Origin of the sequence: Hyphomicrobium sp. (genome assembly GCF_035687085.1) — a bacterium.
Classification (GTDB): domain Bacteria; phylum Pseudomonadota; class Alphaproteobacteria; order Rhizobiales; family Hyphomicrobiaceae; genus Hyphomicrobium_B.
The window spans coordinates 1-228486 of the sequence record NZ_DASRYS010000005.1 but is presented as its reverse complement, the minus strand read 5'-3'; the positions used below and the strand labels follow the sequence as shown (position 1 = coordinate 228486).

Annotated in this window: 218 protein-coding genes, 3 tRNA genes and 1 other RNA gene (1 of these 222 only partly in view); 110 read left to right on the top strand and 112 right to left on the bottom strand. The window is 60.8% G+C overall.

What is annotated here, in order from left to right; genetic code table 11:
* The 6 genes from rpsA to aroA form a co-directional block, all read right to left on the bottom strand.
* On the bottom strand, positions 1-427 hold the 5' end (the start) of the coding sequence (gene rpsA / locus VFG26_RS04515) for a 30S ribosomal protein S1 (protein WP_325022674.1). Its footprint begins 1295 nt before the window's first position; only the first 427 of its 1722 coding nucleotides appear in the window; it begins with the start codon at positions 425-427; its stop codon lies off the left edge, out of view.
* Positions 428-715: 288 nt separating this feature from the next.
* On the bottom strand, positions 716-2482 hold the full coding sequence (gene lpdA / locus VFG26_RS04510) for a dihydrolipoyl dehydrogenase (protein ID WP_325022672.1): 1767 nt from the start codon (positions 2480-2482) through the stop codon (positions 716-718).
* Between the two features lie 9 nt (positions 2483-2491).
* The gene (gene aceF / locus VFG26_RS04505) at positions 2492-3799 is read right to left on the bottom strand and encodes a dihydrolipoyllysine-residue acetyltransferase (RefSeq protein WP_325022670.1); all 1308 of its coding nucleotides are present in this window, start codon (positions 3797-3799) and stop codon (positions 2492-2494) included.
* A gap of 18 nt (positions 3800-3817) precedes the next feature.
* A complete protein-coding gene (gene aceE, locus VFG26_RS04500; RefSeq protein ID WP_325022668.1) occupies positions 3818-6496 on the bottom strand; it encodes a pyruvate dehydrogenase (acetyl-transferring), homodimeric type in 2679 nt (892 codons plus the stop codon).
* Between the two features lie 228 nt (positions 6497-6724).
* The gene (cmk, locus tag VFG26_RS04495; protein WP_325022666.1) at positions 6725-7354 is read right to left on the bottom strand and encodes a (d)CMP kinase; all 630 of its coding nucleotides are present in this window, start codon (positions 7352-7354) and stop codon (positions 6725-6727) included.
* Positions 7351-8706 carry a 3-phosphoshikimate 1-carboxyvinyltransferase gene (aroA, locus tag VFG26_RS04490; protein WP_325022664.1) on the bottom strand — a complete coding sequence of 452 codons (1356 nt, stop codon included), beginning with the start codon at positions 8704-8706 and terminating at the stop codon, positions 7351-7353. Before aroA ends, cmk begins: the two co-directional genes overlap by 4 nt.
* A 234-nt stretch (positions 8707-8940) precedes the next feature.
* Here aroA and VFG26_RS04485 point away from each other — a divergent pair, with 234 nt between their 5' ends.
* The 5 genes from VFG26_RS04485 (at position 8941) to VFG26_RS04465 (ending at position 13829) form a co-directional block, all read left to right on the top strand.
* Positions 8941-9315 (top strand): TIGR02300 family protein, encoded by a 375-nt coding sequence (locus tag VFG26_RS04485; RefSeq protein ID WP_325022662.1) that lies wholly within the window; start codon positions 8941-8943, stop codon positions 9313-9315.
* A 97-nt stretch (positions 9316-9412) separates the two neighbouring features.
* A tRNA-Ala gene (locus VFG26_RS04480) sits at positions 9413-9488 on the top strand.
* 134 nt (positions 9489-9622) lie between these two features.
* The gene (locus VFG26_RS04475; RefSeq protein ID WP_325022660.1) at positions 9623-11674 is read left to right on the top strand and encodes a carbon starvation CstA family protein; all 2052 of its coding nucleotides are present in this window, start codon (positions 9623-9625) and stop codon (positions 11672-11674) included.
* A gap of 3 nt (positions 11675-11677) precedes the next feature.
* Positions 11678-11893 (top strand): YbdD/YjiX family protein, encoded by a 216-nt coding sequence (locus tag VFG26_RS04470; protein WP_325022658.1) that lies wholly within the window; start codon positions 11678-11680, stop codon positions 11891-11893.
* 112 nt (positions 11894-12005) lie between these two features.
* Positions 12006-13829 (top strand): ABC-F family ATP-binding cassette domain-containing protein, encoded by a 1824-nt coding sequence (locus tag VFG26_RS04465; RefSeq protein WP_325022656.1) that lies wholly within the window; start codon positions 12006-12008, stop codon positions 13827-13829.
* A 94-nt stretch (positions 13830-13923) separates the two neighbouring features.
* Here VFG26_RS04465 and pqqA read toward each other — a convergent pair whose 3' ends face one another.
* The gene (pqqA, locus tag VFG26_RS04460; RefSeq protein ID WP_045838205.1) at positions 13924-14013 is read right to left on the bottom strand and encodes a pyrroloquinoline quinone precursor peptide PqqA; all 90 of its coding nucleotides are present in this window, start codon (positions 14011-14013) and stop codon (positions 13924-13926) included.
* A 149-nt stretch (positions 14014-14162) separates the two neighbouring features.
* Positions 14163-14849: a hypothetical protein gene (locus VFG26_RS04455; RefSeq protein ID WP_325022652.1), complete on the bottom strand. Its 687-nt coding sequence runs from the start codon at positions 14847-14849 to the stop codon at positions 14163-14165.
* Between the two features lie 272 nt (positions 14850-15121).
* Here VFG26_RS04455 and VFG26_RS04450 point away from each other — a divergent pair, with 272 nt between their 5' ends.
* Together VFG26_RS04450 and VFG26_RS04445 are read left to right on the top strand one after the other, a co-directional pair.
* Positions 15122-15565, top strand: a complete 444-nt coding sequence (locus tag VFG26_RS04450; protein WP_325022650.1) for an Hsp20 family protein — start codon at positions 15122-15124, stop codon at positions 15563-15565.
* A gap of 128 nt (positions 15566-15693) precedes the next feature.
* Positions 15694-15981: a DUF1150 domain-containing protein gene (locus tag VFG26_RS04445; protein WP_325022648.1), complete on the top strand. Its 288-nt coding sequence runs from the start codon at positions 15694-15696 to the stop codon at positions 15979-15981.
* 88 nt (positions 15982-16069) lie between these two features.
* On the opposite strand, the gene VFG26_RS04440 is transcribed toward VFG26_RS04445, so the two are convergent.
* Positions 16070-17044, bottom strand: a complete 975-nt coding sequence (locus VFG26_RS04440) for a complex I NDUFA9 subunit family protein (RefSeq protein WP_325022646.1) — start codon at positions 17042-17044, stop codon at positions 16070-16072.
* Between the two features lie 348 nt (positions 17045-17392).
* Here VFG26_RS04440 and VFG26_RS04435 point away from each other — a divergent pair, with 348 nt between their 5' ends.
* Positions 17393-18880 carry an aldehyde dehydrogenase family protein gene (locus VFG26_RS04435; protein ID WP_325022644.1) on the top strand — a complete coding sequence of 496 codons (1488 nt, stop codon included), beginning with the start codon at positions 17393-17395 and terminating at the stop codon, positions 18878-18880.
* Between the two features lie 10 nt (positions 18881-18890).
* On the opposite strand, the gene VFG26_RS04430 is transcribed toward VFG26_RS04435, so the two are convergent.
* The gene (locus tag VFG26_RS04430) at positions 18891-20021 is read right to left on the bottom strand and encodes a porin (protein WP_325022642.1); all 1131 of its coding nucleotides are present in this window, start codon (positions 20019-20021) and stop codon (positions 18891-18893) included.
* Between the two features lie 409 nt (positions 20022-20430).
* Between VFG26_RS04430 and VFG26_RS04425 the strand changes: the two genes are divergently transcribed.
* Together VFG26_RS04425 and VFG26_RS04420 are read left to right on the top strand one after the other, a co-directional pair.
* A tRNA-Leu gene (locus VFG26_RS04425) sits at positions 20431-20516 on the top strand.
* Between the two features lie 160 nt (positions 20517-20676).
* Entirely contained in the window at positions 20677-21966 is a 1290-nt protein-coding gene (locus VFG26_RS04420) for a tyrosine-type recombinase/integrase (protein WP_325022640.1), read from the top strand.
* A 15-nt stretch (positions 21967-21981) separates the two neighbouring features.
* Here the strand turns inward: VFG26_RS04420 and VFG26_RS04415 are convergent, their stop codons facing one another.
* The 4 genes from VFG26_RS04415 to VFG26_RS04400 form a co-directional block, all read right to left on the bottom strand.
* Positions 21982-22236 (bottom strand): hypothetical protein, encoded by a 255-nt coding sequence (locus VFG26_RS04415; RefSeq protein WP_325022638.1) that lies wholly within the window; start codon positions 22234-22236, stop codon positions 21982-21984.
* 151 nt (positions 22237-22387) lie between these two features.
* Positions 22388-22843: a hypothetical protein gene (locus VFG26_RS04410; protein WP_325022636.1), complete on the bottom strand. Its 456-nt coding sequence runs from the start codon at positions 22841-22843 to the stop codon at positions 22388-22390.
* A complete protein-coding gene (locus VFG26_RS04405; protein ID WP_325022634.1) occupies positions 22836-23075 on the bottom strand; it encodes a hypothetical protein in 240 nt (79 codons plus the stop codon). The genes VFG26_RS04410 and VFG26_RS04405 overlap by 8 nt, the downstream gene beginning before the upstream one ends.
* Positions 23072-23392 carry a hypothetical protein gene (locus VFG26_RS04400; RefSeq protein WP_325022632.1) on the bottom strand — a complete coding sequence of 107 codons (321 nt, stop codon included), beginning with the start codon at positions 23390-23392 and terminating at the stop codon, positions 23072-23074. Before VFG26_RS04400 ends, VFG26_RS04405 begins: the two co-directional genes overlap by 4 nt.
* A gap of 545 nt (positions 23393-23937) precedes the next feature.
* On the opposite strand from VFG26_RS04400, the gene VFG26_RS04395 reads away from it, so the two are divergent.
* From VFG26_RS04395 to VFG26_RS04380, 4 genes are all read left to right on the top strand, one after another.
* Entirely contained in the window at positions 23938-25350 is a 1413-nt protein-coding gene (locus VFG26_RS04395; RefSeq protein ID WP_325022630.1) for a toll/interleukin-1 receptor domain-containing protein, read from the top strand.
* Positions 25351-25956: 606 nt separating this feature from the next.
* The gene (locus VFG26_RS04390; RefSeq protein WP_325022629.1) at positions 25957-26844 is read left to right on the top strand and encodes a sce7726 family protein; all 888 of its coding nucleotides are present in this window, start codon (positions 25957-25959) and stop codon (positions 26842-26844) included.
* Positions 26845-26850: 6 nt separating this feature from the next.
* Positions 26851-27792 (top strand): sce7725 family protein, encoded by a 942-nt coding sequence (locus VFG26_RS04385; protein ID WP_325022627.1) that lies wholly within the window; start codon positions 26851-26853, stop codon positions 27790-27792.
* Positions 27793-27795: 3 nt separating this feature from the next.
* Positions 27796-28818, top strand: a complete 1023-nt coding sequence (locus VFG26_RS04380; protein ID WP_325022625.1) for an RES family NAD+ phosphorylase — start codon at positions 27796-27798, stop codon at positions 28816-28818.
* Between the two features lie 21 nt (positions 28819-28839).
* Here the strand turns inward: VFG26_RS04380 and VFG26_RS04375 are convergent, their stop codons facing one another.
* The 3 genes from VFG26_RS04375 to VFG26_RS04365 form a co-directional block, all read right to left on the bottom strand.
* Positions 28840-30738, bottom strand: coding sequence for a hypothetical protein (locus VFG26_RS04375; protein ID WP_325022623.1), 1899 nt, complete (start codon positions 30736-30738; stop codon positions 28840-28842).
* A 472-nt stretch (positions 30739-31210) separates the two neighbouring features.
* Positions 31211-31777 (bottom strand): hypothetical protein, encoded by a 567-nt coding sequence (locus tag VFG26_RS04370; RefSeq protein WP_325022621.1) that lies wholly within the window; start codon positions 31775-31777, stop codon positions 31211-31213.
* A gap of 122 nt (positions 31778-31899) precedes the next feature.
* Positions 31900-32079: a hypothetical protein gene (locus VFG26_RS04365; protein WP_325022619.1), complete on the bottom strand. Its 180-nt coding sequence runs from the start codon at positions 32077-32079 to the stop codon at positions 31900-31902.
* A 343-nt stretch (positions 32080-32422) separates the two neighbouring features.
* On the opposite strand from VFG26_RS04365, the gene VFG26_RS04360 reads away from it, so the two are divergent.
* Entirely contained in the window at positions 32423-33430 is a 1008-nt protein-coding gene (locus VFG26_RS04360) for a hypothetical protein (protein WP_325022617.1), read from the top strand.
* A gap of 182 nt (positions 33431-33612) precedes the next feature.
* On the opposite strand, the gene VFG26_RS04355 is transcribed toward VFG26_RS04360, so the two are convergent.
* The 5 genes from VFG26_RS04355 to VFG26_RS04335 form a co-directional block, all read right to left on the bottom strand.
* Positions 33613-33879 (bottom strand): hypothetical protein, encoded by a 267-nt coding sequence (locus tag VFG26_RS04355; protein ID WP_325022615.1) that lies wholly within the window; start codon positions 33877-33879, stop codon positions 33613-33615.
* A 172-nt stretch (positions 33880-34051) separates the two neighbouring features.
* Positions 34052-35371: a hypothetical protein gene (locus VFG26_RS04350; protein ID WP_325022613.1), complete on the bottom strand. Its 1320-nt coding sequence runs from the start codon at positions 35369-35371 to the stop codon at positions 34052-34054.
* Positions 35361-35915, bottom strand: a complete 555-nt coding sequence (locus VFG26_RS04345) for a hypothetical protein (RefSeq protein ID WP_325022611.1) — start codon at positions 35913-35915, stop codon at positions 35361-35363. The genes VFG26_RS04350 and VFG26_RS04345 overlap by 11 nt, the downstream gene beginning before the upstream one ends.
* Before the next feature lie 10 nt (positions 35916-35925).
* On the bottom strand, positions 35926-36411 hold the full coding sequence (locus VFG26_RS04340) for a hypothetical protein (protein WP_325022608.1): 486 nt from the start codon (positions 36409-36411) through the stop codon (positions 35926-35928).
* A 13-nt stretch (positions 36412-36424) separates the two neighbouring features.
* Entirely contained in the window at positions 36425-36865 is a 441-nt protein-coding gene (locus VFG26_RS04335; protein WP_325022606.1) for a hypothetical protein, read from the bottom strand.
* 451 nt (positions 36866-37316) lie between these two features.
* On the opposite strand from VFG26_RS04335, the gene VFG26_RS04330 reads away from it, so the two are divergent.
* Positions 37317-37601, top strand: a complete 285-nt coding sequence (locus tag VFG26_RS04330) for a hypothetical protein (protein WP_325022604.1) — start codon at positions 37317-37319, stop codon at positions 37599-37601.
* Positions 37602-37906: 305 nt separating this feature from the next.
* On the opposite strand, the gene VFG26_RS04325 is transcribed toward VFG26_RS04330, so the two are convergent.
* From VFG26_RS04325 to VFG26_RS04315, 3 genes are all read right to left on the bottom strand, one after another.
* On the bottom strand, positions 37907-38581 hold the full coding sequence (locus VFG26_RS04325) for a response regulator transcription factor (protein ID WP_325022602.1): 675 nt from the start codon (positions 38579-38581) through the stop codon (positions 37907-37909).
* Complete coding sequence (locus VFG26_RS04320; RefSeq protein ID WP_325022600.1) at positions 38578-40215, bottom strand: ATP-binding protein; 1638 nt, start codon at positions 40213-40215, stop codon at positions 38578-38580. Before VFG26_RS04320 ends, VFG26_RS04325 begins: the two co-directional genes overlap by 4 nt.
* 402 nt (positions 40216-40617) lie before the next feature.
* Positions 40618-43008 (bottom strand): glycosyltransferase, encoded by a 2391-nt coding sequence (locus VFG26_RS04315; protein ID WP_325022598.1) that lies wholly within the window; start codon positions 43006-43008, stop codon positions 40618-40620.
* Positions 43009-43481: 473 nt separating this feature from the next.
* Here VFG26_RS04315 and VFG26_RS04310 point away from each other — a divergent pair, with 473 nt between their 5' ends.
* The 11 genes from VFG26_RS04310 (at position 43482) to VFG26_RS04260 (ending at position 52230) form a co-directional block, all read left to right on the top strand.
* Positions 43482-45914 carry a TonB-dependent receptor gene (locus VFG26_RS04310; protein ID WP_325022595.1) on the top strand — a complete coding sequence of 811 codons (2433 nt, stop codon included), beginning with the start codon at positions 43482-43484 and terminating at the stop codon, positions 45912-45914.
* Positions 45915-45988: 74 nt separating this feature from the next.
* Positions 45989-46672 carry a Fe2+-dependent dioxygenase gene (locus VFG26_RS04305; protein ID WP_325022593.1) on the top strand — a complete coding sequence of 228 codons (684 nt, stop codon included), beginning with the start codon at positions 45989-45991 and terminating at the stop codon, positions 46670-46672.
* Complete coding sequence (locus VFG26_RS04300) at positions 46669-47466, top strand: tetratricopeptide repeat protein (RefSeq protein WP_325022591.1); 798 nt, start codon at positions 46669-46671, stop codon at positions 47464-47466. The genes VFG26_RS04305 and VFG26_RS04300 overlap by 4 nt, the downstream gene beginning before the upstream one ends.
* Complete coding sequence (locus tag VFG26_RS04295; protein WP_325022589.1) at positions 47466-48119, top strand: PepSY-associated TM helix domain-containing protein; 654 nt, start codon at positions 47466-47468, stop codon at positions 48117-48119. The genes VFG26_RS04300 and VFG26_RS04295 overlap by 1 nt, the downstream gene beginning before the upstream one ends.
* Before the next feature lie 11 nt (positions 48120-48130).
* Entirely contained in the window at positions 48131-48643 is a 513-nt protein-coding gene (locus VFG26_RS04290) for a DUF2271 domain-containing protein (protein ID WP_325022587.1), read from the top strand.
* A 29-nt stretch (positions 48644-48672) separates the two neighbouring features.
* Positions 48673-49482: a DUF4198 domain-containing protein gene (locus tag VFG26_RS04285; RefSeq protein ID WP_325022585.1), complete on the top strand. Its 810-nt coding sequence runs from the start codon at positions 48673-48675 to the stop codon at positions 49480-49482.
* Entirely contained in the window at positions 49463-50521 is a 1059-nt protein-coding gene (locus VFG26_RS04280; protein ID WP_325022583.1) for an FAD:protein FMN transferase, read from the top strand. The genes VFG26_RS04285 and VFG26_RS04280 overlap by 20 nt, the downstream gene beginning before the upstream one ends.
* A gap of 162 nt (positions 50522-50683) precedes the next feature.
* Positions 50684-50947, top strand: coding sequence for a PepSY domain-containing protein (locus VFG26_RS04275; RefSeq protein WP_325022581.1), 264 nt, complete (start codon positions 50684-50686; stop codon positions 50945-50947).
* A 276-nt stretch (positions 50948-51223) separates the two neighbouring features.
* On the top strand, positions 51224-51574 hold the full coding sequence (locus VFG26_RS04270) for a four-helix bundle copper-binding protein (RefSeq protein ID WP_325022579.1): 351 nt from the start codon (positions 51224-51226) through the stop codon (positions 51572-51574).
* Between the two features lie 72 nt (positions 51575-51646).
* Positions 51647-51820, top strand: coding sequence for a hypothetical protein (locus VFG26_RS04265; protein WP_325022576.1), 174 nt, complete (start codon positions 51647-51649; stop codon positions 51818-51820).
* A gap of 122 nt (positions 51821-51942) precedes the next feature.
* Positions 51943-52230, top strand: a complete 288-nt coding sequence (locus VFG26_RS04260) for a hypothetical protein (protein ID WP_325022574.1) — start codon at positions 51943-51945, stop codon at positions 52228-52230.
* A gap of 12 nt (positions 52231-52242) precedes the next feature.
* On the opposite strand, the gene VFG26_RS04255 is transcribed toward VFG26_RS04260, so the two are convergent.
* The gene (locus tag VFG26_RS04255; RefSeq protein WP_325022571.1) at positions 52243-52563 is read right to left on the bottom strand and encodes a hypothetical protein; all 321 of its coding nucleotides are present in this window, start codon (positions 52561-52563) and stop codon (positions 52243-52245) included.
* Between the two features lie 278 nt (positions 52564-52841).
* Here VFG26_RS04255 and VFG26_RS04250 point away from each other — a divergent pair, with 278 nt between their 5' ends.
* The 10 genes from VFG26_RS04250 (at position 52842) to VFG26_RS04205 (ending at position 65033) form a co-directional block, all read left to right on the top strand.
* On the top strand, positions 52842-53054 hold the full coding sequence (locus VFG26_RS04250) for a hypothetical protein (protein ID WP_325022570.1): 213 nt from the start codon (positions 52842-52844) through the stop codon (positions 53052-53054).
* A 21-nt stretch (positions 53055-53075) separates the two neighbouring features.
* Positions 53076-53264, top strand: a complete 189-nt coding sequence (locus tag VFG26_RS04245; RefSeq protein ID WP_325022568.1) for a DUF3606 domain-containing protein — start codon at positions 53076-53078, stop codon at positions 53262-53264.
* A gap of 736 nt (positions 53265-54000) precedes the next feature.
* Positions 54001-55947: a methyl-accepting chemotaxis protein gene (locus tag VFG26_RS04240; RefSeq protein WP_325022566.1), complete on the top strand. Its 1947-nt coding sequence runs from the start codon at positions 54001-54003 to the stop codon at positions 55945-55947.
* A gap of 3 nt (positions 55948-55950) precedes the next feature.
* Entirely contained in the window at positions 55951-57381 is a 1431-nt protein-coding gene (locus VFG26_RS04235; protein ID WP_325022564.1) for a chemotaxis protein CheW, read from the top strand.
* Entirely contained in the window at positions 57378-58484 is a 1107-nt protein-coding gene (gene cheB / locus VFG26_RS04230; protein ID WP_325022562.1) for a chemotaxis-specific protein-glutamate methyltransferase CheB, read from the top strand. Before VFG26_RS04235 ends, cheB begins: the two co-directional genes overlap by 4 nt.
* Positions 58472-59323 carry a CheR family methyltransferase gene (locus VFG26_RS04225; RefSeq protein WP_414653256.1) on the top strand — a complete coding sequence of 284 codons (852 nt, stop codon included), beginning with the start codon at positions 58472-58474 and terminating at the stop codon, positions 59321-59323. The genes cheB and VFG26_RS04225 overlap by 13 nt, the downstream gene beginning before the upstream one ends.
* Positions 59320-60951 carry a chemotaxis protein CheA gene (locus VFG26_RS04220; protein ID WP_325022558.1) on the top strand — a complete coding sequence of 544 codons (1632 nt, stop codon included), beginning with the start codon at positions 59320-59322 and terminating at the stop codon, positions 60949-60951. The genes VFG26_RS04225 and VFG26_RS04220 overlap by 4 nt, the downstream gene beginning before the upstream one ends.
* A 215-nt stretch (positions 60952-61166) precedes the next feature.
* Positions 61167-61553 (top strand): response regulator, encoded by a 387-nt coding sequence (locus VFG26_RS04215; RefSeq protein WP_325022556.1) that lies wholly within the window; start codon positions 61167-61169, stop codon positions 61551-61553.
* Positions 61553-62236, top strand: a complete 684-nt coding sequence (locus VFG26_RS04210; protein ID WP_325022554.1) for a chemotaxis protein CheX — start codon at positions 61553-61555, stop codon at positions 62234-62236. The genes VFG26_RS04215 and VFG26_RS04210 overlap by 1 nt, the downstream gene beginning before the upstream one ends.
* A 22-nt stretch (positions 62237-62258) precedes the next feature.
* Positions 62259-65033, top strand: a complete 2775-nt coding sequence (locus VFG26_RS04205; RefSeq protein ID WP_325022552.1) for a PAS domain-containing protein — start codon at positions 62259-62261, stop codon at positions 65031-65033.
* A gap of 19 nt (positions 65034-65052) precedes the next feature.
* On the opposite strand, the gene VFG26_RS04200 is transcribed toward VFG26_RS04205, so the two are convergent.
* The 4 genes from VFG26_RS04200 to VFG26_RS04185 form a co-directional block, all read right to left on the bottom strand.
* Complete coding sequence (locus VFG26_RS04200; protein ID WP_325022550.1) at positions 65053-66234, bottom strand: hypothetical protein; 1182 nt, start codon at positions 66232-66234, stop codon at positions 65053-65055.
* Between the two features lie 54 nt (positions 66235-66288).
* Complete coding sequence (locus VFG26_RS04195) at positions 66289-66489, bottom strand: hypothetical protein (RefSeq protein ID WP_325022549.1); 201 nt, start codon at positions 66487-66489, stop codon at positions 66289-66291.
* A 135-nt stretch (positions 66490-66624) separates the two neighbouring features.
* Positions 66625-67443, bottom strand: coding sequence for a hypothetical protein (locus VFG26_RS04190; protein WP_325022547.1), 819 nt, complete (start codon positions 67441-67443; stop codon positions 66625-66627).
* A gap of 5 nt (positions 67444-67448) precedes the next feature.
* A complete protein-coding gene (locus tag VFG26_RS04185) occupies positions 67449-68753 on the bottom strand; it encodes a hypothetical protein (RefSeq protein WP_325022545.1) in 1305 nt (434 codons plus the stop codon).
* 235 nt (positions 68754-68988) lie between these two features.
* On the opposite strand from VFG26_RS04185, the gene VFG26_RS04180 reads away from it, so the two are divergent.
* Complete coding sequence (locus tag VFG26_RS04180) at positions 68989-69291, top strand: polyhydroxyalkanoic acid system family protein (protein ID WP_325022543.1); 303 nt, start codon at positions 68989-68991, stop codon at positions 69289-69291.
* A 186-nt stretch (positions 69292-69477) separates the two neighbouring features.
* Here the strand turns inward: VFG26_RS04180 and VFG26_RS04175 are convergent, their stop codons facing one another.
* The 5 genes from VFG26_RS04175 to VFG26_RS04155 all read right to left on the bottom strand — a co-directional run bounded on the left by VFG26_RS04175 (position 69478) and on the right by VFG26_RS04155 (position 73044).
* Positions 69478-71385: an AI-2E family transporter gene (locus VFG26_RS04175; protein ID WP_325022541.1), complete on the bottom strand. Its 1908-nt coding sequence runs from the start codon at positions 71383-71385 to the stop codon at positions 69478-69480.
* Positions 71386-71518: 133 nt separating this feature from the next.
* Positions 71519-71734, bottom strand: coding sequence for a CsbD family protein (locus tag VFG26_RS04170; protein ID WP_325022539.1), 216 nt, complete (start codon positions 71732-71734; stop codon positions 71519-71521).
* Positions 71735-71903: 169 nt separating this feature from the next.
* The gene (locus tag VFG26_RS04165; protein WP_325022537.1) at positions 71904-72245 is read right to left on the bottom strand and encodes a hypothetical protein; all 342 of its coding nucleotides are present in this window, start codon (positions 72243-72245) and stop codon (positions 71904-71906) included.
* Between the two features lie 13 nt (positions 72246-72258).
* Complete coding sequence (locus tag VFG26_RS04160; RefSeq protein ID WP_325022535.1) at positions 72259-72738, bottom strand: hypothetical protein; 480 nt, start codon at positions 72736-72738, stop codon at positions 72259-72261.
* A 15-nt stretch (positions 72739-72753) separates the two neighbouring features.
* Entirely contained in the window at positions 72754-73044 is a 291-nt protein-coding gene (locus VFG26_RS04155; RefSeq protein WP_325022533.1) for a hypothetical protein, read from the bottom strand.
* Between the two features lie 252 nt (positions 73045-73296).
* Between VFG26_RS04155 and VFG26_RS04150 the strand changes: the two genes are divergently transcribed.
* The 7 genes from VFG26_RS04150 to VFG26_RS04120 all read left to right on the top strand — a co-directional run bounded on the left by VFG26_RS04150 (position 73297) and on the right by VFG26_RS04120 (position 80199).
* Positions 73297-74415, top strand: a complete 1119-nt coding sequence (locus VFG26_RS04150) for a THUMP domain-containing class I SAM-dependent RNA methyltransferase (RefSeq protein WP_325022531.1) — start codon at positions 73297-73299, stop codon at positions 74413-74415.
* Between the two features lie 54 nt (positions 74416-74469).
* Entirely contained in the window at positions 74470-75336 is an 867-nt protein-coding gene (gene yghU, locus VFG26_RS04145; RefSeq protein WP_325022529.1) for a glutathione-dependent disulfide-bond oxidoreductase, read from the top strand.
* A 33-nt stretch (positions 75337-75369) separates the two neighbouring features.
* On the top strand, positions 75370-76164 hold the full coding sequence (locus VFG26_RS04140; protein WP_325022527.1) for a cobalamin-binding protein: 795 nt from the start codon (positions 75370-75372) through the stop codon (positions 76162-76164).
* A gap of 134 nt (positions 76165-76298) precedes the next feature.
* Positions 76299-76736, top strand: a complete 438-nt coding sequence (locus VFG26_RS04135) for a hypothetical protein (RefSeq protein WP_325022525.1) — start codon at positions 76299-76301, stop codon at positions 76734-76736.
* A gap of 526 nt (positions 76737-77262) precedes the next feature.
* Positions 77263-77544, top strand: coding sequence for a hypothetical protein (locus tag VFG26_RS04130; protein ID WP_325022523.1), 282 nt, complete (start codon positions 77263-77265; stop codon positions 77542-77544).
* 118 nt (positions 77545-77662) lie between these two features.
* Positions 77663-78658, top strand: coding sequence for an aldo/keto reductase (locus VFG26_RS04125; RefSeq protein ID WP_325022521.1), 996 nt, complete (start codon positions 77663-77665; stop codon positions 78656-78658).
* Positions 78659-78735: 77 nt separating this feature from the next.
* The gene (locus VFG26_RS04120) at positions 78736-80199 is read left to right on the top strand and encodes an MFS transporter (RefSeq protein WP_325022520.1); all 1464 of its coding nucleotides are present in this window, start codon (positions 78736-78738) and stop codon (positions 80197-80199) included.
* Positions 80200-80205: 6 nt separating this feature from the next.
* Here the strand turns inward: VFG26_RS04120 and VFG26_RS04115 are convergent, their stop codons facing one another.
* The 3 genes from VFG26_RS04115 to ssuD are packed head-to-tail and all read right to left on the bottom strand — an operon-like array spanning position 80206 to position 82979.
* A complete protein-coding gene (locus tag VFG26_RS04115; RefSeq protein ID WP_325022518.1) occupies positions 80206-80979 on the bottom strand; it encodes an ATP-binding cassette domain-containing protein in 774 nt (257 codons plus the stop codon).
* 27 nt (positions 80980-81006) lie between these two features.
* Positions 81007-81807: an aliphatic sulfonate ABC transporter permease SsuC gene (gene ssuC / locus VFG26_RS04110; protein ID WP_325022516.1), complete on the bottom strand. Its 801-nt coding sequence runs from the start codon at positions 81805-81807 to the stop codon at positions 81007-81009.
* Positions 81804-82979: an FMNH2-dependent alkanesulfonate monooxygenase gene (gene ssuD / locus VFG26_RS04105; protein WP_325022514.1), complete on the bottom strand. Its 1176-nt coding sequence runs from the start codon at positions 82977-82979 to the stop codon at positions 81804-81806. Before ssuD ends, ssuC begins: the two co-directional genes overlap by 4 nt.
* A gap of 263 nt (positions 82980-83242) precedes the next feature.
* On the opposite strand from ssuD, the gene VFG26_RS04100 reads away from it, so the two are divergent.
* The 8 genes from VFG26_RS04100 (at position 83243) to VFG26_RS04065 (ending at position 92646) form a co-directional block, all read left to right on the top strand.
* A complete protein-coding gene (locus VFG26_RS04100; RefSeq protein WP_325022512.1) occupies positions 83243-84223 on the top strand; it encodes an aliphatic sulfonate ABC transporter substrate-binding protein in 981 nt (326 codons plus the stop codon).
* A 446-nt stretch (positions 84224-84669) separates the two neighbouring features.
* On the top strand, positions 84670-85869 hold the full coding sequence (locus VFG26_RS04095) for an HlyD family secretion protein (RefSeq protein ID WP_325022510.1): 1200 nt from the start codon (positions 84670-84672) through the stop codon (positions 85867-85869).
* A gap of 219 nt (positions 85870-86088) precedes the next feature.
* Positions 86089-86709 carry a ribonuclease D gene (locus tag VFG26_RS04090; protein ID WP_325022508.1) on the top strand — a complete coding sequence of 207 codons (621 nt, stop codon included), beginning with the start codon at positions 86089-86091 and terminating at the stop codon, positions 86707-86709.
* An 83-nt stretch (positions 86710-86792) separates the two neighbouring features.
* Positions 86793-88733: an LPS export ABC transporter periplasmic protein LptC gene (gene lptC / locus VFG26_RS04085; protein WP_325022505.1), complete on the top strand. Its 1941-nt coding sequence runs from the start codon at positions 86793-86795 to the stop codon at positions 88731-88733.
* 67 nt (positions 88734-88800) lie between these two features.
* A complete protein-coding gene (gene lptB / locus VFG26_RS04080; RefSeq protein ID WP_325022504.1) occupies positions 88801-89667 on the top strand; it encodes an LPS export ABC transporter ATP-binding protein in 867 nt (288 codons plus the stop codon).
* Between the two features lie 46 nt (positions 89668-89713).
* Positions 89714-91243 (top strand): RNA polymerase factor sigma-54, encoded by a 1530-nt coding sequence (gene rpoN / locus VFG26_RS04075; RefSeq protein WP_325022502.1) that lies wholly within the window; start codon positions 89714-89716, stop codon positions 91241-91243.
* A 220-nt stretch (positions 91244-91463) separates the two neighbouring features.
* A complete protein-coding gene (hpf, locus tag VFG26_RS04070) occupies positions 91464-92084 on the top strand; it encodes a ribosome hibernation-promoting factor, HPF/YfiA family (RefSeq protein WP_325022500.1) in 621 nt (206 codons plus the stop codon).
* 97 nt (positions 92085-92181) lie between these two features.
* Entirely contained in the window at positions 92182-92646 is a 465-nt protein-coding gene (locus tag VFG26_RS04065; protein ID WP_325022498.1) for a PTS sugar transporter subunit IIA, read from the top strand.
* 66 nt (positions 92647-92712) lie between these two features.
* Here the strand turns inward: VFG26_RS04065 and VFG26_RS04060 are convergent, their stop codons facing one another.
* Positions 92713-93510 (bottom strand): undecaprenyl-diphosphate phosphatase, encoded by a 798-nt coding sequence (locus VFG26_RS04060; RefSeq protein ID WP_325022496.1) that lies wholly within the window; start codon positions 93508-93510, stop codon positions 92713-92715.
* A 138-nt stretch (positions 93511-93648) separates the two neighbouring features.
* On the opposite strand from VFG26_RS04060, the gene VFG26_RS04055 reads away from it, so the two are divergent.
* The 4 genes from VFG26_RS04055 to VFG26_RS04040 all read left to right on the top strand — a co-directional run bounded on the left by VFG26_RS04055 (position 93649) and on the right by VFG26_RS04040 (position 97399).
* Positions 93649-94353: a glutathione S-transferase family protein gene (locus VFG26_RS04055; RefSeq protein WP_325022494.1), complete on the top strand. Its 705-nt coding sequence runs from the start codon at positions 93649-93651 to the stop codon at positions 94351-94353.
* Between the two features lie 48 nt (positions 94354-94401).
* The gene (gene queG, locus VFG26_RS04050; RefSeq protein WP_325022492.1) at positions 94402-95523 is read left to right on the top strand and encodes a tRNA epoxyqueuosine(34) reductase QueG; all 1122 of its coding nucleotides are present in this window, start codon (positions 94402-94404) and stop codon (positions 95521-95523) included.
* Positions 95520-96383, top strand: coding sequence for an SDR family oxidoreductase (locus VFG26_RS04045; RefSeq protein WP_325022490.1), 864 nt, complete (start codon positions 95520-95522; stop codon positions 96381-96383). The genes queG and VFG26_RS04045 overlap by 4 nt, the downstream gene beginning before the upstream one ends.
* Positions 96384-96505: 122 nt before the next feature.
* A complete protein-coding gene (locus tag VFG26_RS04040) occupies positions 96506-97399 on the top strand; it encodes a hypothetical protein (RefSeq protein ID WP_325022488.1) in 894 nt (297 codons plus the stop codon).
* Between the two features lie 2 nt (positions 97400-97401).
* Here VFG26_RS04040 and VFG26_RS04035 read toward each other — a convergent pair whose 3' ends face one another.
* Positions 97402-98205, bottom strand: coding sequence for an alpha/beta hydrolase (locus VFG26_RS04035; protein ID WP_325022485.1), 804 nt, complete (start codon positions 98203-98205; stop codon positions 97402-97404).
* 34 nt (positions 98206-98239) lie between these two features.
* On the opposite strand from VFG26_RS04035, the gene VFG26_RS04030 reads away from it, so the two are divergent.
* From VFG26_RS04030 to VFG26_RS04015, 4 genes are all read left to right on the top strand, one after another.
* On the top strand, positions 98240-99400 hold the full coding sequence (locus VFG26_RS04030; RefSeq protein WP_325022484.1) for a glycosyltransferase family 4 protein: 1161 nt from the start codon (positions 98240-98242) through the stop codon (positions 99398-99400).
* A 283-nt stretch (positions 99401-99683) separates the two neighbouring features.
* Positions 99684-100415, top strand: coding sequence for a hypothetical protein (locus VFG26_RS04025; protein ID WP_325022482.1), 732 nt, complete (start codon positions 99684-99686; stop codon positions 100413-100415).
* Positions 100416-100617: 202 nt separating this feature from the next.
* Positions 100618-101148: a translation initiation factor IF-3 gene (gene infC / locus VFG26_RS04020; protein ID WP_325022480.1), complete on the top strand. Its 531-nt coding sequence runs from the start codon at positions 100618-100620 to the stop codon at positions 101146-101148.
* Positions 101149-101297: 149 nt separating this feature from the next.
* The gene (locus VFG26_RS04015) at positions 101298-101672 is read left to right on the top strand and encodes a cyclic nucleotide-binding domain-containing protein (RefSeq protein WP_325022478.1); all 375 of its coding nucleotides are present in this window, start codon (positions 101298-101300) and stop codon (positions 101670-101672) included.
* A gap of 5 nt (positions 101673-101677) precedes the next feature.
* On the opposite strand, the gene VFG26_RS04010 is transcribed toward VFG26_RS04015, so the two are convergent.
* Positions 101678-101860: a hypothetical protein gene (locus tag VFG26_RS04010; protein ID WP_325022476.1), complete on the bottom strand. Its 183-nt coding sequence runs from the start codon at positions 101858-101860 to the stop codon at positions 101678-101680.
* 92 nt (positions 101861-101952) lie between these two features.
* Positions 101953-102153, bottom strand: a complete 201-nt coding sequence (locus VFG26_RS04005) for a hypothetical protein (RefSeq protein WP_325022474.1) — start codon at positions 102151-102153, stop codon at positions 101953-101955.
* A 266-nt stretch (positions 102154-102419) separates the two neighbouring features.
* Here VFG26_RS04005 and VFG26_RS04000 point away from each other — a divergent pair, with 266 nt between their 5' ends.
* Complete coding sequence (locus VFG26_RS04000) at positions 102420-102902, top strand: GtrA family protein (protein WP_325022472.1); 483 nt, start codon at positions 102420-102422, stop codon at positions 102900-102902.
* A 22-nt stretch (positions 102903-102924) separates the two neighbouring features.
* Here the strand turns inward: VFG26_RS04000 and VFG26_RS03995 are convergent, their stop codons facing one another.
* Positions 102925-103272 carry a hypothetical protein gene (locus tag VFG26_RS03995; protein WP_325022470.1) on the bottom strand — a complete coding sequence of 116 codons (348 nt, stop codon included), beginning with the start codon at positions 103270-103272 and terminating at the stop codon, positions 102925-102927.
* A gap of 443 nt (positions 103273-103715) precedes the next feature.
* Here VFG26_RS03995 and rpmI point away from each other — a divergent pair, with 443 nt between their 5' ends.
* From rpmI to VFG26_RS03965, 6 genes are all read left to right on the top strand, one after another.
* Positions 103716-103916: a 50S ribosomal protein L35 gene (rpmI, locus tag VFG26_RS03990; RefSeq protein WP_015596609.1), complete on the top strand. Its 201-nt coding sequence runs from the start codon at positions 103716-103718 to the stop codon at positions 103914-103916.
* 96 nt (positions 103917-104012) lie between these two features.
* The gene (rplT, locus tag VFG26_RS03985; RefSeq protein ID WP_290993618.1) at positions 104013-104390 is read left to right on the top strand and encodes a 50S ribosomal protein L20; all 378 of its coding nucleotides are present in this window, start codon (positions 104013-104015) and stop codon (positions 104388-104390) included.
* A 224-nt stretch (positions 104391-104614) separates the two neighbouring features.
* Positions 104615-105688 carry a phenylalanine--tRNA ligase subunit alpha gene (gene pheS / locus VFG26_RS03980; RefSeq protein ID WP_325022464.1) on the top strand — a complete coding sequence of 358 codons (1074 nt, stop codon included), beginning with the start codon at positions 104615-104617 and terminating at the stop codon, positions 105686-105688.
* A gap of 60 nt (positions 105689-105748) precedes the next feature.
* The gene (locus VFG26_RS03975) at positions 105749-106099 is read left to right on the top strand and encodes an endonuclease domain-containing protein (protein WP_325022462.1); all 351 of its coding nucleotides are present in this window, start codon (positions 105749-105751) and stop codon (positions 106097-106099) included.
* An 84-nt stretch (positions 106100-106183) separates the two neighbouring features.
* Positions 106184-108616 carry a phenylalanine--tRNA ligase subunit beta gene (gene pheT, locus VFG26_RS03970; protein ID WP_325022460.1) on the top strand — a complete coding sequence of 811 codons (2433 nt, stop codon included), beginning with the start codon at positions 106184-106186 and terminating at the stop codon, positions 108614-108616.
* Between the two features lie 33 nt (positions 108617-108649).
* Positions 108650-110011, top strand: a complete 1362-nt coding sequence (locus VFG26_RS03965; RefSeq protein WP_325022458.1) for an NAD(P)/FAD-dependent oxidoreductase — start codon at positions 108650-108652, stop codon at positions 110009-110011.
* Between the two features lie 108 nt (positions 110012-110119).
* On the opposite strand, the gene VFG26_RS03960 is transcribed toward VFG26_RS03965, so the two are convergent.
* The 3 genes from VFG26_RS03960 to VFG26_RS03950 all read right to left on the bottom strand — a co-directional run bounded on the left by VFG26_RS03960 (position 110120) and on the right by VFG26_RS03950 (position 113121).
* Entirely contained in the window at positions 110120-111361 is a 1242-nt protein-coding gene (locus VFG26_RS03960; RefSeq protein WP_325022456.1) for a lytic murein transglycosylase, read from the bottom strand.
* Positions 111362-111459: 98 nt separating this feature from the next.
* Entirely contained in the window at positions 111460-112413 is a 954-nt protein-coding gene (gene mbfA, locus VFG26_RS03955) for an iron exporter MbfA (RefSeq protein WP_325022454.1), read from the bottom strand.
* Positions 112414-112557: 144 nt separating this feature from the next.
* Positions 112558-113121, bottom strand: a complete 564-nt coding sequence (locus VFG26_RS03950) for a hypothetical protein (RefSeq protein WP_325022452.1) — start codon at positions 113119-113121, stop codon at positions 112558-112560.
* Between the two features lie 169 nt (positions 113122-113290).
* Here VFG26_RS03950 and lepA point away from each other — a divergent pair, with 169 nt between their 5' ends.
* Entirely contained in the window at positions 113291-115093 is a 1803-nt protein-coding gene (lepA, locus tag VFG26_RS03945; protein ID WP_325022450.1) for a translation elongation factor 4, read from the top strand.
* Positions 115094-115127: 34 nt separating this feature from the next.
* Here the strand turns inward: lepA and VFG26_RS03940 are convergent, their stop codons facing one another.
* On the bottom strand, positions 115128-119153 hold the full coding sequence (locus tag VFG26_RS03940) for an AsmA family protein (protein WP_325022448.1): 4026 nt from the start codon (positions 119151-119153) through the stop codon (positions 115128-115130).
* 575 nt (positions 119154-119728) lie between these two features.
* On the opposite strand from VFG26_RS03940, the gene VFG26_RS03935 reads away from it, so the two are divergent.
* A complete protein-coding gene (locus VFG26_RS03935; RefSeq protein WP_325022446.1) occupies positions 119729-122176 on the top strand; it encodes an ATP-dependent helicase in 2448 nt (815 codons plus the stop codon).
* Between the two features lie 263 nt (positions 122177-122439).
* Positions 122440-122637 carry a hypothetical protein gene (locus VFG26_RS03930; RefSeq protein ID WP_325022444.1) on the top strand — a complete coding sequence of 66 codons (198 nt, stop codon included), beginning with the start codon at positions 122440-122442 and terminating at the stop codon, positions 122635-122637.
* A 78-nt stretch (positions 122638-122715) separates the two neighbouring features.
* Here VFG26_RS03930 and VFG26_RS03925 read toward each other — a convergent pair whose 3' ends face one another.
* Positions 122716-123996, bottom strand: a complete 1281-nt coding sequence (locus VFG26_RS03925; protein ID WP_325022443.1) for a J domain-containing protein — start codon at positions 123994-123996, stop codon at positions 122716-122718.
* Between the two features lie 293 nt (positions 123997-124289).
* On the opposite strand from VFG26_RS03925, the gene VFG26_RS03920 reads away from it, so the two are divergent.
* The 4 genes from VFG26_RS03920 (at position 124290) to VFG26_RS03905 (ending at position 128780) form a co-directional block, all read left to right on the top strand.
* On the top strand, positions 124290-125747 hold the full coding sequence (locus VFG26_RS03920; RefSeq protein ID WP_325022441.1) for a DUF3754 domain-containing protein: 1458 nt from the start codon (positions 124290-124292) through the stop codon (positions 125745-125747).
* Positions 125748-125754: 7 nt separating this feature from the next.
* Complete coding sequence (locus VFG26_RS03915) at positions 125755-126630, top strand: 50S ribosomal protein L11 methyltransferase (protein WP_325022439.1); 876 nt, start codon at positions 125755-125757, stop codon at positions 126628-126630.
* Between the two features lie 44 nt (positions 126631-126674).
* Complete coding sequence (locus tag VFG26_RS03910) at positions 126675-128486, top strand: aminopeptidase P family protein (RefSeq protein ID WP_325022437.1); 1812 nt, start codon at positions 126675-126677, stop codon at positions 128484-128486.
* Positions 128487-128576: 90 nt separating this feature from the next.
* Positions 128577-128780 (top strand): hypothetical protein, encoded by a 204-nt coding sequence (locus tag VFG26_RS03905; RefSeq protein WP_325022435.1) that lies wholly within the window; start codon positions 128577-128579, stop codon positions 128778-128780.
* On the opposite strand, the gene ligA is transcribed toward VFG26_RS03905, so the two are convergent.
* The 19 genes from ligA to VFG26_RS03810 all read right to left on the bottom strand — a co-directional run bounded on the left by ligA (position 128771) and on the right by VFG26_RS03810 (position 152274).
* A complete protein-coding gene (gene ligA / locus VFG26_RS03900) occupies positions 128771-130912 on the bottom strand; it encodes an NAD-dependent DNA ligase LigA (protein ID WP_325022433.1) in 2142 nt (713 codons plus the stop codon). The two genes, VFG26_RS03905 and ligA, sit on opposite strands and share 10 nt — an antisense overlap.
* Positions 130913-131010: 98 nt before the next feature.
* Positions 131011-131880: an outer membrane protein assembly factor BamD gene (locus VFG26_RS03895; RefSeq protein ID WP_325022431.1), complete on the bottom strand. Its 870-nt coding sequence runs from the start codon at positions 131878-131880 to the stop codon at positions 131011-131013.
* A 237-nt stretch (positions 131881-132117) separates the two neighbouring features.
* A complete protein-coding gene (lpxC, locus tag VFG26_RS03890) occupies positions 132118-133059 on the bottom strand; it encodes a UDP-3-O-acyl-N-acetylglucosamine deacetylase (protein ID WP_325022429.1) in 942 nt (313 codons plus the stop codon).
* 374 nt (positions 133060-133433) lie between these two features.
* Entirely contained in the window at positions 133434-134990 is a 1557-nt protein-coding gene (gene ftsZ, locus VFG26_RS03885; RefSeq protein ID WP_325022427.1) for a cell division protein FtsZ, read from the bottom strand.
* Positions 134991-135085: 95 nt separating this feature from the next.
* Positions 135086-136342, bottom strand: a complete 1257-nt coding sequence (gene ftsA, locus VFG26_RS03880) for a cell division protein FtsA (RefSeq protein WP_325022425.1) — start codon at positions 136340-136342, stop codon at positions 135086-135088.
* 12 nt (positions 136343-136354) lie between these two features.
* A complete protein-coding gene (locus tag VFG26_RS03875; RefSeq protein ID WP_325022423.1) occupies positions 136355-137275 on the bottom strand; it encodes a cell division protein FtsQ/DivIB in 921 nt (306 codons plus the stop codon).
* Positions 137276-137346: 71 nt separating this feature from the next.
* Positions 137347-138300 (bottom strand): D-alanine--D-alanine ligase, encoded by a 954-nt coding sequence (locus VFG26_RS03870; protein ID WP_325022422.1) that lies wholly within the window; start codon positions 138298-138300, stop codon positions 137347-137349.
* A 39-nt stretch (positions 138301-138339) separates the two neighbouring features.
* Positions 138340-139317, bottom strand: a complete 978-nt coding sequence (gene murB / locus VFG26_RS03865) for a UDP-N-acetylmuramate dehydrogenase (protein ID WP_325022420.1) — start codon at positions 139315-139317, stop codon at positions 138340-138342.
* Entirely contained in the window at positions 139317-140753 is a 1437-nt protein-coding gene (murC, locus tag VFG26_RS03860) for a UDP-N-acetylmuramate--L-alanine ligase (protein ID WP_325022418.1), read from the bottom strand. Before murC ends, murB begins: the two co-directional genes overlap by 1 nt.
* Before the next feature lie 70 nt (positions 140754-140823).
* Complete coding sequence (murG, locus tag VFG26_RS03855; protein WP_325022416.1) at positions 140824-141942, bottom strand: undecaprenyldiphospho-muramoylpentapeptide beta-N-acetylglucosaminyltransferase; 1119 nt, start codon at positions 141940-141942, stop codon at positions 140824-140826.
* Positions 141943-141953: 11 nt separating this feature from the next.
* Positions 141954-143135, bottom strand: coding sequence for a putative peptidoglycan glycosyltransferase FtsW (locus tag VFG26_RS03850; protein ID WP_325022414.1), 1182 nt, complete (start codon positions 143133-143135; stop codon positions 141954-141956).
* On the bottom strand, positions 143132-144547 hold the full coding sequence (gene murD / locus VFG26_RS03845; protein WP_325022412.1) for a UDP-N-acetylmuramoyl-L-alanine--D-glutamate ligase: 1416 nt from the start codon (positions 144545-144547) through the stop codon (positions 143132-143134). The genes VFG26_RS03850 and murD overlap by 4 nt, the downstream gene beginning before the upstream one ends.
* Before the next feature lie 35 nt (positions 144548-144582).
* Complete coding sequence (mraY, locus tag VFG26_RS03840) at positions 144583-145665, bottom strand: phospho-N-acetylmuramoyl-pentapeptide-transferase (protein WP_325022410.1); 1083 nt, start codon at positions 145663-145665, stop codon at positions 144583-144585.
* A gap of 34 nt (positions 145666-145699) precedes the next feature.
* Positions 145700-147121, bottom strand: coding sequence for a UDP-N-acetylmuramoylalanyl-D-glutamyl-2,6-diaminopimelate--D-alanyl-D-alanine ligase (locus tag VFG26_RS03835; protein WP_325022408.1), 1422 nt, complete (start codon positions 147119-147121; stop codon positions 145700-145702).
* A gap of 8 nt (positions 147122-147129) precedes the next feature.
* Positions 147130-148575: a UDP-N-acetylmuramoyl-L-alanyl-D-glutamate--2,6-diaminopimelate ligase gene (locus VFG26_RS03830; RefSeq protein ID WP_325022406.1), complete on the bottom strand. Its 1446-nt coding sequence runs from the start codon at positions 148573-148575 to the stop codon at positions 147130-147132.
* A gap of 107 nt (positions 148576-148682) precedes the next feature.
* Positions 148683-150410, bottom strand: coding sequence for a penicillin-binding protein 2 (locus VFG26_RS03825; RefSeq protein ID WP_325022404.1), 1728 nt, complete (start codon positions 150408-150410; stop codon positions 148683-148685).
* Entirely contained in the window at positions 150400-150699 is a 300-nt protein-coding gene (gene ftsL / locus VFG26_RS03820; RefSeq protein WP_325022401.1) for a cell division protein FtsL, read from the bottom strand. The genes VFG26_RS03825 and ftsL overlap by 11 nt, the downstream gene beginning before the upstream one ends.
* Positions 150700-150739: 40 nt before the next feature.
* Positions 150740-151774: a 16S rRNA (cytosine(1402)-N(4))-methyltransferase RsmH gene (gene rsmH / locus VFG26_RS03815; protein WP_325022399.1), complete on the bottom strand. Its 1035-nt coding sequence runs from the start codon at positions 151772-151774 to the stop codon at positions 150740-150742.
* Entirely contained in the window at positions 151771-152274 is a 504-nt protein-coding gene (locus VFG26_RS03810) for a division/cell wall cluster transcriptional repressor MraZ (RefSeq protein WP_325022397.1), read from the bottom strand. Before VFG26_RS03810 ends, rsmH begins: the two co-directional genes overlap by 4 nt.
* Before the next feature lie 556 nt (positions 152275-152830).
* Here VFG26_RS03810 and VFG26_RS03805 point away from each other — a divergent pair.
* Positions 152831-153718, top strand: coding sequence for a DUF2189 domain-containing protein (locus VFG26_RS03805; RefSeq protein ID WP_325022395.1), 888 nt, complete (start codon positions 152831-152833; stop codon positions 153716-153718).
* A gap of 61 nt (positions 153719-153779) precedes the next feature.
* Here the strand turns inward: VFG26_RS03805 and rnpB are convergent.
* The 12 genes from rnpB to VFG26_RS03745 form a co-directional block, all read right to left on the bottom strand.
* Positions 153780-154225, bottom strand: an RNA gene (gene rnpB / locus VFG26_RS03800) — RNase P RNA component class A.
* A 426-nt stretch (positions 154226-154651) separates the two neighbouring features.
* On the bottom strand, positions 154652-154963 hold the full coding sequence (locus tag VFG26_RS03795) for a hypothetical protein (RefSeq protein ID WP_325022393.1): 312 nt from the start codon (positions 154961-154963) through the stop codon (positions 154652-154654).
* Between the two features lie 194 nt (positions 154964-155157).
* On the bottom strand, positions 155158-155988 hold the full coding sequence (locus tag VFG26_RS03790) for a pentapeptide repeat-containing protein (protein WP_325022391.1): 831 nt from the start codon (positions 155986-155988) through the stop codon (positions 155158-155160).
* Between the two features lie 136 nt (positions 155989-156124).
* On the bottom strand, positions 156125-157720 hold the full coding sequence (locus VFG26_RS03785; protein WP_325022389.1) for a phosphoethanolamine--lipid A transferase: 1596 nt from the start codon (positions 157718-157720) through the stop codon (positions 156125-156127).
* A gap of 99 nt (positions 157721-157819) precedes the next feature.
* Positions 157820-158590: an N-acetylmuramoyl-L-alanine amidase gene (locus VFG26_RS03780; protein WP_325022387.1), complete on the bottom strand. Its 771-nt coding sequence runs from the start codon at positions 158588-158590 to the stop codon at positions 157820-157822.
* A complete protein-coding gene (locus VFG26_RS03775; protein ID WP_325022385.1) occupies positions 158587-159312 on the bottom strand; it encodes a DnaJ family molecular chaperone in 726 nt (241 codons plus the stop codon). The genes VFG26_RS03780 and VFG26_RS03775 overlap by 4 nt, the downstream gene beginning before the upstream one ends.
* Positions 159313-159477: 165 nt before the next feature.
* Complete coding sequence (locus VFG26_RS03770; protein WP_325022908.1) at positions 159478-159732, bottom strand: DUF2852 domain-containing protein; 255 nt, start codon at positions 159730-159732, stop codon at positions 159478-159480.
* Between the two features lie 147 nt (positions 159733-159879).
* Entirely contained in the window at positions 159880-160311 is a 432-nt protein-coding gene (locus VFG26_RS03765) for a DUF2852 domain-containing protein (RefSeq protein ID WP_325022383.1), read from the bottom strand.
* Positions 160312-160443: 132 nt separating this feature from the next.
* Positions 160444-160701 (bottom strand): hypothetical protein, encoded by a 258-nt coding sequence (locus VFG26_RS03760; protein WP_325022381.1) that lies wholly within the window; start codon positions 160699-160701, stop codon positions 160444-160446.
* 133 nt (positions 160702-160834) lie between these two features.
* Positions 160835-161485 carry a TetR/AcrR family transcriptional regulator gene (locus VFG26_RS03755; protein WP_325022379.1) on the bottom strand — a complete coding sequence of 217 codons (651 nt, stop codon included), beginning with the start codon at positions 161483-161485 and terminating at the stop codon, positions 160835-160837.
* A 105-nt stretch (positions 161486-161590) separates the two neighbouring features.
* Positions 161591-162232, bottom strand: a complete 642-nt coding sequence (locus VFG26_RS03750) for an extensin family protein (protein ID WP_325022377.1) — start codon at positions 162230-162232, stop codon at positions 161591-161593.
* 421 nt (positions 162233-162653) lie between these two features.
* Positions 162654-163415: an alpha/beta hydrolase gene (locus tag VFG26_RS03745; RefSeq protein ID WP_325022375.1), complete on the bottom strand. Its 762-nt coding sequence runs from the start codon at positions 163413-163415 to the stop codon at positions 162654-162656.
* Between the two features lie 107 nt (positions 163416-163522).
* Here VFG26_RS03745 and VFG26_RS03740 point away from each other — a divergent pair, with 107 nt between their 5' ends.
* The 4 genes from VFG26_RS03740 to VFG26_RS03725 all read left to right on the top strand — a co-directional run bounded on the left by VFG26_RS03740 (position 163523) and on the right by VFG26_RS03725 (position 166218).
* Positions 163523-163765, top strand: coding sequence for a zinc-finger domain-containing protein (locus VFG26_RS03740; RefSeq protein WP_325022373.1), 243 nt, complete (start codon positions 163523-163525; stop codon positions 163763-163765).
* Between the two features lie 42 nt (positions 163766-163807).
* Positions 163808-164998: an FAD-dependent monooxygenase gene (locus VFG26_RS03735; RefSeq protein ID WP_325022371.1), complete on the top strand. Its 1191-nt coding sequence runs from the start codon at positions 163808-163810 to the stop codon at positions 164996-164998.
* Entirely contained in the window at positions 164992-165438 is a 447-nt protein-coding gene (locus tag VFG26_RS03730) for an NUDIX domain-containing protein (protein ID WP_325022369.1), read from the top strand. Before VFG26_RS03735 ends, VFG26_RS03730 begins: the two co-directional genes overlap by 7 nt.
* Before the next feature lie 99 nt (positions 165439-165537).
* Complete coding sequence (locus VFG26_RS03725) at positions 165538-166218, top strand: MarC family protein (protein WP_325022368.1); 681 nt, start codon at positions 165538-165540, stop codon at positions 166216-166218.
* On the opposite strand, the gene VFG26_RS03720 is transcribed toward VFG26_RS03725, so the two are convergent.
* Positions 166215-166994: a gamma-glutamyl-gamma-aminobutyrate hydrolase family protein gene (locus VFG26_RS03720; RefSeq protein WP_325022366.1), complete on the bottom strand. Its 780-nt coding sequence runs from the start codon at positions 166992-166994 to the stop codon at positions 166215-166217. The two genes, VFG26_RS03725 and VFG26_RS03720, sit on opposite strands and share 4 nt — an antisense overlap.
* Before the next feature lie 245 nt (positions 166995-167239).
* Here VFG26_RS03720 and VFG26_RS03715 point away from each other — a divergent pair, with 245 nt between their 5' ends.
* Together VFG26_RS03715 and VFG26_RS03710 are read left to right on the top strand one after the other, a co-directional pair.
* A complete protein-coding gene (locus VFG26_RS03715; RefSeq protein ID WP_325022364.1) occupies positions 167240-168406 on the top strand; it encodes an acyl-CoA dehydrogenase in 1167 nt (388 codons plus the stop codon).
* Entirely contained in the window at positions 168403-169614 is a 1212-nt protein-coding gene (locus VFG26_RS03710; RefSeq protein WP_325022362.1) for a CaiB/BaiF CoA-transferase family protein, read from the top strand. Before VFG26_RS03715 ends, VFG26_RS03710 begins: the two co-directional genes overlap by 4 nt.
* 4 nt (positions 169615-169618) lie before the next feature.
* Here the strand turns inward: VFG26_RS03710 and VFG26_RS03705 are convergent, their stop codons facing one another.
* The gene (locus VFG26_RS03705) at positions 169619-171418 is read right to left on the bottom strand and encodes a putative bifunctional diguanylate cyclase/phosphodiesterase (RefSeq protein ID WP_325022360.1); all 1800 of its coding nucleotides are present in this window, start codon (positions 171416-171418) and stop codon (positions 169619-169621) included.
* A 526-nt stretch (positions 171419-171944) separates the two neighbouring features.
* Here VFG26_RS03705 and VFG26_RS03700 point away from each other — a divergent pair.
* The 5 genes from VFG26_RS03700 (at position 171945) to VFG26_RS03680 (ending at position 178624) form a co-directional block, all read left to right on the top strand.
* Entirely contained in the window at positions 171945-173513 is a 1569-nt protein-coding gene (locus VFG26_RS03700) for a glucan biosynthesis protein (protein WP_325022357.1), read from the top strand.
* A 194-nt stretch (positions 173514-173707) separates the two neighbouring features.
* Entirely contained in the window at positions 173708-175330 is a 1623-nt protein-coding gene (locus tag VFG26_RS03695) for an NADP-dependent glyceraldehyde-3-phosphate dehydrogenase (RefSeq protein ID WP_325022355.1), read from the top strand.
* Positions 175331-175556: 226 nt separating this feature from the next.
* Positions 175557-177863: an FdhF/YdeP family oxidoreductase gene (locus tag VFG26_RS03690; RefSeq protein ID WP_325022353.1), complete on the top strand. Its 2307-nt coding sequence runs from the start codon at positions 175557-175559 to the stop codon at positions 177861-177863.
* Positions 177860-178174, top strand: a complete 315-nt coding sequence (locus tag VFG26_RS03685) for a hypothetical protein (RefSeq protein WP_325022351.1) — start codon at positions 177860-177862, stop codon at positions 178172-178174. The genes VFG26_RS03690 and VFG26_RS03685 overlap by 4 nt, the downstream gene beginning before the upstream one ends.
* Positions 178175-178354: 180 nt before the next feature.
* Complete coding sequence (locus tag VFG26_RS03680; RefSeq protein ID WP_325022349.1) at positions 178355-178624, top strand: hypothetical protein; 270 nt, start codon at positions 178355-178357, stop codon at positions 178622-178624.
* 311 nt (positions 178625-178935) lie between these two features.
* Here VFG26_RS03680 and VFG26_RS03675 read toward each other — a convergent pair whose 3' ends face one another.
* A complete protein-coding gene (locus VFG26_RS03675; RefSeq protein WP_325022347.1) occupies positions 178936-179403 on the bottom strand; it encodes a CreA family protein in 468 nt (155 codons plus the stop codon).
* A 119-nt stretch (positions 179404-179522) separates the two neighbouring features.
* Positions 179523-179783, bottom strand: a complete 261-nt coding sequence (locus VFG26_RS03670; protein WP_325022345.1) for a hypothetical protein — start codon at positions 179781-179783, stop codon at positions 179523-179525.
* 343 nt (positions 179784-180126) lie between these two features.
* Between VFG26_RS03670 and VFG26_RS03665 the strand changes: the two genes are divergently transcribed.
* From VFG26_RS03665 to VFG26_RS03645, 5 genes are all read left to right on the top strand, one after another.
* The gene (locus VFG26_RS03665; protein ID WP_325022343.1) at positions 180127-180759 is read left to right on the top strand and encodes a hypothetical protein; all 633 of its coding nucleotides are present in this window, start codon (positions 180127-180129) and stop codon (positions 180757-180759) included.
* Between the two features lie 76 nt (positions 180760-180835).
* The gene (locus VFG26_RS03660; protein WP_325022341.1) at positions 180836-181237 is read left to right on the top strand and encodes a translational machinery protein; all 402 of its coding nucleotides are present in this window, start codon (positions 180836-180838) and stop codon (positions 181235-181237) included.
* A gap of 178 nt (positions 181238-181415) precedes the next feature.
* Complete coding sequence (locus VFG26_RS03655; RefSeq protein ID WP_325022339.1) at positions 181416-181823, top strand: Hsp20/alpha crystallin family protein; 408 nt, start codon at positions 181416-181418, stop codon at positions 181821-181823.
* Between the two features lie 23 nt (positions 181824-181846).
* The gene (gene lon / locus VFG26_RS03650; RefSeq protein WP_325022337.1) at positions 181847-184276 is read left to right on the top strand and encodes an endopeptidase La; all 2430 of its coding nucleotides are present in this window, start codon (positions 181847-181849) and stop codon (positions 184274-184276) included.
* A 79-nt stretch (positions 184277-184355) separates the two neighbouring features.
* Positions 184356-185318 (top strand): cation diffusion facilitator family transporter, encoded by a 963-nt coding sequence (locus VFG26_RS03645; RefSeq protein ID WP_325022335.1) that lies wholly within the window; start codon positions 184356-184358, stop codon positions 185316-185318.
* Positions 185319-185332: 14 nt separating this feature from the next.
* Here the strand turns inward: VFG26_RS03645 and VFG26_RS03640 are convergent, their stop codons facing one another.
* Positions 185333-186193, bottom strand: coding sequence for a cytochrome c (locus tag VFG26_RS03640; protein ID WP_325022333.1), 861 nt, complete (start codon positions 186191-186193; stop codon positions 185333-185335).
* Between the two features lie 39 nt (positions 186194-186232).
* Entirely contained in the window at positions 186233-186712 is a 480-nt protein-coding gene (locus tag VFG26_RS03635) for a cupin domain-containing protein (RefSeq protein ID WP_325022331.1), read from the bottom strand.
* Between the two features lie 164 nt (positions 186713-186876).
* Here VFG26_RS03635 and VFG26_RS03630 point away from each other — a divergent pair, with 164 nt between their 5' ends.
* Positions 186877-187629, top strand: a complete 753-nt coding sequence (locus tag VFG26_RS03630; RefSeq protein WP_325022329.1) for a HugZ family protein — start codon at positions 186877-186879, stop codon at positions 187627-187629.
* A 17-nt stretch (positions 187630-187646) separates the two neighbouring features.
* On the opposite strand, the gene VFG26_RS03625 is transcribed toward VFG26_RS03630, so the two are convergent.
* Positions 187647-188579: a LysR family transcriptional regulator gene (locus VFG26_RS03625; RefSeq protein ID WP_325022328.1), complete on the bottom strand. Its 933-nt coding sequence runs from the start codon at positions 188577-188579 to the stop codon at positions 187647-187649.
* Positions 188580-188720: 141 nt separating this feature from the next.
* On the opposite strand from VFG26_RS03625, the gene VFG26_RS03620 reads away from it, so the two are divergent.
* Genes VFG26_RS03620 through VFG26_RS03585 form a run of 8 tightly spaced genes read left to right on the top strand, consistent with a single transcriptional unit; the run spans position 188721 to position 195229 of the window.
* Positions 188721-189749 carry an ABC transporter substrate-binding protein gene (locus VFG26_RS03620; protein ID WP_325022326.1) on the top strand — a complete coding sequence of 343 codons (1029 nt, stop codon included), beginning with the start codon at positions 188721-188723 and terminating at the stop codon, positions 189747-189749.
* Positions 189750-189783: 34 nt separating this feature from the next.
* On the top strand, positions 189784-190656 hold the full coding sequence (locus VFG26_RS03615; protein WP_325022324.1) for an ABC transporter permease: 873 nt from the start codon (positions 189784-189786) through the stop codon (positions 190654-190656).
* 10 nt (positions 190657-190666) lie between these two features.
* Complete coding sequence (locus VFG26_RS03610; RefSeq protein ID WP_325022322.1) at positions 190667-191452, top strand: ABC transporter ATP-binding protein; 786 nt, start codon at positions 190667-190669, stop codon at positions 191450-191452.
* A 17-nt stretch (positions 191453-191469) separates the two neighbouring features.
* A complete protein-coding gene (locus VFG26_RS03605) occupies positions 191470-192240 on the top strand; it encodes an SDR family oxidoreductase (protein WP_325022320.1) in 771 nt (256 codons plus the stop codon).
* Positions 192237-192950, top strand: a complete 714-nt coding sequence (locus VFG26_RS03600; RefSeq protein ID WP_325022318.1) for an SDR family oxidoreductase — start codon at positions 192237-192239, stop codon at positions 192948-192950. Before VFG26_RS03605 ends, VFG26_RS03600 begins: the two co-directional genes overlap by 4 nt.
* Before the next feature lie 13 nt (positions 192951-192963).
* A complete protein-coding gene (locus VFG26_RS03595) occupies positions 192964-193752 on the top strand; it encodes a creatininase (protein WP_325022316.1) in 789 nt (262 codons plus the stop codon).
* On the top strand, positions 193749-194342 hold the full coding sequence (locus VFG26_RS03590; RefSeq protein WP_325022314.1) for an urea carboxylase-associated family protein: 594 nt from the start codon (positions 193749-193751) through the stop codon (positions 194340-194342). Before VFG26_RS03595 ends, VFG26_RS03590 begins: the two co-directional genes overlap by 4 nt.
* The gene (locus tag VFG26_RS03585; RefSeq protein WP_325022312.1) at positions 194339-195229 is read left to right on the top strand and encodes a dimethylarginine dimethylaminohydrolase family protein; all 891 of its coding nucleotides are present in this window, start codon (positions 194339-194341) and stop codon (positions 195227-195229) included. Before VFG26_RS03590 ends, VFG26_RS03585 begins: the two co-directional genes overlap by 4 nt.
* Positions 195230-195302: 73 nt before the next feature.
* Here VFG26_RS03585 and VFG26_RS03580 read toward each other — a convergent pair whose 3' ends face one another.
* Positions 195303-196139: an FkbM family methyltransferase gene (locus VFG26_RS03580; RefSeq protein WP_325022310.1), complete on the bottom strand. Its 837-nt coding sequence runs from the start codon at positions 196137-196139 to the stop codon at positions 195303-195305.
* A 322-nt stretch (positions 196140-196461) separates the two neighbouring features.
* On the opposite strand from VFG26_RS03580, the gene VFG26_RS03575 reads away from it, so the two are divergent.
* Positions 196462-197166, top strand: a complete 705-nt coding sequence (locus VFG26_RS03575) for a tetratricopeptide repeat protein (protein ID WP_325022308.1) — start codon at positions 196462-196464, stop codon at positions 197164-197166.
* Between the two features lie 199 nt (positions 197167-197365).
* Here the strand turns inward: VFG26_RS03575 and VFG26_RS03570 are convergent, their stop codons facing one another.
* Positions 197366-197602: a hypothetical protein gene (locus VFG26_RS03570; RefSeq protein ID WP_325022305.1), complete on the bottom strand. Its 237-nt coding sequence runs from the start codon at positions 197600-197602 to the stop codon at positions 197366-197368.
* Between the two features lie 172 nt (positions 197603-197774).
* Between VFG26_RS03570 and VFG26_RS03565 the strand changes: the two genes are divergently transcribed.
* Positions 197775-198362, top strand: a complete 588-nt coding sequence (locus VFG26_RS03565; RefSeq protein ID WP_325022303.1) for a glutathione binding-like protein — start codon at positions 197775-197777, stop codon at positions 198360-198362.
* A 19-nt stretch (positions 198363-198381) separates the two neighbouring features.
* Here the strand turns inward: VFG26_RS03565 and VFG26_RS03560 are convergent, their stop codons facing one another.
* The 8 genes from VFG26_RS03560 to urtA (VFG26_RS03525) form a co-directional block, all read right to left on the bottom strand.
* On the bottom strand, positions 198382-198588 hold the full coding sequence (locus VFG26_RS03560; RefSeq protein WP_325022301.1) for a hypothetical protein: 207 nt from the start codon (positions 198586-198588) through the stop codon (positions 198382-198384).
* A gap of 125 nt (positions 198589-198713) precedes the next feature.
* The gene (locus tag VFG26_RS03555; protein ID WP_325022299.1) at positions 198714-199049 is read right to left on the bottom strand and encodes a zinc ribbon domain-containing protein; all 336 of its coding nucleotides are present in this window, start codon (positions 199047-199049) and stop codon (positions 198714-198716) included.
* A 61-nt stretch (positions 199050-199110) separates the two neighbouring features.
* Positions 199111-200340: a formamidase gene (fmdA, locus tag VFG26_RS03550; protein WP_325022297.1), complete on the bottom strand. Its 1230-nt coding sequence runs from the start codon at positions 200338-200340 to the stop codon at positions 199111-199113.
* 40 nt (positions 200341-200380) lie between these two features.
* Complete coding sequence (gene urtE, locus VFG26_RS03545; protein WP_325022294.1) at positions 200381-201070, bottom strand: urea ABC transporter ATP-binding subunit UrtE; 690 nt, start codon at positions 201068-201070, stop codon at positions 200381-200383.
* A gap of 12 nt (positions 201071-201082) precedes the next feature.
* On the bottom strand, positions 201083-201865 hold the full coding sequence (urtD, locus tag VFG26_RS03540; RefSeq protein ID WP_325022292.1) for an urea ABC transporter ATP-binding protein UrtD: 783 nt from the start codon (positions 201863-201865) through the stop codon (positions 201083-201085).
* Between the two features lie 12 nt (positions 201866-201877).
* Entirely contained in the window at positions 201878-203023 is a 1146-nt protein-coding gene (gene urtC, locus VFG26_RS03535) for an urea ABC transporter permease subunit UrtC (RefSeq protein ID WP_325022291.1), read from the bottom strand.
* A gap of 15 nt (positions 203024-203038) precedes the next feature.
* Positions 203039-203965: an urea ABC transporter permease subunit UrtB gene (gene urtB / locus VFG26_RS03530; protein WP_325022289.1), complete on the bottom strand. Its 927-nt coding sequence runs from the start codon at positions 203963-203965 to the stop codon at positions 203039-203041.
* 95 nt (positions 203966-204060) lie between these two features.
* On the bottom strand, positions 204061-205323 hold the full coding sequence (urtA, locus tag VFG26_RS03525; RefSeq protein WP_325022287.1) for an urea ABC transporter substrate-binding protein: 1263 nt from the start codon (positions 205321-205323) through the stop codon (positions 204061-204063).
* A gap of 291 nt (positions 205324-205614) precedes the next feature.
* Between urtA (VFG26_RS03525) and VFG26_RS03520 the strand changes: the two genes are divergently transcribed.
* Together VFG26_RS03520 and VFG26_RS03515 are read left to right on the top strand one after the other, a co-directional pair.
* Complete coding sequence (locus tag VFG26_RS03520; RefSeq protein ID WP_325022285.1) at positions 205615-208998, top strand: ATP-binding protein; 3384 nt, start codon at positions 205615-205617, stop codon at positions 208996-208998.
* The gene (locus VFG26_RS03515; RefSeq protein ID WP_414653260.1) at positions 208991-209908 is read left to right on the top strand and encodes a response regulator; all 918 of its coding nucleotides are present in this window, start codon (positions 208991-208993) and stop codon (positions 209906-209908) included. Before VFG26_RS03520 ends, VFG26_RS03515 begins: the two co-directional genes overlap by 8 nt.
* A 14-nt stretch (positions 209909-209922) precedes the next feature.
* On the opposite strand, the gene ureG is transcribed toward VFG26_RS03515, so the two are convergent.
* The 12 genes from ureG to VFG26_RS03455 form a co-directional block, all read right to left on the bottom strand.
* The gene (gene ureG / locus VFG26_RS03510) at positions 209923-210540 is read right to left on the bottom strand and encodes an urease accessory protein UreG (RefSeq protein WP_325022281.1); all 618 of its coding nucleotides are present in this window, start codon (positions 210538-210540) and stop codon (positions 209923-209925) included.
* Entirely contained in the window at positions 210537-211373 is an 837-nt protein-coding gene (locus tag VFG26_RS03505) for an urease accessory protein UreF (protein WP_325022279.1), read from the bottom strand. The genes ureG and VFG26_RS03505 overlap by 4 nt, the downstream gene beginning before the upstream one ends.
* Positions 211300-211785: an urease accessory protein UreE gene (gene ureE / locus VFG26_RS03500; protein WP_325022277.1), complete on the bottom strand. Its 486-nt coding sequence runs from the start codon at positions 211783-211785 to the stop codon at positions 211300-211302. Before ureE ends, VFG26_RS03505 begins: the two co-directional genes overlap by 74 nt.
* Before the next feature lie 10 nt (positions 211786-211795).
* Positions 211796-213505 carry an urease subunit alpha gene (gene ureC, locus VFG26_RS03495; protein ID WP_325022275.1) on the bottom strand — a complete coding sequence of 570 codons (1710 nt, stop codon included), beginning with the start codon at positions 213503-213505 and terminating at the stop codon, positions 211796-211798.
* Positions 213505-214131, bottom strand: a complete 627-nt coding sequence (locus VFG26_RS03490; RefSeq protein ID WP_325022272.1) for an urease subunit gamma — start codon at positions 214129-214131, stop codon at positions 213505-213507. The genes ureC and VFG26_RS03490 overlap by 1 nt, the downstream gene beginning before the upstream one ends.
* 13 nt (positions 214132-214144) lie before the next feature.
* Positions 214145-214888 carry an urease accessory protein UreD gene (locus tag VFG26_RS03485; protein ID WP_325022270.1) on the bottom strand — a complete coding sequence of 248 codons (744 nt, stop codon included), beginning with the start codon at positions 214886-214888 and terminating at the stop codon, positions 214145-214147.
* Positions 214889-214958: 70 nt separating this feature from the next.
* Positions 214959-215654, bottom strand: coding sequence for an urea ABC transporter ATP-binding subunit UrtE (gene urtE / locus VFG26_RS03480; RefSeq protein WP_325022269.1), 696 nt, complete (start codon positions 215652-215654; stop codon positions 214959-214961).
* Between the two features lie 12 nt (positions 215655-215666).
* The gene (urtD, locus tag VFG26_RS03475; RefSeq protein ID WP_325022268.1) at positions 215667-216434 is read right to left on the bottom strand and encodes an urea ABC transporter ATP-binding protein UrtD; all 768 of its coding nucleotides are present in this window, start codon (positions 216432-216434) and stop codon (positions 215667-215669) included.
* Positions 216435-216441: 7 nt separating this feature from the next.
* Positions 216442-217596: an urea ABC transporter permease subunit UrtC gene (gene urtC / locus VFG26_RS03470; protein WP_325022266.1), complete on the bottom strand. Its 1155-nt coding sequence runs from the start codon at positions 217594-217596 to the stop codon at positions 216442-216444.
* Complete coding sequence (urtB, locus tag VFG26_RS03465) at positions 217593-219203, bottom strand: urea ABC transporter permease subunit UrtB (protein WP_325022264.1); 1611 nt, start codon at positions 219201-219203, stop codon at positions 217593-217595. Before urtB (VFG26_RS03465) ends, urtC (VFG26_RS03470) begins: the two co-directional genes overlap by 4 nt.
* A gap of 77 nt (positions 219204-219280) precedes the next feature.
* The gene (gene urtA / locus VFG26_RS03460) at positions 219281-220576 is read right to left on the bottom strand and encodes an urea ABC transporter substrate-binding protein (protein ID WP_325022262.1); all 1296 of its coding nucleotides are present in this window, start codon (positions 220574-220576) and stop codon (positions 219281-219283) included.
* A gap of 107 nt (positions 220577-220683) precedes the next feature.
* Positions 220684-221802 carry a porin gene (locus VFG26_RS03455; RefSeq protein WP_325022260.1) on the bottom strand — a complete coding sequence of 373 codons (1119 nt, stop codon included), beginning with the start codon at positions 221800-221802 and terminating at the stop codon, positions 220684-220686.
* A 695-nt stretch (positions 221803-222497) separates the two neighbouring features.
* Between VFG26_RS03455 and VFG26_RS03450 the strand changes: the two genes are divergently transcribed.
* Complete coding sequence (locus VFG26_RS03450) at positions 222498-222953, top strand: hypothetical protein (protein WP_325022258.1); 456 nt, start codon at positions 222498-222500, stop codon at positions 222951-222953.
* A 117-nt stretch (positions 222954-223070) separates the two neighbouring features.
* On the opposite strand, the gene VFG26_RS03445 is transcribed toward VFG26_RS03450, so the two are convergent.
* Positions 223071-223397 carry a helix-turn-helix domain-containing protein gene (locus tag VFG26_RS03445; RefSeq protein WP_325022256.1) on the bottom strand — a complete coding sequence of 109 codons (327 nt, stop codon included), beginning with the start codon at positions 223395-223397 and terminating at the stop codon, positions 223071-223073.
* Positions 223398-223533: 136 nt separating this feature from the next.
* Here VFG26_RS03445 and VFG26_RS03440 point away from each other — a divergent pair, with 136 nt between their 5' ends.
* Complete coding sequence (locus VFG26_RS03440; RefSeq protein ID WP_325022254.1) at positions 223534-224184, top strand: flavodoxin family protein; 651 nt, start codon at positions 223534-223536, stop codon at positions 224182-224184.
* Between the two features lie 65 nt (positions 224185-224249).
* On the opposite strand, the gene VFG26_RS03435 is transcribed toward VFG26_RS03440, so the two are convergent.
* Positions 224250-225353 (bottom strand): HPP family protein, encoded by a 1104-nt coding sequence (locus VFG26_RS03435; protein ID WP_325022252.1) that lies wholly within the window; start codon positions 225351-225353, stop codon positions 224250-224252.
* 394 nt (positions 225354-225747) lie between these two features.
* On the opposite strand from VFG26_RS03435, the gene VFG26_RS03430 reads away from it, so the two are divergent.
* Both VFG26_RS03430 and VFG26_RS03425 read left to right on the top strand, forming a co-directional pair.
* A complete protein-coding gene (locus tag VFG26_RS03430) occupies positions 225748-225972 on the top strand; it encodes a hypothetical protein (protein ID WP_325022250.1) in 225 nt (74 codons plus the stop codon).
* An 83-nt stretch (positions 225973-226055) separates the two neighbouring features.
* Positions 226056-226520: a cupin domain-containing protein gene (locus tag VFG26_RS03425; protein ID WP_325022248.1), complete on the top strand. Its 465-nt coding sequence runs from the start codon at positions 226056-226058 to the stop codon at positions 226518-226520.
* A gap of 172 nt (positions 226521-226692) precedes the next feature.
* Here VFG26_RS03425 and rnk read toward each other — a convergent pair whose 3' ends face one another.
* The gene (rnk, locus tag VFG26_RS03420; protein WP_325022246.1) at positions 226693-227130 is read right to left on the bottom strand and encodes a nucleoside diphosphate kinase regulator; all 438 of its coding nucleotides are present in this window, start codon (positions 227128-227130) and stop codon (positions 226693-226695) included.
* 575 nt (positions 227131-227705) lie between these two features.
* Here rnk and VFG26_RS03415 point away from each other — a divergent pair.
* Positions 227706-228284 (top strand): PH domain-containing protein, encoded by a 579-nt coding sequence (locus VFG26_RS03415; RefSeq protein WP_325022244.1) that lies wholly within the window; start codon positions 227706-227708, stop codon positions 228282-228284.
* Positions 228285-228336: 52 nt separating this feature from the next.
* Here the strand turns inward: VFG26_RS03415 and VFG26_RS03410 are convergent.
* Positions 228337-228426 (bottom strand) — tRNA-Ser (locus VFG26_RS03410).
* Positions 228427-228486: the final 60 nt, after the last annotated feature.

Sequence of the window (228486 nt, the reverse complement as noted above, 5' to 3'; positions counted from 1 at the left end):
GGAACGCTACGGCGCCGTCGAGGTCGACGGTGAAACCGCCCTTGACCTTGTTGAAGATCACGCCCGTAACCTTCTCGCCCTTCTCATAGAGGCGCTCGAGGCGGGTCCAGCTTTCTTCGCGGCGAGCCTTGTCGCGCGATAGAACCGCTTCACCGAGCGCGTTCTCGACGCGCTCCAGGTAGACTTCAACGGTGTCGCCGACTTTGAGGTCGCCCGGCTTGCCGCCGACGCCGAACTCCTTCATCGCGACGCGGCCTTCCATCTTCAAGCCGACGTCGATGATCGCCATGTCCTTTTCGATGCCGACGATCTTGCCCTTGACGACGGACCCTTCGAACAGGTCGTCCTTGGCAAGGCTCTCGGCCAGCAGCGCAGCGAAATCTTCGCGCGATGGGTTGAAATCTGTGTTGGTAACGTCAGCGGACATTCGCTCTCCTCAGGTATCGCGTGGTGCCCGGCACGGCGGCCGGACGAGTTGGGGTTGATGTCTGAAACGCCGATGAGCAGACCCGCGCGAACGCGATGCCTGACTTTAGGGCGCTGATGTTCTGGATGTGATGTCGCCGTGATGGGCCGCAGCCCTGCCGGTCAGAATTCGGGGCCCCTTTGGGGCGCCCAACCGGCTGATCTTCCTCTTGACCATCCGACAGCGACGTCGAATGGGCGCTGGTATAGCCAACAGCCCCCTCGAACGCAAGGCCCCCAGCGCAGGCTTTTAAGCCTTAACCCGGGGCTGTTTTGGGGGCATCAGGTCCGTGCAGACGCCTTCAGCCACCTCGGCTGCCATGCCGACCGATTCCGACAGCGTCGGGTGCGGGTGGATGGTCTTGCCGATGTCGATCGCGTCCGCCCCCATTTCGATGGCAAGGCATATCTCGGAAATGAGATTTCCGGCTTCCGTGCCGACGATCGCCCCGCCGATGATCCGCTCGGTGCTCTCGTCGAAAAGGAGCTTGGTGAAGCCCTCGTCCCGGCCGTTGGCGATGGCCCGCCCCGACGCCGCCCACGGGAACACGGCCTTCTTGTAGGCGATCCCTTGGGCCTTGGCCTCAGTCTCGGTCAAACCGGCCCAGGCGATCTCAGGGTCCGTGTAGGCGACGGACGGGATCTGGCGCGCATCGAAGAAGCTTTTGCCCCCCGCTGCATTCTCGGCCGCCACGTGCCCCTGGTGCACGGCCTTGTGCGCCAGCATCGGCTCATCCGCGATGTCGCCGATGGCGAAAATGTTGGGAACATTCGTTCGCATCTGGCGATCGACCGGAATGAAGCCCCGGTCCGACACGGCGACGCCGGCGTTATCCGCGCCGATGACCTTTCCGTTGGGCCTGCGCCCGACCGCCACGAGCACCATACCGTAACGCTGCGCCTCATCTGGCGCGTCCGCACCCTCGAACGTGACGTGAATACCGTCCGGCTTCGCTTCCGCCGCGACGACCTTGGTCTTCAGCATCACCTTATCAAAACGGCGCGCGTTGACCTTCTGCCAGACATTGACGAGATCGCGGTCGGCGCCCGGCATCAAGCCATCGAGCAACTCGACAACGTCTATCCGCGCGCCAAGCGTCGAATAAACGGTCGCCATCTCGAGACCGATGATGCCGCCGCCGATGACGAGCATCCTGTCCGGAACCTGCGGAAGTTCGAGCGCGCCGGTGGAATCGACGATGCGCGGATCGGACGGCATGAACGGCAGCTGCACCGCCTCCGATCCCGCCGCAATGATCGCCTTCTCGAAGCGCACCGTCTCTTCCCGGCCGTCTTCGAACGCGACTTTCAGATGATGATCGTCGATGAACGTACCGGTCCCGCGCAGCGTCGTAACCTTGCGCGCCTTCGCCATCGACGCGAGCCCGCCCGTCAGCTTGCCGACGACCGCATTCTTGTATGCTGCGAGCTTTTTCAGATCGATCTTCGGCGCGCCGAACGTAATGCCGTGCTTGGCGAGTGCCGCCGCTTCGTCGATGACGAACGCCGTATGCAAAAGCGCCTTCGATGGAATGCACCCGACATTCAGGCAAACACCGCCGAGCGTCGGCGAGCGATCAACGAGGATCGTCTTCGCGCCGAGATCGGCCGCGCGAAACGCTGCGGAATAGCCGCCGGGCCCGGCCCCCAATACCAAGACTTCGCATGTGTGATCGGGCTCGCCCGAGAACGTCCCCGCCGTAGCGGGTGGCGGCGAGGCCTCTTCCTTCTTCGGCGGCGCTGGCTTGGATTCCGCAGGCGGCTCCTCGCTCGCTCCCGATTGCGTCTCCAGCATCAGGATCGCGCTGCCTTCGCTCACCTTGTCGCCGACTTTAACGAGGACCTCGACGACCTTGCCGCCTTCCGGCGCCGGCACGTCAAACGAAGCCTTATCGCTTTCCAGCGTGACGAGCGCATCTTCGGCAGCAATCGTCGCGCCCGGCTTCACGTGCACTTCGATGACGGGCACGTTCTCGAAATCGCCGAGAACGGGAACGCGGATTTCCTTTTTGCTCATCACAAAGTCCTACAGGACAAGCTGGCGGACATCGGCCAGCCCATCGCAAAGCTTTCTCAAGAACCGTGCAGCCAACGCCCCATCGACCACCCGATGATCATATGATAGGCACAGCGGCAGCATCAGCCGTGGCTGAAACGCGGAACCATCCCACTGCGGCTTCATCTGTGCGCGCACTGCTCCAAGAATGGCGACTTCCGGCGCATTGACGATCGGCGTGAAGTTCGTGCCGCCGATACCGCCGAGGCTCGAAATGGAGAACGTCGCGCCTGAAATATCCGTCGGCGTGATCTTACCCTCGCGCATGCGCGCCGAAACCGTCGTCAGTTCTTGGCTCAGCTCGAGAATGCCCTTGCGATCGACGTCCTTGATGACCGGAACGACGAGCCCATCGGGCGTGTCCACCGCGACGCCGATGTTGTAGTAGCGCTTGAGAATGAGCGCGTCCTTGCTCGGCGCGAGCGATGAATTGACGTCCGGATATTCTTTCAACGCCGACACCGACGCCTTCAGCAGAAACGCGACGAGCGTCACCCGATAGCCTTTGTCCTTCGCCGTGGCGTCGAGCTCGCGGCGATAGGCTTCGAGATCGGTGATGTCGGCTTCGTCCGAGTTGGTGACGTGCGGAACGTTCAGCCACGCGCGATGCAGGTTAGGACCCGTCAATCGCTTCAGCCGCGACATCGGCTTCGTTTCGACCGGGCCGAACTTCGAAAAGTCCTGCGCTGGAATTTCCGGAATACCGCTCGTCTGAGCCGCCGCCCCGCCCGGTGCCGCAGCAGGCTGGCTGCTCTTCGCGATAAAGGCCTTCACGTCATCCTTCGTGATGCGGCCCTTGTCGCCCGTCCCTTTGACCTTGGTCAGATCGACATCAAGATCGCGCGCGATGCGGCGCACCGACGGGCTCGCATAGACAGAGCCGAAGTCCCCGGGCGTCGGTAACGACGGAGCTTCTTTAGCTTCCCGCTGCGGAGCTTTCTCCGGCGCGCTCGCAGGCTTTGCAGCAGGAGGCTCAGGCTTCGCAGGAGCCTCAGCTTTTGCGTGATCCTTCCCGTTCGCTGCCGAAGCTTCGGCCTCGCCCGCCGTATCCAGCTTGATGATGACGCTGCCTTCGCTGACCTTGTCGCCGATCGCGACGAGGATCTCCGCGACTTTGCCCTCAACGGGCGCGGGCACATCCATCGCGGCCTTGTCGCTTTCGAGCGTGATCAGCGGATCGTCCGCCTTCACCGCATCGCCCGGCTTCACCTGAATTTCGACAACTGGGACATTTTCGAAATCTCCGATATTCGGCACCTTGATGTCGACGAGCGGCATGTATTCGAACCTGTCCTGTCAGCTGCGAGCCGGATTGGCTTTGTCGGGATTGATCCCGTATTTCTTGATCGCTTCAGCGACCTTGATCGAGGGAATCTTGTTCTCGTCGGCAAGCGCCTTGAGAGCTGCAACCGTCACGAAGTGCCGGTCGACCTCGAAGAAGTAGCGCAGCGTCCGCCGGTAATCGGAACGGCCGAAACCATCAGTGCCTAGAACCGAGTACTTGTTGGGAACCGACGGCCGGACCTGATCGGCATAGAGCTTCATGTAGTCGGTCGACGCGATGACTGGCCCCTCACCGCGCTCGGAAATCTTCTGCGTCACGTAAGGCACGCGCGGGGGCTCTTCCGGATGCAAGAGGTTCCAGCGCTCCGCATCGTGGGCTTCGCGGGCAAGCTCCGTAAAGCTCGTCACACTCCAGATGTCGGCGTGAATGCCCCAATCGTCGCGCAACAAATCGGCGGCCGCGATGACCTCGCGCAGGATGGCGCCCGAGCCCATCAGCTGCACTTTGTGGCCCGTGGCATCTTCAGGTGCCGCGCGGAACAGGTACATGCCCTTGATGATGCCCTCTTCCACGCCCGCCGGCATCGGCGGATGCTCGTAGTTCTCGTTGAGCAGCGTCAGATAGTAGAAAACATCTTCCTGATCCGTCAGCATGCGTCTCATGCCGTCCTGGATGATGACCGCGACTTCGTAGTTGAACGTCGGATCATACGAGATGCAGTTCGGCACCGTCGCGGCGATGAGGTGGCTGTGACCGTCCTCATGCTGCAAGCCTTCGCCATTGAGCGTCGTGCGGCCCGACGTTCCGCCGAGAAGAAAACCGCGGCAACGTTCGTCGCCCGCCGCCCACGCGAGATCGCCGATGCGCTGGAATCCGAACATCGAATAGAAGATGTAGAACGGCACCATCGGCACGTCCGACGTCGAATAGCTCGTCGCCGCTGCGATCCACGACGCCATCGCGCCCGCTTCGTTGATGCCTTCCTGCAGCATCTGGCCGGACTTGTCTTCCTTGTAGAACATCAGCTGATCGGCATCTTCCGGCCGGTAGAGCTGGCCCACCTGGCTGAAAATGCCGAACTGCCGGAACATGCCTTCCATGCCGAACGTCCGGCTCTCGTCCGGCACGATCGGAACGATGTGGCGGCCGAGCGTCTTGTCGCGCATGAGCGCGGTCAGAATGCGCACGAACGCCATCGTCGTCGAGATTTCCCGGCCGTCGGAACCTTTGAGCTGCGATTCAAACAGCGACAGCGGCGGCGCTTCGAGCGTCAGCGATGACTTGCGCCGGCGCGACGGCAGATAGCCGCCGAGATTGCGCCGCATCTTGTGCAGGTATTCGTACTCGGGCGAGCCCTTCTCGAAACGGATGAACGGCAGCTCGGCGAGCTGCTCATCCGAAACCGGCACCTTGAAGCGGTCGCGGAACTGGCGCAGCGCCTGCACGTCCATCTTCTTCGACTGATGCGCAAGCATCTGGCCTTCGCCCGCCGGCCCCATGCCGTAACCTTTGACGGTCTTGGCGAGGATGCAGATCGGCTGGTCCTTGTGTTGGGTCGCGGCCGAATAGGCCGCATAGACCTTCGAAGGATCATGCCCGCCGCGCGTCAGCCGCCAGATTTTCTCGTCCGACCAGTCTTCCACGAGCGCCGCCGTCTCTGGATAACGGCCAAAGAAGTGCTTGCGGATGAAAGCGCCGTCGCGCGACTTGAAGACTTGGTACTCGCCGTCGACGCACTCTTCCATCAGCTGCCGCAACTTACCCGTCGTGTCGCGCGCCAGAAGCTCATCCCACTGCGAGCCCCAGATGACCTTCAGAACGTTCCAACCGGCACCGCGGAAGTTGCGCTCGAGTTCCTGGATGATTTTGCCGTTGCCGCGCACCGGCCCATCGAGCCGCTGCAGGTTGCAATTGACGACGAAGATGAGGTTGTCGAGCTTCTCGCGGCCCGCCAGCGAAATCGCGCCGAGACTTTCCGGCTCGTCCATTTCGCCATCACCGCAGAACACCCAGACCTTGCGGTCTTCCGTATTCGCCAATCCGCGCGCGTGGAGATATTTGAGAAACCGCGCCTGATAAATCGCCATCAACGGCCCAAGACCCATCGAGACGGTCGGAAACTGCCAGAAGTCGGGCATCAGCCACGGATGCGGATAGGACGGCAGTCCCTTACCGCCGACTTCCTGGCGGAAATGCAGAAGCCGATCCTCATCAAGCCGGCCTTCCAGGAACGCGCGGGCGTAAATGCCGGGCGACGAATGACCCTGAATGAGAATGAGATCGCCGCCGTGCATTTCTGAGGCTGCATGCCAGAAGTGCATGAAGCCGGTCTCATAGAGTGTCGCCGCCGACTGGTAGCTGGCGATATGGCCGCCGAGCTCGGTCGACTCTTTATTCGCGCGCAAAACCATCGCCGCCGCGTTCCAGCGGATCGCCGACGAAATGCGGTGTTCGAGTTCGCGATTGCCGGGAAGCTTGGGCTCATCATCCGGGCTGATCGAGTTGATGTAGGCCGTGCTCGAAGCGAACGGGATCGAGGCGCCGCTGACCCGCGCCCGCTCGACGACTTCTTCCAGAATGTCGTCGGCGCGTTCCGTGCCCCCATATGCGATGACGGACGATATCGACTCCGTCCAATCGCGAATTTCGGGATCTTCCGGCTTCAGAACCTTTTGGTCGTCCTTGCCCATGGTGTCCTTTGGTCCTCGTCCGCGAGCAATAAGCAAAACCCCGAGACGGGCGTCCCGGTTCGAACTCGCGCATACCAAAACTGTTTAGCACAGGCGCGCGGCAGCGATGCGCGATCTAGAAATCAAAAATCGTTTATGATCTCTATATTTAGCTGGGTGGCCGCCGCTTCGGGCCAACCGTCGTCGTGCATCGCCTCTGGCGCGGCGAATGCGGGTCATGGAGGATCGTCAGGAAGTCTTCCGCTTGCCTTCGATCATGTCCAGAGCCGCCGCAAAGGTCTGCTCTGCGTCGAGCGCAGTCGTGTCGAGATGCAGCGCATCGGCAGCGGCAAGCATGGGCGCAGCGGACCGGCCACTGTCCCGCGCATCCCGCTGGCGGATATCGGCCAAAAGGTCGTCATAAGTGACGCTGTCGCCACGGGACTCGTGCTCCAGGAAACGCCGCTTCGCCCGGGCCTCGGCGGAAGCGGTGACGAAAATCTTCACATCGGCATCCGGGCACACGACGGTGCCGATATCGCGCCCATCAAGCACGGCGCCCTTCTCCTGGTGCGCGAATGCCCGTTGATAGTCGAGCAACGCGGCGCGCACCTCGGGGATCTTAGCGACGATCGAAGCCGCGTCCCCGGCTTTGGGGCCCCGCAGCGCGGGATCGTCCAGCGTCTCGGCATTGATCGACTGGGCAGCCGTCTTCGCCGCCTCGATATCTTCCAAATCGTGCCCCGCCGCGAGCACATCCCTAGCAACCGCGCGATAAAGCAGCCCCGTATCGAGCCAACCCATGCCGAAATGGGCCGCGATCCGCTTCGCCAAAGTGCCCTTGCCTGACGCGGCCGGGCCATCGATCGCGATGATCAACTGCGTTCTCCCAGGCGAGCGGGCTCTTCATAGGAGGCCCCGAGCGTTTCCATCAACTGCCGGAACTCGGGGAAACTCGTCGCGATCATGGTCGAGTCGTCCACGACGATCGGCTGCTCGCTGGCGAGGCCGGCCGTCAGGAAGGCCATTGCGATGCGGTGATCGAGGTGAGTTGTAACCACGCCGCCGCCCTTGAGGCCCCCGCTGCCGGTCACAATAAGACTGTCGCCGTCGACCCGCACGTTGGCGCCGTTGGCCGCCAAGCCAGCGGCGGTCGCCTGCAGCCGGTCGCTCTCCTTGACCTTAAGTTCGGCGAGGCCATCCATTCGCGTTTCGCCCTCGGCAAAGGCCGAGATCGCCGCAAGCACGGGATACTCGTCGATCATCGACGGCGCGCGTTCCGCCGGCACCCGCACGCCCTTGAGACGGGAATAGCGAACGCGAATATCGGCGACGGGCTCGCCGCCCTCCTCGCGCTCGTTGAGGAAGGTGACGTCGCCGCCCATCTCCTGCAGTGTAATATAGAGCCCAATACGCGTCGGGTTGATGAGGATGCCCTCGATCGTCACATCGGAACCGGGCACGAGCAGCGCCGCCGCAGCCAGAAACGCAGCGGACGAGGGATCGCCTGGGACGTGGACGTCCTTGCCCGTGAGTTCCGCGTGGCCCTTAACAGTAATGTGGGTATCCGCGCCTTTCGCCTCGGTCCGGACGCTCGCGCCGAAATGGCGCAGCATGCGCTCGGTGTGATCGCGTGTCGGCTCGCGCTCGACGACCGTCGTCTCGCCCGCCGCATGAAGACCGGCGATCAGAACGGCGCTCTTCACCTGCGCCGACGGAACAGGAAGCGTGTACACGATCGGGATCAACTCGCTCGTGCCCTTGAGCGTCAGCGGCAGCATCTCCCGGCCGGGCTCCAGAACCTCAAGGCCCATTTCCACGAGCGGAGCCAGAACGCGCCGCATCGGCCGCCGCGACAGCGAAGCATCGCCAACCATCGTGACCGTCATCGGATGACCGGCGACGACGCCCATCATCAGCCGCGTACCGGTACCGGAGTTGCCGAAATCGAGCGGCGCGGCCGGCGCCTTCAGCCCGCCGACTCCGCGACCCTTTACTTCCCAAACGTCGCCCTGCTTCTCGGCCTTGGCGCCCATCGCAGTCACCGCGCGCGCCGTATTGATGACGTCCTCGGCTTCCAGAAGCCCGGTGATGCGCGTCGTGCCGGTGGCCAGCGCCCCGAAAATCAGTGCCCGGTGGGAAATGGATTTGTCCCCCGGCACCCGGACCCGGCCATGAAGCGGCCCCGCGCGGCGAGACGACAGCGGTTTCGGTATGGATGTAGTGTTCAAGATCGACCTTCCGAACCGTTGAAAATCGGGCGTATCAGGAGCATTTCGCTCATCTGTGGCCCGGATAGACACTGGACCGCGACGCCATGTCAACGGCGGCCCTGAGCGCTGGTCAAAACGCCCTTTCCAGGGGACCTTGACGCAGGCCTGCCAGCTCCCACTTTTTCGTTTTGACAGGGGGCACCGCCTATGGCAGAGGGGCTCCCTCGATTTCCGAACCCCGAGGCACGATCAATGGCGACCAAGCAAGCGCGAGGGACGAAGCGCACCTGTCAGAACTGCGACGAGCGCTTCTATGATCTCGGCAAAGACCCGATCATCTGCCCGTTCTGCGACGCGAAGTACGTGATCGCTTCCTCGCCGGCCGCTCTGGCGGCCCTTCAGGCCGAGCAGCGGGACCTCGCAGGCAAGAAGGCCAAGAAGTCCGCTGGCGACGAAGTGGATGGTGATCTGCCGGTGGTCGAGGGCGAAGAGGCTCTCGTCGACGTCGAAGCCGACGACACGGGCGCCGAAGACGACGAGACCTTCCTCGAAGAAGAGGAAGAGGAAGGCGGCGACATGTCGAACATCATCGGCGGTCCTGCTGGCGAGGGCGACGAAGAGCCCTAATAAATCTCGGAAACGTCCTTGCAGTTTTCGCCAAGACGAACTATCAGGCGGGACTTCAGAATTTCGGCGGGATCCAGCCCCGCCGATGAATTGGTTCGGGGCTATAGCTCAGCTGGGAGAGCGCTTGCATGGCATGCAAGAGGTCACCGGTTCGATCCCGGTTAGCTCCACCAATCCTCCTTTCAACCAAATTGGTTGCACCTGCGGCTCAGTCGCCGAGATGGCTGACCTGCCTAAGCGTTTTATGTAGTCTCCCCGGCGCTAAAACGATTTGCGAAGCATAATCGCGAACGATGGGGACGGAACTATGCAGAACTGGCGCTTGAACCTCATTTGGGTCGCCGTAGCCGCGCTCGGCGCCTTCTCGCTTGGCACAGTCGCGCTGGCGCGCGGCGAAACCATCAACGCCATCTGGCTCGTGTCCGCCGCGATCTGCTCGTATCTGCTGGCCTATCGCTATTATAGCCGCTTCATTGCCGACCGCGTCCTGCAACTGGACAAGCGGCGCCTGACGCCCGCCCAGCGATTCAACGACGGCCTCGACTACTGCCCGACGGACAAGACGGTCCTCTTCGGACACCACTTTGCGGCGATCGCCGGCGCCGGTCCCCTCGTCGGCCCTGTGCTCGCAGCACAGATGGGCTACCTGCCCGGAACGCTCTGGCTGATTTTCGGCGTCATCTTTGCCGGCGCCGTGCAGGACTTCATCATGCTGTGGGCCTCGACCCGCCGCGACGGCCGCTCCCTCGGCGAAATGATCCGCTCTGAGCTTGGTCCGGTAGCGGGCACCATCGCGATGATCGGCGTCCTCCTCATCATGGTCATCCTGCTCGCGGTGCTGGCGCTCGTCGTCGTCAAAGCGCTGAAGCAAAGCCCGTGGGCGACCTTCACGGTCATGATGACGATTCCGATCGCCGTGCTCATGGGCTTTTACGGCCGCTACATCCGGCCCGGCCGCATCGCCGAAATGTCGCTGATCGGCTTTGCGCTGTTGATGCTGTCTCTGATTTTCGGCCGCTACGTTGCCGAGCACCCCGTGCTCGGGCCGATGTTTGACTATTCCGGCGAACAGCTCTCGGTCATGCTGATCGTCTACGGCTTCGTTGCCTCCGTGCTGCCCGTATGGACGCTGCTCGCGCCGCGCGACTACCTGTCGACCTTCCTGAAAATCGGCACCATCGCCGGCCTCGCGATCGGCATCTTCGTCGTGCTGCCCGAACTCAAGATGCCGGCCGTTACGAAATTCATCGACGGCACAGGCCCAGTCTTTGCCGGAAGCCTCTTCCCGTTCCTGTTCATCACGATTGCCTGCGGCGCGATCTCGGGCTTCCACTCGCTGGTCGCCTCCGGCACGACGCCGAAGATGCTCGATAACGAGGTCAACGCCCGCTTCATCGGCTACGGCGCGATGCTGATGGAAAGCTTCGTTGCCATCATGGCATTGGTCGCAGCATCGACGCTCGACCCCGCCCTCTACTTCGCATTGAACAGCCCGGCGGGGCTCATCGGCACCACTCCGGAGACCGCCGCAGCCGCGATATCGGGCTGGGGCTTCGCCATCACGCCCGAGGCGCTGAAGGAAGCCGCGACCCACGTCGGCGAGTCGACGATCCTCTCGCGAACCGGCGGCGCCCCGACGCTGGCCGTCGGCATGGCTGAAATTCTCTCCAGCGCCATCGGCGGCAAAGCCATGATGGCGTTCTGGTACCACTTCGCCATTCTCTTCGAGGCGCTCTTCATCCTGACCACAATCGACGCCGGAACGCGCGTCGCGCGCTTCATGATCCAGGACCTGATGGGCACCTTTCGGCCATCGCTCCGCGAGACGCGATCCTGGACCGCTAACATCGTCGCGACATCCATCGCCGTCGGGGGCTGGGGCTACTTCCTCTACCAGGGCGTCGTCGATCCCTTGGGTGGCATCAACACGCTGTGGCCGCTCTTCGGCATCGCCAACCAGATGCTCGCCTGCATCGCGCTGACGCTCTGCACCGTCATTCTCTTCAAGATGAAACGGCAGCGCTACGCTTGGGTGACGCTCGCGCCCGCAGCCTGGGTCGCGATCTGCACCCTCACCGCCGGCTGGCAGAAAATCTTCAGCGATAATCCGGCGATCGGTTTTCTCGCTCACGCCGAGAAATTCTCAAGCTCGCTTGCTTCGGGCCAAGTTATCGCGCCGGCCAAATCGATCGCTGACATGCAGCGCATTGTTTTCAATGACTACCTGAACGCCACCCTGACGGGGCTCTTGATCGGCCTCGTCGTCGGCATGATCGGCTTCGGCCTCGCGGCCGTCTTCAAGGCTCTTGCCAATCCGCAAGTCTCAGCCCGCGAGACCGCAATGGTTGCGGCGGAGTGATGCATGATAAAATCCGGCACCAAGCTTATCTCTGAATTCACAACCGGCATCGCGAAGACGGCGCGGTTGATGATCGGCGTGCCCGACTATGAGGCTTACGTCGCGCATCGCCGCAGCAAGCATCCGGACGAGCCGGTGATGAGCTACGAAGATTTCTTCCGCGAACGCCAAGCCAGCCGGTACGGCGAAGGCGGCGGCAAAATCAGCCGCTGCTGCTAAGGGGCTTCCCCGCGTCAAAACGGACGGCCTCATCCTTGCGCGTGCTCGCCGCTTCGCCGCGACGGGCGTGCACGAGGATTGATCCGGCGCGCATCCACAGCTACGAGGCCCTATGGCACCTCCTCTGATTACGCTCAAAGACATCAACCTGACCTTCGGCGGGACCCCGCTCTTGGAAAGCGCCGAGCTGACCGTCGCGCCGGGCGACCGGGTCTGCCTTGTTGGCCGCAATGGCTCGGGTAAATCGACCCTTCTGAAAATCGCAGCGGGCCTCGTCGAACCCGATCGCGGCGAGCGCTTCGCCCATCCCAACGCCAGCATCCGCTACCTCCGCCAGGAAGCTGACTTCACGGGCTTCGACACCGTTCGCGCCTTCGTCCAAGCGGGTCTTGGGCCGGCCGATGATCCCTACGAGGCGGAATACCTTCTGGCCGAACTCGGCCTTTCGCCGGACGCCGATCCAAAAACCTTGTCCGGCGGCGAGGCCCGCCGCGCCGGTCTCGCCCAGGTCATTGTCGCCAAGCCTGACGTCCTGCTGCTCGACGAGCCGACGAACCATCTCGACCTCACCGCCATCGAATGGCTGGAAACGACGCTGCTGGCCTCGCGCTCGGCGCTGCTCCTCATCAGCCACGATAGGCGCTTCCTCGAAACGCTCTCGCGCGCCACCGTCTGGCTCGATCGCGGTAAGACTCGCCGCCTCGAACAGGGCTTCGCCGCCTTCGAAGATTGGCGCGACAAGGTCCTCGAAGAGGAAGAAATCGAGCGCCATAAGCTCGACCGCAAGATCGTCCGCGAGAACCAGTGGATGCACGGCGGCGTCACGGGCCGCCGCAAGCGCAACGTCCGCCGCGTGCGCGAACTGAAAGCCATGCGCCAGGAAGTGCGCGAACAGCGCCATTCCGTGGGGCAGGTTCGCCTGGAAGCCTCTGAAGGCAGCATCTCCGGCAAGCTTGTCGTCGAGACGACCGCGATCTCGAAAGGTTATGGCGAAACCGACATCGTTCGCGGCCTCGACCTGCGCGTCATGCGCGGCGACCGCCTCGGCATCGTCGGCCCGAACGGCGCCGGCAAAACCACGCTCATCAAGCTGCTGACGGGAGAGATAGCGCCTGACAGCGGCAACATCCGCCACGGCGCCAACCTCGAGATCGTGACGCTCGATCAGAAGCGCGATGAACTCAATCCCAATTGGACCGTGTCGGACGCGCTGACGGGCGGACGCGGCGACCAGGTCATCATCAACGGCAAGCCCCGCCACGTCGCGAGCTACATGCAGGACTTCCTGTTCCTGCCCGAGCAGCGGCTCTCGCCGATCCGCGTGCTGTCGGGCGGAGAACGCGCCCGGCTCATGCTGGCCCGTGCGCTTGCCAAACCGTCGAACGTGCTCATCCTCGACGAGCCGACCAACGATCTCGATCTCGAGACGCTCGACCTCCTGCAGGAGCTTCTGTCCGACTACGCCGGCACGATTTTGCTCGTCAGCCACGATCGTGATTTTCTCGATCGCATCGTGACGAGCGTATTGGCGCCTGACGGAGACGGCTATTGGACCGAATACGCCGGCGGCTATTCGGATATGCTGGCCCAGCGCAAAGGCAAGGCCCTCAAAAAGAAATCGCGGCCGGAGGCTGGAAACGGATCTCACAAGGCGGATGCGGCCCAGAGCACGCCATCAACGGCAGCCTCGAAGCAGAAGCTGTCCTTCAAGGACAAGCACGCACTCGAGTCACTTCCGCTCGAAATGGAAAAGCTCGAAGCCGAGATCCAGAAGCTCGCCGAGCAGCTCGCCGATGCCGATCTCTTCACGCGCGACCGGGCAGCCTTCGATAAAGCCAACGACAGGTTGGGGCAGGCACAGAGCCAGCTTGAAGCACTCGAAACGCGCTGGCTGGAGCTCGAGGAAAAACGCGAGGCCGTCGAAAAACAGGCCTAGGAAAAACCGGGCGCAGGCAATTCAAAATAAAAGCGACGACCGAAAGGCTCGGCCGCCGCTTGAAAGTCCGACCCTAAGGCCGACCACATCTAAATTAGATGAGGTCGATCTCAGCCGGCAGATAGCTGGTCACTTCGAGACCAACTTCCTGCTCACGAACTTCGGGCTTCGACCACGTCTTCATGGTTTCCTCCAAGAGTGGCTTGTCCACGCTTAACGAGCGCTTTCGTATGCTGATGAAGTAATAAGCGCCAATCGTATTTACAATGGGCACTCATAAGCCCGCCTAATAACAATATAACACTTCGCATTTGCGAAACGTTATTTGATTGCTCATTGCTTCGCAGCCCACTTGTCTTTCACCTCGTCGCAACGCTTCGAGACGAACTCGTTCACTTCCTCGACAATCGAACCCGACAGGATGTTCACGGTATTGTCAGCGGCCGTGGCGGTCCAAAGCGCGCTTTTGATCAGAGTTGGCGCTTCAATCTTGCCCCAATGAGCCTGCGCCTTGGTGGCCTTGCCGTTCTCGAAAGTGACGGTGGGCGTCAGTTCGAATGAGAAATCCGTCGCGCCCTTCTTCTCGCTCGCAATGGAACAAGCGACGGTGTGTTTATCCAGAACGAGTTCGGCCTTGGGCTCCGACATGGCCTTCACCAGATCCGAACGCTTGACGCTTAGGTCGGTCGAGCAGTGAGCACCATCGTATGGCCATTTCACCTTCAATTTGCCGACGAGCTTCACCAGCTGCTCTTTCCGCCAGCTCTTGATCACGTGGCATGCCACGTCCTTGCCTGAAGTGTCTTTCGAGTGGAATGCCCGGCATAGATCGACCTTGCAGGCCTGACGGGCTTCTTTCTCGGCGTTCTCGGCGGGCGTCAGCGGGCCGGCCGGATCGCCCAATACCTTTCCGGAATCATCCCTGGCAGTCGCAGGCTCGTCTGCGCCCGCCGGTGGAATGGCAAATGCAACGATCGAAAAGGCCACGGCTGCCGAGAACACCGAGAACGCGAACCTCATGAAACCCCCATGCTGATAAAAGCCCGAAGAGCGGTTTCCTTGGGCATCCAGGCGGGCGGCACTAAGGCAGCAGCCCTGGCTTTTTCGCGTTTTGAGCGCACCTGAGGCGTCCGCGACACTCCCCCCGCGCCCGCCACATCCTTCATGCTTGAACACTGGGGAAGACCACCCATATCTTCATCATATCGCTGGGCAGAGATGCCACGATCCGGACGGCTCGAAAGAGGGTTCGGGAATTTGGGAAAGATGGTCGCTTCACTAAGGGCCTTCAAATGACACGCCTAACCGCACTGTCGAACCCGCTGCTTTTGGGCTTCGAGGAAATCGAGCGGCTGGTCGATCGAGCCACCAAAGGTGGCGACGGCTACCCGCCATACAATATCGAGAGGATCGCCCGGGATGGAAATACCGGGGAGCTTCTTCGGATCACCTTGGCCGTAGCCGGCTTCACGCAAGACGAACTCGAAATCACGCTCGAAGACAAGCAATTGACCGTTCGCGGCAAGCAGCGTGACGACAAAGAGAGAGATTATCTCTATCGCGGCATCGCTTCGCGGCAGTTCTCGCGGACGTTCGTGTTGGCCGACGGTATCGAGGTAAAAAGCGCGGAGCTGTCGAATGGGCTCCTGGCCGTCGATCTACAGCGCCTAGAACCAGAGCGCCTTGTCAGGCGTATTGAGATAGGTACCGCGAAAAAACTCAAAAGCTCGACCTGAGCTGAGTCTTTCGCGTCACAGCGCCGGCGGCCGAATCGTCGGAGGATCGGAGCACACCCGCACGCTGGAGGGAGATGTCCTCAAAGCTGCGATGAGAGCCCGGCCTCGACACAAGGAGGAAGAGCGTCATGAATAACAAGACCACCGCAAAAGCCACAGAAGTCCACGATGCCGTAGGGCCGGTCATGAGCGAGTTCGAACTTGCACGGCTTGGCGGCGGTGAGGTCGCCTACATCAAGACGCTCACCTCGGACGAAGCCATCGAGATGTTTCCGCAGATCGAAGGATTGCCGAAGGGCATCCCGCTGTTCTCGCTCCATGCTGCCGACGGTACGCCGATCGCGCTGACCGACACGCTGCAGGCGGCCATTGGGCACGCTCAGGAAGACGAGCTGTCCATTGCACCGCTCCACTGAGCGAGCGGCCTGAAGCTTCAGAGTTTTGCGAGGAGTCGCCCGGTTATCGGGCGGCTCTAATTTTTTGGCCCTTCAGTCAGGCGCCGCTTCAGGGGTGATAATGGGCGTATTGGCCCTTGGGCTTGAAGCGCTCCAGGTACTCCGGAACGATGCCATCGATTGAAGCAGGGCTTTCAACCCCCAGCGCAGCGATCGTCCGCCCTTCCTTCTTCGCCGCTTCCGAAACAACGTTATCAGACTGCAGCAACCGAACCTGATCGAGCGTTAGCGGACGCAGAGAATTCGGCAGCGGCGAGCTCAGCACCGCCATCAGCTTCGCCATTCCGAACGGCAGCGGCAACAGCATGCGCCGGCGATCCGAGTAATGCAGCGTCGCCTTCAGGAGATCGCGGAAGCTCAGGACTTCCGGACCGCCGAGCTCATAAATGGTGCCGGGCTTGCCTGTCCCCGTCGCTGCATTGGCCGCCGCCTGGCCGACGTCGCCGACGAAGACCGGCTGGAACTTCGTCGCGCCACCGCCAACGAGCGGAAGAAATGGGCTCATGCGCGCCATGGCGGCGAAGCGGTTGAAGAACTCGTCCTCGGGGCCGAACACGAGAGACGGCCTCAGCACATACGCCGAGGAAAACTCGGCAAACGTCGCCCGCTCGCCCTCAGCCTTAGTGCGCGCATAGAGCGACGGCGAATCCTTGTCGGCCCCGATCGCGGAAATATGGATGAGGCGGGCTGCACCGGCTTCCCTCGCCGCCTTCGCGACGCGCTCGGCGCCCTTGGCATGCAGAGCCTCGAAACTCTGCGCGCCGGCCGGTGACAGAATGCCGACGGCATTGACGACGATCTCTGCACCCTCCACGGCCCGCGCCACGGAATCGGCAAAGCGCAGATTGGCTTGGACTGCATGGATCTGCCCGACGACGCCCATGGGTTGCAGATAACCCGCGAGATCCGGCCTGCGAACGGCCGCCCGCACCCGGTAGCCCTTCCGAGCCAATTCCCGAACGATGTAGCGTCCGACGAATCCAGAGCCCCCGAACACCGTCGCCAGCTTGCCGTTTTGCGCCATTTCGAAACCTCGATGCTGCAGCCCGTGTGGGCGCGAATGCCGGCCTCTGCTCTAGCGGCCTCGGATGCCGCTGTGAAGCCTCAACGGCGCAAGAGCATTGCAGACGACCTGTGAGCCCGGCCGATGAACGCTACGCCAAAGCCGCGCTCCGCTCCTGTCCTTCATTTCGGATCGCCCGGTGGCAATTGGTGCACCAATGATCGCTCGAGCAAAGGTTGCTGGGGCTTCTGCCCGTGCAAGCCTCCTGGCGAGCACTTAAACTGCCTGTGCGCCTTTTCCGCCTCGCATCACCGTGAGAGCAATCCGCCGAGCGCAGGCGCCGCGAACAAGCACCATAGGATCAACACGATGACCGATTTGGCGACAGCCGACAGCGGTGTCTACACCGATCTCGATCGCCTGAGCATCAACGGCGAATGGCTCCTCGGCCATTCCACGCACAACAATATCGATCGCGATCCCTACAATGGCGATACGCTGGCCGAAATTCGCATGGCGAGCGCGGAAGACCTCGACGCCGCCTATGCAGCGGCAAAAGCCGCGCAGAAGCCCTGGGCACAAAAACCGCATCAGGAGCGCGCGCAGGTCCTCTTTGATGCGGCAGAGATACTGGAGCGCCGGCGGCAGGAAGTTTTGAGCTGGCTTGTCCGCGAGTCGGGCAGTACGCGCATCAAAGCCAACCTCGAAATCGATGTCGCGCGCAACATCATGATCGAGTCCGCGAGCTTTCCAGACCGCATCGAAGGCCGCATCTTGCCGTCCTCAATTCCCGGCCAGGAAAGTCGCGTCTACCGTGAGCCGCTGGGAGTCGTCGGCATCATCAGCCCGTGGAATTTTCCGCTGCATCTCACCATGCGATCCGTCGCCCCAGCGCTGGCATTGGGCAACGCCTGCGTCGTCAAACCGGCAAGCGACACGCCAGTCACCGGCGGTTTACTGATCGCACGCCTTTTCGAGGAAGCGGGCCTTCCGCCAGGGCTTCTCAATGTCGTCGTCGGCGCCGGAAGCGAAATCGGCGATTACTTCGTCGAACATCCCACGCCACGCCTGATTTCCTTCACCGGATCAACCGTCGTCGGCCGAGGCATCGGCAAGCTTGCCCATGGCGGCAAGTACATCAAGCGCGTCGCCCTCGAACTCGGCGGTAACGCGCCCCTCGTCGTACTTGGCGACGCCGACGTTGAACAGGCCGCGCACGCAGCAATCGTCGGCCGCTTTTTGCATCAGGGGCAGATCTGCATCAGCACCAATCGGGTGATCGTCGATTCAGAAATTCACGACCAGTTCGTCGAAGCCGTCGTCGAGCGTGCGCGAAAGCTCCAAGTTGGCAACCCCGACGATCCCCGGACGGCGATCGGTCCGATCATCAACAAATCGCAGCTCAATGGATTGGAGGAGAAGATCGAGAATGCGCGGCGAGATGGCGGCCGGCAGCTCGTCGGTGGGGACGCCCAGGGTCAAGTGCTGCCGCCGCATGTCTTCGACGGCATCAAGCCGAACTGGGACATCGCGGCTGAGGAAAGCTTCGGGCCGGTTCTGCCGATCCTCAAGGCGGAAGGTGAGCAGCAAGCGCTCGAACTCGCCAACGCCACCGGCTACGGGCTGACGAGTGCCGTCTTCACGCGCGACTACGAGCGCGGCCTGCACTTCGCGCGCAATATCGTCGCCGGCATGACGCACATCAACGATATGACGGTGGATGATCAGGCCAACGCGCCGTTCGGCGGCGAAAAAAACTCAGGCATAGGGCGGTTCAACGGCCGGTGGGCGATGGAAGAATTCACCAGCGCGCATTGGATTACGCTGCAATACAGAGGCCACCCATATCCGTTCTGATGATGCCCGATCAGAACTGGACCTGCGCCCCGAGAATGAAGCGGTTGACGTCGCCGTGGCCGTCCTCATCGAGGTTCTCGTGCGAGAACAGCGCCGAAAGAAGCGCGTCGTGCCCATCGATGATGAAGTTGGTGCCGACGGAATATTCAGCGATGTCCGGCCCGAAGTCATGATCGAATTCCTGGTAGCGGAACACGGGCTGGAATCTGCCGACACATACCTTCTTGTTGATCAGGTAGCTCGTCAGGATGAAGTAGGCATTGCCATCCGCGATCCCGTTTCCGCCGAATGCCGTCCGCGTATCGAGGCCTGAGCTATCGTAGATGTAGTACGCGCCTTCGATCGTGAAGACATCGTCGTTCCAAACCTTCTTCTGCATCAGCACGTCGACGTTGAAACCCGACCAGTCGGCAGACCGCGTGCCGTTCGACGCCGCATCGTTCTGGAATTGCCCGACGATGCCGACCGAGAGAACCTCCTTCTTGCCGTAGTAGTCGCTGGAGAAGGTATAATAGCCGGCCTCCTTGTCCCAGAAGTCATATTGGATGCGCCCTGCGAAGAGCGGTCCGTTCGCGTCTCGATTGAAGCAGGAGTTCTCGTCCGCCGTGCAGCCGAGGAAGCCGCCGAGCATGTACTTGAAATGGCCGATGTCCCCCCACACCGAGCCGCCGGTATCGCGCCCATCGAAGATGTTCGGATAGGCGCTGACAAACGGAAACTGCCAGGTGCCGAGATTGAAAGGCCCGTCGAGGTTCACGCGGTCGCTCGGCGGCAGCATGCGCCCGCCATAGAGGTTGAACTCGTCCATGAACTCGATGCGGCCCAGGGCATCGAGCGTTTGAATGCCCGTCGGGTTGCCGTGGCTGTCCTGGTCGATGTCAGTGTTGTACGTGAAGCCCACGTGCTTATTGGCCTGGCCCTGTATGTAAAGCCGGGCGCTGTTCAACTCCCAGCCTTCTTGCGTCGGATCCGCGAGGCCGACGTCCGAGATGTATTGGCCGCGAAGCCCGGCACCGATGCTGATCCAGGACTGCTGGTCCCACAGATTGAACCGCGCAAATTCCTGCGCGCCAGCGGGTGAACTGCCAAGGCACGCCACCGTACCGATGGCGGCAGCCACCCGTCGCGAATTGCCGAACATGAAGTCACCCTTAGCAAGGCTCCGCCGATCGCTCCGCGGCCAATATGAATTGAAAAATATCAATAAAATACAGAGACTTAACACTCAGGTGAACTGGCCGAAACTCGCAGGCGCCGGCACGAATATTGAGATCCGAAGAAGCAGGATTTGGCGGCCTGCTCTTAGGAATTCATTGATTTGAACAGTTCCCAAAAGCTCTGAAACGATTCGGCGCGCCCGAGAACTGGCCGTCCCAGATGCCCTGAAAAATACGTGCCTAGAATAACGTGCGCGCCTCACCTGCGAGGCCGCCAACCCTCCTGCCCAAAGTAGAGAGCCGCGACGCTTTGACGATGACGTGCGTTGTTCCGCCCCGATGTGCGTCTCGCAATTGACTTCCGCCTCGGCACAATTTACCTGACACCCCAATGCCCAGATGGCGGAATTGGTAGACGCACTGCTTTCAGGTAGCAGCGCTCACAAGGCGTGGAGGTTCGAGTCCTCTTCTGGGCACCATTTTCCCGTTCGCTGCAGTCCGCACGCGTTCATCGATTTCCAAAAATCCCTGAGAAAGCCCCCAAATACGGGATTTTTGCGCCTGTTGGCGCCTTTCGTTGTCCGTGGACGTCCGCCGCAATCCGCGCTAAAAGCGTGGGGAAATTGTGGGGACAGATGAATGTCTAACTCAAAGCGGCTGACCGCCCTTGAAGTCGCCCGGTTGACCAAGCCCGGCGCGTATGGCGACGGCCGCGGGCTCATGCTTCTCGTGAAGTCCTCCGGCACGCGGTCGTGGATTCTTCGTATCAGCTATAACGGCAAGCGCCGTGACTTTGGACTTGGTGGATACCCGGCCATTCCACTCAGCAAGGCGCGTGAGATCGCCGAGGAATATCGCCAAGCCATCCGCGAGGGTCGTGACCCGCTGGCACACAAGTTCAAGAAGCCTGAGCGTCAGACGTTCCGCGACGCGGCTGAAGCGACACTGACCGGCCTCGCCGGCGACAAGCTGGGTGAAAAGACCATCTCCCGGATGCGCGCGCGACTCGAGATGCACGCCTACCCCAAGCTCGGCCGCTTGGAGGTTCAGAGCATCGATGCCGATGTGCTCGCCGAAGCCCTGCGTCCCATCTGGACGGCGAAGCCCGAGACAGCCCGGCGGGTTCGCCAATACATAATCCGCGTCCTGCGCTTCGCTCGGCCCGATGGGCATTTGCTGGAAGGCGCGCTTGCCAAGGCCGTTACTGACCGACTCCCCGCGCAGAAAGATGGCGAGCATCACGCCGCGATGCCATATGCGGAACTACCTGCGTTCATGGCAAAGCTGTCGGCCAAAGAAAGCAAAGGCTCCCTCGCGCTCCGCTTCACCATCCTGAACGCGGCGCGCTCGGGCGAAACGCGAGGCGCGACTTGGAGCGAGATCGACCGAGAAAAGGCGGTCTGGGAAATTCCAGCCTCACGCATGAAGATGCGCAAAGCCCATCGAGTACCGCTTTCACCAGAAGCGCTCGCAGTCGTCGAAATGGCCGCCAAGTTCAGGCGCCCCGACAGCGACCTTCTGTTTCCATCGGATGCTGGCACGCCGCTCTCGGACATGACGCTGACGAAAATTTTGCGAGACATGAACCTGCCCTATCGCGTGCACGGAATGCGCTCGACCTTTGCAGACTGGCGAGCCGATGAGACCGACTACCCCGAGGAGATAGCCGAAGCCGCATTGGCGCATGAAGTTCCTGACGATGTGAAACGGGCGTATCGCCGAACGGACTTCTTTGATCGCCGGCGTGAGCTAATGCGCGATTGGGCCGCCTTCTGCATGAGCGAGACCGCGCCAGAGGCAACACAAGCCCATGCCGATCATCCGGAATTGCAGCCAATTCCTTTCAAGAGGGAAAAGGCCGCGCCCAAGCGCAAGAAAGGCATCGCCGTGAGCGTGCCCGGCCAAGCGGCAATCGATTTTTCCGAGTAGCGCAAGCGCGACGCACTATGCGGCGCCCCCAAGATCACGCATGATCGAAGCCGCGACTGTTGCCATCTCCGACGCATGCCAATCATTTTCGACTGCGCGCGCGAGGCGCTGAACCTTCCATGCGAGCGCATCCGGCGTCTCGGCACGCGCCGAGAGAAGATGTGTTTTCAGTGAGCGAAGCACGTCCTTCACTTCTTCCAACGGTGCACCAATGCGTTCACCATGTACTTCTTCCAGTGCGTCGAATGATGCGATGAGTGCTGCCGTCATGATTGCCTCCGGTTCGAAATGACCCGCGCGTCATGCCATGCGGGTCGCCGTTCGGCCGGAAATGATCAGTCTTTGGCTAAGAATCCGTGGCCGGAAAAATCCGTTGGCGTGACGGATTCTTCCGTCGCGAAAAGGGGGAAAACTATACGAGCTAAGCGTTGAGAATTCGCTGCGCCATTTCCTCGATTTCGCACGCAGCCGTGCGAGCGGCCGGCCGATCGGAATTGACAATGCGGCGCGCCACGGCGTCGGGATCACGACTGTCGAGAATTTCGATGGCGTATTCGTCCGGCGACGTACCAGCCGCAATAGCACGGGCAAGGTGGGCCTCGTCGGCGTCCATGGTCTTTGCCAGCCGTTGCAGACGTTCCTCGCGTGTGCCGCTGATGCCAGGAGCGGGGTTGCTGCGACGGGCCGGAGTCGAGCCCGCCGCAGCGTCGACGCGGGGCACGTCGAGAAAGGAAATGGGTAAGCCTAGGTCGGCTTCGAGCCGCGCGACGCGAGCCCGTTGCGTCGCCACGTTGGTCGCCGCGTATGGATTGAAACCTGCGAGCACCTGGGCCTCGGCATCGGCCAGCGCTTCGCGCGCCCGGTGAAGTTCAAGCATTCACCATCTCCTGCCGACGCGCTTCGATAATGGCAGCGCGGTCGTTTTGCGTGAGGCGCGCCACCTGATCCAGCGAGAGGCCGGTGCAGCGGGCCATGATCGTGTCAGAATCGGCGTTCTGAAGCTCGATCAGTTCCTCTGTTCGGAAGTTGCGCACGGAAACGAATTGTGTGGCGCCAACGCCCTTGAGACCGGAGTCGATCGGCCATTCGAGGCGGACTTGCACGCTCATGCGGATGCGCCTTCCCGCCAGTATGGGGTGCCACGCAGGTAACGCGGGCCGCCCGCCGTCTCCTGCGGCTTGCTGGTCGCGAGATGGACCGCCGCAGCCAGCGCCTCGTCATCAGAGAAGAAGTGCTGACCGACTTCCTCCAACTGCTCGCGGACGCGATCGGGCAGGCCGTCCAGCGGTGGACACGGAAGAAGGCGATAGCCGAAAACCCCCAGCGCGGCCTCGATGGCGCGGATGCTCGGGTATTTCTCATTTCGCCATGACTTGATCGTTTGGCGAAGTACAGACGAACGAAATTCCGTCTCTTCGTACGTCATTCCATTATCGCGCATTAGCTGGAAGAGTAGTCGCGCGAGAGGATGCGCATTCCGGGGAATCGTTATTCGTGACGGACGCACATATTCGGAAGGATTCGACATGCCGTCATAGTGGCCTATTCAGTCGCTACTGGCGGGACGGTTTCGGTGGCGTGTTTGAGACTGGCTTTCTATCGAAACAACCTGCACTTTCAGATTTTATATTTTTTTTGCGTCTCTTACCGCAATATTATTTCTCCGGTGGAAACAATGTTGAAATTTTTGGTCTTGGCTAGCGGGGTGTCGGGCTGGCGCGTTAACCCGCACCGGGTGGGGGCCGTGGGAGGACCCGCAGTATGGGCGGGGGTATGGCTTACCAGGCCACACGGGTCGCACGCGCAGTGCACGGCAGGCTGATTGATCCCGCTGGCACAACAGTTCCTGCGTCTGGCCGTGCCTGCATGTGCTAGCCCGACAAGCCTGTCGCTCAGTGAGTTGTGGGCGGAACCTCCGTCACTCATGGCAACGCTTGCGACTTTCGCGCCTAGTCTTATTAGAATCCAGCCATGACACCTACAGCAACCCGCCTGCAAATGCGTCTGGACGAGAGATACCTCTGGTTTCACAACCAGTGGTTTTTCAAGTGGCATTACATCGGGGGGTCATCGGTCGACATCGATACGTTTGACGGCCGACAAGCACACTACGGCGGAATCAAGTTCTCGGGATCACCGCGCGATGTCTATTGGTGGGCAATCGTTCGCGGCGCGAAAAAAGAGGTCATCGAGCAGTTCACTTGGGTCGAAGAAGCCGTGAGGAATTATTCTCCTGCAGTCGCGATTCAGGCGATCGACGAATGTGCGGGCGCGTTGATGAGCTTCGTTGGCAAGCTGCGTCGGACGGCAATCGAAAAGGACCGTATCCTGCGCGGTGACGGAATCAATTTCCCTCCAGAGCACGACTCCGGAAACTGGGAGGATGTGAGCAATCAGGCGATCGTCAAGCAGGCCGAAGCGCTGAAGGCCGCCCTATTTCCACCCGCCCCCGAAGCAATGCCACCCGCAGTGAAGGCGGACGTAACCGCATCTGCTGCACCGCGTGCCTACCAAGTGGCGCTCTCATTCGCCGGGGAGCAACGAGCCTATGTTCGAGAAGTTGCACGCCATCTCGTCGCTAGAGGCGTGGCCGTCTTCTACGACGAATTCGAAGCCACAAATTTGTGGGGCAAGGACGGCGTAGAATACTTCCACAAGGTTTTCACGGAAGATGCGCGGCATGCCGTCATGTTCATTTCGGAGGCCTATGTCGCCAAGAAGTGGACGAGGCATGAGCGCCGCTCGGCACTCAGCAGAGCCATCAACGCAGACGATGAATATCTCCTGCCCGTTCGTTTTGACGACACCCCGGTCGCTGGCGTTCCCGACACGCTGCAATATCTGCGAGCGGCAGACTTCAGCCCTGCCGCCCTGGCCGTGAAAATATGCGAGAAGCTTGGAATCGGCTCCGGGTCGGCGAAGGCATCGGATATTGCTCCGCCCGCCGCACATGCCACTGTCGGCGAGGTGACGTTCGACTACAGCGCTTATAATGGTCGTTTCTTGATCGGCTCAGGACCGTCCACGTTTGAGACGAAGTGGTCCAAGGCCAGCGACCAACGCATCCACCTCTACAATGATCCGCCATCCATTGAGGGTGTCGCGATTGCCAAGGGAGCGGTTGAAATTGCCGCCGTATCCAATGCATCGGCATTCGATTTTACCTCGAGCTCGCGATCACCTGCTGTTGGCGAAATCGCTATCCTGCGAAACTCGAATGGCTTTTATGCTGCGGTTCAAATCGTCGATATTCAGGACGACACTAGGGGCGCCTCCCAAGATTCCCTCACGTTTCGGTATGTCATTCAAACAGATGGCACTGCAGATTTCGGGCGACTTGAAGGCACTAAGTCGGCCAATCCGAGCGACACTGTGTCGGCTTAAGCGGGGGCCCCGCGCTCTGGCCATCGTTGGAATGCCGCTCATCGCCGCGCAGTAGATCGTACCATATCTCCCCCTCTATCACGATAGCGGGCCAGCTCCTCGCGGCCGCGCATTGCACTCATCGACTGAATATTGGCATGGCCCGAGCATGTGGTGGATCAACAGTTTGATGGCGAAAGCGGAAAGCGCCAGCTAAGCGGAGCACTTTTCCGCTTGGATTTCCCCATGGAATTCAACAGCGTATACTTGAAAAATCGTGTGTAAGCGGAAAATGGAAGGCCTAACCTTCTCCGATAAAAATGGCACCTGCTTATTGTGATGGATTCGCAATAAATCGGGAAAATATGTGTCTCTCCGCTTTCCGCTTAGATCATCATTTTTACCAAAAAAACTAAGTTTCTTGCGGGTTTCCGTAAGCGGAAAACTTCTCCGCTTAGTTCCGCCTTCTCCGCTTGGGACACGAGCCCTGCGAGTTGAGGTGCGCGTGCAAGCTGGCCACGGCAATAGCTTTCCACTTGGCGCCCCGCCCCCTATCCTTTTAGGAGGAGCCAAATCCTGCTAGAATCATGCATCGCTGGCTGCAACCAGCATGCGCCGGGGAGAGCCGTGGGCTACGATCGATCGACATTATCTGCGCTGACGCGTTTCTTTTCCTCCGCAGTGTTCCGGGAAATGGCAAAGAAGGGGCGTTCGCCGCTCTTCGGCCGTCTCATCAACCAAACGGATTTGTCACAAAAGTGCGGCCGGCACGCCAAGGTGGCAGACGCGTTCGACATGGCGTTTTCCATTCTGAAAAAATCCGGTCATCGGGACGAATACGTCTATCGGGTCGCGCTTGCACACAAAGTCCTGATGGGTAAGCACTCGCTCAAAACGGCGTCCATGCTCAATGAATTCCGAGCCGGTTCGTCCAGGGCGGATATTGTCATCCTGAACGGCACCGCTACGGTTTATGAAATCAAGTCTGAGAGGGACTCTCTCGCTCGGCTCGCAAACCAAGTCAGAAACTATCAGCGGGTGTTTGCGTCCGTAAACGTCATCGCTAGCGAGGGCCATGTGAAAGGCGTTCTCGACGTTGTTCCTGATGATGTCGGGGTGATGTGCCTGACGAGCCGATACAGAATTTCGACGATCCGCGATGCGATCGATGATCCTGAACGCGTCTGCCCTAGTGCGATATTTGAATCGCTTCGCGCAGCGGAAGCAGAGTCTGTTCTGAAAGCGCTAGGTGTCGCGATTCCGTCAGTGCCGAATACGCGCCGTCATGCAATGCTGCGCGAGTTCTTCTTGCAGCAGGACCCCGCCGGGGTACATGCCCAGATGGTGCGCACGTTGAAGCGGACGCGAAGCCTGTCGCTGCTAAGCGATTTAATTGACCAGCTTCCACGTTCGCTTCACGCTGCTGCTCTTTCGATTCCTCTAAGGCGCGCCGAGCATGACAGGCTAGCAGCAGCGGTGGGCACCCGGCTCGACGCAGCCATGGCGTGGGCATAGCGCCATATGTATCACCCATATTTTCGCGGAAAGCAGTTCGAACTCATTACGATTCGAGAGACGGCACCGATGCTTGCGGGGTCGGAGTTTGTCCCGATCATCGAGCCTGTCCGTGAGTCATTGGGCGGTCTTGAACGGACGCTTCAGGCCATCTGTGATGCCAATGCGAAGGCCATCGTTGTGGTGAACCCCTACCATGGGGATCACCAAGAAGACGGCGCCAGCATCACCAATCTTTTGCAGGCCGGTTATGTCGGAAATGAAGCGATCTCCGCCGGCATTCTCCTGCGTAACGACATGACGCTTGAAGACGCCACGTCGAAGTACGATGCCCATCATGACCATAATCCCACATTCATACATGCGGGCTTCACGGCGCAGAAGGCGCTAGCAGCTCACCTTGGCGACCACCTACCTACCTCTAGGCATGTCTTCATCGAAAGACATGCGGATATTCTTTATCGAAAGCACTTCGAAGCAGGCACCCGGATCTTGGTGCGCGACGGTTTCGAGCGCCGCAAAAATTCAGAATATCAGAAAAACTCGCCTGAAAAATTCTCCGAACTTCACGTCACGTTCGGCGACATGGGCATGGATGGGTTCGGAGATTTTCTGACGGTCGGTGACAGCTATTCGGAGACTGGTGGCCCGGCATATGCAGTGGCGATCCACCTCACTTACATCGACCCTGATCAAGATAATGTCATGTTCGTCTATCATTTCGTCTCGACGACAAATGACACTCCAGCTGACCCTGCCGGCAAGTTCGCACAAGCGCTCAAAAAGCTCATAGCCAAGCTCGATTCTGGCACGTCAAAGCTCGATAATACGCAAGCGATTCAGGAGCTGAGGGAGTTACATGCGAAGGGCCATTTCCCCGGCTTGGGCTATGTAAAAAAGCTTTCGATGAAACACCACATTGAAACGCTTGCCAACTATTTGGGCTGACGAATGGCCAGAAAGCGTTGCTGCCCTGAGTGCTTCGGAGACCGCGGGCTGACCAAGCAAATATTTCCCTTCCTCGGTCCGTCTCGGGGTAAATGCGATTATTGCGGGTCAACCGATGTCGATCTACTCAATCCGCAAGCGTTAGCCCCCTATTTTGGGCTCGTCGTCAATGTTTACGAACCTGACGAAGATGGTAAGCCGCTTGCGGAGTGGTTGAAGGATGATTGGGAACTATTTTCGCATCCCAAGATGGACCTAGCGAATGCCGCCTATTTGCTTGGCGATATACTCGATGATGGGCAGATTGTGCGCAAGAATTTCATCCCGTCACCCAGCTACAAAAGTGAAGGTTTAATTCAATGGGAAACGTTGCGCGATGAGATGATGTACCGAAACCGCTGGTTTCTGGATATGACCCTCGATACCGACCGTCTCAAGCAGCTTCTGCCGCATCTACCCGCTGACGATCTACCGCGCACATGGTTTCGCGCCCGCATCAGATCAGGCGACGAAATTTTTCCTATCGAGAAGATGAGCGCACCGCCCAAAAGGCTCGCTGCTCATGGTAGGGCAAATCCTGCCGGCATTCCATATCTTTACCTCGGCTCTCAACCGGACACCGCAGCAGCGGAGGTGAGGCCACACACCGGTGAAATAGCATGCGTTGCAGATTTCGCCATTCCCGAAATACAGGCTGTCGACTTGCGCGCACCGCGCAAGCTTGTTTCACCCTTCATTCTTGAGGACGCGAGCGATATCGGTCAGCTTCGGGCTGATCTTCCGTTTCTGGAACGGCTTGGCGATGAACTGACCAGGCCAGTGCTGCCCTCCGGGGCCGCGATCGATTACATCCCAAGCCAGTACCTCTGCGAGTTCATCAAGAAGAGCGGGTATGACGGCGTCGTCTATCGAAGCTCGGTGAGCAAAGGCTTCAACCTAGCGCTCTTCGATCCGGAGAAGGCGGAGGGCGGCACGGTATCCCTATACAATATCGAGCGCGTGACCGTGGAGGTAGCACAGTGCTGAACCATCGCTTGTGCGCGTCTATCAATACTCACCGCGCTCATCCGGCCGACGACAACGCACACGTCGCCCACCCCGCCCCCCAATAATCACCCAGACCTTCTCGACCGCCTCTAGCCGCTTGACCGCTGCCTCAACCGCACGATCGTCGCGCTTGCTAACGCCCTTTGCGCGCAGCAGGTCGCTCCATTTGATGCCTTCATCGCCAGCAGCGATAACGGCCCGTTCCACGTCTTTGACGATCTCTTCAAATTCACTGCCCGCCATCATCTCGCGGGCACCGGCCTCGATGGTTGCAATGGACGTGCGGACGACTTCAAACGCCCACTGGATATCGGTCGCCGTCACAGCAGGATCAGCCGGATTGCGGGAAAGAGCGCGAAGCGTCGCGATCTTTTGGGTTTGTTCGGCTGCACGTCCGGCAACACCACGGCGACCGGCATCAGCAGCATCATCCTCCCACGCTTCGACGGTCTCGATGGCCGCAATAGCCGCGTCATCAGCCCAACGGGCGAATTGCATGGGCGGCGCAGCGTTTGCCATGCGCGAGGCCGCGCCACTGAGATTTCCCGCCGCCGTAGCTGCCTCAGAGACAGCCCGCAACGCCTCCACTAGTGCCGGGGGAGGTGAGAGACGGGCGGGGTCGCGTTGGCGTGCACCTGCAATGCCAGCCCGGACGACCGTAAGGCGGTTCAGAAAGCCGTCGTCGAGGGTCTGTTGCGACATACCCTCGAAAAATCCTTCAGGAGTTGAAACGGCAAGCAGCGAGAGGGTCGGCGAGTGGATCGGTTCGGAAGCATTGTCGCGCTCGTCGCTCGCGCGTTGCTTGCCCGTCCATTCCGAGCCAGGCTGGGAACGAGGATAGACCTCAAGAAGGGCTTTCGCCGCCAGTCGGGCGAACGATGGTGCATTTCTGCCCATCATGGCTTGCGCTAGCTTTCCGAATTCGTCGAGCGGCATAAGTTGCGATGGTCGCGCGCGAAGCGACAACTCGATGGCCGCGTCCGACGAAAAGTCGCCCGGCCCAAGCAAATGCCGGAAGCCCGCGTCTGCTAGTAACTTTTTTGGAGCACCAAGCAGCGCATCCTTCCCCCCACCTGTTTCGCCGATTGCGACGATATAGAGATTAAGACCGAGGCCCGTGGGCGTTGCCCATCGACGTCCGAAAACGGCCGCGAGCGTCGCAAGGGCCGCTGGCTGAGCAAATTCTTTCACTGGCCGAAAAGCGAAGCGCTGCGACCAGCGTGCGATGTCTCCAAGCAAGCCTGGTTCGGCCGCAATGTCGAAAGCTTTCACCTCAACGGCGACAGACCGCTCAAGATTGGTCGAGCGGTTGAACCTCTCAATCTCCGCCTGAATCCCTGCCAACGCCGTTGCGTCGCCCCTCTTATCGGCGACTTCGGCCATGGCGCGGAGGCAGCGCATCGCCGCCTCATCGGCCGCTCTGCGGAAAGCAGCCTCGCGGGCTGGCTCGACAGGCGGATGAACGGGCCGTTGTGCCGCATCGAACGGATCGGAGCGGCGGGCATGCTCAGCTAGCCAAAGGTCTATTCCGGCTTCGGCCTCAACAGCTTCTGCGGCCTCTTCCGGCGTGGGCTCGCGCCACCCGGTATGATGGTCGCGAAGGGCCTGCTCTGCCTCAAACAGTGCCTCTTCGCGATCATCGATCGGGACGAACTCGGCAACAAGGTCCACAAGATCATCGGGCGTGATCCGTGTGGACTCTTCGCTTTTGTGTTCTGCGGTATCGCGCGCCGCCCGCTCGATGAGGTGCGTAAGCAGTCGCTCGCGGTTGTAAAAATCTGAAAGGTCGCGATCATCGTCGGCTTCAAACTGATCGCGCATGGCAGCGCGTGCGATATCGCGCTGACGTTCGCGCGCCGCTGCATCCATCGCCGCATCGAGCACGCGAGCCGCACGCACTGCAGCTGGACGTGCAGCGGCGCCAGACACACCGGGCGCGGGCCAGCACGGTAAATTGTCCGCCGCCTCCATCGCCAGCGCAAGCGGCCCGGTCCGGGCGAGATGGACAACTTGCCTAAATTGACGAGGGCCACGAAATGCGGCTCCCCTTACGTCTTGAAAAAGCATATTTGAAAAGTCCCGTGTATTTACCCGGCGTTGCCGCGCTGGGGTTGAGATTACAGGCCGCCGGGTTCGCGCTCGGCGGCCTTTTCACAAATGGCGAATATCCGCGCTGCAAAGCTTTCGTGCTGCGGCACCGGCTCACTTGAGGGCCAAGGCAACCGCAATGCGCGTCCATCGCGATGGCTGGCCACAACGTAGCTGCCGGAGCGGCGCAGGCGATGCTGGCGCCTCCCTCGGTCGAGGAACCACGTAACGTCCGGCTCGGCGTCTGGCGGGCATGGCGGGGTAAGCAAGCTGGCTAGGGCAATCACAGTGGGCAGCCTTCTAGATCGACCAGCTTGATGGCATCGAAGAAACGGGTCGGCATGCTGGGCGGGTCTTGCGACTCCTCACGGATAACATCGACCACCTGACGCGCCACACGGTCAGTCGCCTCAATGACGCGTCCGCCGATGTCGGTTGTCATGTTTGTCGCAAACCGGCGGCCATTTCCGTCGAACCATACCGTCTTGGGATCGTCCATGATCGCGGGACGGATGCGGCCGGGCTTGCTTCTCACAAGAAACTCCGCATCCGGAACGCCGGCCGCAGCGGCGCGCTCTCGATGCGCCTCCAGCTTATCAATTTTGGCTTTCAACTTCGTCGCATCGTTCGCGATCTCGTCGACCAGCGTCCGGAGCGATCTTGCCTCCTTTGTGGCGGCGGCGCGTTCGGCGGCCTTCTCTTTTTCATCGGCCTCGCGTTGCAGCCGGCCGATCTCCGCTCCCAGCCGCGACTCCCGCCCATCGAGCGTGGAGAGTTGGGCAGCGATCTCGATTTTTCTTTTCTCGGCCGCGAGCGCCCGAGTGGGTTCATCGAGCAGAAGCTCCGGCATTGCGGTGTCGATGTCAGAAAGCTCGCGCGAGAGTGCGGCGCGCTCGCCGGGGATCGCTGCAAGGTCGCGGTTCAATTCATCGAGCGTTCGTGCCCTCGCGGCGCGCGTTGGCTTCCAGCCCCTCATCGCGCGACTCCCATGCGGAAGTCGTCGATCTCATCGCGACGATATAGAAGGGAAGGCCCGTCCCGAACGGGGCGCGGGCCAAAGTCGGCGGATTTCCAGTTTCGCAGCGTGCGCGTAGTGACGCCGAGAAGTTCAGCGGCGCGCCGCTGGTTGACGTAGGCGGATGGAATGCCCATCTGAGTCTCCCGCCAGCGGGATGCCGGCATGGGCAGTAGTTTCCGCCACTAGCGGAAATTTGCAGGGTTGTTTCGGTGGACCTATTCCCGCGCCGATATAGCGTTGATGAAATAATCGGCGGATTTCCTACAGTTTTTACACGAAGGCGCGAACAGTTCATGCGCCGCGGGGCCAAATCTGGCGCAGCAGTCCATTGTATCCAAGCCGCCATCCTGGCATCAGACGTGGCACAAGAGCATTTGCACCATCAATCGAAGCTTCGGATGCCGAGTCGCCGCCGTCATTCGCGATGCGTCCTGCTAGAACATTGATGGGAATCGGCGGCCCCTGCATAATGATTAAATGGCGAACGCAACCGACAGCGCATGCAGCTTCTTAGAAAGCCTACAACGCTTCGATCTGGCAATGCTGTTGCGGCATTGCCGGGCGTCGGTCGAACAATTCGAAACCGCGCTAGATTGGTCTTTCGATTTGGAGGACGAAGCAATCATCATCCGCGCCCCGGTCCCAATCGGCGAAGCGTTGCAATCATTGCCGCAACAGGATCGCAAGCGGATTGCCGAAGCGATTTTGAGCGTTAGGCAAGGCGGTCGGCAGCATGAAGATTTCCGGGTCGAAACGACGGACGAAGCCAATGCAACTGGCGCGGTCGCATTGTTGTCGGAACTGTTGATCCACCGCGCGATGATGGTTTCGGTCGCAACCGGCGGATCGCGCATTCAGGACGTTGACGACTACTATCGCGCTCGCGAAGTCCGTATCCGTCAAGCCATCCCGGCGGGCGTCGCATATGCCAATCCTCACGCCGACCTGTGGGCATGGTTTCATCACTGGAAAGAACATTTCGGCACTTACGCCGAACGACGGCAATACGTTCGCCGGCTATTTGCTCCGGCGATCGAAGCCGTCGCAAAGCGATCGTCGTTGCCGTCGGAACCGCGTGAAGCAACAGGATGGGGGCGTGTTGACCGCGCGTTGTCGAAGGCACGGTCGCAGCTTGAAAGCGCATCTGCCGAAGAAGACTGCCAGGCTATCGGCCTGCTATGTCGCGAAGTCATCATATCGCTGGCGCAGGCGGTCTATGACCCTGCGATCCACCAATCGTTAGACGGCGTTCCGCCAAGCGAAACCGATGCAAACCGGATGCTTGAAGCGTATATCGGGCACGTATTCCCCGGCGCGAGCAACAAAGAAGTCCGGGCGCACCATCGCGCATCTCTGGCGTTGGCGCTGAACCTTCAGCATCGCCGAACCGCGACGCGGCAACTCGCCGCCCTTTGCGTCGAAGCAACCGCATCAACGACCGCCGTTGTGTCGATCATCGCGCGCAAGGGGAGCGCAGGAGCGTGATCTGGTACCGAGCATCCAACACCCGAAATTTGTCCGCCCGTAACGTTCATGTTGGGAAATTGTGGGGATAGAAAACAGAACATCGACAAAATTCGATAATTATTGTTGTATTGCAATGCCATATTTCGGAACCGTTCGAGTCCTCTTCTGGCACCATCCCCTCATTGATACCGCAGCAAAAATCACGCCTTCGGCCCGATTTCGCTGAAAATCGGCCGAACCGCCCCGCTGCCCTTGATGGACACAGACCCTTTCCAAGAAAGCGTGACAGGTAACGCTTTCCCAATATCGATCGGCACAACCGTGCCGGCCGCTTTGATACGTCGCTCGAAGAGCGACGCGCGCACCGCATATCCGCCGCCGGCGCAGATGCCGAGCGCACCTATACACTCCTTATCGACATACGTGAGCGTCGTCAGGAAATCGACGGTCGAACGGATATCCTCCACGCGTGCGGCCGGGTCTTCGACGCACCGCGGATCGCCACCGCTATCGCCTTGGTATGATGCGTCGCCAATCTATCCGGGATTATCAGGCGCTAGAACGTCGTGCTGGAAGCCGTGTTCTACGGCAACGCCTCAGGCTGCTCTCACCCGCGGCGTGAGGGGTAGTGTCTGCGGATCAGTCCTCGTCATGCCACAACTCATTGTGGCGCGCGTGGGACTCGAGATACGCGCCTTCCTTGTAGAACTTGTCGTAGAAGTCTGTGTCTATGTGCTGGGCTTGCGTGTAGAGGCCTGCACCCACCGGCGGGATCGTCGTCGGGAAGCGGCCGAAGCGCCCGAAGATATCCTGCACGAGCCCGATGAAGTACTTCACGACCTCTGGCGAAGGCGACGCGAGCGCTTTCTTTATTCTCGCATCGCGCGTAAAGGGTGACGGCCGGTCTGCACCGAACACACCGTCTTCACCGAATTTGCGCTCGAGGAACCGCTCGGCTGCATCCGCCATGCTTTTGGTGTATGGCGGGATCAACGGCTCAAAGAAGCCATCGAGACCCACCGGAATGGAGTCTTCGGGAACTTTGCTGTTGCGCTGATAGCGGAAGCCGAAGCCCGGCGTGCCTTGCTCCGCGTAGGCGCCGAGCAGGCTTGCCGAGTTGATGCCGGTATATAGCCAGCCGCCGAGCCCGATGGCCTGCAGCGCGAGCTGGATATTGTAGGCGGCGATGGTGATTTCGGATGTCGTATGCTTGAGGGCAACCGCTTCGATAACAGTGAGTGGAATAGCGCGCTTCTTATGGAGCACACCCTCCTTCAGGAGCGGCTTCGGCTTGCCGAAGGGCTTGCCCTCGGCATCCAACACGGGCGAACCCTCTCCGGTGTAAATCCAAAGGAGGTTGAGAAGTGTTTCGACCTGGTCGCTGATCGGCACAAAAAGGGTTGAGCCAGGTTTGTTGGCGACCCAGTGGTTGTGCGTGCCTATGTGCGGAAATTCCGCGGAAAGCTGCACGCGCTTGTCGCTGATCCGCACGATGTGCGGCTCAAGCCGCGCGACAAGCTCCTTGGGAGAGCTTACTTCGCGGATCGCAGTCGGGTCGAGATCACGGAATTTCGTAATGTATGAGCCGCTCTCGTCGGTGATCAGCAGCTCGGAACCGTACACTGCCGCGCCGCTCGGATAAGTCCTGCCGACGGGGCGAACGGGATAGTCGCAACCGTTGTCCTCGGCTCCGTGGGCCGCGTGCGGAATGCCGAGATTCCAGCCACTCACGCCTGCGCCGATGGCGATCAGAAGCGTGCGCTCGAAATCGCTGATCGTCTCGGGCGCGTGCTTGGAGCGGTAGGCGAATGGGCCGTCGGGTATTTCCATGCCGACGCCAAAGCGGCGCGACCGGCGCCCGAATAGCGCGTCCAACAGAGAGAACTTCTGAAATTCCCGCAACGCTGCGGCCTTCGGTGCACCAGTCTGCTTCTTAACGGGTCGCGGCTTACGAGACATCCGCTTCCTCAGCTACTGCACCCTGTGGAAGATACGGCGTCAGGATGTCATCGACATCAACCTGGACGAGATTGTTGAACAGGTTGGTCGCCACCATCAGCCCCGCGAACGCAACGAGATTGACGAGATCCCTCTCGGAGAAGCGCGCCTTCAGCGTCTTCCAAAGCGCAGGATCAATCGGTTGCGCGTGGCGCGCGGCAGCGTAGCCAAGCTGTACGATCGGTTCTTCCTCGGGCGTGATCTCGAACTTGTCCGGCGTCAGGCCAAGATCGGTGAGCGCTTTGCGGAAGTACGTGGTGCACAGCAGGCAATTGTTCGTGCTTGAAATCGCGTGGGCGTAAAGCACCGCCCCGCGCAAGCCGAGCAAGCTCTTCACCTCATTCCACAGCGGGTACCACTCCATGTAGGCGCGGTGGGCCGGAACAGAATGCAGCAAGGTGGCCTTCATGTTCGAAGGCTTGCCGCGCACTTCCTCTTCATGACGAAACGCTTCCTGGTTCTCAGGAAGCGCCTCGTCGTAGTTCAGTTTCGTGATGTAGCTCATATCGTCCTGTTCACTCCGCAGCCTGAAGCGCTTCTGCGTCCTGGCTCACAGCTCTAAACGTCTTCGTTACGGAAGCCAGCTCTTCCTTGGAATGGCGCCCGAGCCCGCACTCAGTCGAGATGCCGAACGACGGGAGTACCTTCGAGACGATCGCGATGCGCTTGCGAGCGGCTTCAACGCCATCGCTTGCATGCACGAGGCCGAGATAGAACTGCGTCTCTTTGCCGATGCGGAGGTTGGACAGAGCTTCCCAGTGCTTCGGCTCGTCCCAGATGCGCATCGTTGCGGCCTGGATGAAGTTGATCGGGCGATTGATCGCGCGCGCCAGCTCGTTCGAAACTTCGACGACCGTGCTGACATCCGGCGGTAGGATGTGACGGCCGTGATCCTTGTGGTTGTGGATCGGGCACTGGTCCTCATCGCCCATAAACGGTGAGGCGCCGAACTTCGAGTCGCCGTAGCAGAGATGATACCCGACGTCGACGTCAGCCGGCACCCAAGAGCTCACCTCAGCGATGGTGCTGTAAACAGCAGCTTTGTCCGGCAGTGGGTTCGGGAACCAGCCCTGGATGGTGACGAGTTCCGTCGGCAGATCCCACTGGATCGAGGCCTTCAGCCTTAGCCTTCTTGAAGAGCGGATAGGAGTCCGTCGCGAATTCCGCATACTCGAACTTCGGGAACGAGATGTCTTCTGGGCGCACGCCATCCTTGATCTTCACAAGCTTGCGGCCCACCGTGGCGGTGGCGTCGACGATGTCGAACGCGGGGTTCTCGAAGAAGTGACGCGACTGCGTCAGCACCCAGTTCTTGCGCTCGCCCGTCTCCCCATCCGGTACGCGCGTGACCCATGGCTGCAACTCGGATCCGATGAAGTCGAACACCTCATCGGCGTTGGCGAACGGCAGGCTGCCTGTCAGGTGGATGCCTTGGTAGCCGGTTCTGTTCGACATCTGATTGTTCCATCCCTTTTTTGGACATGCGTGGTCGCAGAGCGCGAGCGCACACGTGCGCTGCCCGGCTGGGACACTGCATGGTTCGATAAATGACAAGATCTGACCGGCTACGCTGCGTTACGAGCCGCAATTATCATTTGCTAATGAATGTTCAATAAGCGCCGATACGCGACGTGCTAAATAAGGAGTTCTCATTTGCTTATTCGCCAGCGATGACTTCGCGAACGTGATCATTCAACTTCTTATAAATGATCGTGGCGCTCTCGGCCTCCCCAATCGCCTCCGTATTTCTCCGGAGGTGATCGCCCGTTCGTTGTTCCGCCGAGGCATCCGAGCGGAATTACGCTGATCTTTGACCCTCACTAAATCCAAGCCTAGCGAGTGCACGCGATCGCAGTGACGCGGTCCGGCAGCATCCAAATGAGCACCTCTCTAGGGATTTTGAGCGATGCATAAAGCTTCAGCTGCAGTGGCCTTCTCCATCCTCACTCTCGCCTTCGCGACCACCGCGGAGGCTGCAGTGAGATGCGATGGGGATTTCGAGAACGTCAACGGAAGTTGGGTGGCAACGCGCACTTGCCAGCGCGCGGCGGCAGAACGCGTCGCAAACTCGGAGCACGAGCACATCACGCACCACACTGTTCGTGCGAACGACGAAACGCCCGATGAGTTCTGCCGCAAGCACGTGAACGACATCGAAACGGACACGTACTGCTCCAGCTATAACAATTGATGCCAAGACCGATGTGGTGGTGACGTGGAACATCGACCGAAGAGAATTGTCCTCGCCTGTCTGTTGTCCGTGGGGCTTGCGACATCAGCGCAAGCGAGGGCGCTCTGCGATGGCGATTTCGAGCTTACGCGTGAAGGTTGGATCGCGACCAGCCTCTGCCAATGGCGCGAAGCGGCCCGAGTTGCACACGAGCAGCATCGCCGTCTTACCGACAGCATTTCGTCCGACCGAGATGAGACGCCGGACGAATTCTGCCGCGGGAACAACGATATTCGCGTCTCGACGTTCTGCTCAGCTTACAAGGATTAAGTCGGCTCCCTGCCTGCACCACCCTGTAAGTGCCCCTGTTCGGCGCCGGAGGAAACGTGCCTTCCTTCGAGCCGGACGGCAATTCGGACGAGATCGACGATGTTGCGGGCCCCGGTCTTTTCCATCACCCACGCGCGGTAGGTTTCGACCGTGCGTGGACTGATCTTAAGCGCCAGCGCGATCTCCTTGTTGGAAAGCCCTTTGACGGCCAGATCCATGACCTGCTTCTGGCGATCGGAGAGCTCATTGATGCGGGCGGCGAGGCGCAAGGTCTCCTGCTCCTCATCGCGCTGGCTTTGCGTTTCTCCGATTGCGGCCGTAATGCTTGCGATCAACCGGTCAGGCGAGAACGGCTTTTCAATGAAGTCCCGCGCGCCCGCTTTGAGAGCCTCGACAGCCATCGCGATATCGCCGTGCCCCGTAATGAGGACCAGCGGAATCATCGGGCACATCTTTGCGAGTTCCTTCTGGAGCTCCAGGCCAGAAAGCCCCGGCATGCGGACGTCGCAAACGATGCACGACGGAAGCTCTTCGCCGTGCAACGTTGAAAGGAACTGCGTCGCAGAGAAGAAGGGGCTAACCCGAAACCCGTAATTTCTGAGTACGAGTGAGACGGAATCCCGAACCGGTTCATCGTCGTCTATGATGGCAACCGCTGCGGCTAGCGTCATTTCACGGCTTCCCTGTGGAATGAATCCAATCGTATACGGACGACAGCACCCTCGCTATCGTTTTCCAAAACGAGTTCGCCGCCGTGCCCTTCGACAATTGTCTGACTAAGCGACAGGCCGACGCCTAAGCCATCTCTTTTGCTCGATGAGCGAATGCCTGACTTGCGGAGGTCAAAGCCTGCCGGAAATCCGGGCCCGCGGTCCTTGATGACGATTTCGACCCGGTCAGAACCGGTATTGCTGGCGCTGATATGGATCACCCGCGCTCTTGCCGGCTCGTTTTCGCTCATCGCATCGGCGGCATTGGAAATGATGTTCATGAGCACCTGCTCGATCTGCAGGCGATCGACCGCAACGGTGCGAATGTCACGCGGAATCGCGACCTTCACCGCCGCGCCTGCCCTTGCAAGATTTGGCGCGAGAAGATCGAGCGCTTCCGTGACGAGAAGAGCGGGATGTTGTTCAGCGACTTGTCTGCGTCCCAGCCTGATGAGGTCGCGAAGGCTGCGGACCACCGCGGCGGTGCGATCGACTTGGCTCGCAACCTTGGTCGCGGCCTCGATGGCGAGTGAGCGATCGCCCTCCCCTTTCACCAGATAATCCTGCACCACACGCGAGTAGTTCGATATCGCTGTCAGAGGTTGATTGAGCTCGTGCGCGATGGCCGTCGTGACCTCGCCGGCGCTGCCGAGCCTGAAGATCTCGGAAACCGAGCCCTGATTGAGACGTAGCGTTTGTTCGATGCGGCGCCGTTCCGTGACAAGCCCGCCGATCGCAAGCCCCGTAAACGCGAGGACGAGCATCAATGACTGGTAGGTCGTCAGGCTTGCGGGTGGCGGGCCGGTCATCAGAAGCGCAATCAGGAGACCGATCTCAGTTCCAAGAAGCCCGTAAGTCGCGCCCTTGAGACCGTGGCGGAGAGAGATCCAGATGATCGGGAAGAACAAGACGTTGAACAGCCGGAAGTGGGGAAGATTGGCGAAACCGAACGCCAGAACGAGCGCTGCGACGATTGCAATTCCTTGAAACGCCGCTTCGAGCGTGAGCTTCGGCAGTTCCCTCTCGTTCGCCATGACCAGAGCGAAAGGTGCGATGATCGAGATGCCAATCAAGTCGCCGATGCCGTACCGGAAGATATTGTAGGCGATTTCTGAGGGCGGCAGGACGTCTGAGGCACGAAGCAGCAGTATCGAGGCGATGGCGACGAGCGCCGAACTCACAATCGCCGTTGCTTCGAGTGTAAGGATATCTTGCAGGCTTGTGAGCTTCACGTCGATGCGCCATCGCGATTGCTGCAACCAGCTGATCGCCAGCGCATATCCACCGCCGATGATGAGCGGCGACAGGAGCTGGGCGGCGAACGGAAGCTCTCTCAGGACGACATTCGACGCCGCAACAGCCAGAACCGGCCACGGCCAGAACTGTGCGCCAAACACCAGCAAGGCCGCAAATGCCAAGCCGATCTCCGGGCTCCACGACACGATGCCGAAGGATGGCGCGGAGGAGATAATGCTCAACCAGGCCAGGAGGACGTAGGCAGCGACGAAGGCAGGGCCGGTCAGCCAGATCGGAGCTGATTGTATACGGGCCATGCGATCGGCATACGCTGGTTCTGATACGACCTCTTGCGACATCGTTTCTCTCCTACGCCGCCGATCGGCCCGCCACTCCGTACGTCACCGGAGGCTCACCTACGGATGGTCCCTGAGATAAGCGCAACTGCCTGATTTTGGCGAAGGCACAATCCCTATACGCGCCGACGTCCTCGGCCCAATTCCAGATAAACATCCTTTAATAAATGCTCAGCTCTCGAAACATACCGAGATTAAAGAGGTTTGGATAAGTGAAAGACCACCGGGCGCGCGACAGCGAACCCTTCTTTCCCGGACCGAGGCAAGCTCAAGTCTTGCCCCGAGGCCGGGTCGCTTCAAAATCTGATCCCAATTTGGGCTCCGGCCCACCCGGGCACGAGCAGATATCGGCGCGGGTTCATTCTGCCCAGAGGACGGCCAGGATGTAACGGCGTGCGAACGGCCTCACGCCGCCAATGATGCTTGCCAAATCTTTATGATTTTTTGCCGAACACGGCGGATCCGTCCCAGAAAGCTTGTCTCATCTACTTTCTCAATATCCTCATCCGTCCGCCGAGGGGCAGGTTCAGAGATTGTGACAGGCTCCGGCGGCGCTATTGCAGCTGCGGGCTTAGGTGCCGGGGCAGAGGGAACGGCACCGTAGAAAGTCCGATCGAGATCGATCAGACCGGCTTTGCAAATGTCTGCGAGTTCAAAAAGAGGGCCGCCGGATAATTTCAAATCTAAACCGGTCATCTGCAGCACATGAGACGACGCGAGGTCCGAGTCATTGTGGGTTACAAAGTACCGTCTTGCACTATCCGACTTCGCGGCAAGCGCAGGTGCATCCATCCGGCTTACTTGCAGAAGAAGATCCTCCGACGAATTCCAAGTCCATTGATCGGGATCGGTGAAATCTATCGCTTGCGGGAGCAACGGCATCTCAGCGTTGTGATTCATGCTCGGGATGCCGCAGGACATCACCTCAATCGCAATTCTCGCCGAGCAAACTGGGAAAGGCGCCAGAAACAGATCAATCCCATTTTCCAAAAACGAGCCGCCAAGATCATCCGCCCAGGGAATGTGAATGAAGCGAGCCGGATCAATCCCGTTGCGGCTTAGCTCACTTTTGATCAAGGCCATGTATTCTTCGTTGAGCGGCCCGTAATGATAGTGCACACCGCCTGTCGTCGCGAGAACGTCAGAGATGATCCGGAAATAGGAAAATCGGTAGTCGTTCTCCACCTTGTATGGACGGGCTGCAGCCGACGCGGTCGTCAACCTGCCATTACGCAGCGGAACGTATGGATTTCGCTTGTACTTGTCGACAATGAAGGGGGGAACAAAGACGAACTTATCTGGGTCTATGCGACTGGCCAGAGCCTCGGCTTGGCTTCGCGTCTTGACGATTATCTTGTCGATGGAAGTGTTGTGAACGGCAAATGAGAGACCGTGATCATACACAAAATCCAAAATGATTTGGCCGCCGAGACCTCTTTGAAGCGAGGCGCTCAGAACCGCATCGTGATGCGTCACGAACGGATATATGCGGCCTGGAGCGGAGTGCCAAAGCTTATCGATCAGAGACTCGAGTTGCTTCGACGGCGGCGCCTTGGGATCAGCGGACCAATATTCGATTCGAGGGTCATTGAAATGCTCATCGATAATCGAGCGATCTGTGGCGATTCTTGAAGACGAAAAAATACTGATGTTGAAGCCAGCCTTCAGAAGTATCGCAATGAGCTCTTTGATTTCCTTGAAAATGCCTCCGCCGTCCGGAACGAGGCCGGAGACGAGGAACACCGCCCGCTTCTCGTCAAAACTGCGATGCGCGAGCCGGTAATCCTTACCGTACATCGTAAGCCGGCCCGCCAACTCACAAAGCTGATCGATAGCTTGAAATGAATACATGCCTTTGAAGGCCGCCGAGCGGACCTCCGGGACAAACACGCGCGATGCAGTCTTGCCGCAGAAGCTCAGCAATTGATCGAGCGACGCAGTCTTTCTACCCGCTATGCCGGCGGGTGAGGCCTGCCTGACGAAGTCAATTCGCTTTTGCAGTGCTCCATGCTCTTCCGACTCGGGGTCGGCCACAACATCATCGCGCAAGCACTCAAGACAGCCAATATTTATCTCGCTTCTCTCGTCGTGCTCCAAGCTGGACCAAAGACCGTTGCCATGGAAATTATAGAGGCTTGAGACGTCCGGTACATATCGGACCTTTAATTTGCTTTTGAATGCATGATAAAAGAAAAGCGCCGTATCGCCCCGCATAAACTTCTTAGCGAAATAATTTGGCAGCTCGGAGCCAATCTTCCTAAACAGATAAGAAGACGTGTGGCAGTAAATGCGGTTTGCTACGCAGTCTTTGTACGAGACGTCTCGCGGAACGATGTGAGGACTAACGAAAGCCAGTTTTTCCTCAGGATGCAAAATCGCAGAATTGTGCCCAATTGCGAAAAATTCGTCGTTGCCTTCCAGAAAGTCGACCTGTTTTTGAAGCTTGTCCCAAGAAACAAAGATATCGTCCCCATCAAGAACGTGAAAATACTTGCCGAGCGCAGCAGCGTACGCCCGCATCACCGAAACGCCCTTCCCGCAATTTTGCTCGTTGTTCAGAACTCGCAAATTTGAAAAGGAACGGTGATACGTTTCGACGATCGCGGACGTCTCGTCCGTCGAGCAGTCGTTTACAACAATGACCTCGAACTCAAAATTCGTACGTTGGAAGAGCGCTGACTCGAGCGCCTGGGCGACCGTCTTCTCCTCGTTGAACACTGGCATTAAAATCGAAACAAGAGGCCGACTAGCCTCTCCACGTGAAGTATCCACAACGTTGATCGCGTCGAAGTGCAAACTACTTTCCCCCAATGAGCCAGTCGACGATGGCTTAGGCCATATGTCATACTTGACCAACTCAGGGAAGCAAGCCTGCGAGGAGTACCCTTGCAGCAGCTTTGCGACATCGACGGGATGACCCACGAAGCCATTGAGCTGTGCGGACCCAAGCCGCGGGCGTCGGCTACCACTTAACGGACCCTGACGCGCCTTCAAAGCGGGCAGGCATCAACGCCAAATGAAGCTCACGAAAGCAAACTGTCGGCCGTTAGTTCAGGCGCCTTGACGAGCGGATGAGCGCGACCGCCAGCCAACCGACTTCGCCGCTTCATAGGTCGCAGACTGTTCCGAGATTTAGAAGTTGACTCAAATAGTACGCTTTTCTACTCGTACACATAAGATCGCGTCAGCTTTTCACGTAGCCAGCAGCACGCCAGCCAAGATTTCTGGGCGATCCCAGGGGATCGAATAGATTTGGGGGGCTTCTTAGAATGTTGGGGCATGAATCGGCGCAGGGCTGGAGCAGCGCGCTCGTAAAGTCAAAGACCGGAAAAGCAGAGCAGGCCGGCCTTGGCGCGTTGTCGCTGGGGATCGCATCCGCACTTCTTGCCGGTGGCGCGAGCGCGCAGACGGCGGAGCCGGCGGAAACCTCATTGCCCCCCGTCGAAGTCCTGTCAAAATCGCAAAAGCCGAAAAAGAAAAAGGTTGCTCAAAAGAAAGCACCTCCCTCTGAGACAGAGGGTCTGGTTGAGCCTTCAACGCCGCTACCGGCAACCAGCGCCGAGGGATCGGGCTCCAGCGTGACGCCGGCGAGCGGCAACACGCTCCAGTCCGGCACCGGCCTCAGCCGTCTTCCCGGCACCTATCAAGACACGCCGCAGATTGTGAATGTCGTGTCGCAACAGCAGATCCAAGAGCAAAACCTGACGACCATCGATCAGGCACTGCGGACCGTACCGGGCGTCACCGTATCGATTGGAGAAGGCAACGGCGGCTTTAACGGCGACCAATTCCGCATCCGCGGTTTCGACGCCAAGGGGGATCTCTATGTCGACGGCCTCCGCGACTTCGGCGTCTACGTGCGCGACAGCTTCGCCTTCGAGCAGGTCGACGTGCTGAAAGGGCCCTCATCCGAAAGCTTCGGCATGGGCACCACCGGCGGTGCGATCAACCTCCGCCAGAAGAACGCTCATCTGGGCGACGCGAGCAGCGCGGAAATCACGGTCGGTTCGGATTCGCTCTTCCGCTCTGTCGTCGATGTGAACAAGCAAATTAACGCGACGACAGCCGCGCGTGCCGTTGGCATGTACCACGATCAGGACGTTGCCGATCGCGACCACGTCTATTCCGATCGTTGGGGCTTCCTCGGCTCGATCGGCTTTGGCCTTGGGACGGACACGGAGTTGCACGTCAACTATCTCCACCAGGAAAACGATCGCCGGCCGGACTTCGGCGTGCCATTCCTGCGCGCGCCTGGGAGCACGGTTGGACTTCCCGCGACCGAATTCGGCGTCCCGAGATCCAACTACTATGGCAAGGACACCGATCGCGACGAGACCACGGTCGACATGCTGACGGCACGTTTGACGAAAAGGATCAATCCGTGGCTGACGATCAGCAACGATACGCGCCTGGAATTCTTCGATCGCGATATCACCACAACGCCCGCGACGTGCGCCGAGGCAACGTGCAATGATCCGTTCTTCTCAACGGGTGACGCACCATATGCATTCGGTGCCGGCGGCGGCGCCTCCTACAATCAGGAAAGCTGGGGCATTCAGAACATCACGACGGCAACCGCTAAGCTGAACTTGGGCGGCTTCCGCCACGAGGCTGTGGCGGGCATCGACGTGTTCTATCAGGCAGACGACCGCATAGCGAAGCGTTACGTTGATCCTGTTACGGGCCTGCCCGCGACGAAGATCCCCGGGACCATCCAGAATCCCAACTACGACAGCGACAACTACGTCATCGTGCCCAATCCGCTCAACAAGAAGTCGGCAGATGCCACGAACTACGCCTTCTTCGCGAGCGACCGCATGTGGCTGACGCCCGAGTTCTCGCTGCTCGGCGGTATTCGTTGGGACAGCTATCACGCCAACTACACCAATACGGATACGACGACGGGCGCCTGGAACCCGGAGCTGAGTTCAGACACCAACTTCTGGAGCCCGAAGCTGAGCGCGATCTGGGAACCGACCAAAGAGCAGACCTACTACGTGTCCTGGGCGACATCTGCTTCACCCGCTGGCCAGTTCATCACTCAGGGCGTCAACCCCATTGGTACGAACCCCGGTCAGGATACCCTCGAGCCGGAAGAGAACGAATCATATGAGGTCGGCGCCAAGTGGTCGCTTTTGAACGGCAGACTGGGCCTCACGGCCGCCGCGTTCCGCGTCGACAAAGCCAATGCCTACTACTCCGAGCCCGACGGCAGCATCGTTCAATCGGGCGAAGAGCAGCGCGTTCAGGGCGTCGAGATCGGCATGAACGGCATGATCACCGACAAGTGGATGGTTGCGGCGGCCTACACGCACATGGCATCCGAGATAAGATCCGCGGCAGATTCAACTATCGTCGGCAATGAAGTTCCGGGCGTTCCGGCGAACGCCGCATCCTTCTGGACAACGTATGACGTGGCTTCGCTGATAAACGTGCCAGGCAAGCTCCTTGTCGGCGGTGGCGTCACCTACGCGCAAGACATGTTCATCCGCAATGACGAGACGAACAAGATCCCGCAAACACTGGTCTTCGACGGCCTGATCTCCTACGAGATCGACCGCTATCGCTTTGCGCTCAACGGCTACAATCTGACGGATGAGCTCTATTACGACAGCTTCTTCCAGGGCTCGAACGCGTCCTCATCACGCGCAACGCCAGGCGCCGGCAGATCAGTCACGTTCACCGCAGGCGTGAAGTTCTGATCGTCGATTGACCATCCAAGTCACATGGAGGGCGCACCTTGCGCCCTCCATGTGGTGTTACGGAGTAAGAAGGAATGCTCGTCCGCATCTCGGGAGTGCTTACGCCCGAAGAAATTTCTCAAAGTCGCAAAATTCTCGAAGAGGCCAGTTGGGTCGACGGCAAGGTAACTGCCGGAGAGCAGGCAGGAAAAGCCAAGCATAACCTTCAAATTCCGGAGGACTCGCCGGCTGCCCGCGAAGTAGGGGAAATCGTGCTCCGCGCCCTGGCAAGGAACCCGACGTTCACGGCCGCCGCGCTGCCGTTTCGTGTCTTGCCGCCTATGTTCAATCGCTACGACACCGGCATGTCTTTCGACGCTCATGTCGATGGCGCCATTCGCGGTATTCCCGGAACCGGTGCGAGAATGCGCGCCGACGTGTCCTCGACACTCTTTCTGTCGCAACCCGAAGAGTATGACGGCGGCGAACTATTGATCGAAGACACCTACGGCCGCCATTCGATCAAGCTGCCCGCCGGAGACATGGTCGTCTATCCATCGACCAGCCTCCACAGCGTTACGAAAATCACGCGCGGCAGCCGCTGGGCCTCGTTCTTCTGGACCCAGTCGATGGTCAAAGACGACGGCAAGCGCACGATGCTTTTCGAACTCGACAAAGCCATCATGGAAATTCGCCAATCGCTGCCGGACAACAATCGGGCCGTCGTCGCGCTTACCAGTCATTATCACAATCTTTTGCGACGCTGGGGCGAGCTTTGAGTTTCGACGAATATCTCGACGAAGCCGACTTCGAGCAGGCGCCCGAAACGTGGCGAACGTCGCGTAGCGTCCCCGTACACGTAAGTGCCGAATATTACCTCCGCCAACGGGTGAAGAACCCGCTCGAAGCTGCACGCCTCGCGCGCGAAGGAGCCCTCAAAGGGTCAGTCGAAAGCCAATGCGCCTGGGGCCATATGCTGCTCACCGGCCACGGCACGGAGCGCGATCCCGAAGCCGCATTCCGCTGGTTCCAGATCGCGGCGCGAGAAGGCGACGCGGCTGCGCTCAACATGCTCGGCCGCTGCTACGAGCGCGGCTGGGGCGTCACTCTGGACTTCGTAGAAGCAGCACGTTGCTATCAACGCGCGGCCGATAAATCGGATCATTGGGCGCAGTTCAATCTCGCGTGCCTGCTCGTAAGCGGAGCAGGTGTGGCCCGCGACTACAGCGCCGCTCTCACGCTGCTGCTGAATTCCGCGCGGGCGGGCAATGCAAAAGCCATGAACATGCTGGGCCGCTTTCGTGAAGAAGGTTGGGGCGGCGTCGAAGCAAAACCTCACTCAGCAATGCAGTGGTATTACCGCGCTGCGAATCGCGGCTGCTTCCGCGGGCAATTTCACTTTAGCCGCTATCTCTGCCGCGAAGGCCGTATCGGTGAGGCCGTCCTATGGCTGACTAAATCTCTCGCCGCCGCGCCGGACGATTTCGTTCGTGAAGCGGTGGAGATGCTTCGCAACTCAACAATCACCGAGATCCGGCAAGCGGCGCTCACTTTCGAAAAAGGTAGAACGTAATGGCCGCGAGCGACAAGCTGACGCCAGCCCAACGGATCGCGCGCTCCAACAGACGCGCCGAATGGATGCGGCAGATCAAGCAGTGGCACTGGATCAGCGGCGCCATCAGCCTGACCGGAATGCTGTTGTTCGCATTGACGGGCCTCACGCTCAATCACGCGGCGTTGATTTCCTCGAAGGCGGCTGTCACGCGTAATGAGGGAACGGTTCCTCCCAGCATTCTCGAATATCTGAAGGCCGATCCAGCCGACAAGAAAGCGCCGCTACCCGCGGAAGTTAGCGTTTGGGCAAAGGCAAACATGGGCATTGCTCTCGCCGGTCGGAGCGCCGAGTGGTCGAGCGATGAAGTCTACGTTTCGCTCCCGCGCCCAGGCCGCGACGGGTGGCTCAGCATCGACCGCACGACCGGCGCCGCGAGCTCCGAACTGACCGATCGCGGCTGGATCTCGTACTTCAACGATCTCCACAAGGGCCGCACCGCCGGCGCGATGTGGAGCCTTTTCATCGACGTATTCGCCGTCGCCTGCATCGTGTTTTCGATCACAGGCCTCATTCTCTTGCAGCTCTTCGCAAAGAGCCGGCCGTCGACATGGCCATTGGTCGGCTTCGGCATCGCCGTACCGCTGGCCATCGCAATCTTCCTGATCCACTGAAGAGGAACGCCATGAGAATTTGGGTTACATTGGGAGCGACGGGGCTTCTTGCGGGTCCGGCACTCGGCGCAGATCTGCAAGTGCAGGTCGAAATCCCGAAGCTCGACGTGGCTGAATACCATCGCCCCTACGTCGCGGTCTGGATCGAACGGCCTGATCACTCGGTCGCGGCAAATCTCGCTGTCTGGTACGAAATCAACAACAACAAGAACGAAGGCGAGAAGTGGCTCGCCGATTTGCGTCAATGGTGGCGGCGCGCAGGCCGCGATCTGACGGTTCCAATCGACGGCGTCACGGGCGCGACGCGCCCTGTGGGGACGCACACGCTAGAATTCGCGAGCGATAATGCGTTGCTCAAGGACTTGGCCCCCGGCCAATACGAACTCGTGGTGGAAGCCGCACGCGAGGTCGGCGGGCGCGAGGTTCTCCGCATTCCCTTCCAGTGGCCGCTAGATCAATCCACCAAGCTCGAGGCAAAAGGCGAGAGCGAACTCGGTGCGGTCTCAGTCGCGATCAAAGACTAGTTTCACCTCAAAAATTACGGAGTATCTCCATGAAGCCGCTGCTCAAGTGGTCCACGCTTGCCCTCGCGCTCGCGCTACCTGTCTCCGCGCATGCCCATCGCGCATGGCTTCTGCCGTCTGCCACCGTGTTGTCCGGCAACGATGCGTGGGTGTCCGTTGACGCCGCAGTCTCGAACGGCCTCTTCAATTTCGAGCACCAGCCGCTGCGTCTCGACAATCTTGTCGTGACGGCACCGGACGGCAGCACGGTCAATCCCCAGAACCCATCTACGGGAAAATACCGCAGCACGTTCGATGTCCATCTCGCTAACCCCGGCACCTATAAGCTGGCAGTCGTGTCTGACGGCGTCTCCGCCAGCTACAAGGACAAGGGTGAAAGGAAGCGCTGGCGCGGCAAGGCCGAAAACCTCGCAAGCGAAATTCCAGCGGGAGCCGAAGACCTGAAGGTCACGCAAAACCTTCGCCGCCTCGAGACGTTTGTGACGGCTGGTAAGCCCAACGACGTTGCGCTGAAGCCTTCAGGCCAGGGCCTTGAACTTATCCCGGTCACGCATCCCAACGATCTCTTCGCAAAATCGACGGCCACCTTCATCCTTCATATCGATGGTACACCGGCCGCTGATCTGAAGGTCGCCATCGCGCGCGGCGGCGAGCGCTATCGGACGAAGCCCGAAGAACAGACGGCCACCACGGACAAGGACGGCAAATTCGCGGTGACGTGGGCTGAACCCGGCATGTACTGGATCGAAGCCGAGGCGACAGACGGCAAGGCGACCGTCAAGGAAGCAAAAGAACGCCGCCTCACCTACGCGGCGACGTTTGAAGTTCTTCCAGAATAACATCGGCAGCGCCGTCAACGAGATGCGTACGGTTCTCGTACCTCACCAAATCACTGTGCCGCCGGATGACGACAGGCGGCACAGTGGAACCATGACGGTCCTCCATGGCAAGACCATGGGAACGACATGGACCGCGAAGCTCGTGCTGCCTGATGGCGCAATTGCCGATGAAATAGAGCAGCGCATTCTGACCAGCCTCGACTCGGTGAATGCCGAAATGAGTACCTGGCTGCCTTCATCTGACATCAGTGTTTTCAACCGGGCGCCTGCGGGACACTGGCAGAACCTTCCCGATGACTTCTTTTATGTTCTGCAGAACGCAATCGAAATTGCGACCGACACCGGCGGCGCATTCGACCCGACCGTTGGCCATCTGATCAACGCATGGGGCTTCGGTCCCGTGACAAATGCCTATCAGGTTCCTCCCGCCAAGGTCGTGGCCGAGGCCCGATCCGCGATCGGTTGGCGGCGCGTGCTACTCGATCTCGGAAACCGCCGCGTGCACCAGCCCGGTGGCACCTATCTGGATTTTTCGGCGATTGCGAAAGGATTTGCGGTCGATAAAATCGCCGAAGATTTACTGAGCCAAGGCATCCGCAATTTTCTTATCGAGATCGGCGGCGAACTGCGCGGCGAAGGCTTCAAAGAAGGCGTCCAGCCTTGGTGGGTTGCGCTGGAATCGCCTGATGCCGATGGCCGGCCGGGACCTCAATCATCCGATGAGTTCATGATCGCTTTGCACGGCCTCTCCGTTGCAACTTCGGGAGACTATCGCCGCTGGATCGAGGCCGACGGCAAGATCTTCGCTCACACATTTGATCCGCGCACCGGACTGCCGCTTACCAACCGCCTCGCATCAGTCAGCGTCGTAACGCAGTCCTGTATGCAGGCGGACGCACTCGCCACCGCACTGATGGTGCTCGGTCCCGTCGACGGCCTTGCATATGCGGAACGCAGCGAAATTGCAGCTTTGTTCGTCATTCGCGACGGCGTGCAATTGCGCCGGATCATGTCGCCCGCCATGGCGGCCATGGCCTGACCTTGCACTCTCGGGCTTCATCGCTCCGCGATTGACCACAGCAATTCCGCGCATCATCGCAGCGCAACAAGTGCACAAATAGCTGGCCGAAGCGGCACCCGGAACTTATCATCCGGCAAGGATGTTCATTCTGATCCTTTTGTGTCCCCGGAGACCGACCCCATGAAAAGAACAATATCTCTCATTTTGGCAGCATTTCTCGCAACGGGCGGCATCGCCTTGGCTGGCGACGACGTTCCGGGTGCGGATTGGATGCCCAAAGAAGAGGTCATCAAGAAAGTTGAAGCGGCCGGCTATAGCAACGTGACTGGCGTCCACGCCGATGACGGCTACTGGGAAGGCAAAGGCGTGAAGAATGGGAAGATCATGGAATTCCATGTCGACCCGCGGAGCGGCGCCATCACCAAGGAAGAAATCGAGGACTAAAAATCTTTGGTGGGAGGATCGAGGAGATCAGTCTCGCCATTGAAAGCTTCGAATAAGTCGGCGAATGGCTCACTGTCATCAAGAAGTGGGCCATTTCTACGTTAAGCTGACGTCTCAGCCCGAGAGCCTTAGCGCAGCTGCGCGAACCCGCAATCCATCTGAACTTTGCTAGCGTTCCACCCACCGGCTTTGACCCCTTCATCAGCAGAGCACTCGCAACCCCTCCCTCTCTATGCGGTTACCCAACCAAACCTACCGCAACGGAGGAAGATAGAGATGCGAAAGCTGAGCGCCGAAATGCAGGAATGTGCCGAGCGTTGCCAGACGTGCGCCACGACATGTTTCAACATGGCCATGAACCATTGCCTCGAGGCAGGCGGGAAGCACACGGAGCCCGATCATTTCCGCCTGATGATGGCGTGCGCGGAAATCTGCAAAGCGTCCGCCGCCGTGCTTCTGACGGGCATCCGAGAACACGTCTACGTCTGCCGGGCATGTGCTGAAATTTGCCGGGCCTGCGCCACGAGCTGCGAAAAAGTCGGCGATATGCAGGAGTGCGTAGACGCCTGCCGTGCCTGCGCTGAAACTTGCGACAAGATGAGCGCAAACTTGCAAAAAGCGGCCTAGCCCGCAGCGAAGGAATAGGAACTTAACGCCATCGAAATTCGTTACGACGCCGACTTTGGCGAGGGTGAGCGAATGAAATCGTTAGTGGCAGGGCTTTCGTTACTGATCTTTTCCTTCATGGCGTTGAGCGCCTATTCACTGACAGAGCTGGAATTGGCGGCGCGCAATCCGATTACCGCTTCGGTAACCGCCGACGCGGCCATGACACCGGACTCTGGCACATCCGGCGTTGGCTACGCGCCCTGAGCCTCAGCCTTGCGCCATCGGATGATTTAGATCACCGGCGGTAGACTGGCGTCATCGCTGGCTACCGCCGGAACCAATCCCTTCCCGTCCGCGTCTGCAGTATCAAGCCGGTGGAGGCAGTGATGAGTGAGAGTACCAGTCGTCCGACGCGCGGCGACATCGCGTGGCTTGAGTATTGCTGCGAAGAAGCGCTCGACGCCTATACCCTTGAAGATGCGTTAATGTGGCAGAACGAAATCGTGCGCGAGCTGACACGCCGCGTAACGTTTGTCGCTGAATCGGATTGGCCCACGGATATCAAAACACGGACGATGTTCGATTTGATGCACCGCCGCGCGATACACAACGCCTGCATTCATCATGCAAAAGCTGCCATTCGCCGGAATGAAAGCGTCGTGTGGAAGGCTTGAAGCCATCCCGCGTCAAGCGTTGAATTGCGGTCTAAGCGATACCTGCGCATAGCCGACGGTATTCCCCGCCCGCATCTTGCGAACCCCAAGGGTCGCCGCCGCATCGTCGAACTTCTCCAGGAAATCCTCGACCGGAAGCGGCGTCACTTCCCTGCGCCGGCACCACAGCGAATAGTCGGCCCAGAGCACATTGGGCGTAAGCCAACTTTGAGGATCAGGGCGAAGCCGCTCGAGAGCGAAGATTCCCACCCGCCACGATATGTCGTCCGTATCGCCATCCGTCTCTGATCGGGTTGTGCGCGCGGTTACCCGCTGCAGTGCTTGCCGGAGCATCTAGGGCCCTCCTTCTTTTCCGGTACTCTGCTTCCTGCAGGAACCGGTCTGCAAAAGGGCACGATGCCGTTCCGCCGGTTTTTGACGTGGATCACACGTTAATAACGGCCACCCCGCAGCTCCCCTTGTGGATAAACAGCCCTCGATTTGCGGCGTCGAGTCCGCCCGGCCGCATGCAACCCGTTCCACTGTCTTAAAAAAAATATGGAACCGGGATTCAGCATCTACGTTCTTCAACAGGGGCTCTGGGGGCAGGAGCTCACCGCTGAGGGACGCCGATGAAAACACATGGATACACGGCTGAGGAACTTGCCGGCTTTTACGCCGTGCTGGACCGCGCAGTTTGCGAAGCCGCCGAGTGTGAGTTGAAGATCTCTATCCCCACAATGGTCCGCCGGCTGTTTGCTGCCGTCGATACCGGCGAACGCGATCCGGACCGGCTTGCCGACATCCTGATAGGCCGCACGCCCCGGCAAGCACAGGCGGCTTAACAAAAAAGAATAGGTGCTGAGATGGCCGATAACAAAGCAAAGAAAGGCAAACAGGACCGTACGCGTATTGCCATGAACGAACCCTACGAAGTTCAGTACTGGAAGAAAAAGTTCGGCGTGACCGGGCAAGGTTTGGCAGGAGCAATCCGCGCCGTTGGATCCAATAACGTCGAGAAGGTTGGAGCCTACCTCAAGGCAAAGCGGAAGTAGCGCAAGGCCAACAGCTTCTTCGCCACCTCTCAGCCGCCGCCTGACCAAGATCCTGGCGGCCAGCGGACCAAAAATTAAGAGCCCCGGATGGATCCGAGGCTCCTCACACGCGGGGTCTCCTCCGGTGCGATACGGCGTTTCGCCCAGAGGGCTCCGCCGTTTATTTGTCCTCGCGCGGCATTGAGGACATTGCGTGATGTTGCTCTTCTCTCACGTACGCATGCATTACGCCGCGCCGAAGCAAGCGTTCCCGAGGGCCGCAGAACTAGCCGTGCAGTGCAGCACGCACCAAAAAAGAGAGCCCCGGCCGAAAACGGGCGGGGCTCCGCTGAATTTCTTCAGCTCGCCGGTCCCGTCTGCAAGCTCTACGAGACCGCTGGCTAAGATACCGGAAAGCAGGGCGCAGGTTTCAATTCTTAACGACGTTATTTGTCGCTAAAACTTTTTCTCAATTTGAATGGAACGATATCGCCCTGCCGCGCATTAACACATCTCGGCGAGCGGCGGGGCTCGCCGGCCCTGTGCCGGCCTTCGCAACCTGACGCTGCTCAGATTACCGTCGTTATGCGGCGGTATCTGGCAGGCGCCGCATCCGTTGGCAATTCTCCAACGGTTTCGCCCTATGCTCGGTAACCAAACTCTCGGCACGCTGGGTCCTGCCCGATGTGCCGACTGCGCAGAAATGCTAATTTGCTGCGCTTACGACTAATCAGGCGAATAGCCTCCCGGGGGTTCAATGGCGTTGGTTAAAACTTCGGCTCTCTCTTCGAAGCAGGCTGCTCCCGCAGCCAAACCGGAAGAGCCGGCTTCGGGTTCCACCTATCGGCAGCGCATGGAAACCGCCGACCGGCGTGCGCGTGCCAGGACGCGCGCGCGGCATGAGCAAGCGGCCGAACGCATAGGAACCGCGACGGAGGAACTTGCAGCCGGGATCACCGAAGCGGCCGCCGCAGCTGAAGAACTCCGGCGCTCGCTCGAGCAGATTGCCGCCGCGGCGGAGCAGGCCGCGGGCGCATCGCAGGAATCGAACGCTGCGGTGAACAGTCTGAGTGCGATTTTTACGCAAGCGCGGGCCCGCGCCGACAAATCGAGCAGCAAGGCCGAAGCGCTGCAAGCTCTGCTGACGGAATCTGGCGCCCAGATCGAGCAGCTGGTTGAGGCGGTGCAGGAGAATTCCGATCGCCAGCTCCGCTCGGTCGACGTCGTCGCCACACTTGAAACGCAGGCGGCAAACATTGGAGAGATCACCCGCACGGTCGCGGACGTCTCCGATCAGACCAACCTTCTGGCACTGAACGCAGCAATCGAAGCAGCACGAGCCGGTGATCACGGCCGCGGCTTTTCGGTAGTTGCCGACGAAGTCCGCGCTTTCGCCGAATCCTCCGAGAAACATGCCCGCGACGTGCAGGAACTGGCCGAATCCATTTCCTCACAAGTGCGAACCGTCGTCGCCCGCATCAAAGCCGGAGCGGAAAAAGCGCAGCTGGATTCCCAGGCCGGCCGCGACGTCATTGGCGCGCTTAACGTCATTCGCCAGGATATCCAGGCTTTCGTTGACGGCAGCCGCTCGATCTTGGGCGCAACCGAACTGGCGGAGGCCGCCGCGATAGAAGCTCAGCGCGGCGCCGAATCCGTCTCGAGCGCTGCTGAGGAGCAGGCTGCCGCAACTGCCCAGGCACAGCGTGCGATCGAACAGCAGACCAAGGCGCTGGACCAAAGTCAGGCGACGGCGCACGACCTGGCCCGCCTCGCGGATGGTCTGCGCAATGCAACGGGGGGAGCCGCAACAAGCGCCGAACAGCTCGCAGCGGCCGCCGAGGAATTGTCCGCAACCGTGCAGGAGCTGTCCGCGGCCGCCGGCGAAATTCTCGTGGCGACCGATCAGATCAGCCTTGGCGCGCAAGCTCAGGCCGCTGCTGCTCAGCAATCGAGCGCCGCGATGAACCAGATCGAAAGCAGCGCCGCGGCGCTCCGGAAATCGGCGTCCGACGCGTCTGACCAGGCCGCGGCCTTGGCGCCAATCGTCAAGGCCAATCGCGAAGCCGTCGTTGCGCTGAGCCAGGGAATATCGGCAGCTCTCGATGAAACGCTCGAAGTCGGCAAGGTACTGAGCGCGCTCGAGGTCTCCGGCCGCCGGATCGAGAAGATCGTCGATGCCATCACGCTCGTTGCCGTCCAAACGAACATGCTGGCGGTCAGCGGCTCGGTGGAAGCTGCAAGAGCCAAGGAATATGGCCGCGGCTTCGCCGTCGTCTCATCCGATATCCGCAACTTGTCGCGTCAATCAGCCGACAGCGCCGCCCGCGCGAAGGACGTTGCCGTCGCCATCCAAAGCCAGATATCGGCCGTTCGCCGCGATCTGGAACAGATGTCGGCCGCATCGCAAGCCGCGATCCGGAAGAACAGGACCGTGCTGGACCGGCTTGCGCTCGTCGAGTCCGACCTCGCAGATCTCGGCGAGGGATCGCTCGAACTCCTCACCGCGTCGGAAGCCATCCTCAATTCGGCAAAGCAGGTATCGGCCGGTACGCAACAGATCGCGGCCGCCAGTGAGGAAGCAGGCAATTCCGCTACCCAATCCGCTGCTGCTGCGCGCCAGCAAGCCAAGGGCGCGGAGGAACTTGCCGCCGCCATCGAAGAGATCGCTGCACTCGCGGACGAGCTCGAAGGCGTGAAATCCTGATCGATGAGCGAGACATCCGACCACGAGCACGGCGATGCAAACGTCCTTGTTTTCGAAGCAGCGGGCGAACGCTTCGCCTTGCCCCTTAACAGCATCGTCGAAATCGTCCGCCCAGGTGCCATAACCCGCGTTCCGCACAGCCCTCCTGAGTTGCTGGGCGTTGCAAACTTTCGCGGCACCGTCGCGCCTGTGGTGTCCGCCAACGTTTTGCTCGGCAAGGAGCGGTCAGCAACGTCTGCCGCCTCCAGGATCATCATGATCCGGCGCAAGTCCATGGTCGGACTGCTGGTCGACAAAGTTGCAACGGCATCGAGGTCGTCAGACGTCAGCTTGCTGGATGTCGATGCCCTGCTCGCCGCAAATTTCCAGCTTCACGCGCCGCGCGACCGCCAGTTCGTGGCGCGGGGCACGTCTCCCGCCCAGGCCGAAGATGAGGCTCAGAACGAACTGGTGTTCGTTTCCTTCACGATCGCCCGGCAGGAATTTGCCCTCGGCATCGACCGGATAGCAGGAGTGACTCTGCTACCCTCAGCCATCGCGCGCTTGCCGCGTACGGATCAGGCCATGCTGGGCGCCGCCGAAGTCGATGGCGCCCTCGTGCCACTCGTGTCACTGCACTTTCTTCTTGGCTTTCCACCGTCCGAACTCGATCAGAAGACGTCCCGCGTCATCCTAGTTCAGTTGGGCGAAGCGCTCGTAGGCGTCGTCGTTGATGGCGTGAGAGAGATCGTGCGCATTGCGCCCGATGCGCTCGACCCCGTGCCTCCTGTCCTCACGCGTGCTAAGGGCGAGGCGCAAATCGAGGCGATCTGCCGATTGGGTAGAGGACGCAGGCTGATTTCCATTCTAAATCCGGCAAAGCTTTTTGATTCTGAGACCGTAGACCGGGTACTGGCCGCCGCCGAACGAGGATCCACGCCCATGAAGAGCGGCGAAGAGAAACTGGCTGTAGGCGAACAGTTCGTCGTTTTTCAGCTTAGCGACGAGTACTACGGGTTGCCCATCGAAGCGGTAGACGAGGTCGTCCGCTGCCCGGAGAATCTGACACGCGTTCCCGTCGCGCCGCCCTTTGTCAAAGGGCTGATGAACTTGCGCGGCAAAGCCGTACCGGTGATTGACCAACGCCAACGCTTCGCAGTGGAAACGTCTTCCCAAAACGGAAGCTACCGCCGCGTCATTGTGGTGACTGTCGATGGTCTGAAAGCCGGATTCCTCGTCGACAAGGTCTCGGAAGTGCTGACGGTACCCGCCGATGAACTGGAACCGGCCCCGGAGCTTGCGACGCAGACCGGCAACGCCATCGACCGGGTGGCGATGATCGAGCGCGAAGGACACATGATCCTTCTCGTTGATCCCAAAGCGTTGCTCGACCGGGCGGAGCGCGAGTTCTTGGAAAGCATCACCAATGTTTCCGAGGCCGCGCCCAACCAGTGATCAAAGTTCTGGTCGTCGACGACTCGGCGCTCATGCGCCGCCTGCTCGGCAATATTTTCGAAGCAGAAGAAGGTTTTCAAGTTGCCTTCGCGCGTGACGGCGTCGAGGGCCTCGCGATGGTGCACGAATTTCGCCCTGACGTGGTGACGCTCGATGTGCACATGCCCAACATGGATGGCCTGACGTGCCTCGACCGCATCATGTTGGAACGGCCCACACGCGTTATCATGGTCTCTTCGCTGACGGGCAACGGCGCAGACAAAACCTTCGAAGCCATGAATTTGGGCGCCGTGGACTTTGTCACCAAACCGGAAGGCGCGATTTCGCTCGCGATCGGCGAATTGCGAGACGTTCTGCTCGAAAAGGTGCGCTCAGCAGTCAAAACACGCCTTCGCGCGAGCCACCGTTTGACAGAGCGCGTTCGTCTCCGGGCCGCAGCTCTCGCTGCGAAACAGCCGGCCCCGCCCGTACCCTCCATCGAAAGGCCGCAGCCCAAGCCCGCTAAGCCATTCAAGACCGCTGGTCCTCAAACGGAATGCGTCGTCGTCGTCGGAGCTTCAACGGGAGGCCCTCCCGCGCTCGACGTACTGCTATCGGCGCTTCCCGCAAACTTTCCCTGGCCGGTCCTTATCGCGCAGCATATGCCGGCAACTTTCACCGGCCCACTTGCCCGCCGCCTTGATCGTCTGTGTGCGTTACATGTGCAGGAGGTGGCGAGCGCGCTGCCGCTTGAACCGGGCAATGTGTATATCGGACGAGGCGACGCTGATATCGTGATGATGGCGCGCGGAGAGTCCCTGTACGTAACCTCCGCACCGCCCCTTCCGGAACACCGCTGGCACCCGAGCGTTGATCGCCTTGTGGAGACGACTGTCCACCTCATCGGGGCAGAACGAACGATAGGCGTTTTGATGACGGGTATGGGGGATGACGGCGCAGCGGCCATGGCGCAACTCCGAGCCGAAGGCGGCCGCACGATTGCTGAATCCGAAGAAACCGCAGTCGTCTGGGGAATGCCCGGCGAATTGGTCAAGCGCGGCGGCGCGGCCGTCGTGACCCCGCTCGACAAGATCGCAGCCCATTTGAAGGAATGGGCGGCATGAGCGGAGCTTCCATTCCGGCGCTGAGCCCGGACGACCTCAACAGGCTATGCCAGTTCGTCTATAAGCGCAGCGGCCTCATATATGGCGAAAGCAAGCGATTTTACATCGAACGCAGGTTGGCCGACCGCATGAGCAGCGTCGGCCTGAAAACGTTTGGCGAATACTTCAACCTGCTCCTCAATGGAGGCGCCGAGGCCGAACAGCTCATCAATTCTTTCACGGTCAATGAGACCTATTTCTATAGGGAAGAAAACCAGCTTCGCTGTCTCAGCAAAGCCCTGCTTCCCGAAATCGTTCAAACGCGCGGACCCGGTGACCTCGTTCGCATCTGGTCGATGCCCTGCTCAACCGGTGAAGAACCCTATTCGATCGCCATTTGGCTCCTTGAGAACTGGCGCCTCGTCGATGCTTACAATATCGAAATCGTCGGCTCCGATATCGATACCCGAGCGCTGGCGGAAGCGGCAGTCGGGATCTACAGCGAGCGCGCCCTGGCACGTTTGCCGAAAGAGTTGGTTCAGCGTTATTTCCAGGCCATCGCACCCGGAACGGACCAGATCATCCAGGACCTGCGCGAGTCGGTGAAATTTACAGAGACGAACCTCGTCGACGCCGGATCGATGCGAATGCAGGGAAAATTCGACGTTATCTTCTGTCGCAACGTGCTCATCTATTTCGATGATGCCGCGCGCCGCGCCGCTGTCGAAAACATCTATGAAGCCACCAATCCCGGCGGTTTCATATGCCTCGGGCACAGCGAATCGATGGCCCGTATTTCCGATCGCTTCCGAACTCGGCGATTTGAAGACGCCATCGTTTATCAGCGGGCGCCCAAATGATGGATGAGGAGCTACTCGAACAATTTTTGATCGAAGGGCGCGAACTCGTTGCGCAAGCGTCCGATGATTTGCTGGCGCTCGAGCGGTCGCCTTCCGACGCGGCACGCCTGGACAGCCTCTTTCGCGCCGTCCACACCCTTAAAGGTTCGGTCGCGCTTTTTGACCTCGAGCCCATGAGCGCCGTCCTTCACGCCGCTGAGGATCTTCTGGGGTCCTTCAGATCAAAACAAACGCAGATCGACCGCGCCGCCATCGACGCGTTGCTGGGATGCATCGATGCAAGCGGACGCTGGATCGAAGCAATCGCGCAAACCGGACAGCTTCCACCCAGTGCAGAGCGCGAGGGACGCAGTCTGAGCCGCATGTTGTCGGCCGATTTTGCGGGCGCCGGCGAGCCGGATGAAGGAGCGCCAACGGCTCCTGATGAAGCGCCGGTAGCCGCCAGCGCGAGCGCTGAGAGCGGCGCTAGAACCGTCAGAGTGGATGCCGCCCGCATCGATGCCCTGGTTGACCTTGTCGGCGAACTCATCGTTGCCAAAAACAGCTTGGCGCACCTGGCCGCCCAAGCCAGCGATGCAGAATCCCCGTTCGCGGGCGCGCTTGCGGCGAACGCCTCGGGCGTCGAGCGCCTGGCAAATGACATCAACAGGGCAGTCATGGCGCTTCGCATGACACCCCTTTCGCGCATTTTCGGGCGCTTTCCCCGGTGGATGCGGGACACTGCTTCGAAGCTCGACAAGCCGATCGATTTTCAAATTCGTGACGGCGGCGTCGAAGCCGACAAGTCGATTGTCGACGGCCTTTTCGAACCGCTGCTGCATATCCTGCGCAACGCTGTGGACCACGGTATCGAGCCCGCTCAAATCCGCAGGCAATCGGGGAAGCCGCTGAGCGGGCGCATTACGCTGGAAGCGCGCCCGGAGGGCGATCAGATCGTGATTTCCGTTTCCGACGATGGGGCGGGCCTCGATCCCTCGCGCTTGCGCGCGGCAGCGAAGCGTAAAAACCTCCTGAGCCCCGCAATCATTGACAGCCTCGATGACGCTGCAGCGGCTGAACTCATCTTCCTCCCCGGCTTCTCGTCGTCAGAGACCGTGACGGACATGTCCGGCCGCGGCGTCGGAATGGATGCGGTGAGGACGGCCATTGCCGGCCTCGGCGGGCGCGTCTCGGTTACGAGCACCTTGGGCGCGGGCACGACCGTTCAGATGCTGCTGCCGCAGGCGGTACTTTCCACCACCGTCATCCTCACCCAAGCAGGAGAGGAGCTTTTTGGTGTGCCGATCGGTGTCATTGCCGAGACGGCCCGCATTGCCCGTGAGGGGATCGTGCCGATTAGGGATGGGCAGGCATTCGTGCTCCGCGACCGCACCTTGCCTCTTCTCGCGCTCTCGGACCTGTTGCGGCTGCCCCAATCCGGCCGAACAGGGGCCGAAGCACGGATCCTCGTAGTGAGTGCAGGAGACCAGCGCGTCGGCATCGAAGTCGATGCATTTGGCGAACGCCTGGACATTGTGCTCCGCCCTCTGACGGGCTTGCTATCGGGTACGCCCGGGATCATGGGCACTGCGCTGCTTGGCGACGGCAGGGTACTCCTCGTCCTCGACCTTCCAGCGCTCATTGGATAGGCAATCACTCTATGGACCCCCAATAACGAGATGCCTTAGCCCTGAAAAATGGATAGATCTGCGGCAGTTACCTTGCTTCAGAAGATGATCTCTAGACCGCCCTCTCACGCGTGACACGGTCGTGAAGACGTGGTTGATACTTACAATAGACACACGAATTCAAGGAAACGGGCCCATATGCAGCATTCGAGCGGCAGCCCCAAGTTGGAGTTCCAATGACGACCACAGTCTTGATTGTAGATGACAGTAAACTGGCGCGGATTGTGGCCGCGAAAGCGGTTACTGCGCTAAAGCCTTCTTGGCAGCGCATCGAAGCAAGCAATGCCGATGAAGCGCTGGAGATGATCGCGAAACATCCTGTCGATGTCGCGCTGATCGATTTCAATATGCCGGGAAAAAACGGCGTGGAACTTGCCGAAGAAATGCGGAAAGTAAGACCGGCGATGCCTATTGCCCTTATCACCGCCAATATCCAGCACGAAGTTGTCGCCGCAGCAAAGGCGATCAACGCCGTATTCGTCGCCAAGCCCCTGACTCAGGAAGGCCTGCAGGATTTTCTCGAAGCCGCTGCCGTTTCCTTACCCGCTGAAGACAATAGCTAATGGTGTCCACACTCCCCAATCAGGACCACGCGCAATTGACCTTGAACGACCTCGAGCGCGATGCGTTGGCCGAGCTTGCCAACATCGGCGTCAGCCGCGCCGCATCGAGCCTGCGCAAAATGATCGGCCAGCAAGTTCTGCTGTCTGTCCCCTCGGTTGAGGTTATGGACGGGAAAGCTGCCGCAGCTCTGGTCGGAGAGCGCGAAGGCGACAACCTCGTCGCGGTCCAGCAGGCCTTCTCGGGACCGTTTTCGGGCAGAGCGCTGCTTATTTTTCCGCAGGCAAAGAGCTTGGAGCTGATCAAGGCGATCGTCGGCCCCGATGTGGCAGCTGCCGAAGCGACAGACATTGAGGAAGAAGCGCTGGCCGAGACCGGCAACATCATTCTCAACGGCTGCCTTGCGACGATGGCCAACATCCTCAAACAATCGCTGACGGTTTCACTTCCCGTAGTTATGCGCGGAACGGGCCCTACGCTTTTCAATGCGAACGAACCCGCGCCAGTAGGCGACGACGGACTGGTCCTCTTTCTCTACATTAATTTCTCGATCCTGGACCTCGACATCAGAGGCTACATCGCCATGCTGATGGACCTGCCGTCGCTGTCAAACCTCAGGATCCTTCTCGATGAATTCATTAGTTCGGTCATGAACGACAGCGCCGAGGGCGCCGCGCGTATCTAGGAGCCCGTCTCGGTTACAAGCGATGCAAAACGATACGACTGAAGCCAGCGCCGAGGCTTTGCAAGCCTTGGCACGGCGCGATTTCAGAACCATCGCCGGCCCCATGTTCGAGGTGCTGGAGCGATCGCGCATACCCGTTGCTGTGACCGATCCGAAACTTCCCGACAATCCCGTGATCTTGGCCAACGAGGCCTTCACACGTCTGAGCGGCTACAGCACACAAGATATTCTCGGCCGCAATCTACGCATTCTTCAGGGCACCGAAACGGACAAAAAGACGATCGCGGAAATTTCCCAGGCGATCAAATCCGCCCGCCCGATCGATGTGCAGATTCTCAACTATCGCAAAGACCGTTCGCTTTTCCTGAACGGCATGTCCATCGTACCGATCATCATTGATGACGATGTCCGATTTTTTGTATCGACGCACGCCGACGTCGCCTCCAGACGCGAAGTCGAACGCGTCGATGCTGAGCTGAAAGAGAGCCAAAGGCAGCTCGACCATGCAAATGAGCGCCTGCGGATGACATTGTCGCTGACGGGAGCAGCGGCGGCATGGGAATGGCAGATCGACAAGAACAAGATCCTTGGCGATCCGCGTTTTGCCGCGCTTTATGGCCTGAAGCCCGAGGATGCCGCAAACGGTGTTAGCCCAGGCCTGTTCTTCTCCATCATCCATCCCGAAGATCAAACGCGCATTCGCCTTGCGATCGGCGGCATTCTCCGCGGAGCGGAAGTCTTCTCGAAAGAATATCGCATCCTGCTTCCCAATCGCCGGATGCGGTGGGTTCATGCTCGCGGACGCTGCCACTATGACGAGAACGACCGGCCGGTCCGCTTCAACGGCGTGCTCGTCGATATCACCGAACGCAAGATTGCCGAAGAACGTCTTCGCATTGCTCAGTCTGCAGGGGGCATCGGCACATACGAGCATATTCAGGGCTTCGGAACGGCCAGCGTCTCGGATCAATTCTGCAGGCTCCTCGGGCTGCAATCCGCCCAGGATCTCCCCGTTCGGACGATCAACGGCGTCGTTCATCCGGACGATCCGCCCCTGGTTGACGAAAGCGATCGATTGAGGGCTGCCGGCCCCGCGAGCTGCGAGTTGCGCGTCATCAGAGCCGACACCGGCGAAATCCGCTGGCTCGCCAAGCGCGGCGAATACGTGCGCGACGCCGAGACCGCGGGACCTCGCTTCAGCGGCGTCATCTACGATATCACGCAGTCGAAGCTCGCAGAACAGCAGCTCCTGACGCTCAATGAAACGCTGGAGACACGCGTCCAAGAGCGCACGCGCGAGCGCGATGGCATTTGGCAACTCTCGCAGGATTTGCTGGGCGTCGCGGACGCAAACGGCGTTTGGCAGAGCGTTAACCCCGCATGGACTCGCGTGCTCGGTTGGTCGGCCAACGAAATCATCGGCCGGACATCTGACTGGCTGGAGCACCCCGACGACCAAGCTGGCAAGCGCTCGCCATTCGGCACCGACGCGAGCTTCGCATTGAACTTCAAGAATCGCTTGCGCACGAAGCAAGGCGACTACCGCTCGTTCGCGTGGACGGCCGCTCGCCAGGCAGGCCTCTTCTACTGCGTCGCCCGCGACATGACCGAACAGCTGCAGCGCGAAGAAACGCTTGCCCGCGCCGAAGAACAGTTGCGTCAGGCTCACAAAATGGAAGCCGTCGGCCAGCTCACAGGCGGCATCGCGCACGACTTCAACAACATGCTGACGGGGGTCATCGCATCCCTCGGCCTCATTCAGCGGCGATTGAAGGCTGGCCGCACAGACGGGTTGACGAACTACATCGAAGCGGGCCTCGACTCGGCAAATCGCGCGGCGACCTTGACGCATAGTCTCCTCGCCTTCGCGCGCCGCCAGTCGCTCGATATCAAAGCGCAAGACGTCAACGCGCGCATTCTCGGCATTCAGGAAATTTTGCGCCGCCCATTGGGCGAAGACATCAAGCTCCAATTCAATCTGGCAGCTGAACTCTGGCCGGCAATGACGGACTCCAACCAGTTCGAAAGCGCGCTGCTCAATCTGATCTTGAATTCGCGCGACGCCATGCCCGAGGGCGGCCGCATCACCATCGAGACGGCGAACGCAGAAATTCCAGCGGCTCCCGGCGAGGGTGACAACGATGTCCCCGGCGGCGACTTCGTCGTTGTGTCGGTCTCCGATACCGGGTCGGGAATGGCGCCCGACGTAATCGCCAAAGTCTTCGAGCCATTTTTTACGACGAAGCCTATTGGCCAAGGCACAGGCCTTGGCCTGTCGATGATCTATGGCTTCGTGAAGCAGTCTGGGGGACACGTCCGCATCACGAGCGAGGTTGGTCGCGGAACTACCGTGACCATCTATCTGCGTCGCGCAAAGTCCCTCGAAGAGGAGGCGAGCCAAGGCACCGATGTCCAGCCGCCACGCGGACGAGGCGAAACAATCCTCGTCGTCGAAGACGATCAAGCGGTGCGTTTCACAGTGACCGAACTTCTGAAGGAACTCGGCTATTCCTACATCGAGGCGGAAGACGCCTCTGCCGCCATCCCGCACCTTCAGGGCAAGCAGCAGATTGATCTCCTCGTGACTGATGTCGGCCTGCCCAATATGAACGGCCGCCAGCTTGCCGAAATAGGACGGCAGCATCGCCCTGACCTGAAAGTCCTGTTCATCACTGGGTATGCAGAGAAGGCAGCAGTCCGTGGCGAGTTCTTGGGTCCTGACATGCAGATGCTGGGCAAGCCGTTCACGGTTGAGGCACTAGGCGCCAAGATCCGCCAAATGATCCAGGGTCACTAGACGCACGCAGATCCCCGGCCTAATGGCGGCGTAACTCCTCAGCGAGCTCCTTAGCGATCAGCCTTGCTTCTTCCAGGGGAATATCGCCGCCTGAGATCCGCAGCATCACCCGTTCAACGCGCGTGTCGTTGAACCATTCAAGCCCGACGAAATCGAAGCCGAAGCTACCGGCATGGCGAACGGATAAACCGCGCTCCCGAAGTTGCGCTGCGATTTCTCGCGCTGTTTCCTCAACTCCCTGCTGCGTCCCGTCTCCGACGGCCACCGTTGTGAACAGCCCGTGCTGGTAATAGGCCGGTGCATATCCTGCAGCCGACAGCTCTGAACGAAGGGTTCGCGTAACGCGGATCATCTGATGGACGCGCTGGCGGCAGAGGCGCTGAAACTCCTGCTTATCCGCGTACTCGGGGAACTGAACAGGCGCGGGCGCAGCACCCAAAAGCCGGACCGCATCGTCCAGTGCCGTAAGCAGACCATCGATTTCAGAATGGATCACCACAATCGACCCGAGCCGGCCGTATTCGACGCCAAGATTGTCGAGCTTCGTATGGCTTCGAACGAGAACAAGGCTCTGCCTGCCTTCTCGCGCAAGCCTGATCCATTCGCGCAAGCGCCCCGACGAGGAAACGTAGCACGACGTGTCGACGACCAGAACTTTCGCTCTCGCCGCCTTCTGCTCCCAGCCGGCTAGTGACGGAGCGGCGGAATCGACCACGCAGACTTCCTCCGATGCCCCGCCGTTCTGCAGCCCCGTAAGCCGGAGAAATTCCAGCAGCTCGGGCGTCTCCGAATAGCATCCCGGTGGTAGCGAGACCTTGGTCAATCCGAGTGAGTTGAGGGCGGTGAAAGTCGCGGCCAGCCCGGCCATGCCACCATTCGTGAAGTACGTAACCAGAGCAGGCCCGGCGACGTCGGCCGGATAAACCTCCGTGCCTTCGACCTTGAGCCCTGCCCGCTGATAATCGAAGTTGAAGGTGAGCTTGTCAGACCCTTGAGGCTCGTCGTCCCAATTCGTCTCCGTCAAATCTTGATTGTGAGCGAAGAACTGAGCTTTTCGGTCAGCCGCCGCCTTGAGCTTCAGGTGCAACGCCGATTGCGCCGAGGCCGGGCGCGCGCACGGCTTCCCTGAAATGGCAGCGAGCTCCCTCTGCTTTCGAGTGAGATAGGCCTCATCGCAAGAGACCCTGATTTTCATGCCCATGGCAGGTAATGATCGTCAGAGCTGAAAATTCCTCGAAGCGAAATCTGCAGCGCACTAACGGCGCGGCGAGTAGCGCCTGACGTGGGCTTCAAGGGGAATGACCCGCGCGCGTTCAGGCCGCCGCCGGTACCAGCGCTGCAATCGGTAGATCGCGTCGAGGATAATGCCATGTGTGACGAGCGCGACGAGTAGAAAGAGGCCGATGATCGAGGCTGGGATCAAGAACAGCCAATTGTAGACAGTAAGGTTTCGCATGGGTTCACCGCCTCATAGTTGTCAGCGAATGAACGCGACAACACGAGAAGCAGTTCCAGCTGTTCACTTTGAAGAAAAAACGGCAACTCGCAGGAGCGCAATAAGAAACCGGCTATCCAGGACCGCTCGCGCCCGTCAGGCCTTGGCCGCTCCCGTGGTGATCTTCAGCGCCTGCAATTCCTCGGATCTGAAAATATAAAGCCGTTCCTTCGGCGTCTGCATGGCCTTGACCCAGCTCGCCGGATCGACGCCCATGCTGACGAGATATTCGACGCATCGTGCCGAAATCTGCTGCGCTGCCGAAATGCCATCGCCCCAGGTTTCCGTCCCCTTCGCCACTGCCGATACCTGATGCACCCCGATCAATGCGTTCTTACCTGCGGAACGTTGAACGCCTCCGGCAAACACCAGAGGGCAGGAAGATGCGCAGTATCCGCTGCTAGGAACCATCGTATTGAGCCCACGCCGGCGCACGGACCGGCCCATACTGATGGCATCGGGAACAGACCCGCCCGGCGACAAGAGCCAGACCGCCTTTGCTCCTCGTCCCTCGCCTTCAAGGAATTTTTCAAAGTCGGCGGCACTGCCGGGCTCAATCCGCCCGATCGCAGAAACCTCACCGTTCGATCCGGCGTAGAACGACATGCGGCTAGCGAGCATCTCGGGCTTCGGCCTATCCGTCACGCCCGGCATCCGCGGACTCTCCGAGCCCGGAAGGACCGGCATGGCCTTAGGATAATACGGGCGCTCTTGATCGGTACGCGTCGGCGGCTGAAAGACGACGCGCGTCACCTCCTCACTGCTCTCCGCTAAGGCCCGGGTTACTTCCTCGCGAAGATCGTAGGCAAGGATGCATCCGCTGAGTCCCACGAGCAGCAAAAAAATGGTGCGGACCAGCGCACCCTCGATGCCGCCGCCTTCCCCTTTGCCGGACGAAAAAAGTTTCAAAGCCATGGGCGTCAGCGGGTGAACCCCACAACGGGATTTATAGAGGCGACATTACCGGGAGATGCCTCGGGAGGCCCGCCCGCTGGCTTCTCGGCTGCGGCGGGTTTCTCACCGGCGGCAGGAGGCACAACGGGCTGCGTCTCCAACATCTGCATGTTGTTGTAGATCTTGAGCGCGCGCATGATTTCGCCCGCGGTCATCCCGTCTTCGTCGCGCGCCTCGCCTTCTTCTCTGCGAATCGCCTCGAACACGATGGAATGGATGAAGATCAAGACGGCAGGCATGAGGTCGAGCGAGATGGCTCCTGCCCAGCTCGGCAAAAAGTCAGTCGCGTACTGAATCACGGCCTCCGCCGTCGACAGCGGCACGAACTTGATGGGCTTCGCCGGCGGCCGCGCGAGGATCTCGTCCGCCGCATTGGATAGCGCCTTCGACTGCGATTTGATGGCCTGCTCGACCTTGCTCACGACCTGGTTCTGCCGGTCGACAAGGTCTGCCGTTCGCCCGTCTGCCGCCGGCGCGATAAAGCTTTTCGAAAGATCATCAGCCGTACGCTTTACGGCAGGAGCGATCGAGGTCTGCTGCAAATCGGCAATGATGCCGGTCAACGTCACGGTTTGAGCAGCAAAGTCGTTTGTGCGCTCCTCGATTGGGCCGGTCCCCGATGTGAGCTGCCGCATCTTCTCGAGCGTCTTGCTGCCGGCCTCGAACAGCGTCTTGATCCGGTCCCGAGCGGCATCGATCTCACCGGCGAGCGCATTGAGCTGGGACGACATCTGCGCCGTCAATTGCACGACCGTGCCGCTGCCGGACGTGCCGGTGAGAGCACCCGATTGCCGCTCCTGATCCGAGAGAAGAGAAAAGCGCTGCGATGCGAGCTGAATGTCGGGCAAAAGGCCCTGCGCCGCCAGCGCGTTTCCGTGCGCCGTATCGAGGCTTTGCTGATATTGATCGGTGGCACCCGCCATATGCTGCTCGAGCGCGGCGGAACCGGCGAGCGCGGCAGCATTGAGCCAAGCCGACATGGCGATAATCATCGCGCAGCCGATGAACATGGCGATGTACATCAGCCGCCGCGCGGAGGGCTGCCGCACGTGCGGTAGAAACCGCATCAAATAGGTCCAAAACGCGAATATCCCCACGGATACGGCGGCCGAGTAGACGACCGCCGCGAGGAACACCGCAATAGGCGAACCCTCAAGCAGACTTCGAACGCCGATGTAGGTATAGATACCGCTGGCGAGCGCGAGCGTCGCGAGGGTGAACTTCGTCATCACTTCGAGACGCGCAATGCCGCCTCTAAGCACCTGGGACATCAAACCATCCTTGGACGGCAAATACGCAACTTCGCACTATGTAAGCTACAGGAGACGTTTTTAAAGCTGCCTCATGATTTCACCCAAAAATTACTGCAATTCCGACGCTTTTCGCGGGGCCCCAGCGACGCTCCCGTCAGGATCGAAAGCCGCACTGCAGGCGTTTAAGCCTGAAAGTGAATTCGCTTTTCAAATAGCGGATTGAGCTACTTGTTCTGTTTTGAGGACGAATACCGTGTCAGAGCCCGTCGTAATCACAATTCACCACCGTTTGGGCAAGGACGAGGCCATCCGCCGCCTCAAGAGCGGATTGGCATCTGCAAATATTCCCTTCGTGAAAGTCGAGCGCGAGCACTGGAATGGTGATCAGCTGGAATTCGGCTTGACGGGAATGGGTCAGAAGGCGAGCGGAACCGCGCTGGTGAGCGATGACGCCGTTAGGCTCGAACTCATCCTTCCTTGGCTTCTACAGCGCTTCGCCGAATTGGCGACCAGCGCACTCGCAACACGGGCCAAGGTTCTTCTGGAAAAGAAATAACGCCATTCAGCTTGGCAAGAAGCCACCCAGCCGGTCCATTTCCTCCGTATACTGTTGAAAACCTCAGACCTGCCCTTGCGCCGAATCCGTGCCCGCGCGAGGTTCAGGGCCTCTCGCCCTCATTGGCAAATCTGGGAGAGACCCCGCACCCCGACAGCAACCCTCGCTCGTCGGGGTGTTCCCTTTTCACGGACCGAGCTCATCGCCGAAGCGTACGGAATTTTCATAGACCACGTGCACACGGTTTGCTGCGGCCTCGCCACTCCCGCCGGCGGGTTCCACCGCGTCGGAAGCCAGAACTTCCTTACATAGATCCAGCGCGTCGGATATCTTTGTCACGACCTTGTCTGCGCCCGCAGCCTCCCGCCATTCCTCAGCAAGCTTGCTATTCCCGCTCAAGGACCAAAAGCCCGCGACCATCACCGCGCCGGGCATGGCACTACGCGCGCGGCGCAGAAGTATGCCCAAGAACGCCGGGACCTTATCTGATCCGAGATATCCGAAGATGACGATCTTGGCCTTGCCGCGCCGCGCATCGAGCGTGCGCAGCCGAAGCGATGCATTGTAGGGCAGCGTCGACGTCGGGATGCCGCCGTCATCAAGAACTTGCTCCAGCATGAGCAGCGGGCCCTCGTCGAGCTCACTGCGAACCGGGAGGCAAAGCACGACGCCCTCTGGCTCGACTTCCTCGGAGTTCTCGCTCGGGCGCGGCGCTCCTCCCTTGGAAGTGTGCTCGGACAAACCATCGATGACATCTTCGATGGCGTCTTTCACTTCGGTGATTTCATCTCGGCTGAGCCGCCCGCTCGCAGCGTCGTCGTAGGCCATCGATAGCGCCTTCATGGCGACGTCGTCGTAATACTTGATGAGCGGCATTTCCTTCATGCTCTGCTCAGCCACCTCGATCGCCTCGACACCATCGCCAGCCAGAACGCGCTGATAAAACCGCTCGTGCGGCTCCAGAGCAGGCTCATCGCCAAACAAGACTTCGAGGAAGCTCAGCGCCTCGACATGCCGGCCCAGGACCATGAGGCATACCGTGAGCGGCGTTGCAAGAATGAGCCCGATCGGCCCCCAGATCAGAGTCCAGAAAAGCGCCGCCACGACGACCGCGACGGGCGACAGTCCCGTGTTACGGCCATAGACCATCGGCTCGATAACTTCGCCTGCCATAACCTCCGATACGAGAAACAGGATCGCTACCTTGATCACCAGAGCCCAGCCCGGATCGATCGCGGCAGCCAGAATGATCGGGAAGGCACTGGCGATCACCGATCCGATGAACGGCACGAAGCGCATCAGTCCCGCAAGGACGCCCCACAGAATAGGATTGGGCAACCCCAACAGCCAAAGCGCCACGCCAATGAAGACGCCGAAGCTCGTATTGAGCAGGCCCTGCATGAGGAAAAATCGGCTGAGCCGCTCGCCTGCATCGTCAAGCGCAACGGTCGTGCGCTGCAGGTCGCCGGTGCCCGCGAGCCTCAAGAAGCGATCGCGGAGATCCTCGCGCTGCGCCAGGATAAAAAACAGAAACAGGATGATCAGGCCCGTCGTCGCAAGCGGCGAAATCAGCGGGCGAATGAGCGCGACCGTTCTGTCTAAAACCGGCTCCGGCGGCTGATGAATTTCGACAGGGATTGGCTTGCTGGCGCCGGCACCGTCTTTGGTAGGGGCAGCGGGCTGCGACTTCCCGGCTTCAGATCGTGACAGCTCCGCCTGCAGATCCTCCAGCGTCATCCGCGCGCGTTCAAGCGCGCTTGATTCGACCGAAGCCGAGCGAACGGACGAAACCTTCTTGAGAAGGTTGTATTCATAATTCGGAATTTGCGAGACCAGATCGGAGATCTGCCCACCGACCAGGAAGCCAACCGAGCCGATGGCAGCAATCGACATGACGACGACTGCAATCACCGACGGCATCTTCGGAAGGCCGGCTTTCTTCAACAGCCGGATTGCCGGCGTCAGCACGAAGCTTAAAAGCCCGGCCAGAGCGAGTGGCATCAGCACGCTGGCGCCGTAGTAGAGAAGAAGAATGGCGCCAATGAAAATGAGGACGTAGCAAGCCGTATCGACCGCCGTTAAACGCTTGGGCATTTCTCCTTTTGCGAAGGCTGCCTTACGCTGCCTCAGCCGGCGAAGAGAAGTAGAACCGCTTGTGATATCGACGGGGCGCATCGTGAGCTCCAGCTGAAAGAGCCGGTCATTGGGACCGGCTCTTGAGGATCGACTAGAGCTTACGGTCGGCTTCCTCGGTGATCTCGTCGGCAGCCTCGGCAATGGCCGCTTTGGTTTTTCCGATTCCGACCTGGGCTTTCCCATTCAACTCCTGAACGCCGCCTTCCACTTCCATTTTCTCCGAGCCGATAATCCGGCCGGCCGTTTTCTTGATCTTGCCTGCGGCTTCGTTCGCGTATCCCGAAACCTTGTCAGCTGTGCTGCCCATAACGTTTGGTCTCCTCATGATTAGCGCCTGTAAACGCCCCCTCGGACAAGTATGTTCCGTACACGTGGAGAGGTGAGCAGGATCCCTTCAAACGCCTAATTAAAAAAAACGGCACCGCCGCGATGCGCGACGATGCCGTTCTCTGAAACGATTATTTGTCTTGCAGTGGTCAGTGAGCCCGGCGCTGCACGGCATCGATGAAGCGGCTGAGGTGCTTCTTCGCGGCACCCTCGATATCCGCCGCCGAATAGCCCTCGTCACGCAGCTTCTGCCCAAGGCGGTGCATCGTATCGCTTGCGCCAGAACGGGCTCTCGACATCGCGTGCTCCAGTGAGCCGAAAGCCGAGGTGTTCGATTTCCGGTACCGCCAGATAACTGCGCCGACTGCGAAACCGACGGCGCCCGCTGCGAGCAACGCCACGGTCGGGTCGCTGAGAAGCGATCCATTGCCTTCGCGTTGCGAAGTGTCCCTCGTCTCGTCTTCCGAACGGTTCATACCTGCGGATGCCATTGATTACTCCTTGTCAAACTTGCGGGGGCGAGGATTGCGCAGCGCTTCCCGCGTTATCGGAACGGCTGAAAACATAAAGTCCGGCCGCCGCCGCCAGGATGAGCGGCCAGTTCTTGGTCGCCGTCCTGAGCATCGCCGGAAGAACGATTGGTGCAGCAGCAGAAACGATGCTCATCACCTTATCGTCTTCTAGAAAAGACGGGCCGGTGTGCAGAGGTTCCTCAGGAACTGCTTCTTCTTCCATTGATGGCGAGGCGGTCGATCGCTTTCTCTTCACGATGACCGCAACCACAAAGCCCAGCAGCACGAACGCTGCCGCGACGATGAGATTGCCGATCTCAGGACCGTAGGTCCGGTTCGCGAACGACGAGAAACTCGCCGCCGCGAACCCGATCGCCACGATAAACGGAATGGCGATCAATACCCTGTTTCCGAGTTCGCCAAGCGCGCTATCAACGCTTGCTTCGGCTCTCTTGAATAAGCTTGCGAACACCGGACAACTCCGAGATTAGGCTTTCCAAATTGCGCCAAGAATGAAGCCGGCTGCTACGGCTACTCCCAACGTCGTCATCGGCTGCTCGGCGACAGACTTGTCGACAGCATGCGAAAAATTCTTCGCGACTTTCTGCAAATTCTGTCCAATCTCGGACGTTTGCTCGACAAGCCTTTGTCCGGTGTCTTGGGCACTCGTGACCGCACGATCCAAGGAATCGACGGCTCTAAGTCCTGCATCCATGGCCCGGTCGGCCAAATCATTGGATGCGGATTTAATGTTTTCCGCTGTGTCAGTTCTAGCCATGGAAACCTCCCGGTATCCTATTTAGTTCGCCAAGAACGCAGCGGATCGGTTGATTGTTCCGGAATACCTGGCGAATGCCGGGACGCGCCGGGCTGTGCGAGTTAACAGTCAGACAAACCCAAAGCTGAGCGCTGTTAGCGAGCCGGTGCCGAGTTATGCACCTGCTCCCCGGGAGTTGCGTGGCGGTTTTTTTCCTCGGCCGCGGCGAACAAAACCATCGCTGCCAGGGCGGCTTCCCGATATGCAGTCGGCATGACCACAAATGCCGAATTCGAAATCTTTCTCGCGACCTCTCCAGGCTTCGAACCCGTTCTTCTGAAAGAGGCCAGCTCTCACGCGTTCAACGACGCAAAAGCCACCACAGGCGGCGTGACCGTCAGGGGCGGCTGGCCGGAAGTCTGGCGCGCCAACCTCGAGCTTCGAGGCGCAGGCCGGGTCCTTGCGCGCATCGGCGAGTTCCGGGCCATGCACCTTGCTCAGCTGGACAAGCGCGCGCGCCGCCTCGTCTGGGGGGATATCCTGCGCCCGGACGTGCCCTTCCGCGTCCAAGTCACCTGCCGGGGCTCTCGCATTTATCATTCGGGCGCCGCCGCGCAACGGATCGAACGAGCCATCCGTGAAGAACTGGGTGCCCCCGTCTCCGCCGAGGCCGAAGTTATCATCAAGGCCCGCATCGAGGACGATCTCTGCACCATAGCGGTCGATACGTCGGGCGAATCCCTGCACAAGCGCGGCCATAAGGAAGCGGTCAACAAAGCGCCAATGCGCGAAACGCTGGCCTCTCTGTTCCTGCGGCAGTGCGGGTACAGCGGAACCGAACCCGTGGTCGACCCGATGTGCGGGTCCGGCACCTTCATCATCGAAGCTGCGGAAATAGCCGCTGGTCTGAAACCCGGCCGCTCGCGCCACTTCGCCTTCGAACAATTGGCGACTTTCGACAAGTCCGCTTGGCAGCGAATGCGTGCTGCCGCCGGCGAAATGAAGCCAACGACGCTGAAGTTTTTCGGCAGCGACCTTGACCCAGGGGCCATCCGCATGAGCCGGGAAAATGCCGAACGCGCCGGTGTCTCGGAATTGACCGCCTTTGAGGAGTTCGCCGTCTCGGAAGTAACCGCACCGCCGGGCCCGCCCGGCTTGGTCATCATCAATCCGCCCTATGGCGACCGGATCGGTGACAGGGACAATCTGCGGCCCCTATACCGTTCGCTAGGGCAAACAATTTTGAGCCGGTTCCCCGGCTGGAGAGTTGGTCTGATCACGACCGAGCCCTCGCTCGCCAAGGCAACCGGACTTCCGTTCGCTCCCCCCGGCGGACCAGTATCGCACGGAGGCCTGCGCGTGACTTTGTACCAAACCGAGCCGCTCAAGTGACGCCGTTCGCGATGCGCGGCCGCATGTAAAATAAGAACAACAAGGAGACGAGCGATGACCGATTACACCCCGCCCAAAGTCTGGACGTGGAACAAGCCGAGCGGAGGTCAATTCGCCAGCATCAATCGCCCCATATCGGGCCCGACGCACGAAAAGGATTTGCCGGTTGGCCGCCACCCGCTCCAGCTTTATTCCCAAGGCACGCCCAACGGCGTCAAAGTCACGATCATGCTCGAAGAGTTGCTGGCGCTCGGACACGCTGGCGCCGAATACGATGCCTGGCTGATTGAAATCTCGAAGGGCGACCAATTCGGCAGCGGCTTCGTCGAAGTCAACCCGAATTCCAAAATTCCGGCATTGATGGACCGTAGTGGCCCATCTCCCATCCGCGTCTTCGAATCCGGCGCTATTCTGGTTTATCTCGCCGAAAAGTTCCGCGCCTTCCTGCCCGTCGAACCTGCGCCGCGCGCCGAATGTCTGTCGTGGCTCTTTTGGCAAGTCGGCAGCGCACCTTACCTCGGCGGCGGCTTCGGACATTTCTTCGCCTACGCGCCAACGAAAATTGAATACGCAATCGACCGCTTCGCGATGGAGACGAAGCGGCAGCTCGATGTGCTCGACCGCCGGTTGGCAAACAATGCTTTCATCGCAGGCAACGCGTATTCCATCGCGGATATGGCGATTTGGCCCTGGTACGGTCAGCTGGTCCAAGGCTCGCTTTATGGAGCTGCCGAGTTCCTCTCCGTGCAGGACTACACGAACGTCCGCCGCTGGGCTGATGCTGTCGGCAGTCGCCCTGCCGTGCGCCGCGGCTTGATGGTGAACCGCACCTCTGGAAATCCTGCCAGCCAATTGCGCGAACGTCATGACGCAGCCGATTTCGATACGAAGACAGAGGACAAGATGAACAGCGGCAGCTAGCTCTCTCACGCGATCGCTGTAGGGACCAACGTCATGCGCCACTTCCCCGCCCGGCGGCTCGTCTGCCTGACTGAAGAGACGGTCGAGACGCTCTACCTTCTTGGCGAGCAGGATCGGATCGTCGGCGTCTCGGGCTACGCCGTCCGTCCACCGCAAGTCCGGCGCGAGAAACCGCGCATATCGGCTTTTACGTCAGCAGACATTCCGAAAATCGCAGCGCTGAAGCCCGATCTCGTTCTCGCATTCTCCGATATCCAAGCCTCCATTGCGGCAGACTTGGTCCGAGCGGGCTTGGCGGTCCACGTATTCAATCATCGCGATCTAGCAGGAATTTTCGCGATGATCCGTACGCTGGGCGCTCTCGTGGGCTGCCACGAGAAAGCAGATAGCCTTGCGAGCGCGCTGGAAAAGCGCGTTGAAGAAGTCCGCAGCGAAACGCGTAAAGCTTCCCATCGCCCGCGCGTCTACTTCGAGGAATGGGATGAACCGTTGATCACCGGAATATGTTGGGTTTCCGAGCTGATCGAAGTCGCAGGCGGGGAAGATGTCTTCCCCGAAAAGCGACGCGAGCACGCCGCCAAAGATCGCATCGTAACGCCCGACGATGTCGCGCGCCGGTCACCGGAAATCATTCTCGCGTCGTGGTGCGGCAAGAAAGTACGCGCAGAAAAAATACGTGCACGCGAAGGATGGCAGGAAATACCCGCTGTGATCGCGAACAGGATCCACGAAATTAAGTCGCCGCTCATTCTTCAGCCAGGTCCCGCCGCCTTGACGGATGGTCTTGACGCGATCCGCACAGCCATCAGCTCAGCGCGCAAGCTTTGACAGCCGACACAAACAACTGCGCTATGTTCGATAAGACGTTTTTTATCACGAGCGGGGAACAGCCGTAGCCGCGGAGAGTATTCTGCTAGGCTGCCGTTCGGGGGCACGGAGCCAGAGGTAACCCCGGCTGTGCCATGTCAGATCGAGTTTATGCGTCGCTTTTCTATATCGTTTTGATCGTCGCGAGCGCGTGGACCGTCGTGACAATCGGCGAGGCGCTTGCTCGTGAAGCGCTCACGCAGCTGGCCCTGTCACCGGCAAAGAAAAGCCGGCCCACGCGCGTGAATATGGTACTTGCGTCGCAGAAAGAGGTCCCACCGTCTCGCAGGCCCGGCGACGTCATCGTGCCCAAGGCGCCATCGATCTCAGCCGGCGAGTTGGCGAAGGCGCTCGATGAAGCTGAGCATAACGGCAAGCAGCCATATAAGCCCGTGAACCCTGTCGTGCGTGCGCGGGTTGCCGGCTGGGAAAAGCGTGTACCGAAGCGCGAGCTACCCGAATACCAAGTGCGACGTACCGTGGACGAATCCTCGGGCCGCCTTATCATGCGGGCATTGCGCGCAGAGATGTAGGCTAAGCCCTGCAAAGTGGTGGTGGGCACCCGGCGGGGGGAAGAGGGGTGGCCGAGTGCCCACGCTTAACCTCAATCCGGGGGGAGGATATGAGGTATACGTACTATATCAGATACTCGGCAGCGATAGGTTAACATCGCAGGCTCCCGCCGAGATTTTCCGTTTCAACCCCCTAAAGGGGGCCGAGTTCGCTGGCTTCAAAGTTGCTGAACACTGTGTCCGAAGTAAGCGCGCACCGCGATTGCTGCGCGCGCCATCCTCTCCAGCTCAGGTCTCCTCATGTCGCCCTCGTGAAACACCTCAATTCGATTGGCCGGCGTGACTGGGCCTCTGCCATCAATAGGCGCAACAATTGAAAAAGGCGCGATATCCCTTTTCGCTGAATCGGGCATCCTTTAGCTGGAATGCCGAAACGAGCGGCATATCCGGCTCTATTCTGTCTAAATTGTCGTCAAGCGTTTGCAGAGCGCTGATGTAAAATATCCGAAATGCATCACCGATTCGCGGTTCCTAAGGGACGGCTGGCGTGACCCTGGTCATCGTCTTCATCGGCGCTATCTGTCACTACTATTTCGGCGCTATTGGCGCCGTTCTCGGCGCTCTGGTCGTCACCGCGTCCCTGTCGAAATCGAAAGCCAACGCCGTTCTGCCGTCACTTGCATTCATCGGCCTCTCATGGACCGCAGGCGGCATTATCGCTGGCAATGCCGGAGCCCTAGCAGGCGTCACCATTGCAACCGGACTTGCGCACTGGGTCCAGGCGGGTAGGAAAATCCGCCCGCATCATCCTGCCACCGGCAAACACTGACCCTGCAGCGCTGCCCACTTGCGCGGGAACCTGCTATCCAAAATCATACTTTGAACGGCGCGCCCCGATCACCACATCAGGCGTCCGCCCAAAGCGCTCTTTTCCTCGCGAGGTTTCGATGGAATACGTCAAGCTCGGTCGCACCGGCCTGGAAGTTTCCCGCATTTGCCTAGGCTGCATGAGCTACGGCCAATCAGATGGCGGGGTGATGAAGTGGCCGTGGACACTGAGCGAGGAAGATAGCCGCCCGTACATCAAGTCGGCGCTGGAAAACGGCATCAACTTTTTTGACACCGCTAACGTTTACTCGCATGGCGAAAGTGAGCGCGTCGTCGGCCGGGCCTTGCGCGATTTCGCCAAACGCGACGAAGTCGTCATTGCAACAAAACTCAATTTTCCAATGCGGCTTGGACCAAATGGCAAGGGCCTCTCTCGTAAAGCGATCTTTTACGCCATCGACGAGAGCTTGAAACGCCTCGGCACCGACTACGTCGATCTCTACATTATCCATCGCTACGATTATGAAACGCCGCTCGAGGAAACGCTCGAAGCGCTGGACGAAGTGGTCCGCTCCGGTAAGGCGCTCTATCTCGGCGCATCCTCGATGCATTCCTGGCAGTTCATGAAGGCCTTGGGATTGCAGCGTGCCAACGGCTGGTCGCCTTTCATATCGATGCAGAACTATTACAACCTGCTCTATCGCGAAGAAGAGCGCGAGATGCTGCCGCTGTGCAAATCGGAGGGCATCGGCGTCACGCCCTGGTCGCCGCTGGCGCGCGGACGGCTCGCACGGCCCTGGCAAGAAGAACCGCAGACCGAACGCGCCAAGAACGATCCCTTCGCCCAGACCCTCTACGAGAAGTCGAAGCAGGCCGACAAGCCGATCGTCGACCGCGTCATCGAAATCGCCAAAGCGCACGGCGTGTCACCCGCCCAAGTCGCCCTGGCCTGGATGCTGAGCAAGCCCGTCGTCACTGCTCCCATCATTGGCGCGACCAAGCCCCACCAGCTCGATGACGCGTTGAAGGCCGTGTCGCTCAAGCTTTCCGATGAACAAATCACCTATCTCGAAGAACTCTACGTTCCCCACCATGCGCCGGAAGGCTTTGTATGAAGGTAGGAAATCAGGAACACTGAACCGCTGCACGGCTCGCGCGTTTCCGCTTGAGGCACGAGCGAGTCCTGCAGTTCATGCAAAAGCCGGTTGCAAGTTCAAAAGTTGAAAGCGGGACTGTCGTCGAAACGACGATACCCTCGCGCCTCGACCGTTTGCCGTTCGGACGCTTCCACGTTCTCGTCATCGCAGCTCTCGGCATCACGTGGATCCTCGACGGGCTTGAGGTCACGCTGGTCGGCGCCATCGCGGGGGCCTTGAAGGAAAGCCCGACGCTTCAGTTTACCAACGTCGAAGTCGGGATTACCAACAGCGCCTACCTCGCGGGCGCGGTGTCCGGAGCCTTGTTCTTCGGCTGGCTAACCGACCGCCTCGGCCGGAAAAAGCTTTTCTTCATCACGCTCGCGACCTACATGGTCGCGACGATTGCGACGGCCTTCTCATGGAATCTCGTCAGCTTCTCGGTGTTCCGCTTTTTCACCGGCGCTGGCATCGGCGGCGAGTACACGGCCGTCAATTCGACCATCCAGGAACTGGTGCCCGCGCGTTATCGCGGCTGGACGGATCTCACGATCAACGGCAGCTTCTGGCTTGGTGCGGCGCTCGGCGCGTTGGGCGCGGTTTATCTGCTGGATACGAACCTCCTCCCCGCGGACATGGGCTGGCGGCTCACCTTCCTTATCGGTGGAGGCCTCAGCGCATTCATCTTTCTGCTGCGATTCTGGATCCCGGAAAGCCCGCGCTGGCTCATCACACATGGCCATCCAGAGAAGGCCGAAGAAATCGTCGCCGGTATTGAAGAAGGCTTACGCCGCGAGAACCACATCTTCGATGATGGAGAACTCGCAACCACCCGCCTAAAGACGCGGAGCCATACGCCGCTGCTGGAAGTCGCGACATCCATCCTCAAAACGAACCGCGACCGCGCCATCGTCGGCTTCGCGCTGATGACCGCGCAGGCCTATTTCTACAACGCCATCTTCTTCACCTATGCGCTCGTCCTATCGTCGTTCTATGGCGTCGCGACCGACAAGATCGGCTGGTATCTGCTCCCCTTCGCGCTCGGAAATTTTCTCGGGCCGCTGCTGTTGGGACGGCTCTTCGACATCTGGGGCCGCCGGCCGATGCTGGTTCTCACGTACAGCGTCTCCGGCTTACTGCTCGCACTAACGGGGTATTTGTTTGCAGCGAACCTCGTTTCCGATTCCACGCTCACCATCGCCTGGGTGATCGTCTTCTTCTTCGGATCGGCAGCAGCAAGTGCCGCCTATCTGACGGTCAGCGAGTCCTTCCCGCTTGAGGTCCGCGCGCTCACCATCTCTCTCTTCTACGCGATCGGCACAGGCATCGGCGGCGTCATTGGCCCGACGTTCCTCGGCTATCTCATCGATACCGGATCACGCGACAGCGTGTTCATGGGCTATCTCATCGGCACAGCGTTGATGCTCACAGCCGCTGTCATCGCCTGGTTCAAAGCAGTAGCAGCCGAGCGCAAGCCGCTCGAGCACGTTGCCCGCCCGCTGTCCCACGTCGATGAATGACGCTGATCAAACTTCCTTGAGAATGCGCGCCTGCAATGCCGCGAGTTCCGGATCCGTGCGATCGCGCGGCCTCTCGGCGCTGACATCGACGTCGAACGCCAGGCGACCATTCTTGATCACGACGACACGATCCGCCAGCGCCACAGCTTCGGCGACGTCGTGGGTGATGAGAAGCGTCGTAAATCGCCGCTCGAGCCACAGCGATTCAAGAAGCTCGTGCATTTCAACACGCGTCAGCGCATCGAGCGCGCCGAAGGGTTCGTCCAGAAGCAGGACGCTCGGCCGGCCGACGAGCACGCGCGCCAATGCAACGCGCTGGCGCTGCCCGCCCGAAAGCACCGCCGGCCAATCGTTGGCACGATCTGCGAGTCCGACTTCTCTCAAAGCTTCCAGCGCCGTCTCGCGCCAGCCCGGAGCCCGCGCAATGCCGACGTTGCTGAGAACGCTCTGCCAAGGCAGAAGACGCGCATCCTGGAAAAGCAGACGCACGGAATCCTGCAGTCCGCGAACCGGCTTTCCGTCAATGACGACCTGCCCCGCTTCCGGCTGATCGAGACCGACGATCAAACGCATCAGCGTCGACTTGCCGACGCCGGACCGGCCAACGATGGCAACGAACTGACCCGCAGGCACATCGAGGCTTAGTCCGTCGAGAACGACGCGCTGCCCGAACGCCCGCTTCAGCGCTTCAAGCTTCAGCGACTTGCCTAAGCCCTTCAGCTTTGCCTCGCCCTCCGCGCCGAAGCCGGCGTCCTGGCGGTTATCGAGTCTCTTCAACATTGCTGCATGATCCAATGTGTTCTGCTCTTAGGCTGATACGGAGCCGGCGCTGTGATAGGCGGGATGCCACGCCAGCACCCGGTGCTCGATCAGCTTCGTCGCGAAGTCGGCTGCCTTACCCAGCAGCGCATAAACGAGGATGCCGAGCACGACCACGTCGGTCTGCAGGAATTCGCGCGCGTTCATCGTCATGTATCCGATACCCGATGACGCGGAAATCGTTTCCGCCACGATGAGCGTCAGCCACATGATACCCAGCGCATAGCGCAATCCAACGAGAACGGACGGCAACGCGCCCGGCAGAATCACGCGCCAGAAGATTGCGAAGGGCCCAAGCCCGTTCACCTTCGCCATCTCGATCAGGCCGCGATCGATGGTGCGAATTCCGTGGAAAGTGTTGAGGTAGATTGGGAACATCGTTCCCACGGCGACCAGAAAGATCTTCGCCGTCTCGTCGATGCCGAACCACAAGATAACCATCGGGATGATGGCGAGATGCGGCACGTTGCGAAGCATCTGCAGCCCGGAATCCAGCAGCCGTTCCGCAGGACGCGATACGCCATTGAGAACGCCGAGGACAAAGCCCAAGCTGCCGCCCACCGCAAGCCCGATAATGGCGCGATTGAAGCTGATGAAAACGTGATGCGCGAGCGTGCCGTCCTTGGCCGTTTCCCAGAAAGCCAATGCGACATGGCTCGGCGCGGGAAGCACACGCTCCTCGATCAAGCCCACGCGTGTGGCGATTTCCCAGAGAACCAGAACGGAAACGGGCAACAGCCAGGGCACCAGGCGGTCGGCGATGCCTTCCGCGCGCGAAGTCCGGCTCATGATTGCCCCCGTTGGCGTTCTTCAGGAAGAAAGGAGTTGGCGATCGTCTCGCCGACCGGACCGCCTGGACGTCTCCGTCCCTGCTCGCGAGAGCCGTGCGCCAGAGGCAACAGCGGGAACACGAGTTCCGAGAAACGGTAGGCCTCTTCCAGGTGCGGATAGCCTGAGAAGATGAAAGTGTCGATGCCAACGCGCATGTACTCTTTGATGCGCTCCGCAACGGTCTGCGCATCGCCGACGAGAGCCGTACCAGCCCCACCGCGAACGAGCCCGACGCCCGCCCAGAGGTTGGGGCTCACTTCCAGCTTGTCTCTGCTGCCGGTGTGGAGCGCGAGCATGCGCTTCTGGCCGACCGAATCCATGCGCTCGAACGTCTTCTGCGCGGCAGCGATGGTCTTCTCATCGAGATGCTTCAAGAGATCGTTGGCTGCACGCCATGCGAGTTCGTTCGTCTCGCGAACGATGACGTGAAGCCGGATGCCAAACGACAGCTTGCGCCCGCGCGCCGCCGCCGCAGCCTGCGCCACCTGAACCTTCTTTGCGACCTCGGCCGGGGGCTCGCCCCACGTCAGGTACTTGTCGACCTGCTCTGCCGCGACCGCAATGCCAGCTTCCGATGATCCGCCGAAATAAAGCGGCGGGTGCGGCGTTTGCACGGGTTGGAAGAGCAACCGCCCATCTTCAATCTTGATGTGCTTCCCATTGTAATCCACGCGGTTGCCGGCGAGCAGCCCGCGGTAGACCTCGAGAAATTCTTTCGTCACCTCGTAGCGCTCGTCGTGCGCGAGGAAGACGCCGTCCCCCTTGTTCTCGACAGGATCGCCGCCCGTCACCACGTTGATCAGCAACCGCCCATCGGAAATACGGTCGAGCGTTGCCGTCATACGAGCAGCAACCGCAGGAGAAAGCAGACCGGGTCTCACAGCGACGAGAAAGCGCAGATCGCGCGTCTGCGGCAACAACGCCGATGCGATCACCCAGGAGTCTTCGCAGCTTCTCCCCGTCGGCAACAGCACGCCGAAATAGCCGAGCCGGTCGGACGCTTCCGCGATCTGCTTTAGATAGCTGAGATCGACGTGTCGGCCGCCAATCGATGACCCCAAATAATGCCCGTCGCCATGCGTCGGCAGAAACCACAGGACATTCGCGCGCTCAGCCGCTTCAATTGTCACAACCAACTTCCTCGGTGTTTTGAACCCTCGATGCGAGGCGCAGCCTGCCCATAGGGCATCAGGGGAAGCCCTCATCGCGGCCTCCGTCAGTCCCACGCAACGTTCTGTTTTATTGGACGAGGCAGACACCGATCACAAACAACAAAAAACGATTTGCATTTCGAATTTTCATATTGGCGTTCCGCGAGATGCCTTCGCTTTACTCGGGCCATGCAGAACGCGGCAGCGGCACACCGCAGCAGCACAACTTTGGATATATCGAAATGGATAGACGCCACTTCTCTAGCGGCCTGGCCCTTCTTGCGCTGACGCTGTCCTCGAACTTCAGCGGCTCTGCCATCGCGGCAGACCAGCCGACCACCGTGCGGATCGGCTTCCAAAAATCATCGACGCTCATCAACGTGCTCAAGGCGAACGGCGAGCTTGAAAAGGCGCTGTCCGAAATCGGCGTGAAGATCGCGTGGTCCGAATTCCCGAGCGGTCTTCCTTTGCTTGAAGCGCTGAACGTCGGCGCCGTCGACGTCTCTGGCGACGTTGCAGATACCGTTCCGATTTTCGCGCAGGCCGCGGGCGCCAAGCTGACCTATCTCGCGACCGAGGCACCCTCGCCGACCGCGCAGGCATTGCTGGTGAAGTCCGACTCGCCGCTGAAATCCGTTGCTGACCTCAAAGGCAAGAAGATCGCCGTTGCGAAGGCATCGGGCAGCCACTACCTGCTCCTCGCCGCGCTTGCGCAGGCAGGCCTGAAGTTCAGCGACATCGAACCGGCCTACCTGACACCCGCCGACGGCCGCGCCGCATTCGAACGTGGCTCCGTCGATGCCTGGGCGACGTGGGACCCATTCGTCGCTGCAGTTCAAAAGCAATCGGACGTTCGCGTTCTCGCTGACGGCACAGGCATCGCTGACTACCGCCGCTACTATCTCGCATCATCAGCCTTCGCTGCAGCGCGTCCTGACGTGCTGAAGATCGTGTTCGCCAAACTGAAGGAAGCTGGCGAGTGGGCGAAGAAGGATCCGGAAGCCGCCGCTAAGCTGCTGGCGCCAGTTTGGGGCCTGGACGCTGAAATCGTCGCTGCCGCGAACGCCCGTCGCAGCTACGTCGTTGAAACGGTAACTGCCGACAACCTCGCCGACGAACAGAAAATTGCCGACGCGTTCTTCGCCGAAAAGCTTCTGCCGAAGGAAATCAAGGCGAGCGAAGCTGCCATCTGGTCGCCCGAAAAGAAAGCCGCTGCGAACTGAAATAAATTCCCGTCTCCTGCGCTCACTCCAGGGCGCCACCGTCCGGTGGCGCCTTTTTTATTGTGGACGCGCCTGAAGCTTGCCCGCTGCCGGGCCCCTCCGTCTGCATCAGGTGCAGCGTCCAAACCGCCGTGAAAAGAGGAAAAGCAATCTCAAAAGCTACGCTTTCTTTGTGCAATGGCTCCGCACATGCGCGCTGCTTGAACTGAAAAGTCCCGTCGAATGGATTAGGCAACCTCGCAGATCCAGCGGCGGCACTCCAATCACTATGTCTCCTCGGCACGGCAAACGATACGTATGCGGAACTTATGCTTTTGCCGAGAGTAGCACGGTTCCGATTCACTCGCGTCGCCTACGGCGCGGCGATGGCCCCGGAACTGGGCGCCCGCTGCCCCGTGACGCCGGCAGGTAGCAAGGTTTCTTCCTGAAGCCTGGAGAAAAGCCCTATGAGCGATGACACAGCCGGGGCGGAAAAGACCGATAGCGCTGAGGTTCAGCCACCTGCGCCTCTCCGAAGTGCTTTTTCATATCTGAGGACGCTCGGCATTCTCGCCATTACGTCCGCAGGAGTCCTGTCCTGGCACTTGAGCGGCAGCGACGACCGCTGGACGCGGCCCGCCCACAGCGAACCGGCCAAACCGGCCATCGAAACCACCGACAACGCCTTCATCGCAGGCGATGTCACCCCACTCGCCGCCAAGGTCTCAGGCTACATCAAGTCCGTGCCGGTCACCGATTTCCAAACCGTAAAAAAGGGCGATGTCCTCGCCGAAATCGATAAATCCGACTACGAGGCGGCGCTAACGCAAGCTCAAGCCAACGTCGCCGCGGCGCAGGCGAATATCGATAATATCGCCTACCGAAAAGAAGCGCAGCAAAGCCTTATCCGCCAGGCGGAAGCGGCGATAGATGCAGCCCAAGCTGACGTCGATGGCTCGAATTTGGAAGTGAAGCGCCAGCAGGACCTGCTCAATCGCAACACCATCGGCACGGCACAACGGGTCGAGCAAGCGCAGAGCGCTGCAAAGCGCGCGGCCGCTCAACTCCTTCTCAGCAAAGCCCAGCGCGATCAGCAAAAGACGATGACGCCCAGCATCAATCTCGCTCAGCAGCAGTTCGATGCCCAGCTTCGGGCGGCCAAAGCCGCGGCTGATGTTGCGCGCGACAACCTCGCGAGCACCCGGATTCTGGCGCCCACCGATGGCATGGTTGGTCTGCGTCAAGTCCGTCCGGGCCAGTTCGTCGCCGCGGGATCTCCCATCATCACCGTCGTTTCGCTTCCGAAAGTTTGGGTCATCGCGAACCTCAAGGAAACGCAGATGACGAAGGTGCGTGCCGGACAGACGGCCCGCGTCAAGATAGATGCCTTCCCCGATCTGAAGGTCACGGGGCGTGTCTCCGGATGGGCGCCTGAAACGGGCAGCCCTTTCGCGTCCCAGGCTCCCGATGGGTCGTCGGGCAATTTCGCGAAGGTCGTCCAGCGCGTGCCCGTAAAGATCCTCCTCGATCAAAATCCGGATCTCGGCACGCTCGTCCGGCCAGGGATGTCCGTGGAGGTTGCGATCGAGACAGGGCCGGGACAGCCTAAAAGCGAGCCCAACACGGTCAAGAGAAGTCCCGATCCGGCATCAGCCTCGGCGAACTGATCAGGATCACCCGGAACGCTCATCCCCCGTCGCGTGCCCCGCCAAAGGCCGGCCTTCTTGCTCTGGACCTTCGCCGAATGCTACAGACCTAAATCGCTTTGAGTCCTAGAGCGTAGCCACATCAATCATTTAGTCTCCGGCAAATACCTTCGGCCAAGCTCGTGGCGTTAGCCGCGAGTTGCCTCGACCGCCGCGGCGACGACGACGGAATTGAAAATAATGACCGCGCCCAACATCAAGCTTCACAAAGGCGATTTGCCCGCGGGCCTCACCTTCCCAAACGGCGTTGCGATCGACACCGAGACTCTGGGACTGAAACCCCACCGCGACCGGCTCTGTCTGGTGCAACTCTCCGGCGGCGACGGCACCGCTCATCTCGTGAAATTCGACGCCAGGACTTACGAGGCCCCGAACCTCAAGGCGCTCCTGGCAGACCAGAACACACTGAAGATCTTTCACTTCGCGCGTTTCGACGTCGCCGTCCTTGAACAGTACCTTGGAGTTGTAACGACGCCAGTTTACTGCACCAAGATTGCATCTAAGCTATCTCGCACCTACACCGACCGGCACGGGCTGAAGGACCTTGTGGGCGAACTGCTCGGCATCGAGATTTCCAAGCAGCAGCAAAGCAGCGACTGGGCAGCGGCAGAACTATCAGACAGCCAGAAATCCTATGCGGCGCATGATGTTCTGCACCTTCACGCACTCAAGTCGAAGCTCGATATGATGCTCGCGAGAGAAGGCCGCGAAGAACTCGCCGACAAGGCGTTCAAGTTCTTACCGACGCGCGCCCGCCTCGACCTCGTGGGCTTCGAAGAAGACGATATTTTTGCGCACTGACCCCGGCCGGCGCCGGAGGCCGAGCATAAGGTCCCAAAGTCTCCGTATTTTCCAGAGAGATTGAAGGCCTTAGGGGGAACTGCATGGCCAGCGGGGCTATCACTTCAGATAATTTGGCTGTTGCTGCGGCCCCGGCGCGCGGCAGCAGCATCGTCATTGCTGGCGACCGCAGCAAAAGCCGGAAGGCCGCCCACCGCCACTCAAAGCGCGTCCGGATTCTGAAGTTTGCGCTCCCGCTCACAGCCATAGCGACAACCGCGATCACGACGGTCAACATCCTCGGCAACGCCGGTCTCGCGCCCTCGCTTCCCAAGCTCGAAGTGCCCCAGATCGTCGCTGACAATCTCAAGATGCATAACCCGCATTACGAAGGGTTCAACGACGACGGCGGGCGCTACTGGGTAAAGGCGGAGACGGCGCAGCAGGATTTGAAAACGCTGACCGCCATTCACCTGCAAGGCATCACCGGCGAGCTGACCGATCCCAAGAAGCAGAAGACAAATCTCGTCGCGGCTCGCGGCCTATTCGACAATAAATCGAACGTTCTCGAACTTTACGATTCGATCGAGGTCACGGGCGACGGCGGCCTGACAGCCAAGCTGACGCGCGCGACGATCAAAACGAAAGAAAACATCATCACGTCCGATCAGCCCTCGGTTATCACCATGGGTGCGGGGCAGATCTCGTCCAATCAGCTGACGATCAGGCAGAAGGCCAAGGAATATACGTTCCTCGAAAACGTTCGCACGCACATGAAGCCTAAGGACGCTCCAGCCCCCGCTCCTGAGGATCAATCTGCACAGCAATCGCTGCCGTTCGGAAAGCCCGGAGAGCCTGTCGAAGTCCTGGCCAATCGCCTCGACATCGACGACGTGAAGAAAACCGCATTCTACACGGGTAAAGTCATCGCTACGCAGGGCGGCGCCACAATGACTGCGCCTGAAATGACCGTGACCTATGAGGGTTCAGTCGCCCCCGAAGGTGGCGATACCACGAAGGCCGCTGCGCAGGACGCCAGCAGTCAGGGCACCAAGGTCAAGCAAATCGTCGCGACCGAATCCGTTGTGCTGACGCAGCCCAATGGCCAGACGGCAACGAGCCACACCGCGCTTTTCGATACGGTTTCGAACACGGCCGTTCTCGAAGGCGACGTTGTGCTGAGCCAGGGCGAAGACAAGAAAGCCGTGGGCGACCGCCTCGATTACGACCAGACCGCGCAGACCATGGTTTTGACGGGTCCCGTCGTCGTCACGCAGGGCTCGAACGTGCTGAGAGGCCGCCGGCTGACCTATCACCGCGCCACGAGCAAAATGCAGCTGACCGCCCCCGGCGATGCAAGCAACGGCATAAGCCCCGGCCGCATCACGGCGCATTTCGTGCGCCCGTCAGCTAAACCCGGCGCGCCGGCCGAAGAAGAGGAAGAGGAGAGCGGCGGCGGCATCTCGTTCGGCGCTGCGTTCAAAACGGACGCGAATTCGCCCTACGATGTCGTCGCAGAAAAGCTCGAAGTCGATGACGTCGCCAAGACCGCCGTGTTCACCGGCAACGTCTCAGCCGTGCAGGGCAGCATTTCGATGCGATCGCAGGAGTTGACTGCTTTTTATACCGGCAATGCCGGCATCGCCGCCGACGGCGACGCGGCAGCCAGCGCAACGCCCGCATCATTGACCCATCTGACCGCGCGCAAGAAGGTCGTCGTGACCGCCAAGGACGGGCAAACCGCAACCGGCGACTGGGCCGAAGTGGACGTCAAGAAAAACACGACGACGCTCGGCGGCGCCGTTGTTCTGACCCAGGGCAAGAATATTGTGAATGGAACGCGGCTGGTCATCGACATGAATACGGGCGAGGCCACGATCAAGACCGAGCCCACGGCAACGAGCGGAACGGTCATGTCGAGCCAGGACGGAGCCAGTAAAGGCGAGATCTTCAAGGCGGAACGTCCGAGCGCGGTCTTTTATCCTGGCCAATTGAAGAAATCGAAAATCCAGGCGGACAGCTGGCAGGTCCGTACGTCGCCTTGACCTGGCTCAAGGCTTGGCGACATTGAGACCGCGGCAACAGTGCGCATAAGGGCTGCTAGAGGTACCGGTGTTTAAGGCATTACCAATTCGCCTCAGATCGAATTCGCGTTCGGATGGCGCCGCCAACAATGGCGCGGGCGCGCATTCGAACGGCGCGGCAGTCAGGGCTGCACCCTCTGCCGACGATCCGCATGCAATTGGCGCCGACGGATGGCTGACCGCATTCGACGTCAAGAAATCCTACCGCAAGCGGATGGTGGTCAAGGGCGTGAACCTTGCCGTCGGCCGCGGTGAATCGGTCGGCCTTCTGGGCCCGAACGGAGCCGGAAAAACCACCGTCTTCTACATGATCACCGGCCTCGTCGCTGCCGACGAAGGCCGCATCACCATCGACGGCGAAGACGTCACCAAGCTGCCGATGTATCAGCGAGCCCGCCTCGGCGTCGGCTATCTACCTCAGGAAGCCTCGATCTTTCGTGGACTGACGGTCGAGCAGAACATCATGGCTGTGCTCGAGCTGATCGAGCCCAACCGCAAGGCGCGCAAAGAGCAGCTCGATAGTCTGCTCGAGGAATTTTCCATCACACGGCTGAGGAAGTCGGCAGCAATGGCGCTCTCGGGCGGTGAACGGCGGCGCTGCGAAATCGCGCGCGCGCTCGCCTCCCGGCCCTCGTTCATGTTGCTGGACGAACCGTTCGCCGGTATCGACCCGATCGCGGTCGGTGACATTCAGCAACTGGTACGGCACTTGACCGAACGCGGTATTGGTGTGTTGATCACGGACCATAACGTTCGGGAAACATTAAGCCTGATCGACCGCGCCTATATCATCTACGATGGTCAAGTTCTGACGCAGGGCAAACCTTCTGAAATCATATCGAATGAAGATGTGCGGCGGGTCTACCTTGGCGATATGTTCGTTAATGCGCGTTGAGTATAAGTGCCTCCGGACGTTGGTAACCGGAGCAGCGGATTAGCGCATGGCGCTTTCAGCAAAATTAGAGCTGAGACAAGGCCAGCAGCTGGTAATGACACCTCAGCTGCAGCAGGCGATCCGGCTTCTGCAACTGTCCAACCTCGAACTCACAGAATTCGTCGACTCCGAGCTGGAGCGCAATCCGCTCCTCGAGCGCGATGACACCGCGCACACTAAGCCTGTCGAAGATGAGCCCGTTGAACGCGCTGACGAAAGTGCCAGCGACGAGCGTTGGCTCGACCTGCGCGAACCGGTCAACGACCACACGGGCGGCTTGGACGTCGACTTTGGCAACGTCTTCCAGGAACCCGGAACGGGAGAGCCAGGATCCGCACCCGGAGCAGCCTCCGGAATGAGCTGGGCGAACGTCGCCCAGCGCACCCATAACGGGGGCGATGGCGATAGCGATCTGGAGGACTTCATCGCCAACCAGGTCTCCCTTCGGGATCACTTGAGCAGCCAACTGCCGTTAACCGTAAGTGACCCAGTCGAGCGGATGATCGGCCAATATTTGATCGATCTGGTCGACGAGGCCGGCTACATCCCCTCCGACCTTGAGGCCCTGGCCCAGCGCCTCGGCGCGCCGCTCGAACTCGTCGAAAGCGTCCTCGCCAAACTCCAGACGTTCGACCCCCCGGGCATTTTCGCCCGGTCGCTCGCCGAGTGCCTCGCGCTGCAGCTCAAGGATCAGAACCGCTATGATCCCCTGATGGCTGAGCTTCTGGCGAACCTCGATCTGCTCGCCAGCCGCAACATCCCGGCGCTCAAACGCGCGATTGGCATCGATATGGACGAGCTCGCGGACATGATCCGCGAGATCAAGCGGCTCAATCCCAAGCCCGGCCTGAAATTCGGCAGCGTTCAGCTGCAGCCCGTGGTGCCCGACGTCATCGTCCGTGCCGCGTCCGACGGCGGCTGGCACGTCGAGCTGAATAGCGACACTCTGCCGCGAGTTCTCGTCAACCGCACCTACTACGCGCGCATTGCCAAGTCAGCCGCCAACGAGCGCGACAAGGGCTACATCTTCGATTGCCTGCAGACCGCGAATTGGCTGGTGAAGAGCCTGGACCAGCGGGCGCGTACCATCCTGAAGGTCGCCGAACAGATCGTCCGCCAGCAGGACAGCTTCTTCATGTACGGCGTGCAGTACCTGCGCCCGCTGAACCTGAAGGTGATCGCAGACGCCATCTCGATGCATGAATCGACGGTCTCCCGCGTCACGTCGAACAAGTACATCGCGACGCCCAGAGGCATCTTCGAGCTCAAGTACTTCTTCACCTCCGCCATCGCCTCGGCCGCCGACGGGGAAGCGCATTCCTCCGAAGCCGTCCGCCATCGCATCCGCCAGCTGATCGATGCCGAAAGTGCCGCCGACGTGCTCTCCGATGATCAGCTCGTTGAGCGCCTGAGAGGCGAGGGCATCGAGATTGCCCGCCGCACAGTGGCCAAGTACCGCGAGGCCATGCGCATCCCCTCCTCCGTTCAGCGCCGGCGCGATAAGAAATTGGTTGAACGTCTAGGCGACTTCGCGTGAAGCACAACGCGTAAGCTCCTGAGCCTGCGAGGACTTTGGTTACATTCTAAATTTAAAGCGTGATTTGACAGGTTGACGCGGGCAACCTACCGATTGATGTAGAAGAAGACTGGTTAAGTCTCAGGTGCGCGCGCCCCTCGCGCCACAATGCAGCCCGGAGCCCAGGAGCACATTGCGCTCGATAACGGCAGACGCACCCCCGGCAAGAACAGGCATCTCCATGACAATTCAGATCACTGGTAAGAACGTCGACGTTGGCAACGCCTTCCAAAACTACGCTGGCGAAAAGATCCGGGGCATCCTCCAGAAATTCCTCTCCCGCGAAGTGAATGGCCACATCCGGCTTGAACGCGAGCGTGAACTCTTCAAAACCTCATGCACGGTCCAGGTCGCAGGCGGCCTCCTGCTAGAAGCGCATGGTGAAGGCACCGATGCGTACAGTTCGGTCGATTCTGCCGCGCAACGGCTGGAAACCCGTGTCCGCCGCTATAAAAGCCGCATTAAGCATCACACGTCGCCGGCTGCTGCCGCGCGTCGCAAGGTCGACATCGCAGCGCGCGACTATGTAGTGAGCCTGAGTGACGATGATGAGCCCGATCAGGACGGGGCGAATCCGCTTATTATCGCCGAAGGCCATCGCAACGTCGGGCATATGACGGTAAGCGAAGCCGTAATGAAGCTCGACCTTTCGGAAGCATCGTTCATGATCTTCAGGAACGCGGGCCACGGCGGCTTGAACGTCGTTTATCGCCGCGATGATGGTCACATCGGGTGGATTGACGCCGAGCTGCCCGTGGCGGCGAAGGCAAACGGCGCCTCCGCGCCGAAACATACGGGTTGAGGGCAGTTTATTTATTTTGATCGGGTAATGTGGCCGCCGTCCAAGTTACTGGCTCGGTAGTCACATTGGCGACCATATCATGGTGGATGGAGCCGGAATGAATATTGAAGATATACTCGCGCCCGATGCAATTATTCCGCATCTCGACGCCGACGATAAAAAGCGCGCTCTTCAGGCCCTTGCCGAGAAGGCCGAAGGCCTGACGGGCGCAACAGCTGCCGAGATCTATGCAGCCCTGCTTCAGCGGGAAAGACTGAGCTCCACGAGCCTCGGCCGCGGCATCGCGATCCCACACGTCAAGCTCCCCGGCGTGAAGAAAATCACGTGCCTCTTCGCGCGCCTCGGCCGGCCGATCGCGTTCGAAAGCCACGATGGCGAACCTGTCGATCTGCTGTTCTTCCTCTTGGCCCCCGAACACGCCGGCGCCGACCACCTGAAGGCCCTGGCGCGCATCTCCCGCCTTGTCCGCGATCCAGCCACCCTTGAAGGGCTGCGCAGCGCCAAGGACGTCGAAGCCCTTCGTGACGTGCTCACTAAGCCCGTGACGTCTCACGCGGCCTGACCCGCTCGACCGCGCTCGGCGGCCGGCTCGCGAAACGCGAGTCGTCGAGCGCCATTACGAATTGCGTCAATGCAGAACAGCGAGAGCGCCGAGCCCAACACCGCCGACGAGTAGGCGCCACCAGCCGAAGAACGATAGACCACGCTTCCCGATGAAATCGAGCGCGTAGCGGACCACGATGACGCCCGTGACGAACGCCGCGATGAACCCCAGCACGATGTTGCCGACGTCGTCCGGGCTCAGGATCGCCCAGTTCTTGTAAAGGTCGTAGGCGAACGCCCCCGTCATCGTGGGGATCGCGAGAAAGAACGAAAACTCCGCAGCCGTGCGCTTGTCAGCTCCAAGCAGTACGGCGGACACGATCGTCGAACCCGACCGCGATACCCCCGGGATCATCGCCAAACATTGGGCGAAACCGATCGCGAGCGCCGTCGTCGGCGGGATATCCATAACGTCGCTGTAGCGCGGTTTGTGCTTCATCCGGTCGACTGCGAGCAGAATAATGCCGCCCACAATCAGCGCCACGCAAATGACGAACGGTGACTCGAAGAGAATTTCCTTGATGATCCGGTGCGCCAAGACCCCGATAACAACTGCCGGCAAAAATGCGAGCAGCACCGCGAAGACAAACCGGCGCGTTCGCGCATTGGTGGGGAAATCGAGAGCCAGGTGCCACAGCTTCCCCGCATAGATGCTCAGAAGTGCGAAGATCGCACCGAGCTGGATCAGGACCTCGAAGGTGCGGCCCGGAGACGTCACACCCAAAAGCTCTTCCGCGAGTAGAAGGTGCCCCGTCGAGGAAACCGGTAGATACTCCGTCAGTCCCTCGATGAGGCCCAACAGTACGACTTGCCAAGTTTCCATCAATGCCGACCTCGCACTTCGAAAGCGGGCGAGCGTTAACAGAAAACCGGGCAATGCCAAAGAGGTCGTTTAGCCGGGTTGCCATCGAATCGGCGACAGCGGGTGTATAGTGCGGCTGCCAGCAAAATTAGGAATCCTATGCCTCCGCGACTTACGCAGTATCGCCTATGCCCGCGTTCCCGGTCCATTCGACTGGCGCTCGCCGAATACGGTGTTGAAGTTCAGCTCGTCGATGAAAACCCCTGGGAATGGCGCCAGAGCTTCCTCGCGAAGAACCCGGCGGGCGAGATGCCGGTGCTGGAATTCGACAACGGTCTTATCCTTTGCGGCGCATATTCGATTTCAGAATTCATCGCGGAAGAAGTGCTGCCGGTCGCCACGATGGTCGCACCCGGACCGCCGCCGCTCATTCCCGGCAACCGCGAGGACCGCGCCGAAATCCGCCGTCTCATCGACTGGTACCACGGCAAGTTCGACCGTGAAGTAACGCGCGAGTTGCTCGTCGAGAAAGTCTATAGTTCGATGCTGCCCACAGGCCCGGTGGCGCCTGATCCGGGCATCCTGCGCGCGGTGCGTGCGAACCTCAAATACCACCTGTCCTACACAGGCTACCTCGCGGATAGCCGGCGCTGGCTGGCTGGCGACGAACTGAGCTTTGCCGACATCGCCGCCGCAGCCCAGATTTCGACGGCGGACTACCTGGGAGAAATCCCGTGGAACGACTACCCAACGGTCAAGGTCTGGTATCAGCGGATGAAATCGCGCCCCTCGTTCCGCCCGCTCCTGAGCGACCGCGTGCCCGGGACAGCGCCGCCCCTTGCCTATTCCGATCTCGATTTCTAAATCGCTCATATGCTCGCGGCGCTAAAAACCAGTTCCGATCTCGCGGACATGATCCGCACCGAAGCGTCGACCCTTGGGCTCGACGCTGTCGGCATCGCGCGGTTAGCGGACGATCCCGAACTCAGCGCGCGCTTGGCCCACTTCCTGAGTGAAAAGCGTCACGGCGACATGGACTGGATGGAAACCCATGCCGACCGGCGGAGCGGTCCCTTGAAGCTTTGGCCCGAGGCGCGCAGCGCTATTATTTTCGGACAGTCCTACGCGCCGCCAGACAATCCGCTCGACGCTCTCGCCCATCGTTCCAACGCGGCGATTTCCGTCTACGCCAAAGGGCGCGATTATCACGACGTCCTGAAGAAGAAGATCAAATCCTTTGCGCGTTCGTTTGCCGAACGCTCGGGCGCGGACGTGAAAGTCTTCGTCGATACCGCGCCGCTGATGGAGAAGCCGCTGGCCGCCAAAGCCGGCCTCGGCTGGCAGGGCAAGCACACGATCCTCGTTTCGCGCGACCATGGCAACTGGCTCTTTCTCGGCATCGTGTTGACGACAGCGGAGTTGGAGTCGGATTCTAACGGCGCCCTCACGGATCATTGCGGCTCATGCCGCCGCTGCCTTGATGTCTGTCCGACGAATGCTTTCCCCGCGCCCTATCAGCTCGACGCACGCCGCTGCATCGCCTACCTGACGATCGAGCACAAAGGTCATATCGCGCCGGAATTCCGTGCGCCGATCGGCAATCGCGTTTTCGGCTGCGATGACTGCGCCGCGGTCTGTCCGTGGAATAAGTTCGCAAGCACCGCCACGGAAATGCGCTATGCCGCACGGCCCGAAACGGATAATCCGCCGCTCGCCGAACTTCTCGCGCTCAACGATGCTGCATTCCGCGCGCGGTTCGCAGGCACGCCGATCAAACGCACCGGACGCGACCGCGTCGTGCGCAACGCGCTGATCGCCGCCGGAAACTCCGGCGACAGATCGCTGCTTGGTCAAATCGAAAACTTGATCGGAGACAACTCCGCGCTTGTCCGTGCGATGGCGATCTGGGCCTCGCGCCGCCTCGCAAATCCGGCTGAAGCCGAAGCTCTTCGCGAGCGCTATCAAGCTCAAGAGCGCGATGCGGAAGTTGCCGCCGAATGGACCTTGCCAATGGAAGGATTTCAACCAGCATGAGCCGGCTCTTCTGTTTCGGGTTAGGCTACTGCGCCGGCGCGTTGAGCCGCCGGCTCATTCCGCAGGGTTGGACCGTAGCCGGAACAACAGCACACGCCGATAAGGTCGAGCGTCTCGCCAGCGAGGGCGTCGAGCCGTTCTTCTTCGACGGCACCGGCGCACTGCATGACGTGGCCGAAGCGATGCAAGGCGCAACGCACGTGCTGCTATCCATTCCGCCGGACGCGCAAGGCGACCCCGCCTTACGGCACTACGGTGACGCAATCGCCGCCACGCCTTCTATTCGCTGGATCGGCTACTTCTCGACTGTCGGCGTCTACGGCGATGCGGCTGGCAACTGGGTCGACGAGACGAGCGCAACACAACCCGGCACCGAGCGCGGCCAGCGCCGCTTGCAAGCGGAGAACGGCTGGAGCGATTTCGCCCGCAAGGCCGGAAAAACGCTCGTGATCTATCGGCTCCCTGGCATCTACGGGCCGGGCCGCAGCGCCATCGATCAGCTGAAGGCCGGCACCGCGCGGCGCATCTTCAAACCCGGCCAACTGACCAACCGCGTCCACGTCGAAGACATCGCGACCGCCGTCGAAGCGAGCCTCGATCATCCGGCCGGTGTCCACATCTTCAACGTGACGGACGACCTCCCCGCGCCTCCGCAGGACGTCATCGCCTACGGCGCGGAACTGCTCGGCGTCCCGTGCCCGCCCGCGACCGACCCCTCTGACGCTGATCTGTCACCCACCGCGCGAAGTTTCTATATCGAAAACAAGAAGGTCTCGAACGCGCGCATGAAGTCCGAACTCGGCGTCAAGCTTGCGTATCCAACGTACATCGAAGGCCTGAAGTCGATCGCCGGACTTTAGCCAACAGATTTAGTCCGCCATCGCATCTTTTTCCCGCAATTCCGCCAGAAAGGAGGATAAAGACAATCGCAGCTGCGCTCCCGAACGGGAACGCCGATGCGAGCGGGACCGAAGAGCTTCCCATGGCGATGAAAGCGATTTTTGCAGCGGCGCTGGCGGTCGTAATGCCCGCGCTTGCAACGCACGCTGATCCTATAGATCCGGCTCAGGTCATCGCGCAAAAATTCTCGGACGCGAGCGAAGAGCCCGCGCCAAAGCCAAAGCCCCCCGCACCATCACCAAAGCCGCCCTCAGCTGCGGCAAAGCCAGACGCGGACTACGAGGCAGATATGCTGAGCAGGGCCCGCAGGGAAGCAGCCGAGCGCATCGCGCAACCGGAAAAAATTATCGTCCAACCGCCAGCCGCTGCTGCACCATCGGCTCAGCCTCCGCAAGCTTCGCCACCCGCGCCGCAGCCGACTGCACCTTCCGTTGCGGCCCTCCCGCCGAAACCCGAAATCGAGCGCCCTGCCGATTCGCCAAAAGTATCCGCTTCCCAGGCAACGGTGCTGCTCGTGTTGGATACCGATGGCGACACGTCCGGCATTAGGCCCGATCCAATCATCTGCATCGACGATCGCTGCTGGATCTCGCGCGGCATCGAAGCTCCCGCCGCCGCGATGCCACGCACGAAGGCGCAAGCATTGAAGACGACCGAGGAGGCATCGCCCGACTCTTGCGCCGGAAAATCCGCGTGCGTTTATCGCGGCATCACCATTGAAGACGGCGCACGCGTCGAAGTGATCCAAGCGGGTGAAAGTCGCGGCGCCTCGTCTGGTGCTTTCACCATTACTCCCGATAAGAGCTGCCGCAAGGACGCGGGCGGTCTCGTTTGCGACAACGGCCTCGCAACACACGATTTTCGAATTTGGGTCGTGCCCGAAGCTCTCGCTGCATCCATAGGCGCGAACGGCCTTGAAGATGCCGTCGCCGAAGGCCTTCCCGAGTCAGACGTCACGGCAGGCAGCGACAAATAAGGCTAAAGCAGCCTGCTGATTTCCGCGAAGAGCAGCTCGATATCCTGCGGGCGCGATAGCCGGTGCTCGGCATCAGGCACCTCGATGAGCTTGACGTGCACGCCGGTCAAAAACGCCGTCAGTTCTCGCGTGTGAGACGCTGGCACATCGGTATCGAGCAAGCCCTGCACGATCACGACGGGCCGTCCTGGATCGAACGGCGCGCGCGCCAGAAGATGCTGTCGCCCGTCCTCGATGAGGTCGCGCGTGATCGTATAAGGTCCGGCATAAGCCGAAGGCTGCTGGTACGAACCACGCTCCATGATTTCGCGGCGGGTCTCTTCAGGAAACCTCTTCCACATCAGTTCTTCCGTCATGTCCCAGGCCGGAGCGATGAGAACGACGGCCTTGATCCGCGCCGCCTCATCGGGCCGTTCGCGCAGAAGCTTCCGCAAGAGCAAAAGCGCGATATGCCCGCCCATGCTCGAGCCGATGATGATCTGCGGCCCTTCAGTTACCCGGGTGAAAACCGCCTCGGCTTCTTCGAGCCATCGCCCGATCGTGCCTGTCTCGATGGGAACGGCCGATAGGCCATGACCCGAGTAATCGAACCGCGTGGAAGAGAGGCCGTGCTCCGCCGCCCATTGGGCAAGCGCCGTCGCTTTCGTCGAAGCCATGTCCGACATGAAGCCCGAAAGCCAGAAAAGACCGGCACCGCCGGGTTTTGCCGGACGCTGCGCAATGAACGGGATTTCCCGCGCCTCGCTGCCGTGCCCGACAGGAAGGAATTGCGGTTCGGCTGGTGCAATCTTATAGGGACTGTCCATTGTTGGTCCTGGCGTCTCCGCTTGATGAGTTCAGATGAAAAATAATTTGACGGTGCTGCAAGTCATTCCCCGGATGCGAGCCGGAGGCGCTGAACTCGGCTGCCTGCAGGTCGCAACCGCACTCGTCAAGAACGGACACCGCGCACTCGTTGCATCGCAAGGCGGCCCGCTTGTTGATCAGCTCGTGGCTGCCGGCGCCGAGCATATCACGATGCCGCTTGCCACCAAGAATCCGCTTGTTCTTGCGAAAAACGCCGCCGAGCTCGCCCGCATTATTCGCCGTGAAAACGTCTCTATCATCCACGCCCGCAGCCGCGCGCCGGCCTGGAGCGCCCTTTTCGCAGCCCGCCGCACCGGCACGCCCTTTGTGACAACCTACCACTCCGAATATTCCGAAAAATCGCGGCTGAAAAACTTCTACAACAGCGTCATGGCGCGCAGCGATACGGTGATCGCCGTCTCGGACTACATGGCGCACCTCATTCGCACCCGCTATCACACGCCCGAGAAGCGCATCGCCGTCATTCATCGCGCCTTCGACGACAACGTATTCAACCCGGCTCTGCTGACGCCGGAAAGACTGGCCGCCGTCCGAGCCCAGCTGGATGCCGATGGCTCCAAACCCGTGCTCATGCTGGCCGGCCGCATTACGCCGCGCAAAGCGCAGCACCATCTCGTCTCAGCGCTCGGCATTCTGAAGGCGCGCGGCGCGCCCGACCTCGTCTGCGTTCTGGCAGGCGAAATTGAAAAGCCCGCATTCAAAGCGCAGCTGGAGGCCCAAGCCGGCAAACTCGGCGTGGCACATCAGCTGCGTTTTCCGGGCCATGTGCGCGATGTTGCCGCCGCATACGCCATCAGCGACATTGCGCTCAACATTTCCGAGCAGGAGGGGCTGCCTCGCGTGGCCATCGAGGCTCAGGCGATGGGCGTGCCGATGATCGTGTCGGACACTGGCCCCGGCCGCGAAGTTGCGCTGACGGAGCCCGATGTAGGTCCTGAAGAAGCATCGGGCCTGCGCGTGCCCTACGCCGATCCGGAAGCCGTCGCCAACGCCATAGAGACGATGCTCGGCTGGCCGGCCGAGAAGCGTAAAGCGTACGGTCAAAGAGGCGCGGCAAACGTCCGCAGACGCTTTACCCTTGGCCAGCTGACCTCAAAAACGCTCGCGGTTTATCAGCGCCTGCTGACCGCGTAGTGGGGCTGGCCCAAGGTCGGCCCAAGTAACCATTAAGCGTCTTTTCGCGCGCCGACAGCGGTTGTCCCCTCAAATTTGGTCCGAACGCCACGTTTGCTGTGGTGCAATGAGATGGGTTACGTGAAAAGCGGACAGGCGCCGCGCATGCAAACGCCACAAATTTGTCAGCAATGACGATAAGCGCCTTGGATAGCCATGCGTTTTGGCGTTTGCTAGCTATCGGGGTGAGAGACCTCCGGCGGGGTTGGCCGGATCCGGGGACACGAGAACGACTTTCGGGGCAATGCAAACAGTCATCTGTATTAAGTGGGGCAGTCGATACGGCGTCGACTATGTCAATCGGCTGGCCTCCATGGTCCGCCGCAACACCCGGCGCGAGACGCGTCTCATCTGCTTCACCGATGACGCACAAGGCGTCGACCCATGGGTGCAGACCGCGCCTCTGCCGCCGATCAACTTGCCCGCGCGTGAATCCACGACCCCCTGGCGGAAGCTCTCTCTGTGGCAATATCCGCTTCTCGATCTTGAAGGGGACGTCCTCTTCTTCGATCTCGACGTCGTCATCACCGGGCCGATCGATGACTTATTCGACTACGAACCCGGCCGCTTCTGCGTCGCCCAGAACTGGACGCAGCCCAACGAGCGCATCGGCAATACGTCGATCTATCGCTTTCCCGCGGGGAAGATGTCCCACATCTTCGACACCTTCAATGCCGACCCCGAAGCCATTCTCAGCCGTTACAGGATTGAACAGCAATACATATCGGCTGAGAGCGAGGATGTCGTTTTCTTCCCGCCCGAGTGGTGCCTGAGCTTCAAGCATTCGCTGGTGCCGATCTGGCCCCTGAACTTCTTCGTGACCCCCAGATTGCCGCCCGAAGCGCGCGTGGTCGCCTTCCACGGCAAGCCCGATCCCGATGAGGCACGGGACGGCGTCTGGCCCGTGAACGCCACCTGGAAAAAATTCTACAAGTTCGTCCTGCCAACCCCCTGGATCTCTGAGCACTGGCGCTGAGGGCCGCGTTCGCCCTGCCTCGATGCCCTTCCGGCGAGGCGCTCTGTTCGGAAAATGGGCGAAATCATGCCTTTTGGCAATTTTGCTCATGGCCCCCGCTTGACTTGCGAGCCCGTTCTTTCCCATGTTCGCGGCTGACCGGGCGGAATCCGTCGACGGTCTTGATTGGAACCACAAGAGGAGTTGAACCATCCGTAGACCAATGCGACCCGAGCCTCAGAGCCGGGAAAACCAAGGGCCCCGCATCAACGACCAAATTCGGGCCCGGGAAGTCCGTCTAATTGACGAGACTGGCCAGAACGTTGGCGTCATATCAAAATTCGATGCTCTTGCCCGCGCCGAAGAGGCCGGACTGGATCTCGTTGAGATCTCGCCCGACGCGGAGCCGCCGGTCTGCAAGATCCTCGATTTCGGCAAGTTCAAGTTCCAAGAACAAAAGAAGGCCGCCGAGGCCCGCAAAAACCAGAAAATCGTCGAGTTGAAAGAGATCAAGATGCGTCCGGGCATCGACGATCACGACTACGACGTGAAGATGCGGGCGATTAAGCGCTTCTTTGAAGACGGCGACAAGGTCAAGATAACGCTGCGCTTCCGCGGCCGTGAGATGGCCCATTCCCAGCTGGGCATGGCGGTACTCCAGCGCGTGAAAGCCGACACCGAAGCCATTTCGAAGGTCGAGAGCGAACCGCGCTTCGAAGGCCGCCAGATGGTTATGGTGCTCGCCCCCAAATGATGTGACGGTTTCAGACGGCGGCGGGGTCCTTGCCCCGCCCTTGTCTGCCCGGATGCGCGCTCTCGGAAAGCATGACGCGGCCGGACCCTTGCTCTCCTATTGAGACGGTTTTAGCGTTCCCCGGAACGAGTTTCCGGGGGGACGGCCGCATGAGCAATGACCCGCCATTTGATTTCTCGATACTTGACCGCATCGGCGCGCCCTTCCGCCATTTCGACGCCGGCGAAAAGATCTTCCTCGAAGAGGACCTTGGCGACGCCATGTACATGGTGCGGTCAGGCCGGGTTGACATCATCACCTACGGCACCGTTCTCGAGAACGTCCGCTCGGGCGGCATCTTCGGCGAAATGGCGCTCATCGACGATGGTCCGCGGAGCGCGGCAGCCATGGCGGCCGAGCGGACCGAAGTCGTCGCCATCGACAAGGCGGCCTTCCTCGCGGTCCTGCGGGATCATCCTGAGTTCGCGCTGCGCGTCATGAGCCTCCTGGCGACGCGGCTCCGGCGCATGAACAAGCAGTTATGAATGGATTAGGACAGCAGCTTGCGCTCGGGCGCCGGCGGCGGATCGAATTCGGTCAAACGCTGATGCGCCTCGGCCAGAAGCTCAAGAAGAATGTCCTGGCGATTGTAGAGCTTCGGATAGACTTGGCGCAGGTCGTCCAGCTGCCTCAGCGCTTCGCTATTCAGCGGGATATGAACAATATGCAACATGGCGATACTCCGCAGTGTGCCACTCATGCACCCACACCACCACGGCGGCATGCTGCACGCTGTTCCCCGCGTTACACTGAACGGTTTGCGCTTTAATCGAGCTCGATGAGCCCGAACGAAGCGAGCGTTATGAACGTGACGATCATCACGATGCCGACGAGCAGAACCAGCGCCGGATAAAACGCCACGAAAACCACACCTGCGCGCCAGCCGGTTGCCGAACGCAAACTGATGGCGGCGGTCGGCAGCGCGGCCACGAGCAGGATTGCCACCATGAACGGGTCGAGTTTCATGATCGAACTCTCAAAAACAGCATTCCAGCCCGATTGTAACCTGACAGAATTCAGCGCTTTTGCCAGTCAACGGCAGCCAAAGAAACGCAACGGGCGGCAAATCGAATTTGCTGGTTCATTCCCACGCGCGCGTTCGGACGAACGGTCGATTTGGCGCATGCTGAAAGCCGGCCGAACCGCCTAGAACGCGCGGCAGAGGGCCGGTCCGATTGATTGCTCCCGGGAAAGATCCCGATGTTCCCAGACTTGGCACGGCTCGCCTGCCCGTGCGCGTTATCCTACCGTTCGAAGCCAACCGCGAGAGAACCATCGAGATGCACCCGAAGGTCCGGCACGCACTGCTCTACACGGGCGTCAACCTGGCTTCGACCGTTGTCGACTACACCATCTTTCTCAGCTTCACCCACTTCTTCGGTTTGCCAATACTCCAAAGCGTCATCGCCTATTGCGCGGGGATGCTCGTCAATTACGCACTGACGAGAGGCTTCGTCTTCGTCCACGACATGTCGCACAAGTCCCAGCACCGGCTTTTCATGGAGTTCGTCGGCTCATCTCTACTCGGCCTACTTCTGACGGCCTGCGTCATCTGGCTGACGGTGCACAAATTCAACCTGCCGCCGGTGGACGGCAAAACGATCGCCGTGCTGATCTGCTTCGTCTCGCTCTACTACGTCCGCACCCGCTTCGTGTTCAGCAAGAACACAAACGCCAATGCTTCCGATGCCGCGGAAGCGAGGTCGCCCGGCTGACCCTGCGAAGCGAGATCATTGGCTAGATGTTCACGTGCTGGATGACGTAGCTGCCGCCCGCAGCAATAAGACCTGCGATCAGCACGTATGGCAGAATGGAAACGAGCACCATCAGCAGCTCGACAAATGCTTTGAAGATCTGCTCCGCCGCTGCCCACAGCTGGAAGAACCCGCGATAGAGCACGTAAACGATGGCGATGACGACAACCGCCAGAACCGCCATTTTCCAGATCGGCAGCGACTGCCAGTCCGACTGGAAGATTGCCACCATCTGCCCGAATGACCACTGCCAGACGAGTTCGACAAATCTGAAAATGGCCGTGATGCCTTGCTGCAGCAAACTGACGATCTGATCGATAATCTGCCTCACGGCCCGCCTCCTCGCGCATGTGCCCCGTTAACAACACCTTAACCTTGTACTTGGTTCTAGGCTGAGCACTGTGTTTTTCGCGCTTCCCCCACGAAATCCTGCGACGCGTGGCATTTTTCGCAACGTGCGGACCCGAAAATGTTGCGAAGTTTCGATGCCTCCCCTATAAACCGGCTCAGAGCCGCCCGGCGAGGCATGCCGTGGCGGTTCTTATGCTTTTGAAAAACAAGCGGAAACCGCAAAAAGCACCCTTCGCAGGACCAGCCGTTTCGCAGCGGCTGAGAGTGCTGGAGCAGCAATGCCCCGGCACTTCGGCTCAGAAATGAGCCGTGGGCGTATACGCCCCGTCGCGTCAAGCGGCGCCCCCGCGGAGGGCCAGGATGTGAAGCGCGCTGGCGCAAACGTCCGATGCGGCCCGTGAGCGAGAACTAAGGACAAGCAAAATGCCTAAAATGAAGACCAAGAGCGGCGCCAAAAAGCGCTTCAAGATGACCGGCACGGGCAAGGTCGTTGCAGCCCAGGCCGGTAAGCGTCACGGCATGATCAAGCGCACGGCGAAATTCATTCAGAAGGCGCGCGGCACGGGTGTGCTGAACGACTCTGACGCGAAGATCGTCAAGAAGTACATGCCCTACAATCGCTGAGACGTCCCCGCGCCCGAGTTCGGCTTCCTCAGGAAGCACCGGGCGCCAGACAATCTCCATTCTATCTTGAAGCACTAATTCCAGGAGTTTTCTCCAATGGCCCGCGTCAAACGTGGCGTTACCGCCCACGCCAAGCACAAAAAAGTCATCAAAGCCGCTAAGGGCTTTTATGGCCGCCGCAAGAATACGATCCGCGTTGCCAAGCAGGCGGTCGAGAAGTCGCAGCAGTACGCCTATCGCGACCGCAAGCGTCGCAAGCGCAACTTCCGCGCCCTCTGGATCCAGCGCATCAACGCTGCCGTTCGCGAGCACGGCCTGACGTACGGCCGCTTCATCAACGGCCTGACGAACCTCGGCATCGAAGTCGATCGTAAGGTTCTCTCCGACATCGCGATCAATGATCCGGCAGGCTTCAAGGCCCTTGTCGACAAGGCTGCCGCAGCTGCCTCTTCGCCCGTCGCGAAGGCGGCCTAAGGCCTAGCGCTGCCGCGGCCACCTCGGCCTAAGCGTATTACCCGGCGGAGCGGCCGCGCCTTAAGGCGCGGTCGCAAAGCCGGGCCCCCTCCGCATGAAATCGGTCCGGGGCCGCGGGATACGGATCGTCGCGCGGAGTTGATCGTGCGCACCAAGCCTGCCAAACAAAGGCCGCGCGTCGTCCAGGACGACAACAAGGGCCCGCGCCCGGACGAGGTTTTTGCATGAGCACTTCTGACGTTCTCTCCAAACTGGAAAACGATCTCCTCGCTGAGATTGCAGGCGCCGGCGACTTGGCCGCGCTCGACGCCGTTCGCGTCTCAGCTCTCGGCAAGAAGGGCCGCGTCTCCGAGCTCATGAGCAAGCTCGGCTCGCTGCCGCCGGAAGAGCGCAAGAGCTTCGGCCAGACCGTCAATACGTTGAAGGGAAAAGTTGCAGACGCCCTCGACGCCCGCAAATCGGATCTCGAAACAGCAGCTCTGAACGAGCGTCTCCAGACCGAGCGCGCTGACGTCACGCTGCCGGTCCGCCTCGGCCCCGTTGCCGAAGGCCGCATTCATCCCGTCAGCCAGGTTCTCGACGAGGTCGTCGAAATCTTCGCCGACATGGGCTTCTCCGTCGCCGAAGGTCCAGACATCGAGACCGACGAGATGAACTTCGACAAGCTCAACATCCCGGCCGAGCATCCCGCGCGCCAGGATCACGACACGTTCTATTTCCAGCCGAAGGCCGACGGCTCACGGCTGCTGCTCCGCACGCATACGAGCCCAGTGCAGATCCGCACGATGGTCGGCCAGAAGCCGCCGATCCGCATCATCGCGCCCGGCCGCGTCTACCGTATGGACAGCGACCAGACGCACACGCCGATGTTCCATCAGGTCGAAGGCCTCGTCATCGACGAGTCGACCCACATGGGGCACCTGAAATGGGTGCTGCAGGAATTCTGCAAAGCCTTCTTCGAGGTCGATGAAGTGAAGATGCGCTTCCGCGCCTCGCACTTCCCATTCACCGAGCCGTCGATGGAAGTCGACATTGGCGCCGAAGCCATCGGCAAACCCGGCCAGTGGCTGGAAATTCTGGGCTGCGGAATGGTGCACCCGAACGTGCTGCGCAATTGCTGCCTCGATCCGGAGAAGTACCAAGGCTTCGCATTCGGCGTCGGCCTCGACCGGCTGACGATGCTGAAGTACGGCATTCCCGATCTGCGCTCGTTCTTCGCCGGCGATCTGAAGTGGCTCAGCCACTACGGCTTCTCAATGCTCGACGTCCCGACCCTCGGCGGCGGCCTGTCATCGTGAATTGGAGCAAGATACCCCTCCCCTCAGGGGAGGGGCTGGGGTGGGTGAGGCTGCAGGCGAATGGTCAACGAGATCGCGCGCAAGCTCCGCAAAACACCCACCTCCTCAGAAAAGAGGCTTTGGAACGAACTCCGTAAACTTCGCGCCTCCGGCTATCACTTCCGCAGGCAACATCCGATCGACGGTTTTATCGTTGATTTTGCGTGCCTCTCCCAGAAACTGATCATCGAGGTCGACGGAGCGCAGCATCAATTGCCGGAAAACAGCCGATCGGATGCAGCGCGCGACGCACGGCTTCAATGGCTCGGATACCGCGTGTTGCGGATCGGAAATGGCGATATTCGCGACCGACTTGACGGTGTCGTTTTGGAAATTCTGGCCGCACTGGGAGCGGTGGTGAAACAGGAATGAAACCGCTATGACCGTCCGGTTGCTTCGCCCCACCCCTACCCCCTCCCCGCTGGGGAGGGGAATCCTCTGTACGAGACCTAGTTCATGAAATTCACGTTCTCTTGGCTGAAGGATCACCTCGACACGGACAAGTCCGTGGACGAGATCGCAACGACGCTGTCGGCGATCGGGCTCGAAGTCGAAGGCATCGAGGATCCGGCGAAATCGCTCGGCGCCTTCAAAATCGCGCGCATTGTGGAAGCCAAGAAGCACCCGAACGCCGACAAGTTGCAGATCGTCCAGGTCGAGGTCGCCAAGGGCGAGCCGCTCATGGAAGTCGTCTGCGGTGCGCCGAACGCCCGCGCGGGCATGGTTTCGGTGTTTGCTCCACTCGGAACCTACATTCCGGGCTCCAAAATCACGCTCGAGAAGAAGCCCGTTCGCGGCGTCGTCTCCAATGGCATGATGTGCTCGGCCGCCGAACTTGAACTCTCCGAGGAGAGCGACGGCATTCTCGATCTGCCGGAAGCATGGGCCGAAAACGTCGGCACGCCCTATATCGACGTTGCGGGCCTTAATGATCCCGTCATCGAAGTAAAGCTCACGCCGAACCGGCCCGACTGCACAGGCGTTCGCGGCATCGCCCGCGATCTGGCAGCCGCCGGCATGGGCAAGCTGAAGCCGGAGCCCAAACTCGGCGCCGTCGAAGGCAAAACCGAATGCCCGATCGACATCAAACTCGAATTCACCAGCGAAACCGCGAACGCCTGCCCCGTATTCGCCGGACGTCTCGTGCACGGCGTCAAGAACGGCCCCTCGCCCGCCTGGATGCAGGCACGCCTGAACGCAGCCGGTTTGCGCCCGATCAACGCCCTCGTCGACGTAACCAACTATATCTCGCTCGACCGCGGCCGGCCGCTGCACGTCTATGACGCAGCTAAGCTCAAAGGCGCCATTCGCGCCCGCCTCGGCAAAGCCGGCGAGAATTTCCTAGGCCTCGACGGCAAAGAGCACGCAATCGACGAAACGATGTGCGTCATCGCCGACGACACGGGGCCCCTGGGCCTCGGCGGCATCATGGGCGGCGAAGCCTCCGGCTCGACTGAGGCGACGACCGACGTCTTCATCGAAAGCGCCTATTTCGATCCAGTCCGCACGGCCGCGACCGGCCGCAAGGTCGGCCTGCAAACGGATGCACGCTATCGTTTCGAGCGCGGCGTCGATCCGGCGTCCGAACGCCCAGGCCTCGATCTCGCGACCGATATGATCATCCGCTTCTGCGGCGGCGAGCCGACGAAAGCGAAGATCGCCGGCAAGGAGCCGATCGAAAAACGTGTCATTTCATTCGACTTCGCACGCATCGAAAAGCTCTCGGGCGTGAAGCTCTCGAATGAAGAGATCTCCGATACGCTGAAAGCCTTGGGCTTCACCATCGAAGGCCAGCCGAACACCGCGAAGGTGACGGTGCCGACGTGGCGTCCCGACGTCCACGGCCCCGCCGACCTCGTCGAAGAAGTCGTCCGCATCGCCGGCCTCGACCGCATTCCCGCGACGCCCTTGCCGCGCAAGGATGGCATCGCGCGCGCCGTGCTGACGGAGAAGCAGAAGCGCGCCCGCCGCGCTCGCCGTCTGCTGGCCGCCCGCGGCTTCGTCGAAGCCGTGACGTGGAGCTTCATTCCGAAAGAACAGGCGATCCACTTCGGTGGCGGTTCGCCCGCGCTCGACCTAGCCAATCCGATCTCCGTCGAAATGTCCTCGATGCGGCCGGGCTTGCTTGCGGGCCTGCTGACGGCGGTCACGCGCAACCGCAATCGCGCCATCGCCGACGTCGCCCTGTTCGAACTCGGCCAGGCCTACCGCGGCGAGCAGCCCAATGATCAGTACACGAGCGCCGCCGGCGTTCGCGCGGGAACGGCACGGCTGACGGGCTCTGGCCGGCACTGGGACGGCAATGCCGCACCCATCACTGCGTTCGACGTCAAAGCCGACGTCTTCGCGGCGCTTGCAGCTCTCGGCCTCGATCCTTCGAAAGCACAGATCACCCGCGACGCTCCCGCCTGGTATCACCCCGGACGTTCCGGAGCGCTCAAGCTCGGCCCGAAAACGGTGCTCGCCTATTTCGGCGAAATCCATCCGGCGACGCTGAAGGCGCTCGACGTTGAAGCCCCCGTTTCCGCCTTCGAGATTTTCCTCGACGCCTTGCCACCCGAGAAGAAGAAGTCGCGTGCCAAACCGCCGCTTGCGGCATCCGACCTATTGCCGGTGACGCGAGACCTCTCATTTATCGTATCGAGAGACGTTTCAGCGGGCGATGTCGTGAAGGCCGCCGCAAATGCGGATAAGAACCTGATCCGCTCCGTCAACGTTTTCGACGTCTTCGAGGGCGGAAATCTGGCAGCTGAAGGCAAGAAATCCGTCGCGATTGAAATAACGATTCAACCTGCGACCGAAACCCTCACAGACCAAGCGATCGAGACGATAACCAAAAAAATAGTCTCGGATGTTACTAAGGCGACGGGCGGCGAACTGCGTTCCTAATGCCGCCGTCATGACTTTGCGCATGAGGCCAATATGAACACCCAAGTTGCCGCTACGATACCCGCCGCAGAAGCCGGAAAGAAGCACCTCCACCGAATTGTTATCGTCGGCGGAGGCGCGGCTGGCTTGGAACTCGCGACCCAATTGGGCCGAAAGCTCGGCCGCTCAGGCAAGGCTGAGATCACCCTTGTCGATCGGGCGCGCACGCACATCTGGAAGCCGCTCCTCCATGAGATCGCCGCCGGCAGCATGGACACCGGGCGGCACGAGCTCCCCTACCAGGCACAGGGCCACTGGAACGGTTTCCGCTATCGCTACGGCGAGATGATCGGCCTCGACCGCGCCAACAAGCGCGTCCACCTCGGCGCGACCTACGACGAAGACGGCCGCGAAATTACTCCGGACCGCTGGTTCGAATACGACACGCTCGTGATCGCGATCGGCAGCGTATCGCATGACTTCGGGACGCCGGGCGTTATGGAGCATGCGATCATGCTCGATACGCCGGAACAGGCTGAACGCTTCAACAGACGCCTGTTGAACGCCTGCGTTCGCGCCTACGCGCAGCCGGGCCCCATTCGGCCAGGACAGCTCCATGTCGCCATCATTGGCGCGGGCGCTACGGGATCGGAGCTTTCAGCCGAGCTGCATCATGCGGCTCGCGGCTTGATCGCGTTCGGCCTGGACAAGATCGACCCTGAGAAAGACTTCAAAATCACGCTGATCGAAGCCGCGCCACGAATCCTTCCGGCACTTCCCGAGCGCCTCTCCGAGGCGACGGCGAATATCCTGCGCGGCATTGGTGTCGACATCCGTGTCGGCAGCCCCGTGACAAAGGTCACGGCCGAAGGCGTCACGCTTGCCAATGGCGAGTTCATTCCCTCCGAACTCGTCGTCTGGGCAGCGGGCGTCAAGGGACCGGACGTTCTCTCGAAGCTCGACGGCCTGGAAGTGAGCCGCATGAACACGCTCGTGGTCAAACCGACGCTGCAGACGACGCGTGACGACAACATCTTCGTCATCGGCGATGCCGCCTATCTGCTGCCCGACGGCGAAACGGCGCCCATCCCGCCGCGCGCCCAGGCCGCGCATCAGGAGGCATCCCACCTCGTGAAGCAGCTCACGCGCCGTGTGAACGGCGAGACGGATCTGGCGCCGTTCAAGTATCGCGATTTCGGATCGCTCGTTTCGCTCGGCAAATATTCGACCGTCGGCAATCTGATGGGCTTCATCGAAGGCAAATCGCTGCGGATCGAAGGCTGGTTCGCGAAGCTGATGTACCGCTCGCTGTATAAGATGCACGAGGTCGCGCTGCACGGCTATCTCAAGGTCGCGCTAGATTCCCTCTCGCGCTTGCTGAACCGCCGCACCGAGCCACAGGTCAAGCTGCACTAAACGAAAAATCCCGAGGCCCAGCGCAACAGCGGGCCTCGGGACCATGCAATCTGCAAAAATCGAGCACGACAATCCCGGCCACCACGCCGGGATTTTTTATGTCCGGCGCTAGCTGCGTCCGCGCAGTGCCGTCAGCAGCTCGGCCGTCGGATAGCTGTCGGCCGGCAAGCCAAACTTGATCTGCATTTCTTTGACGGCCTTGCGCGTGCCGGCGCCAATCTTGCCGTCGATCTCGCCAACGTCGAAGCCGCGGCGCTTCAAAAGGCTCTGCAGCTCTTTGACCTGTTCGTAGCTGAGCGACGCCACATTGCCGCTCTCGCGCTTGAGGCCGGGCGCACCCGCCATGCGCGCCGCCAGATGCGCGGCCGTCATCGCGTAGGTCAGTGACTGGTTCCAATCCGTGTAAACGTGGAAGTTCTGGTAGGCGAGAAACGCCGGGCCATTGCGGCCCATCGGCAGCAGCAGCGAAGCCGGAAGTTCGTCAGCGGGAAGCTGCTTGCTGCCGGCGGCTTGGACGCCCCAGGCAGCCCATTGCGAGCGCGGCAGCTGGATTGCGAGATCCGCCTTATCCCACGGCAGCTCTTTCGTCACACGGACTTCTTCGATCCAAGGCTCGCCGCGCCGCCAGCCCATCTCCGAAAGGTATTTCGCCGTCGAGCCGATGACGTCGGCATTGCTGCGAATGAGATCGACGCGTCCGTCGCCATCGTAGTCGATACCGAGGTTGAGATAGTGGCGCGGCAGGAACTGCGTCTGGCCGAGCTCACCCGCCCACGAGCCGATCATCTGGTCAGGCGTAAGGTCCCCGCGCTGGACGATCTTCATCGCCGCTTTCAGCTCTTCGCGGAACATGTCGCCGCGACGGCAGTCCCACGCCAACGTCAGAAGCGAGTTCAGAACGGACAGCTTACCCATTCCGGCGCCGAAGTCGCTTTCGAGCGCCCAGAAGCCGGTGATGACCGCGCCCGGCACGCCGAACTCCTTCTCCGCACGGTCGAAGATGTCCTTATAGCGTTGCAGATAGGCGCGGCCCGTCTGCTCGCGGTTCTTCGTTGCGAGCTTGAAGTAGAATTCGGTGAAGGTCTGCGAAAAGAAACCCTGCTTCCGGTCCCGGCTGATCGTGCCCTGGTCGGGCGTCATCCCACCGATGGTTTCTTCGATGATCTCGGGACGAATGCCCTCCGCAATCGCCTCGCGCTTGAAATCGGCCAGCCAAGTGTTGAACGGCACCGTGTTCTGGCAATTGCGCTTGTTGGGCGGCGTGGGCGGCGCGGCCTCCGCATTGGCGGTCGTGGAAATACCCGCCAGCATGAGAGATGCCACCGTGAAAACGAGAAAACCTGCGCGCATGAGATGCCTTCGGCCATTGATGGTCGCCGGCACTTTTGCCAGCCGCCTGGAGAGCGTCAAGAGACTATGGCCTGAGTGAGGCCTAAGGCCCCGGTTCTCTAAGCACTTCCGATGAGAATACCTACCGCAAAGACGATAAGGCCGCCCACGACGACTTCGAAAGACGCGCGTAGAAACCGCGTTTCGCTAAATCGCGAGCGAATTCCGGCAATAATCCAAAGCTCGACGAACACGACGCACACGGCAATCGTCGTCGCTGTCCAGAAATCCGGAATGAGATAGGGAAGTGTATGACCAAGGCCGCCGAGCGCCGTCATCACGCCCGTGACCGAGCCGCGCAGCCACGGATTGCCACGCCCTGAGATCTGCCCGTCGTCCGACAATGCTTCCGCGAATGCCATCGATATGCCGGCACCAACAGAGGCGGCGAGGCCGACGAGAAACGTCTGCCAAGTGTTATGCGTGGCAAAGGCGGCGGCGAAGATAGGTGCGAGCGTGGAGATCGATCCATCGATCAGGCCCGTCAATCCGGGCTGTACGTATTGCAGCACGAATGAGCGGCGCGAGGCTTGATCTTCACGCTCCCGTTCTGCGTCGGTCAGTTCAAGGGCGGCGATTTCCTGCGCAATGCCGATGTGATTGTCTTCTGCCGCGATGAGATCGCCGAGCAGCTTGCGAATTTCAGCGTCGGACGCGCGCGCCAATGCGGACTGGTAGAAATTGCGCGTTTCGCGCTCGATCTGCTCGGCCTGACGGCGCACCTTGTCGATGCCGAGCGGTCGAATCATCCAGATAGGATCGTGGCGAACGAAACCCGCTACGTCCTGGCGGCGGATGAGCGGGATATGATCCCCGAACTTGCGGCGGAAGAGATCGATCAGCCAGCGGCGGTGCTCGTTCTCCTCTTCTCCGAGCTCCCGGAAGATCTTCGCCGACGCTGGATAGTCGGCGGCCAAGCCCGCCGCATAGTCCGAGTAGATCCGCCCGTGTTCTTCCTCCAGCGAAATCGCGAGCGCAAGAATTCCGCGTTGGTCGAGATCTGAAAACCTCATGCCCCCACCATAGAATTAGAATAATTCCAATCTATAGTGCGAGTGCACACGGATCAAGCCTTGTTTCGTGTCCGACTCTCTCAGCAAAAAGCGCCATCCCGCAAAGGACGGCGCTTGAAAATCTGGCTGTTCGGCGGGGGCAGGTTACCGCGAGCTGCCTTTGCCGCCGGAGGACTTGCCTCCCGTCCCCTGCTGTCCATCCGTCCACGTGGACATGGCCTGCTGCCAACCCTTCTGCCACATCTCTGCGGCCTGCATCCAGAACTGCACCGGATTGACGGCGCCGCTGCCGAAATCCGGAAAGCCACCGCCATTGCTGCTGGAGAACGGTGAAAAGCCGGAGCCCGGCCCGAATCCCGGAACGTTCGGGATGTTTGGGAATGACGGGAAGGAAGAGAACTGGCTGGGATTGCCCAGCGCTTTCAGCTGCTGCTCCCAGACCTCCATGACTTGATCGACCGCCTGGAGCTGCAGCTTCGACGCGCTCTGCATCTGCTTGCGGCTAAGTTCGACAAAATCGGTCGGCCAACCGAGCGATTTGGCGGCTTCCGCCATTTTGTCGAAGACAGCATTGCTGTTCTTCTCGCCGAGTTCGGCAAGTTCCGCCCGCCAACTGGCCATGGCATCGAAAGCCTGGGTGACGGCCTTCTTCGTATCATCCCCAAGCTTGGTAAAAGCGGGGTTCGACTCGAACGATGAATTCGCCATATCGGTTCTCCAGGGCGCCGGGAGCACAAGCGTGTGAGAAGATTTCTTGCACACTCCCGCCCCATACCGCCACTTATATCGACGTGCGGCGATCAAGCAGGCCTGACCCACCCCTAAGTCGCGTAACGCCCCTTTTGCCGGTCAGTTCCGGGTGCTATGAGCCCGCACCATGACAGCCATTTCACATATTCGAAATTTCTCGATCATCGCCCACATCGATCACGGCAAGTCGACCCTATCCGACCGCCTGATCCAGCTTTGCGGCAATGTCACAAATCGTGAAATGAAGGAGCAGATCCTCGACTCGATGGACATCGAGCGGGAACGCGGCATCACGATCAAGGCTCAGACCGTCCGCCTCGACTACCGGGCGAAAAACGGCGAGCTTTATCAATTGAATCTGATGGACACGCCCGGCCACGTGGACTTCGCCTACGAGGTGTCGCGGTCGCTCGCCGCCTGCGAAGGCGCAATCCTTGTCGTCGACGCGAGCCAAGGTGTCGAAGCCCAGACGCTCGCCAACGTCTATCAGGCCCTCGACAACAACCTCGAGATTCTACCCGTACTGAACAAAATCGACCTGCCGGCCGCCGACGAAGATCGGGTGAAGAAGCAGATCGAGGACGTGATCGGCATCGACGCCTCGGGCGCCATCGGCGTCTCGGCAAAAAGCGGCCTCAACGTCGAAGCCGTCCTTGAAGCCATCGTCGAGCGTCTTCCCGCCCCTCAGGGCGATCCGAACAAGCCGTTGAAGGCCATGCTGATCGACAGCTGGTACGATGCCTACCTCGGCGTCATCGTGCTTGCGCGCGTCATCGATGGCACCCTGAAGAAGGGTCAGCGCGTCAAGCTGATGGCGACCGACGGCACCTACCAGATCGAACGCGTCGGCATATTCCGCCCGAAGCAGGAAATGCTGGAGAAGCTCGGCCCCGGCGAAGTCGGTTTCTTCACCGCTGCCATCAAGGAAGTCGCCGATACCCGCGTTGGCGATACCATCACCGACGAAAAGAACCCGACCGCTGAACCCCTTCCGGGCTTCAAGCCGGCGCAGCCCGTCGTGTTCTGCGGTCTCTTCCCGGTCGATGCAGCGGATTTCGAAGATCTCCGCGAAGCGATGGGCCGCCTTCGTCTGAACGACGCCAGCTTCTCGTTCGAAACCGAAAGCTCGGCGGCCCTGGGCTTCGGCTTCCGTTGCGGCTTCCTCGGCCTGTTGCATCTCGAAATCATCACGGAGCGTCTCGAGCGCGAGTTCAACCTCGACCTCATCACGACCGCGCCGAGCGTCATCTATCACCTGCACATGAACGACGGCAGCGTGATCGACATGCACAATCCGGCCGATATGCCGGAAGTCTCCAAGATCGATCACATCGAGGAACCGTGGATCGAGGCCACCATCCTCGTGCCTGACGATTACCTCGGCGCCGTGCTGAAGCTCTGCCAGGACCGCCGTGGCCGCCAGAAGCAGCTCACCTACGCCGGTTCGCGCGCAATGGTGGTCTACGAACTCCCGCTCAACGAAGTCGTCTTCGACTTCTACGACCGCCTGAAGAGCGTCTCGCGCGGTTACGCGTCCTTCGATTATCACATCAAAAATTACGAAGAAGGCGACCTCGTCAAACTCTCCATTCTCGTGAATGGCGAGCCAGTTGATGCGCTCTCCATCATCGTCCATCGTTCTCGTGCGGAAAGCCGCGGCCGCTCGATGTGCGAGAAGCTGAAGGAACTCATTCCTCCGCACCTCTTCCAGATCCCGATCCAGGCCGCCATCGGCGCCAAGGTCATCGCCCGCGAAACGATCAAAGCGCTGCGTAAGGACGTGCTTGCCAAGTGCTACGGCGGCGACATCTCGCGAAAGCGCAAGCTGCTCGACAAGCAGAAGGCCGGTAAGAAGAAGATGCGCGAATTCGGCAAGGTCGAAATTCCGCAGGAGGCGTTCATCAACGCCCTCAAGATGGACGACAACTGACGGCTTGAATGTGCGGGAGCCAACAGGCTCCCGCTTACTGGAAGCCGCCGAGGCTCTTCATCACCTCGTCTGACGAGGTCCGCCGCGGCTGCTGTTTCTGCACCGTCGAGCGTGATGGCCGCACGGCCGGCTCGGGCTTCGGAACTGGCAGCCCCGTTTCAGGATCGACCAGAACGCTGCCCGTCGCGCCTGTCGTGTCTGCACCCGCCGCGCTGTCCGGCGTCGCGGGATCGACTGAAATCTTCGGCGTCAACGCGCCGGTGCTCGGAGCTTCAGCTGGCTTTGCCGCATCCTGAGGTTCTGCCTTTTGCGGCGCGGGAGTCGTCGCGCCATTGCCTCCAGCCGGAGGCACAGGTGGCGTCACAGCCGAAACGCCGGGACGCGGCTCGCCCTGGGGCGTCACAGTCCCGCTGGCGTCCGCTCCGCCACCAGGTGCCAAGCGTTCCGCTTCCTTCTTCTTCGCCGCAGCGATAGCGGCCGCGCGATCGGCCGCGACTTTCTTCCGGCGTTCCTTCTCGATCCGGGCACGTTCCTCGTCGACCCGCCGCGCCTGCTCGAGCTCTTCGACGTTGCGCTCCATCTGCCGGACGACGAGTTCGCGCTGGAGCGTGGCGACATCCGCCTTGATCGTCAGCCCGCCGAGATTGTCGAGCGGACCATCATAAAGCACCAGCACCGGGGGCAGCGGCCCCTTAGGTGCGGGCGGCGTCCAGTTCGCAAGCGGAATGGGCGGCGGCGGCAATGGCCGCGCATTGGATGTCAGCTGGAAGGCTGCATCCATGTCGAGCATGGCAAGATCCGCAGTGACGTTACCCTCGAGCCGCCCGTCCGGGCCAGCCAGTTGGAACTTCTCGAGCTTGATCGAGCCATCGGCGATCGAAACCGCAAAATCGCGGCTGCCGATCTTCAGCTTCGACGCATTGAGAGCGCCAGCGAGGCCCGCCGCTAGCGACTTCTGATCGTTCGCCAACTCTCCGGCAAGCACGTCGTCCACGATATCGGCGACCAGCGACGGCGATGGACCGGGAAGCTCCGCATCGACAAACCTTGCCGTGCCCGCGCCGGTCATGACCGCGACGAGACCGGCCGGGCTTTGCGCCCGCGCCTCCGCTTTGAGATCGATGGTCGCCGTGCCTTTGCCTGCCGCGCTCACGGCAGACAATTTCGCCTGTTCGAGCTTCAGCGTCGAATTGAAGGCAACACCGTTCGACGCCTTCTCAAAACGAACATCGCCGGTAAGCTGCCCACCGGCGGCGACTGCCTTGAGATCGCTGACCACGAGCTTGCCCGGCGCGAGCGTCAGCGTCAGCCCGCCATCGTGACTTGCGATACCCCCGCTCAAGTCGAGCGTTTTGAAAGCGACTTTGAGCGTCGCGTTCGTGTTGCCAAGCGCCGCGAAATTGAAGAGCCCCTCAGGCCAGATGGGTTGCGTATCCGCAGCAGCATCCTCGGCAGCATCCGATCCAGGCTTAGCTGGAACTTCGGGCCGCGCATCGGTGACCGCCGCCAGCAAACTCTGGAAAGCAACGCGATCGGCATCGACAGTGCCCGTGACTTCAAACGTCTCGGGCTTCGGCATCACAACGAGGTTGCCCGCAAGGCTAGACGTTCCGAGCTGAATATCGCGCGCAGCAACCGTCCAAGCTGTCCCCTCGCGGCCGATTTGCAGTGAACCGTGGGCCGCAACATCTTCGGCCCCACTCGGCAGCGAAATCCCGGCAGAGGCGAGCGCATCGCTGAATTGCGACGCCTTGAAATCGAGCTTGCCGTTGAGTGCCAGCACGGCATCAGCAGGCCACGCGGTATGCCCGGCAAAGCTCATAGTGAAGTCGGGCGAGGTGATGTCGACGCGCGCTTCCGCGTCCGACCCGATAACGCCGGATGTCACGAGCGACGCGCGCGCCGGTTCGTCATCCTCAGCGCTCATCTGGCGGGCAGCCACTTGGGGACGCCCGAGCGTCGCGAGCAGTGAGGGCAGAGACGGCGCATTGAACGAGGCGCGGATGCGGCTCGGACGGGACCGCCAGCCCTGCAGTCCGCCATCGAATTCCGCCGCGCCGTTGAGACTGCCGCCGTTCACAATGCCATCGAAGGTCACGTCGGTCGCGGTGGGCGATCTCAGACCCAGCCGAATCAGGCCCCCGATCTTTCCGTCCTTCAGTCCCGTGAAGCGATCATCCCCAAACACGCTCGAAAGACCGGCCTGGCTGACGAGATCTTGCATGGCCTCTGGCGTCGCGCCCACGAGATCGAAAGCGAACGTGCCCGACGGCCCGCTATCCCGTCTCAGAACGCGGCCCTCGAGTTCGATTGACAGCCCGTTCTGAGTTGTGAGCTTCGCCACCGGCAATTTGATCTCGCGGCCCTCGATCGCGAACGAGACATCCACGTCCCGATAGGTCATGTCGCCGTCGGTCAGCCGATTGGCGATGACGCGCAGCCGGACGTCCCCAGGTAGAACATCGTGCGGCTCCTCCGCGCCTTCCACCTTTTCCAGGCCGAGCGACCGGCGGAACTCGCTGTTGAGAGCGGCGGCAATCTTCGGGAAAACCTCACGCGTATCGAGATCGGCCGCCTGCAACGTCAAATCCGTCTGCTGCCGCTCGCCGCGCAGGATTTTCAGTTCCCCAGCAAGCGCCCGTCCCGAAAGATCGCCTGAAGCATCCGTCAAAGCGAAATGCGTATCGTCGGCTTCAAGCCTGCCCGCGGCCGAATAAGGGCCATCAGCATCGAAATCGATTGGCACGCCGGATTTCTCCGCCCACGTCTTGAGCCGTCCGAAACTGCTGCCGCCAATGAACGCATTGCCCGAGAAGCTGAACTTGCCGCCGTTGCTCTTGAGATCCCCCGCGAGGTCAAGCCGCGATCCGCCAGGCAAACTCACCTTGAAGGTATTGAGATGCGTGACGTTGCCCTTGCGAACCGCATCCACCGACAAGCCGCCCGCGTTCTCGCCGCCGACTTTCACCTGCTCGAGATTGATCTTCGCCGTTGCCGTGCTGTCGCCCGCAACCGATTGCATCAAGCCACCGGTGAGTTGCTTCAGCTTCTCGAACGACGCGCTTCCCTGCCCCGCGCCGGCCAGCCGATCGATGTCGAGCCACTTCGACTGAAGCGCAATGTCGAGCCGCGGCGATGCCGTCCAAGCAGCGACCGCCGATCCGGTAATCGTTTGTGCGGCCGCAGCGTCGTCGAGGGTCAGTGCCAGATTGTCGAACTTTGCGCGCAGCGGATCGGCGGTGACATCCGCTTTGAGATCGAGCAGCGGCGGCGCCTTCGCTCCTTGAGCTGCTTGTCCGCTGCCCGGAATGGCGAGCTTCCCCGTCCACCGTCCCTTGAACGTCGGCTTGTTGCTCAAGTCCGAAACCCGGCCATCGAGCATATAGGATGTCGGCGATTTATCCCCACGGGCCGAAAGCTTCAGTGCAAACGCACCGTCAGGCCCGGGAACGTCGGTCGCGAATTTCACGTCATGTTGGGCACCCGCCCAGGAGACCGCGCCCTTGAAACGAAAGGGGCCCCTGAGACCATCGGCTGAGAGCTCGCCGTCGATCCCCTCCAGCAATGCGATGCGCTCGGCAGCGGCGTTGTAAATCGAAATCGCGCCTTCCGTCAGCCGCACCGAGCGCAGTGCCACATCGCGCGGCACGAACGGCAAATCGCCGGGCTTTAGCTCGATATTGGTCCAATTCCCGCTGCCTTTGTCATCGACGGCGAGCGTCAAAACCGGCTTTTCCAGCTCGACTTGTGTGGCCTCCAGCACGCCGCGAAGCAGCGCCGGGCCCGAAAGCCACATCGTGAAGCTCTCCGCGCGGACGAACGGCTCGCCCGTCTGGCCCGTCAGGTTGGCGATGCGAACTTTCTCGAAGCGGACGTAGGGAACGGGAAGCAGTTTCAGGTTGACTGAACCGCCGACGCGGACGTCACGGCCCAAAACCTTGGAGGCCTCTTCCTCGAAGACGCCGCGAAATCCATTCCAGTCGACAAAATTGGGTACGGCAAAAAGCGCCGAGAGAACAACGACCAGAAGGCCGCCAAAATATAATAGCCCGTTGTTCATGAACGTCTCTTTGAGCCGCGCCTGAAACGCAAAGCACCATGGCGGACATCATCGGAATAACGTCCCTGCCTTGTACACCTGTATGGCACGGCAGAAGTTCACTCTGAACTTGAAATTTGGCTCAATTCGAACGGGCGCGTGCCCAATTGAAGCCGCGCGCCAACCAACCGGCTTCCTGATCTTAGATCATAAGCTTAGTTGATTTGTAAATGTGCATGACGGCAAGCCGAGTATCGTCGGCAAAGCAAACTTGCGATGGTCCTGATGTGATGCTTCCACGCAATTTGCCAGTCGCGGCTCATCAAGCCCCCGACGCCGCGCGAGGGTCCATGCGTCTCGCATTTCCAGTGAACGCGGCGCACGCACAATCTTCAGGCAGCAACGATCCACAAGCCGCGACCGATGGCGTTTTCGGCCCCGCCGGATTCCAAAAACGCCGCGTCCCCCAATCGAGGAATGTTCGCGTTTTCAAACGCTTGAATACCTGTGGATCGATTTGCCATTAGCCGTCCCAAAGGCCGCGGCCGGGCGCCGCGCCAGTTGTACGTTCAGCCTCGGTGGTTTACCTGACAGGGATGACCTCATTTCCGAAACCGAACGCCGCCGGCAGCGGAGATTTGCCGCACGATGACGACCCGCCGTTCGATCTGCCAGAAGCGCCCCGCGCGGCGCGTCCTGATGACACGAACCGCCAGTCGATCTCCGCGCGCGCCGTCGCCGCGTCTTACGGGCAGCCGCGATATCTCGAAGGCCTGAACCCTGAGCAGCGCGACGCCGTCGAAACGACCGAAGGCCCGCTGCTGGTACTCGCAGGCGCAGGCACCGGCAAAACGCGCGTTCTGACGACCCGCATCGCGCACATTCTCGCAACCGGCCGCGCGTACCCGTCGCAAATTCTCGCCGTCACCTTCACGAACAAAGCCGCGCGCGAAATGCGTGAACGCATCGGCACGCTCATCGGCGGCACGCTCGAAGGCATGCAGTGGCTCGGCACGTTCCACTCCATCGGCGTCAAAATTCTACGCCGCCACGTCGAGCTCGTCGGCCTGAAACCCGGTTTCACGATTCTCGACGATGACGACCAGGTGCGCCTGCTGAAGCAGGTCATCGAAGCCCACGGCATCGACAAGGATCGCTGGCCGGCGCGCCAGCTCGCGAGCCTCATCGACAGCTGGAAGAATCGCGGGCTGACGCCCGACAAGGTCCCCGAAGGCGAAGCCTATAACTTCGCGGGCGGCAACGGCGCCAAGCTTTACGCGGCCTATCAGGCCCGCCTGAAGGATCTCAACGCCTGCGACTTCGGCGATTTGCTTCTCGAATGCATCAGGCTCTTCCGGGAACACCCGGACGTGCTTGCCGATTATCATCGGCGCTTCCGCTACATCCTGGTGGACGAGTATCAGGACACCAACGTCGCTCAATACCTGTGGCTGCGCCTCTTGGCGCAAGGATCGCCCAACGTCTGCTGCGTGGGCGACGACGATCAGTCGATCTACGGTTGGCGCGGCGCCGAGGTCGATAACATCCTGCGCTTCGAGAAGGACTTTCCAGGCGCCAAGGTCATCCGGCTCGAACGCAATTATCGCTCGACCGCAAACATCCTCGCCGCCGCATCCGGGCTCATCGCCAAGAACGATGGCCGTCTCGGCAAGACGCTCTTCACCGACGGTGCGGCCGGCGCCAAGGTCACGGTCGCGAACTTCTGGGACGACGAAGCCGAAGCCCGCGCTATCGGCGAATCGATCGAGCAGTTCCAGCGCAAGCAGGAACGCCTGAACGATATGGCCGTTCTGGTACGCGCCTCATCGCAGATGCGCGCCATCGAAGACCGCTTCATCACGCTCGGGCTGCCCTATCGCGTCATCGGCGGCCCGCGCTTCTACGAGCGCCAGGAAATCAAGGACGCCATCGCCTACCTCGACGTCGTCGCGAACCCCGCGAACGACCTGAAATTCGAGCGCATCGTCAACGTGCCGAAGCGCAGCTTGGGCGACACGACCGTCAAGCGCATTCACGAGCTGGCGCGCGCACGCTCGATCCCGCTCTATCAGGCAGCCCGTGAGATCGTCGAAACCGACGAGCTGACGCCACGCGCGCGCAAATCTCTCTTCGACCTGACGCAAATGTTCGAGCGCTGGCGCGCGAACCTCGAGCACATGCGCCATACCGATCTCGCCGAGCTGATCCTCGACGAGTCCGGTTACACGGCGATGTGGCAGGCCGACAAAAGTCCGCAGTCGCAGACGCGTCTCGAAAACCTGAAAGAACTCGTGCGCTTCATGCACGATTTCGACTCGTTGCAAGGCTTCCTCGAACACGTCTCGCTCGTCATGGACGCCGAGCAGGGAAGCGACGGCGACCGCGTCTCTTTGATGACGCTGCACGGCGCCAAAGGCTTGGAGTTCGGCATCGTCTTCCTTCCCGGCTGGGAGGAAGGCCTGTTCCCGCATCAGCGCTCGCTCGATGAAAGCGGCAAGGCGGGCCTGGAGGAAGAGCGCCGGCTGGCCTACGTCGGCATCACGCGCGCAAGGCGGATCGCCAAGATTTCGTTCGCACAGAACCGCCGGACCCACGGCCTTTATCAATCTGCCCTGCCGTCGCGCTTCGTCGATGAGCTGCCGCTCGCGGCTGTCGAAGTGGAGCAAAGCGAAATGCCGTACGGCGGCAGGCCGGATCCGTTTGGCTATGGAGGCGGCTTCGGCACTCAAAGCCGCTTTGATCGCCCGGGTGCCTCGGAGCCCTTCCGCTCAACCTACAACACGCCCGGATGGCAGCGCGCCCAGCAATCCTGGAGCAGCAGCAAAAAGGATCCGAAGAAGCGATCCCGCGGTCCGCTCACGCTTGAAGGCGAGCTGGTCGCCGCATCGACCGCGAACGCGCCATCATTCAAAACCGGCACGCGCGTACGCCATGAGAAATTCGGCGAAGGAACGGTCACGACAGTCGATGGCAATAAGCTGACCATCGAATTCGACGACGGTTCAATCAAGCGCGTGGTGGCGAGCTTCGTCGATCTCGTCTGACGATCGGGCAGGGTTAATGCTCAAGCCCTGTCTAATTGTTGCCGCCAAGTTCTTCGTATCGCCTTATTTGTGAGGCACCTTATCCCCAGCTCGTTGAGCGTGGGGGTTCATCAGCTAAATCAAAACTTTGAAAGCGCCGGGTTCAACCGGTGCAGGTCGGGTGCGTTCGCGTAAGTCCCTGACTAAAAAGAAGTTTGCGAGGACATGAAACCGAAACGAGGGACCTTTGTTTGGGAGGGTAGAGTCCTTGAAAGGAGCTATCCATGAGCACTTACCGCTTTCCGTTAAGGGGTAAGGTCGGCGTCGTGCGCGGAAAAGACGGGGACGTTCCCGCGCGGCGGATCGGTGTTCAGCGTGATTTGAGCCGGGCAAATCGCAGGAACTACCTGCTGACAGAAACGACTCCGCTGACCGAGGAGGAGATCAGAAATCTCCCGGTCGCCCATCGTTACTCTTCATGAGTTGAAATAAGAAATCCATTCGGACTCGAATGTACGGCGGCACCGCTTCTTAAATGAGTGGTGCCGTTTGTGTTTGGATCAGGCGGCCGCCGCGGGCCGCACCTTCAACAAATCCCACGCAGCATTGATTTGCTTGATTCGCTGCTCCCGGTGCCGCCGATCGGCCTCATCGCGCGCGTGGTCGGGATGCCATGACATCCGCAAGGCATCGACGATCTTTTTGACCGCCGCGTCCGGCGCATCCGGATTGAGCCCAAGAATTCTATAGGCCTCGAACACCGTCGTCGGCGGATCGGATTCAGCTGCCGTTGCGCGATCGTCCGGCCCGAACATGGCTCCTTGGGCGATACGCGCGATTCGGTCGAGGTCCCGCGTGATCGCGCGAACTGCCGCCCGCAGCTTCTCCGGTCCGAGCTGCGCAGCCCGCCGGCCGAGATCTGCCGTCCGGTCGTAGAGAGCGTCGAGTTCAGACGCGAGTACATCCCGCAGCAGAAGATCGCCCGGAAGAGAAGCCACCAAGTGCTCGATTTCGTGCAGGCGGGCATGCACGTGTCCGAGCGGATTGGCCTCGTCGCTTTCATCGCCATCCTGCGCAGTGGCGGCCCGCCAATTTTCATAACTCCGGCTGAAGCCCGAGGCGCCCCGCGAAAAAGCTTCCGTCACAAATTTCCACAGTCCGGCGGCGCGCGAAGTTCCCCTCGCTGCCGAATTCAGAAACTCGAACGATGTCAGTTGCCGCCGCCGTACCAGCAGCAGGCAAGCCGCCATCATCGAGATGAGAAGCATCGAGAGGACGCCTGCCACCTTCCACGCGTTTCCAGAAGCCGGCGTATTCACCAATGCCGCCGCCGGATCGACAACCGTGATCCATGGCGCTTGCTCGGGCTCGCTTTCGCTACGCAAAGCGGCAGGTTCGATGACCGCATCAGCGGAAAGGGTCTGCGAGGCGACTTGCGGCATCGTCGTGGTGCGCCCGAAACCCGGGAAGACGAAACGGCCTCTAAGCTTGCTGACAGGCGCATATCCGGCCGGAAGTTGGCTGGGCAGGTGAACGCCCACCTCGCGAGCCGAGGCAGCAACTTTCGCCCAGGCGACGCGCTGGCCCGCGCACTCGATGGAAAATTTGTAGATCATCATCGTTTCGCAGGTCCACGCTGCCGAACCGGAGCATGAAGGAAACGGCATATCCTGCCGCGGACCGATGATGCGATAGGTCGTCTCTTCAGAGGGCGTCAGGCGCGGCACCCCACCGTCCATCGTGCAACTGTAAGGTAGAACGAGTTCTTCCGCCGCAACGGCACCGCATCCAAGGACAAGGCATACTGCCAAGCCCGAGGCCAAAGAACGCAAAGCCCCCATGATCTCCGCCCCTGAACGAAAATCCCTCTAATACAAGTTGTGCATGATCTTAGTTCAACAAAGTCCCCACTATGGCGAAATCCAAAGTTATGAACTGAAAAATTCAGCGCGCCGCGGAACTTAGTGATGTATCATCAACCAGTCCGCAACTGGCCGATCCGCACCGGTTGGCTCGAAATGCTCGTCATCATTCCGCGACGAGGGGCTGCCAGGCTCGCTTCATCTTACGCGAGTCGCTATGAACTGGGGCGGGTAAGAAGCTGGGTTTGAAACGGAAGTTCGGGGAGTTGTGAATGGCGTCGGCAGATTTTTCGGAAGGCCGATTTCACCATAGGCCAAGCCTTTTTCAGCGGCTTGCGGATCTGGCCGACTTCGAAGCCAAGCCGGCCGAAATCATCGAAGATGCAGAACGCCATCCGATCGATATTCTTGACCCCGATGACACGCGCAAGCGCGAGCGCTTTATTCCCGTCACCCGCTTCGCCCTGCTCGACCGCCTGACGAAGCCCCACTTGTGGCCAGTCGGCCAAGCTGCCGACGCGCGCCGCTTTTTCCGCTATCTCGACTACTGGCGCCAGCAGCAGTATTTCGCACTTCTGCTCGACCTCGAACAGACCTACGAGGCCTTCTCGCCCGACAGCGACCTCCTGATGACGCGCAGCTTCTCCGACGACGAGCGCGAAGCCTTAAAGCATCGCGTCTTCGAAGGCGTCGAAAGCCTGCTCGAGCGCGCCAACTACGAGCGCATCGACCCCAGCAACGTCGAACTCATCCTCACACGCGAGAGCCACTACGGGCTTGATCTCTTCGTCGATATGAAAGCTTTCGAGCGCATTTCGATCTTCTATCGCGGCGCTTCGAACCGGAAATACGAGCGCCGCCGCATCGCCAAGTTCCTGCGCCGCGAAGAATACGACGTGCCGATTTTCCAGCGGCTCTTCATCATGTTCAAGTTGAAGCCCTTCGATGTGCGCGTCGAAGAGATCATGCGCGAGAAGAAGATCACGCGCGAGGCTGCCGAAAAGCAGGTCGCCAAATCGCGCGCCAACCTGCCCAAGAACGTCAACGAGAAGAACATCTATCTGAAGCTCTTCAAGAACATCCCGCGCACCGACATCGAGATGGTGTTTCCGAACACGCAGGTTCGTTTTCGGGCGATGGATAAACTCCGCCTCGGCGTCACCGCGGGTGGAGGCCTCGGCATGGGTGCCGCGGGCGCTGCCGGCAAGGTCGCGCTCCTGATGAGCAACCCGATCGCAGCTCTTGGCGCGCTCGCCGGGCTTGGCGGCATCGCGACCCGGCAGGCAATGGGGTTCTTTAACCAGAAGCAGCGCTACATGGTCATCATGGCGCAGAACCTTTACTTCCACACCATGGCGGACAATCGCGGCGTGATACTGAAAATCGCGGCCCGCGGCGCCGAGGAGGACGTGAAGGAGGAAATGTTGCTCTACAGCGTTCTCGCCAAGGAGAAGTCGTCGCGCGCAGATTTGCCCTCCATCGACCTCGCAATCGAAAATTACCTCACCCGCACCTTCGGCGTGAAAATCGATTTCGACATCGACGATGCGCTCGACCGCTTGATCCGCGACGGCATCGTCGTAGAGAAAGCCGATGGCTCCTTCGTCACGTTGCCACCGGCCGAGGCCGCAAAGCATATCGATGCGAAGTGGGACCTGTTCCTAGATCACCTACCCGATCCTATCAGTACGGAAGGCTACGAGTTCGAAGGCAGAACCGTCTCGAACTGAACATCCAATGGCAGTCAAAAAATTCGCGGCCGCATTCAGCGACCGATCCCTGGCTTATGAAACCGGCAACGCCCTTCAGGATCTGATCGAGCCCCCGCCGGATGCGCTGACCGTGTTCGAAGATGGGCCCAACCGCTGGCGCCTCGAAGCCTATTTCGACGGCGACGCAGGCGATCGCGATCTGGCCGCGGAACTCGAGCCCCTCGTGCAAGGCCCGCTGCCCGAGTTTACGATCGAAACGGTACCGGATCTCAACTGGGTCGCCATCTCGCAGGCCGCCCTGCCGCCCGTCCACGCCGGCCGCTTCACCATCCACGGCAGCCACGACAAGGGCCGCATCGCCGGTGGCCCGAACGCGATCCTGATCGACGCCGGAGAAGCCTTCGGCACGGCCCACCATGCCACCACGCTCGGCTGTCTGTTGGCCATCGACCGGCTGACGCGTGCGAAAACCTTCCATAACGTCTTCGACCTTGGCTGCGGCTCGGGCGTGCTCGCCATCGCCGCGTCCAAAGCCCTGCCCCATGCCGACATCATCGCCGCCGACCTCGACCCGCAGTCGGTCAAGGTCGCCACCGAAAACGTTAGGCTCAACGGTGCCGCAAGCCGTATTGCGCTCTACGTCGCGAGCGGCGTTGGACATCCGAAAGTGCGCAGCCGCGCCCCGTTCGACCTCTTCATCGCCAACATCCTGGCCGGACCGCTGATCCGCCTCGCGCCCTCGATCTCGCGCGCGGTCGTCCCCGGCGGCACGCTGGTCCTATCGGGCATTCTGATCCCGCAGGCGCCCGAGGTCATCGCCACCTACCGCGCCCACGGCTTCACGCTCGCCCGACACGACCGCCTCACCGGCTGGTCCACGCTGACGCTCGAACGCCGCTGAAATCGCCATTGCCGCTTTGAAGGTTGCCGCTTAGAACCTCAACCATGCTGCAGACTTTTGAATCCCTGTCGGAGCCTGAGCGCGTCGCCGAACGCGTGAAGGCCCTTCGCGCACTCATGGCGCGCTCCAAGCTCGACGCCGTCCTTATTCCCCGCGCCGACAGGCACCAGGGCGAATACGTGCCGGCCTCGGCCGAGCGCCTCAAATGGCTGACAGGATTTTCAGGCTCGGCCGGCATCGCCGTCGTCACCAAACGATCCGCCGTCCTCATGGTCGATGGTCGCTATCCCGTTCAAGCCGCCGCCGAGACTGACACGAACATCTTCGAAGTCTCGCTGCTTCCGCGCGGCAAGCTTTCCGATTGGCTGAGCGAGCATCTGGGACGCGGCCAGACGATCGGCTTCGATCCGTGGAACCATACGTCAGGTGAAATCGAGCGGCTGAATAAAGCCCTCGGTCCGAAAGGACTGAAGCTCAAGGCGCTCGCCAGCAACCCGGTCGACATGATCTGGGGTAAGGCCCGCCCGGCCCCGCCGCAAAATCCCGTCATTGCTCAGCCGATCGCGCTCGCCGGCAGGACGCCCGCCGACAAGCTCTCCGAGTTGCAGGCGCGGCTGAAGAGCGAAGGCCAGAGCGCCGTCATCCTGACGCTGCCCGATTCGATCTGCTGGCTCTTCAACATTCGCGGCAGCGACGTTGCGCACAACCCCGTCGTGCTCGCATTCGCCATCGTACCCGCGAGCGGCAAGGCCGAACTCTTCATCGCCCCGGACCGCTTCGACCGTGAGGCTCGCGCCGCCGTCGCGCCGGTGGCAAAGTTGCTTCCGCCTGAGATGCTCGCTGCGCGCTTGCAGGAGCTGAAGGCCAAGGGCAAGCGCGTACGCCTCGATACCGAATCCGCCGCCTACTGGTTCGAGGCGCGGCTCGGATCAAAACTCATCGCGCGCGGACAAGACCCGTGCATCCTCCCGAAGGCGATCAAGACCGACGCCGAAGTGATCGGCGCCCGCGCCGCACACCTCCGTGATGGCCACGCCGTTGTCCGCTTCCTCGCCTGGCTCGACGACTGGGCCGCTGACGGAACGTTGGACGAGATCACGGCCGTCCAGAAGCTTGAAGAGTTCCGCCGCGACACCAACATGCTGCGCGACGTGAGCTTCCCGACCATTTCAGGTTCGGGTCCCAATGGCGCCATCGTCCACTACCGTGTGACGGAAGACACCAACCGGCGCATGCAGCCGGGCGAACTCTTCCTCGTCGACAGCGGTGCCCAATATCACGACGGCACGACCGACATCACGCGCACCGTCGCCATCGGCGAGCCGAGCGAAGACATGAAACGGCATTTCACCGCCGTTCTGAAAGGTCATATCGCCGTCGCGACGGCCCGTTTCCCGAAAGGCACGCGCGGCATCGATCTCGATCCATTCGCCCGCCGCGCCCTCTGGCAGATCGGCGCCGACTTCGATCACGGAACGGGCCACGGCATCGGCAGCTATCTATCGGTGCACGAAGGCCCGCAATCGATCTCGCGCGCCGGCATGGCGACGCTCCACCCCGGCATGCTGATCTCCAACGAGCCCGGCTATTATAAAGTCGGCGAATACGGGATCCGCATCGAGAACGTCGTGCTCGTCACTCTGCCCGAACCCGTCGAAGGCGGTGACCGCGAGATGATGGCCTTCGAAACGCTGACGCTCGCGCCCATCGATCGCCGTCTGATCGTGCCCGGCATGCTCGATGCCAGCGAGCGCGATTGGCTCAATGCCTATCACAAGCACGTATTCGAAACGCTCGCGCCGGGCCTCGATCCATCGACGCGCAATTGGCTGAAGCAGGCAACAAAGCCGGTTTAGCTCGCCGTCATAGCCTGTCTCACTCGTGACAGCGCAACAGCCGGCTATTCCATAAATCTCCCTCATGCATCAGCCCGAGGGAGAACACCGATGTTTCTGATCCACGAATTGACAGCCGCGCCGCATTTTCCCGAAGCCTTGAAAGCCGTAACCGGCTTCGGCCGTCCTGAAAATATCCTGGCGCTCCTGGCGGACGCAGCGTCGGGCGACGGCAGCATCGAAATCACGATGCGCAACGGCGAAATCTTCATTACGCGTGCGCCGGGCTCAAACGCGGCCGCCGATCAGCCCTGACCAACGAGCGCGATCCACTCGTCCTCATCGAGCACGGTCACGCCAAGCGCCCGTGCGTTGGTGAGCTTCGAGCCCGCATCCGCGCCCGCGATTACATAATCGGTCTTCTTCGAGACCGATCCCGACACCTTCGCGCCAAGCCGCTCGGCCTGCGCTTTTGCTTCGTTCCGCGTCAGCTTCGTCAGCGTGCCGGTGAAGACGACCGTCTTGCCGGTCACGGGCGAAGCCTTCGTCTGCAGGCGCTCGTACGGCTTGACCGTTACTTCCGCAAGCAAGGCATCGAGCTGTTCCTTATTGTGCTCTTCGCCAAAGAAATCGACAAGCGCATCGACAACCGTTTCGCCGATGCCTTCGATATTATCGATATCCTCGTAAGCAGGGCTGCCCTTGCCGCCTTCGACAGCAGCCTCAACGGCTTCGCGAACAAGCTTCAGCGAGCCATACGCCTTGGCCAGATCCTTCGCGGTGGTCTCGCCGATGTGCCGGATGCCCAGCGCATAAAGAAAACGATCGAGCGGCACTTCGCGGCGCGCATCGATGGCCGAGAACAGTTTGCGGACTGACGTTTCCTTGAACCCTCTGACTTTGACCAGAGGCTCGTCCGACTCGCTGTCCCGCCGCTCGAGCGTGAAGATATCGGCGGGCGTCTTGATGCGGCCCGTATCGAAGAAGAACTCGATCTTCTCCGCGCCGAGACCATCGATGTCGAAGGCGTTGCGCGACACGAAATGCTTCAAGCGTTCCTTCGCCTGCGCCGGGCAGATGAGACCGCCCGTGCAGCGGCGGACGACATCCGCACGGCCCGTCTCCTCGACCGATTCACGCACGGCGTGACTGCCGCAAACCGGGCAGACAGTCGGAAATTCGAACGGCTTCGAATGCTTTGGCCGCTTGTCGAGAACGACTTCCACCACTTGCGGAATGACGTCGCCCGCGCGCTGCACGACGACCGTATCGCCCTCGCGAATGTCTTTACGCGCGATCTCGTCTTCGTTGTGCAGCGTCGCATTCGACACGACGACGCCGCCGACCGTCACCGGGCGAAGCTTCGCAACGGGCGTCAGCGCACCGGTGCGCCCCACCTGAATATCGATCTTATCGAGCACCGTGGTCGCCTGCTCGGCCGCGAACTTGTGCGCAATCGCCCAGCGCGGCGAACGCGATACAAAACCGAGCCGCTCCTGATAATCGAGCCGGTTGACCTTGTAGACGACGCCGTCGATGTCATAGCCGAGCGTCGCGCGCTTGCGCTCGATATCGCGATAGAATGCAACGAGATCGTCCGTGCTCGTTGCGACGTGCATCAGCGGATTGACCGGCAATCCCCAGTCGTGAAAGGCCTTGATGACGCCCGCTTGCGTATCGGCTGGAACGTCCGAAGCCGCGCCCCAGGTGTAGGCGAAGAACCGCAACGGCCGCCTCGCCGTGATCGATGGATCGAGCTGACGCAGCGAGCCCGCCGCCGCGTTCCGCGGATTGGCGAAGACCTTACCGCCGCTTTTCGCCTGCGCCGCGTTGAGCTTCTCGAAGTCCTTCGTGCCCAGATAGATCTCGCCGCGAATGTCGATAACATCGGGAACATTCCGCCCCTTGAGCTTATGGGGAATCTCTTTGACCGTCTTGATGTTCGCAGTGACGTTCTCGCCTTCGAAGCCATCGCCGCGGGTCGCCGCCTGCACGAGTTCGCCGCCCTCGTAGCGGATCGAGATCGAAAGCCCGTCGATCTTCGGCTCGGCCGTAACCTCCAAAGCATCGTCCGCACTGAGACCTAAGAATCGACGCACGCGCTCGACGAAATCGATGACGTCTTGATCGTCGAACGCATTGCCGAGCGACAGCATCGGAACGTCGTGCCGGATCTTGCCGAACGCAGCGAGCGGCGCCGCGCCCACCGTCTTCGTTGGACTATCCGAACGTTGAAGTTCCGGATGCGCCTTCTCGAGTTCATCGAGGCGGCGGCGCAGCGCATCGTAGGCGGCGTCCGAAATCTCCGGCGCGTCATGCCGGTAGTAGAGATCGTCGTGATGGGCGATTTCGGCCGCCAGCCGCGCCATCTCAGCCGCGGTTGTTTCCGCTTTAGCAGCCGCCGATGCGCCGCCTTTCGACTTCTTTTTCGAACCTTCTGGAGACATGACGATCTCGGATCACGGGAGAAAAGCAAAAGCGCGGCGGGATCTCCGGCCGCGCTCCACTTCTAGCACGAGGCGATTTTCAGATAAAAACCGGCCAATCAGCCGTTACCCGAGCTCAGGCTAGGTACGCTCAGCTTCGGCACGGCGTTCCATGTCTTCGACAGCCAGGAGCCGCCATCCTCGCGCGGCGCCAATCCATCCGAGGCCAGCAGCGTATAGGAATCCTTGTACCACTTGCTGTCGGGGTAGTTGTGACCGAGGACGGCCGCAGCGTTCTGCGCTTCTTTGGTGATCCCCAGCGCCATGTAGGCTTCGACGAGCCGCGCCAGCGCCTCTTCGACATGCGCCGTCGTCTGATAATCGCTGACCACCGTCTTGAACCGGTTGATCGCGCCGACGTAGTTGCGCTTGTTGAGATAGTACCGGCCGACTTCCATTTCGTTGGCCGCTATGTTGTCCTGACAGATGCGGATCTTGTTGTCGGCATCGCGCGCGTATTCGCTATCGGGATACCGCGATTTCAGGATCTTGAACTGCTCAAGCGCCTTACGCGCCGGCGTCTGGTCGCGATTGGCGGTCTTCAAATCATCGAAATAGGCGGACGCGATGACGTGGTGCGCCAGCGGCGCTTCCTTCGTGCCTGGATGCATCGTGATGTAACGCTCGGCCGAGGCGATGGCCTCCGGTGACTTGCCGGCACGGTAGTAAGCGTAGGCCGCCATGACGATGGAGCGACGGGCTTCCTGCGAATAGGGATGCTCGCGATCGACCATCTCGAACTTGGTCGCGGCGTCGTCGAAATTGCCCTTCGACATGAGGGCATCCGCATCAGCGAACATCTTGCTCGGCGGATCGGGATTGAGAGCCGAAGTATCGAGCTTGTTACCGGCGCAGCCGGCTAACGCCAACCCGGCCACGACTGCCGCAGCCTTCAGAACTCTTGTGATGTCTCGCGTCGTTCTCATCATGCGCCGCGTTGCTTCCCACACTGGCTGACGTTGGTGTCAACGCCGGCCAAACTCTGACGACGACCGCATGCGGATAGCACCCCGAAGCTCGCCCCGAAAGATGAATCGTCAGCATATCCCAAGCCAACGGCCCCTCGCCCGAGGCTAAAGCCAGAATGTGGTGCATTCCGGGCCGCTTGAGACGAGAATGGCGCCCAACAGGGGCGCCAATTTCGAGCAGAGAATAAAGCTTTTGGCCTATTCCGCTGCGACAACGGTCTGCGGCACGAGATGCACCGGCGAACGTGAGGTGCGTGCCCGCGGAGCCAGCGCGATTTCCCAGTTCGAAGCATCCGCGAAGAGTGCCTGCAGAACCATGGAATTGAGGCGGTGGCCGCCGCGATAAGAGCGATAGGCGCCGAGCAGCGGCATACCGGCAAGCGCCAGATCGCCAACGGCGTCGAGCATCTTGTGGCGGACGAACTCCTGCGGATAGCGCAGGCCTTCTTTGTTCATCACCTTGCCGTCACCGATGGCGACCGTGTTGGTTAGATCGGCGCCGAGTGCCAAGCCCGCCTTCCAGAGCTTCTCGACATCGCTCATGAAGCCGAAGGTACGGGCGCGAGACAGCTCGTGGCGGAACACGCCAGGGCTCATCTCATATTGAAGACGCTGCCGGCCAATGACGGGAGACTGGAAGTCGATCTCGACGTCCATACGGAACCCGGCATGCGGCTCGAGAGTGCCCCAGCAGCCGTTTTCCTCAACGCGGACCGGCTTCAAGACCTTGATGTATTTGCGCGGCTCCGAAAGTTCACGGATGCCGACCCGATCGATGGCATCGACGAACACCGCCGAGCTGCCGTCCATGATCGGAACTTCTTTGCTGTCGATTTCGATGTAGAGGTTGTCGATCGACAGGCCGCGAAGGGCGGCAAGCAGATGCTCTACTGTTCCAACTGTGGCCCCGGCTTCGTCGCCGATGACCGTGCAAAGCGTAAGATTCTTGACGTTGGCTACGTGCGCCGCGATCTCCGAGATGACCTTTCCTCGTTTCGTAACGAGAAAGCGGAGCCCAGTATCAGCCTCTGCTGGATGCAGTGTGAGTGATACCGGAGCTCCGCTGTGCACCCCCGTGCCTGTCAACTGGATCTCGCGGGCAAGCGTGGTTTGCCGCGCACCGATGAATCGATTCGACATACAGCGCCGTCCCTCATTCTTTGGCGGGCCGCTGCTCCCCAGCATTATGCGGCCAACCAACCCCCTGACCCCGTCTGGACGATCCCTTCGATTTCAAAGCGAGCCGGCCTTATTTTTGGCCGTGTAAGCTCTGCTCAAAGGTGCATCGCAAGTGGTCGATGCACAAAAGCTAACTGCTTCGCCAAACACCGACAAATCACGCTTTCTTACATTCTGTTACGCTTTGGCAACCATGCTTGACGCCGTGACAGTCTTGATGCAGCCCCAATTTCTTCGCGTTTTTGGCGAGAAAAACCATCCCCTCGATGCTCCGCATTTTCGACGAATCAAAATCAAAAATCGAGCGCCTTGCAGATACTTTCTCTCACCTCTTCTCAGCGTCGCCCGCGGCTGGCGAAACGTTCAAGAAGCCCAGGTTTTCTGGCCTCTTCTGCATCTCCATGGCTCGTCCGCTGACCCCGGCCGTGATGCGCGTTCCACTCCTTCTGGGCTTGCGGAGGGAATTCCTCGATAGCGGGCAGCCGGCGCGCGCCACGATGGATTTCGGCGGGCGCCTGCGGCTCGAATCGCGAATCATAATGCTGGCCCGCAGGGGCCGTCGGCAGCGGCGGCGTGCGTAACAAAGCGTTGCCGGAGAGGGGAGGAAAATTTTCCAGCCCGTCTTCGATCATAACGTTTCCGGGAGCAACCCAGCTGTCACGATTCTGTCGTGGTGATTCATTGTGGACAGGATGGGAAATATTCTGCCCCGGAGCACCCGGTGAAGGCTGCAGAGCCGCTGCCAGCCGCCGCTGCAGATCGCCTGGCGGCGGGGGCGGCGGAACGGCTCCCGTCGCCGGGCCATGCGCGGCAGAGCGCGCCGGCTGCGGTTGCTGGGGTTGCGCCTGAGTCGCGGCGGCCCGCGGCGTGTCTTCCGCATCTGCCATGGCGCGGAGCCCGCTCTGCTGGCCGGTGATGGATTCGGCCGCCCGGTTCATGCCCGATGCGACGATCGAGACGCGCAGCCGGTCGCCGAGCTGCTCCTCAAAAGTTGCACCCACAATGATGTTGGCGTCCGGATCGACTTCTTGGCGGATTCGGCTCGCCGCCTCATCGACTTCATAAAGGGTCATCTCGCGGCCGCCAGAAATCGACAGCAACAGCCCCTTGGCGCCGCGCAGCGTCACGTCATCGAGCAGCGGATTGGCGATCGCCTCTTCGGCCGCCAGGATAGCGCGCCGCTCGCCCGTCGCCTCGCCCGTGCCCATCATCGCCGTGCCCATGCCGCTCATGATCGTTTTGACGTCGGCGAAATCGAGATTGATGAGGCCTTCCTTCAGCACCAGTTCCACGATGCAGGCCACGCCCGAATAGAGCACCTGATCGGCCAGCACGAAGGCTTCCGCGAACGTCGTGCGTTCGTTGGCGATGCGGAACAGGTTCTGGTTCGGAATGACGATGAGCGTATCGACGAGATGGCGCAGGCTCTGCACGCCCGCTTCCGCGATGCGCATGCGACGCGCGCCTTCGAACTGGAACGGCTTACAGACAACGCCGACCGTCAGCGCGCCGAGCTCACGCGCAATCCGCGCGATGACCGCCGCAGCGCCTGTTCCCGTGCCGCCGCCCATGCCGGCCGCGATGAACACCATATGCGCACCGGCAATATGGGTGCGCAGTTCTTCGAGCGCCTCTTCGGCCGCCGCCTCGCCGATTTCCGGCCGGGCGCCCGCGCCCAGGCCTTCGGTCAAGTTGACGCCCAGCTGAATGCGGTGCTCGGCGCTCGACGCTTCGAGCGACTGCGCATCCGTGTTCGCAACGACGAATTGCACACCCTGCAATCCGGCTGCGATCATGTTGTTGACGGCGTTGCACCCGGCCCCGCCGACGCCGATCACCGTGATCCGCGGCTTGGCGTCGACCAGCTTCGGCAATTGCAGCTTGATGCTCATGGCTTCCCCGACATTGATGATTTGCCGTTTCGTGCGATTCCGCGAGGCGCCTCGCCCCATGTCTTCGCCGGCTTCGATTGGTTGTTCGACATCGTCTAAAACCCGCCCTTGAGCCAGGTGCCCACGCGGCCGAGATAGCCTTGCGTCACCGTTTTGCGGCTCCGCGCTCCGCTCAATTCGGCCTCGCCCCGTGCCGCGATCAGTGCCAGTCCTGAAAGCGTAGCAAGTTGCGGCCCCGCGAGGCTTGCATTGAGGCCGGGAAGATCAGTCGGCCGCCCAAGGCGCACGGACCGGCCGAATTCGTGCGCGACGAATTCCGGCAATCCCAGAAGCTGGCTGGCTCCGCCCGTCAGAACGACTTTATCTCCCGCGTAGCGGCTCGCCGCGTTGAGCGAGAGACGCTCACGCACGAGTCCCATGATCTGCTGCACGCGCGGCCGGATGATATCGGTCAGCCGCGCCTTGGTGGTTTCGTAGCTCGCGTCGTCCTCTTCGCCCGCAATAGGATAGGAAAACGACTCGTGCTCGTCGGATTGGGCATTGTGAAGTGTGCCATAAAGCGTTTTGATTCGCTCGGCTTCGGCGAGTGGCGTCTGCAACGCCTTGGCGATATCGTACGTGATGTGATGACCGCCGACAGGGATCACGTCCGTCCCAGTGAACGCACCGTCTGCAAACATCGCGATGGACGTCGTTCCAGCCCCGAAATCGATACAGGTAACCCCGAACTGGCGCTCTTCCGGCGTCGTCGCGGCAAGCGCGCTCGCGTAAGGAGCGGCAACGAGGCCGTCGCAGCTCGCGTAGCACCGGTCGACGAGTACGAGCAGGTTTCGCAGCGGCGCCTCATCAGCCGTCACCGCATGAAGGCCTGCCGAAAGCCGGCGCGCCGACAGTCCAAGCGGATCGCGGACCCCGCTCGCGCCATCCACTTCGTAGCCGAGGCGATTGAGATGTATCAGCGTGCGCCCATCGCGCTCCGCGTAGCTCTCGCCGGCCGCCATCAGGCGCGCGAGATCATCCTGCGTCACCAATCCCGACTCGACATCGGTGCGCGCCGTGCAGTGCACGGACGAAAGCCGCCCCGCCGTAATCGACAGCGTGAACCCGCCCACCGAAATGCCGGCTGCCCGTTCCGCGTTGCCGATCACGCCGCGGACAACCGATTCCGCCTCGTCGAGATCCGTCAAGACGCCGGCCTTGATGCCCTTCGAACGCTGCAGGCCAAGCCCGGCCAGCCGCAACGAGGGCTTCGCCGCGCCCGCCACGTATTCAGCCACGACGACAGCGGCCACAGTTTTGCTGGTGCCAATATCGAGAAGACCGAAAGTCCGGTAATTGCGCCGATCCGCCACAAACAATCTCCGTTAAGGCCGTTCTGAAACCAAAGAAACGGTCTGGGCGCTCGCCCCGAATGCGGTTTGTGCAGAGTTGCCTTCCAAAGGCCGCATCGCAATTCGCCCAGGGGTGCGAACATCTACGACCATCGCCGCTCCCGTGAGCGCCTGAGCGGACTCGCGGGTCGTGGCGATTTCTTCAAAACCTTCGATTTCACGATCGGCGCCGAGCTCGAGCATCGTTCCGTTCTTGAGGACGATCCGCCAGCGGCGCTCAGCCACGCGTTCGCCGTAAGCGTACTGCCGTTCGATCGTGGGGTAGTGCTTCAGAGCCGACAGCATCGAAAGCGCTTCGCGGTCCGCGCCCTCGCCGGTGACGCGCGGCAGCTTCCAGCTGGAGCCGCGAGCAGCAGGTCCGAGCGTGCGCCCCGTCGCATCGACGAGGAAGCTCGTCTCGCCCCGCTGGTGAAGGAAAGCCGGTGTCCGTTCGCGGATGACGACATCGAGCGTGCCTGGATAGATGCGCGTGATCTGCGCACTGTCGACCCAGGAAATGCGCTCGATCCGTTTCAGAGCCGCATCGGAATCAAATGCCGCGAATGTTCTGACATTGGGAAGATCGAGCGCGTCGTACACGTCCGAGTCGGATGCGTAGCGCTGCCCGGAAACGTTCACCTGATCGATGCCGAAACCGGCCGCGATCATCACGTCATTGGCCTTCGCCGCGAAATCGATCGAGGGAAGCTTGCTGAACTGCAGCGCGAGCCCGGCGGCCCCCACCGCGATCGTGGCCGCGCCCGCAACAAGCGCCGGCTTCACCCACCCTTGAGCGCGCCGGAAGCGGCGCAAATGCCGTTCGACGCGGGTCGTCTGCACGTCGAGAACCGGGCGCCGGGTTGCGCCACTGGCAACGCGCCGCGTCCCCGTGGCAGCGCTTCGTGCCTCGGTCATCCAGCGAGCAGCATCGGGTTCCGGCGTTGGCGCATCGTGTGCAGCCCGCCACCAGAACCGGTGCTTTCGCTCTACCTGTTGCAACTCGCGTCCTCGACCATCCATCGGACGAGGTCACCGAACGACCAGCCGGCATACCCCGCCAGCTCAGGCACGAGAGAGGTCCCCGTCATGCCCGGCTGAGTGTTGACTTCGAGGCAGATCAGCTCGTTGGTTCCGCCCTCGGTATCGTCGAAGCGGAAGTCGGCCCGCGATACGCCGCGACAGCCTAAAGCCTGATGCGCCCTTAAGGTTAAGGAACGGACCAACTGGTAAATATCTGGTAAAAGTTGTGCAGGCAGCTGATGCTTGGAGCCACCTGGAGCGTACTTGGACTCGTAATCGTAGAAGGATAGTCCCCTTAAAGGCACAATCTCGATCACGTCGGTGACAAAATCCCCGATGACAGCGCAGGTTAACTCGCGTCCCGCAATGTAACGCTCGACCATCACGATCTCGTCCAGCGGACCGCCCACGCTGATCGAATTGGGCGGCCGTTCGCTGTCCGGCGGCACGATGACGACGCCGACGCTCGAGCCCTCCTTGAGAGGCTTGACCACGTAGGGCGCGGGCATCACGTGACCCTCCAGCGCCTCTCCGCGTGTCACGAGCTTCGCCTCCGCCACGGGCACGCCGGCGAGCTTCATGACGTCCTTCGCCCGCTCCTTGTGCATGGCGAGCGCGGACGCCAGCACGCCCGAGTGCGTGTAGGGGATGCCGAGAAGCTCCAGCACGCCCTGTACGCAGCCGTCCTCGCCGAACTTCCCGTGCAGCGCGTTGAAGCACACATCGGGCTTCAGCTCCTGCAGCCGGGCCGCCAGATCCCGGTCGACGTCGATTTCGGTGACCGTGTAGCCTTCCTGCAAAAGCGCCTCGCCGACCGCCAAGCCGGAATTCAAGCTCACTTCGCGTTCAGCGGACAACCCGCCCTTCAAAACCGCTACGTGGTTGCGCGTGCGCGGAGGCACCGGGCCGAGTTCATTCATGGCTGGCTCGCTTGGGTCAAAGAGACATGTGTAGTTTGATCAGTTTTGGTTGGCAGGTATAGCGGCGCTTGTTCCCGCCAACGCTTCGCCCTGAGGACGGCCGGGCTTGGGCACGCCGAGCCGGATGATCTCCCAGTCGAGCGTCACGCCCGATGCTGCAAGCACCCGCGCCCGCACCGTCTCGCCCAGCGTCTCGACGTCTTCGCCGGTCGCCTGATTGTCATTGATCAGAAAGTTGCAGTGCATCTCGGAGACTTTTGCTCCGCCGACGCGCAAACCCCGGCAGCCCGCCTGATCCACGAGCTTCCACGCGCTATGCCCCGGCGGGTTCTTGAATGTCGAGCCGCCCGTGCGCTCCTTGATCGGCTGATTCTTCTCCCGATACTCGGCGACCGCATCCATCTCTTTGAGGATCTCGGCCGGATCGCCAGGCTCGCCTTCGTACGTCGCCTCGGTGAAGATCCAGTCCTTCGGAATCCCAGAGTGCCGGTACGTGAAGCCCATGTCGGCGAGCGACAGCACATGGATGTTGCCATCGGGATCGACAGCCCGCGCACCGACGAGGCAATCCTTCGTTTCCCGCCCGTGCGCGCCCGCATTCATGCGCAACGCGCCGCCGATCGATCCGGGAATGCCGCGATAGAACGCGAGCCCGCGAATGCCCGCATCCGCCGCCGCCCGCGCCACTTTCACGTCCGGAACTGCCGTGCCTGCGCGCAGGCGCTGGCCTTCGACCTCGATCTGTCCGAAGCCGCGGCCGAGCCGGATGACGATGCCGGGCACGCCGCCGTCGCGCACCAGCAGGTTCGAGCCAAGCCCGATGACCTGACAGGGAAGCTCCCGCGGCCGGTGCTTCAGGAAGTACGCGAGATCGGCCTCGTCTGCGGGCATGAACAGCACTTGCGCCGGACCGCCGACGCGAAACCACGTGACGTCGGCGAGCGACGCATTCGCGCTCATACGACCCCGAAGTTCCGGCATCCGCGCGGCAAGCTCGCCGGTGACGTCGGTAAACATCAGCCCTCGCTCCCCGTCCGCTGCGGTTCCTCCGCCAGCCAGCCGGCAAGCGCATTTGCCCATTCCGTCGAATTTCCAGCGCCGAGACAAACGACGATATCGCCTGGACGCGCCACGCGCCGGATCGCGCCGGCCAGCAGGCTCGGATCATCGACCGCTTCCGCAGGCCGCCCGCCGATCGTTCTGATACGCTCCGCCAAACTGCGGTTATCGACGCCCGGGATCGGACTTTCGCCCGCCGTATAGAGCGGCGCCACGATCACGCTATCGGCATCCTTGAAGCACTGCGCAAACTCATCGAACAGATCGCGCACGCGCGTAAACCGGTGCGGCTCGACGACCGCGATCACGCGGCCTTTCGTTCCGGCCCGCGCTGCCCCGAGCACCGCCGAGATTTCCGCCGGATGGTGCCCATAGTCGTCGTAGATGCCGACGCCGTTCCATTCGCCCGCAAACTGAAAACGCCGTTTGACGCCGGAAAATCCTGCCATCGCCGCTTTGATCTTGGCGTCCGGCACGCCGGCATGCATCGCAACCGCAATCGCGGCGAGCGCATTGAGCGCGTTGTGCGAACCCGGGATCGGCACCGTCCAGCCTTCCAGCCGCCGCGCACCGCCCTTCACATGCGCCGCCAGCGTCGCATCGAACGTCGTCGTGTTTCCGGAAATGCTGACGCGGTCGAGCACGAGATCGGCATCCTTGCTCTGGCCATACGTCAGGAGCTTGCGCCCGTCCGCGCGAAGATTGAGCCGCTGGATCATCTCGCGCACGACCGGATGATCAATGCACGCGACAGCGAGCCCGAAGAACGGAATGTTCCGCAGAAACGCTTCGTATTCGCGGTGCATCGCCTCGACCGAGCCGAAATAGTCGAGATGTTCGGGATCGATATTCGTCACGATGCCGATCTCGGTCGGCAGCCGCGTGAATGTGCCGTCGCTTTCATCCGCTTCGACGATCATCCACTTGCCCTGGCCGAGCCGGGCGTTCGAACCCCACGAATTGATGATGCCGCCGGTGATGACGGTGGGCTCTTCGCCCGCTTCCGTGAAGATGTGCGAAAGCAGCGACGTCGTCGTCGTCTTCCCGTGCGTACCCGTCACCGAGATTGTCGAATAAAGCCTCATCAGTTCCGCCAGCATCTCGGCGCGGCGGATGATCGTCAGCCCCTTCTGCCGGGCCGCGACCAGTTCCGGATTGAGCGCCTTCACCGCCGTCGAAATGACGACGTAGCGCGCCCCGATCAGGTTGACCGGATCATGCCCGACGAAAACGCGAATGCCCTTGGACCTGAGCCGCCGGACGTTGGCGCTCTCTTTCTGATCCGAGCCCTGGACCGTGTAGCCCTTGGCGACCAGAATTTCGGCAATGGCGCTCATGCCGATGCCGCCGATTCCGATGATGTGGAAAGGGCCGATGTCGCGGGGCATCTGCATGGATGGAAATTACCTCGGTAATTCGAATGTGGAGTGTTCAGGTCATAACGCTTTAGGGCCTCGATTGCTCTCAGCCCCCGCTAGAATACTTCTTTCCAGCTAAAGCGAGCGTAAAGTCGGCCAAATTCCGGACGGCATCCGGGCGCCCCGCGGTTTTAGCTGCCTTCGCTGCAGTCGCAAGCGCAACTGGCGCTTCCAGCAATTTTTGCAATTCATCGGCGATGCGTTCCGGCGACAGCCCCCGCTGCTCGAAACACCACCCCCCACCCGCTTCGGCCAGGCGGCGAGCATTGTTGAGCTGATCGTTGTCGAGCGCGTGCGGCAGCGGCACCAGGATCGACGGCCGCCCGATGACGGTCAATTCCGCAACCGTCGATGCGCCCGCCCGGCCGATCACGAGGTGCGCCGCCGCCATCCGCGCCGGAAGATCGGCAAAGAACGGCGCGACCTCGGCGCTGATGCTCGCTTCCGAATAGGCTTCGTTCACCCGCTCCAGATCTTCTTCGCGCGCCTGCTGCACGACGCGCAGCCGCTTCCGGATCTGATCGGGAAGCGCGAAAAGCGCGAGCGGTACGGTATCGGAAAAGAAGCGTGCACCCTGACTGCCGCCAAAAACCAAAATGCGAATGACGCCGTCGCTCGTCGGACCTTCATAGCGCCGCGCCGCCGCGTCGATCACGGCCTGCCGCACGGGATTGCCCGTCAGCACGGCCTTTTCAGCGACCTTGCCTTCGAGAAACTTGGTGCGCTCGAACGACGTCGCAATTGCCGTTACGCCTCTTGCGAGCAGCTTGTTGGCGCGCCCGAGCACGGCGTTCTGCTCATGAATGGCAGTCGGAATGCCCCGCAACCGCGCGGCCATCAGCGGCGGATACGTCGGATATCCGCCAAAGCCGATGACGGCCGAGGGCTTCACCGTGCCCAAAATTTTGAACGCTGCCCGCGTTCCACGCGCAAGCGTCGCCGCCGTCTTCATGATGTCGGCGGGCGCGCGCGCGGCCAAAGTTGCCGAGGGCACCTGATAGACGTTGCGCGCCGGAAACCCGCTGCCATAGCGGTCGCCGCGCATGTCCGTCATGAGATCGACTTCAACGCCGCGGCGCTTCAGCTCTTCGGCCAGAGCGAATGCCGGAAAGAGATGGCCCCCCGTTCCGCCTGCGGCAAGCATGATCGATTGCACGCCGGTCATTCAAATCTCGCTCATGTTTTTGGTGTTTGCCCTGCGAGTTGTACTTCCTCGATAGCCGGAATCCATCGCGGCTTTTTGAGGCGCTGCGGATCGGGCCGCCGTCGCGTCAAAGCGAGCAGCATTCCCGCCGTCAGCGACAGCGCCAGCATGGACGATCCGCCAGCCGAAATGAACGGCAGCGTCATGCCTTTGGGCGGCAGCAGGCCGATGTTCACGCCCATATTGATGAGCGATTGCAGGGCGAAGACGAGTGCCAAACCTTGGATCGCCAGCCGGTCGGCGGCATTGGGCTCGCCCGCCGCCCGCCGCAGCGCGCGGATCGTTATGAACGCGAAGACGCCAAGCAGCGCAATGCAGGCAGCGGCGCCGTATTCCTCGCCGATCACTGCGAAGATGTAATCGGTGTGCGCATCCGGCAGGATCGACTTGATCGTACCCTCGCCCGGCCCCCTGCCGAACAGCCCGCCCTCTGCGAATGACTGAATGGCCCGCCCCGCCTGCGAACTCTCGAGCGGCGCGGCGCCGAAGAACTTTTCAAAGCGCGACTGCACGTGTGGAAAGTATTCGTAAGCGAGCCACATGCCCGCGCCGCCCGCGAGTACAAGAAGCCCCGCGCCGATCGTCGGCAGTCCCGCAAGCAGATAGAGCAGCCCCGCCGTCGCGCTGATGAGCACCGTCTGACCGACGTCAGGCTGCGCCACGAGCGTGCCCGCGAAAAACGCCCACAGCCCCAACGCGAACGGCAGCGCCGGCATATCGCTGCGCGCGGATGCTTCGCCGAACAACCACGCGATGATGACGATGAAAGCAGGCTTTGCAAATTCGGACGGCTGCACCGAATAGCTGCCGACGCTCAGCCACCGCTGCGCACCTTTGATCTCGGTCCCTGAGAAAAGCACCGCGATCATGCCCACAACAGCAACGATGAACATCACCGCTGCGAGACGCCTGACGCCGCTGGGCGAGAAAAACGAAACGATCATCATGAGCGCCGTGCCCAGCGCCGCGAAGAACATATGGCGTTCGACGAAGTAGTAGGCGGGCAAACCCTTCTTCAGCGCCACCGCGGGCGATGCCGCCGCCGACAGCACGACGCCGATCACCACGAGCGAAACGAGCGCGATGAGCAGGCCGCGATCGATCGAAAACGACCATTCTGCGAGCAAACTCCGGTCTGCACGCGAAAGCTTCATGGGGACGCTCGCATCACGATGCCGGGAAGCGACGCAACGAGCCCGCGAAAAATTTCGCCGCGAACCTCAAAATTCCGGAATTGGTCGTAGCTCGCGCACGCGGGCGAAAGCATCACGACGGGTTCCGCCGCATCGCTCGCCTGCGCGTCACTGGACGCTGCCCACACCGCTTCATCGAGCGTGCCGCTGCGCAAGAAATCGACCTTGCCTTCGAGCGTCCGCGCGAATTCGTCCGCCGCCTCGCCGATCAGATATGCCTTCGAGATGCGATTGAAATAGGGGGCGAGGCTCTCGATGCCGCCCGCCTTCGGCTTGCCGCCGACGATCCAATAGATGTCGCCCTGAAATGATCCCAGCGCCTTCTCCGTCGAATCCGCATTCGTCGCTTTGCTGTCGTTGACGAAGAGCGCCTTGCCGAGCCGCCCGATTTCTTCCAGCCGGTGCGGCAGACCTGGAAACGACGACAACGCGCCCTGCCAATCGAGGTCTGTCGATCGCCCGAGCGCATTCAAGCACTCGCGCACGGCAGCAACGGCCGCCAGCGCGTTCTGCCCGTTGTGCCGCCCACGCAGCGTCGGAATACCCGTCAACGAGCCAAGCTTGACCGCCAGTCCCTCACGATTGCTGCACACGATGGTGTCTTCGAGCAGACTGTATCCTGGTGCGAGCGACTTCTTCGCGCTGAACGCAACTGCCGGTCCAACGGCAATCCGCCGCCGCAGCATCGCCAAGCCATAGTCATCGTCGATGCAGACCGCCGCGATCTCGGCGCCCTGCACGATGCGCTCCTTCACGGCGGCGTAATTCTCGATCGTCCCGTGCCGGTCGATATGATCGGCCGTGACGTTCAGCATCACGCCGAGCGTCGGCGCCAGCGTCGGCGTCAGGTCGATCTGAAACGACGACATTTCGATAACATGGAAACGTCCGGGCTCCGGCGGATCGAGCGTCAGGATCGGCCGCCCGATATTGCCGCCCATCTGCACATCCAGCCCGGCATGCCGGAGAATGTGCGAGACGAGCGCCGTCGTCGTCGACTTGCCGTTGGTACCCGTGATCGCGATAAACGGCGCACCCGGCGCGTGCTCGGCCCGCTCACGCGTGAAGATCTCGATATCGCCGATGATCTCGACGCCGCTCGCACGGGCCTTCGCAACGGTCCAATGCGGTTCGGGATGCGTCAGCGGCACACCCGGCGCCAGCACGACCGCAGCGAACGCCGACCAATCGGCCACGCGCAGATCGGCAAGCGGAATGTCCCGGGCGATCGCGGCATCCCGGGCCGCGACACCGTCATCCCAGGCGGACACGATCGCGCCGCCGTCGCGCAAGCTCTCGGCAGCCGCCAATCCGGATGCCCCGAGACCGAAAACTGCAACGGATTTGCCTTGAAATGACGTGGCGCGAATCATGACCCGACTCTACCGCATGTCGCGTCGTTTGGATCCTAGCGCAGCTTCAGCGTCGAAAGGCCGACGAGCGCCAGAATGACGGAAATGATCCAGAACCGGATGACGACCGTCGATTCCTTCCACCCCTTCTGTTCGTAATGGTGGTGCAGCGGCGCCATCTTGAACACGCGCTTGCCCGTCCACTTGAACGATAGAACCTGGATGATGACCGACAGCGTCTCGAGCACGAAGAGCCCGCCCACGACCGCCAGCACGATCTCGTGCTTGATCGCGACCGCAATGGCGCCGAGCGTCCCGCCCAAGGCCAGCGAACCCGTATCGCCCATGAAGATCATGGCCGGCGGCGCGTTGAACCAGAGGAAGCCAAGGCCTGCGCCGATCAGCGCCCCGCAAATGACGGACAGTTCGCCCGTACCCGGCACGTGGTGGATCTGCAGGTAGCCTGCGAACTTCGCGTTACCCGACAGATACGCGATGACACCGAACGTCGCTGCCGCGATCATCACCGGCACGATCGCTAGGCCGTCGAGGCCGTCCGTCAGGTTCACGGCGTTGCCGGCGCCCGCGATCACAAGCACGGCCATCAGCACGAAGAACGGCCCGAGGTTGATCACGAAATCCTTGAAAAACGGGAACGTCAGATCGGTGCTGAGGCCTTTCGGCGCCAGCATCATCAGCGCGACGCCGGCAATCGCCGCAACGATCAATTCGAGCAGGAAGCGGATACGCCCGGAAAAGCCCGCCGTCGTGCGCTTCGTCACCTTCAGGAAGTCGTCGTAGAAGCCGATTGCGCCATAGGCCAGCGCAACGCCGAGCACGACCCAGATGTAGCCGTTCGACAGTTGCGCCCACAGCAGCGTCGAAACGAGCACGCCCGCCAGGATCATAAGCCCGCCCATCGTCGGCGTGCCTCGCTTCAGAAGATGCGACTGCGGCCCATCCGTCCGGATCGGCTGCCCCTTGCCCTGCTTGATACGCAAGAGATCGATGATCGCCGGCCCAAACATCAGAACGAAGAGGAGCGCGGTGAAGATCGCCCCACCCGTCCGGAAAGTGATGTACCGGAAGACGTTCAGTGCGCTGATCTGATCGCTGAAGTTGACGAGCTCGTAGAGCATGCGGCGAAAACTTCCCCCTTATGGTCCACGCCGCCTAGGCAGCGGGCTCGTCTTGTTGTCCAAATTGCATTTTGAGCGCCGCGACCACGGAGCCGAGGCGAATTCCGTTGGATGCCTTGACCATCACGACATCACCGGCGCGAAGACTGTCAGCAAGTGCCGTCCCGATTGACTGGGACGTCGAAGCGTAACCGCCTTTCTTGGCCGCCGGTAGGGCGTCGTAAAGGCCTTTCATATGCGGCCCGCAGGCAAAAACCAGATCGACATCCGCCTCGTCAACCGCGCTTTTTAGGCCTGTATGAAGAGCTTGAGCGTCGCTGCCAAGCTCCAGCATGTCGCCCAGGACGGCAATACGCCGCGAATATTTGGCTCTCGGCACCGCAGCAAGCGCCGCCAGCGCGGCCTTCATTGAGGCTGGATTGGCGTTGTAGCTCTCATCAATGAGCAACCCTTCGCCTGCGCCGATACGCAGCACACTGCGCGCGCCCCGTCCGGCAGGCGGCGCCAAACTCGCAAGGGCGTCGAGCCCCTGTCTGACATCGGCGCCGACGGCATGAAGCGCCGCAGCGACGGCCAGCGCGTTTTCGGCAATGTGCCGCCCCGGCATTGCGACGTGAACCGGGATGCTCCCGCCGCCCACCACGACCGTCATATCGCTGCCGCCATCGGAAGCTGTCAGTTGCAATCCTTGCACGTCGGCGGGAACGTCCAATCCGAAGGTGATGGGCTTGGCCCCTAGCCGCTCAGCCGTAGCTCTCAACCGCCCCGCATGCGGGTTTTCGAATTTGATGATCGCCGCGCCGCCCTCAGGCAGCCCTTCGAAAATCTCGGCCTTCGCATCCGCAATCGCCTCGACGGAGGGGAAATGTTCCAGATGCACGGCTTCCACCGTCGTGATGATCGCCGCATGCGGACGAACCATTTTCGTCAGCGGCCGGATCTCGTCCGCATGGTTCATTCCGATCTCGAACACGCCAAACTTCGTCTCGCGCGGCATCCGCGCCAGCGTCAGCGGCACGCCCCAGTGATTGTTGTAGGACTTCTCCGACGCATGCGTTGGACCAAGGCGCGACAGGCAAGCCCGCAGCATTTCCTTGGTGCCGGTCTTGCCCACGCTCCCCGTCACGCCAACGATGCGCGCATCGGGCGATAGCCGCTTGCGCGCCGCCACGCCTAACGCTTCGAGCGCCGCAAGCGTATCCGGCACGCGGAACAAAGCGCCATCACCGGGCTGCCGCGCATAGCTTTCGCGCACGAGTGCAGCGGCGGCTCCCGCCTTGAACGCGGCTGATACGAAATCGTGCCCGTCCCGCTGATCGATGAGCGCCACGAAAAGATCGCCGGGCTCCAGCGAACGCGTATCGATGGAGACCCCGGTTATGGGTGCGCCAGAACCGCCCTCGGCTTCGACGCCGAGCACAGCACTCAATTCTGAAATAGACCAGAGAGGATGCATTTGAAACGTCAACTCGCGAGCGCCCGCCGGATTTCATCGTGATCTGAAAACGGCACGATGCGATTGCCGATGATCTGGCCGGTTTCGTGGCCCTTTCCGGCCACAAGCACGACATCGCCCGGCATCATCATTTTTACAGCTGTCGCAATCGCCACCGCCCGATCGCCGATTTCGCGGGCGCCGGCGGCTCCGGCAAGGATTTCCTTGCGGATTTGCGCCGGCTCTTCGCTGCGCGGATTGTCATCCGTCACGATCGTGACGTCAGCGCGCTCGACGGAAATCTGTCCCATGATCGGCCGCTTGCCCCTATCGCGATCGCCCCCGCAACCAAACACCGATATGAGCCTTCCGGTTGCAAATGGACGGCATGCATCCAGTGCCGCAGCCAGCGCCTCGGGCTTATGGGCGTAATCGACGATCGCCAAACCGCCGTTTCGCTCGCCGATGATTTCCAAGCGCCCCGGAACGCCCTTCAGAGTGCTAAGCGCCGAAAGCACCGCGCCCGTCTCTTCTCCGGCGGCAATGGCGAGCCCCGCGGCAACGAGCGCATTCTCGACCTGATACGCACCAACGAGCGGCAGATCGACGGAGAATGTTTTGCCACCGGCCTCGACGCCGACGATCTGCCGGAAGCCCTTTCGCTCGAGCGACGTGCGCTTCAACGTTTCACCCTGCGCACCGACCGTCAGCCTGCGAAGGCCACGCGCGGCCGCAGCAGCGATCACATCCTTTGCGTAGGCGCCATCGGCGTTGATCACCGCCGGCTGACCCGGCTGCAAAAGCTCCGTGAAAAGCCTGAGTTTGGCACCAAGATACGCTTCGATCGTCGGATGATAATCCATGTGATCGCGGCCGAGATTCGTGAACGCTGCCGCCGCAAGCTGAACGCCGTCGAGCCGATGCTGATCGAGCCCGTGCGACGACGCCTCGAACGCCAGGTGCGTTACGCCTTCGTCCGCCAGCGCCGCAAGCGTCGCATGCAGTGTCACGGGATCGGGCGTCGTGAGCGATCCATAGACCGCGCCATCCGGCTTCACGATGCCGACCGTGCCGATCGACGCCGCATTATGACCGAGCGCTGAAAAAATCTGCCGTGTGAAATCCGCCACCGACGTCTTGCCGCTCGTGCCCGTCACCGCGACCGCGCACTTGGGCTGCTTCCCCGCAAATTTCGCAGCAATTTGCGCCAAGGCTTTGCGCGGATTGTCGGTCTCGATGAGCGCGACGCCGGGCGGAACGGCCACGCCCTTCCCCCTGCCGACGATGACGGCCGCCGCGCCCCGCGCAACAGCGTCCGGAACGAACGACGCGCCATCGGCCTTCGTGCCCGGAAGCCCGGCGAAGATCACGCCCGGCCCGGCAGCGGCACTGGCCGCCGTAATCGCCGTAACGTCGATATCGGCCGCGCCGGGCGGCACTTCGATGCCGGCTGGAAGCACATCGCTAAGCCGCATGCCCCGTTTGTCGCCCCCCTGTTGGTCCGCCCGTCAATCGGCTCGCTGCTTGATACGGGCAGCCATGGAGGCCGTCAAATGCGGCCGAAAGTGGTGAACCGCGCGCGCTATTTTCCTGCAACCGTAATCTGCGGAGCAACGCCCAGTTGGCCTGCGACACGCGCGATCAACTCTCCCGTGACGGGTGCGGCGTTGGTGCCTCCCGTCCGCTGCCCCTTGGTCTCGGGGATGCCCTTCGGCTCGAAGAGCACGATGAAAGTCAGATACTGCGGGTCATCGGTCGGAAACGCCGCCAGAAACGATGATATGACCGCATTGGCTTTATAGCCGCCTTTGCTGGCGATATCGGCTGTGCCCGTCTTGCCGCCCACGCGATAGCCCGGCACATCGGCCTTGCCGCCCGTACCGTCCTTATCGGCGACGTTCGAGCGGAAAAGTTCGGCCATCTGGCGCGATGTCCCGGCCTTGATCACAGCTTCCCCATCCGCCGTGCCAGCATCGAATTTTCGCAAAAACGTCGGATAGACCCGCTTACCGCCATTGAAGAGCGTCGCCACCGCGGCCGCAAACTGCAGGGGCGAGACGGCGATGCCGTGCCCGAACGACGTGGTAATGACCTCCGCCTTGTTCCAGCGAGGCGGGACCTGCGGCGGCGCAACCGCGCCGGTTTCAACGTGCATCTGTTCGAGCAGCCCGAGCTTCTTCAGAAATCCGCGCCACTTCTCCGGACCCGCTTGCAACGCCAGCATGCCGGCGCCAACGTTGGACGAATGCGTGAAGACTTCCTTCGCCGTCAGAGGGCGGCGAGAGGGATGCATGTCGGAAACCGTAAAGCGTCCCACTTGCAACGGCTGACGCACGTCGAGAACCGTATGGGGCGTCGCCAGTCCCTCATCGAAGGCCATTGCCAGCGTCAGCGTCTTGAACACCGAGCCAAGCTCAAAGGTGCCGCCGGTCATGCGGTCGATCCGCTTGTCGTCAAGGGCTTGCGTCGGCCACGCGGGATCGACCCGCGGCAGCGACGTGCTGGCGAGAATTTCGCCGGTCTTGATATTGATAACGACGCCCGCTGCGCCTTCGGTTTGATAACGGCGCATGGCCTCGTCGAGTTCGTCTTCCAGCGCATGCTGCACGCCGATATCGAGCGAAAGGCGCACGGGCGGACGGCTCGACAGCACGGCGGAATGCACGGGATCGGCGCCGCCTTTGTCGTCGATATATTTTTCGATGCCCACAACACCGCGGTTGTCGACGTCGACGTAGCCCAGCGCATGTCCGGCCATCTTGCGGCCGGGATACGCACGCTTCAGCTCGTAGCGAAACGAGACGCCCGGCAATCCGAGATCGTGAATTTTCTGCGCGATCGCCGGCGAGACGCCCCGGCGGACCCACACGAACCGGCGGGATTTATCTGACAGCGCGCGCATCAATTCGGATGAATTGAGATCAGGCAGCACGGTCGAAAGCTTTTCGACCACCTCGTCGCGATCGAGCACGAGCCCGGGATCGGCAAAAATCGACGGCGCTTCGAGATCGGTCGCGAGCAATCGCCCGTTGCGATCGACGATGTCCGGACGGCTGAAACTCGTTGCAGCGACGGGCTCGGAAATGGCGAGCGCGATATCCGTATGCCGCCCCGCCGCGAGCACGAAAAGCTGCGCAACGACGAGGGAGAATGCCGAGAATAAGACGCCATAGACGGCAGCTTCGACACGCCGCTGCGTATGTTGCGTCTGTTTCGAAGAAGCAGGAGCCGCAGACTTTGGTGCCGGCGCATTGCGCACCATGCGCGCTCCCGCACCGCGGATCAGTATCTCGCCTGAATCAAAGCCCATTGGCGCTGCCCTGGCGCTGAGTAAGTTCGGTGACTTCACGTCCTTGCTGGAACTGTTCGGCCTTCGGCGGTCCAAGCCCAAGGCGGCGCGCGAGTTCGTCGATGCGATCCGGGCGCGCGAGCGTGCTGCGCTCTGCCTTCAAAACGGCGATGTCGCTGCGTGCGAGATCTGCCTGCCGCTCTTTCGCCTGAAGCTCAGCCTCGAGGCGGCGCGTGTCATAGTTCAATGCATAAAGAAGCAGCGCGCTCGCGACTGCGAAAAAGAAAGCGGAAACATTCAAGAGACGCATTTTGATACACTTCCCGTTCAGCTTGTCTCCAAGCTCAGCATTATCGGTGTCGAGGGACCCCCATCGCGTCCAAATCCAGCGGCCAAACAGCAGCATCGGTGCGGGTCGCGGCACGCAAACGTGCAGACCGTGCACGAGGGTTCACTTCCAATTCACCTTTAGAAGGTGTTAACGGCCGGGAGTTAACAATAAGGAAACTCGGAAGCCGGGATTTTATCAAATCGGGCGGCAGGTGCCGGGATGCACCGGCGGTCTTTCCGCTGCGTTCCGTTATGAATCTTTTGACGATTCTGTCTTCGAGACTGTGGAAGCTGACGACGACGAGGCGTCCACCCGGCTTTAAAATTTTCTCGGCCGCCGACAATGCGCGGGCAAGTTCGCCAAGCTCGTCGTTGATGAAAATCCGCAAAGCCTGAAACGTTCGCGTCGCCGGATGCCGGCCATCGACCTTCCGGCCATGAAACACATGCAGCACGATGTCGGCGAGCTCACGCGTCCGCGTCAGCTGGGCCTGGTCGCGCTTCTTGACGATGGCGCGGGCGATCGCGCGCGAACGTCGTTCCTCGCCGTACGTGTAGATCACGTTGGCGATCTCTTCTTCTTCGGCCGTGTTCAGGAAATCGGCAGCGCTCATGCCCGACACCGACATGCGCATGTCGAGCGGCCCGTCAGACTGGAACGAGAACCCGCGCTCGGCATCATCGAGTTGCATCGACGAAACGCCGACATCCAGAACGACGCCATCTACCGCCTCGACGTCGAGGTTCTCGCGCAGCGCCTCTTCCATATGGCTGAACGGCGTCTCAACGAGCTTCAGCCGCGAGCCCATTTCTTCGAGCAAGGGATTGGCATTGGCGATCGCGGTCGGATCGCGATCGAGCGCGAGCACGGAGCAATTGGCAGCGTTGAGAATGGCCCGCGTATAGCCGCCCGCGCCGAACGTGCCGTCGATGTAAAGCTCGCCGTCCTTGGGCGCCAGCGTCTCGAGCACTTCCGAGATGAGCACGGGGATGTGGCGCGAAGGCTTTTCAGCCGGCCCCTGCGAGGCTCCCTCTGCCCCGCCGTCGCGCGTCATTCCCGTGCTCCCTCGTCGCCGCCGTCATCCGACAGGCGGCTACCCGCTGCAAAAAGCTTGCGCGTTATCTGAACTTTATTTCGTGCTTCGGCACGGCGCGCTTCGAAGCGCTTGGGTTCCCACATTTGGAATTTGTCACCGAGTCCAACAAATGAGACGGCGGCGTCCAGGTTGGCGTGGGCGCGAAGGCTTTCAGGAAGGACGATGCGGCCGTCGCCATCGATCGAGAGAACCTGGACGTCGCCATAGAGTGCGACAGACAGTTCGTCGCGCTCATCCGAATAGTCCGGCAGGCCCGCGAGAAGCCCGTCGATTTTCTTTGCAAGTCTTTCGCCGCCTGCATCGAGCGCTTGAGCGTCGAGCGCGGGGTAGCAATAGAGGCCGCCCGCGATGCCGCCGGCATATCCATCGCGCTCGAGTACGGCGCGGAATGAGGCTGGAATGGAAACCCTGCCTTTGGCGTCGATCTTGTTTGTGAATGTCGAGACAAAGCGGTCCATCCCTCAGCTAACGAATGTCGTCCTCCACTCAGGTACTGGCTACGCTTTCACTTGATCCGCCCCGGCGGCCGGCTCCCCACAGGGAAGCAGCCAGAGCCAAACCAACTCACCACTTCCATTTCGGGCGGCCGGCGCGCTGAACGCGTGTCGCCCGAAACAATCGCAAGTGAAGATCCGTGGCGGTCGCTCGAATTGGGCCCTCTACCAACCGGCGCCCGGCCACGGTGTCCTGCCCGGTGCGGACGGGCATATATGGGATCGCATGGGATCCCATGGGCGTCAACGGGATATTAAGGATATTTCGTGGCTCCTGATGGAAATCCACCGCCCGGTCCACAGCAACCACACCCCGACTCTTCTCAACGAAGCCGTGCAGGAGCGGGCATAAGTTTATGAAAATTCGAAAATTTTTAGCGCCGCATCGCCAGTAACGCAGACCTGACTTGATGCGCCGCGCTAAGAGCGCATCCTGAGCCTAGGCGAGGCAGGCACCCCGGATTGTCCGGCGTCGCGGGAGAATCGGCCCGCTGGCGCCCCAACATCAGCAGGTGCGCACATGGCCAACACCGCTACACGACATTCAACCGTGCACCACGCCCAAGAGCGCGGCCTCGAAGTCAGATGGCCCGCCTCCATCATCTGGCGCGACACGGATCCGGCAATACGCAGAATAACGACGGCCGACGTTTGGCAGTCTCTCCGCGAAGGCTTCGACGATTTCATCGCGATGCCGACGCACCTCGTCTTCGCAGCGCTCATCTACCCCGTAATCGGTCTGATCCTCGCGCGCGTCCTGTTTGGCTACGGATTGCTGTCGCTCATCTATCCGTTAGCCGCGGGCTTCGCGCTGCTCGGACCGTTTCTGGCGATCGGGCTTTATGAGCTGAGCCGAAGACGTGAAGCAGGGCTCGATGTCGTCCCCACGGACGCCTTAGAAGTCATTCACCGCCCCGGCATGGGCGGCATCTTCGTCCTGGGACTCGGCCTAGCCGCCGTCTTCGTCGCTTGGCTCTACGCCGCGAACCTCATGTACACGCAGATCATGGGCGGCGAGCCGGCCTCTGTCTCCGCTTTCGTCCACGACGTGCTGAAGACGACGAAGGGCCACAACCTCGCAATTGCCGGTAACCTCGTTGGGTTCCTGTTCGCGCTCTTCGTGCTCGTCACGAGCGTCGTATCGTTCCCGATGCTCGTTGACCGCAAGGTCAGCGTCGGCACCGCGGTGAGAACATCCATCCGCGCGTCGGTCGAAAATCCCGGACCCATTGCCCTATGGGGTTTGATCGTCGCGGCCGGGCTCGTGCTCGGCGCCATCCCGCTGCTCGTCGGACTGGCGATCACCTTGCCGATCCTCGGCCACGCGACGTGGCATCTCTATCGCAAGCTCGTGGTTCCGCCCGAACAGCAAGACATCAGCGACGATGAGATACCGGCGGACCTTTGAAGCCGCACGTGCCCGCGCGCGATCTCGATAAGCGCGGGCACCTCGTTCAGAGCAAAAAGAAATCACCAGCCGGCCTATAAGCCGGGTTCTGTCCAGAGTTGCCTCCTGGACGGCCATTCATCTGGGACGCCTGTCGCCAGACGCCTCGTGCAATCAACCCGGGTGGGTAGCGTGAGGACGCGCCTTGCGTCTGCGGTTTCCCGCTCCGCGCGCCCACCCCTATTTGATCTTGCTCCCGGTGGGGTTTGCCCTGCCACTGCTGTTACCAGCAGCGCGGTGCGCTCTTACCGCACCTTTTCACCCTTACCGCCGGATTAGGCCCGAAAGCCGTCCGGCTTGGCGGTATGTTTTCTGTGGCACTTTCCCTAGGGTCGCCCCCGGCGGCCGTTAGCCGCCACCGTAGTCCTCATGGAGCCCGGACTTTCCTCTGCCGGAGTGTTCTGCTCGCGCAGCCTTTAGAGCGCGCTTCGCCTCACAAAAACCGGCAGCGGCCGTCCAGCCGGCTGGTGCCCGAGATAAGCGATGCGCGAACAAAAAGGTCAAGGCCCATACGACGGCGGCACCCGCATTAACTCAACCGGCCACCTTCCAACTCCGCCATCCCAGGCGAACGATGCGCCGGCGGCCGGCGCGCGGAACGCGTGTCGCCGGCGCCAACAGAGAACTCCCCGGGATCCACGACAACGGGCAGCGCACTCTTACTTGCTGACAGCCCCGCTCTCTAAACTGTCATCCTCGGCTTTATGCCGAGGATCCATGCTTCATCTTCCCCTGCTGCCCGATGGATCCTCGGGACAAGCCCGAGGATGACATTGCGTTGATTGAAGCGTCACGGCCGAGCGGAACCGCGGGAATAATGCACCCCCGTCGTCATCGCGGCGGAGCCGTCGCGTGCGGCCGGCTCCCCGAAGGGAGAGTCGCACGCGACCAATATCAATGCCGAAGCTGGTTGGCCCGCGCGGTAACCTCAGCCTGGCTCACCTCGCCCGCCTGCACGAGCGCATTGATGCAGCGGGAAGACAGCTTCTCCCCGGCAGCGCGCATGCACGCGCGAACCTCCGGGCTGTCGGACCGGTACTGGCTGCAAAGAGCATAGTAATCGCGCGAGCAGGCCAACTTCACGCGAAGGCTGACGGCATCAGCCGAGGTCGCCCAGATGAATGGCGCGGTCGCCACCATCGAAAGAGCGAACACAAAAGCACCCGAACGCGGACTGAAGACGCTGGTTCGCATCTGTGATGACATGTCGGCACCCCGGCATCGAGCTAAATGTAATGATCTCAGAAATATGCGCCCATCGTTGATTCATGGCCATCGCATATTTCGCCGCGCGACTCGTAAGGTCAGCTTCGCGTCAGCAAGTGTGCTCTGAACGAGCCAGAACGCGATCAAGCAAGCACGCCATCCGCCAGGCGTTAGTGTGCGAACCGCCGAGCAAACTAGCGCAGCGCGCGATCGAGGTTGATCGCCTGATCGAGACCTTTGACCTGCGTAACGCCGATCGCGCCGATGAAGTTCGCACCATCGAGATCGGCGCCCGTGAAGTCGACGCCAGAAATGTCGGCGCCCGCAAAGTCGGCCCGCGAGAGATCTGCGTCTTTGAAGTTCACGCCCTTCAAATCGGCACCCTTGAATTTCGCGAACCACAACACCGCGCGTTCCATGTTGGCATCAGCCATCCGCGCGCCGGAGAAATCGCAGTACTTGAGAATGTTGCGATAGGCCGTCGCGAGCGTCCCCTCGCCCGGCCGGCCCTCTCGCGGGTAAAAATTCGCCTTCGACAAATCCGCACCGCGAAAATCGGAGCCGGACAATTCCGCCTGGACATGTACGCCCGACATGTTCGCACCCGAGAAGTGCGGTGCATCGAGCGTGTTGTTGGACAGGTCGGCATAAACGGTCGGGCGCAGGATCGTCGCCCCCGCGAGATTGGCGCCCGAGAGATCGGCGCGGATGAGCACGGAGCGGTCGAGCCGCGTATGCGAAAGATCGGCGCCCTTCAGGTCGGCGCCGGTGAAATCCGTACCGTAGAGGTCGGCCCGCGCAAGATTGGCGCCTTTGAAGTTGAGCTCTGAAAGATCGAGATAAACGAGGTACTTGCCCGAAAAATCGGGCCTCGTGCCGGGCTTCGCCTGAAAGAGCAGGCTCGTGATGGTTCGGGCGTTCATCTCCGCCTTGGGCGTCACGGGCCCTGAACGCTCATCCTCGGCGGCGAAGGCACCGCTCGTGCAGAAGACCAGAAACGCGATACCCATCAATCTTCGGATCATACAAGCGTCTTTCAATCGTCAGCTCACAAAGCCGATCATGCATGAGTCCGGAGTGTGCGGGGATATCTTTTCGTCGCGGACCGGCAGGCGAAATCGCCGCGTGTCGGATCCGCCAGCTACGTTATCTCGTATCGCCTCATGATGCAGGCTTACGGCAGGGCGCGAACAGGTCAAGCGCCGGATCGTACACCCGGGTCGCGACGCCCATGACGCCAAGTGTCGAATGAAACAGGTTGTCATGCCCCACGCGCTGCGACGTGCGCTTGACGAGACAGTCCTGCTCGAGGCCGCGCGACTGCTTCATAGCATCTGACAGCCATACGACCATCGGCACATGAACCTGCGCTTCCGGCGCGATGACATAGGGCATCCCGTGAAGATACATGCCGTTCTCACCAAGGCTCTCGCCATGATCGGATACGTAGAACATGCCCGCATCGACGCCATGAGCCGCCCCGCCCTTGAGCACGCCGATAAGGCGCGTCAGAACATGATCGGTATAGCGGATCGAATTGTCGTAGGCGTTGATCACGTCGGCCAATTCGCAGTGGCTGAACTGGGCATCCTGACACGCGGGCTCGAACGACGCGAAACCCTCCGGATAGCGCTTCCAATACGCCGGACCATGGCTGCCCATCATGTGCAGCACGATCACCGTATCGCGATCGAGCTTTGCAATGCGCTCATCAAGTCCATCGACCAGCGCCTCGTCATATACCTTGAGCGGCGTCAGCGTCTCGGTCGTGACGCGCGCGCAAACGCCTTTGCATCCCGATTGATTTTCGCGCCACACGACGTCGAGCCCCGCGCGCTTGAGAATGTCGAGCAGGTTTTCGCGTGACGCTGCTCTCGCGTTTGAAAACCCCGCACGGCCGTATCCCGAAAACATGCATGGCACGGACTGCGCCGTATCCGTTCCGCACGAATAGGCCTGCCCGAAGTTGACGAGATCACCCATCGAAGCAAGGCCCGGGTTCGTCGGCCTCTCATATCCGTTGAGAGAGAAATGATCCGCGCGCGCCGTCTCGCCGATCACAATGACGAAAATGGACTTGCGGCCGCCGTTGAAACCAATCCGCCGTGCGTCCTCTCCATAAGTTGCGACCTCTCCGGCCCGCTTGCGCTTGACTTGTCTGCGATATGCCGAGAGCGCCGAGACGATGTTGACCGGCGCTAGCGTCATTTGAAGTTCGCGATGGTCGCGCGCGAGCGAAATCAAATCGCCCCACACCGGCAGCAGCACGGCCGCGAGAACCGCAAGCGACAGGGTCGCTGCCTTGAGCTTGCCCAACGCCTCCCGCCCGAAGGATTGCTCCGTCCAAGGCACAATCCAGAACAGGATGGCCGGAACGATCCCGAGCAAAACCACATAGGCGACAAAGCTCGGCGTGATGAGATCGCCAGCCTCACCCGCATCCGTCTCGATCACGTTGCGAACCATATGCACGTCGAACACGACGCCATATTCGCTCATAAAATATGAGGCCGCCGCCGTCACAGGCAGTAGCACAAGCACAATGGCACGCAGCAACGGCTTCAGTGATACCGCCAAGAGCATAAGATACGTCACGATGACGATCGCCACCGCAGCCGAGGCGACGAACGGCCAATCGCCAAACCGCGACGGATCGGCGACACCGATGAACTTGTGCCAGAAGGGCAGATTGAGAATGACTGCCACATAAACCGCGACGGCAAACGTCAGCAGTTCGGGGCGCCGCGGTTTGAACACGGTTGCTCCTGGTTCGGTAGCGTTAGAGTATCAAGCCACCCCGCCGGCGCCGCGACGGGCGCCACGCCACCCACATCAACAGCATGCGGAACGATTCCGTCAAGCGGCTGCGCGCTTGCGCGATGCCTCGATCAACCGCTCTAGTGTCACTTCCGTCGACCGGTCCAGGCGGCCATCGACGCGGCGAGGCCGAAAATGCAACTGGAAGGACCTTATGACTCTCTCGGTGCGCGGATCGAGCGTACCCGTGACGTCCACCTCATAACCGTAGGCCGCAAGAAGCTCTTGCGCCCGCCGCACCCGCGGACCGGATTCCCCAGGCCCGAGGCCCGCATCGTCCGCCTTGACGGGCGATGGACGCACCCAGAGCCCAAGTCCCGCCCGTGCAAGAAGCAACCAATTGAACTTTTCTCCAGGATCGATCTTTCGACCGGGTGCGACATCCGAATGGGCAAGAATGTTATCGGGCGCAATCCGATGCCGCCGCACGATATCTTTCGCCAGCGCGATCACGGCCGCCATCTGGTCCGGCGGAAATTCCGGATAGCCGTGCTGATGCCCAGGATTATGAATTTCGATGCCGATCGAATGCGAGTTGATGTCCCGCTCGCCGCGCCAGTAGGAAACGCCCGCATGCCATGCGCGCTCGTCTTCCGGCACGAGCTGCGTAATGCGTCCGGCTTCATCGACCACGTAGTGGCACGACACGCCACTCTCGGAACGGCCGAGCCAATCGATCGCTTTCGATGCCGAACTCATGCCCGTGTAGTGCAGAATGAGCATCGAGGGCTTAACGCCGCCTCGCCGCGCCTCACGGTTCTGCGCGGGGTGCACGTCGTGAGAAAGCTGCGTGTCGGCCTTGAAAGTCACGTCGGTTCCAGCGCTCGCTCGATCCTGAGGCCGCGCTCCTCCAGTATCGCATCGTAAGCGGCCGTGATCGCAACCATGCGGCGTTCGGCGCTCGCCAGAAACTCGGGCGGCACGCCCTTGGAGACGAGCGCGTCCGGATGATGACTTTTGACGAGTTCGCGGTAGCGCGCCTTGATCTCCTTGTCGGATGCGGCAGGAGAAACGTTCAACACCTCGTAGGGGCTGTCGGCATCGCGCACGAAACCACGCCGGACGCAGCGGAACTCGCACTCCGTGAACCCGAAGATCTCGGCGACGCGCGCCAGATAGCGATCCTCGGCGGGATGCAGAATGCCGTCCGCGGTCGCGATATGAAATAGCGACTCCAGCACTGAAACCTTCAATTCCGGCTGCGGCTCCAGAATGCGGGCGATCTGCGCGGCATACGATTCGTACCCGGCCACGTCCTGGCTCGCCAGCTCATAGAGTTTGCGCACGTGCGCGCACTCGCTCTCGGGAACCTTGAACTGCCGCTTGAAGGCTTCCGCCTCGACCGGCAGCGAAACGCCGTCGGCCTTGCTCATCTTGGCCGCGAGCGCCACGACGGCGATCGTAAAACCGACCCGCGACTGGGCGGGTGTCGCCCCGCTCTCCAGGCCGAACGCTCCTTTGATGCTATCAAGCGCGGAGCGCAGTCCTCCACCGTACGCCACAACGGCGTTCTTCAGAAATTGCCAAGGCATCGATGATCCGTGAGTTCTCAACGCGTCAGACAAGCCAGCCCGCCGCGGCCGCCTGCATGAAAGCATAAACGACGCGGCAGGGTAACACCCCTAAATTTCCTGCAACATGGGTGAGAAAGTGGAATCCACCCATTCTCGCGAGGGAAATCTCCCCTCCGCAACCGCTCAGGAAGCGGAGGATCCTCCGTTTCGACGGCTCTGGAGAAAAGCCTGAAAGGCCGAAGCATCTGCAGCCCGGCGCAGTTTGTCGAGGTACGCCCGGAATTCGTCCGCCTCTTTCTCGAGACGTTCAAGTGTCGCGCGGCGGTAATCCTCGAATGCCTTGTTCTGAACGCCGCTGTCGGGAGCATCATGAGCGCGCGTGGCCCCGCACCGGGAGGCCGCCAAAGGCCGGAGCAAAACCGCAGCTCCAATAACCATGAGCGCCACGGCCGCTAAGTGCAAAATCACAAAAGGCAGGTGCAGAAGGTGATGAAACATCGGTCTCGCTCCGCCAGCTGAAAGGTCAGGACGTTCAGATAAAAAAATTGGGGCCGCCCCGGAAGGCAGCCCCATGAAATCTGGTGATTAGGCTGTTGCGCCGCTGTTGGGTTCCGGACGTTCCCGCCGTTCCGCCATGAACTGGTCGAACTCGGATTTGTCCTTCGCCTGCCGCAGGCGCTCAAGGAATGCGCGGAACTCCCGCTCCTCCTCTTCCAGCCGCTTGAGCGTCGCCTCGCGATAATCGTCGAACGCCTTGTTGCCGCTCGATGGCCCGCCTCTGCCGAAGTTGCGAACTTCATCCTCGACGCGGGAACGTGCCCGCTCGAACCGTTCGGCGAACCGGCTTTCCCACCGGCCGCGGCCTCGTCCGCCATGCCATCCGCAATTCATTCGTCCACTCCAAAGCATGTAGGTCAGGATTGCGAGACCAGCCGGCCAGAATACGATGAATCCTAAGACCATCGCAGCGATCCATGCCGGCCTGCCGATATCATCGAGCTTCTGTACTACCGTCACGCCACCCTCTCCTCGTTGGGGATGTAAATGTATTTTACATTCACATAAATGGGAGGGCAAGGGGTCGCTTCAAGGCCCTCCGAGAAGTTTTTTGCCCACCCTCAGCCGAGGCTCGCTTCTGTTCAAAGAGGGCTAACGCCCGCCCCGCATCCGCCTCATGAGCTCCAGCGCAATCTCGTTCTTGAAGGCGAAGGGATCGACGGATACGCCCAAGATCGTCTGGCAGTGCGGACAGTTATAACTAGCTCCGGCAAAAACCTTTCCCATGCCGTTCGCGATATTCATCTGCTCGGCACGCGCGGTGCCGACGATGTTCTGACATTTAGGGCACTTGCCGGGCATTACCACCTCCGACAGATCTTCAAGCCGCTGGCTGCAGGCGGCGGCCATTACCGTCACTGACTGCCGATCGCTGACCGAGTCGCATTTCCCTATCGGTTTGTAGGCAGAATATCATGGAGCGGACAATGTGCTCACTGTGCGGCAAACGACACTGCTAACAGTGTTTCGGTGCCTTCTGCGCCTAGCTGCGCGTGCTGGGGCGCGCGCCAAGCCCATCGAGGTAGATCAGCACCGCTGCATCGAGCAGGTCTTCGGGGCTCATGGGGATCGGCCGGCGGGCCTCATCGCCCCGGCCGAACAATGACGCGATGCCATGCGCCTGCGCCCAGATGTGAAGCGCCATCATCATCGCAGGCGGCCGTCTGCCCTCAGGCATTCGGGCAACGAGCGCCGCGCAGGCATCCTTCAGCACGTTGAACGCGCGCTCACCGGCGATATGCAGGTCCGGGAACGCTTTGAACGAAAGACCGGATTCGAACATCGCCGAATACTGCGCCGGTTCCGTCCGCGCGAAATCGAGATACGCACGGCCGACACGCTCGAACGCCGTATACGGATCGGGCGTCCCATCCGCCCACGCTTGCCGGAGATTCGCCTCGAACGCATCGAATGCACGCCGCGCGACGTCCGCCATCAGCGCGTCACGATCGCGATAATGCCGGTAGGGCGCTGCCGGACTAACGCCAGCTGCGCGCGCGGCTTCAGCAAACGTGAAGCCAGCAGGCCCCTTCGCGGCAATGAGATCGAGCGCAGCCTTCATCAAGGCTTCACGCAAGTTGCCATGATGATAGCCGCGGCGGCTTCCAGGAGGTGGATCGCGATCCCAAGTCATGCGGCGCTTCTAGCGGATTTGAATGCGAACTGCACGCTCAGGGATGCCGCAAACTGCAGGACGCGATCACCTGCGGCGCTAGCGGCTCACCTTGAGAAGCGGCAATTACTTGCAGATACGCTTCAGCCCATCCCGGCCGTGGTGAGCCAGATCGAGATGCAGGTGGTTGGCGTGAAGGCTGTCGTGGTTCGGCCCAAGCACCGTCGTGAAATACTCGCACGCGCCCCCATGCACATCGCGCAAGAACGCCTGCTCTCGGTCCGTGCCGCCAGACCAATCACGCAGCATGCTGATCTTCTGCCCATTCGCCAGCGTGAAACCGCCGACGTCGATGGCATTCGCATAGGCATGCTCGGAAATGGTCGACCCGCTGACGCCGTTCATCGGCCGGCATGAGTACGACGCAAGTAGCGTGATGCCGACGACCTCCTGCCGGAAATGCTGCCGCGCCGCGGGCTCGACGACATCGCGCACCCAGCTATCGATCTGCGGGATCATCGGGCACCTCAGAGATGCCGGAGGCTTGAGTTCGACGCGTCCGTTATTGGCCGCCGACATCTCGAACGGGCTTTCCGCTCCGCACACGCTCGGGCCGCCGAGCGCCGATTTCGGCTGGATGAATGCCGACGCCCGCACGATCCCCGAGGCGAGGCACGCCCGCTCTTCCGGCGAGCGCCAGGGGTCGTCCTTCACGACGAACGTCGGGCCTGTCGCGCAGCCCCATAGCAAGGCCAGTCCCGAAACCATCAGGACGGCGCACGGCACAAGAACGCTGATACGGAAACGCGAGAACATGGGTCGTGAAGTAAAGGCCAGTTAGGGTTAACGGCCGGTTAAGCGGCAGGACGGACGGCCTTTGTTGCTGATTTTTCAGCCGGATTTGGGCCCGCGCCATGGCCAACCGGAGGCGGACTGCGGCGGCCGCAGGGCGTGCGCTGTCTGGCCGTCGAGTTCCCGGGCATCCGGAGCCAAAGTTATCCGCGTCCAAGCGCGGCTTGTCGTACGACTGAAATCATTGCGTCACGTGAGGCAGCTAATTTGGCATCGGCCCCGAAAGGTGCTGGGGCGGGTTCGAACTTGTACCGCGTGCGAGCTGGAATACGCCGCCCTCGCGTCTTCGATCGGGCATGTATTGAGTACCGGTCGCAAGACGCTGGCGGCGCTTGCCCTACGCCCCCTCGTCAAAGAAAGCCAACGCCTCGGCCTTGAAGGTTCGGTCGCCCACCGCGCGGTTGTGGTCTTTGCCCGGAATTGTATAGGCGCGCGCACCGGGAATGAGCTTCGCAAGCTCTTCCGCCGAGCCGCCGATAACATCCGTCTCGCCAACCGCGACGAGCACAGGCGCCGCAATTTCGCTCACCATCTCCGCCGAGATCGGCGCTCGCGACGAGCGAATGCAGGCCGCAAGCGCAAGCAGATCGCTCTTCGTCTGCTCCGCGAAGGCACGGAACGTCCGCGCCGCGGGATTGGTCACTTCGTCGATGCTCTCGGCTTCCAAGGCCCGCGCGATCGGGCCCGTTCCCGCCATGCCCCGCACCATGTTGATGCCAAGCCCGCCGAAGACGACGCGGGCCACGCGATCGGGATGCGTCAGCGTCAGGAAGGCAGCAATCCGCGCGCCCATCGAGTAGCCGATGACATTCACCTTCGCGATGCCGAGATGATCGAGCAGCCGCCGCGCATCCTCCGCCATCAGCGGCGCACCATAGTCGGTGAGCTCATACAGCTTCTGGCTTTCGCCATGGCCGCGGTTGTCGAACGCGATGACGCGGTACCCGGCCTTGGTGAGAAACGTGACCCACCCCGGATTGACCCAGTTCGTCGCCACATTGGAGGCAAAGCCGTGGATCAGCAGAACCGGCAGTTTGCCCTCGCCACCCCCCGTGTCGAGGTAGGCGATTTCAACGCCATCGCTGTCGAAGTGGTCCATGCCGCCCGCCGCCGTTCGATTTCCGGAAAGTTTTTATGTCCCCTACCATCATGGCTGCCACGAGGATATGGTGCGGCCAAACATCTCCCATATTGGAAGGGCGAAGCATGGCCGGGGCCGTTATTCCTCACTTTGCAAACGACGTTGGCGCGGAGCGAATTTTCGTTGGCGTCAAAGAGTTCAATTGCATGGGCGCCCGCCCGCCGTTCGACCATCCTCACGTCTATCTCGACATGGGCCAGGACAATCAGATCCTCTGCCCCTACTGCTCGACGCTCTACATCCATGATGCGCGCCTGAAGGCCGACGAGAGCGATCCCAAGGGCAGCCTCGTAGCGGACGCTGCTTAAGCCCATGGGGGTGAGCCGCAGCATCGGCTCGGACGAAGGCTGATGGCGGCGAAACGCGAAACCGCACTCATTGCCGGCGCTGGCATCGGCGGCTTGGCCGCAGCAATCGCGCTCGCGAAACGCGGCATCGATGTCCGCGTTTGCGAGCGGCGGGACGAGTTCCCCGAAGAAGGCGCCGGCATTCAGATCGGCCCGAACGGCGTCCGCATCCTCCGCGACCTGGGCGTCGCCTCCTACCTCGAAACGAGCGTCGCCACGCCTGACGCCCTCAGTGTCCGCGACGGCGCATCGGCCCGTGAGCTGACGCGCATGCCCCTCGGCCGCTGGATCGCCGAGCGCCACGGCGCCCCCTACTGGACGGCCCACCGCCGCGATCTGCACGTCGCTCTGCGTGCACGCGCCGAAGCCGAACCGCGCATCACACTCATGCGCGGGACACACATCGTATCCGTGGCGAGCGGGACGAGCGGCATCCGCGCGACGTCGGCGAGCGGCGAAGCATTCGATGCGTCCTTTCTCATCGCTGCTGACGGCCTCTGGTCCGCCCTCCGCGATCAGATCAGCGGCAGCAAGGCGGACTTGATCCCGGTCGGCAAAAACGCGTTCCGCAGCGTCGTCCCTGCGCAAAATCTTCCGCCGGAACTATTGCCCAACGCCGTACACATCTGGCTCGCACCCGGCGCGCATGTCGTGCACTACCCGGTGAACGGCGGCCGCGACATCGCCCTCGTCGTCATCGCGGACGACGACGCCCGCTCCGAAGGCTGGGATTCACCCACCGTCGCTGACGTCGTGAAATCGAAGGTGGCCGCATTTGCCCCGCAGCTGCGCGCGCTCCTCGACGGAGCGTCCGATTGGAGAAAGTGGTCGCTCTATCGCTTGGCCCACCTCCCGCGCTGGACCGCCGGACGCGCCGCGCTCCTTGGGGACGCCGCCCATCCGGTATTGCCGTTTCTGGCGCAAGGCGCTGTCCTGGCGCTGGAAGACGCGATCACGTTGGCCGACGTCGTCGCGGCCAGTAACGGCAACATCGAGCGCGCGTTGGCCGGCTACGAAAAAGCGCGTCGCGCCCGCGCTGCCCAAGTCGCGGCAGCCTCCGAACGAAACGGCCGCATCTATCATATGAGCGGCCTCAACGCCTTCGCCCGCAACACCACGATGAAGGTTCTCCCGCCGGCCTACGTCATGAGCGGATTCGACTGGCTCTACGGCTGGAAACCTCACCCATGCTGAGCCGGCTGCGCACGCTTCTCGCCGAACGCAAGAACATCGTGACGCTCGGCGCACAAGGCATCGTCGTCGATGACGCCCAGCGCGTGCTGCTCGTGCGCCATGGCTACCGCCCGGGCTGGCATTTCCCCGGCGGCGGCGTCGAACGTGGCGAGGAAATCGAAACGGCGATCACGCGCGAAGTGCTGGAAGAAACGGGCGTCATCGTCTTAGAGCCGCCGAAGCTTATCGGCATCTATTCGCACTTCGAGGATTATCCAGGCGACCACATCGTGCTTTTCAGGATCGACCGCTGGCGCCGCGACACGATCCCGGCGCCCAACGCCGAAATCGCCGAGCACGGCTTCTTCGCGCTCGATGCATTGCCCGATCCCGTTTCTCCGGGCACGGCGCGGCGCCTGGCGGAAGTCTTCGCCGATGCCGAGCCATCATCCGCCTGGTAATCGCCGCAACGGCCGAGGCTATCGCGCGCCGCTTTTCGACGTTAAGAAGATGCCGCGCATAACACCGCGACCGGCCATCTCAATCGATAAGCACAGCCCATGGAATTCTGGAGCGGCATCACCGCAACCTTTCTGATCGCGTTCCCCGCGCTGTTTTCGATCGTGAACCCGCTCGGCGGCGCGCTGATCTACAGTCAGGTCACGGCCAGCCGGCCCGAGGCGGAACGCAGGTCGCTCGCCTGGCGTGTCGCCTTCTACTCCGCCATCGTCATGCTCGTATCGCTTTTGATCGGGGCCACGCTCATGAGCTTCTTCGGCGTCAGCATCGATGCCTTGCGCGTCGCGGGCGGAGCGGTCGTCGCCGTCAGCGGCTGGCGGATGCTTTACAATCCTCAGGAAACCGAAGACCGCAAGCAGGACCATGCGCAGCAGACGCAGAAAGCGGCCGCATGGGGCAGCGACGTCGCCTTCTTCCCGCTGACGATGCCGTTCACGACGGGCCCCGGAACGATCTCGGTCGCGATCGCCTTGAGCGCCACGCGCCCCTCGTCGGTTGAGATGCTCGTGCCGTTTTACGCCGGCGTTTGCAGCGCGGCACTCGTGCTCGCCCTTCTCATCGGCGTTTGTTACGCCTACGCCGAACGCATCGTCGAGCTGCTCGGCCCCGCGCGCACGCGTATTCTGACGCGGCTGTCAGCGTTCCTGCTGCTCTGCATCGGCGTGCAGGTTCTGATCACCGGCGTGCAAGGCGCGCTCGTGACCGTCCTCGCCAAGCACTAGCTGCCGAGCGTCGCCTTCTCCGCAACGAGCTCGGCGGCTTCACGCAGGCTCGCCCCTTTTAGCAGCAGCCCGAACCAGGCGAAGAGCTCGCGCGATACGGGATTGTCGGCAACGCGCCATTCCGGATGCCATTGCACTGCCAGGATGCGTTCGCCGCCCGAAGGCCGAATGCCTTCAACGACGCCATCAGCGCTCGTTGCCTCCACCGCAAGCTTCTGCCCGAGATCGTCGATACCTTGGAAGTGCGCCGAGTTGACGACGATCGACGGCTGACCCAGCGCACGCGACAGGATTCCGCCGGGCGCCAGATCCACCCGGTGCTCGAGCGCGAACATCTCATCCATCGAGAGCCCGGGCGGCGTGTGGTGAATTTGCGGCCGCTCCGCCTGCCCCAGATCCCGCCTGAGGCTCGCGCCGTAGGCGACTGCGATCTCCTGGAAACCCCGGCAGATGCCAAGAACCGGCCGGTCTTGCTCGACAGATTCCGAAATCAGCCGGAACGCCGTCTCGTCGCGCCGGGGATCGAACGGTCCCTCACCCGCGTCCGCGCTGCGATAAAGATGCGGTGCCACGTTTGAGGGGCTTCCGGTCAAGAGAATACCGTCAAGCCGGCTCAAGATGGAGGCCGCATTCGAAATCTCCGGCATCGAAGGCACGAGCACGAAGTCGGCGCCCATGAAGGGGGCAGCGCGCAGGTAACGCTCGGCCACGCCCTGTACCGGATCTTCCGGAATGCGCGTGCAGCAGATGACACCGACGAGGGGCCGACGGGACATGATCGCCTATCCTTCAACAATCGCAAGACCGCGGGACGCATCGAGAAAGCGTCCCCGCAGGCGCCGCTTACGTCCGGCCCGATACCACTGCCCCGCGGCTCGGGCAACAAAGAGCCTGCCGCGTTGTGCGGCCCCTGCATACATTTGATTCACGTTCTGCATTTCCCAATGCACGTCCGACCCAATATAGAGTGCGGCGACGTTAGCCGGTCCGGGAGTCTAAAGTGCCAGCGAGTTCAAGTTTCATGTGGGATGATCCTCTGCTGCTGGACGATCAGCTGACCGAGGACGAAATGCTGATCCGCGACACGGCCCACGCGTTCGCGCAGCACAAGCTTCAGCCCCACGTCATCGAAGCTTACGCCGAGGAGCGAACCGACCCCGATATCTTCCGGGCCCTGGGCGAACTCGGCCTTCTCGGCTGCACCCTTCCCATAGAGTACGGCGGCTCCGCATCTAGCTACGTGGCCTACGGCCTCATTGCCCGGGAAATAGAACGCGTCGATTCCGGCTACCGCTCGATGATGAGCGTGCAGTCCTCGCTCGTCATGTATCCGATCTTCACCTACGGCAGCGAAGAGCAGCGCCGGAAGTACCTGCCAAAGCTCGCCAGCGGCGAATGGATCGGCTGCTTCGGCCTGACCGAACCCGATGCAGGCTCCGATCCAGGCGGCATGCGGACACGCGCCGAAAAGATCGAAGGCGGTTACCGCCTCACCGGCTCAAAGATGTGGATCACCAATTCACCCATCGCCGACATCTTCATCGTCTGGGCGAAGTCGGCAGAACACGATGATGCCATTCGCGGCTTCGTTCTGGAAAAGGGCATGAGAGGCCTCTCCGCGCCCAAGATTGCTGGTAAGCTGTCACTGCGCACGTCCGTCACCGGCGAGATCGTCATGGACGGCGTCGAAGTACCGGAGAGTGCTCTGCTGCCGAATGCGTCGGGACTTGGCGGACCTTTCGGATGTCTCAATCGCGCCCGCTACGGCATCGCCTGGGGCGCCATGGGCGCGGCGGAATTCTGCTTCCACGCCGCCCGCCAGTACACGCTCGACCGCAAGCAGTTCGGCAAACCGCTCGCCGCCACCCAGCTCGTGCAAAAAAAACTCGCCGACATGGAAACGGAGATCGCGCTCGGTCTCCAGGCGGCTCTCCGCGTCGGCCGCCTTTTGGATGAAGGCGAAAACGCGCCCGAAATGATCTCGCTCATCAAACGCAACAATTGCGGCAAGGCGCTCGACATTGCGCGGACCGCCCGCGACATGCACGGCGGCAACGGCATCTCCGAAGAATTCCAGGTCATGCGCCACATGCTGAACCTCGAAACCGTGAACACCTACGAAGGCACGCACGACATTCACGCCCTCATCCTCGGCCGCGCCATCACAGGTCTGCAGGCCTTCTCATGATCGTTTCGGACGGCAGTAAGCCGCTCACGGGACTGCGCGTCCTCGAACTCGCGCGCGTGCTCGCCGGTCCCTGGGCCGGTCAGACGCTCGCGGACCTCGGTGCCAACGTCATCAAGGTCGAACGGCCCGAAGGCGGCGACGAGACGCGGACGTGGGGCCCGCCGTTCATTCCTGGCGAAAACGGTGAACCCTCCGCCGCCTATTTCCACGCGGCGAACCGCGGCAAGAAATCGGTCGCTATCGGCTTCGAAACGCCCGCCGGCCGCGAAGCCGTCATCGCGCTGGCCAAAAATGCCGATGTCGTCATCGAAAATTTCAAAGTCGGCGGCCTCGCCAAATACGGTCTCGACTACGCCGCGATAAAGGCCATCAACCCGCGCGTCATCTACTGTTCGATCACCGGCTTCGGACAAACCGGGCCCTACGCCTCCCGCGCCGGCTACGACTTCATCGTGCAGGGCATGGGCGGCATCATGGATCTGACCGGCGCGCCCGATGGCGAGCCGCAAAAGACCGGCGTCGCGTTCGCCGATATCTTCGCAGGCCTCTACGCGACTATTGGAATTCTGGCGGCACTCAACGCGCGCAACACGACCGGCCAGGGAGCACACATCGACATGGCGCTGCTCGACGCGCAGGTGTCCGTCCTTGCCAACCAGGCGATGAACTATCTCGCCTCGGGAAAGCCGCCGCGCCGCCTCGGCAACGCGCATCCCAACATCGTGCCCTATCAGGTGTTCGCCTCAGCCGACCGGCCGATCATCATCGCCGCCGGCAACGACGGACAGTTCGCGCGCGTCTGCGAGGTGCTGGGGCTTGCAGGTCTCGAACGCGATGCCCGCTTCGACACCAACGCCCGCCGCGTCGCCAATCGCGCAGAACTCATTCCCATCATCGAAGCGGAGACGGCGAAGAGGCCGTCGGACGAACTGCTCGCGGGACTGGAAGCAGCAGGCGTGCCCGCCGGGCCTGTAAATCGCGTCGATCAGGCATTCGCCGATCCGCAGGTCATCGCGCGCGGGATGTATCAGGAACTGGCGCGCGAAGATGGAACGGCGGTGCCCTCCGTGCGTGGTCCAATCGTCATGAACGGCGAGCCCTGCGTTGCCGCAACACCAAGTCCGGACCTCGGCGCGCACACCGGCGATGTTCTGGATCTTGTGGCTCAGGGACAGGACCCCTGGGCAGCCTTCGAACGCGAAGGCTAGCGGCTTACATATCGCGCAGCTTCGGCAGAGCGCTCGAGAACGTGCGTGGTGATTTCGGCCCCGTCAGATGCGCATAGGCCTCGATCGGCAACGGCTTGCCGAATAGGTATCCTTGCACCTCGTGACAGCGCAGAAGCTTAAGCATCGCCACCTGCTCATCGCATTCGACGCCTTCGGCCACGACGCGCAATCCCATCGCGCGGCCAAGTCCGATGACCGAATTCACGATCGCCGCGGCATCCGAGTTCTTGACCATGTCGGACACGAAACTGCGATCGACTTTGAGACGGTCGAACGGGAAAGCTCTCAGCGTGCTGAGCGAGGAGAAGCCCGTTCCGAAATCGTCGATGGCCACGCTGACGCCGAGATCCTTGATCTCGCGCAAGGTCATCTTCGCCGTCGCCATATCCTGAATGAAGAGGCTTTCCGTCACTTCGACTTCGAGCCGCTCGGCCTCGAGTCCCGTCTCGGACAGAACATCTTTGACGAGCTTCGCAAGGTCGGATTCGACGATCTGCGCCGCCGAAACGTTGACCGCAACCCTGAGCTTGGCCTTCCACTTGGCGGCTTCCCTGCAAGCTTCACGCAGAACGAAGGCACCCATCTTCAAAATGGCGCCGCTGGCTTCAGCGGCCGGAATGAAGTCTGCGGGCGAAACCGGGCCGTGCTCGGGGTGGTTCCAGCGCAGCAAAGCCTCGAACCCGCCGACCGAACCCGTTTTGACGTCGATCTGAGGCTGGAAGACGACGGATAATTCGCCCTTGTCGACGGCGAGACCGACGTCGCGCTGCAGAACACGAAGCCGGTGTTGCTCCAGCTGCATTCCCGACTCGAAGATCGCATAGCCGCAGCCGTTGCGCTTCACGCGCCGGCGCGCGGTCTCGGCGTGCGCCAGCAGCCTGTCTTGATCTTTTCCATCGCCTGGAAACTTGGAGACGCCGACGACGGCATCGATAGTGACGCGTTCGCCGCTCACCATTTCGTAGCGGCCGCTCAACCGGGCGACAATCTCGGCCGCGAACTGCTCGTAGTCAGCGCCCTCCGCCTCGAACGTACGCGCGACCAAGAACTCGTCGCCGCCCATGCGGACGATGAGATCGGCCTCGTCAGCCAGAGAGCGCAGCCTGTCGGAAACCTTCCTGAGCACGATGTCGCCGACGGCATGCCCATGAAGATCATTGACCGCTCTGAAATCGGCGAGATCGATATGGAAGAGGCCGACCGGGCGGCCCCTCTCTTCGGCGTGCTGAAGCAGAAGCGCGAGCCGTTTTCTGAGCGTCGCTCTATTGCCGAGGCCCGTCAGAGGATCGAAGAAGGCAAGCTCGTTGAGCTTCGAGCGGGCATCCGTGCTTTCGATCGCCAGCGCGCAGATGTTGACGCACTTGTCGACGATCAGACGCTCAAGGTCGCTCGCACCCCGCGATTTGCGGAAATAGAACGCGAAGGCGCCCAGCACACGGCCATCAGGCGCCAGGATGGGGCTCGACCAGCAGGCGCGCAGCCCGTGCGGCAAGGCAAGGTTACGGTATTCCTCCCAAAGGGGATCGCTCTCGATGTCCTGAACTTCGACCGCCTGCTTGCGGAATATGGCTGTTCCGCAGGAAGCGGCGTTAGGCCCGATCGGAACTCCGTTAACCCATGCGAACTCTTCGGGAAGGCTCGGCCCCGCGATGAAGCTCAAGCGTCCTTCATCATCGATGCCCATGACGGAGCAGATCACTTCGGAAGCAAGTGCTTCCACTTCTCGGCAAAGCAGAGACATCACGTTAACGAGCGACTCGCCGGATGCGATTCCGACAAGCATTTCCCGCTGCAGAAGTTGCAGCCGCTCTTTTATGAAATCAGCATTTGCGATCGGGGGGCCGCTCAGCATCATAGCCCGACCATCGCTTCTCTGCGCCGCACGGCATTTTTCTCTAAAAAAAACGAAGCTCACACAAACTAGAGTTTCCTATGTAAAGAAAAGGTTGCGGAGAGTTTAATTCGAAATGCACGGTTGATCGCCTGAGGCTTTTTAATGCTCAGTTTGATCGGTTGACTAACCGCACTCCAGCCGTTGGCTCTTATTGATACGAATTTGCCGCCTTTGATATGCCTGCGCGTTGTGTATGCGCCGCGCCGTCGCGGTAGGACGCCGCAGGACACGGCATCGCCAAACTCAAGTCGTGGTGGTGGGGGACAACCGGCCCGTGGCTGGGAGGCCGCGCTTTGACCATCAACCAAGCCGCTAGGGGCTCCGCTCCCACATATTGAATTATCCCCATCCGTATCGGATATAGGCGCCGCCGCCCGTCCTGACCTACCCGCCGCTGTGATCAACTAAAAACAAGATGTCCTTCATGCTTGATCGTCGACACGTCCTGGCCGGTGCGCTGACCAGCACCCTGGTAGGATGGAATAGTAAACCTGCCTTCAGCGCTCCACCCGTCGGAGCCGCCGTTTTAGGACCGCCGCAGCCCTTCTCTTTTGACGACCTGAAACAACGGGCCAAAGCCCTCGCCCAGGCACCCTATGTCCCGCCCTCGCAGCCGGAAGAATCCGATCCGCTCCGGGACATGACTTTCGACACCTTCGCCCAGGCCGTTTACAAGCCCGAGATGGAACTCTGGCGCGGCACGCCGGGCGCCCAGACCGTCCGCCTCTTCCCGCAGGGCCGTTTCTACGCCGAGCCCGTCGGCATCCACGTGTTGGACGACAACGCCGCGCGCGAGGTCATCTACAGCCCCGATTACTTCGACATGCCCGCCGACCATCCGCTGCGGAAGTTGAAGACGGCGGGCTTCGCAGGCTTCAGGCTCATGAGCCGCGGCGGCCAAAGCGATTGGCTCTCCTATCTCGGCGCCTCCTACTTCCGCGCCTCCGACCCCTACGACCAGTACGGCGGATCGGCGCGCGGGCTGGCGATCAACACCGGCGAGCCGGAAGAATTTCCCCGCTTCACCAACTTCTGGCTCGAGCCCAACAGCAGCGGCATGACGATTTATGCGCTGCTCGAAAGCAAAAGCGTCACTGGCGCCTACCGCATGGACAGCCGGCGGATCGAAGGCGGACAGGGCGGCGCCCTGCAGGACGTGGAGTGCCAGCTCTATTTCCGTTCTCCCGTCAAGCTGCTCGGCCTCGCGCCTCTGACCGGCATGTTCTGGTACGGCGAGAACTCGATCCAGTTCCGCGGCGACTGGCGCCCCGAAGTTCATGATTGCGACGGCCTATCGATGTGGACGGGCACCGGCGAACGCATCTGGCGGCCGCTCTCCAATCCCCAGCGCATCGTCACCAACAGCTTCCTGGACGAGGATCCCAAGGGCTATGGCCTGGTCCAGCGCGACCGCAATTTTGAAAACTACCAGGACGACAGCCTCTTCTACGATCGCCGGCCGAGCATGTGGGTCGAACCGCTGTCGGATTGGGGCAAGGGCTCGATCAAGCTCGTCCAGCTGCCGACGACGAACGAAACTGAAGACAACATTGTCGCTTTCTGGAACCCGGAAAAGCCGGTCGAAGCAGGTTCGGAGATCAACGCGCGTTACCGGTTGTACTGGGGCCTCGACTCTCCGCCGGCAGGCGACGTTGCCCGGATCATCGCAACGCGCATCGGCCGCGGCGGGCTCGGCGGCCGCGACCTCGACCTTCTCCATCTGAAGCCCACGTCGCGCAAGTTCATGATCGACGTCGCGGGCAAGGCCCTGGAGAACGAAGTTCGCGGCGGACCGCAGGTGGTCGTGACGTCATCTCACGGCACCCTCAGCGGCATCGAAGCCTTCCCCGTCGTTGGTACCAACCGCTGGCGGATGATGTTCGACCTCGACGATCTCAATGGCCAGGCCGCCGACCTTCGCGCCTATCTCGCCAAGGACGGGCAAGCTCTGAGCGAAACCTGGCTCTATCAGATCTTCCCGTAAAGTCGCTCTAAGCCTTCAGCGCTAGGCTTGTCACAGCTTGGACCGTCCCGCGGGAACGATCATCCTGCGGAACGGTTCATTCTGTGCTTCAAGACGCACTGGGCCTTAAGATCGCTCGCCGGTTGAAGAGGGTGCAGGCCGCTCTTGCAAGCTCGTGCAGGGTTCTCCTCTCAAGATCGGAGGCATCGGCGGTCATGGTCACCACGGACCAATTGCGAGCGCTCTTTCCCGATGACGCGGAGCTGAAAACTCACGCTCCGCCACCGCCCATGCATCAGCGCGATATTCTGGTCGACGGCGAATTGCGGCACTGGGCTGGCGCGAGCGTCCCCGTGCGCTCCGCCATCTGCGCGCGCAAGTCCAATGGCGCGCTCGATCAGATCGAACTCGGAAGCCACCCGACCGCCGGAATTCCAGAAGCGATGGAAGCGCTCGCTGCTGCGGTCGAAGCCTACGACGACGGCCGCGGCGAATGGCCGACGATGGCCGTCGCGCAGCGCATCGCCTGCATGCAGGAATTCACCCGCCGCATGGCCGCCAAGCGCGAAGAGATCGTCAATCTGATCATGTGGGAGATCGGTAAGAGCCGCGCCGACTCGGAGAAGGAATTCGACCGCACGGTCGACTACGTGCAAGCCACCATCGCCGCCCTCAAAGAGCTCGATAACTCCAATTCACGCTTCCTGGTCGTAGAAGGCACCATCGGCCAAATCCGACGTACGCCGCTCGGTGTCGTGCTCTGCATGGGGCCTTACAATTATCCGCTCAACGAGACCTTCGCGACGTTGATCCCTGCGATGATCATGGGCAACACCGTCGTATTCAAGCCGCCGACGTTCGGCGTGCTGCTGTTCCAGCCGCTGCTCGAAGCGTTTCAGAAGTCGTTCCCGCGCGGCGTCATCAACATCGTCTACGGCCGCGGCGCGGAAATCGTGCCGGCGCTGCTCGAGTCCGGAAAGATCAACGTCCTGACGTTGATCGGTTCCAGCAAAGTCGCCGACCATTTGAAGAAGATGCACCCGAAGGTGAACCGCCTCCGCGCCATCCTCGGCCTCGACGCCAAGAACGCCGCCATCGTACTGCGCGACGCCGATATGACGCTCGCGGTCAAGGAATGCGTGACTGGCGCGCTGTCGTTCAACGGCCAGCGGTGCACCGCTCTCAAGATGCTGCTCGTCCATCGCGACATCGTCGATGATTTCGTCGCGCGCCTCGTCGCCGAAGTGGACAAGCTCAAGATCGGCATGCCGTGGGAGAAGGGTGTCGCCATCACGCCGCTACCCGATCTCGGGAAGGTCGAGCACATGACGCGGCTCGTTGAGGATGCGAAAGCGAAGGGCGCGCGCGTCCTCAACAAGGGCGGCGGAGTATGCGGAACGCTCTTTACTCCGGCGGTCGTTTATCCGGTGAAAGAAGACATGCTGCTCTATCGCGAAGAGCAGTTCGGGCCCATCGTCCCCGTCATGGCTTTCGATGATGTAGAAACTGCGCTCGAATACGTCATCACGTCCGAACACGGCCAGCAGGTATCGATCTTCAGCGAAGATCCCGAGACCATCGGCAAACTCGTCGACCCGCTCGTCAATCAAGTCTGCCGCGTGAACGTGAATTGCCAGTGCCAGCGCGGCCCCGACGTCTTCCCATTCACCGGCCGCAAGGACTCCGCCGAAGGCACGCTATCGGTCACCGACGCCCTGCGATCCTTCTCGATCCGCTCGATGGTCGCCGCCAAGCAGACCGACGATTCCAAGCGCATCCTGAACAAGATCGTCCGCGATCACGACAGCAATTTCATTAACACCGGCTTCATATTCTAACCCTTACGCCGATGGTTAATGGCAGGGCCATAGACAGCATCTATGATCCGATAGCATGGGGAGCGTCGTTTTGCGCACCCCTCTCGGCCTGAATGTCACGGCCTAAAACCCTGAAAACTCACATCATATTCCGTTTTCGCATAACGGTTATCCCGCGTGGTGCGTTGCGGAAGGCCTATATTTCGCACATGCCCAAAAAACAGGGCGATATTTGCGGAAGCAGGCGATGGGTAAACCAGAATTTATTGGCAAGAAGTCGAAGGCTGCAGGCGGCTGGGGCGCACTGAAGAGCTGCGGAAAGAAGCTGCTCGCGAGCGGTTCGCCGCTGTCCGGCGCCGTGACGATGCTGAAAGCCAACCAGCCGGATGGATTTGACTGCCCGGGCTGCGCCTGGGGCGACCCTGAGCATGGCTCCTCGTTCGAATTCTGCGAGAACGGCGTCAAAGCCGTCGCCTGGGAATCGACCGACAAGCGCGTCAAGCCCGACTTCTTCAAGAAGCACACCGTCAGCGAGCTTCGCACCTGGACCGACTATGACCTGGAGCGCGAGGGCCGCCTGACCCATCCCCTCCGCTACGATGCCGCGACCGACCGCTACGTCGAAGCCGGCTGGGACGAAGCCTTCGGCGAGATCGCCGGCGTCCTGAACAGCCTCGACAGCCCCGACCGCGCCGAGTTCTACACCTCCGGCCGCGCTTCCAATGAAGCCGCCTACATCTATCAGCTCTTTGTCCGCCTCTACGGCACCAACAATTTCCCCGACTGCTCGAACATGTGCCACGAGGCGAGCGGCGTCGCGCTCGAACAGGCCGTCGGCATCGGCAAGGGCACGGTCCTCCTCGAAGACTTCGAGAAGGCCGACGCCATTTTCGTCATCGGCCAGAACCCGGGCACCAACCATCCGCGCATGCTAGGCGACCTCCGCCGCGCAGCGCTTCGTGGCGCGCGCATCGCGGTCTTCAATCCGGTCCGCGAAAAGGGTCTTGAGCGTTTTGCCGATCCCCAGGACAAGCTGGAGATGATCACCGGCGGCTCGACCCCGATCGCCAGCGAATACTTCCAGGTCCGCGTGGGCGGTGACATGGCCGCGGTTCGCGGCATGGCGAAAGCGGTGTTTGCTGCCGATGATGCAGCGCTCGCTGCAGGCCGCCCGTCGGTCCTCGACCGCAAGTTCCTTGCGCAGCATACCGACGGTTTCGAAGCCTACCGCGCAGCCGTCGACGCCACGACCTGGGAACAGATCGAAGATCAGTCCGGCCTGTCGCGTGCTCAGATCGAGGAACTCGCCCAGATCTACATCGGCGCCAACCGCGCCATCTGCACCTGGGCGATGGGCGTCACGCAACATCGCCATTCGGTGGCGACCATCCGCGAGATTGCAAACTTCCTCTTCCTGCGCGGCAACATTGGCCGTCCCGGCACGGGCCTGTGCCCTGTTCGCGGCCATTCCAACGTCCAGGGCGACCGCACCGTCGGCATCAACGAGAAGCCGCCCGCAGCCTTCCTCGATGCGCTTGAGAATGAGTTCGGCGTCCCGATGCCCCGCCGCCATGGCCACAACGTCCTTGCCGCCATCGGCGCGATGCTGGATGGATCCTCGCAGGCCTTCATCGCTTTGGGCGGCAACTTCGCCCGCGCGACGCCGGACAGCCCCTTGATCGCCAAGGCGCTGATGAACCAGAAGCTGACCGTCAACATCGCGACAAAGCTCAACCACTCGCATCTGCTTCCGGGCAAGGTCAGCTACATCCTCCCCTGCCTCGGCCGCACCGAGATCGATCGCAACGCCGATGGCGCCGCGCAGATCGTGACGGTCGAAGACTCCATGAGCATGGTGCACGGATCGGGCGGCATCAATAAACCGGCCTCCCCCGAGCTTCGCTCCGAAGTCGCCATCATTGCAGGTATCGCCGAAGCGACCGTCGGCTCGAAAGTCGTCGACTGGAAGAGCCTCGCGCACCATTACGATCGCATTCGCGATTTGATCGCGCGCACGATCCCGGGCTTTGAGGACTACAACCAGCGCGTCCGCCGCCCTCGCGGTTTCCGCCTGCCCAACGGCGCGGCCGAGCGCATCTGGAACACGCCAACGCAAAAGGCGAACTTCGCAAGCCCCGCGCTCCCCGAGCAGACCGAGCATCAGCAGGCGGTCGCGCAGAAGGGCACGTTCGTGCTCCAGACTTTCCGCTCGCACGACCAGTATAACACGACCGTTTATGGCCTCGATGATCGCTATCGCGGCGTTTACGGCGAACGCCGCGTCGTGTTCGTAAATCCCGCCGACCTTGAAGAAATCGGCGCTGAGGCGGGAGATCGCGTCGACATCATCGGCCGCTACGAAGACGGCATCGAACGCGTCGCCGAAAGCTTCCGCGTTGTGCCCTACGAACTTCCGCGCGGCTCAGTAGCCGGCTACTATCCCGAACTCAACGTTCTTGTTCCGCTGTCGAGCGCGGGCGAACTCAGCGATACGCCGACGTCGAAATCGGTCCTGGTATCGTTTCGCTTGTCGGAACAAGCCCAGGCGGCATGAACGACGACGCCCGCGACGACATCACCGAAGAAGACTTCCTCAAGGCCGTATCGGCCTTGAGTTCCGAGGAGCCCGCATTTTCGCCCCTCGCTGCAGCGATCCTCGCCGCTCTCCATTTCGGCATCGCCAAAGACAGCCGCACATTCTCCCGCAAGTTCGACATCGCGCACGCCCTCGTCCTGCGTGAGGTCTCCGCGCTCGCTGACGATCTCGCACTCCTCGTCGTCACTGCGCGAAATCAAAAAAACCAGCGCACCGAATTTGCCCCCGCAGAAAAGGCGTTGCAGCTATTCGCGCGCGCTTTGAAGTGACGATCGCGCTACGGTAATAGCCACCATTTCTGCCCAGAAATACGGGCGTTTTTCACACCTCCACCAATCGGCATATGCTTTCAGCAGTGCTTCTGTCCGAGGCCTCCTGTTCTTCGAGCCGGCACCCGCGCGTGCTACAGAAGAAAGCGAGGGGGAAAAAGAAAATCCCGGAGGTGCACGATGGAATTCTCGCAGGTCTATCAGCCCGAAGCGCTGGAGCGCATGACGATCGTTCTCGAGCGCGCAGCACAAGAGCTTCGACTGGACTGCTTGCCGATTTCTGAGAAGGAGCGGCTGGCCAGGTGCATTCTCTCGATCGGCAACTGCTACACCGACGTCAATCGCCTGCTTGAGCGGGCCGTCCGCCTCTACTTGCGCAGCCGGCCGTCAATGTTTGAGCCGCCGCACCGGCGACCCGCCCTCATTGCTCTGGCCCAATGCTCGGGATGACGTCGTTATCGGCATCTGTCGCCGATAGAACACCGTTGCGCTCCGACGAACTGCGATCGGCGTGGAAACTGAAAGCCACGCCCAGCGTTCCGGCAAGGACGACAAGCCCAAGAACCCAAGGGAACTGGTGGCGCGGCGGAGAAGAACGACGCGATCGTCCTTCAACTTTCTCGCGGGTGATAGCCATCCGATCCTACCTCATTGGCGCGTCTGAAGCCCGGGCATATCGGGTTGTAACCAGTGCCCGGCCGCGAGGTTCCAAATCGGCCTGAAGGCCGGACGCAGGCGCAAGAAAGTCTCAAGCTGCATTGCTAATGGGTGCCCCACGGCATGATCGGCACCGTCGAGATGGCGTTGAAAGGCGAGCCTTCGATAACCCTGTCGCTGATCGCGACATAGACGAGCGTATTCCGCTTCTTGTCGATGCTCCGGTAAACATGTGTGTTCTTGAAGAAGAGCGACGTGCTCGCCGAATAAACTTCGTCCTGTTCGGGAAGCTTTGAAATATCCGTCGTAATCGGCCCCACTTGGCGGCACGCGATCGAGAACATCGACGGGTCTTCTGCGACGCCGAAGGTGCCTTTGAGACCACCCGTTCGCGCCTGACTGATGTGGCAGGCAACGCCGGGCACCTTCGGGTCATCAAACGCGCTGACGCAGACCTTGTCGTTGGCCCCGAGAAACCGGAATGTCGTACTGATGCAGCCAATGTCGTCGGCTTGCGCGCTGCTCGCCGAAGCGAGACACGCAATCGAAACGGCAGCGAACAAAGATTTCATTGTCATCTCCCTCACGCCATGATGATGGCGCAAGGAAAGTGGCGATGGCGAGCCGCTATCACAAGAAGCAGGCGATAGCTTATCGAGCCGAGGCCGGCCTGCCCTTTGAGAGCGCGCGGCTACCGGTCCCGCTGATATCGGGCGGGCACTTCGCCAGCTCTGACCAGCGCGTCCACGCAGCCGCGCGAAAGCATGCGGCGCTTGCTTTCGAAACAGCGGCGAAGCTGCGGGCTGTTTTGTTTGTAGCTGCCGCACAGGCCCGCGAAGTCGGCCGAGCAAGCGTTCTTCACCTTCTGCGAGTATGCATCGGCCGATGTGGCGGCAAACGCCAGCACCGCCGCGGAAACCACAATTGTTTGAAGTGTTTTTATCGGGTTCATTTTTTGTTGCCGGGCCAAAAAGCCCATCCCTATGAAGAAACACGCCCCACTCAAATGACGCCAGCCACGGCGCTACGGAATTGAAGCAAGTAACCGCTGAATAACCTCTTACCGCTCGTTCCGTAACTGGCTCTAGTGCAAATAATTACAATTCGTGCAACCACTTTATTGCTAACCATGTTCTAGGCTTGATAGCGGCCCCGTTGCGGTCGTCGCCGCAAACTCTATTGTCGGCGTGTGGCGTGTTTGGGTCAGAATTGGGTTCAGACGATTGCGAAAGCTACTCATTCCGGTAAGCGGCGTTTCATTGTTCAGCAGCCGGCGCTCGGCCCGAAACCGTCTTTTGGCGGTTGCCGCGTTAGTGCCCTCTATACTGGCCAGCACCCATGCCCATGCTGTCGACGCCAACGTCCGGCAGGCCTGCAGAAGCGACTACTATCAGCATTGCAGTCAGTTTTCAGTGGGAACGGAAGAGCTTCGCAAGTGCATGCGAAGGGTCGGCGAAGGCTTGTCCACGCCGTGCCTAGTTGCTCTAGTGAACGCAGGCGAGATCACGCAGGCGGACGTCGAACGGCATAACGCTGCCAAGACTGGCCAGCCTCTGCGCAAAGCGACAGCCGCAGGCACGGCCGTACCCGCAGCCGACGATCCAAAAGACGTCAGCAAGAGAAGTATCCAACAGCGCCAGGCCACCCCAAGAACAGTTGGGTCCGCGTCCCAGGCAAAGGCGGCAAAGGCTTCAAAGAAATCCAAGAAGGCCAAAGCCGCGGCCAGCGCTAAGCCGAAGCCCGGAGCCAAAACCAAGGCAAAAGCTAAGACGAAGAAGGCGGCAAGCGCCAAGGCCCAGCCCAGCGGTGCGGCGCAGAAGCCAACGGCGAAAACAAATAAGAAGACCGCAAAAAAGCAGAGCTCCGCCTCCGCTACCAAGCCGCCTGCTGGGCACAAAAATGCTAAAAAGGTGTCTGCCGCACCTTAAGGCCTGAGGCATGAGCTCCCGGGAATGATTGCGATCTCGGCGCCGGCATGCTGAGATCATCCGCACGGAGATCACAATGCCTGAGCATCATTTCCACGCGGTCGTCTGGATCGACCATCACGAAGCCCGCATCTTCCATTTCAATCGGTCTAATGCCGACGAGGTCGTGCTGAGGCCCAAAGATCCCGTTCGCCATATTCATCATAAGGCGGACACGATTGGCAGCGGCCACGCGCCCGAAGACGCGGATTTTCTTCAACGCGTTGCGGACGCGCTCGCCGATGCCGGAGCCATCCTCGTCATCGGCCCAGCCAATGAAAAGCTCGCTTTGATCAGCCATATCGACCGCCGCGCTCCCGCGCTAAAGGCCAAGATCAAAGGCGTGGAAACGGTGGGGCACCCGACCGACGGTGAGATTCTCGCGCTCGCCCGCAGGTTCTTCAAGGATGACCACATGGAGCCGCCACGCGTGGAGTAACGAATTAGTCACCACATGCGCCGGTTGTGGTCGACGGCCACGAGCCAAACGCAGAAGCCGCGAAAGACCGAACCATCGAACTGCCAGCAGATCCTGCTGGCGACATCAGCAGGTGACCGCATTAGATTTCCTCAGCCGGACGATCTTCACGGATCAATCAGCTAGCGAAAGAGTATTCATGTCGAAAAGAGACCCGATGACTTGGATGATGGCTGAAGCTGTGGAAACGCTGGCGCGCGCTGAGCGCATGCACCGCCAATTGTTTTCACTCCAGCGGTCCGAAGCAAAGAACGAGCCCGCCTGGGAACCTCCAGTCGATGTGCTGGAGACAGAACGCGAGATCCTCGTTTTCGTGGCGCTTCCGGGCGTTGACCCGGAGCTGGTCGAAGCAACGATCGAGAACGGTATTCTCGTCGTCAGCGGCCGACGCGTTGTGCCACCGCAGCTTCGCAACGCCGTGATCCATCACCTCGAGCTTCCTCAGGGACGTTTCGAGCGCAGGATCCAGTTGCCGGCAGGACGATACGCGGTTCGCCAGTTCGTGGCGAACGGTTGCTTGGTGTTCTCGCTGACCAAAGCGGGCTGAATTAGATCGCCGAGGTAAAATACATGGCACTAGGTGACTCGCCGTCCACTGGAACGAACAAGCCTGCAGCAGAAATTGGCAACGGCCCGCAGAACATCGAGCTTCCCTCCGATGCGCTGATCCTTCTGCCTGTCCGCAAGGTCGTGCTGTTTCCCGGCCTCATCATACCGCTCACTATCGGCCGCCCAAAATCCATCGCAGCCGTGCAGCAGGCCGTGCGCGAACAACGCCAGATCGGCATTTTTCTACAGCGCGACGCCGACAACAACGATCCAGGTCCTGATGACATCTATCGCATCGGAACCGTCGCCAATATCGTTCGCTACCTCGCATCTCCCGATGGTACGCACCACATCGTCGTCCAAGGCGTGCAGCGCATCCGCATCGAAGACTTCGTTCCCGATGCGCCCTTCATGGTCGCGCGCGTGGTTCATCTGCCCGAGCCCGACGTACGCTCCCCCGAGATCGAAGCACGCTTCCGAAATCTGCGGACGCAAGCGCTTGAAGCAGTACAGCTGCTGCCGCAAGCACCTCCCGAACTCGTGGCCTCAATTCAAAACGCGGCCTCGCCCGCAGCCCTCGCTGATCTCGCGGCGGGCTACATGGACATCACGCCGGAGGACAAGCAGGCGATCCTCGAAACGGTTGATCTGACGACGCGCATGGAGCGGGTGGCGAACCTGCTTGCCGAGCGCATTGAAGTGATGCGCATCGCGCAGGAGATCGGCCGCCAGACCAAAGCCGCGTTTGACGAACGCCAGCGCGAAGCCGTGCTCCGCGAGCAAATGGCGACGATCCAGCGTCAGCTCGGCGAAGGCGACAGCAAAACCCAGGAAGTCGAAGAGCTGAGCCAGGCCATTGCCAAGGCTGAGATGCCCGACGACGTCGAGCAGCACGCGCGCAAGGAACTAGCCCGCTATCAAAGACTGCCTGAAGCGGCCGCCGAATCCGGCATGATCCGCACCTATCTCGACTGGTTGACGGAACTGCCTTGGGCGCTGCCCGAAGAGAAGACGATCGACATCGCCGCCGCGCGCCGCATCCTCGATGAAGACCATTTCGGTCTCGAGAAGATCAAGAGCCGCATCATCGAATACCTCGCTGTCCGCAAGCTCGCGCCCAATCGCAAAGCGCCGATCATCTGCTTCGTCGGCCCTCCCGGTGTCGGCAAGACGTCCCTCGGACAATCCATCGCGCGCGCGATGCAGCGGCCTTTCGTGCGCGTCAGTCTCGGCGGCGTGCATGATGAATCCGAAATCCGCGGCCACCGCCGCACCTACGTCGGCGCGCTGCCAGGCGTCATCATTCAGGGCATCAAAAGAGCGGGCGCACGTAACTGCGTGATGATGCTCGACGAGATCGACAAAATGGGACGCGGTTTTCACGGCGACCCCTCGGCAGCCATGCTCGAAGTTCTCGATCCAGAGCAGAACAGCACATTCAGGGACAACTACCTCGCCGTTCCTTTCGACCTGAGCCGTGTTGTCTTCATCGCCACTTCGAACATGCTGGATTCCATTCCGGGCCCGTTGCTCGATCGCATGGAGATCATCAGTCTGGCCGGTTACACGGAAAGCGAAAAGCTGCAGATTGCGCGTCGCTATCTCGTCAAACGGCAGCTCGAAGCCAACGGTCTGAAGCCCGAACAGGTCACGATCGACGATGCGGCTTTGACGGCCATCATTCACGGCTACACGCGCGAAGCCGGCGTGCGCTCATTGGAGCGCGAGATTGGCCGGGTCTTCCGCAACGTCGCCGTCAAGATTGCTGAAGACAGCAACGCTCACCTCGACATCACCGCGAAAGACGTGACCGAAATCCTGGGACAGCCGCGCTTCGAAAACGAAGTTGCCATGAGAACCAGCGTGCCCGGCGTCGCAACGGGTCTCGCGTGGACGCCGGTCGGAGGCGACATCCTGTTCATCGAGGCCACGAAGTCTCCAGGCAAATCTGGCTTGATCCTCACGGGGCAGCTCGGCGACGTGATGCGCGAGAGCGCCCAAGCCGCGATGACGCTCGTCAAGAACCGTGCGCAGTCCCTCGGCATCGAGCAGGACGTTTTCGAAAAATGCGAGATTCACGTGCACGTGCCGGCGGGTGCGACACCAAAAGACGGCCCAAGCGCCGGCGTCGCGATGTTCCTCGCGCTCGTGTCTCTGCTCACGGATCGCACCGTCAGGAGCGACACCGCCATGACAGGAGAGATCTCCCTGCGAGGCCTCGTGTTGCCGGTCGGCGGCATCAAGGAGAAGGTCGTCGCCGCGGCGGGCGCAGGCATTACGCGCGTCATGCTGCCGGCACGCAACCGGCGTGACTTCGACGACATCCCGCAAGACGCCCGCGACCGCCTTGAATTCATATGGCTGGAACGCGTGGATGATGCGGTTGCCGCCGCACTCGACAGCAGGTCTGCGGATGCCGAGTCGTCGGCGGGAACGATCACCGCCGCCTGACCCGAGCGCTCTTCGCCACATCATCAGCCGGCACAGCCCGATTTGAGACGCGCATAAGCTCCAGCAGTCGCGTGCCGGCATGAGCGAGACCGCCCTTTCAAAGAAAGTCGTCTTCACCGCGCTGGCCGGCAATATCTTTGTGGCCGTCATCAAATTCGTCGCCGCTGCCGTGACGGGCTCGTCGGCCATGGTGAGCGAAGCCATGCACTCGCTCGTCGACACCGGCAACGAGGGATTGCTCCTCTATGGCTACGTCAGGGCGAGCCGCCACCCCGATCGCACGCATCCACTCGGCTACGGACGCGAAATATACTTCTGGAGCTTCATCGTTGCGGTTCTGCTGTTCACGCTCGGCGCCGGCGCATCGATCTACGAAGGCGTAACCGCAATTCTGAATCCCCATCCGATTACGAACGTCAGCGTCAACTATATCGTCCTCGCCCTATCCGCTCTGTTTGAAGGCTCCTCCTGGATGGTCGGCGTGCGACGCTTCGGCAAATACAAAGGCCGCCGCAGCTATTGGCAAGCCGTGCGCGAAAGCAAGGATCCGCCCGCCTACATGGTCGTGTTCGAGGATTCCGCAGCCCTCATCGGCATCGCGATTGCAGCCCTCGGAAACTTTCTCTCAGTCCACCTCAATATGCCCTTGCTCGACGGCGTGGCATCGATCCTCATCGGCATCGTTCTCGCAACGATCGCAATTTTACTTGCGCATAAGACCAAGGAGCTCCTCATCGGCGAACCCGCCAGCGACGAGATCACCAGCTCCATCATGGCACTTGCGAGAAGCGAGCCGAGCGTCGACGGCGCCAACAACATCTTCGCCATCCACCTGTCACGCGATCAGATTCTGGTCGCGCTGAGCTTGGAGTTCGCAGATGAGCTGCGCACACCTCAGATCGAAGCGGCCGTTGTCCGTCTCGAAAAGCGCATTCGCGAGAAGCATCCGCAGGTCATCGCGCTCTTCATCAAACCGCAGACGCGCCGGTCCTTCGAGCAAATGCTGGCACAGCGCCGCAACGGCTCGGCAGATACGGCTTGAACCACTAGACGGACCTACGGCGCCGGTTGATCGGCGGGCACTGCCTTTGCCTCGGGCTTCCGCTTCCCCATGTAAGCCAGATAGCTGACGAGCCCATCGAGTTCCGCATTGGAGATCGCCTGCTCGCTGAAGCCTTCCATCTGCTGCAACGGCCAAGTGCGGACGGCCTTCGGATCGCGGATCAACGCCCTCAGCCCGGCGTCAGTCATGTACTGCGTTACGTTCATCGGCAGGCCCAGATCCGGGCCCATCTCCGTGTTGCCCGCACCATTGAGGCGGTGACACGCCAGGCAGTTCTTCACGAACACCGCTTGGCCGGTCCGCTCCGGCGCATCGTGGGCAAGGGATCGATCGACCGCCAGTGCCGGCCAGCGCTTAACCGGATCGTCCGCCGCCGAAAGCGCAACAAGAGCGAACGGCCAATACTCCTCGCTGATTGCCGGAAGCTTCGCGTCCTGCCAGACGAGATAGAACGGCCCGGCGTTGACGTCGCGATTAGGGACGAGCGGCCAGGGCTTCGCCGGATCTTCCACCGCGATCCAAGCAACCGCACCACCCTGGGCGCCCCTCTTCACCACTTCGCTTGGAATTTGCGTCACGAAGCCATCGCTCGCGCGCGCTTCGATGGTGTGAAAGTCCTCATCGATCGCACCGCCGAGCACACTGAGCAGCGGCACGGCGCGATAGGTCATGTCACGGCGATACGCGACGTCATCGGGCACCTTGAGGTCTGTCACATCGGGCCGCGCCAGAAGCTCCTCGGCCGTGAGGCGGCGCTCCTCCCCGCCGAACGTCAATGTCAAAACGCGGTCATCCGCGAAGCAATAACCGGAGCTGAAAGCCCACAGGACAGCCAGCACCAACAGCCTTTTCATTCCAATTTCCCTAGAAACAATTGCCCGCCCAAGAAGCCGTTAAGAGCGCGCTTCCGTAAGATCCACCTGCTGCTGCGAAACTTGGCTCTTCTTGAAAGACGCGATCGACGCTTCGACCAGCGCTTCGAGCTCCGGCAGCAGCACGACGCTTTCCTGCTCGTTGGGGTCCGTGCGCGCAATGACGGCAGAAGCCGGCTTGTCACTCAAGTTGATCGGCAGATGCGGCAGCCCCGCGGGAATATAGACGAGGTCACCCGCCCGCGTCGGGATGCAATGCTCGAGCCGGTGCCCGTAAAGCGTCAAGACCTCACCGTCGAGCATGTAAATTGCCGTCTCATGGTTTTCATGCAGATGTACTTTCGCCCGCGCCCCGGCAGGAACGGTCAAAAGATGCATACAGATGCCTTTCGAGCCCACCGTCTCGGACGCAATTCCGCAGAAGTAGGTCAAGCCCTGCTTGCCGTCATACGTACCAGCCGCGCGAATGACCCGGCAGGCCAGTTCAGCTGAAGAACTCATTGAAATCGATCCTTTCTCACGGCCTCTGACCGTGACAAAATCCGCTGCGACGGCCTTGCGGATCCGATCGTTTCCGCTACAGCCAAATCAATAAATCGGCTTTGACCTTAGCCAATCGGACGCGCCAATCAACCGGGCCGATCTACTCCGCAAAGAAACAAAAGATGACCGACAAAAAGCCAGACATCCTTCAGCCCGTTGACGATTCTGCGCGCCGCCTTGGCAAGACGCTTGTCCGGACTGCCCGCTTCGCTTCGCTGGCCACCATTGACCCGCTCGATGGTTCGCCCTCTGTCAGTCGCGTCAGCCTCGCAACTGCAATGGACGGCTCGCCCGTATTCCTCATCTCGCGCCTCTCCGGCCATTTCGCCAATCTGGAAGCTGACAGCAGATGTTCACTGCTCGTCGGCGAGCCCGGCAAGGGCGACCCGCTCGCCCATCCCCGCATGACCTTGATCGGAACGGCGGAAAATCTCTCAGGCACCCCCGCACGCGACCAGGCGAAGAGCCGCTTTCTGCGGCGCAATCCCAAAGCCGCGCTCTACGCTGACTTCCCCGACTTCGCCTTCTGGAAGTTTACGACCACGCGCGCATCGCTCAACGGCGGCTTCGGCCGGGCCTATGCGGTATCGGCAAGCGATCTCGCCTGCCCGGCTGCCGCGCTCGAGTCCTTGTCCGAGATTGAGGAAGGCGCCGTCGCGCACATGAACGCCGATCATGCCGATGCCGTCGGCCGCTATGCCTTAAAGGCGGGCGCTGCCACGGCGGAAGGCTGGCGCCTCGCCACGCTCGACCCCGAGGGGCTCGATATGACGTCGGGCGATGAGGTCGTCCGGCTCTGGTTCGATGCCCCGCTGATGTCGGCGCAGGAACTCCGGCCCGTTCTCGTGGCGCTCGCGAGAAAATCGGAAAGCTGACCGCCGGCCCCCGCGCCTCAAGCCGTCTTGGCAGCGCTGGCGGGCCTGCGCGTCTGGCCCGCGTTCTGGCTGAGAAAGCGCACGAAGCTGCGCACGATCGGCCGGCTGTCGTCGCTCTTGCGATAGGCGGCGAAGTGGCTCGACTGGAATTGATAGGTCTGCGGCTTCAATTCCCGCATGAGACCCTGGCGCACCCACGCGTCCGCGACATGGCGGGGCAGGAAGCCGATGAACCGGCCCGACAGGATCATCATGACCTGCGCCTCCATCTGCACAACCTGTCCCGTCGCGCGGGGGTGGTCAGCGCGATAGAGATCGTCCAAGTGGCGGTAGGCGCGAACCGAGAACAGCGCCTTGCCGATGGCGTCCCGCGTGATCGAAGCAGGCGCCGCATCGAACAGAGGATGCCCCTTGCCGCAATAAAGACCATGCGGTTCCTGATGCAGCGCAACGTACGTGACCCCCGGCACCTTCTGCGACATCGGCCCGATGACGACGTCGCGCCGGCTGTCGGCGATGGCCTGCTCCAGCGCGTGAGGCGTGCCGAGTTCGAGATCGATGTAGACGTTCTCGGCATTCTCCATGAAGCGCGCGATGACGTTCTGCAGCCCCAAAGCCGGATTGGTCACGACGCCGTCGACGATGCCGATGCGCAGCCGCCCCACGAGCTGGCCATTGTGTTGGCTCACCCTCTCCTCGAACGCGTTGATGTCGGCAAATAGCTTCTGCGCCGCGTGGTAGGTGGCCTCGCCGAATGGCGTCAGTTGAAATCCGCGCCGGCCGCGCACGCACAGCGGCGCCCCGAGTTTGCGTTCGAGCGTGGCGAGATGCGTGCTCAGCGTCGGCTGCGAGAGGTTGAGGGCAATCTGCGCGTCGCCGAAGCCGCGGGCTTCGACCAGCGTCATGAACACCCGAAGAAGTCGAATGTCTATGTTATCGAGCCGCCGCATCCGCTCACTCCATCCATCACCGTCGCTCTAAAGTCACATTGACCATTTTCGATGTATCTTTCCAATATTCAATATTGGTCTCGATGTGATTTTCCCCGAGATTTCAGTGTGACGGTGGTGTGTTCATCCAGGATGGTGCCGATGCATAAGACGATGAATTTCCGGCGGGTTGTCGGAGCAGGTTTGGCAATCGCGATGGGGATGAGCGTGTCCCTTGCCGCGACGGCAGCTATGGCTGACGAGAAGATCCGCATCCTCTGCCCGACGTGGAGCGGCTTCGCTCCAGTCTTCGTGGCCCAGGAACTCGGCTACTTCAAAAATCTCGGGATCGAAGTCGACATCAAGTTCGAAGACGAACGCGCCAACGTTATGGCGGCGATGGAGCACGGCGACATCGAGATGGATATGCGCACGGTCGGCGAGTACCAGGGCAAGCCGCGCGATGCCAAAACGCCCGGCATCATCATCGGCGCGATTGACCAGTCGCTCGGCGGCGACGGCGTTATCGCTTCGGGCGACATCACCTCCGTCGAACAGCTGAAGGGCAAGACGGTCGCTTCCGAGCCGAATATCCCCGCCCGCCTGCTCCTGCAGATGGAGTTGAAGAAGAAGGGCCTGACGCTGGCCGATCTCGACCTCAAGCAGATCGCTACCGCCGACACCGTCGCCGTCTTCAACGACCCCTCGATCGCAGCGGTCGTCTCCTATCAGCCGAACCTCTCTCAAGCGATCGACAAGGTCCCCCAGCGCAAGCCGCACATCCTCGTATCGTCGGCGCAGTACCCGGGCATTGTTATCGATGTCATCACCGCCCGCCAGGATGATCTGAAGGCCAATCCCGAGAAGTATAAGAAGTTCATGATCGGCATCTTCAAGGCTGTCGATTACTTCAAGACCAATAAGGCCGACTTCATCAAGCTCGCCGCGCCTCACTTCAATCTGACGCCGGAAGAGTTCGCCGAGTCGATCGAAGGCAGCTTGGAATACACGGGGCTCAAGGAGACGAGTGAATACCTCGGCAAGCCCGGCGCACCCGGCACACTCTTCAAGATCTTCGATGAGGTCATGCAGCTCAACATCGAGAACGGCGCTGCTGACAATACCTTGAAGGCAGACGAGCAGATCGACAATTCGATCGTTGCCAGCATCACCGAAGCCGATCTGAAGTAACGAAACGAAGCGAAGCCGGCAAAGAGATCAGCACGTGACCACCACCAAAGCGATACTATCGGGCGCGTCGCGTGCGCCGGCCGAGAACGCGGCAACGATGCCGCGTTCTCAACCAAGAAAAGATACCCGCAATCAGTTCTTCACTTTCCGCGGAACGTTATCGAAGCGGGCCCAGATTTTGACGGCAGCCTTCACAAGCTTGTTCGTCTTGGGCCTGTGGGAACTCTCGACCCGTCTCGGCTGGATCAACGCCACGTTCCTCCCGCCCCCCAGCGTCACCATCGAGACGCTGTGGAACATGATCCTCCACAAGAACCTGTTGTGGCATGCGGGTGTGTCGACACTCCGCATCTGGGTCGCCTTCTCAATTGCCGTCGTCATGGCAATCCCCATCGGCATCGCCATGTCGAGCTTTCGCGGCGTGGGCGCCGCGCTCGAGCCGATCGTAGACTTCATCCGCTATCTACCGGTACCCGCACTCGTCCCGCTCACCATCATCTGGTTTGGCGTCGGCGAAACGACGAAGATCTTCCTGCTCTGGCTCGGCACGTTCTTCCAGCTCGTGCTGCTCGTCGCCGACGATATGCGCCGCGTCCCGCAGGAATACGTCGAAATCTCCTACACGGTCGGCGCACGTCCCCCGCAGATGCTCTCGGACGTCGCCTTCCGTGCCATGCTTCCAAGCCTCTTCGACAACCTGCGCATCACGCTCGGCTGGTGCTGGACCTACCTGATCATAGCCGAAATCGTCGCCGCCAATAACGGCCTCGGCTTCGTCATCTGGGCGGCACGGCGCTACATGAACACCTCGGAAGTGATGGCAGGCGTCGTGACGATCGGGCTCATCGGCCTGGTGACCGACCAGATCCTGCGCCTCGTGCACAAGCGCTTGTTCCGTTATCTCTGAGAGGCGAACCGTGGCTCCCGCTCCCTATCTCGAATTCGACGGCGTCGCCAAATACTTTGGCGATCTCGAAGTCGTCGCGCCTTTCTTCAACCTGAACATCAAACGCAATGAGTTCGTCGTGTTCCTGGGCCCCTCGGGCTCTGGCAAGACCACGCTGATGCGCATGGTGGGCGGCCTGGAGACGCCGAGCTACGGCGAAATCCGTCTCCACGGCCAGCCGATCGGCGCACCGGATCGCGAACGCGGCATGGTCTTCCAGTCCTATTCCTCGTTCCCGTGGCTGACGGTCGCCGAGAACGTCGCCTACGGCATGAAGTACCGGCTCGACCTGACACCGGAACGCAAGAAGGCGCGGCTCGATCACTATCTCGAACTCGTCGGCCTGACGGACTTTGCCGACTTCTATCCCAACAAGGTCTCGGGCGGCATGCGCCAGCGCATCGCCATCGCCCGCACGCTTGCAGCGGGTTCCGAAGTCCTTCTCATGGACGAGCCCTTCGGCGCGCTCGATGCCCAAAGGCGCGAAGGCTTGCAGATCGAATTGCGCCGCATCCATCGCCAGGACGCCAAGACCATCATTTTCGTGACCCACGACGTCGACGAAGCCGTCTTTCTCGCCGATCGCATCATCGTCTTCTCGAAGCGGCCTGCGCGCATGCTGCAGGACATCGATATCTCCGCGGAGCTCGGCCCCGATCGCACGCTCGAGCTGCGCGACAGCGAGACCTTTTTCAAACTTCGCACGCGCATCCTGAAGTTTGTGCGCGAAGCGACTGGGGCAGAAGAAAAAGTATAGGACCCCGAGGACGAACCGTGATCAACCTTCAGAACAAATCGGTGCTCGTGACGGGTGCCAGCCGGGGCATCGGCTTTGCCATAGCGGAAGGGTTCGCGCTCGCAGGCGCCGACGTTGCCATCCTGGCAAATGACGACCAGGTGCACGACGCAGCGGCGCATCTAACAGAGGCATGCGGGCGGCCGGTCAAATCCTTCCTGACCGACATCACCGACAAGGCCGCGCTCCAGAGCGTATTCGCCGAATTCACCACGCTCGATGTGCTGGTGAACAACGCCGGTCTCGAACTCATCACGCCGGTCACCGATCTGAGCGATGAAGTCGACGCCACCTTCGCCCGCATCATCGATATCAACGTGCGCGGCACCTGGAACGTCACGCGCGCGGCGCTCCCGCTTTTGAAGCCCGGCGCACGCATCATCAATACTGCTTCGGTTTGGGCGAAAAGCGCCGTCGGAGAATTCGCCGGCTACATCGCCTCCAAGCACGCCGTCGTCGGACTGACCCGCACCTTCGCGCGCGAACTCGGGCCCCAAGGCATCAACGTCAACGCGGTCTGCCCCGGCTGGGTGCGCACCGTCGCCTCCGTTCGCTCGGCAAAAACCATGGCCGAACGCACCGGCAGGAGCGAAGCCGACATCTTCGCCGATGTCGTCGCGGCCCAAGCTCTGCCGGGCCTTATGGAGCCGCCCGACGTCGCCGGCCTCTACCTTTTCCTTGCAAGCGACCTTGCAAGCAACATCACCGGTCAGGCGATCGGCGTCGATCGCGGGGAATTTCTCGGATGAGCATCGAAAACAAAAAAGTCATCGTCTCCGGCGCCGCGAGCGGCATCGGCCTCGCCATTGCCGATCTGTTCGAAGCCAAGGGCGCGCGCGTCGCGAGGTTCGACATCAGCCCGATCTCCACCGGCAATGGCCCGGCGTTCAAGGTCGACATCACGGACGAGGCGCAAGTCGTCGAAGCGGTCAAAGCGGCAGACGAAGCGCTCGGCGGCCTCGATGTCATGCTCAACACTGCAGCGATCTTCAACTCTGCGCCTCTTCTCGACACGCCCATCGCCGACGTCCGCAAGCTGTTCGACATCAATCTCGTCGGCAACCTCCTCATGGTGCGCGAGTCCGTGCGCGCGATGAAGAAGTACGGCGACGGCGGCCGCATCATACTCTTCAGCTCTGAACTCGCTCAGCTCGGCCGAGAGCATCACGCCGCCTACTGCGCATCAAAGGCCGGCATCAGCGCCATGGTGCGCTGCTGGGCGAAAGAGTTTGGCCCCGGCATTCTCGTCAACGCGGTGGCACCCGGCCCGACCGACACCCCGCTGCTCGATTTCGACAACATGCCGCCAGACTGGAAAGCGCTTGAAACGGGCAATCCGCTCGGCCGCATCGGCAAGCCGGAAGAAATCGCCGAAGCCGCGCTGTTTCTCGCAGGCCCCGGCTCAAGCTTCATCACGGGACAGGTAATCGGCGTCAACGGCGGCGCCTCCATGGTTTGAAAGAAGGGAAAAAATGACCGACCGCCTTTTCATGAATGAGATGAGCTGGACCACCTATCAAAAGCGGATTGAAGGTGGCGCTCTCGTTCTTCTGCCGGTGGGAGCCACCGAGCAGCACGGACCGCATCTGCCGATGGGCACCGACGTGATGCTGGCAACCGCCGTCGCCGTCGATGTCGCCAAGCAGCTCGATGCGATCGTCGCCCCTGCAGTGGCCTTCGGCTACAAATCGCAGCCGAAAATGGGCGGCGGCAATCATTTCTGCGGAACGACGAGCCTCGACGCCGACACGCTTGCGCATCTCCTCCGCGACGTGATCAAGGAGTTCGCGCGCCACGGCGCCCGCCGCCTCGTTCTCATCAATGGCCATTACGAGAACATGATGTTCACCATCGAAGCCGTTGACCTTGCGCTGCGTGAACTCGCCTACATGGGCATCCATGACATGGAGATCCTGCGGCTCGAATATTGGGATTTCACGCGCCCCGAGACGCTGGAGAAAATCTTCCCCGAGGGCTTCCCCGGCTTCGCGCTCGAACATGCTGCCGTGATGGAAACATCGCTGATGCTTCACCATCACCCCGATCTCGTCGACATGTCAGCGCTGCCGACCGACAAGCCGGCTGAATTCCCGGCCTACGACGTCTATCCGACGCGTACAAAGTGGGTGCCATGCTCCGGCGTGCTCTCGCCGGCCCAAGGTTGTGACGCGGAGAAAGGCAAACTTCTCGCGGCCGACTACGCCGTTGGCGTGACTGAAGCCATCCGCAAAGAATTCCCCAACATCAAGGTGAAGGCATGAGCGAGCTTCAGCAGCTTCCCGCCCGCCAGGGCCGCGCTGTTGCGCTGGCGGCGGGACAGTCTATCCGCATCGTGAATACGCACGGCCACCAGGTTGTCGATACGTGGGCTTTCAACGCCCACGACCTCAACGAATTCCTCTCGATGGAACACATGCGCGCCGCGATCGATCGCATCCGGCCGAAGCCCGGCGACAAGCTCATGACCAACAAGCGCAGGCCGATCCTGACCCTTGTTGAAGATACGTCGCCAGGCGTCCACGACACGTTCATCGCCGCTTGCGACATCTATCGCTATCAGGGATTGGGCTGCACCGAATATCACGAGAACTGCGCCGATAATCTCCGCAACGGCATGGCAGGCATTGGTTTGACGCCGCCTGAAGTGCCCTCGCCGCTCAATCTTTGGATGAACATTCCGATCAAGCCCGACGGCAGCATCGGCTGGGAAGAGCCCGTCTCCAAGCCTGGCGACTACGTCGTGCTGAAGGCGGAGATGGATTGCGTCGTCGCCATGTCCGCATGTCCGCAGGACATCATCCGTATCAATGCCGGCGCGCCGACCGACGCGCATTACGAGGTGCTCTCATGAACTCCATTGATCGATCCATAACCAGTTCCGTTCCGTGGGGCCTTGATTCCGAAACCGGCGTCCTTCGTCACGTTCTGCTCGGCAAGCCCGACTTTTTCGAATGGCGCCCTGTCAGCGCGGTTGCCCGGCACACGCTGTCACTCGGCCTGAAGTTCGACGCACAGGTCGCCATGGCTCAGCACCGCGAGATGGTGGACGCTTACGAAAGCGCGGGCGTTGAATGCCATTGGCTCGATGCGCGCCCCGAATTGAAGTACAGCGTGTTCGCTCGCGACTCGAGCGTCATGACGCCATTCGGCGCCGTCATAACCATGCTGCAGACGCGCTACCGCCGCGGCGACTACGCGCTCACTTTCAAGTTCTACCAAGAAGCCGGCATTCCGATCTGGAACATGGTCAGCGCCGGCCACTTCGAGGGCGGCGACTTCATGGTGGTCCGGCCCGGCTTAGTCTTGTGCGGTTACGGCGGCGAGCGCTCCGATAAGGAAGGCGCTGAGCAGGTCTGCGAATGGTTCCGCGCGGAGGGCTGGGAAGCCTACGCCGTGCCTTTCCCGCCGCACTTCGTACATCTCGACGTGTCGGTCGGCTTCATCAACGACAAGCTCGTGGCCGTTGCGCCCGACGCGCACCAGCCTTGGTTCCTCGATTTGCTGAAATCGAAGGGCTACGAAATTCTGCCCGTCTCGTATCATGACTCCACGCAGCTCGGCACAAACATCGTCGCACTCGGCAACGATCGCGTGCTCTCAACAGCCGCGAACAAAGACTTGAACGCCCGCATGCGCGCACATGGCATCGAAGTCTACGATCCGGATCTCTCCATGTTCACGCTGGGCGGCGGTGGCCCGCATTGCCTCTGCCAGGCACTGAAGCGCGATCCGCTGTGACTTGAAGACCGAGCGAGGTGATCGCGTCGATTGCCTCGCTCATTGCAATGATAACGACGGTCGGCAGCGGTCGTCACGCTGCCGCGGCACGCTCCGCATCGATCTCGATCGCCAGAACCTCGCGTATCGACCGCGCGTCATGGCCGGGTTTGAGATCCAAAACGATGTCGTCCACGCATCCGTGACGGACCATATTGTTCAGAACGAAAAGGCGAGCATCGGCCGCCGATAACCGCCCCGCGTCATCGATCTCAAATACATCGAACAAATTCCAGATCGTCTCGGCAAAGCACAGCGGGCTCCGCCTCGCCGCGAACGCGATCGCAACGGAATTGAACTCCATGAAAATGAGCGGCCGGTCCCTCACAAGCGTCTCGGCCGCTCCGGCGATGACATGGGCCTCATAGCCGCCGACGTTCAATTTCATAAAGTCTACCGGTGAGGCAAGCGCTGCACCCCAGCTATCGATCGTCTCCATGGCAACGCTCGCAACCTCATCATCCGGCGGCCGGCGATCGCGTTCTCTCACAATGGCCGAATTCACGCTGATAAACGGCTGGGTGACGTGCGTCGCAGAACAAACGGCACCCACCGCGCGCTCCACCACCGTCGCGTTTTCCAAAGCGTTCGATGTCAGGTTCCGGCGCAGGTAGACCGCGTTCCTGGGCGAAGGCTCGAACGCGTAAACGTGACCCTTGGGGCAAGCGAGCGCCAATGCTGCCGTCGTGAGGCCGATGCTCGCCCCGATATCCAAAATTGTGCTGGCGGGATGCAGATAGCGCTCTGCAAATCGCAACAAGTGCCGTTCACCGGGACCCTGCGCGAACTGAGAAAGATGCTGGAAGTAGAAGTCCCCTTCATCGCCCTCGAAATGCAACATCCTTCCGGCGATGGCGATGCACTGCTTCATTTGGAAAACTCACAGTGAAATATAAAGCAAAATGCTCGCGCGGGCAAACATGCCTCCTATTGTGCGCCTCATAGGAAGCCATTGCATTAATGCCGAACCACAAACCCGAGGCACTTGCGCTCGGCGCGCAGTAATGACCCGCAAGTACATTTCACCAAGAGAACGATATGATCAGCAAAGACTGGGGAGATCTTCCGCTTCGATATTGCCTCAATAAATCGATGCGTTATTATTGTGATTCAGTACGCGTGATTTCGTTCTCCGATATTCCTTTTATTTGAAAAACAGATTTTTCCATGCCTTTTAAATTCGGGAAAACGACATGCGTTATATTGCAACGCTCATCCTGCTTTTTATAGCTTCAAATTCGGCCTTGGCAGATGCAGCTCGAGACTGCGAGGCGGGCGCAACGCCGGACGCGCATATTACGGGCTGTTCCATCCTGATCGACTCAGCGCCGAACAACCCACGAAACCTCGCCATCTATTATGGGAATAGGGCGCTCGCCTATTTCGCCAAGAATGATTTCACCCGCGCAATATCCGATTTTACCAGCGCAACCAAGATCGTTTCAGACCCATACTATTATGTCGGCCGCGGTCTCGTGTATGCCGCGGTAGGCGATTGCGACAGCGCAATAGCCGACTACAACGAGGCTATCCGGATAGAACCTTATTATCCAAAAGTCTTCAACAACCGCGCCAATTGCTTCCGCAAGAAAGGTGACCTCAACGCCGCCATATCCGACTACGGTCGCGAAATGAAAATCAGTCCCAACGAACCGGTGGTGTATTTCAACCGTGGCGTCGTCCTGAAAATGCAGGGCAGGTACGCCGACGCCATCGACGACTTCAGCAAAGCCGTGGACCTCAATCCGAGATACGCAATGGCGTACTTCGTTCGAGCCGACACCTACGTCGATGAAGGAAACCTCGCCGCAGCTGACCGCGATTTCAAAACCGCTGCGATGTTGGATCCAAGCCTGGATCGAAGAAGCACACAGCTGGAAGTCCCGCCGATCAATTGATGAGTGGCGAACTCCACCCGCATTGAAGTCCGCCTGAAACGCAGCGCTCAGATCCACACTGCAATTTTTACCGTTATGCGGATGTCGTCCGTCAAATTCGGGGAATGAAGGTTGCAGAACGGGAGACGCCACATCGGCTCCAAAGTCAGCGGCCTCAAATCAGCGAGGCCGCCTTATTACGACAGCAGGCGTGGCTAAGTTAAATGCCACATCCGCGGCGGCAACCACCTCCGCAGCTTCCCACCCAGCCAAACACCTGACTGCCGAAGGCCTTTGTCTTGTAGATGGCTGCCTTCGTGGCGCCGACCGCGCCATTGAACACGCCGACAGCTTGTGCCTTGGCCTGGCGCAAGCAGAGGCAGCTCGCCTCTGATGCAGCAGGCGCAGCGATCGTCGAAACAGCAACGATGATTGCAAACATGAGATGCTTTGACATGCAAAAAACTCCTTGGTTATGCGCAATAAAGCGAGACTAAGCCGCACTTTGAAAACGACGAGTGCTGTCTCTGTTCGTGGTTAGTCGCCGCTTAAGCCTGCTGGCACCCATTAAACGTCTTGAAACTTCACATCAGGCGATGCGTTGAGGATCAAAACGCGGAGTAACCGTCATGATCCTTTATTACTCACCTGGAGCCTGCAGCCTTGCCGATCACATCGCTTTGGAAGAATCCGGCATGAAGTTCACACTGGCGAAGGTGGACCTCAAAACACATAAGCTGGAAGACGGCCGGTCATTCTACGACATCAATCCCAAGGGTTATGTTCCGGCGATTCAATTCGATGACGGACAAATCCTCACGGAAAACATAGCCATCCTCTCTTTCATTGCTGACAATTACCCGGCTCTCATGGCTCCGGGCCAGAATGGCCGCTACAGGCAGCTGGAGAAGCTCTCCTTTATCTCGGGCGAAATTCACAAGGCGTTCGCGCCCCTGTTCAAGCCGGGATCGACGGAATCGGAGAAGGCAGCCGCGGCCGACAAAATCCGCAAAAGGCTGAGCGAGATCGCCGCGCAAGTGAAGGGCCCATATCTCTTCGGCGAGCACGCCACGGTGGCCGACTTCTATCTGTTCGTAACGCTGCTATGGGCGGTGAAAAACGGCATCGATCTGCCGCAGCCGTTGAAAACGCTTTCCGAGCATGTCCGCGCACGCCCGACGGTCGATGTCGCATTGAAGCAGGAGGGCCTGGCCTAAGCGCCGCGAGCGTCTCTGGCTATTTCTTCACCTGGCGTAGCGACATGCGAATGCAATTCTCGAGCGGTCCGACGACGATCTCGATATCAAGCCGCGATATTCCCTCGCGCGCGGCGTCCTCCAGGCACTTATCAGTCAGGACGGGAATGTCCTCGGGGCTGGCGACGCGGCCCACGGCATGCCACCGCAGCCAATTCGTCAGAAAATTAGTGACCCCCAACGACATCGCCGTCTTGTCCTGCCTCGCACCGAGGCCGTGGCCACGTTGACATGCGTCTTGCACCGGCGTCCCCGAGTCTCCGAGTCCCAACGCGATGCCCTTCCATGAAATCGATCAGTGTCTTGGGATGATCAGTGGCTGATCATCCAAGGCCTGGCTGCCGGAAAACTTTTGAGCGCAGGGGCTTCTTGACCGGCCGCCTTGGCTGGTTTCGATTTTGATCCCGAGCAGCAGCCGCAGCCCGGTGCATGGCTCTTGGATTGCTTTGGCTCGTGCGACGAACGCTCGTTCGTCTCGGCAGCGATGCGGCGTCCGCGATCCATTCCCGCAATCGCTGGCATCGAGAGAATGGCGCGCGGCGCATCCGCTCCGCAGCTTTCACATTCGTGAGGCAGCTCATACTCCGCCATGGGCCGAAGCGCAGCGAAGGGACCGCAGTTCGGACAATCGTAATCGTAGATGGGCATTCGGCGCTCCTCGAGAAATTCGGCTGGCCGTCTCCGGCCAGCCAAGCATTCGTGAGAAAGATTAGAGATCCGGCGCAATCGGCATCTGCACCGAGCCGTCGATGAACTTCGTCGGGCCGGCCGCAGTCGGATTGATATCGAAGTCAAAGATCTTCGTCGGCAACCACAGCGTGGCGCAGGCATTCGGAATATCGACGACGCCCGAGATGTGTCCCTGTACCGGAGCCGTGCCGAGGATCGAGTAAGCCTGGGCGCCGGAGTAGCCGAACTTCTTCAGATACTCGATCGCGTTGAGGCACGCCTGACGATAGGCAACGTGCACGTCGAGATAATGCTGCTGGCCCTGCTCGTCGACGGAGATGCCTTCGAAGATCAGGTAGTCGTCATACTTCGGCGTGATCACCGACGGCTTGAAGATCGGGTTCTTGATCCCGTACTTGCTCATGCCGTCCTTGATGACTTCGACTTTGAGATGCAGCCAGCCGGCCATCTCGATCGCGCCGCAGAACGTGATCTCGCCGTCGCCCTGGCTGAAGTGAAGGTCGCCCATCGAGAGACCGCCACCCGGCACGTAGACGGGGAAGTAGATCTTCGATCCGCGTGAGAGATCCTTGATATCGCAGTTGCCGCCGTGTTCGCGCGGCGGAACGGTGCGAACGGCCTCCGCCGCAGCTTTCGCCTTCGCATCACCCTTGAGACGGCCCATGTGCGCGGTCGGAGCGAAGGGAACCGTGCCGACCGGCGGCACGCGATCCTTGTTCGCCTCGACGAACGGAATTTCGCGGTCATTCCAGGTCTTCAAGAGCTTGGGATCGGGCAAGCAGCCGATGAGGCCCGGATGGATGAGACCGGGGAAGCGCACGCCCGGAATATGGCGTGACTTCGTGAACATGCCCTCGAAGTCCCAGATCGACTTCTGCGCCGAAGGGAAGTGCTCGGTCAGAAAACCGCCGCCGTTGTTCTTTGAGAAGAAGCCGTTGAAGCCCCACTGGCTGTCGGGCTTCGCGCCGATATCGAGCAAGTCGACGACAAGCAGGTCGCCTGGCTCCGCGCCTTCGACACCGACGGGACCGGAGAGAAAGTGGACGATCGACAGGTCGATGTCGCGAACATCGGATGCATCATCGTTGTTTTTGATGAAGCCGCCGGTCCAATCGTACGTTTCGATGATGAAGTCATCGCCCGGCTTCACCCAGGCTACGATCGGAATATCCGGATGCCAGCGATTGTGCACCATGTCGTTGTCGTACGCAGATTGCGTCAGATCAACTTTTATGAGCGTTTCAGCCATTCCATCTCCCCTTTGGTTTTATCGACAAAGATTCTAACAATCAGACGGAAAGGTACTTCGCGACCTTGGCTTCATCGACGGAAGCCCGCGGTTCGTCGTGCACGATCTGTCCGTTCTCGACGACGAGCACGCGGTCGGCGACATCGAGCGCGAAGCTCAGTACCTGTTCCGAGACGACGATCGAAAGCCCCTTCTCATCGCGGATCTTCTTCAGCGTACGCCCCATTTCTTTAATGATCGATGGCTGGATGCCTTCGGTGGGCTCATCGAGCAGCAGCACTTTCGGCTTCGATGCGAGCGCCCGGGCAATGGCCAACTGCTGCTGCTGGCCACCCGAGAGGTTGCCCGCGCGGCGGCCTTTCATTTCAAGCAGTACCGGAAAGAGCTCGTAGATATCGGCCGGAACCTGGCTCCCCCCCGTGACGGTGAGACCCGTTTCGATGTTCTCCTTCACCGTCATGGTCGAGAAGACCATACGGCCCTGGGGCACATAGGCGACGCCGTCGGCAACGCGCTCATAGCTTTTCAGGTTGGTGATATCGATATCGCCGACCTTCACCGAGCCGCTTTTCGTCGGCACGATGCCCATCAGAGACTTCATCAGCGTGGTCTTGCCCATGCCGTTGCGTCCCATGATGGCGACGATTTCGTTCGGCTTCACGTCGAAGCTGAGACCATGAAGGACCTCGCTCTGACCGTAGGCGACATGCAAGTTCGATACGTTCAGCATAGACGCCTTCTCCTAGTGTCCGAGATAGACTTCCACGACCTTGGGGTCGTTTTTGACGTAGTCCATCGAGCCTTCCGACAGCACCTTGCCCTGATGGAGCACCGTGACACGGTGAGCGATGTCCTCGACAAACTTCATGTCGTGCTCAATCACGATGATCGAGCGGTTGGCGATGATCTTGTTGAGCAGTTCAGCGGTCTTGATCCGCTCCGAGACGCTCATTCCGGCGACCGGCTCGTCGAGCATCAGAAGGTCGGGATCCTGGATCAGCAGCATGCCGATCTCGAGCCACTGCTTCTGGCCGTGGCTGAGAAACTCGGCCCGCTCGTGCAGACGGTCCTGCAGGAAGATCATCTCGGCGACTTCGTGAACGCGGTCGCGTACCGTCGCATCGCGCTTGAACGCAAGCGCGCCGAACACGGAGCGGCCTTTGGGGTAAGAGATCTCCAAGTTCTCGAAGACGGTCAGGTCGTCGTAGATCGAGGGCGTTTGAAATTTCCGGCCGATGCCGGCCTGCACGATCTTCGACTCGCTCATCTTGGTCAGTTCCTGATTGCGGAACTTGATTGAGCCTGACGTCGCCTTGGTCTTCCCGCAGATGAGATCGAGAACCGTCGTCTTGCCAGCGCCATTCGGCCCGACGATGACGCGGATTTCGCGCTCGTCCACGTAGAATGACAGGTCGTTGACCGCCTTGAACCCGTCGAAGGAGACAGTGAGCCCCTCGACCGAGAGGAGGAAGTCGGGAGCCATCTGGTCGGTGATGACGCCGTCTTTGACTGCAGCAGCATTCATGTGGTTCTCTCCTTACTCGGCAGGGGTGCTCTGCGGGATGCTGCCGCCGGAAAGGATGCCGGATGGCTTCGCCTTCTTCGTCTTCATGAGCTTCTTCAGGTAAGGCTCGACATAGTCACCGTAGATGCCGGCCAGACCATTCGGAAAGGCCATCACGACGGCGATGAAGAGGCCGCCGAGGCCGAGGAGCCACAGCTCCGGAAAGCTTTCTGAAAAGGCCGTCTTCGCCCAGTTGACGAGAAGCGAGCCATAAACCGCGCCGAGGATCGACAAGCGTCCGCCGACAGCTGTGTAGATGACCATCTCGATGGACGGGACGATGCCGACGAAGCTCGGCGACATGAAGCCGACCTGCAGCGTGAACAGCGCGCCACCGATGCCTGAGAAGGCAGCCGCGAGGCAGAACACGAAGATCTTGAAGCTCGCCACGTTGTAGCCCGAGAAGCGGACACGATCTTCCTTGTCGCGCATGGCGACGAGGATTCGGCCGAGCTTCGAGTGCTTCACGAAATAGGCAATAAGGATGCAGGCGATGAGGCAGCCGCAGCAGACGAAGTAGAGAATGAACTTCGCATGGTCCGTGCGGATATCCCAGCCGAGCAACGTGCGCAGATCGGTGATGCCATTGATGCCGCCGGTGTAACCTTGCTGACCGATAATCAGGATTGTCAGAATGGCGGCGATCGCCTGGGTGATGATGGCGAAATAGGTGCCGCCGACGCGGCGCGTGAACATCGCAAATCCCAGGATGAAGGCCAGCGCGACCGGCACCAGAACGACCAGGACGAGCGCCAGCGGCAGCGACTTGAATGGCTCCCAGAACCACGGCAGCGAGGTGATCTGGTTCCAGTCCATGAAGTCGGGAATGCCCGGCGTGGACTGGATCTTCGTGTTCTCGACGCTTGAGGCTTCAAGCTTCAGGAACATCGCCATGCAGTAGCCGCCAAGGCCGAAGAAGATGCCTTGGCCGAGGCTGAGAATGCCGCCATAGCCCCAGCACATCACGAGGCCCAGCGCGACAAATGCGTAGGTCAGATATTTGCCGACCATGTTTAAGCGGAAGCCGTCCAGCACCAGCGGAAAGACCACCAGCATCAGAGTCGCGATGATCGCGACTCCGATCAGTTCTGAACGGGAAAGGAAAGTGGTGCTTTTCATGTCAGCCTCCTGCGCTCAGCGACGGACTTTGAGGGTGAACAGGCCCTGAGGACGCAGCATCAGGATGCCCACCACGCCAAGCAGCGTGAGAACCTTGGCCATCGAACCAGAGAGGAAGAACTCCAAGGTCGACTGAGCCTGTGAGATGGTGAAGGCGGAGGCGATCGTACCGAGCAGGCTCGCTGCGCCACCGAACACGACGACAAGGAACGTATCGACGATGTAGAGCTGCCCCGATGTCGGACCGGTCGAACCGATCATCGTGAAGGCCGATCCAGCGACACCGGCGATGCCGCAGCCGAGAGCGAACGTATAGCGATCGACTTTCTCGGTATTGATGCCGACGGCGCCCGCCATGACGCGATTCTGCACGACGGCGCGCACCTGCTTGCCCCAGCGGGACTTGTACATAAGAAAGGCGACGATGACGGTGATGACGGTCGTCAGACCCATCACGAACAGGCCATTGATCTGAACTTCGATCGTGTCCGTCACCGGAATGGATCCCATCATCCATTGCGGAAGCTCAACGCCCACTTCGCGCGGGCCGAATACCGAGCGGTAGATCTGCTGAAGGATGAGGCTGAGGCCCCATGTCGCGAGCAGCGTGTCGAGTGGCCTTTTGTACAGATGCCGGATCATCGCCCATTCGACAAACATGCCGAGGGCCCCGGCTGCCAAGAAGGCGAGCGCCATCGCGATGAAGAAGTAGATGCCGAAGAGGGCCGGCACATAGTGCATGAAGAGCTGAGACGTGAAGTAGGTGACGTACGCACCCAAAATCATGAACTCGCCGTGCGCCATGTTGATCACGCCCATCTGGCCAAAAATGATGGCCAGGCCGAGCGCCATGAGTACGAACACGGAAAACAGGATGAGGCCTGCAAAGCCTTGCATCACAAAGATGGAGCCCAGCTCCGAAAGAGAATATTCAGAAAACATCGAAGACCTCCCGGCGCCGCACGCGCCCCCCAGCCAGAACGAATCCGGAAATCGGCCGGAGAGGGATTTCCCCTCTCCGGCCTAAGGTCATGACCTTATTGATAGCCCTTCGGGAACGGGTTCGGCTCAATGAGATCGGCGGTCTCATAGACCACCTTGAACTGACCGTCCGTCTGCGCCTGGCCGACACGCGTCTTCGACCAGAGGTGATGGTTGGCGTGGACCTTGACGTAGCCTTCCGGTGCCTTGGTGAACTCGATATCGGGCGACGCCGCAGCGATCTTGTCGATATCGAAGCTGCCGGCCTTCTCGACGGCGAACTTCCAGAGCCAAGGACCAAGATAGGCGGCCTGCGTCACGTCGCCGATGACTGTCTTGTCGCCCCACATCTTCTTGAACTCGGCCACGAACTCCTTGTTGTTCGCGTTGTCGAGCGACTGGAAGTACTTCATGCAGGAATAGGCGCCCGCAATGTTCTCGCCGCCGATGCCGTCGATCTCGTCCTCGGTGACCGAGATGGTCAGGAGCGTCTGCTTCGAAAGGTCGACGCCGGCAGCTTTGAGCTGCTTGTAGAATGCAACATTCGAGCCGCCGACGACCGCGGCGTAGATCACGTCGGGCTTGCGCAGCTTGATCTTGTTGATGACCGAGTTGAACTGCGTGTGACCGAGCGGCAGGAATTCCTCGCCGACGACCGACGAATCCTTCAGGTGGCCTTCGATGTGCTTACGCGCGATCTTCATCGACGTACGCGGCCAGATGTAGTCGGAACCGATGAGGTAGAAGGTCTTGGCGCCCTTCTCTTTCTGCACCCAGTCGAGACCAGCGAGAATCTGCTGCGTGGCTTCCTGACCCGTGTAGATGACGTTCTTCGACTGCTCGAGGCCTTCGTAGAAGGTCGGATAGTAGAGCATGCCGTTGTACTGCTCGATGACCGGCAGCACCGCCTTGCGCGAGGCCGAAGTCCAGCAGCCCATGATGGCCGCCACCTTGTCCTGCACCAGCAGCTTCTTTGCCTTCTCGGCGAACGTCGGCCAGTCGGATGCACCATCTTCCTGGATGAACTTGATCTTGCGGCCGAGTACACCGCCTGAGGCGTTGATCTGCTCGATTGCGAGCTTCTCGGCCTGCACCGAACCGGTCTCGGAAATCGCCATTGTGCCGGTGACCGAATGCAGAATGCCGACCGTCACTTCGCTGTCTGTCACCGCAAGATTGGTTGTATTGACAGCCGACGTTGGCGGCGGCGCGTCCGCGAAGACGCTGCGGGGCACGAGCCCTGCAAACGGCAAAGCCGCCATGCCTAGAAGAAGGTTACGCCGTAGCCGCGATTGGATTTCGTCGTCGTTCGCCGCCATCAAATTCCTCCCGTTCAAACTGCCCATCCCCGGACACTGTCTGAACATTGGAGCCGTCTTTCGCGGCGCAGCATATACGTCAGTTAACGTATATGCTGCATTGCGAGCCCCCGCATAACGTGCGCGCGTACATACGCGCGCGGGAGGGGAGCCGAGAGTTGCGCATGCCTGAAAAATCTAGGTCGAAAAAGGGTTTGTCTCTCGCCGGCGCGACGCTAGTCTGTGCGGTAACAATCATATCGCACTGCGGCAATTTGCACCCCAGGCTGAAGGAGGTAAGCAGTCCTTTGAATGACTGACCGGCTCCGGATCGTCCCTGTTCGCCGTAGCTATAACCAGTGGGTGGCCAACGAAACGCTGGAGGATTATGCGCTCCGCTTCACCGCGAAGCGGGCCCGGCGGTGGACAGCTGCACGCGTTGCAAATACCGCCTTTGGAGCCGTTTCCTTCCTCGCCCTAGAAGCAATCGGCGGCGCCATAACGATCAGCTACGGCTTTGCCAACGCCGCGGTTGCCGTGCTGGTGGTCTCTGTACTGATTTTCCTCACGGCTCTTCCGATCGCCTATCACGCCGCCCGCGACGGCCTCGACATTGATCTGCTCACGAGAGGTGCGGGCTTCGGCTACATCGGCTCAACGATAACGTCGCTGATCTACGCTTCGTTCACGTTCATTTTCTTCGCAATCGAAGCCGTGATCATGGCGCTGGCCCTGAAGGTCTGCTTCGGCCTTCCGCTTTGGGCTGGATATATTGTCAGCGCTATCGTCGTGATCCCGATTGTCACCCACGGCATCACCTGGATCAGCAGGTTTCACCTTTGGACCCAGCCGCTCTGGATTCTGCTTCAGCTGACCCCGCTGATTATAATCGCCCTCCAAAGCCGCGAGGATTTTGACGCCTGGATCGCATTCGACGGCAACTTCGTCCCAGGCGCCAGCTTGAACCTCCTCGGCATTGGCGCCGCCGGATCGGTCGTCTTCGCGCTCGTTGCTCAAATCGGTGAGCAGGTCGATATCTTGCGCTTCATGCCTCCGCGCGAGAAAGTCGGCCGCTTACGCTGGTGGACCGCCGTCCTCGTTTCCGGGCCAGGCTGGATTGTGCCGGGCGCCATCAAGATATTGATCGGGTCCTTCCTTGCAGTGCTCTGTCTGAGCCATGGCATCCCGGCCTCGCAAGCTGGCGAACCGATGCAGATGTACTTGGTGGCCTTCGGCTATGTAACGGAATCGCCGCAAGTGGCGCTCGTACTTGCCGGCACGTTCGTCGTGCTGTGTCAGGTGAAGATCAACGTCATCAACGCTTATGCCGGCTCCATCGCTTGGTCGAACTTCTTTTCCCGGCTGACACACGCCCACCCCGGCCGCATCGTCTGGGTGTTCTTCAACGTTGCCATCTCCCTCCTGCTCATGCAGGCCGGAATCTACAAAACCCTTGAACACACGCTGGGGCTTTATTCCGTTGTCGCCGTGGCCTGGCTGGGCGCCATCGTCGCTGATCTTTGCATCAACAAGCCGCTGGGCCTCAGCCCCAAACGGATCGAGTTCAAACGCGCGCATCTCTATGACGTCAATCCCGTCGGCGTCGGCGCGATGCTGGTCGCAACCATCGCCGCGATCCTTTCCTACACAGGAACCTTCGGCGTTTATGCCCAGTCGCTCGCGCCGCTCGTTGCATTGCTCGTCGCGCTCATAACGGCCCCTGCAATCGCCTACGCGACCAACGGTAAATACTATCTCGCGCGCAAACCCAGAGCCGAATGGGGTCATAAATCTTCCATTCGCTGCACCGTTTGCGAAAACGAGTTCGAGCCCGAGGACATGGCGCACTGCCCCGTATACTCGGGCCCCATCTGCTCACTGTGCTGCTCGATTGATGCCCGCTGCCGCGACGGCTGCAAGCCGCACGCTCGCTATCAGGTCCAGCTCGTCATGCTGCTCCGTGCCATCCTCCCCGAACGCTTGGTCGCGGAACTCAACACGCGCACCGGCCACTTCTTCGGCGTCTTCACGCTCTTCTGCGGGATTCTCGGGGTCGTCCTGCTGCTCGTCCACTATCTCGCGACGACCGCCGTGCCCCACGACGCGGGCGCCATCGCCGGAACCTTGTGGGCGACGTTCCTCATCCTCGCGATCATCGCCGGCGTTGCGAGCTGGCTGTTCGTCCTGGCTCAGGAAAGCCGCAAGATCGCGCAAGACGAATCCGCACGCCAGACCACCCTGCTCACGCGTGAAATCGAAGCGCATAAGCGCACCGACATCGCGCTCCACAAGGCCAAGGAAGTCGCGGAAGCCGCCAATCTCGCCAAGAGCCGGTACGTGGTCGCTATCAACCATGAGCTGCGCACACCGCTCAACGCCGTGCTCGGCTATGCCCAGCTTCTCGATGTTGACGACCTTCTCGCTCCCAAGGCCCGCAAGGGCATTCGAGTCATCCGCCGCAGCGCCGAACATTTGTCGGGTCTCATCGATGGCTTGCTCGATATCTCCAAGGTCGAAGCCGGACGACTGGAACTGGCCTCCAACGAAGTGCGGATCCGCGAATTCCTCGAGCAGCTCTCGGATATGTTCCGCCTGCAGTCCCACTCCAAAGGCATAGAATTCGTCTTCGAAGGCGCATCTTCCCTCCCGCCGATGGTGAGAACAGACGAGAAGCGCCTTCGCCAGGTGCTGATCAACATTCTGTCCAACGCTGTGAAGTTCACGGACAAAGGCCGGGTGACACTGCGCGTGTCCTATCGCAGCCAAGTCGCCGAATTCGAAATCGAAGACACCGGCATCGGCATCGATCCCGGCGACCTGCAGCGTGTTTTCGAGCCCTTCGAACGTGGCAATATCGCGAGCGCAGTGCTTCGGCCCGGCATGGGCCTCGGCCTCACCATCACGAAGTTGCTGGTCGAAATCATGGGCGGCGAGATCTCGGTCAAAAGCACACCGGGCCGCGGCAGCTCTTTTCGGATAAAGTTGATGCTGGCGCGTGTTACCGACGTGAAGCCAGCCGCCCCGCCTCAAGAGCGCATCGTCGGCTATGTGGGCGACCGCAAGCTCATCCTCGTCGTCGACGACGATGGAGACCATAGGGAACTCATGCGTGAAGCGCTGGAGCCCGTGGGCTTCTCCGTCATCACTGCGCCGGATGGCGCCTCTGCTCTCGCTATCGCCGACGAATGCACGCCAGATCTATTCATCCTCGACATATCGATGGCCGGGATGTCCGGCTGGGAAGTCGCCAGACGACTGCGAGAGATGGGTCACACAGCGCCGGTCTTGATGATGTCGGCCAACCTCGGCGAGAAACCGGAAAAAACCGACCGCGCACCCGATCACGATGGCGCGCTGTCCAAACCAGTCGATATGCAAACGCTGCTCACGCAGATCCGCTCGATGTTGCGGATCGAGGTTATCACATCAAGCGATGCGCCGGATCGAACAACAAAACAACTCCAGCCCATTCACCCAGGGAAGCCGCCGAGCGCGCGGCACATCGAAGAACTCACGCGTCTCGGCGAGATCGGCTTTATCGCCGCCATCGAGGCAAAACTCGACGAGTTGGAGGCCGCCGGGCTGGGTTCCGATCCATTCGTAATAGCTGCGCGTGAGCGCATCAGAGCCTTTGACCTGCGGGGGTATATGGCGCTCCTCGAAAGAATAACTGAGCGCGAGCATGTCGATGACTGAGGCCGATCCAAAAACCGTCGTGCTCGTCGTCGACGACAGCCCAGAAACGCTCGCAATGCTAAACGCCGCGCTCGAACAAATCGGCGCGATGGTGTTGGTCGCGACCGATGGCGCGGGCGCTTTCAAGTCCGTCGCGAGCATCGTTCCAGACATCATCCTGCTCGATGCGGTAATGCCGAATATGGACGGGTTCGAGACGTGCCGGCGCTTGAAGCGCCTGCCGGAACTCGCCGATGTGCCGATCATTTTCATGACCGGATTGCGCGAGACCGACCGCATTGTCGAAGGCTTGGAAGCCGGAGGCGTCGACTATGTGACGAAGCCGATCGTGATTGAAGAACTTCTTGCGCGCATTCGCGTTCACACTGCAAACGCACGATTATCGCGGAGCGCCCGGGCGGCACTCGACACGACAGGCAGGTTCCTTTTCGCAACCGATCCCGCCGGCCGCCTCCGCTGGTCCACGCCGCAAGCGAGCCGGCTCCTTGCCGCCGCGTTCGAGGACTTCGACGATCGCAGCTTCACGCTGCCCCCAGACATCGCAAAATGGCTCGCTGCACGCAGCGAAGGCCAGCTTGAACAATATCCAGTCGCACTACCGATCGGTCCTGAGCAGAGATCGCTCAACATATCGTTCGTCGGCCGCATGGGCGCTGACGAGTTGCTCTTGCGCGTTGCGGAGGAAAGCGCCTCCGGAGAAGCAAGCTTATTGAAAGCGAAGCTCGGGTTGACGACTCGCGAAGCCGAGGTTCTGCTTTGGATCGCGCGCGCCAAGTCCAACCGCGACATCGCGCAGATCTTGGGCATGAGCCCGCGTACCGTGAACAAGCATCTTGAGCAGATCTACGTGAAGCTTGGCGTTGAAAACCGGGCCGCAGCAGCCACCATCGCCGTCCGGCATTTGCACTGACCGGACCGGCGTGATCAGCTGAGCCCGCCCGCCGCCTGAATGAACTGCGCCACTTCCGGCACGCCTTTGCCTTCCATAATATTGGTGAAGACGAAGGGCCGCGCACCGCGCATGCGTTTCGTGTCTTGCTCCATGACGTCGAGGTTCGCGCCGACGTAAGGCGCAAGATCAATCTTGTTGATCACAAGGAGATCCGAGCGCGTGATGCCCGGACCGCCTTTGCGCGGTATTTTCTCACCCTGCGCGACATCGATGACGTAGATCGTGATGTCTGCAAGCTCCGGCGAGAACGTCGCCGCGAGATTATCTCCGCCGGACTCAATGAGCACGAGATCGGCTTGCGGAAACCTCGCCCGCATTTCGGCGATCGCTGAGAGGTTGAGCGAACAGTCCTCGCGAATAGCCGTGTGCGGACACCCGCCCGTCTCGACCCCCATGATGCGCTCCGGCGGCAACGCTCCGGCGCGCGTCAGAATCAACGCATCTTCCTTGGTGTAGATGTCGTTGGTGATGGCGATGATATCCAAGCTGTCGCGAAAACGCTTGCACAGCGCCTCCATCAGAGCCGTCTTGCCGGCGCCGACCGGGCCTCCGATGCCGACGCGAAGCGGGCCGTTGAGAGAACGTGTCATGAGCGAAATAGCCTCGTGTATTGCGTCTCGTGTTTCAGGGCGGATATGTCCGATTGAAAAGCCGCGCCGCCAACATCGTCAAGCGATGCATGTTCAGTCTCGCGCCCAAGCGCGATTGCGTTCGGCAACAGCGCCGCGATGATGCGCTGTCCATCGGTATGGCCAATGACGCTCAGCCGAATGGCTGCGGAAACGAGGTTCTGAATCGACGCAATGGCGTAGGCGCGAAGCGTGACGTCCAGCGGAATGTTATGGGCCGCCGCCGCAGCGCCGACCGCGACGGAATACGCGACATCTCCGGAAAGCTGCGCGCCCAACCAAGCGAACTTTGAGCACGCCCAAGCTTCGCGGATCATTGTCGCGAAGGCGTTGCCCTGAGCTGTCGTCTCCAGATAGCGCTCGCGCGATCCCGCCATGGCAAGCGCCAGTTCCGCGACCTGCTTCACGGCATCGCTATTCTCATGTGCTGCCGCGCGCCAGGCGCACGCGGCGAAGATCGCATCGTTGCGCAGCGCGCCATGATCGAGAAGACCGCCGATCCAGTCTATCGCCGAGTTCGCATCCTTGATGCTGCCCGCCTCAACGGCCCATTCAAGACCATGGCTGAACGCGAAGCTGCCGACCGGAAATGACGGCGAGAGCCAAACAAGGAGCTTCGGTCCTGCATCCTCAGACAACAGTAGGTCGTCGTCGTGAGGTACCGCGCATGAAAGATCAACGCGCAACCGATCGACGCGCTCAGCCCGTAAGTCCGGCTCGTCATCCATGATCGTGATCGCCGTCATCGTGATGATGGTGGTGATGATGTCCACCGGAACCCGCGTACGCGCCATCTTCCGGATCGAAGGGCGCCTCGATGGTCTCGACCGATGCACCGAGCAAACGCACCATGTCCTCAATCACATGATCGCGCCGGATCAGAATGCGGTCGGGGAAAAGCATGACCGGCAAATGCCGGTTTCCCAAGTGCCACGCGATGCGAATGAGATCCGCCGGAGATGGCGCGTTGATTTGAGCAAGCGACTCCTTGGCCGCAACGATGCGAATGCGGCGGCCGTCCTCCAAAAGCAGCGTATCCCCGTGGCGAAGCCTCAGGGCGCGCGGCAGATCGAGCAGGAACTGAAGTCCATTCTTACCGGTCATCGCCAGACGCCGCCTGTGCCGGTTATCGAAATCGAGCGTCACCTCGTCATCAATAAGTCCATGACGTGCGCCCTGCGGCTGACATTCAACTGCGCGAAGCATCTCTAGGCCTTCAGAATAGGAAATAGCGCTGCGCCATCGGCAGCTCTTTCGCCGGCTCGCAAACGAGCAATTCGCCGTCGGCCGTCACACGGTACGTCTCGGCATCGATCTCGATATGGGGCGTCGCGCCGTTATGTATCATGCTCTTCTTCGAAATCCCACCGCGAACGTTCTCAACCGCCACCAGCTGCTTCTCGACCTTGAGCCGGTCAGCCAAGCCCTTGGCCAGCGACGTCTTGGATACGAAAGTCAACGCGCTCCGCGTCAGCGATTTTCCGAAAGATCCGAACATCGGGCGATAATGCACTGGTTGCGGCGTCGGGATTGAGGCGTTGGGATCACCCATCGCAGCTAAAGCAATTGTGCCCGATTTCAGCACGAGATCTGGCTTCACACCGAAGAATGCCGGCGACCACAGCACGAGATCGGCGAGCTTCCCGGCCTCGACCGAACCGATGTACCGGGATACGCCGTGCGCAATCGCCGGATTGATCGTGTACTTCGCGATGTAGCGCTTCGCGCGCATATTGTCGTTGGCACCGTCGCTGGGCAACGAGCCGCGCTGCTGCTTCATCTTATCGGCCGTCTGCCACGTCCGCAGGATGACCTCGCCGATGCGCCCCATTGCTTGGCTATCCGATGACATCATCGCAAGCGCGCCGATATCGTGCAGGATATCTTCCGCAGCGATGGTTTCTTTGCGGATGCGGCTCTCAGCGAAAGCAAGATCTTCCGGGATCGATGAATCGAGGTGATGGCAAACCATCAACATGTCGAGATGCTCATCGAGCGTGTTGATCGTGAACGGCCGCGTCGGATTCGTCGACGATGGCAGAACGTTCGAAAGCCCTGCGACCTTCATGATGTCCGGCGCATGCCCGCCACCCGCACCTTCGGTATGGAAGGCGTGGATCGTCCGGCCTTTGAATGCCGCGATCGTATCTTCGACGAATCCGCTTTCATTCAAGGTATCGGAGTGGATCATCACCTGCACGTCGTGATCGTCGGCAACCGAAAGGCAGCAGTCGATCGCGGCAGGTGTCGTGCCCCAGTCCTCATGAAGCTTCATCGCGCAGGCGCCAGCTTCGACCTGCTCGACAAGCGCCGCAGGCAGCGAGGCATTGCCCTTGCCCGCAAAGCCGAGGTTCATCGGAAAGGCGTCCGCCGCCTCGATCATGCGCGCGATGTGCCAGGGTCCCGGCGTGCACGTTGTGGCGTTGGTGCCGGTCGCCGGACCCGTTCCGCCGCCGAGCATCGAGGTGATACCGGCAGCGAGCGCCTCATCGATCTGCTGCGGGCAGATGAAATGGATATGCGTGTCGAAGGCGCCTGCGGTGACGATCTTGCCCTCGCCCGCGATGACTTCCGTTCCCGGCCCGACGATGATCGTCACGCCGGGCTGCACGTCAGGATTTCCGGCTTTGCCGATCGCGGCGATCAGCCCGTCCTTGATCCCAATGTCGGCTTTGACGATGCCCCAATGATCGATGATGAGCGCGTTGGTGATGACGGTATCGACCGCACCGTCCCGTCGCGTAATCTGCGATTGCCCCATCCCATCACGGATGACTTTGCCACCACCGAATTTCACCTCTTCGCCGTAGATGGTGAAGTCCTTCTCCACCTCAACGAGGAGCGACGTATCGGCCAGTCGGACTTTGTCGCCGGTCGTTGGACCGAACATATCGGCATAAGCGGCGCGAGAAATTTTTGCGGGCATCAGAGTTTTCCCATCACAGCTTGCCGGAACCCGTAAACTTCGCGCTTGCCTGAGAACGGCACCAATCGCACCTCGCGCGTTTGCCCCGGCTCGAACCGCACTGCCGTTCCGGCTGCAATATCGAGACGCATCCCGCGCGCCTTTTCGCGATCGAACTCCAGCGCCGGATTGGTCTCGAAGAAATGATAGTGGCTGCCGACCTGGATCGGCCGGTCGCCCGTGTTGGCGACCTTGATTTCAATCGGCGTTTGCCCGGCGTTGAGTTCGATCTCGCCCTCTGGCGTGACGATTTCGCCAGCGACGACGGCCGGCGTGCGCTTCACGCCGCGGATCGGCTCGTGAACGGTGACCAGCTTCGTGCCATCCGGAAACGTCGCCTCGACCTGCACGTCATGGATCATCTCGGCGATGCCATCCATCACCTGATCGGGCGTTAGCACTTGCGCACCAAGTTGCATCAACTCAGCGACGGACCTTCCATCGCGCGCGCCTTCGACAACCGCATCGGTGATGAGCGCGACGGCTTCGGGATAATTGAGCTTGACGCCACGTTCCAGGCGCCGCCGAGCGACGTTGGCGGCCATGGCGATGAGAAGTTTGTCTTTCTCGCGCGGCGTAAGATTCATGTCATCCCTCAGTCTAGATCGACCAGATCTTTGGCATCTCGGTTTGAGACAACCTTTGCAATGCGGCTACCACGGCGCGGCGCACATCCAGCGGATCGCGCGCAGCGAACCGCGCGACGAGCAACCCATTCCACGCACTCGCGCCGCAATCGGCTTTTGCTTCTGACAGTGCCGCGCGAAGGGATTCGAGTCGGCCCTCCGCCTCGGGCGACACATAAAGAAGTGTCGCGATCGCGCGGGCACCCGCGCCGGTCACCGGCTTCGTCATAACTGACGAGATATCGCCCGCGAGCCGCACGTCATCGGCGAAAACCAGCCGGCCATCTCGCCGGATGCGCCGGCGGTCGCGAAAGGCACCGGACGTTAAGCGCTCGCCGCGCGCCACGCGGCCGAGCACCGTCATCTCTAGAATGAGCAAAGATGCACTGGCCGGCATCTCGGCGTTGAGCGTGCGCGACAGGCCGCTGCCGTCGAACAGAATCGTTTCTTGCGGCATCCACGTCAGAGACGCGCCATCTTCGAGCGTCAAGTCGGTGGCGACTACGGCCGGTGCATGATCCGCCTTGTAAATCTTCTCCGCAGATTGCGTGGTAATGCGAATACGGGCCTCGGCGCCAACCGAAAAAGCAAAACGATTCTCATCGCCGCCTGTCATCCCGCCTGCCGTATTGAGCAGAACGGCGTCGCACTCGCCCCCCGCATTCGGAATGCGCAGGCGCAGTCCGCCAGTTTCAAAACGATCGACGAGACGAGTCACGTTCCCAGCACGCTCGAAGCGGCCGTGAACGACGCCTTTGGCCCGCACATATGAGGGGATGAGCCGCCTGTCAGACGGAGACGCGCTGTCGAACATCTGGCGATTGCAACTCTGTTTGGCCACCAGACATCACGATAGCGCCTCGCTCCATGACTGCAAAGCGATCTGCAAGCTCCCGCGCGAAATCGAAGTATTGCTCGACGAGCACGATCGCCATCTCGCCCTTGCCACGCAGATAGGAAATCGCCCGGCCGATGTCCTTGATCACCGATGGCTGGATGCCTTCCGTCGGCTCGTCGAGCACAAGAAGCCGCGGCTTCGTCACGAGTGCGCGCCCGATTGCGAGTTGCTGCTGCTGTCCACCCGAAAGGTCGCCGCCGCGGCGATGGAGCATGGTCTTCAAGATAGGAAAGAGCGTGAAGATCTCCTCCGAAATCTTCCGGTCCGCGCCTTTGAGTGGAGCAAAGCCCGTCTCGAGGTTCTCGCGCACGGTCAACAGCGGAAAAATCTCGCGGCCTTGCGGAACGAACGCGATGCCCCGGCGGCAGCGCTCGTAAGGGGCGAGCTTGGCGATATCCTCGCCCTCCCACACGATGCGGCCCGATTGGATTGGATGCCGCCCGACGATCGCCCGCATGAGCGACGTCTTGCCGACGCCGTTGCGGCCGAGCACGCACGTGATCTCTCCCGTATTCGCTGTCAGGCTCACGCCACGCAGCGCCCGCGCGGCGCCGTAAGCGAGATCGATATCTTCAACGCTCAGCATCGAGTGTCTCCGTCAGCGGCCGAGATAGACTTCGATGACACGCTCGTTCGCCGTTACTTGGTCGAGCGGGCCCTCCGCCAAAACCGAGCCTTCGTGCAGCACGGTCACGCGCACGCCAAGAGCGCGAACGAAATCCATGTCGTGCTCGACCACGACGACCGAATGATCCTTCGAGATATCCCGCAGAAGGTCAGCTGTCTGCGCCGTCTCGGCGTCAGTCATTCCTGCGACCGGTTCGTCAACGAGCAGCAGTTTGGGATCCTGGCCAAGCAGCATGCCGATTTCGAGCCATTGCTTCTGACCGTGCGAAAGCGCGCCGGCCTGCCGTCTCCGGTGCGGTCCGAGCTTCGTCACTTCCAAGATCTCGTCGATGCGCGCCATGTTGGCCGCGCTTGTGTGCCAGAATAGCGTAGGCACCACGCCACGGTCCGTCTTCAGCGAGAGCAGCAGGTTGTCCTCGACCGTGTGCTGCTCGAAGACGGTGGGCTTCTGGAATTTGCGTCCTATGCCAAGGTTGGCGATCGCAGCTTCGTCCATTTTTGTGAGATCGACGGTGCCTCCATCGAACAAGACGTCGCCCGTATCGGGCCGCGTCTTGCCCGTGATGATGTCCATCATCGTTGTCTTGCCCGCGCCATTGGGTCCGATGATTGCGCGCATTTCTCCCGGCGCGATCTCGAGTGACAGATTATTGATCGCGCGAAACCCATCGAAGCTGACACTGACGCCATCGAGGTAAAGCAGCGACTGGTTCACTCTATGGTCGGAGGCGAAGCGCATGTCTGACCTACTTTGCGGGCTGCGAGGGCGACTGCGCTTCGAGCGAGGGGTCGAGATCCTCATCCGTCGGGCGTTTGAACTTGAGGCCCGACAGCGAGCCGATCACGCCCTTCGGCAAAAAGACCGTAACCAGAATGAAGATGCCGCCCAGGACGAACAACCAGTAGGAGGCTAGAAATCCCGTGGTGAAGATCGTCTTTAGATAATTGATGAACACGCCGCCGAACGCTGCGCCGATGAGCGTCGAGCGTCCGCCCGCCGCGACCCAGATCACCATCTCAATCGAGTTGGCAGGGTGGAATTCGCTCGGATTGATGATGCCGACTTGCGGCACGTAGAGCGCTCCGGCAACGCCGGCCATCATCGCCGACACCGTGAAAATGAACGTCTTGTAGGCCTCGACGCGGTAGCCGAGGAAGCGTGTGCGGCTTTCCGCATCGCGGATCGAGATCAGGATCTTGCCGAGCTTCGACGTAACGATGGCTTTGGCAATGACGTAACCGAGCATCAGTGCGATTGCCGAGAGCGAGAACAGCACGGCGCGCGTGCCGGGCGCCTGCACGGGATAGCCCGCAATGTCTTTGAAGTCGGTCAACCCGTTATTGCCGCCGAAGCCCATGTCGTTGCGAAAGAACGCCAGCCACAGCGCATAGGTCAGCATCTGCGTGATGATCGACAGATAGACGCCAGTCACGCGGGAGCGAAACGCGAACCAGCCGAAGACAAAGGCCAGAACGCCCGGCACGAGTACGACCATCAACAGCGCGAACGGCAAGCTGCTGAAGCCGTACCAGTACCATGGCAGATCGTGCCAGTTCAGAAACACCATGAAATCCGGCAGATCCGGATTGGCATAGACACCGCGGCTGCCGATCTGGCGCATGAGATACATGCCCATCGCGTAGCCGCCGAGCGCGAAGAACGCGGCGTGGCCGAGCGAAAGGATTCCGCAGTAACCCCAAATGAGGTCGAGCGAGAGCGCCACGAGCGCGAAGCAGAGATACTTGCCGAAAAGCGCAACGCTCGTCGTCGAGAGATGGAAGACGGAAGTCTCCGGCACGGCGAGATGAAGGACCGGCACCATGATGGCGAGAACGGCCAAAATCGCGAGAAAGATCGGGCCGCCCCATCCATCGGAGAAAAGCGTGGTGCGTGTAATCATGCTTCGATGGCCCGGCCCTTCAAGGCAAACAAGCCTCTCGGACGCTTTTGAATGAACAGGATGATCAAGACGATCAGGATGATCTTTCCGAGCACGGCGCCGGCCGTCGGCTCCAAGAACTTGTTAGCGATGCCGAGAGTCAGTGCGCCGACGAGCGTGCCCCAGAGATTGCCGACGCCGCCGAAAATGACGACGAGGAAGCTGTCGACAATGTAGCCCTGACCAAGGTTCGGCGAGACGTTATCGATTTGCGAGAGCGCGACGCCGGCAAGTCCGGCGATGGCAGAGCCCAACCCGAACGTCATCGCATCGACAGCGCCCGTGCGGATGCCCATCGAGCTTGCCATCCTGCGGTTCTGCGTAACGGCGCGCATCTGCAGGCCGAGGCTCGTGTACTTCAGCGCGAGCAGAAGCGCCGTGAAGATCAGCCCCGCAAAAACGATGATCCAGAGCCGGTTCCACGTGATCGCGAGCTGCCCGACGGTGAACGTTCCCGACATGAACGGCGGCGCGCCGACGTCCTGGTTCGTCGGCCCGAAGATCGTCCGCACCAGTTGCTGAAGGATGAGGCTCACGCCCCATGTTGCGAGCAGAGTGTCTAACGGCCGCCCGTACAAGAAGCGAATGACGGTGCGCTCGATCAACACGCCGACCGCGCCCGATACGAGAAAGGCCATGGGAATGGCAAAGGCGAGCGAGTACCCGAAGAGATGAGGCGCCGACGCGCGAATGACTTCTTGCACGACAAACGTCGTGTAGGCCCCGAGCATCACCATCTCGCCATGGGCCATGTTGATGACGCCCATGACGCCGAAGGTGATCGCCAATCCGATCGCGGCGAGCAGCAACACCGAGCTGAGCGAGAGCCCATACCAAAGGTTCTGCGCGACATTCCACAGAGCAACGTTTGTCTCGACGGACTGTATCGCGCTGTTCGCCGCCTTCCGCACATCCTCCGGGGTAGTCTCAGGCAGCGATCGCAGCAGCGCCAGCGCATCCTGATCGCCCCGCGACCGCAGAGCCGCGATGGCGGGCAGCACGAGATTCTTATCATCGGCGGCCGTCGACAGCACGATGGCCGCCTTGGCTTCCTGCAGCGCCTGCTTCACGCGGCCATCACGCTCGTTCGCTAAGGCCGAGTCGATCGCTTCGAGCTTCTTGGGATCGCGGGACTTGAAAATCGAAGCGGCCGCTTCAAGACGTTTCGAAATATCGGGCGATTGCAGCATAAGCGCACCGAGCGCAGTCTCCAGCATACCGCGAAGCTTGTTGTTGAAGCGGACGGCCTTAGCATCGGATGGCGTGGCGTCCAACGGCTGTCCCGATGCCGCATCGAAGGCCTTACCGGCGGCGTCTTTGTAGAAGACGGCCTTCGTCGAAGGGCTATAGAAAAGACGCCGGTCGGAAGCTGCCTGCAGAATTGCCGGCGCCGTGGGAGCGCCTGACGCGGTGATCTCCGCGATCGCAGCCTCGGTTTCCGAAAAGCTATCTGCCGCGAAACGGTTCAAAGACGAAGCGAGCGCAGAGCCGTCTTCCGCCCGAACTGCGGCTGCACCCCAACTGAACGCAATAAAAAATACAAAACAGACTGCAAGTCTGAGGCGCATACCTATTCCCTTGAAAGAGGGAAAGGTGCCGGCGCTTTTGCGAACCGGCACCATCATAATCTAGGCTTCAGGCGTACTTACTGAGCACCACATGTCTTGGTGACTTTATTGTAGTTGCCGCACTTGAGCGTCACCCAATCGGCTTCGAGATCCTTCGATCCGGGAAGAAAATCTGACCACGCGTCGCCCGGGACGAGGTCCTTCGTCTGCCAGACGACATCGAACTGGCCGTCGTCTCGGATCTCGCCGATCATCACGGGCTTCGTGATGTGATGGTTCGGCAGCATCTTCGAAATACCGCCGGTGAGGTTCGGCGCCTCGATACCCGGCAAGGCATCGATCACCTTGTCGGGATCCGTCGTGCCGGCCTTCTCCACTGCCTTCACCCACATGTTGAAGCCAATGTAGTGAGCTTCCATCGGATCGTTGCTCACGCGCTTCGGATTCTTCGTGTACGCCTGCCACTCCTTGATGAAAGCAGCGTTCTCGGGCGTATCGACCGACATGAAGTAGTTCCAGGCCGCCAGATGGCCGACGAGGTTCTTGGTGTCGATACCGGCGAGCTCTTCTTCGCCGACCGAGAAGGCAACGACCGGAATATCCGTCGCCTTGATGCCCTGGTTCGCAAGCTCCTTATAGAAAGGAACGTTCGCGTCGCCGTTGATGGTCGACACCACGGCCGTCTTCTTGCCGGCCGAACCGAACTTCTTGATGTCCGACACGATCGTCTGCCAGTCGGAATGCCCGAACGGCGTGTAGTTGATCATGATGTCTTCCTTCGCGACGCCCTTATCGATGAGGTACGCCTCGAGGATCTTGTTGGTCGTGCGCGGATAGACGTAGTCGGTGCCAGCCAATACCCAGCGCTTCACCTCGCCGCCGTCCTTGCTCATCAGATAATCGACGGCGGGAATAGCCTGCTGGTTGGGAGCAGCGCCCGTGTAGAACACGTTCCGCTCGCTCTCTTCACCCTCGTACTGCACCGGATAGAAGAGGATCGAATCCAATTCCTTGAAAACGGGAAGAACGGATTTGCGCGAAACCGACGTCCAGCATCCGAAAACGGCCGCAACCTTCTTCTGAGCAATCAGCTCGCGTGCCTTTTCGGCAAAGAGCGGCCAGTTCGAAGCCGGATCGACGACGACGGCCTCGAGCTTCTTGCCCAGCAGGCCGCCCTTCTTGTTCTGCTCGTCTATGAGCATCAGCATGGCATCTTTCAGCGTCGTTTCGCTGATTGCCATGGTTCCGGAAAGAGAATGGAGAACACCGATTTTGATGGTGTCTTCCGCATGCGCAGAAACAGCAAAAGCCGATGCAAGAGCACCGGCTGCGAGGAAATTGCAAAAGTTACGGCATAACGAACGAATGCTCATATAGAACTCCGATTTCTAATATGACCCAAAAGCGAGAGGAGACGTGCGAACCACCTGGGGGGAAGCGAGGGGGCGCACACGTCTCCGGCTCGTAATTACGCGTGGCTTCAGAATTGAAGCTGGAGCCCCCCGACGAACCTGTTGATGTCTTCGTTGCCCGCGTTGTCGACGTTCTGTCTCGAATAGAGAGCAGACAGGCGCGCATCGTGGCCTTTGATGATGTAGTTGGTGCCGAGCGAGACTTCGCTGATGTCGGGACCGTACGTCTGATCAAATTCCTGGAACCGGATCACGGGCTGGAACTTGCCGATGCCGATCTTCTGATTGATCAGGTAGCTCGCGAGCACGAAGTAGCTGTGTCCGTCAGCCAATCCGTTGCCGGTGGCGAGCGCCGTGTTGATGCCGCTCGTGTCGTAGACGTAGAACGCGCCTTCGAGCGTCAGCACGTCGCCGCTGAACACGCGCTTCTGCATCAGGACATCGATGTTGAAGCCTTTGAAGTCGCCTGAGTCGAAACCGTTCGTTGCGGCTTCGCTCTGGAACTGTCCGACGAGGCCGACCGACAGCATCTCTTTATCGCCGTAGTAGTCGCTCGACGTGTAGTAGCCGCTTTCCTTGTCCCAGAAGTCATACTGGAAACGGCCGGCGACGAGCGGTCCGGAGGCATCTGGATTGTCGCAGGAATTCCGGTCGGACGTGCAGCCCTGGAAGCCGCCGATTTCGTACTTGAACTTGCCGATGTCACCCCAGACCGCGCCACCGTTGTCACGGCCCTGGAAGATCTGCGGATAGGCGCTGACGAAGGGATATTCCCACGTGCCGAGGTAGTATGGGCCGTTGAGGTTCGAGCGATCGCTCGGCGGCAGCATGCGGCCGCCCCAGACGTTGAAGGCAGGATTGAACTCAAGCCTCAGGATCGCATCCATCGTCCTGATGCGCGAGATATCGCCATCGTGGTCGAAATCGTGCTCGATTTCGGTGTTGTACGTGAATCCGATGATTTTCGTGAATTGGCCGTTGGCGTAGATACGCGCGCTATTCAGCGCGAAATCGTTCTCGTCGATGGCGTCTGGATTGTGAACGTATGAAGCGCGCAGACCAGCGCCGATGCTGATCCAGGAATCCTCATCCCAGAGCTGAAATTTCTGTCCGGCGTAAGCAGCCGAGCCGCTCAGCAGAACCAATACGGAGCCAGCAACAGCCAACCCTTTCTGAACACCTTTCATACGGAACTTCCCCCAGGAATTGAATGAGCGATCAAGTGCGAGCCACAAACGATTTGTCCCCGCCATTGTGAGCACTTGCAGCAATTCAAACTCTAGACAGAACAATCGGAATTACAAAACAAAACCAAGGACTTAGCTGCCAAAAATTTCGACACTGAGCGCACAAATAATCGTCACGAGGCTGGCAATAAGCCGCGAAGATGAGTTTCCCTTGGATTTCAGTTATTTACTGGCGTGGGCTTATAGAAATCATCAATTGATCCGCTATCGCCCCGCGACACGCTGCAAAAATATTGTTCGTTCTGCGAGCACTTGGGTAGCCATCGCCTGAGCAGATCACCGCCCTGTTGTGGCACTTCTGCTGCACCGGCTTATATCGCTGCAGGGCATTGAAAGAATCATTGCCCGGCGAATGCGCCGGTGACGCCGCGGGCAATATCGGGTGCATCGGCACCGCGAAATCGCTCAATTGGTAGGGCCGCAGGAATGAGCGAGCCGCAATCAGGCCGCAAGCTCCCGCAACGCAACACTTTGTTCGCTCACGCACGGCTGCACAGCCTACCGATTACTGCGCCCCAGCATCCCGCGAAACTTAGTTCAAAAGGAACATCGCGGCCTTCAGACCAGTTGCACCGGCACAGCGCGATCATGCGCATCGATGATGGCTCCAAGAGCCGAAACTGGAGAACAGGACAATGAAAACCAGTCAGCATGTAACAGCGGCGGCACTGGCATTTTGTTCAGCCGTTGGTTTCGCCGGTCTTGGTATGGCGGCGGAAAATGCGCCGTCGAGTTCGGGCATGAAGATGAGTCAAAGCGAATGCACCAATCTCTGGCAGCAGGCCAATCCGAGCAATGCGAAAGGACTGACCGAGAGTCAGGTCCAAGGTTATGTCAGTGATTTCAAAAAGGCCAACCCCGATGGCGACGGGACGATCGATCAAACGGAATGGATGAGCGCCTGTAAGATGGGCCTCGTCACCAACACGTCGGCTAGCGGCGCATCGGGCGGCGCGTCAGGCAAAACGTCCGACCGCACGCCGGGTGAAGCAGCTCCAGAGCGCGTTCCGGGTTCTACCTCGGCCGGGGCGCCGGGAACGGAGCGCGGGAAAACCCCCGAGGGTACGTCAGACCGCACACCTGAGAAGTAGCCAACAATCACGAGAGCGGCCAGCCCACCGGCCGCTCTTGTTACAGCCGATAACTATTGAATTCAGATGCTCGCTGTCCTCGCGAAGGCACGGCAGCAGGTGCCCTTGAGCTAGAACTCACCCCTTTTTGACAGTGCGATCGAGATTCTTCTTTCCCCACTCGCAGAGTGGAGCGTTGAGCGACGCCCCCAGTGGCGTCACTGAGTATTCGACGCGTGGCGGCACCTGATGGAACACCTCGCGATGAACGAGGCCATCCGCTTCCATTTCCCGCAACTGCTGGATCAGCATCTTCTCGCTGATCCCGGCAATCCGCCGCTGCAGCGCGCCGAAGCGCACGTGGCCGTCACTCAACTCCCATAGGATAACGCCCTTCCATTTGCCGCCGATGATCTCGAACACCGGCCCAAGGCCGTCATTGTAGGGTTGGTTGCGCGTCGTCACTTTCAACCCTCACCGAAAGGTAAGTACCTGAAGAAATAGTAGGTAGTTGATGGACTGAAAGTATCGCGACAGGTTCGGGCGATCAACGGGGCGCGGCAGCATCCTCATGCCCCGGCACTTGAAAGGAACCGTCGATATGCCCGAAAAGCTCCTTGTCCTGGTAGGAAGCCCACGCCGCAATGGAAACACCGCGACTTTGGCCGAGGCGGTGCAGCGCGGGGCCGAGTCGGTAGGCAATGAGGTCGCGCTGCGCTTTATCGACGATCATATCTCGGAGTTCTTGCGCGACTGCCGGAACTGCCGCGATGCGAACGGCGAATGCACGATCTCTGATCGATACCGCTCGCTGTTCTTCGAGGATTTCCTGACCGCGCGCGCCGTTGTCTTTTGCTCGCCGATCTACTGGTATGGTTTGTCTGCCCAGGCCAAGGCGTTCTTCGACCGGAGCTTCTGCTACTACGTGGCGTCCTATCCTCGCTCGAAGGACGTTCTCAATGCCATGCCGGGCAAGCGGCTCGGACTCGTGCTGGCGTCGGAGGAAACCTATCCGGGCGCGGCGCTCGGCATCGTCCATCAGGTCCAGGAGTATGCGCGCTACACGCATTCCGACCTTGTAGGAGTCGTGCGCGGGGTCGGAAACACTCGTGCGGAAGTGAGTGAAGACCCATCGCGCCCGATAGAACAAGCCGAACGCCTCGGCCGGGAAATCATCACCCGCGCCTATTCCGATTATCGGCTGGAGACACAGCGTAGCCCGCGTGTCTGGCCAGGAGCGTCGCGGATTTGAAACGCACCAACAAGTTTGCTCTTTCAAGCCGTCGCTAACGCAGGGGGGCCGACGGCTCAGTTCACCTACGCAGGCTGCGTCGCTTGCTCGCGCGTGAAAGCGAGCCTGCCCATCGCGCTCAAGAGATCCGTCTGCGAAATTAGCCCCACCACCTTTCGGGCCTCATCCGTCACGATCACAGCGTGCGTCTTTCCATCGGTCAGCAGCGGCAGAAGAGAATAGGCAGGCGCTGCAGACGATGCCGTCTTCGCGGGTGAAATGGCGCCGCTGAGATCGGAGCCAGAGGCGGTAAGCTCGCGCAATCCGACGGTGCCGAGCAGGCGGCCGGCATCGTCGACGACCGGCAAGAGACGGACATTGTGCGCAAAGAGCAGTGCCCGCGCGCGCTCACGCGTTTCGTCGGGCCGAACGGCAATCACATCGCGCGACATGATATCGGCGCATGTGAGTTCGGAATGCGCGCGCATGATCGTCCGAAGCTCGATCTCTCGCAGAATGCGCCCGAGATCCTTGCGGTCGATGTCGAAGCTCTCCTGCAGCGATGACAAAGCCGCATCGATGTCTTCGTCTTGAAACCCGACGCGAATCGGCGCCGGCTTGTCGGCCGTTCCATGCGTATTGGCAGCAGGCGCCAACACCTTGTGCGGATAATTTCGCTTCGCAAGACGGTGAAAAAGCACCCCGAGCATCACCAGGATGCACGAGTTCAACGCGACGGGCACGAGCGGAAACAGCCATCCCCATGCTGCAACCGTTGAGCCGCCGAAGGCGGCCGTTAGCGCCGCGGCTCCGCCGGGCGGATGCAGCGAGCGCGTCAAAGACATGACGGCAATCGCGAGCGCGACAGCGACACCCGCAGCCACGACAGGGTTCGGAATAACCGCCGCGACAAGCAAGCCAACCATCGCGGAAAGCGTGTTCCCGCCGATGATGGACCAAGGCTGCGCCAACGGACTCGCGGGCACCGCAAAGAGCAGCACCGCCGACGCTCCAATAGGCGCGACAAGCAGCGGCACGTGCCAGTCGCCACCGGTAATCAGCGCAGATGATGCCCCGCATAATGCGATGCCGATCAACGCTCCGATGCAGGCGATAATGCGCTCACGTAGCGTGGCCCCTGCGAGGATTGGCCGGAAAAGAGACGGGCGCGGAACTTTACGATCGTGCATGCTTTGCCAATGCGAGGACTGCTATTGCGATTTCGATAGTGCGATGGCGCCTCTTTAAGCACGATTCACCGCGAGCCCTGGCATGCCAAAACATCGCGACAGCCGAGCGTCTCGCATCAACAGCAGTCAGTCGTCAGCTCTCGCGATCGGACAGTGCCGAGCAACTGGCCCGCATCATCGATGACAGGCAAAGCCTGCGTTGTGCGCAAAGAGCAAGGCCAACGCGCGCTCACGCTCCTCTCATCACCCAAGATCTTTTCCCAGAAGCTAGAGGCCGGCAGCGGGGGCGAAGGGACGCGACCCATCCTCGTGAAATTTGCCCAAGCATCTTGGGGCAAAACGCTCTGGCGGCTGCTCCAGCGGTTTCCTACGAATGGCGGTACCAGGAGGGGGAATGCGCAAACTTGGATCGCGTAAGGCAGGCCAGCCATCGGGAAGACTTCGGCAATTCCTGCCGTCATGGTGGGATGTCATCGTCTTCGCATCCGTGGTGCCACCGATGGCAGCCACGGTTGTCTTCTTTGCGCTTTATCTCGTGCGCCCAAGCCACTCCGGACAGCTCGCCGATCTTTCCGGTACGGCGAGAGAGCGCTGCCTCGAGCAGCCGTCGACACCATGAACATCCGACGGCGCGCGACATGAGGCTTCGAAGCTGTGCGCCGGAGACACTCAACAACCCAACCAACAGCTAAGGAGTCCAAAATGAGATTTGGTCTAGTCGCAGCCGCGATGGTCGCTCTGGCGTGTCCTGCCTTCGCGGAAGAGAGTGGCCACGCAGACAATGCAATCTTCCACGCCGATGAGATCGATTTCAAGGACAACCCCGCATTCCCGCCCGGAGCCAAGACTGCGGTGCTTTTGGGCGACGCCTCCAAGCCGGGACTCTTCATCATTCAAGTCAAACTACCGCCGAATTACACGGTACCGGCTCACATGCATCCCAGCCTCGAAACGGTCGTCATGCTGAAAGGCTCAATGGGCCTCGGTGGCGGCAAGACTGTCGAGAAGACAGGCAAACTCCTACAGGCGGGTAGCACGTTCCTCGTGCCGCCCATGCATCCTCACTACTGCTGGACAGGCGACGAAGGCGCGACCTTTCAAGTCACGGTCAACGCGCCTTTCGACCTGATCTACGTCAACCCGGCTGACGATCCTCGCAAGAAGTAAATTCATCCTCAGGCGAACGTAGACTCTCGTGGGGCTGCACCGAGCGAAATGTTCGAGATGACATGCGGTTGCTTGACTAGGGATAGCTCTTTGCCCGCCGCCGAAAAGCGGCGGGCTTAGCATTGCGTAAGCCCCCGCATGCCAAAACATCGCGACAGCTGAGCTTCTCGCATCAAAGATCAGTCGCCGTCCCATCCGTACCAGCATGCCAAGCGACCGAGAGAACCCGTATCTCGCGCCTCCTTCCATCAGCTCCGTCCACCGCGATGGTCTGACCTGGTGCGAGCCCAATGAGCGCGGCGCCAATCGGCGTCAAAATGGAAATGAGACCGCGACTGATGTCCGCCTCATGTGGATACACCAACCGGCCATGGCGCCTGCGGCCGTCGAGTTCGAACTCGACATCCGAATACATGCGGACGACGTCGGCCGGAACCTCGGCATCCTCCACGAGGAGTGCGCGGTCCATTTCTGCCAACAACACCTTGGCGGCACTTGCTGCGCGGCCGGTCAGTTTGGCGGCCGTCGCAAGCTTGCTCAGGCGCAGCTCCTCGATTTTGCTGACTATGATTCGCGGAAGCGCGCCGTCGTGGGGTTGATGGTGTAGCATGACAAACCTCGAAATTGCTCTGCCGCTCCGCATCTTCTGGTGCGCGCGGTCCGGCGGTGAGACCCGCCCAGGATAGAAGTTAGGATATGAAAGAGGCTCCCGGCTTGGGATCAGCGCGCACGCACCCAGCCGGGCGAGACGCCTGAGGATTCACGACTCGCGCGGGGCAATTTCAGGTGATGTACGACGCGGGTGACCATACGTGGATAGTGAGCATTCCGTTCGGCGAAGTCAATGAATGCAGACGACACCCCGCACAACGGGATGCCGATCAATGCACCGATGCAAGCCGAAATCGCGCAGTTGCTCCGGCGACAATCCGTCTGAAAAGCGACGTTGCAATTCGCCATCTGCTGAATCCGACATGGGGCTTTAATGCGAAGCAGGCTTCTCAAGCACGATTCCCCGTGAGCCTGCCAGCCAAACCATCGCGATGGTGGCAAGCAGGACCGTTTGTGCACGGTACGCTATGCCCGCCACCGCAAGTCCGTTATCAATCCATTTAGGAGCTGCCTACAACGGGAAAGCCTCACGCGCGTTCTCGTTCTGAAGGCGGCGATGCTTGGAGGGGCGCTGTGTCGAAAACGGAAACGACGGGAGATATTTTTGAAGCAACGCTGTTTGGCGCCAACGTGGTCCGAAGGCACATTTTGAATGGCGTGCCTCCGATGCTCAATGCGGGTGAAAAAGTTCTCGCTGTGTTTCACGGTGAAGCTCTGACCCGTGAAGATTATGGGCTCGGCGCAGCGCGCAAGGGAGGCTGGTCCTTTCACGACTATCTTATCATCACCGATCAACGCGTGCTCACGTGGGCGCGGGGATTGATCAAGAGCAGCGTGGATTCGTTCGCATTGGAAGACATATCGAGCGTTGAGGCAACCAAGGGCGTGCTGCTCGGTGAGATCACGCTGAATATTCGCGGTGCGAAGGAGCGGTTCAGAAGTATGGTGCGCGCCGATGCCCCCGTAGCGGAAAAGATTATTAGGGAGACGAGACAAAGGGCCAGCACAGCAAAATCACAACAATTCGCGCAGCAATCAAAAGCCGATCCATTGGAAGTCCTTGAACGGCTTGGCGGGCTGCGGGACCGCGGCATAATAAGCAACGAAGAATTCAGCATAAAGAAAGCTGAGCTTCTGAAACAGATCACATGATCGGGAAGCAGCAATATCGAGCCGAGTGAATCAGTCGGCTATCACGAGGTGCTGGCGGAGAGGGAGGGATTCGAACCCCCGGTACCCTTGCGAGTACTCCGCATTTCGAGTGCGGCGCGATCGACCACTCTGCCACCTCTCCGGAAGCCGTGGCGCCAAACGGCGAAGTGGGCTTGTAGCTTCGCTTTTCGCGCCGCGCAAG

Excerpts from the sequence above, each read along its gene's own strand:
- VFG26_RS04095 (WP_325022510.1), top strand. The coding sequence starts at position 84,670 with ATGAGCGATGACACAGCCGGGGCGGAAAAGACCGATAGCGCTGAGGTT.
- VFG26_RS04335 (WP_325022606.1), bottom strand. The coding sequence starts at position 36,865 with ATGTCGAACAGAACCGGCTACCAAGGCATCCACCTGACAGGCAGCCTG.
- VFG26_RS03915 (WP_325022439.1), top strand. The coding sequence starts at position 125,755 with ATGGCAGTCAAAAAATTCGCGGCCGCATTCAGCGACCGATCCCTGGCT.
- VFG26_RS04060 (WP_325022496.1), bottom strand. The coding sequence starts at position 93,510 with ATGGAAACTTGGCAAGTCGTACTGTTGGGCCTCATCGAGGGACTGACG.
- VFG26_RS04240 (WP_325022566.1), top strand. The coding sequence starts at position 54,001 with ATGGCGTTGGTTAAAACTTCGGCTCTCTCTTCGAAGCAGGCTGCTCCC.
- yghU (WP_325022529.1), top strand. The coding sequence starts at position 74,470 with ATGACCGATTACACCCCGCCCAAAGTCTGGACGTGGAACAAGCCGAGC.
- VFG26_RS03490 (WP_325022272.1), bottom strand. The coding sequence starts at position 214,131 with ATGAATCTTACGCCGCGCGAGAAAGACAAACTTCTCATCGCCATGGCC.
- VFG26_RS04450 (WP_325022650.1), top strand. The coding sequence starts at position 15,122 with ATGACACGCCTAACCGCACTGTCGAACCCGCTGCTTTTGGGCTTCGAG.
- VFG26_RS04195 (WP_325022549.1), bottom strand. The coding sequence starts at position 66,489 with ATGCGAAACCTTACTGTCTACAATTGGCTGTTCTTGATCCCAGCCTCG.
- VFG26_RS03675 (WP_325022347.1), bottom strand. The coding sequence starts at position 179,403 with ATGAAATCTTTGTTCGCTGCCGTTTCGATTGCGTGTCTCGCTTCGGCG.
- VFG26_RS03595 (WP_325022316.1), top strand. The coding sequence starts at position 192,964 with ATGACCGACCGCCTTTTCATGAATGAGATGAGCTGGACCACCTATCAA.
- VFG26_RS03570 (WP_325022305.1), bottom strand. The coding sequence starts at position 197,602 with ATGTCAAAGCATCTCATGTTTGCAATCATCGTTGCTGTTTCGACGATC.
- VFG26_RS04430 (WP_325022642.1), bottom strand. The coding sequence starts at position 20,021 with ATGTTCGGCAATTCGCGACGGGTGGCTGCCGCCATCGGTACGGTGGCG.
- VFG26_RS04135 (WP_325022525.1), top strand. The coding sequence starts at position 76,299 with ATGTCAGATCGAGTTTATGCGTCGCTTTTCTATATCGTTTTGATCGTC.
- VFG26_RS04155 (WP_325022533.1), bottom strand. The coding sequence starts at position 73,044 with ATGGCTAGAACTGACACAGCGGAAAACATTAAATCCGCATCCAATGAT.
- fmdA (WP_325022297.1), bottom strand. The coding sequence starts at position 200,340 with ATGGCTGAAACGCTCATAAAAGTTGATCTGACGCAATCTGCGTACGAC.
- VFG26_RS04295 (WP_325022589.1), top strand. The coding sequence starts at position 47,466 with ATGGCCGCGAGCGACAAGCTGACGCCAGCCCAACGGATCGCGCGCTCC.
- VFG26_RS03965 (WP_325022458.1), top strand. The coding sequence starts at position 108,650 with ATGAACACCCAAGTTGCCGCTACGATACCCGCCGCAGAAGCCGGAAAG.
- VFG26_RS03505 (WP_325022279.1), bottom strand. The coding sequence starts at position 211,373 with ATGGCGCGTACGCGGGTTCCGGTGGACATCATCACCACCATCATCACG.
- VFG26_RS04115 (WP_325022518.1), bottom strand. The coding sequence starts at position 80,979 with ATGTTGAAGAGACTCGATAACCGCCAGGACGCCGGCTTCGGCGCGGAG.
- VFG26_RS04170 (WP_325022539.1), bottom strand. The coding sequence starts at position 71,734 with ATGGGCAGCACAGCTGACAAGGTTTCGGGATACGCGAACGAAGCCGCA.
- VFG26_RS03520 (WP_325022285.1), top strand. The coding sequence starts at position 205,615 with ATGACTGACCGGCTCCGGATCGTCCCTGTTCGCCGTAGCTATAACCAG.
- VFG26_RS04305 (WP_325022593.1), top strand. The coding sequence starts at position 45,989 with ATGCTCGTCCGCATCTCGGGAGTGCTTACGCCCGAAGAAATTTCTCAA.
- pheT (WP_325022460.1), top strand. The coding sequence starts at position 106,184 with ATGAAATTCACGTTCTCTTGGCTGAAGGATCACCTCGACACGGACAAG.
- VFG26_RS03670 (WP_325022345.1), bottom strand. The coding sequence starts at position 179,783 with ATGAACCCGATAAAAACACTTCAAACAATTGTGGTTTCCGCGGCGGTG.
- VFG26_RS03740 (WP_325022373.1), top strand. The coding sequence starts at position 163,523 with ATGGCCGGGGCCGTTATTCCTCACTTTGCAAACGACGTTGGCGCGGAG.
- VFG26_RS04250 (WP_325022570.1), top strand. The coding sequence starts at position 52,842 with ATGAAAACACATGGATACACGGCTGAGGAACTTGCCGGCTTTTACGCC.
- VFG26_RS03790 (WP_325022391.1), bottom strand. The coding sequence starts at position 155,988 with ATGATCCGAAGATTGATGGGTATCGCGTTTCTGGTCTTCTGCACGAGC.
- VFG26_RS03775 (WP_325022385.1), bottom strand. The coding sequence starts at position 159,312 with ATGCCTTGGCAATTTCTGAAGAACGCCGTTGTGGCGTACGGTGGAGGA.
- VFG26_RS03685 (WP_325022351.1), top strand. The coding sequence starts at position 177,860 with ATGAACGACGACGCCCGCGACGACATCACCGAAGAAGACTTCCTCAAG.
- ftsZ (WP_325022427.1), bottom strand. The coding sequence starts at position 134,990 with ATGAGCATCAAGCTGCAATTGCCGAAGCTGGTCGACGCCAAGCCGCGG.
- lptC (WP_325022505.1), top strand. The coding sequence starts at position 86,793 with ATGGCCAGCGGGGCTATCACTTCAGATAATTTGGCTGTTGCTGCGGCC.
- VFG26_RS04120 (WP_325022520.1), top strand. The coding sequence starts at position 78,736 with ATGCAAAAGCCGGTTGCAAGTTCAAAAGTTGAAAGCGGGACTGTCGTC.
- VFG26_RS04065 (WP_325022498.1), top strand. The coding sequence starts at position 92,182 with ATGAATATTGAAGATATACTCGCGCCCGATGCAATTATTCCGCATCTC.
- ureC (WP_325022275.1), bottom strand. The coding sequence starts at position 213,505 with ATGCCCGCAAAAATTTCTCGCGCCGCTTATGCCGATATGTTCGGTCCA.
- VFG26_RS04345 (WP_325022611.1), bottom strand. The coding sequence starts at position 35,915 with ATGAGCTACATCACGAAACTGAACTACGACGAGGCGCTTCCTGAGAAC.
- VFG26_RS03735 (WP_325022371.1), top strand. The coding sequence starts at position 163,808 with ATGGCGGCGAAACGCGAAACCGCACTCATTGCCGGCGCTGGCATCGGC.
- VFG26_RS03750 (WP_325022377.1), bottom strand. The coding sequence starts at position 162,232 with ATGGTTTCGGGACTGGCCTTGCTATGGGGCTGCGCGACAGGCCCGACG.
- VFG26_RS03920 (WP_325022441.1), top strand. The coding sequence starts at position 124,290 with ATGGCGTCGGCAGATTTTTCGGAAGGCCGATTTCACCATAGGCCAAGC.
- VFG26_RS03935 (WP_325022446.1), top strand. The coding sequence starts at position 119,729 with ATGACCTCATTTCCGAAACCGAACGCCGCCGGCAGCGGAGATTTGCCG.
- VFG26_RS04360 (WP_325022617.1), top strand. The coding sequence starts at position 32,423 with ATGGCGAACGCAACCGACAGCGCATGCAGCTTCTTAGAAAGCCTACAA.
- VFG26_RS03825 (WP_325022404.1), bottom strand. The coding sequence starts at position 150,410 with ATGGGCTTTGATTCAGGCGAGATACTGATCCGCGGTGCGGGAGCGCGC.
- VFG26_RS03960 (WP_325022456.1), bottom strand. The coding sequence starts at position 111,361 with ATGCGCGCAGGTTTTCTCGTTTTCACGGTGGCATCTCTCATGCTGGCG.
- VFG26_RS03710 (WP_325022362.1), top strand. The coding sequence starts at position 168,403 with ATGATCGTTTCGGACGGCAGTAAGCCGCTCACGGGACTGCGCGTCCTC.
- rpmI (WP_015596609.1), top strand. The coding sequence starts at position 103,716 with ATGCCTAAAATGAAGACCAAGAGCGGCGCCAAAAAGCGCTTCAAGATG.
- VFG26_RS04045 (WP_325022490.1), top strand. The coding sequence starts at position 95,520 with ATGAGCCGGCTCTTCTGTTTCGGGTTAGGCTACTGCGCCGGCGCGTTG.
- VFG26_RS03660 (WP_325022341.1), top strand. The coding sequence starts at position 180,836 with ATGCCTGAGCATCATTTCCACGCGGTCGTCTGGATCGACCATCACGAA.
- VFG26_RS04330 (WP_325022604.1), top strand. The coding sequence starts at position 37,317 with ATGCATAAAGCTTCAGCTGCAGTGGCCTTCTCCATCCTCACTCTCGCC.
- VFG26_RS04100 (WP_325022512.1), top strand. The coding sequence starts at position 83,243 with ATGGATAGACGCCACTTCTCTAGCGGCCTGGCCCTTCTTGCGCTGACG.
- VFG26_RS03730 (WP_325022369.1), top strand. The coding sequence starts at position 164,992 with ATGCTGAGCCGGCTGCGCACGCTTCTCGCCGAACGCAAGAACATCGTG.
- VFG26_RS04245 (WP_325022568.1), top strand. The coding sequence starts at position 53,076 with ATGGCCGATAACAAAGCAAAGAAAGGCAAACAGGACCGTACGCGTATT.
- ligA (WP_325022433.1), bottom strand. The coding sequence starts at position 130,912 with ATGTCTCCAGAAGGTTCGAAAAAGAAGTCGAAAGGCGGCGCATCGGCG.
- VFG26_RS04270 (WP_325022579.1), top strand. The coding sequence starts at position 51,224 with ATGCGAAAGCTGAGCGCCGAAATGCAGGAATGTGCCGAGCGTTGCCAG.
- VFG26_RS04175 (WP_325022541.1), bottom strand. The coding sequence starts at position 71,385 with ATGCCCAAGCGTTTAACGGCGGTCGATACGGCTTGCTACGTCCTCATT.
- VFG26_RS03575 (WP_325022308.1), top strand. The coding sequence starts at position 196,462 with ATGCGTTATATTGCAACGCTCATCCTGCTTTTTATAGCTTCAAATTCG.
- VFG26_RS04475 (WP_325022660.1), top strand. The coding sequence starts at position 9,623 with ATGCAGAACTGGCGCTTGAACCTCATTTGGGTCGCCGTAGCCGCGCTC.
- VFG26_RS03435 (WP_325022252.1), bottom strand. The coding sequence starts at position 225,353 with ATGCACGATCGTAAAGTTCCGCGCCCGTCTCTTTTCCGGCCAATCCTC.
- VFG26_RS04350 (WP_325022613.1), bottom strand. The coding sequence starts at position 35,371 with ATGTCTCGTAAGCCGCGACCCGTTAAGAAGCAGACTGGTGCACCGAAG.
- VFG26_RS04320 (WP_325022600.1), bottom strand. The coding sequence starts at position 40,215 with ATGTCGCAAGAGGTCGTATCAGAACCAGCGTATGCCGATCGCATGGCC.
- VFG26_RS03755 (WP_325022379.1), bottom strand. The coding sequence starts at position 161,485 with ATGACTTGGGATCGCGATCCACCTCCTGGAAGCCGCCGCGGCTATCAT.
- VFG26_RS03770 (WP_325022908.1), bottom strand. The coding sequence starts at position 159,732 with ATGGTTATTGGAGCTGCGGTTTTGCTCCGGCCTTTGGCGGCCTCCCGG.
- VFG26_RS03655 (WP_325022339.1), top strand. The coding sequence starts at position 181,416 with ATGTCGAAAAGAGACCCGATGACTTGGATGATGGCTGAAGCTGTGGAA.
- urtA (WP_325022287.1), bottom strand. The coding sequence starts at position 205,323 with ATGGCGGCGAACGACGACGAAATCCAATCGCGGCTACGGCGTAACCTT.
- VFG26_RS04415 (WP_325022638.1), bottom strand. The coding sequence starts at position 22,236 with ATGACGGCAGCACTCATCGCATCATTCGACGCACTGGAAGAAGTACAT.
- VFG26_RS03895 (WP_325022431.1), bottom strand. The coding sequence starts at position 131,880 with ATGATGAGAACGACGCGAGACATCACAAGAGTTCTGAAGGCTGCGGCA.
- VFG26_RS03645 (WP_325022335.1), top strand. The coding sequence starts at position 184,356 with ATGAGCGAGACCGCCCTTTCAAAGAAAGTCGTCTTCACCGCGCTGGCC.
- murC (WP_325022418.1), bottom strand. The coding sequence starts at position 140,753 with ATGCAGATGCCCCGCGACATCGGCCCTTTCCACATCATCGGAATCGGC.
- VFG26_RS04325 (WP_325022602.1), bottom strand. The coding sequence starts at position 38,581 with ATGACGCTAGCCGCAGCGGTTGCCATCATAGACGACGATGAACCGGTT.
- lepA (WP_325022450.1), top strand. The coding sequence starts at position 113,291 with ATGACAGCCATTTCACATATTCGAAATTTCTCGATCATCGCCCACATC.
- VFG26_RS03635 (WP_325022331.1), bottom strand. The coding sequence starts at position 186,712 with ATGAGTTCTTCAGCTGAACTGGCCTGCCGGGTCATTCGCGCGGCTGGT.
- aceE (WP_325022668.1), bottom strand. The coding sequence starts at position 6,496 with ATGGGCAAGGACGACCAAAAGGTTCTGAAGCCGGAAGATCCCGAAATT.
- VFG26_RS03715 (WP_325022364.1), top strand. The coding sequence starts at position 167,240 with ATGTGGGATGATCCTCTGCTGCTGGACGATCAGCTGACCGAGGACGAA.
- VFG26_RS03925 (WP_325022443.1), bottom strand. The coding sequence starts at position 123,996 with ATGGGGGCTTTGCGTTCTTTGGCCTCGGGCTTGGCAGTATGCCTTGTC.
- urtE (WP_325022294.1), bottom strand. The coding sequence starts at position 201,070 with ATGCTGAACGTATCGAACTTGCATGTCGCCTACGGTCAGAGCGAGGTC.
- rpoN (WP_325022502.1), top strand. The coding sequence starts at position 89,714 with ATGGCGCTTTCAGCAAAATTAGAGCTGAGACAAGGCCAGCAGCTGGTA.
- VFG26_RS03760 (WP_325022381.1), bottom strand. The coding sequence starts at position 160,701 with ATGGCCGCCGCCTGCAGCCAGCGGCTTGAAGATCTGTCGGAGGTGGTA.
- VFG26_RS04255 (WP_325022571.1), bottom strand. The coding sequence starts at position 52,563 with ATGCTCCGGCAAGCACTGCAGCGGGTAACCGCGCGCACAACCCGATCA.
- ureG (WP_325022281.1), bottom strand. The coding sequence starts at position 210,540 with ATGACACGTTCTCTCAACGGCCCGCTTCGCGTCGGCATCGGAGGCCCG.
- VFG26_RS04385 (WP_325022627.1), top strand. The coding sequence starts at position 26,851 with ATGTATCACCCATATTTTCGCGGAAAGCAGTTCGAACTCATTACGATT.
- VFG26_RS03975 (WP_325022462.1), top strand. The coding sequence starts at position 105,749 with ATGGTCAACGAGATCGCGCGCAAGCTCCGCAAAACACCCACCTCCTCA.
- VFG26_RS04140 (WP_325022527.1), top strand. The coding sequence starts at position 75,370 with ATGCGCCACTTCCCCGCCCGGCGGCTCGTCTGCCTGACTGAAGAGACG.
- queG (WP_325022492.1), top strand. The coding sequence starts at position 94,402 with ATGATCCGCACCGAAGCGTCGACCCTTGGGCTCGACGCTGTCGGCATC.
- VFG26_RS04410 (WP_325022636.1), bottom strand. The coding sequence starts at position 22,843 with ATGCTTGAACTTCACCGGGCGCGCGAAGCGCTGGCCGATGCCGAGGCC.
- VFG26_RS03810 (WP_325022397.1), bottom strand. The coding sequence starts at position 152,274 with ATGGACCGCTTTGTCTCGACATTCACAAACAAGATCGACGCCAAAGGC.
- VFG26_RS04380 (WP_325022625.1), top strand. The coding sequence starts at position 27,796 with ATGGCCAGAAAGCGTTGCTGCCCTGAGTGCTTCGGAGACCGCGGGCTG.
- VFG26_RS03930 (WP_325022444.1), top strand. The coding sequence starts at position 122,440 with ATGAGCACTTACCGCTTTCCGTTAAGGGGTAAGGTCGGCGTCGTGCGC.
- urtC (WP_325022291.1), bottom strand. The coding sequence starts at position 203,023 with ATGAAAAGCACCACTTTCCTTTCCCGTTCAGAACTGATCGGAGTCGCG.
- mraY (WP_325022410.1), bottom strand. The coding sequence starts at position 145,665 with ATGCTCTACGAGCTCGTCAACTTCAGCGATCAGATCAGCGCACTGAAC.
- VFG26_RS04445 (WP_325022648.1), top strand. The coding sequence starts at position 15,694 with ATGAATAACAAGACCACCGCAAAAGCCACAGAAGTCCACGATGCCGTA.
- VFG26_RS04285 (WP_325022585.1), top strand. The coding sequence starts at position 48,673 with ATGAAGCCGCTGCTCAAGTGGTCCACGCTTGCCCTCGCGCTCGCGCTA.
- VFG26_RS04010 (WP_325022476.1), bottom strand. The coding sequence starts at position 101,860 with ATGTTGCATATTGTTCATATCCCGCTGAATAGCGAAGCGCTGAGGCAG.
- VFG26_RS04470 (WP_325022658.1), top strand. The coding sequence starts at position 11,678 with ATGATAAAATCCGGCACCAAGCTTATCTCTGAATTCACAACCGGCATC.
- lpxC (WP_325022429.1), bottom strand. The coding sequence starts at position 133,059 with ATGTCGAATCGATTCATCGGTGCGCGGCAAACCACGCTTGCCCGCGAG.
- VFG26_RS03630 (WP_325022329.1), top strand. The coding sequence starts at position 186,877 with ATGACCGACAAAAAGCCAGACATCCTTCAGCCCGTTGACGATTCTGCG.
- VFG26_RS04215 (WP_325022556.1), top strand. The coding sequence starts at position 61,167 with ATGACGACCACAGTCTTGATTGTAGATGACAGTAAACTGGCGCGGATT.
- VFG26_RS04265 (WP_325022576.1), top strand. The coding sequence starts at position 51,647 with ATGAAATCGTTAGTGGCAGGGCTTTCGTTACTGATCTTTTCCTTCATG.
- VFG26_RS03835 (WP_325022408.1), bottom strand. The coding sequence starts at position 147,121 with ATGCATCCTCTCTGGTCTATTTCAGAATTGAGTGCTGTGCTCGGCGTC.
- VFG26_RS04015 (WP_325022478.1), top strand. The coding sequence starts at position 101,298 with ATGAGCAATGACCCGCCATTTGATTTCTCGATACTTGACCGCATCGGC.
- VFG26_RS03580 (WP_325022310.1), bottom strand. The coding sequence starts at position 196,139 with ATGAAGCAGTGCATCGCCATCGCCGGAAGGATGTTGCATTTCGAGGGC.
- murD (WP_325022412.1), bottom strand. The coding sequence starts at position 144,547 with ATGATTCGCGCCACGTCATTTCAAGGCAAATCCGTTGCAGTTTTCGGT.
- VFG26_RS03720 (WP_325022366.1), bottom strand. The coding sequence starts at position 166,994 with ATGTCCCGTCGGCCCCTCGTCGGTGTCATCTGCTGCACGCGCATTCCG.
- lpdA (WP_325022672.1), bottom strand. The coding sequence starts at position 2,482 with ATGAGCAAAAAGGAAATCCGCGTTCCCGTTCTCGGCGATTTCGAGAAC.
- VFG26_RS03640 (WP_325022333.1), bottom strand. The coding sequence starts at position 186,193 with ATGAAAAGGCTGTTGGTGCTGGCTGTCCTGTGGGCTTTCAGCTCCGGT.
- VFG26_RS04465 (WP_325022656.1), top strand. The coding sequence starts at position 12,006 with ATGGCACCTCCTCTGATTACGCTCAAAGACATCAACCTGACCTTCGGC.
- VFG26_RS04220 (WP_325022558.1), top strand. The coding sequence starts at position 59,320 with ATGATGGATGAGGAGCTACTCGAACAATTTTTGATCGAAGGGCGCGAA.
- VFG26_RS04185 (WP_325022545.1), bottom strand. The coding sequence starts at position 68,753 with ATGTCCCAGGTGCTTAGAGGCGGCATTGCGCGTCTCGAAGTGATGACG.
- VFG26_RS04400 (WP_325022632.1), bottom strand. The coding sequence starts at position 23,392 with ATGACGTACGAAGAGACGGAATTTCGTTCGTCTGTACTTCGCCAAACG.
- VFG26_RS04455 (WP_325022652.1), bottom strand. The coding sequence starts at position 14,849 with ATGAGGTTCGCGTTCTCGGTGTTCTCGGCAGCCGTGGCCTTTTCGATC.
- VFG26_RS03940 (WP_325022448.1), bottom strand. The coding sequence starts at position 119,153 with ATGAACAACGGGCTATTATATTTTGGCGGCCTTCTGGTCGTTGTTCTC.
- pqqA (WP_045838205.1), bottom strand. The coding sequence starts at position 14,013 with ATGAAGACGTGGTCGAAGCCCGAAGTTCGTGAGCAGGAAGTTGGTCTC.
- VFG26_RS04165 (WP_325022537.1), bottom strand. The coding sequence starts at position 72,245 with ATGGCATCCGCAGGTATGAACCGTTCGGAAGACGAGACGAGGGACACT.
- VFG26_RS03745 (WP_325022375.1), bottom strand. The coding sequence starts at position 163,415 with ATGGACCACTTCGACAGCGATGGCGTTGAAATCGCCTACCTCGACACG.
- VFG26_RS03870 (WP_325022422.1), bottom strand. The coding sequence starts at position 138,300 with ATGAATGAACTCGGCCCGGTGCCTCCGCGCACGCGCAACCACGTAGCG.
- VFG26_RS03830 (WP_325022406.1), bottom strand. The coding sequence starts at position 148,575 with ATGCGGCTTAGCGATGTGCTTCCAGCCGGCATCGAAGTGCCGCCCGGC.
- VFG26_RS04405 (WP_325022634.1), bottom strand. The coding sequence starts at position 23,075 with ATGAGCGTGCAAGTCCGCCTCGAATGGCCGATCGACTCCGGTCTCAAG.
- VFG26_RS03620 (WP_325022326.1), top strand. The coding sequence starts at position 188,721 with ATGCATAAGACGATGAATTTCCGGCGGGTTGTCGGAGCAGGTTTGGCA.
- VFG26_RS03805 (WP_325022395.1), top strand. The coding sequence starts at position 152,831 with ATGGCCAACACCGCTACACGACATTCAACCGTGCACCACGCCCAAGAG.
- VFG26_RS04030 (WP_325022484.1), top strand. The coding sequence starts at position 98,240 with ATGAAAAATAATTTGACGGTGCTGCAAGTCATTCCCCGGATGCGAGCC.
- VFG26_RS04310 (WP_325022595.1), top strand. The coding sequence starts at position 43,482 with ATGTTGGGGCATGAATCGGCGCAGGGCTGGAGCAGCGCGCTCGTAAAG.
- ureE (WP_325022277.1), bottom strand. The coding sequence starts at position 211,785 with ATGCTTCGCGCAGTTGAATGTCAGCCGCAGGGCGCACGTCATGGACTT.
- VFG26_RS04395 (WP_325022630.1), top strand. The coding sequence starts at position 23,938 with ATGACACCTACAGCAACCCGCCTGCAAATGCGTCTGGACGAGAGATAC.
- VFG26_RS03950 (WP_325022452.1), bottom strand. The coding sequence starts at position 113,121 with ATGGCGAATTCATCGTTCGAGTCGAACCCCGCTTTTACCAAGCTTGGG.
- VFG26_RS03590 (WP_325022314.1), top strand. The coding sequence starts at position 193,749 with ATGAGCGAGCTTCAGCAGCTTCCCGCCCGCCAGGGCCGCGCTGTTGCG.
- rsmH (WP_325022399.1), bottom strand. The coding sequence starts at position 151,774 with ATGACGCGCGACGGCGGGGCAGAGGGAGCCTCGCAGGGGCCGGCTGAA.
- VFG26_RS04275 (WP_325022581.1), top strand. The coding sequence starts at position 50,684 with ATGAAAAGAACAATATCTCTCATTTTGGCAGCATTTCTCGCAACGGGC.
- VFG26_RS03600 (WP_325022318.1), top strand. The coding sequence starts at position 192,237 with ATGAGCATCGAAAACAAAAAAGTCATCGTCTCCGGCGCCGCGAGCGGC.
- VFG26_RS03625 (WP_325022328.1), bottom strand. The coding sequence starts at position 188,579 with ATGCGGCGGCTCGATAACATAGACATTCGACTTCTTCGGGTGTTCATG.
- VFG26_RS03680 (WP_325022349.1), top strand. The coding sequence starts at position 178,355 with ATGGAATTCTCGCAGGTCTATCAGCCCGAAGCGCTGGAGCGCATGACG.
- VFG26_RS04440 (WP_325022646.1), bottom strand. The coding sequence starts at position 17,044 with ATGGCGCAAAACGGCAAGCTGGCGACGGTGTTCGGGGGCTCTGGATTC.
- VFG26_RS04485 (WP_325022662.1), top strand. The coding sequence starts at position 8,941 with ATGGCGACCAAGCAAGCGCGAGGGACGAAGCGCACCTGTCAGAACTGC.
- VFG26_RS04025 (WP_325022482.1), top strand. The coding sequence starts at position 99,684 with ATGCAAACAGTCATCTGTATTAAGTGGGGCAGTCGATACGGCGTCGAC.
- urtB (WP_325022264.1), bottom strand. The coding sequence starts at position 219,203 with ATGCGCCTCAGACTTGCAGTCTGTTTTGTATTTTTTATTGCGTTCAGT.
- VFG26_RS04150 (WP_325022531.1), top strand. The coding sequence starts at position 73,297 with ATGACCACAAATGCCGAATTCGAAATCTTTCTCGCGACCTCTCCAGGC.
- VFG26_RS03455 (WP_325022260.1), bottom strand. The coding sequence starts at position 221,802 with ATGAAAGGTGTTCAGAAAGGGTTGGCTGTTGCTGGCTCCGTATTGGTT.
- VFG26_RS03850 (WP_325022414.1), bottom strand. The coding sequence starts at position 143,135 with ATGAAGCTTTCGCGTGCAGACCGGAGTTTGCTCGCAGAATGGTCGTTT.
- VFG26_RS03910 (WP_325022437.1), top strand. The coding sequence starts at position 126,675 with ATGCTGCAGACTTTTGAATCCCTGTCGGAGCCTGAGCGCGTCGCCGAA.
- VFG26_RS03725 (WP_325022368.1), top strand. The coding sequence starts at position 165,538 with ATGGAATTCTGGAGCGGCATCACCGCAACCTTTCTGATCGCGTTCCCC.
- VFG26_RS04420 (WP_325022640.1), top strand. The coding sequence starts at position 20,677 with ATGTCTAACTCAAAGCGGCTGACCGCCCTTGAAGTCGCCCGGTTGACC.
- VFG26_RS04055 (WP_325022494.1), top strand. The coding sequence starts at position 93,649 with ATGCCTCCGCGACTTACGCAGTATCGCCTATGCCCGCGTTCCCGGTCC.
- mbfA (WP_325022454.1), bottom strand. The coding sequence starts at position 112,413 with ATGAGGTTTTCAGATCTCGACCAACGCGGAATTCTTGCGCTCGCGATT.
- VFG26_RS03565 (WP_325022303.1), top strand. The coding sequence starts at position 197,775 with ATGATCCTTTATTACTCACCTGGAGCCTGCAGCCTTGCCGATCACATC.
- VFG26_RS03430 (WP_325022250.1), top strand. The coding sequence starts at position 225,748 with ATGCGCAAACTTGGATCGCGTAAGGCAGGCCAGCCATCGGGAAGACTT.
- VFG26_RS04290 (WP_325022587.1), top strand. The coding sequence starts at position 48,131 with ATGAGAATTTGGGTTACATTGGGAGCGACGGGGCTTCTTGCGGGTCCG.
- urtA (WP_325022262.1), bottom strand. The coding sequence starts at position 220,576 with ATGAGCATTCGTTCGTTATGCCGTAACTTTTGCAATTTCCTCGCAGCC.
- hpf (WP_325022500.1), top strand. The coding sequence starts at position 91,464 with ATGACAATTCAGATCACTGGTAAGAACGTCGACGTTGGCAACGCCTTC.
- VFG26_RS03795 (WP_325022393.1), bottom strand. The coding sequence starts at position 154,963 with ATGTCATCACAGATGCGAACCAGCGTCTTCAGTCCGCGTTCGGGTGCT.
- murB (WP_325022420.1), bottom strand. The coding sequence starts at position 139,317 with ATGTTTACCGACGTCACCGGCGAGCTTGCCGCGCGGATGCCGGAACTT.
- VFG26_RS03440 (WP_325022254.1), top strand. The coding sequence starts at position 223,534 with ATGCCCGAAAAGCTCCTTGTCCTGGTAGGAAGCCCACGCCGCAATGGA.
- VFG26_RS04125 (WP_325022521.1), top strand. The coding sequence starts at position 77,663 with ATGGAATACGTCAAGCTCGGTCGCACCGGCCTGGAAGTTTCCCGCATT.
- VFG26_RS03515 (WP_414653260.1), top strand. The coding sequence starts at position 208,991 with ATGACTGAGGCCGATCCAAAAACCGTCGTGCTCGTCGTCGACGACAGC.
- VFG26_RS04235 (WP_325022564.1), top strand. The coding sequence starts at position 55,951 with ATGAGCGAGACATCCGACCACGAGCACGGCGATGCAAACGTCCTTGTT.
- ftsL (WP_325022401.1), bottom strand. The coding sequence starts at position 150,699 with ATGCGTCTCTTGAATGTTTCCGCTTTCTTTTTCGCAGTCGCGAGCGCG.
- VFG26_RS04370 (WP_325022621.1), bottom strand. The coding sequence starts at position 31,777 with ATGCCGGAGCTTCTGCTCGATGAACCCACTCGGGCGCTCGCGGCCGAG.
- urtD (WP_325022292.1), bottom strand. The coding sequence starts at position 201,865 with ATGAATGCTGCTGCAGTCAAAGACGGCGTCATCACCGACCAGATGGCT.
- lon (WP_325022337.1), top strand. The coding sequence starts at position 181,847 with ATGGCACTAGGTGACTCGCCGTCCACTGGAACGAACAAGCCTGCAGCA.
- VFG26_RS04205 (WP_325022552.1), top strand. The coding sequence starts at position 62,259 with ATGCAAAACGATACGACTGAAGCCAGCGCCGAGGCTTTGCAAGCCTTG.
- VFG26_RS04005 (WP_325022474.1), bottom strand. The coding sequence starts at position 102,153 with ATGAAACTCGACCCGTTCATGGTGGCAATCCTGCTCGTGGCCGCGCTG.
- VFG26_RS03700 (WP_325022357.1), top strand. The coding sequence starts at position 171,945 with ATGTCCTTCATGCTTGATCGTCGACACGTCCTGGCCGGTGCGCTGACC.
- VFG26_RS04260 (WP_325022574.1), top strand. The coding sequence starts at position 51,943 with ATGAGTGAGAGTACCAGTCGTCCGACGCGCGGCGACATCGCGTGGCTT.
- VFG26_RS04225 (WP_414653256.1), top strand. The coding sequence starts at position 58,472 with ATGGGCGGCATGAGCGGAGCTTCCATTCCGGCGCTGAGCCCGGACGAC.
- VFG26_RS04035 (WP_325022485.1), bottom strand. The coding sequence starts at position 98,205 with ATGGACAGTCCCTATAAGATTGCACCAGCCGAACCGCAATTCCTTCCT.
- murG (WP_325022416.1), bottom strand. The coding sequence starts at position 141,942 with ATGACCGGCGTGCAATCGATCATGCTTGCCGCAGGCGGAACGGGGGGC.
- VFG26_RS03585 (WP_325022312.1), top strand. The coding sequence starts at position 194,339 with ATGAACTCCATTGATCGATCCATAACCAGTTCCGTTCCGTGGGGCCTT.
- VFG26_RS04210 (WP_325022554.1), top strand. The coding sequence starts at position 61,553 with ATGGTGTCCACACTCCCCAATCAGGACCACGCGCAATTGACCTTGAAC.
- VFG26_RS04435 (WP_325022644.1), top strand. The coding sequence starts at position 17,393 with ATGACCGATTTGGCGACAGCCGACAGCGGTGTCTACACCGATCTCGAT.
- VFG26_RS03705 (WP_325022360.1), bottom strand. The coding sequence starts at position 171,418 with ATGCTTGTCGGAATCGCATCCGGCGAGTCGCTCGTTAACGTGATGTCT.
- urtC (WP_325022266.1), bottom strand. The coding sequence starts at position 217,596 with ATGATTACACGCACCACGCTTTTCTCCGATGGATGGGGCGGCCCGATC.
- VFG26_RS04365 (WP_325022619.1), bottom strand. The coding sequence starts at position 32,079 with ATGGGCATTCCATCCGCCTACGTCAACCAGCGGCGCGCCGCTGAACTT.
- VFG26_RS03555 (WP_325022299.1), bottom strand. The coding sequence starts at position 199,049 with ATGCCCATCTACGATTACGATTGTCCGAACTGCGGTCCCTTCGCTGCG.
- VFG26_RS04200 (WP_325022550.1), bottom strand. The coding sequence starts at position 66,234 with ATGGGCATGAAAATCAGGGTCTCTTGCGATGAGGCCTATCTCACTCGA.
- aceF (WP_325022670.1), bottom strand. The coding sequence starts at position 3,799 with ATGCCGCTCGTCGACATCAAGGTGCCGAATATCGGAGATTTCGAAAAT.
- pheS (WP_325022464.1), top strand. The coding sequence starts at position 104,615 with ATGAGCACTTCTGACGTTCTCTCCAAACTGGAAAACGATCTCCTCGCT.
- VFG26_RS03425 (WP_325022248.1), top strand. The coding sequence starts at position 226,056 with ATGAGATTTGGTCTAGTCGCAGCCGCGATGGTCGCTCTGGCGTGTCCT.
- VFG26_RS03905 (WP_325022435.1), top strand. The coding sequence starts at position 128,577 with ATGTTTCTGATCCACGAATTGACAGCCGCGCCGCATTTTCCCGAAGCC.
- VFG26_RS03560 (WP_325022301.1), bottom strand. The coding sequence starts at position 198,588 with ATGTCGTTGGGGGTCACTAATTTTCTGACGAATTGGCTGCGGTGGCAT.
- ssuC (WP_325022516.1), bottom strand. The coding sequence starts at position 81,807 with ATGAGCCGGACTTCGCGCGCGGAAGGCATCGCCGACCGCCTGGTGCCC.
- VFG26_RS03450 (WP_325022258.1), top strand. The coding sequence starts at position 222,498 with ATGAAAACCAGTCAGCATGTAACAGCGGCGGCACTGGCATTTTGTTCA.
- VFG26_RS04040 (WP_325022488.1), top strand. The coding sequence starts at position 96,506 with ATGGCGATGAAAGCGATTTTTGCAGCGGCGCTGGCGGTCGTAATGCCC.
- VFG26_RS04090 (WP_325022508.1), top strand. The coding sequence starts at position 86,089 with ATGACCGCGCCCAACATCAAGCTTCACAAAGGCGATTTGCCCGCGGGC.
- VFG26_RS03875 (WP_325022423.1), bottom strand. The coding sequence starts at position 137,275 with ATGACCGAGGCACGAAGCGCTGCCACGGGGACGCGGCGCGTTGCCAGT.
- infC (WP_325022480.1), top strand. The coding sequence starts at position 100,618 with ATGCGACCCGAGCCTCAGAGCCGGGAAAACCAAGGGCCCCGCATCAAC.
- VFG26_RS04190 (WP_325022547.1), bottom strand. The coding sequence starts at position 67,443 with ATGGCTTTGAAACTTTTTTCGTCCGGCAAAGGGGAAGGCGGCGGCATC.
- VFG26_RS03695 (WP_325022355.1), top strand. The coding sequence starts at position 173,708 with ATGGTCACCACGGACCAATTGCGAGCGCTCTTTCCCGATGACGCGGAG.
- urtB (WP_325022289.1), bottom strand. The coding sequence starts at position 203,965 with ATGTTTTCTGAATATTCTCTTTCGGAGCTGGGCTCCATCTTTGTGATG.
- urtD (WP_325022268.1), bottom strand. The coding sequence starts at position 216,434 with ATGCGCTTCGCCTCCGACCATAGAGTGAACCAGTCGCTGCTTTACCTC.
- urtE (WP_325022269.1), bottom strand. The coding sequence starts at position 215,654 with ATGCTGAGCGTTGAAGATATCGATCTCGCTTACGGCGCCGCGCGGGCG.
- rnk (WP_325022246.1), bottom strand. The coding sequence starts at position 227,130 with ATGCTACACCATCAACCCCACGACGGCGCGCTTCCGCGAATCATAGTC.
- VFG26_RS03690 (WP_325022353.1), top strand. The coding sequence starts at position 175,557 with ATGGGTAAACCAGAATTTATTGGCAAGAAGTCGAAGGCTGCAGGCGGC.
- rplT (WP_290993618.1), top strand. The coding sequence starts at position 104,013 with ATGGCCCGCGTCAAACGTGGCGTTACCGCCCACGCCAAGCACAAAAAA.